The organism is Algoriphagus halophilus (genome assembly GCF_041729275.1).
GTDB classification, from domain to species: Bacteria; Bacteroidota; Bacteroidia; order Cytophagales; family Cyclobacteriaceae; genus Algoriphagus; species Algoriphagus halophilus_A.
In genome coordinates, this window is sequence record NZ_CP146486.1 from 1,095,760 (window position 1) to 1,326,445 (window position 230,686).

The window sequence follows — 230,686 nt, forward strand, 5'->3', positions numbered from 1 at the left end:
GCATTTTCAATTTACATAAAAATATAAGCAGGAAGGAAAATAGATTCTCCCTCCTGCTCAACATCTCTAATTATTAATATCCTGGGTTCTGGGATAAAGCCGAGATCAAATCAAGCTCCCGCTGTGGAAATGGTTTAAGCAAGTGTGTTTCAGACCAGTTTTCATTAGCAGGACTTCCAAAATCTATATCAGTAGAAATATTGATAATTCCGGCATTATGCCATCTGACTAAATCCGCATACCTATGACCTTCAAATGCCAGTTCTACCCTTCTTTCATGCATGATATATTCCATCATTTCATCCTGAGAGGAAGTGGGTGATCGATCTGGCAAAATCTCTCCTGAGGGATCTGCTCTTCTTCTTACCACATTTACCAATTCAGCGGCTTTTTGAATGTTGCTATTTCCAAGCAACTCTGCTTCTGCAGCCATCAAATAAACATCTGCCAAACGGATCACCCGTTCATTATTCGAACCTGCATTGGGTTGAGGGTAGGTAGTATAATCTAAAAGATATTTAGAAGGTGTAGCTCCTGTAATAGACCAGCTTGAACTATAAGGGGAACCAAAATATTCATCACCTTCCCTAAAGAATGTAAAGGGAATTCTTGGGTCGTCTGGTTCAAACTCATTTTGAAGATCTTGTGTTGCATGCATCCTTCCATACCCCTGACCATTTGCACCAGGAGCACAGTTCCCTAAGAAACAAGAAGCCCTGAAAACTATAGCACGAGCTGTTCCTGCATGTCCCACATTTTGATTTCCTTCCAACCCGAAATCTACTGGTAACCAAGGGTTAAAATCTCCCCTTGTGAATTGGATTTCAAAAATGGATTCTTGGTTGTTTTCAAGACTTTCTCTAAAATTATCCCCATAATTATCCAGTAAAGAGTACCTACCACTGGAAATAACGGCATTCAATTCAGCAGCAGCTTGCGAATACTTCTGCCTGAAAAGGTAAACCTTACCCAAAAATGCTTGAGCAGCTCCTGAGGTAGCTCTACCTACATCTGTACCAGACCAGGTGGCTGGAAGATTTTCTTTAGCAAATGCTAAATCTGCTTCAACCAAATCCAAAACTTCACCAGGTTGACTATTTCCTACCTGTGAGTCAGCAATAGAAGTGATTTCATCTGAAATCAAAGGAGGAGTACCCCAATTTGTTGCAAGAACAAAATAGAAATAAGAACGGATGAACTTTGCCTCTGCTTCAAACCGAGCTTTATCTTCATCAGACAACTCAGAGTTTGGAAGTTCATTTAAAATTACATTTGCCCTCATTACTCCTTTATAGCTTTCTGAAAACAACCATCCAAAATCCCCGTTATTGGGCAACCAGTTAAAGTCGTTGTTATTATCAATCCCCTGTCCACCATGACGGGTATCATCCGAAGGATATTCTATTCCGTTGTAAAAACCTCTGCCGTTTTGTTCATAATAGAAATTAAGAATGGTACTATAAGGAGACAATGAAGCAGCCTCAAAATCTTCAAAAGTTTTATAAAACGTCTCAGAGTTTAATTCTCCCAATGGTTGCAAGTCAAGTTTATTTTCACATCCTGCTATTAGTCCAACAAGGAGAATCATTGCTATAGATATATTTCTAGTATTCATGTTATTGGATTTAGAGATTAAAACTGAAGCAGGATTCCCATTTGAACAATTCTGGGCTGAGGCATATTTCCTCCATCGGTACCAGCACCTATCTGATTCGAATTTGACCCATAAGTCATCACTTCAGGATCCATACCAGTGTATTTTGTAAAAGTGAATAGGTTAGAAGCAGCCAAATAAATTCTTCCTGTATTAAAGCCGTTCATTTTATCTAAGACATTTCTTGGTAAACTAAAACCCAGCTGAACATTTCTAAGTCTTAAAAACCCTGCATCTTCCACAAACCTATCAGAAAAACGGCCATTTTGATTTGGATCACCACTGATGGCTCTTGGAACTGAATTGCTTGTTCCGGGACCAGTCCATCTTTCTTGGGATTCAACCAGCATGTTCCTTCCACCACCAGTCAAATTCAAATTGTTTTGTCTTACTTGATTATAAACCTGAACATCCCCTACTCCTTGCCACAACATTGAGAAATCGAATGAATTATAGTTTAATCCAACATTCAAACCGTAGAAATACGTTGGAATTGTTTTTCCTAAGTAAGTTCTATCATTAAAATCAATTAGACCATCAGGCTCTCCTGAGAATTGAGCACCATCTTCACCGGGTCCATTTACATCTAGAAACTTCACATCTCCAGGCCGTGGTCCTTGAGGAGCATTTTTATCTACAAAATTTCCGGTAAAAATCGCATCTATTTCCTCCTGAGTTTGATAAATACCATCCGTTTTATATCCAAAGAAATAGCCTATGGGTTGGCCTACTGCTGTTCTGTAGGCATTATTTGAAGAAAATTCCTCTATTCCAGGAGCCAATTCATCCAATCGGTTTTTAATTGTGGTGAAGTTTCCATTCAAAGTCATTTGAAGACCATTGGAAAAAGTTTTGCTATACCCGATTTCTACTTCAATCCCTTTATTACTCACACTTCCTAGATTCACCGGGGTACTCCCAAAACCTGTGATATTGGGAAGAGGTAAAGAATATAAAAAGTCTTTGGTAGTTCTGTCATAATAAGTGACCAATAAATCTACCTGATTATCAAAGAGGCCTAAGTCAACTCCAAAATCGATCGTTTCTACTGTTTCCCAAACTACATCTTTATTGACAAAATTTATTGGGGTTGGCGCCTGAATGGTAGTATTTCCGCTTCCATAATCAGGAGTAGTAGACACCCTGAAAATGTGAGGATAAGAAGTAGTGTTGGAATTTCCCAATTGACCCCAGCTAGCTCTAAATTTCATTTCTGAAATCAGACCTGAAGTGGAAAAGAAATCCTCTTGACTAACTCTCCAAGCTGCTGAAAAAGAAGGGAAAGTACCCCATCTCCTATTGTTTTCAGGAGAAAACGCACTGGTTCCATCTCTTCTAACTGTACCTGTCAAAAGGTATTTATCCTTAAAATTATAAGAAACCCTTCCCAAGTACCCTACAAATGATCCTTGTCCTGCCCCACCTCCGATATTTGGATCTCCTCTTCCATTTTTCACCACCTGATAAAAATCAGGAGCATTACTAATAAAATCACTTGCCCTAACTCCTAATGAAGTATTGGTGTTTTTCTGATATTCAATACCTGCTAAAACATCTATTGAATGATCACCAAATGCTTTAAAATAATTTAGGGTATTGGTAAAAACTTGGGAAACTGATTCTCCTCTGGTATCATTAAATTCATTTCCAGGTCGGTTTAAACCCATTTCAGCAACAAGATATTCAGGTCTCCAAGAATCATTTCTAGAGGAAACAAAGTCTACGGAAACCATTGACTTATAGGTCAATCCTTCAAGGATTTTAAACTCACCATAAATACTTCCCAACATTCGTGTTAGTCGGTCATTATTTTGAATAATTTGATTAATTCCAGGTTGATTGGCGATAGTCAAACCAGCTAGGTCAGAATTTCCATCATAACCATATCTATTTCCAGGAATAGGGTTAGAAGGATCTTCATATATGTTGAAAAAAGGAGGCATGGTCAATGAATTTTGAAGGAGAAACCCATCTCCGCCTCCATTCATACCTCGTAAGATTTCCTGATGAGAAACAGTAAAGGTCTGACCGATTTTTAGCCTCTCATTGATCTTAAAATCAGAATTTGCCCTAAAATTATAACGTTTTAAATCCCATTTCTGAACAGTTGCTTCTTGAGCAAAATAACCTCCAGAAACAAAGTAATTATAACCATCATTACCGCCTGACACACTTAAGTTATAATTCTGAATAGGTGCATTTTTATTTAATGCCTCCTCTTTCCATGCATTTTCATTGCTTCTGTTCCGTATTGGGCTACCTGAGGCCAAGTCAGGATGAAGTTCTTGATAACTGGGATCACCAGGACTTAAGCCATTCTGTGCATTCGCTGCATCATAAGCCTCTTGAGTCAAAGAAAGCCACTCTCCGGTATTATTGTATTCATTGAATTTAGCAATATTCTGAATTCCATAATAAGCATCGAAATTAACTGTTGGCTTACCTTTCTTTCCGCGTTTGGTAGTAATTAAAACGACGCCATTGGCTGCTCTTACACCATAAACTGCAGCAGCAGACGCATCTTTTAAAACTGAAATACTTTCTATATCGGATGGGTTAATTGTAGTAAGTGGATTGGTCACTCCACTTGAGTTATTTCCAACTGGCACCCCATCTACTACAAATAGCGGTTGGGTATTTCCAACGGTACCTACACCTCTTATCCTAACAGAAACCGGAGCTCCTGGTGTACCATCGACTGCAGTTACCTGAACTCCTGAAATCCTTCCCTGCAAAGATTGATCAGCAGATGCTACAGGTAATTTGGTGATTTCTTTTGAATTTACGGTTCCGATGGATTCAGTCATTAACTTTCTGCTCTTTTCACCATAACCGATCACAATTACCTCTTCAAGGTTCTGGGCATTTTCTGACATGGTAATATTGATGGTGGTTTGATTTCCCACCTGTACTCGTTGATCATCGAACCCAATGAAAGAAAACAGTAAATACTCCCCTTCTTCAGCATTGATTTCATATCGTCCTTCCAAATCAGTAACAGTACCTTGTGTAGTTCCTACAATTAATATTGTAACACCCGGTAATGGCTCATTATTTGAATCCGTGACTACGCCAGAGATTAATACCCGTTGTTTCTCCTGGATGCTGACAGGATTACCATTTTCATTTTGCTTGACATGAATATTATTATTGATCTGAACAAAACTTAGCCCGGTTTTTCTTGCTAAATCTTCCAAAACCGCGTAAACACTTTCCTGATTTACTTCAGCGGTTACCTTTTGACCTAAATTCACTTTTTCTGAATTGTAGGTAAATTCAAAACCTGATTGATTTTCTATTTTTCTGAACAGTTGTAAAAGTGAGACATCATTTACCTTCACTGATACTTTTACCTGCTCAATATTTTTTCTCTGAGCATTTCCATTACTTGCTAATAGAACAGAGCAAAAAATAACTGAAAAACGAATCCATAGAGTACTCTCTTAGATAACATAATGAGTTGTCCCAGTATATATTTTTTCATATAATTGTTAGGGTTTAAGTTAAAAACACTTGAACTGATTGCCTGAATTGGTTAGCGCTCCTTTAGGCAATTACTACTTGGCAGTATGATACTATAACAGGTATCTACTGCCATTTTTTCTAAGTACTGTTTTGGATTTTCATGGTTTAAGGATTTTGGGTTATAGTGTTATTTCTACTTTCTTTCCTTTTAACTTATAATGAATATTAGAAGTCTGTCGGATCCCTTCCAGAACATTCTTTAGGGTTTCGTCATGATACTCGCCGGTATAAGCCCATTTGCTTCCGATTTTACCTTTAACAGTAATCTCTATTCCATACCAGTTTTCTAACTTTTCTTTAACCGTATAAAAATCATCTCTTTTAAAAATCAGGTTCTTATCTTTCCAACCCACTACTTGAAGTGAGTCAAATGTAGATTTATAAAAGTTTCCATCATTTTTGATGACTAGCATTTCAGATGGATCAAGAATCACTTGATTTCCATGGGTATCATTGACTTTGACTTTTCCGGAAACCAAGGCAACTGCAAGCTCCTCTCCTTTGGATTGATTTATATTAAATTCGGTTCCTAAAACCTCGACGATTGTATTATCTACATTGACCTTAAATGGCCTGGATTCTTTACTGACATCAAAAAATGCTTCACCTTTTAAACTTATTGTTCTTAGTGAATCGGAAAACTCATTTGGGTAAATTATTTCAGAATTTGAATTGAGATGTATAACTGAGCCATCTGAAAGTTTAATACTAGATTTTACTCCTTTTGGGTTTTTCTTAGTAATAAAAGTAACTTCTTTAACCTCCACCTCATCTTGAAAAGAAAGTATATCCCATGCTCCCCAAATACAAAATGCACATATAAAAATCGCCGCTATTTTCCGAAATGAAAAAAAGAGTACCAGTTCGCTAATTTTGGTATGCCGGTATCCTGATCAACAGTGAGATCTTCAAATCTGATAATATTTTCAAATAATTTTATATAAACCTCATTGGAAAACTCTGGCTTTTCTTTGTAACCTATGGATTTAATCAGTTGAGCAGCCTCCAACACTATCCCCCTCTTTTTTGGATTCGCAACCAACCATTTTTCCCAAAAATGCGTGGTGTTTTCATTTGGGTTTTTTACCCATTGTATAAAGAACTCATCTACAAGAAAGTGCTCCAGCTCGTAGTCCTCATATTTCATGTCATTCCTTTCAAAATCCATCGGAATTCAACTAGTTGGTTTAATAAATTCTTTTAAACTAGATAAAGCTCTATAAATCAATTTCCTGGCTGACTTTACTTCACTAAAATCCATTATTTGGGCAATCTCTTTGTAGCTAAGTTCCTCCTCATAAAATAGAAGGATTGCCTTTCGCTGTTTCCCAGTAAGCTTTTTTATTCCCTCACGGAGCATTTGCTGTCTTTCATCCTCAAATTCCCTTTGGATAAAAGATGTTTCTGGAGAAATCTGAATCTGGAAATATTCTAATTGAGATTCCTCTATCTCAATTTTTCCGGGATTGTTTTTGCAGTTTTTCAAAATTTCCCGCTGAATTGAGCGAAATAAATACCCTTTGATATTGGTCACTTCACTTAAATTGCCTCTCTTCTTTCGCAAGTAGATAAACAGATTTTGGATGCTGTCTTGAACTAACATCCTGTCTTTGGTAAACTGACAGCCAAACTGGAATAAAACCGAAGCATAAGATCTGTAGAGGTAATTAAATGCCATTTCATCCCCTTTATTGAAAGCATTCCAGATCTCCAGATCCGACTTACTTTCAAAAATTTTTACTACCTCTTGGTTAAATAAAGAGATCTGAGCCTTCGCTGAGGTTTTGTTTGGGTTATTGGGCATTGGAAAGTTTTTAACTCTCTTTTAATAGTAAGAGGAAGCTTCTTTAAAAAAGACCCCATAAAATTTGAATTTTTTAACGCTTAACCTATTAATATTTTAAAAAACCTTTTTCAACCAGAATAATTAAGCTTAAAACGGGAAAATTTGAGGTAACTAATACAATTGTTAGATCACTTTTTTGCATTGGGCCAAATCACAATACCTGTTTTTAAAATAAATCCTTATTTTGATTGATTTTTAAGGATAAAAAAGGGGTCCAGGTTTCTGTCCAATTATTGATTTCAACTTCATAATTGAAACCTGGTTGAAACATAAATGAACCTGTCAGCAAATCTAAATCTCCATCTTGATCCACATCTCCAGCAGCTATTGTCAACCATCTCCCTTTTAACGGAACAGGTAAGTTATATACCTTTTTTGCTTCAGTTTCCAATTGATCAAAATACAACCAATCTAACCTATTCTCATTTCTGAAGTCAGCAAAATAAGAAACCACAGCCATTTCAATAGTTCCATCCTGATCAAAATCCTCAGCCACCATACTCATAGCACCGTCAATGTGGTAGAACCAATTCAGTTCTAGTTGGGCATTGCCTTTACCAAAATAAATCCTTACCCCATGGTAGGGCTTTAAGATCGGAGATAAATCAGCATTATCTCCATTAATCAGAATAATATCCGGGAAACCATCTTGGTTGACATCCTGTATAGCTAAATCACTGAGTCCAAAAGAAGGTTGAAATTGTTCCAGGATATGTTTTAAAAATTTACCTTCTCCTCTATTCTCCATCCAATATATTGCCTCTTGTGCTTGGCCAAAGCCGGCAATGAGGTCCATATCTCCGTCATTATCCCAATCGACCGGAATTGATTTTCTGCAACCAGGAAGGTTAATCAAGTCTTGGGTAGTTGTTGGAGTACGTAGACTCAATCCTCCTTTGATATTTCCAAACTCGGAAAGAATCCATTGCTGTTCTCCATTCTTCCATTTAATATCCTTGAAATAAACCGGTCGATTCAAACTGTCTAACAGCACCGTCTCTTCTTTTGAAGATAAATCTATCTGCAAGAGTTTTCCTAGGTAAAGATCAGATGGATCCATATTTCCCATCACTAAGACAGCTAAATTAGATGAATAAATGGGGCTTATCTGAACTGGAGTACTGGGTAATTCAAGCTGCTTTTCAATAGAAAAATTCTCCGGATTGACTCCATAAAGTTTATTTAGACGATCTCCAACCCAAATAAGATTTGAAACAGAATCATAGTCAACAAAAGTGGTGAGATTGGGTAAAAGCATTTCAAAAACCGGGGTTTCAACAACAAATCCAGGAATTCTTGATATTGGAGCAGGTGCTTCAGGTATTTCCAGTTGATCAGGAGCTTCGGAAATGTAAAAAGCTTCAATAAATTCAAACTCATTTTCCAGATCCTCTGTAGGATCATTAGAGAACCAGGAGTTCCAACCTTCATTTTGTATCGCTTCAGAAAAAGCAAGCTTTTTCATGGCAGGAAGTACACTTTTTGACCAGGTTTGCTTATCCAATGTTAGTGGGTCTGGATAAAGATGACAAGAACTACAGTAGGACTCTGAAAGGACCCTTCCTTTCTCAATCAACTCATTTTCAGAAAGCTCTATTGAAAACCTGTTTTTACTTTGCTGACAAAAACAACAGAAAACCAGGAGGCTAAGGAAAATAAAAACCCTTTGAATTGTTCTATGCAAAAAATCAGCTGAATGCCGGAAAAATAACTCTTCATATTTTATCCCATGTGCCATGAATCTGTGGCCAATTACATTTTCATTTATCTAAATCTATTCAAAGAGAAATGAAATCAAAATCAATAATACTAATACTATAAGTTGGAAAATTTCAAATAAGGTTGGGGTTAAAGCAAATATTCCATCCTCCTTTAAGTATAAACCTTTATGTAATGAATCCTCTTAAAAACAATATGACCCCATGGAGGCCTATCTTGACCCTATTTATTTTGGTTGCTATTCTAGTTTTAACAACATATGAATTGCAGGCATATCAAACGGGATGGTTTGTTTCTTCTCAAAACGGTATAGGTGGAGATGGTTCATTCAATCAACCATTCCATTCAATAGAAGAAGGCTTACAAAATGCCATTCCTGGCGACACAGTATATCTCCTTCCTGGGGAATTTGAACTTGAGCAAGGACTCGTAATTGAAAAATCAGGAATAGAAAACCAGTGGATTACTTTAAGCAATTACAAAAATCAACCAGTGGTTTTGAATGGCCAGAATTACTTTTTAGATACAGATGGAAATCATTTAAGCACGGATCATCATGCAGTAATATTGATTAAAAATAGCAGCTACTTCAGATTGAATGGGATTACTGTTAAAAACAGCCATTCTCAGGGTATTATTGTCAGAGGGCCTGGTGCTTCAAATATTGAAATTTCAAATTGTAAAGTGGAAAACACATTCGGTTCTGGAATTGGGATTTGGTATTCAGATCATACCAAAGTATACGGATGTGACATTTCAGGAGCCAATCGTATGGAAATGGCTACAAAAGGGCGCAAACTTGGATCTGAAGCACCTCATGAGGCCTTAACAATAGCGGGAGCTACTAATTTTGAAATTTTCCGAAATGAAGTACATCATTGTGAAAAAGAGGGAATTGATGTCAAAGAGGTAAGCCAAAATGGGAAAGTTCACCACAATGTTGTCCACCATGTAAAAAGACAAGCATTATATGTAGATGCATGGTTTGGAGAGCTGAAGAATATAGAGCTATATGAAAATGAGGCCTATGAAAATGAATGGGGCTTTGTCATTTCGGTAGAAGGTGAGAACTCTGTGGTTGATGGAGTCAATTTTCACCACAATTTAATTCGGGATAATAGAGGATCGGGAATATATTTTGGTATTTGGGGCAAAAACCTAATTAGAAAAAACATTGAAATATCTAATAATACGGTGGTAAGAAATGGAAGTCCAAACCACTGGTCTGCTCCAACAGGAGGAATTGATTTAAGGTCACCAAACTTCCAGAATGTCCTTGTTAAAAATAATATTGCAATTGATAACTATGGTTTTGACCTGGCTATTGCTGTACCATATACAGCTGAGAATCTCCTTGGAAAGAATTTGATTCTGGAAAATAACTGGGTAGGAAAAAATCTAGTAGTGAATGAATCTTCCACTTATGGACCTCTTTTTCCAGTTAATCAAGCCGTTGTATCTACTCAAATTTTCAAGGATTTCAGTGGAAATGATTTCGAGATCGAGACACAAAAAATACCAGATTCTCTAACCAAAGAAAATATTCCAGGTTACGTCCAGATATATGAAAAACGTTAATTCACCCAGATTACTCTTTCAATTTCTCCTAATTTGTTCAGGGGTATTACTGCTTATTTTAAGTTCATGTAGTGAAGAAAAAGAAGTTTCAGATTTTACAAGGCCCAACATTTTGATCCTAATGGCCGATGAGGTGTCTTTTCCCCATATGAGTGCCTATGGTACGACATGGGTAAACACCCCCACCTTTGATAGGGTTGCTACAGAAGGCCTACTTTTCTTAAATGCCTATACTCCAAATGCAAAATGTGCTCCTTCAAGGGCTATATTTTTAACGGGAAGAAACTCTTGGCAACTTGAGGAGGCTGGCAATCATATGCCCTATTTCCCTGAAAAGTATGTTTCTTTTATGGAAGTCCTCAAAGATGCAGGATATTTTACGGGGCATACTTTAAAAGGCTGGTCTCCTGGAAACCCAGGCACAAAGGATGGAAAAAGAAGAGAACTTACCGGCAAAGCCTATAATGACCGAAAACTTGTACCTCCTACAAGCGAAATTTCAAACATGGATTATGCTTCCAATTTCAAGGATTTTCTAAACGATAAACCCAAAAAACAACCTTTTTCTTTTTGGTTTGGATCCATTGAGCCACACAGAGCCTATGAATTCGGCTCCTCCATTACACAAGGTAAAAATCCAGAAGAAATCACTTCAGTTCCTGCATTTTGGCCAGATAATGATTCAGTAAGAATAGATCTTTTGGATTACGCATTGGAATTAGAATACTTCGATAAGCAAGCAGGTTTAATGTTAGCTGAATTAGAAAAGATGGGTGAATTAGAGAATACCATCGTTATAATCACAGCAGATAACGGCATGCCATTTCCAAGGGCAAAAGGACAAGCCTATGAGTTTTCCAATCATCTTCCTCTTGCTATTATGTGGCCAAAGGGAATAAATAAACCAGGTCGAAAAATTAAAGACTTTGTTTCTTTCCTGGATATAGCTCCTACAGTTCTAGAGGCCGCAGGTCTATCAATTGAAGATACCTCTATGCAGCCAATAACCGGACAGAGCTTAGTTGAAATATTTGAGTCTGAAAAAGAAGGCCAAATCAATCCCAACAGAAACCATGTGCTGATCGGAAAAGAAAGACATGATGTCGGTAGACCGAATGATGTGGGTTACCCTATCAGAGGAATAATTAAGGATGGTTATCTATATATAAAATACTTTGAAACAGAAAGGTGGCCGTCGGGTAATCCTGAAACCGGTTATTTGAATACCGATGGCGGAGCGACTAAATCTGTGATCTTAAATTTGAGACGATCTGGAGAAAACAGCTCTTTTTGGCAATTGAACTTTGGAAAGAGAATGCAGGAAGAATTATATGATATTTCAAAAGATCCTGAATGTTTGGAAAACCTTGCCTTGAAACCTGAATTCAATCATATATTATCTAGTTTGAGCAACCAACTCACCAAAGAACTCACCGAACAAAATGATCCAAGAATGTTTGGTCAGGGCGAACTATTTGACAACTATCCTTATTCAAATAAGGCAGATAGTGCTTTTTACAGTCGATACATGAATGGAGAAAAAATGAATGCAGGATGGGTTAACCCCAGTGATTTTGAGAAAAACCTGTCTATTAATTCAAAAAGTACGACGCTTTAGCTTTAGAAATCAATCTTCAAACAATGAATTTTTTCATCATTTAAAGCTGAAAAAACAGGGATCAATAATTACCTGAGCGGCCATAATTCAGGCTGCTCCTTAAATCGTTTCTTCAAGTTTTTTATGGTTTCAACAACTAATTTACAGGAAACAAAAGGATCTCCACCTATTGCCCATCCCTGAGATGAAATTGGACCTTTGTAGCCGAATTTTATCAGATTTGCCAAGATCCAAGCCATATCGATTTCCCCTTCATCAAATCTGACTGCAGGAAAATAAGCCCCAGAAAACCTTCCATTCGTCAAGACCACATAATTCAACTTTTCCATTATTGGATATTCCAGAACCTGTTCCAAACCAGCAGCAGATTTATTGGCATACCAGTGATGAGAACAAAATGCAGGTCCAATCTTTTTTACTTGCGCACCCTCAAAAATTTTTATTTGAGATTCAGGTGTATCGCAAATCCAGTGGGTATGAGGATACAAGGAACCATTCACACCATTACGTTCACATGCAGAATCAAATGCTGAGATAATTTTATAGGCTCGTAACCAATGTCTTTCTTCAGCTTTGGCAGATCCACTTTCGGATATACTTGGGCCTGATAGTTCTTCAGTCCCACTTAAAGACAAGGTCATGTAATTGATTTTATTTTCAGCACAGGCTTCCACTGCTTTTTCAATAGAGGCTATAGCACTATCAATTTGATTTGAATATTTATCTACCACCGTGTTTGTGGTCCAATGCAATCCAAACACAGAAAAATCGCTCGCCTCTTTCAGAGTCATAGCCTCTTTCCAGGCATCAGAACCTGGATCAATTGAAACAAATTCAAACCCATCGAATCCGGCATACTTAGCAGCTTCAAACCTTGATTTCAAAGAATAAGACCTTCTGTTTCCTGAATGAAAATTATCAAACAAGATCAATGGGTTATCAGGCATTTCAAGAACAGAATCCGATATTCCAGCCTTTTTGGAAACTTTTTCTGCCAAGGAAATCCCCGGTACAACACTTGCTCCTGTAAGCAAAGAAGCCGTCTTCTTCATAAAATCTCTTCTATGCGAACTTTTCATAGCTTTATTTTAAGGTTTTTAAATAGGCAACCAAGTCAATGAATTCTTCCTTTGTCAAATGATCAACAAGATTTTCAGGCATTAATGAGCTATCGGAAGGACCAAAATCGGAGACATTCTTAAATGACTCAAATTCCCCATTCAGATTCATGATTTCCACTTCATTAAAGCCAACATCGATCTGTCTACCATAGACTTTTTTTCCATCTTCTGTTGTCAAATACCATCCTTGCCATTCAGGGGATATCTCTGCAGAAGGACTCATTATTGCACTGATTAAAAGATCGGAATTTTTACTACTTCCTATATTTGATAAATCAGGTCCCAAACTACCACCCCATCCGTCCACTTGGTGACAATTCGTGCATTGGGACTTTTGTAAACCGAAAATCATCTTCCCACGAACAGGATCGCCAAACACCACTTCCTTAGCTAATTGTTCCTGATTCTTTATGTCCCAGGGGTTCTTTCCTTTCCTATTTTCCCATATTTTCTTTAGTCTTTCATTTTTTTCCACTGCAATTCCAACTTTATCCAATAATTCTGGATCATTTTCACAGTTCACTAAATAATTCAAGGCTGCTTCCTGAATTAACTCAGAATCATCTGCCAAAAGCCGCAGCATTACTTGACAATAGGAATTTCCATGAAAACTTAAAGCAATAATTGATTCACACCGGATTTCTTCCGGAGCACTTTCATCTTCTACTAACCCTACCATTAGCTTCTCCGCTTCCATGTTTGGAATTCTTTTGAAGATTTTAACCAAACCGGTTTTTACTTCCATTGACTCACTCTGAAAGAGCTCAATCAATTCAGGTATATGCTGTGAGGGTTGATCAATAAAAGGGATTGCAATGTTTTTTATGGCTATGGGAATGCTTGGGTCCTTGATTAAATTCAAAACATAGTCCTCAGGTAAATTCCTTTTCAGACTTCTACTGTTTGGTTCCTCCTGTGATACATATTTCTGAATGTATTCTGGATCTAAGTGACTGATTGTGGAAAGAAAAGTTGGGAACAGGTATGGAGGAATTTGATTTTGGCGTAAGAGGATTTCCAGTTCGCCTTTAAGGTCTACCCTACCTTTTGTGGCGATGTAAATCAGGGTCATCCTTAGAAGATCGGGATTATTTTGGTGTAACAAAGATGTTAAAACAGAAGCAGGTATCTGTAAATCAGTCTTTTTCAGCATCAATAAGGCTTGTAACTGGAGTGCTTGATTTTGATCCTCAAGCATAGAAATTAACTTTTCACCTGAAATCACTTTGGCTAGTTGGTCTCTAGCTACTGCTTGATCAAATGGATCATTAACCAAAAGTTGGTTTATTATCTCTTCTTCATTTCCAAGTTCTTCTGTCCTCTGGAGAAATCCTTTACCGGAAAAGTCCTCAATTACCCTGCTGGTGTTTTTCTGCTTACCTGATATTTTCCAAATCCTACCATATCCATGATTTGGATATTCCCGCTTAACCCAATCAGTAAAAAAAACATCACCTTTAGAGTTAATTGCAAATGCTACTGGATGAAAATCATTTCCACCCTTGAAAAGGATTTTGGGTTCACCATAAATTCTATTTTCACCTGGGATCAATGGAACTGAAACAATGCTGTTTTCTTCCCAGATGCTGACAAGTAAACTATTGGAGTATGCCTCAGGAAAATTAGAAAATGCCGCATCAACTATTCCAGAAGGAGCTTCCCCCAAACCCATAGAAAACGGAAGGGTTCCAGGCAATTCACCATTCCAAGCCAAAAAGGATGAATGCCACTTCCACCATAAATAGACTGATAGCCGTAATCCCCTCCTTTTACTATCTCAATCAATCGATTGGGGCCTCTACTATCAGGGTCATTGTCTATAAGCATGAGTTTACCGAGATGATCAAAGGTTAAATCAAATGGATTCCAGAAACCTGTCGCCACTTCCTCAAGCTGGGAACCATCGAGTTTGCATCGAATGACATTTCCACCATCTCCATATCCATTCAATTCGCTACCGTCAGATCCAATGATTCTCCATTTTAAGCCGCCTGTATTACCGCGGGAAATATAAATCCAATTATCTTTTATGGTTAACCCCAAGATACCAGCATGATCATAGACATTTTCGGGCTCAGGCATTACCAAAAGAGTCTTTTTGACATCAGAAACCCCGTCTTGGTCTGTATCAGAATAACTAAAAACACCATTTTTTGTGGTTAGAAAAATTTCATTGTTTGGACCTGATAACAGATTCATTCCATCAGAAATACTATCTGCATAAATCTGCCAACTATCAGGTATAGAATCATCATTAGAATCTATTCCGATCTTAATTCTATCATACTTTGGCCCAGGGTAATCATTTTGCGGTGTATGAGTATGGGACTCTAAAAAATAAACCTTATCCGACTTATCAATTGTAATTCCAATTGGAGTTACGATTTCCGGACTGGAAGCAACTAATTCAATATTGATTCGATCATCAAACGACTGGGGAAAAAATCTGGCTGATCAAGCTTAGGGGTACAGGAAATTAAAGTTGCCAAAAACAAAGTAAGAATAAAAAAACAAGTTTTTAAATGGCTATTGAAATTTCCATTTCTAAGAAAATACATCGAAAACTCTTTCTTCATAATAGTCAAAAAGCTTTTTAAAAAAAACATCTCATTCTTCAAAGGAAGGTAAAAGATGATCTTTTAAATTAATAAAACCCAAACGTCTACTTATTTGAGAGTTTTTAAAGAAAAAGAACCCCAAAATCTTAAATAAATCATCCAACTAATGAAAAAAATAAGATAAAATTTGGACTCACTTAAAAAAATTCAAACACTTTATCGAAGCCAATATGGCTATTCTATTAGAAAAATAGTCTCCAACTTTAGTTTTATCGATTAAGCCTTTGAGAAAATATGTTCAATTTGTTGTCTTGTCAACCGGCTATATTTCAATTACAGTTCAATTAGCTGTTAAATGCTATTTCATGTCGGTATTCGAAAATCTAAATTTTATTTCATTCCATCATTTTAATAATTGTAAAAAGAATTTTTCCCTTTATTCAAATAAAATTTTTAGGACCAGTTTTATCAGCTTTTTTGCCATGGTTGGTGCTTTGGGAGCCGAAAATCCCTTACCTTTTTTGATTTCTGGTATTTCTAAATACTAGCCCTCAAGTGCTCCATTAATTCATCAATATCTTTTCCTAATTCTTTGGAATCCGACTTTTTGATGTTGGAAATAATCAAACTTAGAATTTCCAAGTGTTCGATCTCTGCATTCTTCTGTCCTTTATTTCCCGCCATCTTCCAAACCTCATTGTAAGATTTTTTGACTTCCCCTAAGCTAACCTTAGGGGTTCCCAAAATCAGCTGGGTTAATTGGATAGTAGCCAGATTTGCATAGGCCCAATAATCCTTTTCTTCTTCCAGCTTTTTCTCACACCTACTTTTCAGTTCATCCAATGCTTTTCTAGCTTCTAGTGGAATCAAGGTAATACTTGGTTTTCCTTCCAAAAGCATCGCCAACCTTTCTAGGGAAAGCCAGTTTGTCAAAGGATAAGGATCCTTGAAACCACTCATACTAGCAGCTTTTTCATAATAGGAGATCGATTCTTTCAGGGATTTGACACTTTGTTTGACCCCCATCTTTTGCTGCACAAACATTTTTCGTTTGTAAGTACTTCCCATCAAACTTAATCGCTCCCTCGTTTGACCAAATTTGAGTAGGTTCTCAAAATCAGCAATTACCACATCCATTTCCTTAATCGTCTCTGGTCCACTGATCGATTCTTCCAAGAAGTTCTTCACCGCAAACTTGGCTCTTACATTCCCATATTGCTCAAGGGACTTCATAGAATAGGTAGCTTTATTCGAGGATAGAAGCTTTTGATAGCATGTGATGGAACTCGCATAATTATTCAGCCCATTATATAAGGCCGCAGTAAGCTCTACAATCCGATCATTTTCCAGCCCTGTTTTTTCTGTTGCTTCTACCAACTTGTTTACCCTACCAAGCACATACTCATGGTCGTTTTGATTGGCCTCCAATTGTTGTAAAAGGTTCTGCAATTCAATTTCCACCTCTTCCTCTACCAAGACTCCTGAACCTCCGGAGCGATCTTTGGTTCCTTCAGAAAGGTTATAAAATGGATCACCATAACATTGGAATGCCCCCAGGTATTTGTTCTTCTCCCAAATTCCTCATAGATCCTTTTCCTTGACCTTTTTACTGCCTCTCCAAACCCCACTCCGGAGAACATGTACTTATAAAACTGCCTTGCAAATTCCAATGCTGCAGAATCATCTACCGCCCAACCAGCTACCACCACTGCCCTTGCCCCATTATTGATTAATTGGGTTCCAATATTTGCTGCAAACTTGTTTCGCTGTTGGCTTTCCTTCTCAGACTCTTGATTCATTTGCCCAAGATAACAACAGTTCACAAAAACCATTTCTGCTGTTTCACTCATCCCTGCAATCTGCCCTGGTGTTAAGAATGTATCATTTCCTATCACCATTCCAGTTGCCTTTTTGCTACCATAATTAAAAACTCCATGGCCTGCCAAATGAACTATTTTGTGATTTTTGGAGAAAAGCTTTAAAAAAATCTCTGAAGCATTGGTGTTGATGAGACTTTGTGTGGTGTATCCAGCATCTTTAAGCAAACTCGAGACCATTTCCGCCTCTCTCTTTGCTCCTGGCAATTGCGACATGAACTGATCCAATTGGGGGTCACCTATGACCAATGCTGTTTTATCTTTTACCCTAGAGGTCTTTTCCCTGAAATTCCCAGTGGATAACTGCCTGACCATTCCTGTATGGATGCAAAGCGGAACGGCATTCAGATCCTCTTGGATCATCTCCCAAGGATATTCCGCTGAAGCAATATCCAATACCCATGAGATATTGTTTTGCCTTTTCAATTCCTCTTTGAAACTAAAAGGAACCAATAATTCAAACATGGTTTTTGCAATCTCCGGGGAATATTGATTATTCAAGGTCATGTCCCTTAGCAAAATCTCCAAGGTCTTGTTATTGGATTCAACCTCTTCCACTTTTTCACTTGCCCCACTCGTCGCCACCGAAATCTTGAGAATTTCAGAGGATTCTTTGAGCTCTTCCCTCACCGTAATTCTAGTCCACCAATCCGAAGAATTATCATATGGGATTCTCCACCTTTTACCCAATTTTGACTTCAACCCTTTTCCCTTGAACACCATGTTAAAGTCTCTGCTATCGCTGTTTTGCAATTGCTGGACTGATTTCAATATGGACAAGGCTTTGTCATGGAAAATCTCTATGAATTCTATTTCTTCAATAACTTTTATTTTTGATTCATAATAGTTCCTAATATTTCTGTTTGCCCGCTGTACACCTTGAACGATCGCTCTAATGGAGCTCTCTGTAGACAAGCCCCCATAGGTATTTGCGATCGCTATGACGGAAATCCCAATTACCTCATCTGAAACTTCTTCTTCAGGGGTATTTTTGATGGTCAGATACCTGGACACTCCTTTTTCAATGGAAACCATCAACTGAAATGCAGATAATTCGCCAGGAACTCCCAAACCCACAATAACTCCACCTTTAAATTTTGTCTCGGCATCTTTGTCAGCTAAAACAATTTGATTTGAACCGATTGGCCCTGGGTATAAACCTAGCCTCAACAACCTACTTAACTCGCCATTCAATTGATAATCAATTGCTTTTTCAGTAGTCAAAATAGAATCGTATTCAAAATGCCCTGCTAACACCGGATAGTCTGCATATTTTAAATCTCCATGGCTGACACATACTCGAATGGGAGCTTCTACATTCCACTTTTCCTCTTCCTTATCCAATCCAAGGATGCTGTTGACAACATGCTCTTCACTTATATCAAATACCTCTGTCTCTTTAGGTGCGAACTCTTGCTCTTCACCTCTCACCACCGGAAGGCTGTTTTGTAATTTGGAGGTAGATCCATACACCAACAAGTCTTCAATTGCTGCGAATAATTTACTATCCTTCGAAAGCCCTCCATGGGTCACATTGCAGTAATAATATTGTCCTGCCTTTCTGATTCCATCAGGGATTCCAGATTTCCAGGTCACACTCTCGTCCCCTGCATTGGTGGCATAAAAGACCAATTCTCCATCTTCAATTTCTAAATTTGAAACAGTAAAGTTCTTTTTACTGCTTTGTCCAGCTATATAAGTAATATTACTATAGTCTATGGAGTCAGCCTCTTTCAAGACCTTGTTTTGATGCAGGGCAAACTCATCCAATACTTTTTAGATGGAATTGGCCAAGAACTATCCCCTGAGGCAGCTCTCAATTTCTCCCAAAAACTCCTGCTTGAAAAGTCATGGTTTCCATTTTTGTTGATCGGTAACAGATTGAGTATACCAGGAAAGTCACAAAAAACAGACAACAGGTCTTTGGTATTATTTCTAATATCAATTTTACCCAACAGTCGGATTAAACTGTCTTTGCCAAAAAGCACATAAGGAATTCGATAAGACCCACCTAAAGGAGAACCTAAAAAGACCGCTTTGAATCCAATGGACTTGTTCAGTGATTGCCAGGTTTGGGGATGATATAAAATAAAATCTCTAACCAATACCCCTCCCATACTATGGGCTACTATCTTGATGGGCTGGTTGTACTTTAATAATTCTGAAACCTTTTCATTGAGCCTTGCAGCACTGGCCTTTAAGGGTATTCTCCAGTCAAATTGAAACGTGAGCACCTCATAGCTCTTTTCTAGATTTTTCCCTAAGGCCTCGTAAGAAGTAGCAATCAATGAATCTGCTTGAATAGGCTGCTTACCGCTGTCTTTATATCTTAATTTGGACAAGTCGCCTTTCAAAAATCGGAAATAATTAATCCAAAGCATTTTCTCGTCCTTTAGGTTGGATCCCATGATTCCCGGCAAAAGAATGACAATTGGTTTTTCCCCGAAATCTTCTCTCGTTTGTAATCTCCTCCCTCAATTCCAAATGCCCCTCTCTCCTTACTGCTGGCCCGTGCAAAGGTGATGAAGCCTTCTGGCTCTTGGTCAACCAACGCATCTAATGCATCCACCACTGCCTTCAAAGTCCTGGGAGAAGAAAAGTATTTAAAATGGTCTATCAAACCGCTTTTTCTATAAAAACTGAAACATTCCCTTCTTTTCTCACTGCCCCCACTTCATACTTTCGGTATCCACTACCAAGTCGTTTTTATCCAAAAAGAAGAACTTTCCAACTAAGACCACCAAACTTTTAAATCGTAAACTCAACTCACTACTACCCCCTACTACATACAAAGGAGATTGGATCACAATCTCTGATCCTTGATAATTCAAAGCCTTGATAAATGGAGACTTGGGATTCATGGCTTCTAAACCAGGAAGCACATCCACATCATCCTTACAAGCAACGGCCTCCATAATCATCTCTTTGAATGTGATAAATATTGGATTTCCGGCTTGCCCGGTTGCCAACCCGATCAAATTGAAGGTTACATTTAAAAATAAATTCAATCGTTTGGAGGCCAGGGTGGTTCCGTTCGCCGGGCTGGCAACACGAACTACCTTATGAATGGTGATTTTTTTAGACTCCATCAAGGATTGAAGTTCCTTGATTACTTCTACATCACGGTCTCGATCATGGTCAACAAGAACTCCTAACTCTGCTGTATCAAACCCCCTCGGGTCGGTACAAAATCTTGCAAAAACATCTGACACCAAACCTCCACGGGATTGACTGATCAAATCTAATTCAATCTCATCTGGGAGCTGACTGACTAAATCCAAAACATTCTCAAGAGGACTGGTAGACAAGGTTCTATGCTGAAAAGCCAGAATTTGGTTAAGCCCATATTCACTGGTGTAATTCTTCCAATCTTCAGAATCTTTCAAATCTCCAAAAGAACTCTTGGTAGACGAACCGGTACCATGCAAAAACAACAAATGTCTTTTGGAAGAGTCCAGCTCTTTGACTGCCTCTAATTCAAAATCCGGCAAACAATGGCATAAAATACCATACTTTACTTGTTCAAAGTCGTTTCCACGAAATGCCAGTTGTTTGTTTTCCAGGTTGATTGCCAACTCCCTCATTTTGGGCCGGATCACCTTTTTCTTCACAAAAATCTTCAACAGTTTGATTCCCACTTTTTTGAAGATGCCTCTATCCGTCTCTTCAGTGGCAATTTCATCGGGCAAAAAAGCTCGTCTTCACCAGCAGAACGCTTGAATCGCTCTGGGAAAATTTCGCGAAGGGTTTCCTTGTCCCCTACCCAAATGCTGTCATCGTCAAATTCAAATTCAATAATATGATCATCATCTATTTCAATGGTTTGCTCCTCCACATCGCCACGGGTAGGGCTTAAAACAGTAAATGCCTGATCCAGACCATAATATTCAAAACCAGTATCCTCCCCTTTAATAAACGGTAAATGGTCATTTCCTTTGAGCTTGAGTTTCAGTGTTGACATAGCAAAAATGGTCTTTGTTAAAGTGTTTTTTTTCCTGAAAGGACAGAGTTTGAGTAGAAATCTGGATTGATGCCAAAGAAAAATTCAGAGATGAGAAAAAATCATCGTCCAATTTTCAAAAATCGGTGAGAGTAATCAGAATACCCTATCCCAAAATCTTAAGTACAAATTATCAAATAATAATTTATTACTTGTGTTTTCTTCCAAAATCAAAAGAATTAAAAAATTATGAGGATGAAAACGAGTAAAAAACCCAATAATATCAGGGAGATAGAAAACTACCCCATAAAAAAATGCTAGAATTCTTGAATCCTCTTTATATCCTCGATTAATTTTTTCAAATTTTCTTTCAACTCAATAGGCTCCACAATCCGAACCATATCGGTCATATTAACTATACATCTTAAAAAATACTGCAGGGATGAGTTCATAAAAACCATCTCTGTTTCATCTCCTATTTGTTTTTCGGAAACAAAACCTAGGTTATACTTCTGGGTCTGTAAATATTTCAGTCCTTCATTTTTAACCATCAGTATAATTTGATGCAACTGGTGCTCATCTGACAATTGATCCAAGAACTCCTGTATACTGGGATGTTTTCCCAGGACAAAATTCTCTTCCAATACCATAAGTTGATCAAATCGATCTACTCGGAAAGTCCTGTAGTCTTTTCTCAGCCGACAATAAGCGATCAGATACCAATGTGAATAATGATGATAAATCCCTATAGGTTCAAGTTTTCGCTCGGAGGATTGTTGGGGTACAAAAGTAGTATATTTCCCAAATAGAACTTTCCGCTCCGATATTCCTTCCAGGACTTTTTGAAAGTTCTTACTTTTTGTTTTTGGGTAGGAATCGAATTGGAGCCAATTACTTGTATCTGCGCATCTACTCTTCCTACTAGATCCTTCTCCTCAGATTTTAAAATGGCTTTGATCTTATATAATGCTTCCTTATAAAACCGGCTATTCTCCTCATCCATTGACTTCTCCAACAACTTTTCTGCCACTACAAATGCCAGCGCCTCTTGCTTGGTAAACATCACCGGCGGCAGTCTATACCCCTCTACCAGCGAATATCCCTGGCCTGCTTCTCCTATTATTGGAACCCCTGTTTCTTCCAATGCCCTGACATCCCTGTAGATGGTCCTAAGACTTACCCCAAAGCGCTCCGCAAGTTCCACTGCACGAATGGTCCTTTTGGATTGGAGGTGGGTTAAAATTGCAGTCAGTCTATCGATTCGATTCATAGGTAAGGAGCTATCTGATTGAATGGAAAATCAAATGAGCAAAAAATAAATCATTTTTTCATAACCCTACTGACATAAGGCTGACACTAGGTGCCTATACTTTTACCCTATCAACAAAAAACAACCGCATTATGGAAACGCAGATTATGAATCAAATCATCACAAAAGACCAACTTTTAACCCATTGGCAAGGACATAGAACCCTGAGCAGAAGAACATTGGAAAAATTCCCCGAAAAGGAGCTTTTTGAATTTAGCATTGGTGGAATGAGAAGCTATGCCGATTTGGTAAAAGAGATGTTGGCCATCGCAGCTCCTTCGGCAAAAGGGCTGGAAACAGGCAAATGGGAACCCCTTGATGAGGATAAAAAAGACTTGAAAACCAAAGAGGATTTACTGCAAGCTTGGGACCATGCAACGGAAGTAATCAATGGGGCTTGGAAGAATATCCCTAATGAAATTTTTCAAAAGAAGGTAGTCGCTTTTGGTCAATATGAAAGTACTGGATATGGTCTAATAGCTTATGCCATTGAAAATGAAGTTCATCATAGAGGGCAAGGGTATGTCTATCTGAGAGCATTAGGAATTGAACCTCCTTTCTTCTGGGAGCGGGATTAATCACAAAAGGCCCTTGTATTGCTTTCCAAGGGCCTTAATTTATTCCTTGTTGAAGCCATAAATGCCGTTTTCTCAGCGTTCGGACTTTCCAATGTCCCGATTTATAATAGATAAAAGCCACTATCGCTGCAAATAGGTTGGAAATTGGGAAAGCCCACCATATTCCTTCAAAACCTAAATCTGTTTGGTAGGATAGGATAAAGCCCAGCGGAAACCGCACGATCCACATATTGAAAACTGAAATCAACATGGAAGCCTGTGTAAAGCGTGCCCCATTAAACAATCCGTTTAATACTTGTTGAACTCCCAACAAGCCGAAACTTGGGGCCATTATCTTGATAAACTTTGACCCTTCTCGAATTACTTGAGGATCATTGGGAACAAAAACCGAGTCAGTGGCTCTGCCAATAGAAATAATATCAAGCCTACCCCCGTCAATCCAAAAAGGCGATTTTACTGCTTAAATCCCCTATTTTTTCAGCACGCTTGATTTTGGCCGCTCCAATATTTTGACCGACAAGGGTCGTCGTGGCGATGGCAAAACCTAATGCAGGGACAATGACTAGGCTCAATATCCTGGCTCCAATTCCATAGGCAGCCACTACATTACTTCCAAAGCTTGTAACCAACATGACCATCACCGTCATGGCTCCAGCCCTGGAAGACTGCTCCAAACTGGCTGGGATGCCTAAGGAAAACAATCGCTTCACCCACTCCCATTGGGGAATCATATCTTTTAACTTAATTCTTATCCCTCGCTTGCCTCCCAACAAAATCGTCAACCCTACTACCGCTGAAATTCCCTGAGTGATCACACTTGCCACTGCTGCTCCTGCTACCCCATAGCCGGGGATGGATCCATAACCAAAAATAAAAAGGGGATCCAATACCAGGTTTAGAAAAACAGTGCCCAACACGATATACATGGGAAGCAACACATTTCCGATTCCCCGCATCAAGGATTGAAAAACAAAAAACATAAAAAGGAACACAAAACCCCAAGACGAGACCTGAAAATAGGAAACTGAATCTTCTAGGATTTCTGGACCTGCACCTATGAGTACCATTAAGGGTCTGGCAAAAAGAAAACCAATCACTCCTAGAAAAGTGGAAACCAACAATACCAAAGCCACCGTTTGTCCAGCAGAAAAATCAATCATTTTTTGATTGGAAGCGCCTTTGTATTGAGAAACAATGACGGTACCTGCCAAGGTCAACCCAGCACCTAAAGACAGGACTAAAAACAGGATCGGGAAACTGATACTCACTGCGGCAACGGCATTAGCACCTAATCTTCCAAGCCAGAACGTATCTATTAATTGGTAAGCAGTTTGAAGAATGTTGGCCATGATAATTGGCCAGGCTAGCATGGTTAAAGATTTAAAAATGCTTCCTTCTAGCAAACCTTGCTCATTTTTCATACGCTTTTCATCTCCTATTAGTCTACCTATCAACAATCAATTTAGTCCTAAAATAATTCCGAAAGGTATTCAAACAAAAAAGGATTTAAAAGGACTTTCATCCATTTCAAATCCTTCTTATGTAGGGAATAAAAGCTTAATTAATCGTTACATCGACTTTCTTCCCGGTAATTCTTTCAAAGTCTTGTATCATCTCGGAAACAAGATCAGGTTGCTGCTCTGCCAAATTTTGTTGTTGACCTATGTCTGATTTCAAATCATACAATTGTATATGGGGATCATTCCCTATCTCTATATTCACCGTCTCAATTTTTGCAGCTCCTTTATGAGGAGGAATCATCACATAGTCTCCTTTTCTAATTGCCAGCCTACTGGTTGCCTCCAATATCAACTCATCCCTTCCTTGATCTGATTTTCCCAGAAATACATGCAGGAAATCCTCACTATCCTCCCCTTTTTTTGTACTACCCGCTAAGCGTCCCAAAGAAGTCATCAGGTCAATTTGAGAAACTAACGCATCAGAAACACCCGGTTGAATGGTTCCTTTCCAATAGGTGAAAAACGGCACTCTCGTTCCTGCCTCAAACAGACTATACTTCCCTCCTCTCAGAGGACCCGCAGGGGTATGATCTCCAAGCATCTCTACGGCATTGTCATAATACCCATCATTCAAAACAGGACCATTGTCGCTGGAAAAAACTATCAATGTATTTTCTAATAATCCTTCTTCTTCCAAGGTTTTTATAAACTCTCCTAGTACCCAATCTGCTTCAACTATGACATCTCCACGAGGCCCCATTCCTGAGGAACCCACAAATCTAGGATGGGGTGTTCTAGGGACATGTGGCTGTTGGAGCGCATAATACAAGAAAAATGGTTCTTCCTTATGGGTTTTCACATAGTCCTGAGCCTTCTTCAAAAAGTGATCGGCCATATCCACATCACTCCATTTGGCAGATTCCCCTCCTTTCATAAAACCAATTCTGGGAATCCCATTGACGATGCTATTGTTATGTCCATGATGCCATTTCATGGTCAATAATTCCGGGTTATCCAGCCCCGTTGGCTCACCTTCAAAATTACTTGAATAGTCCACTTCAATAGGATCATTTGGATCCAAACCATCTACCTCGCCATTGTGGATATATACCGTAGGAACCCGATCCTGGGTAGCAGCCAATATGTAACTGTAATCAAAGCCCACATCATTCGGTCCCGGAGAAATATATTCATTCCAATTGGTAATTCCATCACCAAGGCCCAAATGCCATTTTCCGACGATCCCTGTGTAATAGCCTTGTTCCCTTAATAGCTTAGGCAATGTCAATTGTGCCGTATCGATAATCAAAGGTGCTGTCCCCGGCAAAATACGGGCGTTTTTATTTCTCCATGGATAAGTGCCCGTAAGTAAGGCATAACGGCTTGGGGTACAAGTGGCTGAGGAAGCGTAGCCATTGGTAAACCTTACCCCTCCATTGGCCAAGCGATCCATAGTCGGGGTATTGATCTCTGTGGCTCCATAAGCCCCTATATCCCCATACCCTAAATCATCCATATAGATGATCACAATATTGGGTTTGGATGGCTGCACTTCAGCATCTGCTTCCGTACCAGAAGAACAACTTACTAGGACACTCATCAGCCCTATCCCTAGTGATAAAAGAAAAGTAGATTTTAGGTTCATGTGTTATAGATAATCAAATTTATTTTTTGTCTAAAAGCATGGAATTACTTCCATTTTTCAACTGTTGATACGTTTCAATTTTATCCAAATCCTGGAAATCAGTTTGATTTACCCAACCATACTTCACATCCTCTCCCTTTAGGTAGCGCTCATAAAAATTTACTCCTCCCTGATCTGCATAAGGATAACTTTCTAGAACATCTCCTTTCCCAAACATTCTAGGATCCCCTTGTTCGGTCAACGCAGTCACCATTTCCATGCGCATCTTCTGGAGAATATCCTGGTATTCTTCCTCCAATGCCAAATTGCTCATACAGTCGGGATCATTCTTAATATCATACAATTCTTCTTCATTTCTTTTACCAAATGACCAATTCCAAAATTGAAATGTATCTGGGGAATAAATACTATTTAAAATCACCGTTTTGGTAGCACCTCCATCCGTATTCAGGTATCCAGTCTCCGGATTACCTACAGGCCATCTATCGGTTTTGTAGTTTTTCAGGTAAAGCATCCCCTCTTTGACCATCCCACGAATCGGATATCCTGCATCATTGGGTCTGCCCACATCATGCCGCTCTTTTCCGATTAAAACCTGTCCTCTATCATCTGTGATTTTCCCCTCTTTATCAGAAAATAAAATCTCCGTTAAGCTCTTGCCTGTAATAGTTTCCATTCCTGAATTTTCTTCAGAAATCCCTGCCAATTCTAAAAAAGTAGGGGCAAAATCAATAAAGCTTACCAAGTCCTCTACAATTCTACCCGTAGACTTAATTCCTGCAGGCCACATCATCGCCAAAGGTAAATGGTTTGAATATTCATATTCCTGTCCCTTGATCCTTGGGAATGCCATGCCATTATCGGAAGTAACTATGACCAAGGTATTCTCCAACTGTCCAGATGCTTCCAATTGATCCAGCATTTTTCCTAGCTGCTTGTCAAAATATTCTATTTCAAAAGCATAATCCAAAAGGTCCGTTCTGACAGAATCCACCTGAGGCCAGAATGAATAAATATCCTCATCCTTCACTTGGCTAAGCTGCTTTCCTCCCTTTGCAATACCGGAGCCATATTCATAACCTCTGTGAGGTTCTAAACCACCATACCAAAAAAGAAAGGTTCTCCTCTTTATTGTCTTTTAAAAAAGCTTCAAAATTGGCCGCATAATCTACATTGCTGATATGAGGTGTGGGCGGAGTTAACTTTAGTTCATTGTACCGATGTACCAATAAATCTCTTGAACTTCCATCTGCATGTTTTGCAACCCCGGCGCCCAACCTTTCCCCGTATAGCCAACATGGTATCCATTTTCAGCCAAGGATTCTGCAACAGACTTAAACTTCACGGGAAAATAAGCCCAATGATTGACCGCTTCTTCCAATTGCCAGGAGTTCCTGCCCGTCAAAATATTTGACCTGGAAGGTCCACATTTTGCATTTGGGGTATAGGCATTCTGAAAAAGTATTCCCTGAGCGGCAACCCGGTCAAAATTAGGAGTATTGATCCAATCACTTCCATAAGCCCCCATATGCATATAGGTGACATCATCCATGATCGCAAATAAGATATTCGGTTGCTGGGGAATCTTATCTTCTGGGTTGCTACAACCCAATAAGGCAAATAATACTCCAGCGTAGGAAATCAGGATCTTAAAGGTCTTAGCCATTATTTTGGGATCAATCACCCCAAACCCTAAAGGCTAGGTATTTTGGGGAGTGTTATTGTTAATTTATAACCAAACTTCAAATGATAATTCCGCTTTAGGTCGATTCCAGAAAAGTTGAACCTTTCTTTTTGCCTACAAGCGAACAAACAACCTTTCGAAGTCCGTAGTTTATGAAATCAAATTACTTGGTCAATTCCCATAATCCAAACTAATACGAAGATCCTATCAGAAATTATCAAAAAGGAACCATCAATGGATAAAACTCAAAGAAATCGAAAAAAGAACACAACGATTGATGCGTTTCTAGGAAAGACCACGTCACAGTTGTGAAAAATTAATTAACCTACTATTATGCTTAACAAAGTGAAAAATTGGTCTAACAAACATTTAAGATCATTACTTGCCCTTTTACTTATTGGTGCTACAGTTTCTTTAACCAGCTGCTTTGATGATGATGAAACCATTCCTGTACCCCCTGCAGCTTACGTTTTAGTGTACCAAGGTTCTCCTGATGCCCCAGAAATGGATATCTATGCAAATCAGAACAAAATCAACAACTACCCAATCAGATATGCAGATGGGGTTAATTATGGCCCATTCTATACTGGAGAAAGAACGTTTAAATTTACTTCAGTCAATTCCCTGAGTTCCATTTTAGAAAAGGATTTTACCATCAAGGAGGATAGTGTTTACTCTATTTTCGTTTTGGACCATCTTTCTCAGATCGACGCAATCTTGGTTCAGGATGAATGGGAAGAGCCTGTAGCCGAAGAAGCCCAACTTAGATTGGTCCACTTATCTCCTGATGCTGGAGATGTTATTTTAGAAATCTCAGAACAGAGTCTGCTTTTGTAAGTGACCTGGCTTTTGGAACTGCAAGTGATTTTGAAGGAATAGAAGCTGGGACGTTCGACCTAACGGTGAAGTCTTCCACTACCGGAGAAACCCTGGTCACAGCAACCGATATTGAGCTGAAAGGTAACCGGGTAATTACCTTAATATTAAGGGGTTTAACATCAAGCACCGATAATGACAAAAAGATTGATCTACAGCTGATCACCAATTATATCAATTATTAATAGCTAACCACAGTCAATGAAATCCCAAAGCCTCTGCTTTGGGATTTTTTTGCGGTATACTAGACGTCCTCCAAAATGGACAAAATGTTTCCCGCAGGATCTTTAAACCAGGCGATTAAGGGCCCTGAGTTTCTGCAGATACCTTTTTCATCTGTTTTGATCGGATCTTGGTATTGCTCAAATACGACACCTTTTGCAATCAGTTCATCCACTGCTTTTTCCACATCTTTTACAGGAAAATTCAATACAGTAAATGTGGCAGGTTGATGATTGGTCTTAGGGTAAATCATGATTTGATTGTCATCAGGGAATTTGAGACAAAGTATTCCCATGGGCAATTTCTCCACTTCAACCCCTAAAATCTCCCTATAAAAAATTTTTGCCTCATGAAGATCGTCTACAGAGAACCCACCGAATGCTTTTGTATTCGTAAACATAGTGTTAAAAGGTTTTAATTGTTAAACAACTCAGGAAATTCAGGGGCTATTGTAGAAATCCAATTTCTACAAAAAAATATAAAAAAAGGTTTGAAGACATATATTCTTCAAACCCTTCAAGGAAAGCAGGAAATTCTATCTGTTTCCTACTTTTCTGAACCTCCGAAATTCAACTTGAGGCTGGCTCCAAACATTCCGAAATTTGTCCCAAATCCTGAAATGGATCTCAACTGGTGATTATAAAATGGCATGACCAAATAATTGGCATGTTTTGTCTCCACCAATCGAATATTTACCCCAAAATTAAGCGTGGCAAATGGATAGAATTTAGAATCTTCTGTTTGTAAAACTTCTGTTTGGGATACGGCTACGCTGGATAATGCAAATGCACTACTATTCGCATCTGAGAAGTTATTGACTGCTACTTGTTCATTGATGGTAGTGCTTTGTTCTGCACTTTGATTAATCGCAAAGAGATTAGAAAATCCCGCTTGAATGGAGACCGCATTATTTCTAGTTACCGGGTATTTAAAGTAAACCGGCATCTCCAATTGTACCTGCTGAATATTTTGCTTTTCCACCTGAGAGGTACGATACCCTGCTATGGTCACAGGCATTTGAGACTTATTTTGCTGACTCATGTAATTCAATCCAAAGCCTGAACCAATTGTCAATTTCCCTGGCAGATCCACATCCAACAACATCCCAACTCCAATGCTTGACGCTGTGGTATTCACATCATCCTGCTGTATGGTTCCAAATCCTGGTGATACACCCATCCCCAAGGAAACCGTTGCATGATCTTTTGGAATCTCAGGAAAATCCTCCTCCTCAACTTTCGCTATCAGTTGATTATCCTGTTCTTTTTGATTTTTACCACTGTTTCCTGCGCTGCTTGAGCTTCAGGTTGCTTGTCCAGTGTTGCAATCAATCCGGAAGTGGAAGTTGGTAGTTCGGTATTTTTCTTTACCTCTTCTTTTATTGGATTAGCAGTCTGCTGCTCCTCCAATTCCTTTACTTCTTCAAGTGCAATCAGATTTTCTGCTTTACCTGCTTTGCTGAAAGAAGGTATTGCCTCCGTATTCTGAACTGATCTCTCTGACTCAATTTCCTCATCCGGTTCATTACTGCTACTACCATTATTCGGCTGAAGTTGATGAGACTCAGCCAATAATTCCGGCTCAGGACTTTTGCCCTCTTCCTCTTTTAAATCTGAATCAGAGGCCTCCTCTTGAATCGGTTTCTCTTCCTGCTGTTGGAATGGTTCTGATCGCATTTCCGTAGCAACCAACTCCTGATCAGGTTCAAGGTCACTTTGGAAGAATACTTGACTGATTCCTACCAATAGAAGTAAAGAGGCTGCTACTGCACCCATCCAATAATAGGAAGCACGACGTTTCCTGGAATTCCTCACTTTTTGGAATTCCTCCCATGCCCCGATTTCATAAGGCAATTGCCCCTCCTCCAGATGTTTTTTCAGGGAAGAAGCAATCCATTCATCCGACTTATCTTCCTTCATATTCTTTTAAATGTATATGGACCAATTGTCGAAGTTTAACCTTGGCTCGAGTCAAATAAACTCGTGAAGAGCCTTCCGTTATCCCCATTTTATCCGAAATTTCCTTATGACTGTAGCCCTCCACTTCATAGAGATTGAATACTAGCTTTTGATCTTCCGGCAATTGGTTTATTAGCTTTAATATATCCTCAAACCCCAAACTTGATAGGGCATTGACCTCTACCTCATTGGGAATATCTATTTCTAAATCAAGATGACTTTGAAACTTCTTGTTTTTCCTATAATAATCTATGGCCGTATTGACAGTGATCCTTCTAAGCCAAGCTTTCACGGTTTTAAAGCTTTCGACTTTCTTGATGGAAGCAAAAAATTTTAAAAAAGCATCATTGGTGATTTCCAATGCCAAATCCCGCTCCTTGGAATAGGACAGACTGATTCCCATGACATAGCCATAGTACTTTTTGTAGAATACCTCTTCATGTTTGGCAGACCTCCGTTTGCAACCGGCGATCAACTCCTCTTCCGTATAGTTCAATTCAATACGCTATTTCTTAGACAGCCAAAGTTGGCTGATTTTTTTCTATTCTTATTTCTTCATTAGGCATAGTTCTTCGTACCTAATCCAAAACCGAATGATCTATACGGTGAAAATTCTTAAGATGATACATTCCCGAATCTTCAAACTCATTCAATTCTCCTTGATTAATTAAACATTGCTCTATTAAACCGCATGCATTACCATTTTCTTCGAGCGTAAACCCGAAAAAGAACAACAACAAAATCACCTTAATAAAGACTTTCATGATGGTTTTTCAACCATTACGTGGCTGATGGGCTGAATGCAACATGGACCTTAAAAAAATCAATAGTTTATTCTAGGTTCTACCCACAAAGCCCCAAGAAGGATTAAAAAAAGAACTAAAAACACCCATTCTGAAACCCCGCTTTTCTCCACTCCGGATTGCAAATCAATTTGATTTCCAGCTCCTTCCCTGAAAAATTCAGCCAGAATCCTCTCAGATCGAACGGAATTCAATTCATTCTCCCCATATACATACACTTCCATGGAGTCTGCCAAAGAAACCCAGCCGGAATCCAAGGAGATAAATTGAGCTCTTTTTGTCAATGGATTGATCAGGTCCTGTTGAAAAAAACAGTATCCCGGTTGAGCAAGATGGACTCTGCTTCCCTATTGATTCCATTATATACTATTTCAGCAACTTGATTCGTAAATACCGGAGCTGAATGATTCCAGTTTTCAAGTTCACCAGGAGTGACTAGGGATAGAATTTCATTCCAAATCTGCTCATAAGCGAGCGTATCCCCACTTTGGTATTTAGGAAATGTCTGACTTAGTAAACTGAACCCAATTTTCAAATCACCCTGATCCTGAACAGCTACTGAATTCTCAAACAACATTTTCTGCCCCGTTTTTGGAACAAAAGCATAGGGTAAGGCCTCAATTCCTGAATCTAACACTCGATAATCCTCGCTGGTACTTCTAGTGATCTCAAAGTTTGTTTCATAAAGCTCATTCAACGCCTTGACATCGGATTCTGGATTCTGGGAATTAATCAATAAGATCCCTGCAATACCCGCATCGTTATCCAGATATCCATTGCCCGATCGGAGTTGTTCTATATCATTGATCAGAATATTCAATGAGTCCAATTCCTGGCTTCCAGAAGCGATTTCACTGGAGCGGGAAACTATTATCTGTTCTTCTACCTTTGCTCCTTTTTTGATTAAATATTGGCTTAAAGCACGGACTTCAGGATCTGGAAAGGAGAATTGGAGGCTATAACTTTTGGGTTTAGTAGCCTGAGCAAAAAATCGGATTTCATCTTGAAGTGAATCATTCAAATAAAGTCCCCATTCATTCCTGCCTGAAATGTAAACTGGGAAATTAAACTCAACTCTATTGGTACCGGCATGAAGAGAATCATAAGCGATACGTAGTTCAAGGATTCTGAGTTCAAGTAGAGATGGCTTATCCACCTGAATTTCACCTGCTATTTTTTGAATTTCTCCCTGATTAAGAAGCCCCCTCCAATGAATATGCTCCACCTTATTTGGGCTGCCAGTTCGTATCCAATTCACTTTTTTCCCGACCAACTTATTCAACTCAAAACCTGAATAACCTTTCCCAATCAAATAGACAGGATTCCCCTTTCCGTGATACTCTTCAATGGGTACCTCTCGCTTTAACACCAAGCTATCTTTTAGGAAGCGAATCCTTTCCTGAGGAATATCTTTTGAATACACCAACACTGGTTCAGAAGCCATCGTGGAAATCCAGGCAGGCTGGAATAGATAGGCAAGCAAACAGGTAGCAAAAAGGATATTTAATAAAGACTTTGTCCATTTCCTGTGGTTGGAAATCTTCAAATTATAAATCCAAAACAACTGAAACCCCAGAACCAGGATAGTCAGGATAGTAAAAACGGTCAACCAGCCGATGGGTATGGAAGGATTAAAATTCATCATTTGATATATTTCCAAAAAGCACGCTCCAAGTCCTGTTGCTGTAAATAAGAAGTTGACTTTCTTTCACCACTTACTGCGAAAGGATAAATGGACTCGAATAATTGAATTTTTCCTTCCCTGGAAATCTCACCTGAGGAAAGCTGCTGTAATTCCAGTAACACCGACCATTCCTCCATGCCAGAGTATTGCATTTTGGCTGTCCATAACTTCCCAAATTCAGTAATGATCAACTGATCATCACCATTCAATTCATTTTTTGACATCAATCCGATCACCTGGGAAGCTAGCGGCCCAATTTTCTCCTGAAGGATCACCTGTTCCTTTCTTATCTGTTGGTCTAAATCATCTAATTCTCCCGTCAATCTTTTCTCCTCTTCTTTGATTGGAGGAGGATCAAAACCAGTTCTCTTGACATAAACTCGCGATTTTTGCTGCACGGATTTTAGATATTCCAAAGCCTTCTTTTCAAATGGCAAGGCTTTCTCCGGTTCATATAATCTCAAATAGAGTTCCGATTCCCACATTTGCTCCAAGGCCATTTTCAAAGCGTTTTTCGTAGATTCCTCAAAAAATGTATTGGTCTCTTCCTCTTCATGGTTATGCATGTAAGCACTTAACAAATCTCCCAATCCGGATTCATCTTCACTGGCATGTTCTTCTTCGGAATGGCTCTCTTCAACTACTGTTTCGGAAGCTCCAAGATTTACAGCCATTTCATGTTCTCCCTCTTCATCATGGGCATGCCTATACCCAGCTAAAATATCCCCATCATCTTCCACCATGGATCCACCTCCAGCAGAATTCTCAAATTCTTCACCTAGGTATTGACCATATCGTAATCGTAATAATTTTTGATCATAGCCAATATTGTTGGAAGTTTCATTGAATGTTTGCTCTTTCATGGTACTGCGTTCAGCAATCAATTTTTCCGTATCGATAATAATTTGGCGCTGGCTTCTGAAATACTCTGGCAACACATTGATCGCCATTCCGGCCATTTCAGTCTCTCCCAATCCGGAGGAATCAACGTATTTGATGAAATAAGTGTCCGACCTTGAATAATTAGATTCAGGTAATTTATTATCCTTTGCTGCCCAATAATAATACAGCTCATCCCCCTGTTGAAATTCCAGGGCATCAAAATCAATTTGGACAGTCACAGTAGCTGATTTAAAATCCCTTTCCTCCAGATCGATCCTGCTCTCACGAAACTTTACATTCTCTCCAGATCCTCTGGCCAAGGTAGCTACCAGGTACACTTCCTTCACCCTAAAATCATCAGAAACCCTAGCCTCCAGATTCATTACCTGTGGATCTTTCTGAAAATGAAACTTGTACACTTCCTTTTCAGAAGGCTGAATCAAAGGCACCTTATCCTCAAAAACTTCCATCGTGAAAAAAGAGGATTCAAATACCTTTTCTTCGCCTTGGTACCCTCGAAGTGCATAGATCCCTGATCCTAATGCCTCATCCTTTAAAGAATAGATCTGATTCTCTTTTGTAAAAATCAATTCCTCACCCTGAGAATTAACCATGGTCACATTCAATTGATCTGAATTGGAAAAAGCAGCGATCCATTTTATTTCGGATCCTTTAATTGTCTTAATCTCGAGCGTATTTTGTTCTTGAACTGGCAGCCCTGTATAGGCAGGTGGGCGAATAGTCACATGAAGTTCAGACAATGCCACAAGTGGAGTTGCCTCCTCAGTTGCCAAGGTATTTCTTATTTCAGGTTGCCCCTTTTCTTGGTTAATAGTGGAATTCCAGTCCACAAAACTTAAGGCAAATACCCCTGCACAAATCAGGAAAAACACCATAAACACCTTTAAGCCATCCTGATAAATGGAAGGATACTGTTCAGGAACCTGATGGTTGATCCGCTCCCACTGAAGTGTTTCCGCTAGATTTTTTCTTTTTGTCCAATAACTCAAGACTGAATTCCAAGGCAGGTAAGCGCTCGTGAAGGATCTGTAAAGCATGGGATTTTTGATCTTTGAACAGTCCTTGGAAATAGGCCCCAATTGCAAATGAAATTATTGAAATAGAAAATGTAACAGCCAATGAATCTTGAAATGCATCAAACAACAATCCTGACCCTAGTACTATAAACATAGACTTGATGAGTGCATTGAGTCTTAGCTGAAGCTGAATATGGTCTATATGTTTTTCAATTTTACTCATATCCCCCGCTGGTTAGAGAAATAACGTTCTGCCCCATAGGTGAGGACAATCAATGCAACCAGAACGATCTCAAAGCCAGACTTTTTATCTTCTTTGGGAATCTCTTTAGCTATAAATCGAGCCTCTATTTGATGTTGGGTCACTTCCACAGACAAGGGTTGTACTCCAAGAAACTCCAGAAAGTTTACTAAAATAAATTCAGGAAGTTGGCCATTCCTGATCATCTCAGATTGATCAAAATTCAATTGCTCAGGAATCAAAACCACATTTTGATCCATCGAATACCCTTGATGGGATACTAGAAAATAGCATGTGGATGGATCCAATTGATCAGGCTTTTGGGAATCGAAAACCAAATTCCCTTCGTCTTGTTGATCCGTTTCGACACTCTTGATTTTCATCACTTCCGAAATTGACTTCACTGCTGCCCGAATGGTGCTTTTCTCTTCCTCCTCTAGATTTCCTAGGAAATAGGATAGTTCTAGCAACTCATTCTTGGATGGGTTCAAGGAGCTTGTACTACTTACTTCCAAAACCCCTAGTTCATTTTGTTCGAGCACATAGCTTGAATCAGCCTTTATGGATGTGAACGCCTGCTTCATTTTTGCGGATTTTGCGATATGAACAATCGGCTTCACAGGACTAATGATTGGGATTTCAGGCAAATAGCTTTGGGAATTCGGTAGGTAGATGTGGAGCTCGGATATTGGTCCTTCCAAGTTGTTCAAAGCCTCTTGCACCCCTTTTTCAACCAGCCAATTGGGATTTATTTCAGTAGTTACTTCGGACAATTCAGGTTCCAACCAAAACACTTCCTCTCCTGCGTCCAATGCCCTATCTATTTCAAATCTATATTCCTCAAAAACCTGTTGATCTGGAGTCACCAAATGTACAGTTTTGGTTTCATCAGCTAGCAGCCAGGACTTGACGATCAATTTTGAAAGCAACAACACCAATAGGGTCAAGAGGATCAATCGTAAGAACAATACCAGGATTTGATCTAAACGAATGGATTTAGAGGATTGATTTTCTTGCTCGGAAAGCCAGGCCATGGCTGCCCAAGAAATGGTCTTCCCCTTTTTCCCATTCCATAAATGAATGGCTATTGGGAGGGACAATCCTAACAATCCCCAGAGCAATATGGGTTGTAAAAACTCCATTAGAAAAAAGACCTTTTTGAAAGAAATTTAGAAATGACTGATACCATGGGTTCATCAATGGTTTCTTGCATCAAATGAATATTGGGCTGGTGAAATGCCTCTTTTAAGGATTTCAAATACGCATCAATCGCTTGATTGTATTCCTTTTTTGCTGTCGCTCCATCCAAGGTAATCTCTCGATCACTTTCAAGATCCTTGAAAACAAAACTGCCTTTCATATCAAACGCTACCTCCTGTTTTCCTAAAAGCTGAAACAATACAATCTCTTTTTGTGGATGTTTCATTTCTTCTACAATCTCCACCCATTCCTGGTCTTTTTGTAAAAAATCAGAAACCAAAAGAATCAATTCCTTTTGTTTATTTTTCAATGCGGGAAAGGATTGCTTAGATATGGGCCAAGAACCGGATGCTTCCTCTGACTCCAAACAATACAAAATACGCTGGAAGCTTTTGGGGAAGGTGCCACTTTCTGAGTAAGCGTACCCTCGTGAAAAGTAAAATACGAGAGGGAATCTCCCTGTAGATGGGCTAAATATGCAATCGTAGCGATGATGTTTTTGGCATAATCAATCCGCCTCACTCCATTTTCTTCATAATTCATTGAGCCAGACAAATCCAGCATCAAAGTGATTTGCAAATGACTCTCTGCTTGGGATTCCTTAATCATGTATTTCCCAGATCTCGAGAAGTATTTCCAGTCTATTCTTTTGGGATCGTCTCCAGGTTCGTAATATCTGTATTGTTCAAACTCAGATCCGGCTCCCACCCGCTTTCCAAGATGGATTCCTTGCTTTAGTTGTTCGCTGATGATCTTAGCAGACAACCTCAAGTTATTGAGTTTGATGATTTCCAGATTACTAGCTTGCATGTAGCGGGAGGGAATCTACAATTTGAGTGATCACCGCATCGGCTGCAATATTTTCTGCCTCTGCTCTAAAATGCAGTGATAATCGATGTCTCAATACCGGAAAGGCTAAGGTTCTGATATCTTCCGGGGTGACTGCAAACCTACCTTTCACGATGGCCCTAGCTTTGGCACATAATATCAAGGCCTGACCTGCACGGGTACCTGCACCCCATTCCACATATTCACGAACCGCCTCGACTTGTGAGGTATCAGGTCTGGTAGACCGGATCAACTTATTGATATGCGCTAGTAATTTGGAGTCGATATGCACTTCCCGAGTCAGTTTTTGAAGCTTCTTCACTTCTGTGGCTGACAACACGATTTCAGGTTTACCGGAATAAGTTCCGGTAGTTTTTCCAATACCTCCAGTTCTTCTTGTTCTGAAGGATAGGCTAGTTTGATGTACAATAAAAATCTATCCAACTGCGCTTCCGGAAGTGGATATGTTCCGGATTGTTCAATTGGGTTCTGGGTGGCAATGATTAAAAATGGGTCTGGAAGTGGATGAATTTGCCCTCCATACGTCACCATTTTCTCCTGCATCGCTTCCAAAAGTGCAGCCTGGGTCTTGGGTGGGGTTCTGTTGATTTCATCCGCCAACACCATATTTGCAAAGATGGGACCTCGGTTAAACTGGAAGAATTTCTTTCCTGTTTCATGATCTTCCTCTAAAATTTCAGTCCCTAAAATATCCCCTGGCATCAAGTCCGGAGTAAACTGAATACGTTTAAACTGGAGCTCCATTACTTCAGAGATGGTCTTGACCATTAAGGTTTTGGCTAAGCCTGGAACCCCTTCCAGCAAGCAGTGACCTCCTGCCAGCAACGTAATAATGATCTCATCCAGAATTTCTTCCTGGCCCACGATCACTTTAGCAATTTCTTTTTTCAGCAGCGGAATCTTTTCTACCAACTCCTTGTACTCTGCTAATTCTATATTTTCCAATACGTGTTAGGTTAAAGCATAGACCACGATGTTGACACCAAACTTGGTGTTATCAACTTTGAGGAAGCGCTTGTTTCTAAAATCATAGTCCCATTCGCAACCATAATCTTTATTACTATAAAGGACTCCTATCCTTCCATTGATCAGGATGGCTTTGAGATAGTCATGGACCAAATCATCACCCCAGCCATTCAGTTCGAAGGAAGTGGCAGGAGGACCATCTTCAAATTTGAAGAAGCAATTATAAATCCAGTGGTCATTTGGGATTTTTTGTAAAGCATCCGGGCCAAATATCTCTGCCATTTCTGCTTCGAAGGATTTTGCAAAGAGCCCATCAATATCATGGTTGCAATCATCTGCAAAGACGAATCCTCCATGCTCTACATACGTTTTAAAATTGGATCGCTCTTGAGCAGAGAAATCCACCAATTTATGCCCACTTATGTAGCAAAAGGGGCTTTTGAATAGTTCAGGGCTGCTCAACTCCACCACCTTTTCGGTTTCATCCACTGGTATGGTGGTGTATTCTACCAAAGAATGTATCAAATTGGACGGCATCCTTTGATCAGTATCCCAGTTTCCTGAATTGTATTTTATTCTTGTGAAAAAGAAAGGGCGCATGTAGTTGGTCAGTTTTTCGATAGACAGTGAAAACGTAAGCAGTGAGCAGAACCTGGTTCATGAAGATCGAAGGATGCTGCCCACTGCAAGTTTCACTGTTAACTGATTTTAAACAGCATCAGATAAGCTGGTAAAGGTAAAGTCCCTGATTTTCATTGGAGGAACCATGCTACCATCCACTCGCTGAGGTTTGCCCATCGCTTCAATATTGTTAAGCATAATGATGGGGCTCTCGTTGAAGCGGAAGTTTTTTACCGGAAACTTAATCTGTCCATTTTCAATATAGAAGGTACCGTCTCGAGTAAGGCCTGTGAATAGTAAGGTCTGAGGATCTACGGATCTGATGTACCAAAATCTCGTAACCAATACCCCTCTTTCAGTACTCTTGATCATATCTGCCAGAGATTGGTCTCCTCCTTCAAAAATGACTCCTCGAGGTCTTGGCACTGGTTCAACCCCTTGCTTCTCTGCCCAATACCTGGAATAGAACAAGTTTTTCACCACTCCATTTTCTACCCAATTGGTCTTGGTAAGAGGCAAACCGTCCCCACTCCATGGTGCTACAGGGATATCTGGATGCGTTGGATCTGAATAGATATTCACTCGCTCATCAAAGATTTTCTCACCAATTCTGGTTCCTCCTCCCTTTTTAGACATGAAGCTTCTTCCTTCATCCGCACTTCTAGCATCCAAACCAAATGTCAACCGGCCTAATAAATCCGAGGCAGCTCTAGGTTCCAAAATCACCGTATATTTCCCTGGCTCAATGGCTTGCGCATCTACGGAGGCCATTGCCTTTTGAACCGCTAAAGAGGTAACCGGTCCTGATTTTAAAAGACTCACGTCATTGTAATCAGAACCTGAATATCCGGAGCCAGTTCCATCTGCGGTTCTTACTGTTACTGTAAAATCAACGGAGGTTCGCTTATTGTACCCAAAAAGACCTTTGCTGTTGCCCGTGGCAAAAAAGCCAGAAAAGTCTTCCAGGTATCCGGCCGCAGTTAGATTTTTCTCCGCACAGGGCTGAATACTATCTATTGCTACCTGTGCTCTATAGTCAGGATCAATTTGATCCGTAGCCTCACTAAATGTATTGGTTTCCACATAGGATTGAGGACCTAACATCGGCATATACTCAGGGTTTTCTGGAGCGAGTTGAGCGATCTCCTCTGCTCTCGCAACCGCCTTTTTCAAAGACTCATCGTCCAATTCATTGATGCTGGTGGAACCGGATTTTTTCCCAAAAACCGAGGTGATGCTGAGACTGATGCTATTGGTTTCCCCACTGGTATTGACGGTGTTTCGGGCATACCGAATATTACCTGTTCTTCCTCCGGAAATGCTAACTTCAGTTTCATCAGCTTTAGCGTAGGAAAGAACTTTATCTATAATTTGTTTTGCTTCTTCTTTTGTTAAAATAGCCATTTCGATGATTTTAAAAGTTAAATCTTTCTTCCTGTGTTAATTACATTGACACCGTCAAACCGGGTAGTTGAACTACCATGAGAGACCGCTGAAACTTGCGAAGGCTGACCTTTTCCGTCAAAGAAAGATCCGAATAGCTTATAATCATCCTTGTCACAAATCTGTGAACAAGAATTCCAGAATTCCTGAGTATTCGATTGATAGGCCACGTCTTCTAGCATGCCCACAATTTCTCCATTTTTGATTTCGTAGAACAATTGTCCACCGAACTGGAAATTGTAACGCTGCTGGTCAATAGAATAGGAACCTCTACCTACTATATAGACTCCTTTTTCCACGTCTTTCACCATGTCATTGACACTCAACTTTTCTTTACCAGGTCTCAAAGAAATATTTGCCATTCTTTGGAACTGAACAGACTCCCAGCTATCTGCATAGCAACAGCCATGAGACTCATTTTCACCTAGAATACTTACTTGATCTCTAATAGCTTGATAGTTTACCAACACGCCATCTTTAATCAAGTCCCACTCTTTGGTTTTTACTCCTTCATCGTCATAGGCAACATATCCCAAAGAATGGGGCTGCGTTTTATCCGCGAAGATATTTACCTTGTCAGAGCCATATTTGAAATCTCCTGACTTCCATTTATCCAGAGTGGCAAAGCTTGTTCCAGCATAATTTGCCTCGTAGCCCAATACTCGATCCAACTCCAGTGGGTGACCAACTGATTCATGGATGGTCAAGCCCAGGTGATCAGGGTCAAGTACCAAGTCATATTTACCAGGCACCACTGATTTTGCAGAAAGCTTCTCTACCGCTTGTTTTGCGGCAGCAGTTGCATCTTCGATTAAGTCATAAGAATTTCTGTAGCTCACCAATCCAGCTGGACCAGGGATCTTTTCAGATGCTAATCCGTCTAAATATTCATAGCCCATTCCCATTGGTGCACTTAATGCTTGACGGCTTCTGAAATTACCCTCGGCTTTGTTTAAAGCTGTCACGGTAAAATTTGGCCAAATTCTATGAACGTCCTGATCTATGTAAGAACCATCAGTAGAGGCAAAATACTTTTGTTCATTTACCATAAACAACGCAGAATTGACAAAGGCAGCTCCATTCTGAATAGCCGCATCATTTGCGCTGAGCAATAAGTCAATCTTGTCCTTCACGGGAACCTCAAAGGCATTTTTCTTAATTGGGGTTTGCCAGGAAACCTCACCTGCCCCTTGGACTGGAGCAAGCTGCACCGGTTCTTTCTGAAGCTTTGAGTTGGCTTTTGCAATCGCTACTGCCGTTTCCGCACATTTTTTTATTCCATCCGGACTTACATCAGAGGTAGCTGAGAATCCCCAAGTACCTTCTGCGATTACTCGTATACCTACTCCAAATGATTCAGCATTGGTGATATTTTGAACATTTTTTTCCCGGGTGATTACAAATTGGTTGAGGTATCTACCTATTCTCACATCTGTGTAAGTAGCTCCTTTTGCTTTGGCGGCATTGAGCGCAATGTCCGCCAAGACTTTCTTGGCAGCTACATCCATTCCAGGTTCCATTAATCTTTCCGCGGTCACGGGGTTTCCCATGGCCAGCATTCCAGGGGTCATTAGAGCGCCAAGGCCCATCCCTGAAAGGTGAATAAAATCTCTTCTTTTCAATTTACCTTCTGTTTAAATGATGGTGTATTAGTGATATTTGGTTTGATAGGGTTTTCTGTATAAAAATACCTTTTAAGATCAAGATGCCAATAGAATTATACAGTCACGGTAAATAAGCCATTTATCCCACCATTTTTTTTGTTTGGCAACCTTCAACTTCAATTTTTAATCAAATTATGACGCTTTATTGATTAAAAATTAACCTAAAAATAAAATTCATACCATTTATTTAGGTTCAATTAACGCTATTTGACCCTTGATTAATCATTCAAACCTTTTTCAATTGATTTTTCTCATTTAAAAAAACTGTGATGATTTCTCTTCAGATTCCTCTTTAATATGCTTAATTTTTCAATGATCTTTTGAATATAAATACCAAGCATGAAGCTACACACTATTTTAGGGGCCAATGGAAATATTGCCCAGATCGTTTCCAATGAACTGAATTTACATGGCATCCAAGTCCGTCAATTCAGTAGAAACCCACAAAAAGAAAATGACTCTGACGATTTAGCTTCAGGAGATTTATTGGATAGTCTTGCCGTAAACAATGCCGTTTCCGGCGCCGAAGTAGTCTATCTGTTGGCTGGCATAAAATATAGTAGCAAAATCTGGGAGGAAGAGTGGCCAATTATTATGAGTAATACCATTGAAGCCTGTATTTCAAACAATGCTAAACTGGTCTTCTTCGATAATATGTATGCCTACGATCCTGAACAGATCAGCAACTTGAAAGAAGAAACCCCATTGAATCCTAAAAGCAGAAAGGGGCAGGTAAGAAAGGAAATATTAGAGATGCTGTGGAAAGCGGTGGAAGAAAAAAATTAACTGCAATGGTTGCCCGTGCGGCTGATTTTTATGGACCCAATGCTTCCAATAGTTTCCTGAATGAATTGGTGATCAAAAGAATGAAATCCGGAAAAGCTCCCCAATGGTTATATTCAGGAGATAAAAAACATTCCTTTACTTATATACCAGATGCAGGGAAAGCTACCGCATTTTTGGCGCTGCAAGAAGATTCCTGGAACCAAAGCTGGCATCTTCCTACAGACGATTCTTATCCATCTGGAAATGAAATCACAGAATTTTTGAACCAAGAGCTTGGCACCAATTTTAAACTTCAGGTCATGCCCTCCTGGCTGGTCTTTGTATTAGGAATATTCATGTCTATCATGAAAGAAATACGGGAACTAAAATATCAATCTGCCGAAGACTACTGCTTTGATTCTTCAAAAATAGAGAAGAAGTATGGACTAACACCCACTCCATTTAAAGAAGGTCTGAAAGCCTGTATTTAATGTTACTTCTTTACCAGTTTTAATTTGTAAAGGATCATTCCCTCATCTTCTGTATCAGATAGATTTCCATCTTTTGATACGACTAATTCTCCTTGTTTATTGACTACCATTGGATAGTCACTTGCTTTAGGAAATGGAAGGTCTACCGCCACCTGATTGAAATCCTGGTCAAAAACTGCAGCTAAATGTGGGTCTTTCTTTCTCCGCTCGAATCCAAAATCAGGGTCTTGCCTATTCATTGTTGCCAATACATCCTCTGAGATTCCTTTGGTGTAAGTGGCAATTATAAATTCGTCTACCTGAAAGAGATTGGTCAGATTACCCGATATTTTCTTACTAAATCCCTTAAAAAATTTCTCAGCTTGATCCTCAGGAACTGGGTCATAGTGCACCCAATTCGGAATATCCAACTCTACTGTCTGAACATAGTCAAAGTGATCCCCTCCTGATTGTAAACATAGAATCGGGGTTCTATCCACATGCTCAACAAAAGCAACTCATCTGATTTGGTGTAAACAGGTATGGGAAATCCGTGGACTTGTCCATTCAGCAATTTACTTGTTTCCGGAAGCCGAACCACACCCAGGGTATCTCTGATAGACTCATCAAATTTACTAAGGATCGGGAGTCTATATAATTTCTTATAAAACTCCCCTTCATTCATATTAACCGCAAAGGTTTCTGGCCAAAGGGATGGAAAATAAATCTGATTGTTTTCCTTGAACACCCCCAATTTGGGATAAAACATGAAAATTTGATAGGCATATGGAATTTCAATCTGCCCAACTTTCAGCGAGTCCTCAAACTGGAAATAGCCATTGGTCGGAGTTAAAACCGTTACTTTTCCATTGACATAACCTAAACCTAAGGCAGTTTCAACGGCATCTATTCCCTCTGAGTTAAATTGATGTTGATTCAAAATTTCTCCGGATCCGTCTACCTCTACATATTCATAATAGGTATCATTGGATAAAAGGTATTTTCCTTCTTCTGGATCATAATCCACCAACATCAAATCCCCAAGGTAATCTACTTCAAGAGAATCAATTAACTCTAGAGAAAAACTACGCTCTACTTTTCCCTCTTCTTTATTAGCTGTACAAGAAAATGTCAATATGCCCAGCAACAAAAGCCCGGAACATTTTTCAAAAATTGGTTTCATCCTATTGTTTATTGCCATGAAAAATTAAATCACCGATAGATCACCGAAGAACATAGGTATTTAATTTTAATTATAAAAATAAATCAACTAAAAGTAGGTTAAATTTAATGCAATAGCCTTGCACCGTTCTTTTAGTATTTTAGTGTTTATAGAATTTATTTATGGGACACTCACATTCACACCATCACCATCATTCTAGCGGTTCCAATCTCAAGCTGGCGTTTTTTATCAACCTCGCTTTTACCATCTTGGAAATCTTTGGTGGTATCTGGATTAATTCTATAGCAATCTTATCGGATGCCATCCATGATTTAGGGGATTCTGTTTCGCTGGGACTGGCTTGGTACCTGGACAAAAAGTCCAAAAAACAGCAAACGAACAATTCTCTTTTGGCTATACCAGATTTTCACTTTTGGGAGCCTTAATAAATGCTGCCATCTTGATTACGGGATCATTTTTCGTGATATCAGAAGCCATCGACCGATTAATTTCTCCAGAGGTATCAGATGCCAAAGGGATGATCCTTTTTGCATTGCTTGGAGTGGCTGTCAATGGATATGCTGCTTGGAAGGTCAGTACGGGTTCCACCCAAAATGAGAAAGTGGTCAGTTGGCATTTGCTCGAAGATGTATTGGGATGGGCTGCCGTATTGATTGCAGGGATTATTCTCTATTTTAAATACATTCCTTGGTTGGATCCAGCTTTATCCTTGGGCATTTCACTTTTTATCCTTTGGAACGTTTTCAAAAACCTCAAGGAGACTTTATACATTTTCTTACAAGCTGTTCCAGCTGAGCTTTCACTCGAAGAAATTAAAAAGAAAATATGTCAAATCCCTCAAGTAGAATCCATTCACCATACCCATTTATGGTCTTTGGAAGGTGCTCATCATGTGTTCACCACACATGTGCGAATTAAGGAAGTTCATAGCCTGGAAGATGTATTGGATGCTAAAGCTGCCATTAAAGAAGTTTTAAAATCCTATCCTTTCAGCCACTATACCGTAGAAGTGGAACTGCAAGAAGAGAACTGTGAACTCACAGAACCTCATCAACATTAGATCCTAGGATCTTTTTAACCCGATATTGAAGTTCTGGAATTACTTTTTCCTCGAACCAAGGATTTTTCTTTTGCCATAAGCGATTCCTTGGAGAAGGATGCACTAAAGGAAAATAATAAGGCAAATATTCCCGAAATGCTTTGACTGTATTGGTCAGATTCTCTTTTCTTTCTTTGGCTAAATAATAGGCTTGTGCATATTGGCCAATCAACAATACCAACTCCAACTCTTTCAAATGATGGATGAGTTTTGGATGCCAAAGCGGAGCACATTCCACACGCGGTGGCAGATCTCCTTGTTTACCCTTGCCAGGATAGCAAAAACCCATGGGCATGATTCCAAAAACCTGTTCATTGTAAAACTCTTCTTCTGTAACATCTAACCATCTTCTCAATTCCCTGCCGCTAGGGTCATTCCAAGGAATACCTGTCTCCTGCACTCGGGTACCAGGAGCTTGACCTACTATCAAGATTTTACTCTTGGGATGAACCACAAAAACAGGTTTAGGATGAAAAGGCAACTCCTCCTTACAGACCATGCAGTTCTTGGCTTGATTACAAATGGATTCAAATTTCTTCACCACACAAATTTGAAAAATCTTCAAATAAACTGTCACCTAAGGGACAATATTTAAAATACAAAGGCTATTGGATGATATTGTAATTTTTTTTCAATAACTTAAGTAGATACATAATTGAATTACAAGTATTTGAAAACAACATTACCGAAATTAGGTTAATCCAATAGAACCGGATTGTTCGTATTTCTGATAGACTTTTTATCAACCAAATGACTTAAGTAATCATGAAAAACTCTTACCTGATTTTATCCTCAATCTTGATCTTATGTGCCTCCTGCTTTTCGCAGAAAGATTATGTAACCGAATATGATTACAATTATCAAGGCTCATTCAAAAAGTATAAAACCTTTGCTTTTGTGGTTCCGGATGAAATTGACACCACTTCTATCTCTCCTGTTTTAAATGCCACCATTGGGGCAAGATTGGGTTCGCAAGGCTTCCGAGAATATGAACAAAAGCCTGATATGCTGGTAAGCTATAAGATCTTCATGGATTCCATTCGGTATAGAGGGTATGTTCAACCAGAGTTTGATTATTGGTTAAACAGAAGGGGGATCACCACCATCAATGATGAAGGTGAAGAAGAAAAGGAACAAGAAAAAGATGAAACATATAACCAAGTGAGGTATCAAGAAAATCAAGGCATGTTGGTCATCTATGTCATAGATAGTAAAAGAGGCAGTACCATTTGGCAAGGATATACTGCGGCAAACTTTGACGTTTCTTCCCCTAACTTTCAATCCGATATTACCAGAGCTGCCTATCGAGTCATGAATGAATTCAAGGTTGTCAATAGGTATATGCAATAATCTTAGGTAGTTTTTAGGGAATATTCCTATGCAATCTGTGGACTTAATCCACAATAAAATATCAAACCCCGATTCTTTCGGGGCTTTTTTTTATCTCATCTAATCATACCAAAATCACTAAAAAATGCCCTCAAAAGCCCGGAAATACTGATTTCCGACAAAAATGAGGGTATAGGATTCCTCTTACCATTGGGACTGGCAATTGGTTTGGAACTAGTTCATCAAAACCAAGAAAACTGAACAATGAAAAAATCATTTATTATCACAGGAATTTTAGGAGCCACGATCATGGTTTCATGTGTTTCCAAGAAGAAATACACAGAATTGGAGAGTAATCTTTTTAAGACTCAAACAGAACTGGCCACTACGAATCAGGAAAAAGCTGAATTAGAGGAAAAGATGGCAATTATTGAAGCTAGAGTAGCAGAATATAATAACCGAATCAACTCATTAAGATCTGTGAATGACGAATTAAGCAGCACGAATGCTAGCCTATATAGCATTGAAGGCTCTACGGTCATGTCCAAAAACTCCAAGACCAAGATGAATGAGACCTTGGCAATGGTGGATCAAGAAAAATTAGCTCAGGCCAAAACCTTGGAAGATTCAGTAAACTTAGCTGTAGAATACAACCTGAAGAAAAATATTACGGAGACTACCGAAGAAGGTGATCAAGATGATGTTCAAATTGATATTGACCAAACTGTAGTGATGATTTCCGTATCAGACAAATTGTTATTCAATACAGGGAGCTACAGAATCAATAATAAGGCCAACCCCTTATTACAGAAACTGGCGGAAGTAATCAATGCTGAACCAAGCCTACAAGTGATGATTGAAGGTCATACAGATCCAAGATCTATCTCTACAGGCGTTCTTCAGGATAACTGGGATTTATCTGTGAAAAGAGCAACCAGCATCGTCAGAAAGCTTCAGGAAGAGTACAATGTAGCTCCAGAAAAAATGATTGCTGCAGGTAGAGCGAGCTATATGCCGATCGTGGAGAATGACTCTCCAGAAAACATGGCGATCAACAGAAGAACTAGAATTGTTTTGATTCCAGATTTGGACATGTTCTTTGCAATGTTGTAAACCTCCCGAATACCAACACTACCAACCATAAAAGGCTGATCTTCATTGAAGATCAGCCTTTTTTTTTGGAGATCGTTTATTCTTTTATTTCTTTTAGTACTCCACGGTCAGGGTTCCCAAAGCATGTTTCATCAACACCTCTTGAAAATACAAGGTATAAATCGCCTGAGCTTGGTCTGCTTGTGCAGCTACCAATTGCTGATTGGCCGTAGATAGATCTACAAAATTGGATAAACCTAATCTGAACCGTTCACGAACGGCCAATAACGCTTCCTCTGCAGCTAATACCTGTACTTGGGTATTCTTTTCATTTCTTACCGCAGCCTGGTAATTGATATAGGCAAGCTTAACCTCTTGATAAATCTTTCTATCCAAAGATTCTTTTTGAAGAATTTGGTTTTGATAAGCTACTTTTCTTCTACCGACTTCCAACTTGGTTTGAAGGTTATTGAAAATTGGAATTTGTAAATTCAAGCCTAGTACTTGCTGAGGATAAATTTTCAACAATTGCTCACGCAATGTTCTATCATCCAAAGAGGTAAAGAAAGTATTGTAATTATAGAAAGCATTGAATCTTGGGTAATACATCGCTTTCATGGCCTTCACACTTTTCTGAGCCGATTCCACCAGCATTTCTTGCTGATCTAAATCTGACCTACTTTCCATAGCCAATTCATACAATTCGCTGACGCTAAGCCCGTCAAACGTGACCGTGGTAGCCAATGGATCTACAGGATCCAGTTCCGGTACCACAGTAGGTTCCAGCATCAGGTATTCTGATAAATTCCAAAGGTCTGTTTCCAATTGAACCTGAGCTCTCACAGCGACAGACTCCAATCTTGCCACTTCTGATTCCTGATTGTATTGATCGGATAAGGTTCTCAGACCAGCATCTACAAAGCCCGTGATCTGTTCTAACTGCTGTTTCTGATTATCCAGGTTTTCTTTAGCTATTCGATAGAGTTCCCCATCCAGCAATACTTGCAAATACCTTCTTGAAACTTCAAATACTACTTGTTGAGCGGCTCTTTCAAGCCCCTTCTCTCCAGCCAGGTAAGATAATTTTGAAGATTGTGTATCTAAAATTCTTCTTCCGAAGTTGAAGATAGGCATATTCAAGTTTACTCCTGAGGATACGATTTCATTGGTCACATTCGTCACCACAATTTCACCTTCAATTTGTTGAAATTGCTGTCCTCGCTGTTGCTGAAAAGTAGTACTTACATTCGCACTTGGGAAATGAGATGCAAAAGCCGATTGCTTTTGCCTTTTCAATACCTCCATTTGGTTGGACTGGATTTGAAAATCCATGTTTTTGGAAAGTGCAATGTCAACTGCCTGGCGAAAATCCAGTTGAAGGGTGTCTTGAGCTTGAGCTGCTCCTAAAGTACTTATCAGGAGTGTAGCTCCTAAAATATAGTTACGCATGGGTAATAACTTCATCTTGATCAATTTTTCCATCCAGCATTTGAATCAACCTGGTACCAAAATCTGCATTTTCTCTTGCATGGGTAGCTTGGATAATGGTGGTACCTTCCTTGTGAAGCTCCTGGAAAACCTGCATGATTTCCTGAGCTTGTCCAGAATGTAAATTACCAGTCGGTTCATCCGCTAAGAGTATTCTTGGTTTTCCGGCTATTGCTCTGGCAATACCAACCAATTGTTGTTGGCCTCCTGACAATTGGGCAGGGAATAGGTCTTTTTTGGCTACCATATTGAATCTATCCAATAAGTCTGCAATGATGCTTTTTCGCTCATTGGAGGATACTTTTCTATATAAAAGTGGAGTTTCAATGTTTTCATAAACGGTCAACTCATCAATCAAATGATAGGCTTGGAAAATGTAACCGAATTCAGATTTATGAAGGGCTGATCTATCCCGATCCCTCATCTTGTTGATATTGTTGTCTCCAAACCAATATTCCCCAGAATAGTCCTCATCTAACAAACCAAGAATATTGAGTAACGTTGACTTACCGGCACCGCTAGGTCCATCAACGTAACAAACTCTCCCTCATTGATGGTAAGGTTAATTCCTTTGAGAATAAAAATCCTCTGAAAGCGGGATTCTATGTACTTATCAATTTCTTTAAGTTGAATCATTCTGTTTTAATGAAATAGGTATTGTGTGTAATTATTCGCTTTTTAAAGTTTTTGCCGGATTCAATGAATACACCTTCCAGCTTCTATATGCAATGGTAATGAGTGCCAACAAGAATACGACGGATATCGAAATCACAAATGGCCATATAGATTGAGTGGTTCTATTTGCAAAGTCCTGTAACCAGGAATTGGAAAACCAAATCCCGAAGCCGGTCGCTAAAATAGCCGCCACCGACAATAGTTTGAGAAAATCAGCAGCGAGCACCCCCACCACATTTTGTTGGGTAGCTCCCAGGACCTTTCTAATACTGATCTCTCTGGTTCTTCTTAGGGCTACATAACTAACCAACCCAAAGAGTCCCATGCAGGCAATGAAAATGGCAATTCCCGAAAAGACTCCAAAAATCAATCCTGCTTGCTGTTCAGAATTATACATGTGAGCATAGGCCTGATCCACAAATACGGGATTGAAGGGCCTTTCTGGAACCAACTTCTGCCAAACATCCTCCAAAGTAGCCAAATGGGTTGCAGGGTTCCCTACTGGTAGTTTTACCAAGAGTACGTTTGCCTGGTCAGGGTCATTAAATATGACAAGTGGCCCCACTTGATGATGCAAAGAATTGAAATAAAAATCCTTTACCACTCCTTTCACTTCTGAGTTGGAATTAAAGCCAACATTGATGGTTTTGCCTACTGCTTCTTCTACCGTCCAGCCCATTTCTTTTACGGCTGTCTCATTCAAAATCACTGTATTACGGTCATCTAATTCTTCCAGTTCACTTCTTTTTGGATCTGTTTCAGAAAAATTAGTACCTGCTATCAAATCCAAATCAATGGTTTTGATCAGATCGGTATCTACAGAATATCCAGTAATCATGAACTCTCGCTGATTATCACCACCAGGGAAAATTTTATATCCTGCCTTGATGTGTACCGGCATGTCTGCAGCCCGGGAAATGGAGGTAGCTGCCCCTGACCTCAATAGTTCATTCTTGATGGTTTCTATCCCACCTCTCATGTTGTAGTGGTAGCTCAAAGAAACTAAATGCTCTTTGTCATACCCCAGGTTGATTTCCTGCATGTAGTCCAATTGGTTTTTCACCACCATGGTGGAAATCAAGAGACCAATGGAAACAAAAATTGAAAAACCACCAATGTTTTTCGTACCCATGCGCCTCCTCCCATTTTGGTCTTGTTGGCCAAGGCTTTAATGGGCTCCATTCCTGAAAGGATCAAAGAAGGGTATAACCCGGCCAATACTCCTATCAATGCCACAAAAGCGAGAATCAACGTGATTCCCAGTGGAGTTACCAAAAGGTCTAATCTCAAAGGAACTCCGCTGATCGACGAAAATTTGGGAGAAATCAGATAGAGCGCCAAGATACTGAGCAGCGTTGAGGCAAAAGTCAATAGCATGGACTCGGAAACAAATTGTCCAAATAATTGAATTCTTCCTGCTCCCATGGCTTTCCTCAAGCCTACTTCTTTATTTCTTTCTGTGGCTTCAGCGGTGGCAAGATTCACATAGTTGATCACCCCAATCGCAATCAGTAATAAAGCAACAATTCCAAAAATATATAAATAACGAATATCAGTCCCTGGCTTGATTGAGTCCAAAGCCTGATTTCCAAGATGTATATTGGTCACAGGTTGTAGGAAAAAAGCAGTTTCATATCCATACTCTGCCAATTCTTTCCCTAAATACTTATCGACTAGCTGTGCTAATTTACCTTCAAAAACTGCTGGTTCTGTACCAGGCTTCACCTTGACATAGGTATAATAATTACTAGGAGACCACTCCGGATTTCTACCATGTCTATGCGTCTTAAACGAAGCTAAAAATCAAAATCAATATGGCTGTTGGATGGAAAGTCCTCCATGACCCCAGTGATCACATAATCTTGATTGTCTATTTTTAAAGCTTGACCTTGAGCTGCATTGGCATTTCCAAAATATCTCTCTGCGGTGCTTTTGGTCAACACCACTTGATTGGGTTCTGAAAAAGCCTGTAGTGGATTTCCAGAAACCATTTTAAAATCAAACACCCGGTAGAAGTTTTCATCTACAAAGGCAAAAGCTGACTCTTCTTGGTTTCCTTCCCCTGCATCTACCATCACAGTGGAAAAAATACTGATATCAAAAATCAAGGTTCCGGTTTCTGCCTCTGGTATTTCCTCTAAAATGGAAGGCACCAAACTGGAAGGTGTAGTAGACACCAACTGCGATTCCCCATCAGACTTGAATTCCTGATTCATTTTATAAATCCGGTGATAATCCGAATACATCGTATCATAACTCCATTCATGATGGATATATAGACAAATAGCCAAAAAACTTACCACTGCAATGGTCAGGCCCAACAAATTGATCCCAGTATACAGCTTTCGCTTCTGGAGATTTCTAAAAGATACTTTCAAGTAATTTTTCCACATGGCCAAAAAAGGTTTGATTTAGGAAAATTGAATTTTAATGATTTGTCATGTTCTTCAAACACAAAAAATAAAGGTGAATTGAACACACCTTCGGCTTTTGTGATCCTCCTGCTTTCTTTCCCAGTTTTGTGCCATAAAAAAAAGCCCCTGAAACTACTCCAGAGGCATTTTTTGGTATTCAACCCTATTGTTTTCTCGAACATTTTTGTTCGCATGCGGACGAAACATATGTTTTATTTCATCCGTTAAGAAGGTCTTTTTTAAAATTTTCGATATTTCCCATCCAGGTATTTATTGGCTTCCTTCTCTGAGAATCTCGCTTTTTGCTATCCCAATGTAAGGTCTGGTTTGGAAAACGACCCGCAATAACTCCAAGCAAAATGGTCTCTGTCAATCGGGCTGCATAGGAGAATGGTGCACTACATTCATCTTTACCAAGACAGGCATCCACAAACTGGTGGTAATGTTTCTTGCTTTCAGCATCATAGTCCTTCACAGGCTTACCTAAGTTAAATGATTCAATGTCCATTTCCACATAGTTACCATCTACTATTTTTCTTGGCAACTGCTGGAAGTGTGGAAGTAGCAATCTGCCTTCCTCACCAATAAACATGGCGCCTTGATCAGGTAATTGATCTCCATTTGGCAACACTAAATCTTCATGATCTGCAGGAGCTCCAGGTCCGTCGTACCAAACCCACTTCAATTTCTCTGTAGTTTGTGGTGTGCCTGGGAATTCATAGGTTACCACGTTATTCTCTGGAAAACCAAATCCTGTGGGTTGACGGCATTCGTTGATGATCGTTTCCGGCACATCCAACTGTAAGGCATTATAAGGGGTGTCAAAAATATGAACTCCCATATCTCCAAGCGTACCACAACCATAATCCATTACTTTTCTCCAGTTACCTGGGTGATAATATCCTTCTTTATAGGGTCGCTCCGGAGCTGTACCTTGCCATAAGTTCCAATCTAATGTAGATGGAACCGGATCTGATCCCGCTGGCTCTGGCCCATCAAATCCCCAGTTTTTCGGAGACCAGGCTCTAACCGTATGAACTTTCCCGATGATTCCTGATTGAATCAAAAGTGTAGCTAACTTATAGTCATAAAATGAATGAACCTGGATTCCCATTTGAGTTACCAGATTCTTCTTTTCAGCCATTTTCTTCATCTCTCTTGCCTCAGAGACATGATGGGTCAAAGGCTTTTGACAATACACAGGCTTATCCATTTTCATCGCCATCAAGGACGCAGGTGCATGAGTATGGTCTGGAGTAGAAACAACAACCGCATCAATTTCATCTTCAAGCTCTTTCAATAGAACACGATAGTCTGCATAGGTTTTCGCATTAGGATGAAGGGCCTTTGCTTTGGCTAATGCCTCACTATCTACATCACAAAGCGCAACCACATCTACCAAATCATGGGATGAGATAGCATCTAAATCTGCCATTCCCATTCCACCTAGACCAATGTGTGCAGTTCTTAACCTACCTTCTGCATTCAGTTTCCCTAAAAAAGATGGTGCCAAAGCGGCTCCAAGCATACCGATGCTACTCTTCTTTACAAAGTCACGTCGGTCCATAACTGAAATTTTCTTACTCATTATTTACGATTTAGTTATTTTGTTGATTTATAATTCTTTAATTCTGATGTTTCTAAAATGTACGACGTCTCCATGTCCTAGAAAACCGATATGCCCAGAGGATCTTTGAAGCCCTGGATGATCTTTTCCATCCAAGGTCCCATTTTTACTTGCCTCTAAATAATCTCCCTCCAATATCACTTCTCCATTCAAAATAATTTTGATTTTCGGATGCTGAACGATTACTTCTTCTTGATTCCATTCACCCACTGGCTTTAGATAGCCTCGTCTGGCAGGTATCACTCCATAGACAGATCCATGATATTGATAGGTTTCCAATTCGGCATATTTCTTTGCCCGGTTATCCAAAATCTGTATTTCTTTACCCACATAAGCAGCATCTCCTTCCAAAGGGGCATGAATCCCAAGACCGTTATTGGCTCCTGGTGTCAGCTGAAATTCAAAATGGAGGATAAAATTCCCAAATTCTTTTTCTGTGTAGAGATTTCCACCTCCACCTCCTTGCGGATCGATGATAATCATCCCGTTTTCGGCTCGATATGACTCTTTATTTCCGACCCAACCTTCAAGATCTTTGCCATTAAACAATCGTGTAAATCCTGGTTCCAAGGATTTATTCTGGGCATTACTTGCACCTACTGCAAAGCCAGAAAGAATAATAAAAAAAATACATTTTAGGGTTTTCATGAGATGTTATTCAAGTAAATTATTTCTTGGCATAATAAAACCATGGCACAATTTAACTTTTATAGGGAATTTCTCCCTAATGAACTTCATTAAAAATTTTAATTACACCATTGGGGATTTATTGATTTTTTTGGAAAGATGCTTCTTTTTTCTGTTCGCTCTTTAGTCTCAAGGATTCTAAACCATGATAGACCTATAAACTGACATCTGCTGTCGAATACGATTATTTGCCTTTCGTTACATCATTGAAGCCAGTAAATTAGCTTTTATGGAAGGGGAATTGAATTCAGAAAAGTACTTTAAAGGAAGAGGTTCACAGATCAAACCCGAAAACCGATTCCTTACAAATCACTATGTATTTGAACATATAGAAGGGATCGACGAACCTATGGTCCAAAGTCCTTTGACGAAACTCTTTTATGAAAATCCCAAAACCATCGTCAATAAGATCAAAAGCCCGGATCTAAGGATGCTTTATTCCCTGAATGCTTATCAGGGTTGCGAACATGGCTGCAGTTATTGCTATGCCAGAAACACCCATGAATTTTATGGCTTTGATGCGGGATTGGATTTCGAAAGTAAGATCATGATCAAGCGAAATGCAGTTCAGCTTTTGGAGCAACTATTTAGCAAACCGAGTTGGAAACCTGCCCCGATCAGTCTTTCTGGAAATACCGATTGTTACCAGCCTTTGGAAAGAAAATTTGAGTTGACCAGGAACCTTTTAAAGACTTTTCTACGCTACAGACATCCGGTGGGACTCATTACTAAAAACAGTCTGATCCTCAGAGATCTGGATATTTTGAAAGACCTGGCAGGTGAAAACTTGGTCCATGTCTACATTTCTGTGACTACGCTGGACGAAAGTCTGCGAAGGAAAATGGAACCGCGCACTGCCAGTGGTCTGAAACGCATCAAAACTATTGAGGAACTTTCAAAAGCTGGTATTCCCGTGGGTGTCATGAATGCTCCCATTATTCCAGGACTAAATCATCATGAAATACCAACAATTCTCAAAGCTGCAGCAGATCATGGAGCCTTGGCTGCAGGAATGACTATTGTTCGATTGAATGGCAGCGTTGCTCCAATTTTTGAAGATTGGTTGCTGAAAAATTTTCCAGATCGATTTGACAAAGTCTGGAATAAAATCAAGTCCATGCATGGAGGCCAAGTCAATGATTCAAAATTTGGTCGGAGAATGACCGGTGAAGGAAGAGAAGCGGAAATGATCCAACAATTATTCAAAACCTGTAAGAAAAAGTTTTTTGAAGGACGTGGTTTTCCAGATTATGATTTGACGAAATTTAGAAGAAATGGCAATTTGAATTTATTCCAATAAGTAGATTTACCAGATTTAAAAGAAAAGAATGGCCTTGCTCCCTTTCCTATATTTTTTGCTTGTAAGTGGTTTAGCAGGCATTTTTCAAAGTGAACAGAATCACCATGAAACTTTGCCATTAGCAGAAAAATATCCATTTGATCAAGGGATAGAGAACGATCCAAATGTGATTTTCTCAGAAAACTTCGAAGGTGATTTAAACAGGATTTTTGCCAAGTATACTGACATCCTAAATGGGGAAGGAATGTATCTGGATAGTCTGGATGCACCAGCATCCGGGTCAAAAGCATTAGTCATGACTAATACGGGTTCCGAAAACCATGGAGGGCATTTATTTAAAAAGTTTGAAAAAGGCTTCGAGTGCACAGTTTTTATCCGGTATTATGTCAAATATCCCAAGAGCTCCAAAGGATTTATCCATCACGAATCAGTCTGGGTTGGCGGTTCTTCTCCTGCCCTTCTTTACCCCAAACCTAGTGCTGGCACATGCGATCTTGGTGGGGAGCGCTTTTCAGTGAGTTACGAACCGATCCAAGACAGAAGAATGGACTCTTACATTTATTGGGGAGGAATGAAAGCTGGTGCTCAAGGTAAATGCTATGGGAATGATCTGATCAATGGAAGTCCAAAAGCAAAAGAATTGGTTTGGGATGAGTGGATGTGCGTAGAATTGATGATCAAACTCAATGATCCCGTCAACTCCAGTAATGGTGAACTAAAAATCTGGCAAGATGGAGTGGAAGTTGGCCATTGGGGCCCCGGTTTTCCGAATGGGCATTGGGACAGGGATTCTTGGATCAACGCCCCCTCCGAAAACCCATTTGAAGGATTTCAATGGAGAAATGATCCTGCTTTGAATCTTAACTATCTATGGTTTGAATTTTTTGATGACACTACTCCCAAAGGTGAGTCGCATCACATCAAATTTGCAAATCTAGTAATGGCCCGAACTTACATCGGGCCGATCAAACAGTACTAAATTTTTTACTCGTTTTTCAACACCTTCGCAGGATTAGACTGTGCTGCAATAAATGAATGAAGCCCTACGATGATCAGGCATAAGGCCATTACACCCAATCCTGCTAGTGCATACAGAATAAAAGGCATATTCACTCGTGTATTGAATCCACTCAGCCAATCATCCAAGAAATAGTAGGCTGGAATCACCGCAATCAGAAATGAGATCCCTACTAAAATCATGTATTCTTTGGAAATAAGAAACAGGATTTGGTTTAAAGTTGCCCCTAATATTTTTCGGATACTGATCTCCTTGGTTCGCTGTGCAATTGTGAAACTGGAAAGGCCGAATAGACCTAAGCATGAAATCAAAATGGCCAATCCACATGTAAAACTCAATACATTTTTGATTTTCACATCTTCCTGGTAAAATCGGTCGATCTGCGTATCCAGAAAATTAAACGAAGCTTCCTCATATGGATAAACGCTCAGATAAATCTGCTCTAGCCTTTCCTTTGCCGTAGCCAAATTCTGGTCTGAATTCAATTTCACATTTACTGTTTGAAAATATTCAGGATTGTAGGTAAACAACAAAGGCCGAATTTCCTCCCGAGTGTTCTGGAATGAAAATCAGCAACAACTCCAATAATTGTCACCTGCTCTTCACTAAAAGTAACCGACGAACCCACCGCTGACTCTAAGGAAGCAAATCCAGCCTCTTTCACAAACTGCTCATTCACCAAAATTTCATCAACTTTATCAATAGCATCTTTACCAGCCAGAAGCGGAATTCCATTGACTTTGACAAAGGCAGAATCAACATTCATTACCTGAATGTACATTTCCTTTTCAGTAGTATCCATTGGGATTTTGACATCCGAAGTCCAAAGGCTGGTAGAAGACACCAGGCTTCCGCTCAGGCTGGCACTCTGCACCATTCCCTCCTGATTGAAGCGATCCTGTAGCTGCAGCATTTTATCCGGATCAGACATAAATGGCAGGCTGGCATACATCACCGCTTCTTTTTCGAAGCCAAGTGGCTGGCTAGTCACAAATTTGAGCTGATAGTTCAGTACCAAAACAAGAATAATAAAGGCTATGGAAGAAGAAAGCTGGATGACTGTAAGATTCTTTCGGAGAAAAACTCCCATGGAGAACTTTCCGCTTCGGATCGTTTCTCCTTTCATCGCCCGTTGAGGATCGTAATTAGAAAGAATTAACGCAGGGTAAATCCCTGTGATCAAAGTCAAAAGCAGAGGAAAAGATGTATAAAACAGGATGTTGAAAAGCGAAAAATACGCTATGGTGAAATTCTTAGGCAAGTATACTTCAAATAATACTTTTAGACCTTCCACTAATCCCAAGGCCAATACTGAACTGACTAGAATAATCAGAAAAGTCTCTGTCAGAAATTGTGAAATCAATTGAACTCGTGTTCCTCCGATCGTTTTTCTAATCCCAACTTCCTTGGATCGACTGATCGCTTGCGCTGTTTCCAAATTCACAAAATTCAATGTAGCCAGTACCAGAATGATCATGCCTATAAAAATCAATCCATTTAGAAATGTTTTGGATACATGGCTACTACCATAATTTGGCTGAAAATGCATAGCTGAAAGCGGCTCTGTAAAAAAACTTGTTGCATATTCACCGTTTTCTTCTGACTCCATATTTTTGGCAATCAATGGCTTAAACGCCTCATCCACTGATTCTGGAGAAACTCCTTGGGCAAGTTTGACAAAAAGCTGACTGCTGGAATTCACCGAACCCCATTCATGAAGCCCATACCAACTAATTTGCTCCTCGGACCTAATCGTACTCAGAGAGATAAAATCATGGAATATAAAATCGGTATTCTCCTTATAATCTGCTATTACCCCTGTGATTTTCGCATAGATAGAATCTGAATCCACAAACATCAATTCTTCACCTAATACATCCGAGGCATCAGAACCAGGAAAATATTTATGCAAACTTGTTTCAGAGATCACAACCGATTCAGGTTGTAGCAAAGCTGTTTCAGGATTTCCGGCAAGCCATTCTCTCGGGAATATTTTAAAAAACCCGGGATCTGCAAATGTCACCACATTGGATCTACCAAAAACCTTTTCGGTATTTGGCAAAGCTGCAAGGGTATTATAAAGCGTATACAGTTTCCCTTTTTCTTCGATTCCCGTAATCTCTTCACTAATCACCTCGTATAATGGTCCAGGAGTTCCCGAATTTGGAAAACTTCCTCCATCTCCCCAATCTGTTAAAGTGTTCACACGATAAATGCGATCTCCATCTGGATGAAACTTGTCAAAACTGTAGGAATGCGTGACCACATTGAAGATCAAAAAACTGATAGCTATCCCAATAGATAAACCTAGAATATGGATCCCGGTTCTAAGTTTATTTCGGAGGATATTTCTCCAAGCGATTTTAAAGTAGTTTTTCAACATGGTTCTAATATTTGAAATTTGACTCCTATCTTTTCAATTCCTGAAATCTCTAATTCTTATTCTTGGTACTTGGCACTTAGTACTTGGTACTTAATTCTATTCATCCTTAAGTACTTCTGAAGGATTTGCTTGGGTGGCATTGTAAGCATGCAGCCCAACAATCAGTAAGCAAATACTCAAGATGAATAAACCGGATAAAGCAAAAAGCTCATATGGCATTCCAATCTTGAAGGCATAGGTATTCAAAAATTCACTTGAAAAGAACCAAGCTATTCCTGAGGCCATCACAAATGAAATTCCAATCAACCATACATATTCCTTACTGATCATTACTAACACTTGCGCGATGGTCGCACCTAAAACCTTGCGAATCCCAATTTCTTTGGTGCGTTGGGCGATTGTAAAAGAAGATAACCCAAAGAGCCCTAAGCATGAAATCAAAATAGCAAGTCCGGATGCAAAGCCCATGACATTTCTAAGCATTTGATCATCTTTATAAAACTCTGCAACCGTCTCATCAAGAAAATTAAATTCAGACGATTCCAATGGGTAGACCCCTTTAAAAAGTTGGTCCATTTCGGATTTTGCCACACTGATATCCGTTCCTTTCTCTAACTTGACATTGATAATCGGTGAATATTCTGGCATATAAAACATGACCAAGGGGCTTATTTTAGATCTCAGATTCAACGCATGAAAATCTTTGACCACTCCCTTGATTACTCTGTTTTGACCATTGTAATTAAACATCAAACCCAACACTTCTTCTGGGTTTTCAAGTCCTAACTCCCTCACTAAGGCCTCATTTACCAGGACATGATCTACCTGGTTATTCATGTTTTCTCCTGCCACCAACTCCAGTGTATTTACAGCCACAAATGATGAATCAATATTCTTGGTCTGTATATCGATTTCCATTTTGGCAGTGTCCACCACTAGGTTGATACCAGAAGTATTATAACTATTGGAGGAGACCAAGGCATCACTTTGCGAAACTCCAGCTATATAGGATTTTTGAAGTAACCGCTCCTTTAAAACATCAATCCGGCTAGATGACTCCATAAATGGGGTAGCAATGAATAGTACGGCTTCTTTGTCAAAGCCCATTTCCTGTCTGCTCAAAAATCTTAATTGGCTATTCACCACCAGCACCATGATGACAAATGCAATGGAACAGGTAAATTGCACCACCGTTAAATTCTTCCGGAGAAATACCCAAAAGAAAATTTTCCGGTGACTCCTTGCCGCTCCCCTTTTAAGGCTCTTTGAGGATCATAATTTCCAAGAACTAAGGCTGGATATAGCCCCGCTACCAAGGTCAACAACAGGGAAAACCCGATCAAGAAAACTAAATTACTCAGGGAAAAGAATTTCAGCTCAAAATTTTCAGGCAAGTATGACGTTGAAACTGACCTTAACAGTTCAGTGAAAACTCCTGAAATACAAGTGGCAATCAAAACAATCACTAGCGTCTCTGCCAAAAATTGATTCGTTAGCTGTCCTTTACTCCCGCCTAAAGTTTTCCGGATTCCTACCTCCTTGGATCTGTTGATGGCCTGAGCGGTTTCCAGGTTGATGAAATTCAGGCAGGCTAAAACCAAAATAATCAATCCCAAAATAACCAGCCCATTGAGTATCAATTTGTTTGCAGGCTCGTTTCCTAATGCATCAGAAAAATGAAGTTCGGATAAAGGCTGAGCAAAATGTTGTCTATACTCTTCATCCTCATCTCCTAAATACTTCTTAATCATCTCCGGAAATGCTGCTTCCAGGTGCTCTGGACTTACCCCTCTGCCAACTTGACAAACAATTGAGAATCTGAAGTAAAGGCATCCCAACGTTCCATATTGAATCTGGAATTGTCTGGAAGGACATCTAAACTGGTGATCGAGATAAAATCCGTAAAATCAAGATCAGAATTTTCGGTGTAGGGCTTCACGATGCCTGTAACTGTAGCTGAAATTGTATCCTGGTTGAAATAAACTATTTCTTTCCCTAATATTTCCTCCGCAGGCAAATTTGGAAAATAGACCTTGGCAGTTTCTTCCGAAAGCACCACCGAATTTGGCTTTTCCAATGCCTGTTCCATTTTACCAACTAGCCATTCTCTGGGAAATATCCTGAAGAAGGAATTGGATACCAATAAAGCTCCATTTCTTCTACCTAAGTTTTCGTTGGTTTCCGGAATACTGACCATGGTCCTTTTAAATAAATAGGCATGGGCTTTTTCCTCAATTCCTGTTATATCCTGATCAATGACTTCAGCCAAAGGAAATGGAACTCCCGGATTACTAAACTCCATATTTCCATAGGATGACTTTGTGGTAATTCTAACTATTCGATCTTCATCAGGATGGAAGTTATCAAAACTGTAGGCGTGGATTACCACGTTAAAAATTAGGAAACAAATAGAGATCCCGATAGATAAGCCCAGAATATGAATTACTGTTCTCAACTTATTTCTGAGAATATTTCTCCATGCTATTTTGAAATAATTTTTAATCATACTTTCTCTGTTTGAATTGCCTCTACGACTAAACTATTTATTAAAAGAAAACTATTCATCTTTCAAGGTTTTCACTGGATTCATTTGTGCTGCAAAATAGGCCTGAGCAGACACGATCAATAAGGTAAATCCAACTCCACCTATCGCAAGCAGTGTGAAGTTTACCCAAGATGGCCAGGCCTTCACTGCAAATTGTTCGATCCAACTTTGCATCACATATAAACTCAATGGGAGTGCGATCAAAATACCCGCTAGCGTGATAATCAAGAATTCTTTGTTAAACATCCACGAAATACTCCATATAGAAGCACCTAATACTTTTCTGATTCCAATCTCTTTGGTTCTTCCGGAGATACTCAATGCTGCCAAAGCAAATAACCCCATGGCAGCAATTAAAATGGCAATCCCTGCAGCAAAAAAGACCATTTTACCAAGCCGCTCATCAGCTCTGTATTGGGCTTCCACGGTTTCATCCAGGAAGCTGAAGCTAAATGCCTCCGAAGGGAACACTTTTTCCCATTCGCTTTCCAACAAGGCCCTGAAAGACTCAAAATCTGTCCCTGTTCCCTTGACAATTACTTTTGGATTAGTTGCGGAGTTGATACTCAAAGAATTAATCCCGCTGAAAACCGCATCTGGACTTTTTGCAAATAAGACAGGTTCGATTTCTTGGTACAAGGAAGCGTGGTTGAAGTCTTTTACCACGCCCACTATTTCATGGCTATCGAATCGAGTGCTAGGCAACATCTCAGCCGTAGGATCATCCCAGCCCAAAGCCTCTGCAAACTTTTCATTGATAACAAATGCACTACTATCTGCTCCTAAATCAGGGTTAAAGTCCCGTCCATCTACCAATTCCAGTCCTAGAGTTTTGATATAATCTCCTCCCACGAAATTAATTCGGAACTGAAATTGTTTTCCTTCTTCTAATGGGAATCCAGCATTCCAAAATGCATCGTCGCCATAAGTAGCAATGGTGATTCCCGCTGATTGAATCTCAGACCTGGCATTTAAGGATTGTCTATATAATTCCGCTTGTTTAAAACTCTCATTAATGGTTTTAATGAAACTTGGAGAAGGGATTTCCGGCATCTACCAGCACCACCATATTTTGATCAAATCCCAAATCGAAATTGCGAATGGTATTCATCTGGTGTACCATGATGAGTGTAGAGGCGATTAAAAGAAAAGAGATGAAAAACTGTATGGCTACTAAGCCTTTTCTTAATCCCTGCTTTCCAAAATGAAGCGAAAGGGTTCCTTTTAAGACTTTGATGGGTTTTAATCCCGATAGGAAAAATGCAGGATATGAACCCGCCAAAAGTGTAATAGAAATCACTAACCCAACTAGGATCAAAATCTGTTTCAACCCATAAACCAGAACTAGATTCTTCTCAAAAAGCTCATTAAAAGTAGGCAAAAGCACTTCTGCTAGAATCACTCCAACAATTAATGCTGCCACCGTAGTCAGGAAAGCCTCTGTCAAAAACTGAATGACCAATTGTCCAAAATCAGCTCCCATGGTCTTTCTTACCCCTACTTCTTTGGCCCGGGTCATGGCCCTACCAACGGCCATGGTGGTGAAGTTAATACTGGCAATCAATAGAATTAATACCGCTATGGTCGAAAGAATCCAAAGTAATTTAGGACGGGTAGTTTCAACCATTCCCCCATTTGGATCGTCTGATAAATGCATTTCAGAGATGGGTTCCAATGTAAAGAAGTAATCCCCTTCAACATAATCCTCTCCTAATACTTTTTCATCATGCCTTCCATTCCCGCTTCCACATCCTGCTCTTGCTTGGCACTGGAAAGGGTCACATAAGTTTCTCCAAATACATTATACCAAGAGTTTCTACTTCTCTCCTCCACCATGAAATCAAGATTCTCGTCATTTAGGAGCATGTCAAATTTGATACTTGAGTTATCCGGGATATCCTCTAGGATTCCAGCCACTTGATATTCCTCATAAGATTCTCCCAATCGGATTCGAATACTTTTACCAATTGGGTTCGTTTCTCCAAAATATCTTCCAGCAGTTTCTTCCGTGATGACGATTCCATATTTATCTCCCAACACATTAGAAGGATCTCCTTGGAGTAAATTGAAATCAAAAATTTTAAGGAAATCAGGACTTACCATCAAAAATTCCTGACTTTGGGTATTGGTTTCATCCAAAAAGGCCTGGGCCACCCCACTAATCATCCGTGTCACATTTTGTATTTGAGGGAATTCCTCTTGCAATGCAGGAGCTGAAACAATGGGGGTGGAAAAAGAACTTCTCAACTCCCCTTCAAACATTTCAAATCTTTTTATTCTAAATGTATTTTCAGCGTTGGAATGAAATGTATCGAAATTCATCTCGAACTGAACGAAAAAGAAAATCAAAATACTCACTCCCAAACCAAGAGAAAGACCAATTAAATTGATCCCTGTATGCAACTTGTTTTTAGACAAATTACGAATGGCGATTTTGAAATAGTTCTTGATCATTGATATGTAAATTTAGATGGGCTTAGTTTTATCTTATTAGGGTTCATTATTCATTTTTGATGGATTCTACCGGATTGGCATGGGCCGTTCTAAAGGATTGGAAAGAAACAGTCGTGTAAGCCAATAGGATGGAAATACTAGCTGAACCGATGAAGAACCATACCGAAATAGGTACTTTGAATGCAAATTGTGTAAGCCATTCTTTCATCAGAAAATATCCTGAAGGAAGGGCAACCAAAAGTGAAATACCCACCAAAATCAAGAATTCAGAGGTCAACTTATTGACAATACTCAGGGAAGAAGCCCCTAGCACGCGTCGTATTCCTATTTCTTTCTTGCGAGATTCTGCGGTAAAAATGGATAGGCCAAATAGCCCCAAACAGGAAATGAGCAAGGTGAGAAAAGCAAAAGAACCTAGCAGGGTACTCGTTTTAGCTTGTTGCTCATATTGCTGAGCAATGTCATCGTCCAAAAACTTATAATCAAAAGGCAAGCCATCATTTATTTCTTTCCAGGTAGCTTGCATCTCAGTTAACAGCTCAGGACTGATCCCCTCCTCCGACTTGATCAAGGTATAAGAAGTACCATCAAAAGCAGCATTTTTAGCGGGAAGGTAAATGGTGGGAGTAATGGAAAAACGCATATCCCGGGTATGGTAATCTTGAACCACCCCTACAACAGTTCCCTTGAAGTTTGAAAACAACTCGCCATTTTCCTCGGTAAATACTCTCAATTCAGATTGTATGGCGGTATTCGCATCTTTTCCCAACCATTCCAATGCAGCTTCATTGACAATCATGGCTACTTGGTCGAGCTGAGGGAAACGATCTCTCATTAAACTGTAAATCCCCTTATCTGCTCCATCTTCTATAAATTCCCTTCCCGTTACCATAGGGATACCTAAACTTTCAAAATATCCTGCATCTACATATTGTACATTGATATTTTTAGTATCACCTTCCTTGATGCCCGGATAATCCGCAGTGGGGTTCCAACCTGTGTCAATTCCAGGTCGATCACTGGTGAATTTAACAGAACTTACCCCTGGAATTTTTGCCAATTCTTGTTTTAGAACATCTCCTTTCTCTTTTGCGAGTTCACCCATTTTGACAGAAATCAATCCATTCGAATCAAAGCCCATGGAGGCATCTGATAGGTATTGATGTTGAAAATAGGCTACAGAAGCACAGAAGACTAACAATGTTGATAGCACAAACTGGAAGACTACCAATCCTTTTCGAAGCAGGGATTTGCTCTTACTCAAAGGAGATTGCTTTAAGATCATTTCTGGTTTTAATCCAGAAAGGTAAAATGCAGGAAAAATTCCCGCCAGGAGTGACGAAAGTACCCAAACGCTTACTATTAATAATTGTAATTGAGTATCATTTACCAAGTCAATTGGAATTCTAAGATTCAAACTAGTTTCAACTAATGGAGCTACCAAAAAGACGATCATCAGTCCAATGACAATGGACAGCGCGTTGATCAAAAATGACTCCGCTAAAAATTGGGCAATCAATTGACCTCTTTGAGCTCCATTGACTTTTCTAATCCCTATTTCTTTCATCCTCTTTATGGCTCTGGCGGTTGCCAGATTAATAAAGTTGATACAGGCCAATACCAATACAAAAACCCCTATTGAAAGGAAAATCCAAAGGGTCTTTGCAGAAATTGGAGGAGTCCATTCTCCTTGAAAACCTGAATTGGTATGGATATCTGTAATCGGTTGTAAAAAATGTACATAGGATTTTGCCTCTTCTGGATTCCTATAATTACCATTGATTTCTGGAATGGCCTCGCTTATCTTATATGGATCTTGCTGTTCATTGACTTTTACATAGGTATAGGTCTGAGGCCACCAGAAACTACCAAAATCTGAAGTGATTGGAAATTCATTGAACGCTTTGAAAGTGTTCATACCAGAAATAAAATCAAATGCCATATGTGTGTTCTCCGGCAACTCCTTCAACACTCCTTTCACTTGAAAAGCAAAATCTCCTGTAGAAATCAAAACCTGGTCAATTGGGTCCTGATTTCCAAAATATTTCTGGGCAGCTTTTTCTGTGATTACTACTTGGTAAGTGTTTTCTAAAACACCATCCCAACTCCCTTTTATCAATTCAAAACCAAAAATTTCTTCAAATCCCTCATCCGAAAAAATAAAGCGATCCTCTCTAAATCGCTCTTCAGGACTTATACCTTCAGGAGCATATAAATAGGTACTGATCTGGGTTAAGCTAACCACCTCATCCAGCTGTCCCTCAAATTCCTTTCTTAGCATAGGTGCAACAGCACCTCCTGCCCAAGCCCATGAATTCTTTGATTGAACCTCTTGCACTACTCTAAAAACTCGGTCAGAATCTGGATGAAACGTATCATACGTTTTTTCCTGTTTGACATAGGATAAAAGAATTAGGCAGCAGGCCAAACCTAAGGACAATCCCAGTACATTAATGAGTGAAAATGATTTCTGACGAACCAAATTCCTCCAAGCTATTTTTAGGTAATTTTTTATCATGCAGCAGATCTGTTTCAATAGAATACTATATTCCCGGGCTATTCTATTATACAATGCTGCAATCAATTCCACATTTATGCCATCAAAAAACCTCCAAAACGGAGTGTTTTGGAGGTTTATATGGCTTTTGATTCAAATTTTTCGGACAAATTTGTTCGCCTACGGACTATCTGCCCCTATCAGTCAAATGAATAAGTTAACGGATAGTAGGTAAACCCAAATCATAAATTCAGACATCTCAAACGATCAAACTACCATTTTACATACCTATTCGTTTTTTAGACTTTCAATGGGATTAATCACCGCAGCACGATAGGCCTGTGAAAATATGATTCCTATACTGATCAAGAGGATTACCCCTACTCCTATTCCTACAGGTACGACCCCGATACTGACTCGGGAGGCGAAGAATTCCAACCATAAATTATTGATGAAATAAGCAGCAGGAACTGCCAACAGGATCGCTATTCCAAGCAATTTCAAAAAGCCCTTGGAAAGCAAAAAGATAATCTGGGAAATACTGGACCCTAAGGTTTTGCGGATTCCTATTTCCTTGACCCGGGTTTGAGCGGTATAGGTAGCCATACCCAACAATCCCAAGCAGGAGACAAAAATTGCCAAGAAGGAAATAAGTCCGATGACAGCAAACACATCTCCCAACACCTGATGGATAAACAAAAGCTCCTGATCCAGGTATTTGTAAGAGAACTTGGAATCAGGGTTCACTTCTTTCCAGGTAGCCTCGAGAGAAGCCAGGGTTTGGGCTTGATTGACTCCAGAGACTTTCACTAAAGCAAACCCCAAAGCATCATTTCTATTTCGTAAAACCAGACTTTGCATGGGTCTATCTGGTGAAAGGAACTGAAAATCCTTAACCACGCCGGCAATCTGTACATTTTTAAACGCAGCTCCATCCTCCACCGCCAGTTGTTTCCCCACAGCCTCGGTAGTACTTCCAAGATTGAAACTTTTTACTGCGAATTCATTGATCAAAATGAGGTTATCACTTCCTTCTAGTGGTAGATTTTTACCTGCTACCAATTCTAAATCCAAGACCTCTACGATTCCGCTATTGACATCAAAATAGTTGGTTTCCAAGCTGTCCAGCGGATAATCCGGGTTGATCACTTCTGTTCCAAAATTCCAACCTCCTGCAGGAATCAAAGAGGATGCTCCTACAGAAGAAACGGCTGGATTAGCGTTCAATGCCTGTGCAAATCTTGGATAGTTTTCATGATTGAAAAGCTTGACGGTGACCACATTTTCCTTTTCAAATCCATAATCAAAATTCAGAATGTGCCTTGCCTGCGATTGAATCAAAACCACCGAAATAATAAAAATCAAAGAGATTGAAAACTGGACCACAAGAAGAACATTTCTCAATCCCATACTTTTGAAAATCCGAACGCCATTCAGTTTATTAAAAAGATTGACAGGATTCAATTTTGCCACATAGGTTGCTGGAAGTACACCTGCAACTACCCCAACCAAAATGCTGAACCCTATAAAGATCAACATGCCAAGAAAACTCTGCTTTAAGGAAATTTTGAGGTATTGGTTAAATGTCAGCCCATCCACGCCATTTTCCAGAACCTGAAGCATCAAAAATGCAAAGAACAAGGAGCAGAGAGATATGACCACCGCTTCTGTTATAAACTGTCCAAAAATCTGTCTTTTATTCGCACCCGAAACCTTCCTGATCCCTACTTCTTTTACTCGCGTCAAAGCCCGAGCTACAGACATATTGGTGTAATTTAAACAGGCCGAAAACATCACGATCAAGCATAATATTGATAAAATCACTAAAACCACTTTTGGAACTGATACATGAGTCATATTGCCAATAAACCCTACAGGAGTAATTTCTCCCAGAGCTACGGCCTTAAATGAATGCTTGTTATCATATTTATCGCCATACATCTCCTCTGAGATATGATCCAGGTTTGCCTGTAAATCCTGTTTGGCTTTTCCTTCTTTTAAAAGCACGTAGGTATAATTTGACCAGACATTATCCCAGTCATCCTGAGCAGCCATGACTGATCCCTCAGGGAGCGATTTCATCGTACTGAGGGAAGCCAATAATTTAAAAGGAAGGTGCGTTTTGCCTGGGCTGGGATTTAAAACCCCGGTGATGGTAAAATAACCGAAGTCAGTTTCGGTATTCCCCTCTTCAAGATCCATTGCTCTGATATCCTTGTCATGAAATGCCACTGTTTTACCCAAGGCTGATTCATCTTTGAATAGGATCTCTGCCATGTCAGAAGAAATGACCATCGAAAAAGGCTCGATTAACGCAGTGTTTGGATCACCTTCCTTAAAGGAAAAATCCAGGATTTTGAAAAGATTGCCATCAGCGAAATACCCTCCCCCAGTCGCAAATTTTTCTTCATAAATAATATCACCCCCAATTTCACTATTCAGCGCAGCTGCTTCTTCAATATTGGGATAGTCACTTTTCAGCTTCTCAGCCAAAGGCAAAGCCGAACTGGCTGTTTCACCATTATTCTGCTGATAACGAGTGGTATGAACCCGATAAACCCTATCCTTCTTACTATGATAGGTATCGTAGCTGTATTGATCCATGAGGATCATGATGATGAGGAGACAAACGGACATGCTCACTGCAAGTCCCAGTATATTGAGAAAGCTAAAGGATTTATTCCTTTTAAGATTTCTCCAGGCAAGGATGAGGTAGTTTTTGAACATATTCTGTTAGATGTTATGGACTTAGGAAAAGTTACAAGACTTTGGTATCGAGCTGAGTTCATTTTTCTCAATCAAATTCCTGTGCCAACCAAAAAATCATGCTTTTTGAGCTTGCAAAAGGCTTATTATTAAATTCCCGATATGGATTTCGGACATTTGGTGCGCAATGGGCGGACACTTTTATAAAAACATGATTGCGTCCAAAAGTCTTTTAATCAGGTCTTTGAATTTGATCGCAAATTTTCGAGATTTCAATAATTGAAAAGTATATTGAAAAAAAATAATTGGACCCAATATACCCCATTTAAGAAAACAGATTCTCCTCTTTCTTACCCTTTGGTTCTGGGTTGCTTCTGCAATTGCCCAAGAATCACAAGGCACCGTTTTAGTAGATTCTATTTATTCTGAAAACCTGGAAAACAATTTCGGAGAAAACCCAACTCGAAAGGTATCCATTTACCTCCCTCCCAATTACGAACATACCAATCAACGATATCCCGTCATTTATTTTCTCCACGGGTTTATGGGAAACAATCAAATGCTTTCTTACATGAAAGAGATTCTTGATTTTTCGATCAACACCCATAAAATCAGGCCTTTTATCATGGTGATTCCAGACGAGCAAACCACGTATGATGGGAGTTTCTATAGCAATTCAGGGATCTATGGGAATTGGGAGGATTTCACTGCTTTTGATCTTGTGGAATACATGGATGAAAACTATAGAACCCTTGCCAAAAAAGAGAGCCGTGGAATTACAGGGCATAGTATGGGAGCTTATGGGGCCTTGAAAATCGCCATGCATCATCCCGATATTTTCAATTCAGTTTATGGTTTAAGCCCAGGAGCATTGGCCATTGTAAGGGAGTATGGTCCTAATAGTGATACGTATAAAGAACTTTCGGGAATCGATAATTACGAGGACCTGAATAAAACTTACTTCGGAAAAGTCATTATTGCCTTTGCCAAATCTTGGTCACCCAACCCCAACAATCCCCCATTCTATTGTGACCTTCCATTTGAAGTGAGGGTGAAGAATTAATAGTCAATCAAGAAGTTTTAAAAAAATGGCATGCCAATATGCCTGTACATATGATTGAAGACAATCTGGATAACTTACAACAGTTAAAAGCTATCAAATTTGATTGGGGAAGGAATGCCGGAGACCGATTTACTATCCAATGTAAAATGTTTAGCCAAAGGCTTGAGAATGATGGAATCACCCATTTTGCGGAAGAATATATTGGTACTCATACCTCTGGGATCTATACCAAAGATGGAAGAATCCCCAACCAAATGCTTCCTTTCTTCGATTTCTACCTGGAATTCCAATAAAACCTAAATCAATCCCCAATCCACTGCTTTCTTGATCATTCCCACTGAGTTTTTGACATCCATTTTAACGAACAGATTACGTTTGTGAGTAGCTACTGTATTGGTACTGACAAACAATGCATCCGCAATTTCCTGTGTAGTATATTCTTGGGCAATCAACTTCACCACCTCTATCTCCCGTTTGGTGATTTTCGGGATTTCACCTTCTCTGGGCTTGGGGTTTTCATGGAGACTTTCTATCATTTTCTCAGTCAGATGGGAACTGAGAACTTTCTTCCCTTCAAAGGCATCTTTAATTCCTTGAATCAAGGATTCCTTGGAGGCATTTTTAAGTAAATAGCCTGTAGCACCTACTTTAAATAATGAGGTAATGATGCTTCCTTCATCATTGGTAGTCAGCATGATTACTTTCACCTCAGGATGGGATTTCTTTACATGCATGGTAGTTTCCAATCCGTCCATGACAGGCATTTGCAAATCCAGAAGCAGTACGTCTATGGATTGATTTTTCAAAAATTCCAAGGCTTCTAAGCCATTTCCGGCGGTTCCTACCACATCAATGGATTTATCCTTTGCAAAAATTGCCTTTAAACCATCGAGCATGATTTGATGGTCATCGGCTAATAGAACTTTGATCTTTTCCATATGAATTTCAATTTCTGGTCTAAGCTTCCGTTTTTGGATGAAGAGGGAGATTAATGGTCACCAAAGTTCCTACTCCAGGCCTACTGTTTATATCATAAGTCCCTCCTATAAACTCGGTTCGAAAGGCAATACTTTTCAACCCCATTCCTTTTTCTGAATCTATGGAACCAGGATCAAACCCTACCCCATCGTCTTCTATAGTCAGGTCAAACCATTCATCTGAGTAGGTAATCTGAACAGAAACCTCAGAAGCTTTTGCATATTTGACGATGTTATTCAAAGCCTCCTGGACAATTCGATACAACATAACATTGGTGTTGTCATCAAAGGTTTGCTCTACCCCATGCACATGGAATTCCGCGTCAAAAGGATGGGTTGCATCCATCTTTTTAACTAAATCCTCGATGGCTTTACGAAGTCCCAGTTTCTTTAAGGCCTGGGGCATCATTTCATGTGCGATTTTTCTTACTTCAGTACAAGCTTCATCGATCATTTGACTTGCTGACCCGTAGATTTTCTTTGCATTTGAATCATCAAAATTTATTTGAAGACTCCCAATGTTTACTTTTAGGGTTGATAGTAGATTCCCTAATCCATCGTGTAAATCCCGAGCGATCCGGGACCGCTCTTTTTCCTGCCCTTCCAACATCGATCGCATGGATACTATTTGCTGTTCCCGATGAGCATCTTTGAGTTCGATTTGTGCAGATTTTACCCGGTTCTGATAGTATAGGAATCCAATCATTGAAATCAGAAATAAGCCTGCTAAAGAAATGATTAAAAATGTCACTTGTTCCTGCTTTTTTTGGTTTAATACTTCCTCCTTTAACAGTTGAATGGTCAATTGATCTTTTTCGAATTTTACTTTCAAATCAGCCATCGCCTCCAAACTGCTTTCTCGAAGCTTATACTCTTCCTGGATTTGTTTTTGCCTCAATAGTAATTCATATGCCGCTTCAAAATCCTTGTTTAATAAAAACCTTCGCCTTCTCACATCCATGATGGACTCTTGTATCCCGATTCGATCTGATACACCTCGGGTGTTTTCAGCTTGTTCGATAAGGCTCATGGAATTATCAAAGCCATTTTCCCTAATAATTTCCTGAATGGAAGTGGTATCTATGTTTTGTTCTGACGCATCGTACATCATCGAAGCAATACTGAGCATAGATTCAACTACACCGATATTCCCAGCCGCTTTTCTGTGTTCATAACCTTTGAGGTAATTCCTAGTGGCTAATTCCAGATCCCCTTGCAGTCGGTAACATTCTCCCAAACCTTGATAAAGCCTCGCTATATCAATTTGCGAAATAGGTTTTTCCTCTACTCTAAATGCCAGGGCAGTCCTAAATTTTTGTATTGCCTCATTGACATTTCCCCTGGAATATTCCGCAATCGCCCAATTATTCAAAACTCCTGCCTTCCGCTCCTCATTTCCGATTCTTGCATAGTAATCATATGCCTGCTGATAGGAATCATTTGCCTCAGATAAGGATCCATATTCCATCAATATGGTGCCTTTGGTGTCAAAGACATTTCCCAAACCATAATAGTCAGCAATGCTGGTAAAAGTTGCAGCCGCACTATCCAAATAAGCGGTCTTTTTATCCATCTCATCCAATCCATGACACCAGGCCAATCGATGATAAGATTTACCTATCAAGTACGGACTATTCAATTTCTTCGCTAACTCCAGCGCCTTTTGGGCATATAATTCAGACTCATCACCTGCATATAAAATGTATGCGATCCTCAGATAGGTTTCAGTTTTCAACGAATCATCTGGTATGCTTTCAACACTTGATTTCAGGCTATCCAGATTATCTGATTGTGCAAATGTCAATCTACAAGTCAGGTAACACAGAAAAATCAACACGCTCTTTAACTCCATATCAGGATGTTTGGCCTATGAAAAAAGAAACATTCATCAATAAAACTGATAAAGTATGAGAAATCAACTCCTTAGGATTTTCCACACTCCAAAGTAGTTCTTTTCAAATTTTGAGACAACACCCTAAACCATGACTTTTTCACCTCACACAATTGTGTGAGTTTTCCTCTAATAGAAGTATGATTTTTAGAAATCATACGAATGGGTGTAAAAACCGACTCCTGTCTTCCTAGCTTTGAATCAAGTTTTTAGAGTGATTTTTCAACCAATTAATTCTTTGTTCATGTCTTTTAAAATTACCTACTCCTCTATCAATAGACAGGTGGAATTCGAGGGCCAGTCTCAAACCATTTTGGATCTATCTATCGCCAACCGCATTCCCCATATGCATGAATGTGGCGGACATGGCATTTGTACCACCTGCAGAGTGAGGGTGCTACATGGGATGGAAAATCTTAGCCCCAAAACAGATTCCGAGAAAATAAATGGTCATTCCAGAAAATGGGATCCAACGGTCCGCCTTGCCTGTCAAGCCAGACCCAAAGGAGATGTCATTGTCCAACGATTAATCTGGTCCAGTGGGGAGGTGAATAATTTGCAAAAAGAATTGGTACCACAAGGGAAAGCAGAAGAACGGCCCATCGCAATTTTGTTCTGTGACCTAAGAAACTATACCAACCTATCTTCCGAAAACCTAAACTATGACATCGCCTACCTCCTGAACAAATTCTACACGGCATTAGGTGAACCTATCTTAATGAATAATGGGATTATTTATCAATATGTGGGAGATGAAATTGTGGGAGTTTTTGGTACTAATGGAGGTACCGCACAAAAAAATTGCGAAGATGCTATCCGTGCAGCACTTGGAATGCAGTATGCATTGGAATCTCTCAATAGAACAGAACTCAAAGATTTTGGAATCAAATTAAAATCGGGAATTGGGATCAATTTTGGAACCTCCTATATCGGCCTTTTAGGTCACCCCACCTTCAAACAATTTTCTGTGATTGGAGACCCTGTGAATGTTGCCAGCAGAATTCAGAATGAAACTAAATCCACTGGCACAAAAATCCTCATTTCAGATTCGGTATTCCAAAATATTGAAAGTGGCTCCTTGATCATCGGCCAGGAATTCAATAACAAAGTCCGGGGAAAAGATGACCCTATTAAAATCCTTGAATTATTGGGGTTCAAAGAACTGAATCTTCAACTCGAATTACAATGCTCCATGAATTTTCTATTAGAAGACGAGGATCGATTTGCTGAAATTTTTTACCAAAAAGTCTTTGATATGGCCCCAGAGGTCAGGGAGTTGTTTAGGAGTAATATGACAGAACAGGGGAGATTACTTACGCACATGTTGGGAGGAATCATCCATTCTTTATCTAGACCTGAGCAACTCCAAAATGGATTAAAAACATTAGGCAGAAACCATGTAAGCTATGGGGTCAAAGTCGAATACTACCCAGTAGTTAAACAGGCTATGATGGAAACTATTGAAGAAATCCTCGGAGATAACAAAACTACAAAAACCATCAATGCCTGGAATTCAGCATTGGATTTTGTCATCGAAAACATGCAAAAACATGCCTATCCAAAAGCTGAAACTGTCAGTAGCTAAAAAGAGGCAAACCACCATTTAATTTTTATAGAATCATTTTTCTCATCATTAATTTAAACTAGTAATCATGACAACGAAAGTGAAAGAATTAGAGCAATCAGTGATTGAAGCATTTGTTACTCAGATTAGAGGCAAGGTCATTTTTTCAGAGGATCCAGCATATAATGAAACCCGAAAAGTTTACAATGCCATGATCAATAAACATCCAGGGATGTTTGTGATGTGCGCAGATGTAGCCGATGTCATCTATGCTGTTAATTTCGGGAGAGAAAACAAACTCCTAGTTGCAGTACGAGGGGGTGCCATAATGGAGGGGGCTTAGGGCTATGTGAAGAGGGAATGGTCATCGATCTATCAGGTCTTAAATTCGTCCAGGTAAATGTTCAAAACAGCACCGTGAGAGTGGGAGGAGGAAACTTATGGGGTGAAGTAGATCATGCCACACATCCATTTGGATTAGCAGTCCCTGCCGGGATTATCTCCACTACAGGGGTAGGTGGGTTGACGTTGGGTGGAGGGGTAGGTTACCTCTCTCGAAAATATGGTCTGACCATAGATAATTTGTTGGAAGCCGATATGGTGCTAGCTGATGGCTCGTTTGTAACGGTGAATAAAAACCAGAATCAGGATCTTTTTTGGGCAATCCGAGGAGGAGGAGGTAATTTTGGAATTGTCACTTCTTTCAAATTCCAGGCACATCCCGTAAAGACTATTATTGGTGGCCCTACGCTGTGGCCAATAGAACAAATTGATGAAATCATGGAATGGTATCATGGGTTCCTAAATAATTCATCTGAGGATTTAAATGGATTTATTGCAACCATGGTGATTCCTGGACCTCCTTTTCCAGAGGCTTTACATCATAAAAAGTTCTGTGGAATCGTGTGGTCGTATTTGGGTGATCCAGCCAAGCAAGAAGAAGTGTTCAAACCTATTTTGGAAAAGAACCAATTTTCCATCATGTGGGTGAAATGCCTTATCCTTCTATTCAGACCATGTTTGATGGAATGCTTCCACCAGGTTTACAATGGTATTGGAGAGGAGATTATTTCAAGGAATTGGGTGCAGAGGTAAGGGCCAAACACTTGGAATTCGGATCCAAGATCCCTACTCCGCTTTCACAAATGCACTTATATCCTATCAGTGGGGCTGCCAGCCGAGTGGGTGAAGAAGAGACTCCCTGGGGACATAGAGATGCCAAATACGCCGGGGTGTATGTAGGGGTGGATCCTGATCCTGCCAATGCAGCAAAAATCACCCAATGGTGCAAAGAGTATTGGGAAGCACTTCACCCCTATTCCTCAGGTGGAGCCTATCTGAATTTTATCCAAGATGAAGGTCAGGAACGGATAAAAGCGAGCTACAAGAAAAATTACGAGCGCTTGACCAAAATCAAAAAGGCTTACGACCCGAATAACTTTTTCAGGGTGAATCAAAATATCTTACCCGCAGATTAAGACAAACTCTTTCTAGGTGAAAACAAAAGGGACTTAAGCAAAACAGAGTCCGGGCAGATGCCCGGACTCTGTTTTTATAATTAACTGTGTATGGTAAAGTTTATTCGCTTTTCAATGTTTTAGCAGGGTTGATCAACGCTGCTTTGATGGCTTGGGAGCTCACCGTCAAGAAGGCTATGATCAAGGCTGCCAAAGTGGTCCAAAGGAAAACTTTCCAATCAATTGAAATACGGTAAGCAAAAGACTCCAACCAAGTATCCATAAAATACCAAGTTACAGGGATCCCGATTACAACGGCGATCAACACCAATTTCGTGAATTCAGAAGAAATCAACCGGACTATACCAGCAACCGAAGCGCCTAATACTTTACGGACAGATATTTCCTTGCTTCTTTGTTCGGCCATGAATGTGGCAAGTCCGAACAACCCCATACAGGAAATGATAATGGCAAGTCCAGTAAAAACTCCAGTAAGTTTCGCGGTTCTCTTTTGAGAAACAAATTTCCGTTCGTGTGCCTCGTCCACAAACTGGTATTCAAAAGGAGAACCAGGATTGAATTTGGAAAAAAGGGCTTGTAGTTTATTCATCGCCCCTGCATATTCTAGGTTGTCTTTTAATCGAACATGGATAAAATTCAGGTTTCTTTTTGGACCCATGATCACGATGGGGTTCACCTGGTCAAAAGGTGATTCCATAATAAAATCCTTCACTACTCCAACGACGGTGAATTCATAGGAGTCATCTTTGATTACCTGACCAATAGGATCCTCAAAGCCCATCGTTTTCGCAGCTGTTTCATTAATGACAGCAGCCAAACTATCACTGGGGTATGAATACACGTCAATATCACGGCCTGCAATCAATTCCATTCCAGCCGTCTTTACCAAATTGGCATCTGAGCCCATTCGACTGATATTTGGTCTGAACTCCTCTGGCTTACCTTGCCATTCCATGGCATCGGTGTCGCTGTAAATTTCTGTTAATGGTGAAAAGGTATAACTGACTGATTCCACTTCATTCATTTGCAGAAGTTCATTCTTAAATGCGACTTTATTTTTTCTGATGGATTCGGTCAAGGGATGGAATAACAAGTTTTCCTTGTTAAGTCCCAAATCCCTGTTCTGAACATAGACCATTTGGTCTCGAATTATCCAAGCTGAAGAAATCAATATTCCCACAATGGCAAACTGGAACACTACCAACACCTCTCGTGGATTTACCCAGTAGTGTCTGGATTGAAGCTTAGATTTCAAGACGATGGCAGGTCTGAATGAACTGAGCAAAAATGCCGGATAACTTCCTGCCAACACCCCGGTAATCACCACATATATTCCAGAAGTCAGCCAGAAAAAGTCTGAGTAAAGGGGCTTTCCAATTCTTTACCGATCAATTCCTGAAACCATGGAAAGGAAAGGGATACGATTAAAGTCGCAAGAATAAATGCAAAAAATGCGATCATGATGGATTCTACCAAAAATTGTCGAATCAACATTCCTCTTCCTGCTCCTGAGATCTTCCTCACTCCCACTTCTTTGGCCCGTCTCTCACTTTGGGCGGTACTCAAATTGACAAAATTGATACAGGCTATCAATAATACAATGATCGCCACGATTCCGAACATCTTGATCAAATCAATTCTTCCTCCAACGGATACTCCATTTTCAAACTTGGACCTTAAATGCCGGTCCCTCATGGGAAAAAGGAAGTCACTGATTCTTTCACTTCCAGAATTTTCAGAGGTAAAGCCTTTAAATTTCTGATTGAAAAATTCCAAATCCGTCCCTTCATTCAACATCGCAAATGTCAAATAGGAGTTATTGTTCCAATTTTCATCCACCCATCCCAATTGCTCCAATTTTTGAAAAGGAAGAAATGCTGTGTAATCAAAATCAGTGTTTTGAGGAAGATCTTGAATGATTGCCTTGACCTCTAAATCAAGTTGTTTTTCTAAAGTCACCGTTTTTCCAATGGCCTCCTCATCATTAAAAAGATTTTTGGCCAGGGTTGCTGTCAATACAATGGCATTCGGATCAGACATTGCATCGGAAATATCCCCTTGCAATACCTTAAATGAAAAAATCTCGAAAAAATCTGGATCAACAAAGGTGGTTTTTTGATACATGCTGGTAGCTCCTACACTGATCAACATTGGATCCCATTCCGTCAACCTACTGGTAGCTGCTACTTCAGGAAACTGCTCCTTCATGGTGGGTGCATAAGGAGCCGGAGTGTAATCCCAGGTAAAAATTTCTCCTTGATTGTTGTCATTTCTCATGACTGCGTAAATTCTATCAGAATTTTGATAGAAATTATCCACTGACAATTCAAACTGGACCCAAATCAGGATCAATATGGATGCTGCCATTCCAATGCCTAGACCTCCAATATTAATGAAGGTATACCCTTTACTTCTGGTAATATTTCTCCAGGCTATTTTTAAGTAGTTTTTCCACATAACAGGTTGGTTATTTTATTCACAACTTTCCAAAATCATTCAATGAGAGGTATGAAAAGATCAATCGATAAACTCCAAATTGATACTACCACCGGAACTTCTCATGGAAAGCAGTGGTCCTCCTCCATTCATTTTTCCAACAATCAGGTCTTTTTTCACTTCTCCATCAAAATTGGAAAATCTTGAATTGACTCTTCCACCTCGCAAATCCAAATTCAACCCCAATCCAGCTGGTACCATGGCAGTGATGCTTCCACCTGAAGTTTGAAAAGATAGATCTTCATCCACACCAAGCAATTTTGCACGGATCGATCCACCACTGGTATTCGCATCTATGCTCCCCGAAATATCTTCCAAGGTCACACTACCTCCAGAAGTATTGATTTCAAGATCTCCTTCCAGACCATTGATTTTTACGGATCCCCCGCTGGTTTGAACATCCACCATACCATCAAATCCAGTTAATGAAAAGGATCCTCCAGAACTTTGGGAAGTGACTTTACCACTTGCATCTGCAATACGAATACTACCTCCACTGGTCGCTATCTTATGTTCTCCGGAAACATTTTCTAATGAAATAGATCCTCCACTTGATTGAAAGTAAGAGGACATCTCGGTAGGCACCTGTACCTTGAAGGAAAGGTTTAGATTGTTTCGATTATTCCAGCCTGAATTGTTCTTTTTCTTTACTTTAAGGGAAATCGTATTGCCACTCTTTGATATATCCAATTGATAATTTTCTAGCAATTCTTCAATTTCAGGATCTTTGGAACCATACTCTCTCCCATTTCTTTTAACATACATTTCTACAATTACCTGATTTCCAGGCAACCCCATTACAGCCACGCTGGCGCCAGAAGTTTCCACCTCTAATTCACCCTTTCCACTAAGGGTAAACTCTTTGGTTAAATAAGGGTCAGCAATGGAGCTGGCGATTAATTCCTGAACTGAAGCAAAGAACAGACAGAAGGATAGATAAAACAGGGAATAGAATGAGGTTTTCATGGTAGTTTAAATTAACAAGACCCTATCCATTCTACTTTTGTGCCAGCAAAAACCCCTTTAAAATGGCTTTTAGGGCACATTTTCAATAGAACTACCAGAATTTCTCGGACAATTTCGTTCGATTTCGGGCAAAGATCAAATGATTTTCTGAGTTCAGAGAACCAAAAAAATCACATCAATTTCATTTCAAAAAAAAATTTTAGTTGGCTCTACGGTAGTTCCCGGTTACCACCCCAATCGTTTTTGCACCAATTCATTAATTTGCTTGAAAAGTAGTTTTGGGTGCTTTGTCCTCCAGGAGACATCATCCAATTTACCCCCCATGACAAAGAATTGATCGATTCCAAACCTGCTCATCTCTTCCATCACTTGGGGCCGTAAATTCAAGGCTGCAATCCAACCTTCTTCCAGTTCATCTTGCCATTCCTCATAATAATCTACGGAATCCAAATCGGAATGAAAATTAAAGACATTTTCACCCACGAGGATAAATTTATTGATCCCCTCACTGATCATCAGTTCAATCACATCTCTTTTCAAGGTCATGATATCATTGTTTAAGAGATCATTCCACTCTCCCAAAAATTCAATAACCGTAAATCCATGTGTATAATCAGCAAAAAGAACCTTCAAATAAAGGGTCTCACTCCCAAAATTATCCCATTGAGGATGGATGAGGTAATTATATATTTGATCCGTGAAGTAAACCTCACTGTTTTCATAGCCAAAAAATGGAGATCTCTGATCTTCAGCGGCGATGTATATATTCCTCCAATTGTAATGAGGTTCTAGGGTATGCATAAGTTGCAGTTCATTCTACTCGAAAGGGAACAGAACAAAGGAACGAGAGGATTCTTTCTTAAACAAAGGATCCTCTTCAAATCCTTACCTCACTTGCATCCACTTTTTACTTTCCTTGTTGACAAAAGTGATGGGAACAAACTTGTCTGTGGGAGCTCCAATGTAATAGACGGTCCAATTAGGGTCATGGTTTGCCAGCATGTCTGAAATACAATCTGCTCTATGTCCTTGGGGATTGGCGCAGTCATCCCAATAAAACAATTCAACTTTGTAGTGAAGTGATTTTACTTCATTGTTGATGATGACCTGGATTTCTATGTCCTGTTTTCCAGGAAATGTCGGAATAGGTATTGCGATATGGCTCATGGCTTAAGGGGTTTAAGTGTGTAATTATTGACGCATTTATTTTTAGGTTGTTTATTCTTACTAATTCTTTATTTACAGCAGGTCCTGGTTTTAATAATTTTGTAGACCAAATGTTGATTACTTTATCACTATTACATTTGTTCTAAATACTTGATACTTTTTACTTTGTACTTTTTACTTAATACTTCGTATTTTCCTCACTCATTCTTCAAACTATTCACAGGGTTCATCATCGCTGCTTTGATGGCTTGGAAGCTAATGGTAACTAAGGCCACGATCACGGCCAATACCCCCGCAACCAAGAAAACCCACCAATGTAAAGGCACTTTGTAAGCAAAGCCTTCCAACCATTTATTCATGGCAAACCATGCTAAAGGTGTGGCAACCAAAATGGCAATCAGCACCAGCTTGATGAAATCTTTTGAAAGCAATCCCACGATACTTCCCACATCTGCACCCAATACTTTTCGGATTCCGATTTCTTTGGTCCGTTGCTCCGCCGTATAGGTGGCCAATCCGAGCAATCCCAAACAGGCAATCATAATTGCCAATACTGAAAAAGTGGTAAAGATCTGTCTGAAACGGAAATCCGATTCATACTGACTGTTGAAATCCTCATCCAAAAAACTGTAGATAAATGGACGATGAGGAGCCAGTTCCTTCCATACACTTTCAATTTCTGACAAGGTTACTGGAAGATCTTCTGTGTTGAGTTTGAGACTCATATAGCGGCTGGCATATGCCTCAAAAGGCAAGGTCAGAGGTTCTACGGTATTATGTAAGGAAATGTAATTAAAATCTTTCACGACCCCGATGACTTCACCTGCTCTTCCCCACTGATCAAACTTTTTTCCAATAATATCTGCTGGATTGGAATAGCCATATTGCCTGGCTGCCGCTTCATTCACTACCAAAGCCGATGTTGAATCTGAGGGATAATCTCTGCTGTAGGATCTACCAGCTACCAACTCCAGATCGAAATGATCGATAAAATCCAATCCAACCTGAAAAACTGCCTGTCCTTGCCTCTCCATTTCTCCTTCCGGGTTTTCAATTGTCGTCCCGGCGTTTGGAAAATAACTTCCAGGCACGCTACGGGAAAAAGCCACTGAGGCAATGTTTGGATTGTTCTCCAATTCATTTTCCAACGCAGAGGATACGTTGTTTACTTGCTCATCGTAATTGTAATCCACAATTAACATTTGCTCCTTATCAAACCCCATATCCTTATCCAATAAATGACTCATTTGATTGTAGACGATGATGGTTCCGCCAATCAATGCAATAGAAAGGCTAAACTGAAAAACCACCAGGCCCTTTCTCAAATTGGCTCCCTTGGCATCGGATTTATTGATGCCCTTCAGGATCGAAACCGGTCTGAAACTAGATAAAACCAAAGCCGGATAGGAACCAGCAAGAAGCCCGACCACTAGTACAATGCCCAAAAAGAATGGAATGGTCTGCCAATTCAATATGCTATTGAGCATCAGTTCTTTTCCTGTAAGCTGGTTCATCAATGGCATGGCCAAGGAAACGAAAATCACTGCTACGATAGCAGACAAGATCACAATCACCAAAGACTCCCCAAGAAATTGGAATATCAAACTGTTTTTATCTGCTCCGATGGATTTACGGATCCCAACCTCTTTGGCACGCTCCATGGATCTGGCGGTAGAAAGGTTCATGAAATTGATGATGGCAATACCCAGGATAAATAATCCAATTACAGAAAACACATAAATATTCGCCAAGGAAGCTGTTTCTCCTGGTTGACGCTGTACCTCTGATCTGAGGTACACATCTTTCAAAGGCTCAATTCCTATGGTATAATTGGGGCCATTTTCTTCACTTGCCCTCCGAGCGACAAATTCCGGAAGCTTGGCCTCAAACGCCTGCTGGTCAAATTGATCATTTACTAGAAAATAAGTATAGGTATCCACATAGCCCCAAGCATCAAAGACAGTTGGTCGGGATTGATGAAAAGTGCTTAAAGAAAGCAGGGTATTAAATTTCAAGTGGGAATTAGAAGGTAAGTCTTTCATGACTCCAGTGACCGTGTAATCTCCGGGATTTGCTCTACCTGCCACTTCCGATCCTTTCAGCGTTTTACCCAAGGCTTCTTGGTCTCCAAAATATTTCTTTGCAGTGGACTCTGAAAGCACAATGCTATAGGGTGCCACCAAGGCTTTTTGAGGATCTCCCTCTACTAGTTCCCAAGAAAACACATCAAATACCGTAGAGTCCATGAAAACTATTCCTTCCTCTTGTTGTGTCTGATCTCCAATGGTAAACAGAATATCTGCCTTACCTGAAAATCTGACCACTTTTTCTATTTCTGGAAAATCTAGTTCTAAAGCAGGCCCCACGGGTGCATTTCCCCAAACCCAATAATTTTCCCTTGAATTACTCTCAGCTTGTTCATCCTCAGAAAAATATCCGTGGACCACTCTATATATCCGGTCCCCTTTCTCATTAAATTGATCATAGGAAAGTTCATCCTGAACAAACATAAATATGAGCACACAGCAAGCCATTCCGATACCCAAACCGAGAATATTGATAAAAGAGTACACCTTCTTTTTGAGAAGATTTCTGTAAGCGATTTTTAGGTAGTTCTTAAACATATATTTCTAATTTTTTAAGCTTTTTGGATAATCACCAATGCTCTTTTTACATTTCATTTTTCATACTTTCCCACTTCCTCTCTCGTACTTCTTACTTCGTCATTCGTACTTCCCACTTCGTATTTCCAACTTCGTACTTCCTATTTCTTATTCGTCTTTCAAACTCTTCACTGGGTTTGCTTGAATACTTTTGTAAGTCTGGAAGAAAATAGTCAATGCTGCCAAACATAAACAAGCACCAACTGCCAGCGTGATCACCCAAATGCTGATCCCAGTCTTGTAGGCAAATTCCTCCAGCCACTGATTCATGAAATAAACAGCAAGCGGAATGGCCAATGCAACAGAAATCAGAACTAATCGAAGATAGGATGCAGACAGCATGACAAAGATTTCCGCCATGGAAGCACCAAAAACTTTTCGGATTCCAATTTCTTTGGTTCTCAAATGAGTGGTATAGGCCGTTAACCCAAACAGTCCCAAACAGGCAATCAAAATGGACATGAAAGTCAATACTTTCAGTAAATCTGCCATTTTCATTTCAGACTGATAAACTCTCGCAAAATCCTGATCCATAAAGGAGTAATTCATAGGAACTCGTGGCTCATAAGCATCCCAGCCTTTCTGTAATTCATTGATTACTGATTCCACTTGGTTCCCTTGAACTCTCACAGTAATGTAATCTCTTAAGTAATAGTCATGCATGTATTCTATTACCAGGGGTTTGATCTCATTTCTATAAGTTTCAAAATTGAAATCCTTGACCAATCCTACCACTTCTAAGGAAGCCTCATCATTTTCCCCTTCGTTTTTCACCAGAATCTGTCCAATCGGATCATTGGAGATTCCCAGGTATTCGGCAGCTTTTTCATTGATGATGATTTTTCCAGCATCAGCGCCAGCCGTTTGTGCAAAGTTCCTACCCTTCAATAATTCGAAATGATAGGTAGTTAGATACTCTGCATCTGCTTCATACCAATTCATTCCTTGATTTTCATTGGAATTGATGGAGTTAAAAGAGCGCATTTGATATTGGCCAGTCATCGGAATTCCTGTTGAAAAGCTCATGGATTCGATTTGGCCACTGGAGGCAAATCTCCCCTTGAAATCCTCACGTTGTTCATTTCGTATTTCCCCATCATTATGGATGATGACCAGTTGCTCTTTATCGAAACCTGGATTGGAGTTTTGAATAAAGCTCATCTGACGCTGTACCAGAAGGGTACAAATAATCAGGGTCAAGGAAGTGGCGAATTGAAAAATCACCAAGGCATTTCTGAAGGAATGGGCACTCTTCCCTGAGGATAATTGCTTCTTAATGATCAACAAAGGCTTGAAGGAAGAAAGGTAAAAGGCTGGGTAAGCTCCAGAGATCAAAGTCAATCCAATCAAAAGCAATGGAATCATGGCCAGGATCCACGGATTTGTAAATAAATTAAACTGAAGATTTTTACCTGAAAGTTGGTTGAACAGCCCATTTGACAACTGAACCACCACTAGTGAAAGTACCACTGAAATCAGAACCAAGATGAATGCTTCAGTCAAAAACTGATAAATCAATTGTGATTTCGCCGAACCCATTACTTTCCTAACCCCTACTTCCATAGATCGAAGCCCCGCTTTGGCAGTGGCCAAATTCATAAAATTAATGCAGGCCAAAAGCAGTACAAAAACAGCTACCAATGAAAAAATATACACATAGCTTTCATAGCCATTCGCTTCCAACTCTCTCAATAAGTGAGATTTTAAGTGAATATCCTGAATGGGCATCAGTTGAAGATTGTAATCTGATCCCTCTCCCTCGTTGTCAAAAGCTGGTATCGCGTAATTCGAAACAATCTGATCCAGTTTCGACTTTACGGCTTCACTACTACCATTTTCGATTTTCAGATAGGTATTTAAGATTGGCCAGGTCCAAGAGTCCATTAAGAAAATCTCCTGATACATTCCCGGTTCGTATACCAACATATCAAAATGTAAATGGGATTGAGCAGGTATATCCTGGATCACGGCAGCTATTTCCCGAGGTGTAGGATCATTACTTCCGATCAACAATACCTTTGTAAGGACTTCCTGAGGGGCAATATCTCCATAATACTTCTTCGCGAAAGCTTCTGTAATAACAATATAATTAGGCTGGGATAATGCCTTTTCCTTACTTCCTGCCGCCAAAGGCATATCAAAAACCTGAAAGAAATTTGGCTCGGCATAAAACACGTTCTCCTCACGAAATACCTGATCCTTGTTGGCTCCGGATCCTGGCTGTATGGTAAAGTCATTCCATTTTAGAATTCGTGTCACCGCATGTACTTCTGGAATATCAGAAGCAATCCTTGGCCCCAAAGCGGGAGGTGCAGTTGCATAGCTTGCCGTTTTAAAATCTCCCCATTGAGCATTCACCCTATAGACAGATGACGATTCAGGAAGGTATTGATCATAACTTAATTCATCCTGGATAAAAAGTGTAATCATCAAAAAACCACTGATCCCCAGCGTCAAACCAAAGACATTCAATCCAGTATACAGTCTGTTTTTCTTTAATACTCTCCAGGCAATTTTTAAGTAGTTTTTTAACATAGTCAAATCAAGATAGAATAAAAGGGGTACAACATTTCCTGTTTCATCCCATTCTTTAATTCCAGTTTTGTGCCATAGAAAAAAGCCCAAAACAGCATTGTTTTGGGCTTTTTAAAGGGATTCTTGGTGAGCAAGCGAACAATTTCGTCCGCTCGTGGTCAAATCATAAAATCACTATTCGTCCGATAAGCTATCCACCGGATTCGCCAAGGCGGACCTGATCGCTTTGGATCCTACCGTTAAACCTGTAATCAACAGCGAACAAATCATGACCACCACAAAGAGTCCTGTGGAAAATGGAATTTTAAAGGCAAAATTTTCAAGCCATCGGTCCATCATCCAATAAGCAATTGGAACCGCTATAAAAAAGGCTAAAAGTACCATTAAGAAATACTCTCTGGTCAATAAGAATGTAATCTGGGAAACGGAAGCTCCCAACACTTTGCGAATACCGATCTCCTTTACTTTTTGGCTGATCATAAAAGAAACCAGTCCATAAAGGCCTATGCCGGAAATCAGGATGGAAATGGCAGCAAAAATCTTGAATAGTAAAGCTAATTTCTGCTCACTTTCATAGAATTCCTGAATGGATTCATCCAAGAAATACCCATGATAGATTTGCTCAGGATAAGTTTTTTCAAAGGACTGCTCCAAATCAGCAATGCTTGCCAAGGATGCGTTTTGGTCCAATTTCAACCCTACAACATGGTAAAAATCCTTCTTGGGTGCAATGACCAGCTGTCTGATTTCATCGCGCAGGGAGTTAACGGTAAAATCTTTGATCACTCCAGTAATGGTGGCCCATTCTCTCATAATGCCCAGCCTAAACTGCTTGCCGATCGCATCATTTGGATCTTCAATCAGTAAGCGCTTGGCCATGGTTTCATTAATCACTACCTCCCGGATGGTGTCGCTAGCCTGATAGGGACCTCCGGCTACAAATTCAATCCCATAGGTTTCAAAATACTTTTCATCCCCAAACTTTGCAAAAGCAGGAAAAGGAACGTCTTCTGACTTTCCGTCAAAATAAAAATTAAACAGGCTATTATTATCAGAAGCTGGAACATCCGAAGCCAAGCTTGCGGAGACTACGCTTGGATTGCTCAGTAATTCCTGCTTGAAATATTCAATTCTCCGTTCATCCTCTGAATCAAATGGCACTTCAATGTAATAGACATGATCCTTGGTGAAACCCAAGTCTGCATCCTGAACCATGTTCATTTGTTGAATGGCAATGATCGTGCTGATCATCAGGATCTGTGCGATGGTGAATTGGACTACTACCAAAGCTTTCCTAATCGATACTCCTCCCACTTGGCCTTGGTGGAATTTGCTTTTCAGCGCATGAATGGGCTTAAATTTAGAAATCACCAAGGCGGGGTAAAACCCAGAAAGTAAAGTCAAAGCTACTATCAAAATTCCGATGAATATCAGGACGACAGGTTGGAAGAAATCCATCTTCTCTGGAACATCGGCGATCAGGCTTAAAAAAGGAAGTAATAACGTAGCTCCCATCACACCAATCAAAGCTGCAATCAACACTGACAGAAAAGTTTCTCCAAATGATTGAAAAATTATCTGCGCTTTGGAACTCCCCATGACTTTTCGTACCCCAATTTCTTTCCCTTTACCAATGGCACGGGAAGTGGCCAAATTCACAAAATTAATGGAAGCCATAACTAGAATAAACAATCCGATGATCACCAAGGTGTTGACGGTAGACAACCGGGTCACACTCCCGCTGATGCTTCCATATTCCTGGTCAAAGTGAATGTCTTGGTAGGGCTGTAAGATCAAAGACTTTTCTGAATTCCCTCTCCCCTCAAAATTCTTCTTGGTAAAACCATCTAAAGCGGCTTGGGCACTCGCGACATCTGTATGCTCTGCCAGGCTCACATACAATTGATTATCGCTTCCCAAACTACCCCAGGACTCTAAATCATGGTCATAAATACCTGGATTGGATCTCACTGTCTGATAGGAAACCAGCATATCAAAAAACATATTGCTATTATCCGGAATATTTTCCACGATCCCTCCAACAGTTAATTTCAAGCCGCTGGAAAAATCTAGGGTTTTGTTTTCAGCCAATTCCCAATTGCCAAAAAACTTAGCTGCTGTTGTTTTGGTGAGGATTATTTTATTGGGTTCTGAAAGGCTTTGGATGTTTCCCGAGGCAAATTCCAAATCAAAAAGATCCGCAAAATCCGGTGTGGTGTAGAAGGTATAGTCGATTTCATATTTGTCTGGAATCCCAACTTCAGCTGCATCTTTATAGATATTCACCTGGGTGTTATAAGCAGATTTTACTGGCACTACTTCTCCAAAAGGCAAGTTGTCTGCAGCGATGGCATCTGGTACAGGGTTATTGACCCCGGGATTGTAATCGTACCCATCTGGGTATTTGTCCTTAGAAACGACGCGATAAATTTCATGGTAATGACTTTGAAACTTATCAAAACTCATTTCATATTGTACTACCATAAAAAGTAAAAGGGATGCAGTAATCCCTATGGCTAAACCAAGAATATTGATTACACCTGCCCATTTGCTACGGATCAGATTTCTCCAAGCAACTTTCAAATAATTTGTAAACATGTTGGCAATTGTTTTGGTATTTCTAAATCTCAAGACTGAAAATCCCAATTAGCTATTCCAGTTTAATGCCAAAGCGAAACAGCTTTAAAAACCCTAACAGCTATTTTTTTGAAATCCCTATTCAAAAGTAACGGACAATTTTGTTCGATAATGGGCGATTTTGGGAAGCAGAAGTAGTAAATAGGCACAGTAGGCAGTCGCAGTCTCAGTAGGAAATGGTCAAAGTTACCAGTACTTCAATTGTCTTTCCCACACATGGTTTTCCCTCCATTCGTATTTCGTATTTCGTACCTCTTATATCCTATTTCATAAATTCATTCTACTACATCACCTTCGATCTCTGAAAACTAAACAGAAGATAAAAAAGAGAGGGTAAAATAAATAAGCTTCCTATCATTAGTGCCCAAGCCAGGGTTTCAATCGGTTTTCCAACTGCTGCAGAATTAAAAACTGAAAGATTTTCTCCGGATTGGGTAATGATGATATCCGGAAAATAATGGTATCCAAAAGCAATCAATATCGCACTGACTATAAAACCACTAAGGGCTCTGCTTAATTTTCTGTTTCCCTTTTCAACCTGAAACCAAAGAAATACCAATGCAAGGGTAGCAAGCAGGAGTATTGAAAGTGTCAAGGGTTCTTGTACCAAGAGGCTGACCAATGCAATTCCTTCTACTTCAGCTGCCAAAAAGACCAATCCCCCTGCCAAGACAATGGCCACCATAAACATCCGTGATCTCTTCAAGAGAAATGGTTTCAAGTTCATTTCTTCTGTTTCACCTACTAGGTAAACAGCTGCCAAGAACCCACAAATTGCCACTGTAAAAACACCAATAGAAAGGCTAAAGAAATTGAACCAGGGCTGGACAAAGGAATCGTAAAAATTCACTGCAACTGGGTTGATGTTTCCGCTGACGGTTGCTCCAAATATTAAACCCAAAAACAAGGGAGTGACAAAGCTGGAATAGGTGAAAATCAAATTGTAAATCTGCTGCATATCATCCTTCACCGCATCGTAATGCCTAAAGACGAATGCAGTTCCCCTTCCAATGATTCCAATCAGCATGAGCACCAAAGGAATATGTAAGTGCACGGAAAGCATGGTATATATAGCTGGAAACCCCACAAAAAGGATCACAATCGTAATAATCAACCACATGTGATTGGCCTCCCAAATCGGTCCGATAGTTTGATAGGTAATTCCTCTAACCTGATCCCGAATCTTTGCAGGAGATGTCATTTCCACGATCCCAGCACCAAAATCAGCTCCTCCCATCAGAATATATAATAAGATGGACAACCCCAGAAAAACAATTACCACGTAAAGCATGATTTCGAATTTAAGAGTTAGAAATGACTGACTTGGAACTCATTTCACCTGAATTCTTCAGGGAGGTAGGCACAGCTTTGATCTGTCGGATCAGCAAGAAGGTAACCACGAGAGCGAGGGAAACATAAATCGCTGTGAACAAATAAAAGGAATATGCAATCCCGGGGATAGGGCTAACGGCATCTTCGGTCCTCAGAATTTCATAAATAATCCAAGGCTGTCTTCCTACTTCCGTCACGGTCCAGCCAGCTTCTACTGCGATAAATCCAAGCGGGGTAGCCAAAGCAAACAACCTGAGGAACCAATCCTTCCTCATCCATTCCTTCTTTTTCCAATTGGAAAAGAAAAATAACAGCCCCAAACCCATCAACACCATGCCCAAGCCCACCATAATTTGAAAAGCAAAGTGTGTCACCAGCACGGGAGGGTGATTTTCCTCTGGAAATTGATCCAGACCTATTACCTCTGATTCAAAATCTCCATGAGCCAAAAAGCTCAAAGCGCCTGGAATTTTCAAAGCATAATTTACTTCCTTAGCTTCCTCATCAGGAATCCCACCAATAATCAAAGAAGCCCCTTTTTCAGTTTCAAAATGAGCTTCCATTGCCGCCAATTTTGCGGGTTGTCTGACCGCTATATCCTTGGCCGAAATATCTCCGGAAATAGGCTGGAGCAAGGCAGCAATCCCTCCAAAAACCAAAGCAATGCGGAAGGCTTTTCGATGGAATTCAATATTTTTCTCTCTCAACATCATGTAGGCATGAATACCTGCTACTGCAAACCCAGTTGCTGTAAACGCAGCCAAGGTCATATGTAAGGACTGAGAAAACCAAGCATCATTAAACAAGGCCTGTATGGGATCAATATTCAAATATTCACCATTGACAAAATCAAAGCCTGTAGGGCTATTCATCCAACCATTGGCAGCCACCACCAGTATGCCTGAGGCCAGACCACTAATTCCTACCACCACACCGGTAAACCAATGAAACCATGGTTTGAATTTACCCCAACCGTAGAGAAAGAATCCCAATGCGATGGCTTCAATAAAAAATGCCGTTCCCTCCAAAGAAAACGGCATTCCAAAGATCGGTCCGGCATGCAACATAAACTTTGGCCAAAGCAACCCCAGTTCAAAGGAAAGCATGGTTCCTGATACTGCACCAGTCACAAAAAATATGGCTACTCCTTTGCTCCAAGCCTTGGTTAAATCTTTGTACAAAGGGTTTCCAGTCTTCAGACATTGATAATGAGATGTGGCCATAAAAAAGGGCATCACCATACCAATACAGGCAAAAATAATGTGAAACCCGAGCGAAAGCGCCATTTGGGAGCGTGCTGCGAAAAGGTCCTCCATGTAACTTCTATGTTTAATGACCAGCTTTACCAGCTAATCAATCACGTGATACTTCTTACCAAACTGACACACAAATTGAGGGATTAGTTCACCTTTTTCAAACTATTTTTTCAAGAGCTCTTTGAGTCGTATCAAATTTAAACTAAAAGCTAAATCATCTACGAAAAATGCACCATTTAAAAGTCATTTAGGCGTTTTTTATCAACATGCCAATCAATTAGTTAAGTGATTTTTTAACAAAAATCAGTAGCTTAATAACAAAAAACCAGTTTTATGTACGTCAAACGGTATTATAGTTTTTGGATGACAGTTCGCTGGTCCAAGTTTTCTTTGATTTATGGCATACTCTATTCCTTTATCATCATTGTCCTATATGAAATTACTTCCATTCCATTTTCACTCCCTTGGGAACCCATCTCAGTAATCGGTGTCGCTGTTGCTTTCTTTTTAGGATTTAAAAACAACAGTTCTTATGACCGAACTTGGGAAGCAAGAAAAATTTGGGGAGCCATTGTGAACGAAAGCAGAACCTTCGCCACGGCAATCCTAAGTTTACCAAATCCCGATATGCCTTTGAAGGAAAAGAAAAAGTTCATCTATCGACATTTGGCATGGCTGTTGGCTTTGAAGCATGTAATGCGTCAGGAAAAAACATGGGAACACAACCTTCCTGTCAACAAATTGAATTTCATTCCTGGATTTATCAAGGAATATTACGACGGTATTTTTTCTGAAATAGATAGGTACCTTTCTGAAGAAGAATTGAATCAACTCAAAAGCCATTCAAACATTCCCTCACATATCTTAAAGAACCAAAGTAATGAGATTTCAAAATTAAAAGAACAAGGGTTTTTAAGTGATTACAAGCAAGTCAGGCTCCACGAACTAATCGGAAATCTATACACCCATCAGGGGATGTCAGAACGCATCAAAAACTTTCCGTTCCCTAGGCAATATGCCTCCACGGGGCTTTGGATCACCTATATTTTTTGTGCATTGATACCTTTTGGCTTATTGGATATTTTTGAACAATCCAGGGCACTTCACTATTGGCTGACCATTCCTTTTTCTGCCATTATAATTTGGATTTTCTTCTTGGTGGACAGGATTGGTGATTATTCTGAAAACCCCTTCGAAGGAGGTTACAATGATGTGCCAATTTCTTCAGTGGCCAGGGCCATTGAAATTGATCTTTTGGAAATGATCGGAGATGATAATATCCCTACACCTTATGAAACTGAAAATGGTTTCTTGATGTAATGGAAAACCAGTCATGGATAAAACAAAAAAACCACCAAAAAATTGGTGGTTTTTAAATTGGTATATAATTGAGTTTAACGTTTTCTAATGCTGCTGGAACCGGACACTTTGATGTCTCCCATACGAGGAGAGCCTGAGTATACAATATCTCCTGAACCAGAAGAACGAACTGATATTTCACCCAAATCACCGACATAGGTGTCTCCAGATCCTGATTTTTTTACTTCCAATTCTTCGAAAGTCACCTCTTCCGCTTCAAAATCACCGGAACCGGACTGACTGATTACAGCTCCTCCTATTGCCCCTCGATCAATTTGGATTTTTGCAGATCCAGAGATGGATGCATCGAGTTCATCCGCTCTCAAAGATTGCATGATGATGTCCCCAGAACCAGAAAGAGCCAACTTAAAATCTTCGGCTACCACATCAGATTTTACATGGATCTCTCCTGATCCAGAACATCTTAAACCCTCAAGGCTTTTATAGGTCACATAAAATTTCAATTTCACTCGGTTATAGCTTCCCTTTACTAAGCCCAGCTTCAGTTCATTCCCTTCTATTTCAGTTCTAACCTTACTTAGGTCTACACCACTGGCTTCAATCCGAACTTCCTCCTTATTCCCTTCCTCCAAAATCACTTCCCAACTACCTCCGGAATGCACTTCTGTAAAATGACCAAGAGATCTGGTTTCTGTCTGCTGGGCTTGTGCACAAGAAACTAGGATAAAAGCTGAAATGGCAAGGGCCAACAATTTTGAATAGATTTTCATTGTTATGATAGTTTTGTTGATTTGATTTATTCAATGGAGTTTCTAAAAAAAACATGGATAGCATCACGTGCTATGGATAAGATGCAGTAAGTGCTTTGAAGGTTGCATGCTGCTATCAGGATTACTAGTAAATTTTTTCATGCTATTATGCTGGTTGGAAGAAATCATATAAAGACATCCGCCTAAGCACTTTTACTAAAGAATATAATCCAATGGGAAAGCTAGTATATGAACATTCTTCTACCTGCCATTTTATACCATTCCCATTCACCAGTATTGTGCCATAAAAAAACCTGCTCTTTTGTCTATAAAACTCGGTTTTGAGAGCGAATGGACTTAATATTCGGACACAGTTGACCAAATTCGAACAATCAAAAAATTTCTTCCCCTGAATGTTTTACTAAATTCTAAAACTAGCAGTCAAGTAAAAAAGTAAAGGATGAGATCGTACCTAATTCTCGTTTTTCTCTTCCTTCTTTCTGGCTTTTTCTTGCTTCTTATAATAACCCCTGAAAAGAAAATTAGACTTCATCGCCTCCATATTCTCATTTAATTTGTAGGTACTGGATTCAAGATTTTGAAGGGTTTGATCCACTTGTTGTCGAAACAAGGAATCCTGTAAAATCAACCCGGCTGTTCCTTTGCCTTCCTGGATATTATGGAGTAATAAATTGACGTTCTTCATCATTTCCTCCGCTTCTTTACTAGTATTTTGAAGCTGGATCAAGGTTTCTTCGAAATTAGAACTCATACTACTATCGGTAAATAACTGATTGACCAGGCCATCTCCTTTTTCAAAAGAGGTGATCATATTCCTACCCGATTCAGTGATTTCGACCGCATTCGAACCGGCATCTCTAAATTTCCGAATCGCAATATTCAAGTCATTCACTAATTCAGGTTCTGACAACAAGTCCCAAAGTGCTTCGCTTTGATTCAATTTTTCTGTGATCACAGAAAGATTACTTAAGGTGTTTTCCAAATAATTCCCGGTAGAATTAAGTGTTTGAAGCATTTCATCGGTATCAATCTGAGGCAATGAATACAATATATCTCCAGGTTCCAAAAGGGGGCATCTGCCTCCATTTGATTAATATGCAGTATTTTATTGCCCATTAATCCATCGGTATTGATCGTAGTCTTCGAATTATTCTTGATATAGGGCTGCATGGATTTATGAATCAGGAGTTCCACATGAATGATAGAATCATTTTTCATATCAATCCCACTCACCGTTCCAATATCCATTCCTTTGAATCGCACATTATTCCCAGGAAGAAGGCCATTGACATCCTGCATTTCTGCGATCACTTTGATAGAGGAACCAAATATATTCTGATTTTTCCCAATTAAATACAGGGAAAAAACCAGAAATATCAGGCTGGCCAATACTAGAACTCCCAGTTTTGCATTTTCTATTTTTCGTTCTTTTTTCATCCTATCGAAAGAATTCACTGACTTTTGGGTCAGTGCTTTTCATTAAATTATCATACGTATCCGTCTCATAATTCCTTCCATCTATCAAAGCAATTACCCGATTAGAAGTCATTTTTATACAGTTCATGTCATGAGAAATGATCACTGATGAAGCTTTGTATTTTTCTTGAATAGAAATCATAAGCTCACTGATTTCTCTACCTGTAATGGGGTCTAAGCCTGTAGTAGGCTCATCATACAAAATCACTTGAGGTTTCAAAATCAGCGTTCTTGCCAAAGCGATTCGCTTTCTCATTCCCCCAGACAATTCTGCAGGCATCATATTGACCGTGTGGGAAAGCCCGACATCTTCCAGAGCCTCCATCACTGCTTCTTCAGCCTTGTTTTCACGTTCTTCTAAAGTCCAGTGCCTCCTCAAAGGGAACTCCAGGTTTTCCCGAACCGTCATGGAATCATACAATGCATTACTTTGAAAAAGAAAACCCACATCTTTTCGGAGTAAATCCATTTCATCCTCATCCAATTCACTGATATTCTGATCCAACACCTTGATCTCACCAAAGTCCGGCTCCAAGAGTTTGATGATGCATTTGATCAAAACGGACTTCCCAGACCCTGACTTTCCAAGAATAACCAAGTTTTCCCCTCGGCCTAATTCCATAGAGAAGTCCTTGAGCACTTGATTGCTACCAAATGACTTATTGAGCTTTGAAACTTTAATAATATGATCCTTCTGTTCCATCCCTCAAGTCAGTCCTAATAGATCAGTAATCTGTACAGCAATCAAATCCAAAATAAAAACCAGTAAAGACGCGACGATCACCGCGGTGGTAGCCGACCTTCCTACTCCCTCTGTGCCTTTTTGAGAATTATAGCCTTTATAGCATCCGACAATCCCTATCGCAAAACCAAAGAAAAATGTCTTGATCAATGAAGGGATAAAATCCCCAAAAGTAAGTGCATCAAAAGCTTGAAACCAGTAAAGGGACCAACTTACAGAACCTTTCAAATTCACCCCTAAATACCCTCCATATAGGGAAATAGCAATAGCCAAAATGGATAGAATGGGAACCATTAATGTAGAGGCCATCACCCTGGTGACCACCAAATATTTAAAAGGATTGGTTCCAGATACTTCCATTGCATCAATTTGTTCTGTCACGCGCATAGATCCCAGCTCTGCACCAATTCCAGAACCTATTTTACCGGCACATATTAATGCCGTGATAACAGGTGAAATTTCACGAACCAAGGATACCGAAACCATTGATGGCAAGAGGGAGGCCGCTCCAAACTCAACCAAAGTAGGTCTAGACTGGATAGTCAATACCAGCCCCATGATAAAAGCAGTGATGCTTACCAAAGTGAAGGTCTTATAGCCAATCCAGAAACATTGATTGATAAATTCCTCATATTCCTGCTTTGGTTTAACGATCTGTTTGAAAAACCTTCCGGTAAACCTAGCTATTTCTCCTACTTCTTTGAAAAAAGGTGTATTGATTACATCCAAAACCCAAGTCGTTAATTTTAAACTATAATTTCAGAAAAGTATTTATTAAAAATGAAGAGATATGCTACCTAAATTACTGATTTAAATCAGCTTTAACCTTAGAAAAAGAATATTCATTCAGGAATTTAACCAATCCTCATTCAAAAAATTTGAGAAGTTTCCCTTATTGGATTTCTGATGTATCGAATAAAAAAACGGCTCACCTGAATTTACAGATGAGCCGATATCATGTTAGAAGCCGGGGCTTTCTATTCGTTTTTGATGCTTTTCACTGGATTCGCTAAAGCAGCCTTCAGGGATTGCATCATCACGGTTCCTGCTGCAATCAGTCCTGCAATCAATCCTGCCCAAAGAAAGACGGTCCAGCTAATGCCAATCTTATAAGCAAAATCTTCCAACCAGCTATCCATTCCAAACCAAGAAATTGGAACTGCTATCAAGAATCCAATCAATACCAATTTCATAAAATCTTTGCCAAGTAATATCAGAATATTGCTGGTTTCAGCTCCCATCACTTTTCTAATTCCTATTTCCCGGGTTCTCTGTTCCGTGGCAAAGGTGGTTAATCCAAGCAATCCCAATACGGAAATCAAAACAGCTAAAGCAGAGAAAAAGGTGAAGATTGTTTTTACTCGTTGCTCGGCTTCATACTGCCTGTTAAAACCTTCGTCCACAAAACGTGGCTCAAAAGGGAATCCAGGGTTCAAATCAGCCCATTCAGATTTGAGGTAAGCCAAAGTTTCCTCTCTTCTGGAAGCATCTATTTTAATACTCACCTGATTGGAACGATCCTGAGTAATCATAAATACAATCGGCACAATCGGCTGGTGCAAGGATTCGAAATGGAAGTTTTTCATCACTCCAGTAACAAAGCCATTTCTTCCTCCATAATTAAATTTCTTTCCAATTGCCTCCTCCGGAGTTGCCCATCCAATATCGCGAATAGCTACCTCATTGAGGATAAAGGCTTCGGTAGAATCACTCGCCATTTGAAAATCAAAATCTCTTCCCGCCACTATTGGAATTCCATAGGTTTTAATAAACTCGTGGCCCACATGGATATCCGCGATTCTTACATCCAACTGGGACATTTCACCATTCACTTCAGCACTACCTCCTTGTGAATCCAAAAGCCTTCCCGATGGCACTCTACTAGAAATGGTTACGGCAGAAATTCCTGGATTATTAACCAATCGATCTTTAATAATCTGGTAGTTTTCCACTATTCTAGGGTTTGCAGGCAAAACCACAATATCATCTTTTTGAAGCCCAGATCTTTGGACTGCATAAAATCCAATTGCCGCACTACGACAATGACGGCTACAATCAATATTACTGATATTGCAAATTGACCCACTACCAAAACGGATCTGAAATTCTCATGTCCCTTTCCTGCTTTAAAAGTCCCTTTCAGCACTTTGGAGGGAGAAAATCCGGATAGAAACAAAGCGGGGTAACTTCCTGCCAATAACCCCACTCCAATAGCCAAGCCCACTAAAACCAGAAAATATTCAGGATGTTCAATGAAATTAAGGCTCAGTTGTTTTTGTGTGAAATCTGAAAAAAGAGGAAGGAATATATAGACCAAAATGACTGCGATGATCAAGGAAATAAAGGTCATCACAAAGGATTCCCCCATAAACTGGTTGACTAACCTACTTCGATCTGCTCCCATCACTTTTCTCAATCCTACTTCCATGGATCTCAATGAGGATCTGGCAGTAGATAGGTTCATAAAGTTGATACAAGCAATCAGTAGGATGAACAATGCTACTGCAAAGTACACATACACGTAATCGATATTACCATTGGCTTCTATCTCGGAATCCAGATTGGAATACAGATGGATATCCTCAATGGGCCACAAATGCAATTCCGTCACTTTGGACATGGGTACTCCCGCTTGTGCTTCTCCCATGTTCCGATCAATCAAAGCTGGTAATTGGGCTTCCAAAGCTTTGTAATCATACCCCTCTTTCAACAAGACATAGGTGGAGAAATTATTCCCCCCAAAATTTTGCATAAATGCCTCCAAGCCTCCATAAAATTGGATTACGGGGTTCATAGTGGCAATGAAGTCCGGATGCATATGGGTATTATCCGGGATATTTTCAAAAACTCCCCTGACCTGAAATGTCAAGGTCATCCCCTGGATTTCACCAATTAATTCCTGACCAATAGCTTGAGAATTTCCAAAATACTTTTTGGCCATATCCTCTGAAATCAACACCCCATCTCCTGACTCCAATCCTGCTTTAGGGTCACCATCGATCATGTTCCAGGAGAACACATCAAATACTGCGGGATCAGCAAAGAAAAACTCATCTTCCATAAAGGAATTCTCTCCAGACCGAATCAGCAATCCATTATTAGTCAGTCGAACTACTTCCTCCACCTGATCCCCAAAATCAGACTTGATCAATGGACCAAATGGAGCAGCCACATGTCCTAAGTGTAAACTCACCTCTCCATCTGCATTGTACCAATTTCTGGATACCCTAAAAATCCGATCTGAGTTGCTATGATAAGTATCGTAGCTCAATTCATGCTGGACGAACAAAAAAATCAGAATACTGACCGCCATCCCGATAGAAAGCCCCAAGATATTGATAAAGACATACAAGGGGTTTTTCTTTGCGTTTCTGAAAACAATCTTGAAGTAGTTCTTGAACATGGTCGAGTGGGTTATTTTGAAAAAAGTTTGACTTGAACTGATTAGCTTCAAGTCAAACTCTATGGGATTTTTTTATTTTCTAATGATTCTGGCTGATCCAGAACTTCCTATGGATTGGCTGGTCGGATTTCCTTTGATATATACATTACCAGAGCCGGAAGCGCCTACTTTTAAATCTCCTGTGACTCCTATGGAAGTAGCTCCAGAGCCAGACTTTCCAATTTTCACATCTCCAGCCATCAAATCCAAGGCATCAAAGGAACCGGAACCGGATTGGCCAATATTGGCATTTTCACAGGAGCCTCCCTCAATAATTACTTTTCCGGACCCACTCATACCTACAAACAGGGATCTTGCTTCAAGTTGTTGCATCTTAATATCACCTGAACCAGAAGTTCCTATTGCAAATGACCTAGAGGAAATATCAGATTCAATTTCCATATGACCTGATCCACTTAATCCAACTGATTCCAATTCACGGACTGTTACATATGCAGTAAAGTTCACATTGTTATGTCTGCCTTTTTCCAATTTGATTTCTAACGAACCATCTTCTACTTCTGTGATGACTTGGTTTAGATCAAAGCCTTTAGAAACCAATTTCACCTCGTCTTTATCTCCGATTGTGATATATACATCCCAAGACCCGGAAGAAGTCACTTTTGTAAAGTCACCTGGCGTTCTAGTTTCTGTTTGTGCCTGGGCAGTTGCACCCATAAAAAAAAGCATAAACACGAAGGCAGATATAGTTGAAAGTTTCATAGCGTTTTTAGTTTAGTTGGTTATCATCACTAATTCAGAGACTGTGCCAAGCGACAAAAAGCCCTTTTAAAGCCCTGAAAGGGTCAACTGAAGAATAAACTTGTCCGAACAACCTTGATTTTGACCGCAAGCGAACAAAAGAAACATAAGGTATCGAAGGTAGATAGGAAAGGATTTGGAATTAAGTTTGAATAATCCCAAATCCTGAATTCTCCTACTCACTTTTTAAATAGTCTACCGGATTTGAAGCGGCAGTCTTAAAACTTTGATAACTCACTGTAAGCCATGCTATAAGAATGGACAGCATTCCCGCACCAAAAATCAGGACCCAACCTATGGAGGTTCTAAAAGCGAAATTTTGAAGCCAATACTGATCCATCACATAGTAAGCCAAGGGCCCTGCAATGACAAAAGCAATCAAAACTAGAACGGTAAAATCCTTACTCAGCAAAGTGACCAAATGAGGCATTGTTGCTCCCATGGCCTTGCGGATACTAATTTCCTTTGATCGCTGCTCGGTGGTATAAGCTGCCAACCCGAAAAGCCCCAAGCAGGCAATACTGATCGCCAGGACTGTAAATACCAAAATGATATTACCCATATTCTTTTCTGATCGGTAAAGGGAATCAAAATTTGAATCCACGAAAGAGTATTCAAAAGCAGCTCCATTAGCATATTTTGACCAAAGCTCTTCAATTAAATTAATCCGATCAGTAATATCACCAGGATTTAGTCTGATAGCCATTTCCTGATAATAATCAGGCGCAATCCCCATAATCAATGGTTCTATTTTTAGCTTGAGATTATCGTAATTAAAATCCTTAATCACGCCGATTACTTCCCTTACTTCGTTGGTATCTGCATCAAAATACCCGGAGATTTTTTGCGTTCCGTCCAACTCTGTCCAACCTATTTGTTTAAATGCACTTTCATTAACTATCAAGGCAGAGCTGTCAGTTGGAAAATCTTCAGAAAAAACCTTCCTCTCACCATCTCATACCCCATGGCATCAAGGTGGTCCTGATCCACCCAATTCATCGTAAAGAGATAATCTTGCTCGGTATCGACCGCTCGGTACACAGAGGTCCAATCAATTTTCGGAGGCAAATTATTAGCGAAAGAGGCTGCAACAAAGCCAGTATTCGACAAAAGTTCCTGCTTGAAAGCTTCAGCATTATTTCCCAAAGCCCGGGTATGAAGCAAGTTGATCACATTTTCTTTGTCAAAACCTAAATTGACTTCCTGCATATAGGTCAGCTGCTTATACACCACCAAACTACTGATGATTAGGCAAATGGAAACAATGAACTGAAAAATAACTAAGCCATTTCTAAAGCCAGATCGTTTGGCTCCTTTTCTTACTTTTCCCTTGAGCACTTCCGAAGGAGAAAAGGATGTCAAATAAAAGGCAGGATAAGAACCCGCCACGAGTCCCACGAAAAAAAGAAAGGCAAAAAAACCTATGAGTAAAATTGGATCGAGAAAAACCATCCAACTCAAATTTTTACCTGAAAGGGCATTAAATGGTTGCAATGCTACCAAAATAAAAATCAAAGCCACAAAACCAGAAATAAAACTGTAAATCATGGATTCAGAAAGAAACTGGCCAACTAGTGAAGTTCGACCTGCGCCGATGGATTTCCTTACTCCTACCTCTTTCGCACGATTAGCTGATTTGGCCGTGGCAAGATTCATGAAATTGATGCAGGCTATCAGAATGATAAAAATGGAGATAGCCCCAAATATGTATAGGTATTGGATATTGCCCGGTGTAGTCGGCTCTTCAGATAGCTCAGAATATAAATGGATCTCCTCTACAGGCATAAACCCATACCCAACATTATTTCCTTGGGCCCTTAGCTCATCCATGGAAAAACCAAGATACTGCTCAATTTCAGGTCCAAAATATTTTTCAATAAATCCATCAAGAGAGGTCTGTACATTACTCAAATCTACCTCAGGATAGGTCCTGAAATAAGTATAAAGATTGTTACTAGACCAATTCTCATTTTTCATATATTCCCAGCTTTCTCCAGAAATGATCATATCATACGTGAGATGGGAATTTGATGGAGGATTACTGATCACTCCTGTAATTTCAGAAGCAGTTTTGTCTGAACCACGTAAAAGCACCTTCCCTATTGGGTCTTCATCTCCAAAGTATTTTCTCGCATTATCTTGGGTAATTACAATTTTATTTGGACCATCCAAAACTGTGGCTGGATCTCCCTGTAGCAGCTCAAATCCAAAAAAATCGAAGAAGTTTTTATCAACCACCAGAATATTTCCCTCTGTGAAAGTGAGTTCTTCATATTGGATTGGAACTGACTCCCATTGCCCTACCCTAAGGGTGCTTTCAACTTCAGGAATTTCTTCGGCCATAGCAGGCCCAATAGGTGCCCCTGTCATGGCCATGTTAAATTCATTACCGTTAAGCTTTCCGAAAAATCAACTCGGTAAAGATTTTCACTTTGTGGATGAAACTGATCATAACTCAATTCATCCGCTACAAATACAACGATCAGTACACTGGCTGCTATCCCAAGACTAAGGCCCAGGATATTGATAGAGGCATACACTTTGTTTTTCTGCAGCGTGCGAAAGACAATTTTCAAATAATTCTTCAGCATGGTGGGTTGGTTTAGTAGTCAAAACAGGAAATAAAAAACTTCCTACTTTACAAGATGACACTAAAGCCAAAAAGGTTGCATCTGAAGGACTTTATTATGAAGAAAAAGGCAGGAATTAAGCGCTAAGTTTCAAGTCCTTATTCGCTTTTCAGACTTTTTACCGGATTGACTATTGCAGCTGAAATTGCTTGATAGCTTACAGTAATTAAAGCCACTCCCAAAGTCAGAAGCCCTGCTACCAAAAACACAGTAAGCCCCAAATCTATTTTGAAGGCAAAAGAATCCAGCCAACCGTCCATCGCAAACCAAGCCACTGGCACAGCAATTAAAAAGGCAATCCCCACCAGCTTGGCAAAGTTGATTGACAAAAGGAACACAATACTCCCCACGGAAGCCCCAAGGACCTTTCGAACACCAATCTCTTTGGTTCGGAGAAATGCTGTATAGGCGGCTAAGCCAAATAATCCAATACAGGCAATTAGAATTGCTAAAATGGAAAACACTCCTAAAATTTTGCTGGAAGTCTGCTCATTTTTATACAATTCCGCCAAGCCATTGTCTAAGAAATAATAGGAAAGAGGAAGACCATCGGACAGGCTTGCCCATTTTTCTTCTACTGCTCCCAACACTTCATTTTGACGGTTATTCTCAAATCTGATCGCAAGTGTATTGGTAAAACCAGCAGGGTTCTTGGTATTGAAGATAGCCAATGGTGTCACCACTGTGTGCAGAGATTCAAAATTAAAATCCTCGACCACTCCCACCACTGTTAACTCGGATGTAATATTTTCTCCATTGATATTATTTGTGGTCATCAAATGTTGCCCTAAGGGATTTTCATCTCCAAAAAACACTTTTACAGCAGACTTATTTAAAATCAAAGAAAGTGAATCATTGAAATCCTCATCAAATACCCTTCCTTCCAAGGCTTCTATTTTTAAAGTACTGAAAAAATCAGCTTCGGCAGAAAAGCCTTTGGTGGTCAACACATCTCCACCGCCAGGTTTGGTAAATTGAACACCGAAGGTACCTTTTCCAGGCATGGTGCTTGTCTTCCCAGCAGATATCACTCCCGGTAAATTCTCTATCTCTTGCTTTAAAGCATTATGGTTGTCTTGATTGCCAAACCGCTGTAAAACCAATACATTTTCTTTATTGAAACCCAAACTAGTGGATTGAATAAACTGAATCTGATCATTGATTATGAGGGTCCCCGAAATCAATACGATGGCAATTCCGAATTGAAAAACCACCAACCCATTTCTAAGCCAATTGCCTTTACCCGTTTGTAACTTTCCTTTGAGAATGCTGATCGTATTGAATTTTGAAATCTGGAATGCAGGATAGTACCCTGCCAATAAGCCAACAATCACTCCGAAAATCAATAATAATGGAATGGACGATAGCATTGCCGCAAAATCAAATACCAAGGATTTCTGGGCCAGATTATTGAAAAATGGAACGGCAAAGCTGACCAAAACGATTCCAATCATCAAACTGACAATGGTAAGAAGTACTGCTTCCAATAAGAATTGAGTGATGATTTGCTTCCTTGCTGAACCCATCGCTTTTCTCACTCCAACTTCTTTGGCACGATCGGCAGACCTCGCAGTAGCTAAGTTGATGAAATTGATGCAGGCTAATACCAGAATAAATGCTGCAATGGAAATAAAAATATACACATATAAATAATTGCCATTTGCCTTGATTTCTCCCTCTAGATTGGAGTGCAAATGAATGTCCTTAAGAGGCTGAAGGAAATAGCGATAGCCATTTCCAGCTGCAGTATAATCCGCATAACTGACCCCTAAATTCCGCTCAATTTGCCCCGAAGCATATTTGGTCACTAATCCAGGAATTGCCTCTTCCACGGATTTAGGAGATACATTTGGATCCAATTTTAAATAGGTATGAGCAGAAAAGGAGGTATAATTATCCTGATCTATGAAAGGAAAGGAAGTACTGGAAACCAAGTAATCAAATTTCATATGGGAATTTTCCGGAATATCTTCCATGACTCCAGTAATCTCATATTCAGTTTGCCCCTGCTTGATGGTTTTACCCAAAGCTGACTCCCCTTTAAATATTTTCATGGAAGCCGAATTGGAAATCACCACAGTATTAGGCTCCGCCAATGCCGTCTCCTTGTCCCCTTCTAAAAGCACAAAATCAAAAACATTGAAAAAATTAGAATCCGCGGCAGCCACATAATCTTCCTCATAAGGAGTGTCTTCATAGGTAATTACATTCCCGGCGCCAAAATTAAAAATCCGGATAGCATCCGATACTCCTTTTACTTCCTCTTGGATTACCTCTGCAAAACTATGGGGAATAATGGAATAAAAATTTACATGATCTGGATAAATCCGCTCCAATGAGACGCGGTGTATTTGGGCATAGTTTGGAACAAATTTATCATAGGAAAGCTCATCTTTGACATGCAACATGATCAGCATGCAGCAAAGAAAACCTAGGGTCAGACCCATCACATTTATGATGGAATAGACCTTGTTTTTAAAGAGATTTCTAAGGGCAATCTTAATATAATTTTTAAACATAGCTCTGGGGTTTGGGGCGTTTAAATAGGCATTTCTACGTTAAATCCATTTTATATTCATTTACATAAATCTTAATCTTTTATCTAAAATCAGTTATCTCAAATCATTCGTCTTTAATCGAATCTACTGGATTTGACCAGGCCGCTTTCAAGGCTTGGGAGCCCACGGTCAATACTGCTATCAACAAGGTTAACCCACCCGCTACCAAAAAGGAGAATATGGATAAACCCGCCTTGTAAGGGAATTCCTCTTGCCAACTCTGCATGGCATACCAAGCGATTGGAAATGCCAAAACCATGGCGATTCCTACCAATACGATAAAATCCTTGCTGACCAAATTCAAAAGGTTGGTGCTACTTGCTCCCAACACTTTTCGGATGCCAATTTCTTTGGCTCTTTGCTGAACTGTATAGGCTGCCAAACCAAACAATCCTAAGCAAGAAATCAAGATTGCCAAAACACCTGCCATCGTGAACGCTTTACTCAATTGCTGTTCGGATTGGTATTGGGAAGCAAACTTCTCATCCATAAAAAAGTAAGTGAATGGATTCCCGGGGAAGATTTCTTCATAGATGGATTCGATGGTATGGAGATTATCTGCCATCTGATGGGGATCCACTACTAAAGAAAAGAAACCTTCAGCTTGAGAAGGCAAGAAAATCATGGGTGCAATTTTCTCACGTAAGGACAAATGGTGGTAATCTTTGACCACACCTACTACTTCGTATGGGTCTCCCCACAAAATATTTTTCCCGATGGCATCTGTTGGATTCTCAAAGCCAAGTTCTCTCACAGAACTCTCGTTTAAAATCAGCTTTTTAGCTGTTCCCCATCCTTGTTCCGCATCTGTTTGGGTAAAGTTTCTTCCTGCAACCATTTCAATCTCGTAGGTGGGGATAAACTGATCATCCATGATCATCATGGCATAGCTTTTATCTTTATCCTCTGGTCTTGGAACCATGGGAGTGATTCCACCTGCCGAAAAATTATAGCTAATACCTGGAAGCGCATTAGAGGCTCCCAAACCTTTGACAAATACTTGAGATAGCAAACGCTGTTTGAAGTTTGCCATTTTATTTTGCTTGTTTTCTCCTACATCATTTGGACCTTCCACGATGATTTTCTGATCCAGATTCATCCCAAGGTTTTTGTTTTGCATGAAGGTCAACTGATCCCTAATTACCAAAGTGCAGACGATAATCCCTATGGAAATCACAAATTGGAATACCACTAACCCCTTTTTCAATAGTTCTCTTCCAGGAGATTTCACCTTTAGTTCGGACTTTTGATCAAATTTTCCAGACAAAACCACCACATAAAACCCAGAAATCAAGGCACAGATACCGATCACTCCAACAAGCAAAATCCAAAACACTGGGGTTTGAAAGGCTCCCATCCAAATTCCTTGTCCAATAATTGACTCAGCAAGGCTTTGCCCCAGATAAACCAGAGAGAGCCCCAGAACAGTGGCAAAGGCCATCAAAAGGGTAGTTTCCACCATAAACTGCTCGGCCAATTGCCAACTCTTGGCACCAAGTACTTTTCGCATTTTAATCTCTTTGATCCTAGTCAGAATACTGGCTGAGGAAAGATTTAAATAATTCACATAAGCAATTCCCAAAATCAAAAAAGCCATGATGGCAAAAACCAAAATGGTGGAAAGGCTACCATAAGAAGGTAAAGGATCAGAAATACTGGCACCCAAATGAATTTCTGACAATGGTTGAAGAATGATGGACACTTCTTCTGAACCTGGATTTTTTCGTATGAAATCTGTGATCTGCTGAGATAAATCCCCTGCGTCTACCCCTGATTTGCTTAAAGCAAAAAGGTTTACAAATCCTGAATCTACTCCATTTGGATCCGCCCAATCATTTCCTCCCCGGTTATCCGGGCTCTCTAAGGTATGGATGGATAAAAAGATATTGGCATTTAAATCGGATCTAGCAGGGATTTCAGCAAGTACGCCTGTGACCGTAAAATCATGCTTTCCGAACTGATTGCTTAGTGTAAACGATTTCCCTAAAGCATCCGCTTCCCCAAAGTATTTTTTAGCGAGTACCTCGGTGATAACAGCAGTTTGTGATGTTCTTAAATCAGCAGTACCACGTAATACGGGAAATGAAAAATTCTCAAAAAACAACCTTCTACATAGCTTACTTCATTCTCTTTAAAAGCTAAATCAGTACCTGGAATAGCGATTAATCCTCCTCCTATAAAACCTGCCACTCGATCCACAGACTCCAGGTCTACAAATTGATCTTTGAGTATAGAAGCATATCCCGGTGGCAAATAGATTTCAGCCTCTCCATTTCCTTCCACCACAACCACCCGATATAGACGATCCTTGTTAGCGTGAAAATCATTGTATGTCCATTCAGTAGCTACAAAAGCAAACAAGGTCATGAAAGTAACTAGTCCTAAAACCAATCCTATGACATTGACGAAACTGAAAAGTCTCCTTTTCCGAAGACTACGAAATGCAATTTTGAAGTAGTTTTTCCACATACAAGATTCAATTTGGCTGATGAAGCTAAAAAAATACAGAAGGGACTTCTTTGGTGCCATAAGGCACTGGACAAACTCCAAACTATTCAGTAGAAATCCACTTTCATGCCATCCAAAAACCGTCAAATCAATGCTTTTGGGCAGTTTCATTTGAAGCTACCTCCAAACTATCGGACAAAATTGTTCGCCTGCGGTCGAAGATACTCGACGTCATTTCGAGCCTATCTACCGAAAGGCAGGTCCTTAAAGACCACTTTTAATTCATTTCGGTCTGAAGGATACTGTCTGACATGACAAAATGTTGACTCAAAACACTTAGTATGGCCTTTGGAGTATTCGGTTTTGGGACAGTTGATTTGGCGTGAAGAAAATGAGTTAGCTCGTGAAGTTTACGAACGAGATCCACTCATTTTTAGCAAAAATCAAGGGAACAAAATCAAATTGAGCTAAACGAAAATTTATATAAATCGAAAACAGCTCAATTTGAAGAATTCTCCATGGCCTAGATTTTTGGTTCTTTTCATCAATGGAAAAGAACAAAGTCTGAGTCCCACAAAACTTTTTCTATCTTAGATTAGATTCCATCTTGCTGGCAAAACGATTCTGTCTCCAAAAGAAAATCCTGGGCCAGCGCTGGGGAAATCTAATTTTTACCCAGGGTTTTAACCCTGGGCTATAAATCTTTGACCCCGCTGGGGTCTGGAATTATTTTTTCGAGGACTTTTCGATTTCAATCTTAGATTAGACTCCATCTTTCTCCCTTCTCCTCTTCTGTGATTATTAAACTACAAAATATTATACTGCTTCAACTCTCACTGACAAACATAGGATGACGGTCCAAAAACTGATACTCGAACGTCATTGCGAGCCTGCCTCCCGAAGGGCAGGCAAAACTTTTCTGTCTATAGGACACTGACTGAGATGACGAAATGTTGACTCAAAACACTTAGTATTGCCTTTGGAGTATTCGGTTTTGGGACAGTTGATTTGGCGTGAAGAAAATGAGTTAGCTCGTGAAGTTTACGAACGAGATCCACTCATTTTTAGCAAAAATCAAGGGGAACAAAATCAAATTGAGCTAAACGAAAATTTATTTAAATCGAAAACAGCTCAATTTGAAGAATTCTCCATGGCCTAGATTTTGGTTCTTTTCATCAATGGAAAAGAACAAAGTCTGAGTCCCACAAAACTTTTTCAATCTTAGATTAGATTCCATCTTGCTGGCAAAACGATTCTGTCTCCAAAAGAAAATCCTGGGCCAGCGCTGGGGGAATCTAGTCCATTTTACCCAGGGTTTTAACCCTGGGCTATAAATCTTTGACCCCACTGGGGTCTGGAATTATTTTTTCGAGGACTTTTCGATTTCAATCTTAGATTAGACTCCATCTTGCTGCCAAAACGATTCTGTCTGGAAGACACAGACCGCGGTAAGTACGAGATTGCATCGCCTCGTTCCTCGTCTCGCCCGCCTCCCGGAGGGCAGGTAATGACGGTCCAAACCCTACATCATAAATCTTAAATCTTAAATCCCCTATTCGCTTTTAATCGCCTGTACCGGATTGGAATGGGCCGCTTTCAAGGATTGTAAGGTGACCGTTAAAAATGCCACACCTAAAATCGTAGCAGCTGCTACCGGTATAAACCACCATTCAAATGAAATCTTGTATTGATACCCTGCAAGCCAGTCTTTCATTACCCAAAAGGCAATACCGGATCCGATGAGGATAGACAGGGAAACGATTAGAATAAATTCCTTATTGATGACTTGTAAAATGGAAATAGTGGAGGCTCCCAATACTTTTCTTATTCCAATCTCTTTGGTTTTTTGTTCCGCCACATGTGCAGAAAGTCCAAGTAATCCCAGGCAGGAAATCAAAATAGTCAATATGCTAAAATATTGAGCAAGATCTCTTAAACGTACATCCTCCTGATATAAACGAGCATAGTTTTCATCCATGAAACTATAATCAAAAGGAAATTCCGGGTTTAGATTTTTGGCAACAGTTTCTAAGTAAGCCACTGTTTCCTGAATTTTACTGGTATTTACCTTGATATAACCTTGCCAGGTGTTTTTAGGATCTAGCAGAAATATAGCAGGGGCTACATCTTTTCTAAAACTCTCAAAATGAAAATCTTTCACCACTCCGGTAATAGCTCTTTCCTCATCCCAAAGTCTAAAAAATTCATTTCCTTCATGATCTTGCTCCATTAATTCCAAAGCAGTCTGATTTAATATAGCTCCTGATACCGAATCCGATCCATGCTGGTGATCAAAATCCCTTCCCCTCACCAATTGCAAACCGGAAGTCTTAATGAAATCATAGTCGATCCGGATGATCTCAAATAACGCCGCATTTTCGGGGTCTTTTCCTTCCCACTCTACTCCTCCCGTATTAGAGTTTCTTCCCATAAACCCAAAGGACGAGCGGCTGACGGATTCTATGTTTTCATTTTTCTCCAATTCTGCTTTGAACACATCAAAACTCTCCAATAGCTTCCCTTCCAAGGTTACTTGAATCAATTGGTCTTTGCTGTATCCCAGGTCTTGGTTCATAGCAAAACTGATTTGCTGATATACTACCAAGGTGGAAACGATCAAAATTGTGGCAAGAATAAACTGAAATAGAACTAATCCTTTTCTGGCCATCACCACTCCTTTACCTGATTTGGTATATGACCGAAAAACTGAAACTACTTTGGTGGCTGACAGGTAAAGCGCTGGGTAACTGCCCGCAACCAATCCGGTAAATAAGATAATACTGAGCAATTCCATCCAGAAAATACCTGAACCATAAGGCACAAACATTTCTTTTCCAGTCAATTCATTAAATATGGGAAGACTAATTTCTACCAATAGCACGGCAATGAACCCAGAAAAAATGAAATCAATATAGACTCACTCATAAACTGCATGACCAGCGATTTTTTATCAGCTCCTGCCACCTTTCTTACCCCAACCTCCTTGGCACGTTTTTGAGATTTTGCAGTGCTCAAGTTCATGAAATTTATGCAGGCGATGATCAGGACGAAGAGACCGATCATGGCAAACAATTTGACGTTTTTTATTCTCCCTTCTACTAACTCACCATCTTTCCATTGCCCGTAGAGGTACAAATCTGCCAAGGGATATGCAAAAAGGCGAACATTGGAATCCTCATTTCTTTCGGAGATATAATTTTCAATACTAGCCGAAAAAGCTTCAGGATCTGTTCCTTCTCTCAATTTGATGATGGTACTGGGACCATTATTTCCCCAGTCAGAAAGCCATTCATTTTCCTGAAAAAAAGGGCATAAGGCAAAATATAATCAAACTTCAAGGAGGAGCTTTCTTTCAAATCTTTAAGAACTCCCTGTACAATAAAATTTTTTGAGTCTGTCCCTTGTCGAATTTCTACATCCTCCCCTACGACATCTGTTTTCCCAAAGAGGGAGATAGCCCCTTTTTCCGTCAAGACTACATGGTTGTTTGCAGTCAACATCCGATCCAAATCTCCTTGCGCCACATCAAATTGATAAATCTGAAGTAAATCAGGCATGGCATAAATCCCGGTCAACTTGATTCTCTTATCTTTTTGGATGAATAACTGGGTTTGTGACCAGGTATAGGTAGAGGCAAATTCTACTTCCGAAAGCGTTTCCTTCATGCTTTCTGCCAATACGCCTGGAGTAGAATTGGTAGTAAAAACATCAACGCCATACGTCTGGTGCTCCATCACTCGATAGATTTGATCCAGATCTTTAAACTCTCTATTTACATTCAATTCAGAATTGACCCAAAGACCGATTAAAATAGCAGCCCATAACCCCAAGGACAAGCCAAAAAGGTTAATGAAAAAAGTAAGCTTATGCTTGGCAAAACCCCGTAAGGCAATTTTAAAATAGTTCTTGGACATAGTAATGCGTCGTAAAGTGGAGGAGGTTTGATGAGGAATATTATAAAGTTGGTTTAGCTTTCTACTAAAGTAGATGCACTTAGGCTAGGAAAAGTTGCATAGAAAGTGCCAGTGGAATAAAATGCCCTTATTACTGAGCAAAAGCCATTTATCTGGATCTCTTTTGTCCGCTAATAATTCTTTTTTGGTCGCAATCGGACGATAACGAAAAATCTGATTGCTTTTGTCGATACTGGAGATCTCCATGACCTTTCCAGGAGAACAAGAATCCCCTCAATTTTTCTAACTTTAGAATACACCAAAATTTTTGAATGATGACCCTGTTAATTTTACCATGGCTTGCACTTTTATTTTCTCAGGATCGGCCAAACTTCGAAGCCCAACTCATTGACTCCAATGTCTCTATAGGTTATGGAGTAGTCGTGGGTGATGTGGATGGAGATGGAAAACCAGATTTGATTTTGGCAGATAAAAAACAATTCGTTTGGTACCGAAACGGAGATTGGAAGCGCTTTTTAATGGTAGAAAACCTGACCGTGCGGGATAATGTCTGTATTGCGGCTCGGGATATTGATGGAGATGGAAAGGTAGAGATAGCTGTAGGTGCACAGTGGAACCCAGGAGAAACCAGCGATGAAGCTCAATCCGGCTCAGTTCATTTCTTAATCCGACCCGCAGATCCTACACAACTTTGGACCCCAGTGCAACTTCCACATGAGCCAACGGTACATCGTATGTATTGGGTAAAAACAGGGAGTGATACCTATCAACTCGTCGTACTCCCACTCCACGGTCGAGGAAATAAAGCAGGCGAGGGAGCTGGAGTGAAAGTGATTGGCTATGAGAAACCTTCAGACCCAAAAATCCCTGGAAAACCAATCTCATCGATGAGTCCATGCATCTCACGCATAATATGACCTCCAAAGACCTGGGCGTGGGTGAAGGAGAGACCATTTTTATAGGGGGAAAAGAAGGTGTGAAAAGCTTTTCTTATCGAGATAATGGCTGGTTTGCAGGACCTACAACTGAGTCACCTCCCGGACATGAATCTTATGGTGAATTATCTCTTGCAGATATTTCTAGCCGAGGATTACTGCTGGCTGGCGTAGAGCCCATGCATGGCAATCAGGTGACTGCATACACAGCAACCCAGGAAACTAATCAGCCGCAGCGGATCGTCTTGGACAAAAGCCTGAAGGAAGGACATGGGATTGTCACAGGCGATTTTCTGGGAAATGGCACCGTCCAAGTAGTCGCTGGCTGGCGTACGCCAAATGAAGCGGGAGATATAGGCATCAAACTATACGAACCTATTAACGAAAACTATACAGAATTCAAATCCCACTGGATCGATCAAAACGGAATGGCAACCGAAAGTTTAACTGCAGCTGATCTCAATGGCGATGGAAAACTCGATCTAATCGCCTCTGGCCGATCCACCCATAACCTAAAAATTTACTGGAACCGAAGAGAATAAGGTAGTACAAGTCATTACCTACCTTACGGAAGGCGGACCTAGCCTCAGGGGGACATATCTTCACGTTGAAACAAAGGCCATCCTACAAATCATCCTATCGATGTCTAAAAATATAATCAATACAAAATTTGAACTTCCCTGTGGGATTACTCTGAAAAATAGATTGGTAAAATCTGCCATGACAGAGCGAATCAGTAACAATAAATTCGAACCCACTATCGAGCACGAAAGGCTCTATGAAAAGTGGTCTGATACTGGAGCGGGTTTATTAATTACCGGAAATGTGATGATTGATAGGATTCATTTAGAATCCGCTGGAAATGTATGTTTTGATGATGAAAAGATGTTGCCAAAGCTCAAAAAATGGGCTGCTGCAGGAAAAAGAATGGGAATCATATTTGGGTACAAATCTCTCATGCCGGAAGGCAATCCAATAAATTTAGCACCTTTAAACCATTGGCGCCTTCAGAAGTACAGCTCAAAAAGCTTGGACTTTTCGGGAAACCAAGAGCTATGTCAGAAAGGGATATAGAAAATGCAATTAAAGGATATATCAAAGCTGCCAAAATCGCCAAAGATGCAGGTTTTACGGGGATCCAGATCCAAGCAGCAAATGGCTATTTGATCAGTCAATTTCTTTCCCCTTTAACCAATCAAAGAACGGATGATTGGGGAGGAAGTATTTTCAACCGTAACAGAATACTGCTTTCCGTCATTCGTGAAATACGAAAGGTGGTCGGCCCTTTATTTCCAATTGCAGTAAAGTTGAATTCATCCGATTTCCAAAAGGGTGGATTTACTGAAGAGGAATCACTGGAAGTAATTAAGCTGCTTGACAAAGAAACTATTGACCTCTTGGAAATTTCTGGTGGAACTTATGAAAAAGTGGCGTTCTTTTTAATGAATGAGGATCATGTAAAGACAAGCACTCGACACCGAGAAGCCCCTCTAGGTGTAGTCGAAAAGTAATAGCACTGGGTGTAGTTTGCAACTACACTCCTGTCTGCCGATAGGCAGACAGGCAAATTCATCTTAGTTTATCATTAAACAATGATTTAATTTGAAAAATTAATCCTACCCAATTCGATTCGATTTTTCCCTATTACACTTTTCGCAAAGTAACTGGACATTTCTGTAGGTATTTGCCCCACCTTTTGAAAAAGGAATGATGTGGTCGAATTCTAACTTCTCATTTGAGCCACAAACCACACATTTCCCTTCATCTCTTCGCCAAACCCTATCCTGAATTTCTCTGGAAATCCTTCTATTCCCTTTATTTGATTTTTCATATTCTTCAATGGCCTTGATTTCCATTCCACTTGCCACAAAATTTAAAGCTTGAAAAAACGGCTGATTTTTTCTGAGCTTAAAAAATTCAAAAGGTGTTTCTTTGAATTGGTCGAGTAAAGGGTTTTGAATCTGAATCAATTCAAAAAATCTATTATGTGAATGAATAAGTTTCTGAATAAAGCCCTCTTCGATATCAGAATCCTTAAGGTTATATTTCTTTTTACAGTGATTACATCTAATGGTTATCACATTAGGAAGTATGTCCCAAATTGTAAATTCATCTTGATGACATTTTTTACATGGTGCAACCTGACGACTTAAAAAATCAATTTTGGAGATTAGATTCTTTCCAGAAAAATCAAATCTTGGTCTTTAAGTAAATCTTCATATTGAACTTTATTCCTTTTTTCCTCTAATGGTTTCTCAATTAATTGATACCATAACAACGCAGCAAAAGCCAAAAGAATCAATAAACCAACCAAAATCACACTAAATTCTAATTCTCCTTCAAACCCTATCATCTTGAAAAAATTTTTGAGACATATTATTAAATTATTTATTTATAATAAAGATTTTTGTTTAATTCTCCCCTTCTAAGATTAAAGAGAACCATTTCCTGTAATTTGCTAGAAACTGAAGAATATGAAGGTTTATAAAGCCAAAAAGACAGGATTTATCAATTTTTTACTGATCGGTTCGGTGATTTTGCCGATAGCTATTTTCCTACTTGATCAGAATACTTTTTCAGAGAAGCCCTTTATTCTTTTACCATTATTGAGTCCAATGATTTTAATCCTTTGGATCTATTTTGACACTTCCTATAAAATTGAAAATGAGGATTTGATTTATCGCTCTGGATTCCTTCGGGGTAGAATTGGGATTTCGACTATCCAGGAAATACAAAAAGGAAAAACCAAGTGGAGCGGAGTAAAACCTGCCCTAGCGGCAAAAGGTCTGATTATTAAGTTCAATAGATATGATGAAATCTATATCGCGCCAGAAAGTAATGAGAAACTTGTTTCGGATTTATTGAAAATAAATGCTGGAATTAAAATAATCGAGTAATAGCTCAGTATGAGGTGTAGCCACCTATTCTTACCTAAAGCGATTGTTAATCAATAGGTTTGAGCCGACAACAGTCACTATCAGTCCCACGAATGTCACTATCACAAAAATCCCAATACTTAACTGCGGATTTTCAAGCCAAATAGATACTGGATATCCTAAAAGCACGATACCGCCCATTAAACAAAAAAGAAGAGAGGCAAAGAAGGGCAAATTGTTTTTCTCGGCAGTTTCCCTTTCTCTGTTCGACAACCTTCCGTATCCTGCTAGAATAGTTGGATACTTTCTTACCACAAGACCAATAATCAAATACAAGGTTCCTAAAATTATAACTGCCATAATTCCTATTGTTTAAATTGGTAAAGCTTCGGAATATACCAAACTACAAGAGTAATTCAAACTTTTTAGTTGAATGAATTTATACCACCCAGAGAAGTTAGTTTGTACGTTGATACAAAGTGTTTTTGAATTCCTCACTTCCGCTAAGAATTAGAATTGGGTGGATAAAAACTTCTACTATTTATTTAAACCTTTTTTCAGGATTTCTGTAAATGGTATTATGAAGGTTTTAGTGATACTTTTTTCTTATTGATACCTGTGGGACTTTTTGCACAGTCCGTCATGATTTATCCTGATGGAACACATTCGGTGGTTCATGATCATGGGATCCATAAAGTAATTGTCAATCCTGATGGAACTCATGCTGTTGTAGTGGACTTAGGCACAAACAACATCTTGGTAAATCCTGACGGTACTCACTCTCAGATTATTGATCATAGAAACTCTAATATCATTGTAAATTCAAATGGAACTCATTCCATCCTTGCTAAACGAGGAAATTTTCAACAGGTGTTGGTTCGCTCAAATTATGCATTTCAACCGATTACCCTTAAAAAGCGCGGAGGCAAAATGGTAATCCTGCCAGATGGCTCTGTGATTCATTTTGAGAAAGTGAAAACAAAGAGAATGTCAAAAATAAAAACCATCAAACACCTGGATAAATGAGCAAAAAAAACATCAAACTCTTGACCCTTGTCTCATCCATTATTATTCTCAGCAATATCTTTTCAGCTTATATAAATGCATTTACAGAAGGGATTTTTAAATCGTATTTATTTCAAACCGAAAAAGCGGAGTTTGAATTTTGGACAATGCCTTCAAAAGGGAGAGATGTTGAAGTAATGGAAAGACATTTTGAAAGCTTCAAAAATGCGCACCCGGAATATTCAGACCTTAAACTGCATCGGACTTTTAAAAGAAATCCATTAAAGTTCTGGAATTGGTATGTCTACCTGACCAATGAGCAATACGACTACAAATACCAGGAAGAAATAAACAAATGACTGTAGTTGCACTTTTTTCAAGGTCTTCAAAATGGCATCACTATCCATATATCTGATGTACTTTTAAACTTAAAGGAATAAACGATGCCTAAATTCAAGATATATTAACCCAAATCTTTCTAAAGGTATGTGGACTTTTGAATTCCCCGAAGAAGTTGTCAATTTATCACAAGTCCCATTTCTGAGTAGTTTTTGTGTTTCCTTCTAAATTTGATAGCGTCCTTCAAAAGTGTGTTACCCCATCGGGAATTTCCACAGTTGTTGGTTTAGTGAAATTCAGAATATCAATCGATTACCATTCAAAAACGGGGCTGCAAATTGGTGATCTTGCCAGATGGCTCTCTGATTTATTTTGAGAAAGTGAAAAAAAGAGGAAAGTCAAACCAAATCAACCTTCGAGATTCTAAAAACATAAAAGGTTGATTTCTGCCTCGGCTTGTGTCTTCACAAGCTAGTAGTTCCTTCTATTTGTGAAGATACCTAGTTAGTGCGAACAAGAACTAAATCTTATATCCTACATCCTAATTCCTCTCCCCTGTTGCGCCTTGAAAGGGTTCTGCGTATTGTTTTTATTATCATCTATTTATCATACTTTTTAGATTTCTATGAAACACGTTAACCTTTTGCCCGGGCTGGTTTTACTCTTTGTTCTAGCTTTTATTTTGGCAGGCTGCTCCAATCTAGAAGATGAAAAATTGGAGGCTTTTAACAATCAAGTTGCCGGTATAAAAATCACTGCCTATGACTCGATATTCTCCACAACCTTCAAAAAACAAACTTTGAAGATTTTCCCTCAATTTTTAAATGGCATAGATGAAGAAGTGACTTTGGAAGAACTCCCCAATCAGGTGATTTATATCAATGATAAAGTCAGCAAGGATCTGGTTATAGACACCAGTGAAGAGACTGAATATTCGGTTTATATGAAAGTAGGCGGTGTTAAAAGCAATTCTCTTCGGATAAAAGTCATGGATGTAAATACCCGAACCTATATTTCAAGAATAGAAATCTCGCCGGGAGATTCTACATTTTCGCCTTATGCCATTTCTGGCATTTCCAGAATTGATTTGAAGCCAAGGATCTATAATTACAAGGAAAGAGAATTCGAGCCAGGCTATTATCCCAATTATTCTGTTTGGTTTGACGGTGTAGAATATCCCAACCCGAATGATATCCTTGTCAGCCGGACAGGCAATATCCCCTATTATGTTGTTTCGGGAGACAAGAAATCTGAGGTTCAATTTATTTTTTCCAGAGAAAAGCCTGATTTGTCACCTGTCTATAGCCTACCAATTATTTTTCATTTAGTGGAAGGTCCACAAGGAAGAAGAGTTACCTCAGGAGAAATTCCTGGTATTTTAGAAAAGACAAACGAACAATTTAGAAATGAACAAAGTCTTTTCAGACAAAGCCATAATTCATTCGATTCCGGAATTCAATTCACCTTGGCACTTAAAGATACTCTTGGCAACTTACTGAACGAACCCGGCACTCACAGGATTGAAACCGATGAAACTGTATTTCGATATAATACCGAACAAACCGATAAATTCATTTTTGAGCATCTTTGGGATCCAGAAAAGTACATCAATGTTTTCATCTTGGAACTGACTGGGGCCGGAGGTTTTGCCAATTTTCCCAGAGAATATCCAGCCGATCAAATCCCTCCTCTAAACTTTAATTATGCAGTTGTTGTGGGGATGTCCTCTTATCGAAACTCTACCACTTTAACCCATGAATTGGGTCATTTATTTGGTCTCCCCACATATTTCATAACAACGAATACGAACCTTGTAAAGATGGGGATGGAATACCTGACACGGAATCATACCTGAAAAAAGGCGATATCTTGGCCTCCAATCAAGACATTTATTGCAACGACATTCCATTCTACTCCACTAATTATATGGACTATATCGGGGTAAAGAATAGCTTCACATTGGATCAAGTCCTCAAGATGAGAGAAGTGGTATCCAAAAATATTTATTTACCTGCCATAGATTCCAAGGGAAGATTAGAACAAGGTCCCTTTGTAAAAGGAACCCTGGATTTGAGTATTAAAGCAATTCAATAGGGCTGAGATTTTTGAGATTTTCGAAGTATGTGTCTTCACTAGCCGATTATAAGGATAATTCTTGATGACATAAACCGGGACGAAAAATTAAGACATATAAAAACCTTCGAGGTTTTAAAAACCTCAAAGGTGGATTTCTATTTTCTGCCCCGGCTCGTGTCTTCACGAGCCGTTTCAATCTTAAGTTGGTGAAGACACCAACTCCGGCAAGGGTCGAGATGGGTTACTTTTCAGACTTCTTATTTTAGCTTTCTGACTTTAGATTGCCACAACTCGTACCTCGTCTCGCCCGCCTCCCGGAGAGCAGGCAATGACGGTACCCTTCAAATTACTCGCTCTTTAATGAGTTCACAGGATTGGCCGTAGCCGCTTTAATGGATTGATAACTGGTGGTCAACAAGGCAATCACCACTGCAAAGAGTCCTGCACCCAGGAATACCTGCCATCCCAAATCTTGTTTAAACTGATAATCTTCCAGCCATTTTTTCATCGCATACCAGGCCACGGGTGAAGCAATCAAGAATGCGATCAAAACCAGTTTGGCAAACTCTTTCGACAGTAAAACGATGATGCTTCCAATGCTTGAACCCAATACTTTTCGGATACCAATCTCTTTGGTTCGCTGCTCTGCAGTAAATGCCGTCAAGGCAAACAGGCCCAAGCAGGCTATCACAATGGCAAATCCTGCAAATATGCCAAAGACCTTTCCAAGTCGTGTTTCTGCTGCATACATTTTCCCAAAACGATCATCTAAAAAGGAATAAGTGAAAGGTTGCCCTGGTGCAAATTCATTCCACTTCGCTTCCACAAATTCAATTACCTGATCCGTATCATTGGCATTGAAACGGAAAGAGGCAATCCCTTGAGGTCTTTTGCTCAAGAATATCATCAAAGATCCAATGTTCTCTTTCAGAGATTCGAAGTGGAAATTCTTCACGATGCCTACCACCGTTTTGCTTTCCAATTCTTCCATATTCATCGTTTCATTGTCTCCGGCCAAAGTGTAGATTTTTTGTCCGATTGGATCACCCGTAAAGTCGAATTGCTTTACCGCCGATTCATTTAGGATCACTGCACTTGAATCAGAGGGGAAATCCATGGAAAAATCCCTGCCTTCTACAATTTCCATCCCCATGGTATTCACGTAATCGTAGTCCACCCGCCAGTTTTGAAGGCTGACAAGATTTTCTGTTTGCTTGGGATCTTTTCCTTCCGCCCACCAAGGTGTATCAGACCGCCAGGTACCAGAAACTGGTAAGTAACCTGTGATTGTACCGGATTCCATCATGCTGTTTGATAAAATCTCCCGCTTAAACGCTTCTGCCTGATCTCCCAAAGCATAAACATCATCGATGGTAATGACTTGATCTTTACTGAAACCAATCTTTTTGTTTTGGATATAGTTCAGCTGGTTGAATACTGCGATGGTTGCAATGATCAGAATAATGGAAATCGAAAACTGGAATACCACCAACGAGCTTCGTATCATCCCACTTTTCATTCCAGAAGCCACCTTTCCTTTTAGAATACTCACTGGTTTAAATCCGGATAAGAAAAATGAAGGATAGGTTCCAGCAAGAATACCTGTGCCGATGGCTCCTAAAATTAAGATCATATAAAACGTCAATTGTGAAAAAGGAATGCCCAAGGTTCTCCCTGCCAAATCATTGAAAACTGGTAACAAAAAGGCTACCAATGGAATAGCAATCAAAAATGAGATGACACTTAGCAAAATAGACTCCATCAAGAACTGTCGGATCAAATGAGACCTGTAAGATCCCATCACCTTTCGAATACCTACCTCCTTAGCTCGGTTGGAAGATCTTGCTGTGGATAAGTTCATAAAATTGATATAGGCAATGACCAAGATAAATAGTGCAATTGCCACAAAAAGATAGACATAAGTAATGTTGAAATTCGGCTCAAACTCACCCATCAAATCACTTTTCAAGTGGATATCCAATAAGGGTTGCAGGACGTATTCCATTTTTCCCCCATCGGCAAGCATAGCATCCATTGTCGTACCTTCCCCAAATATTTTACCCAATTCAGGTTCGATATTCTTTTTGATCAGTGATTTCATCTTTAGATTCAGGTCCTGTGGATCTGCCCCTTCCCTGAGCTTCAAATAGGTTTGGAAATTATTGCTTAACCAAGAGGTGGTTTGCGCTTCCTCCAAACCTTCCATAGAAAGTAAGAAGTCAAAATGAAAGTGGCTATTTTGAGGGATATTCTCATAGACACCCGTGATTCGAAAATCATTGTCATTGTCTAAAATCAAGGATTTCCCTAAAGCACTTTCTCCAGGAAAATACTTCTCAGCAATGCTTTTGCTAATAGCCATAGTGTTGGGCTCAGCAAGAACCCCTTCTGGATTTCCCTCTAAGAGTGGCGTTCCGAAGACATTAAAAAAATCTTTGCCCGCCCAAATCACATTATTTTCTTTGATGTTCTGATCTACTTTTTGACCAGATAGGAACCTCGCTGTCTAAATTTAACCGCGTATTCCACCTCTGGGAACTCAGCTGGAAGTGCTTCTGCCATTGGGGCCGGAGCCTGGGTCATATTCCAATGGTTCCCCCCAAAAATAATTTCTGAATGAATTCTGTAAATCTGATTCGCATCTTTGAAATGCTTGTCGTAAGAGAGTTCATTGATGACAAAAAGTGAGATGATCATACAGACTGCCACCCCAACGGATAAACCCAAGATGTTGATAAAGGTGTAGAACTTATGCTTTTTTAAGTTCCTAATGGCGATTTTGAAGTAGTTCTCAAACATAATAGTGCTGGATTGGGTTGGTCAAAATTCTGGAACGCAGGCTCCTACATCTGTTAGATGAGTTGTACGTGAAACAGGTTTCACTTAATATTCATTTTGGATTGATTTTCTCTATTTCAAAGGATTCAGATTCTTGAAGTATCATTTCATTTGTCCAACACAGATTCTGAAATCGCTTACCCATATCATAAATCTTAAATCCCCTTACTCACTTCGAAGGGAATTGACCGGATTGGCAGAAGCTGCTTTGAAAGCCTGGTAGCCTACCGTAATCAGGGAAATCACAATCAATAACACCCCTGATCCTGCGAAAATCCACCAACTCAAATCTGTTTGGTAGGCATAGCTTTGCAGCCAATTATTGGCAAAATACCAAGCAATGGGAACAGCGATGATGATCGAAACCATAATTAGAGCAACAAAGTCTTTGGAAACCAAAGTCAATACGCTCATCAAGGAAGCTCCCATAACTTTCCGTACACCGATTTCTTTTTGCGCTTTTCGGCAGTAAAGGCAGCCAATCCAAATAGTCCCAAACAAGAGAGGAAAATGGCCGTAGTACCAAAATATTTCGCGAGTTTCGAAGCTCTTTGTTCAGAAGCATACAAGGACTGATAATCCTCATCCATGAATGAATAGTTCAAAGGTTGTCCCGTGAATCTCTCATAAATCTCTGATATTCCTGCAATACTGGCTTGCTGGTCATCAGACTCAATTCTTACCATCACTTTTTGAGCAAATGCGGGGTCGTATTTCAGAAATGCAGGTTTGACTGTTTCTTTTAAGGACTCAAAATGAAAGTCTTTGACTACCCCGATTACTTCTTTGTCTTCTCCCCAAAGATTCACGATTTGACCTACCGGGTTCTGAAAACCGATCGTTCGGACGGCTGCTTCATTTAGAATGATCTTGTTATCCTCTTCTCCGAATTCGGGAGAAAAAGCACGTCCTTCAGCCATTTCAAAACCCATGGTTTCGATCAAGCCCATATTCACAGTAATATTTTCAAACTTCACTTGTTCCTCAGGATCTTTTCCCTCCCAAGTCAATCCGATCGTAGAACTGGCAAGCCCAACCAATGGATGGGATAGACTTGAGGCATTGCTTACCCCAGGAACTTTCTTGGTTTCTTCGAGGTAGGTAGCCAATTGATTTGGAGCAATTCCAGAAGCATTCAGTTCCAGTAATTGTGCTTGATTGTATCCTAAATTTTGATTTTGGATAAAGTTCATCTGCTTACTCAATACGGTTATACCAATAATGAGCAAAAGCGAGATGGAAAACTGAAATACGACCAATCCCTTTCTTGCCAAAAGTTCTCCAAAACTTCCTTTGAGATTGGATTTCATCACCTCTACCGGTTTAAACTTGGAGAGGTATATAGCCGGGTAAATTCCTGCTAATAATCCTGTAATCAACCAAACACCAACTATAATGAATACAATATCTGGCTGAAATGTAAGGCCAAGTGACTTAGAGGTAACTTGATTAAAAAATGGTTGTAATAGAAAGGAAACCAAGATCGCTAAAACAACGGCAAAAAAGGTCAGAACTAATGATTCTGTAATAAACTGGGTAAATAATCCTCCACGACTGGCCCCCATAGATTTCTTCACACCTATTTCCTTTAACCTGCTCATGGATCTGGCCGTGGTTAAATTCATGAAATTGATGCAGGCAATGATTAGGATGAATATAGCGATGACGGAAAAGATCTTTACATAGCTGATTCTTCCTCCAGCAACTTTTCCATCCTCATAGGTACCGTACAAGTAGGTATCTCCAAAAGGTTGTACAAAAACAGAAACATTGGATTCAGCCTCCTTGTTTTTTATGAAATCGGCAACCTGCTCATTGAAGGAAGCTACATCTGTTCCTGCTTTCAATAACACAGTGGCAGTTGCATTGAAATTATCCCAATGCACACCTTCGCCAAGCATTTGTTTGAAATATGGAAAAGCCAATAAATATTCAGGCTTAACCAGATCAAGTTTCCCAAAGTCCTTATAAACTCCGGTCACTTCTACCTCATTCTTAAAATCAAATACCTGCCATTTCAATGACTTCCCTAAAGCGAGCTGTGGACTACCAAAAAGTTTATTTGCAAAGGTTTCTGAAATGACCACAGAATTAATATCTGTTAGGGCTTTTTCTGGATTTCCTGCCAAAAAATCTACATCGAAAATCTGGAAATATTCTTGATCCACGAAATAGCCATCCCCTTCCATCTTTGTATTTCCCTGCTCAAAGGCCACTCCTTCGATAAAAGGAGAAAATGCAGTTGCTTTATCCACCTGAGACAATTCAGCTTTCATTGCCTCTGCCATTTCCGCAGGAGTATAAGGAATAGTGACAATTCCAGTAGAATTATCATGATTCGTCATCACGGTGTAAATCTGATCTATTTGGGTATGATAACGATTGACACTCAATTCATCCTTCACCCAAAGCAATATGAGAATGACCGTGGTAAGACCTACAGTCAACCCAAAAAGATTGATGGCAAAAATATGCTTGGACTTCATGAAGCTTCGGAAGGCCAATAGGATTTGATGACGTAGCATGGAGTAGTTGGGGTTAAGAGGTTTGGAAGTGGGTAGTTGGAGGTTTGGAAGTGGGAAGTTGGAGGCTAGAAGGTTTAGAAATTGGAGGTTATTTAGAAGGTGGATTTAAGGTATTTCTAAATGCAGCAATGCTATTCATCAAGTCAAAAGCTTGTTTATAGCTACTTTGAAAGGTTTCTTCATCTATATATCCACGCAGTTTTGCTTTATGAAGACAGGTTACTACTTCAGCAAGGGAGCGTAAAGAATATCCAACAAATTTTCTGAATTCAGCTTGACAATTACCTGTTGATCCTTCGGCAATATTCAAGGCAAAGCACACTAAATCTCATTCATCACATCTTCTGCAATCTCTAAATCTCGAACATCCCGACTTCCCACTTCCCACTTCCAACTAACTAAACATGAAACTGCTCACGAATATTTTCAGTCACCACCTTACCGTCGAACAAGTTGATCGTTCTGTGGGCATAGTTGGCATCATGTGGAGAGTGAGTTACCATCACGATGGTAGTTCCTTCGTTGTTTAGCTCTTCCAAGAGGCGCATTACTTCTTCACCATTGGTAGAGTCCAAGTTACCTGTAGGCTCATCGGCAAGAATTACAGAAGGCTTTGCGACAATAGCTCTGGCAATCGCCACACGTTGTTGCTGACCACCGGAAAGTTGCTGTGGGAAGTGATTTCGACGGTGCATGATGTTCATCCTTGTCAATACTTCTTCCACCCTGGTTTTGCGCTCATCAGCAGGAATTTTCAAATACAATAGAGGTAGCTCTACGTTTTCAAAAACTGTCAGTTCATCGATCAGGTTAAAGCTCTGAAACACGAATCCGATATTTCCTTTTCTCAAGGAAGAGCGTTGCCTTTCAGAAAACTTGGCCACTTCCTGATCCAAGAAATAATATTCACCGGCATCAGGGTTATCCAATAAACCAAGAATATTTAAAAGAGTGGACTTACCACAACCGGATGGTCCCATGATTGCGACAAATTCCCCTTTTTTAATTTCGATTTGAATACTATCCAAAGCGGTAGTTTCTACCTCCTCTGTAGCATACATTTTCCTAAGATTGACGGTTTTGATGACGTTTTCCATATGGTGTTGTTATTGCCCGATGTCCGAAGTCGTTATTCCGATCCGGCTCAATCAGTGGTTTTAGTATTTATTTTATTTTTTGACTTTATTATTTCTATCCTAATTATTAGATGACAAGAATCCGATTTTGGTTGCATGGGTTTCCTTTTTATACCTGACACCCCAATTCATTCTTCTCCATTCCAATTTCTATTTCAACTCCAGCACCTCATTATCCCCAAAATTCTCATAGCCAGAAACAATGACTCTTTCTCCCTCTACCAAACCTTCCAGTACCTCATAATATTCAGGATTCTTTCTTCCCAAACGGATATTTCTTTTCTCTGCATTTCCAGCTGAGTTCAAGACAAACACCCAATTTCCTCCGGTATCTTTAAAGAAGCCTCCTGTTGGTAGCAATAAGCTTTGCTCGCTATCACCTAACTCCAACCTGATCCGAACACTTTGACCACGTCTGATCCCTTGTGGACTTTCTCCTGTAAACTTCATATCCACCTCGAATCGACCATTGGTAATGGTTGGATAGATTTTCATAATCTCCAATTCATGGTCTACACCACTTAAGGTGAATTTACCTCTCAACCCTTGTCCAATTCTTGGTAGGTATAATTCATCGATCGGAACTCTCACTTTGAACTCATCCAACACATCGATTTGCCCGTATCGCTCTCCAGAGTTAATGGCTTGTCCTACTTCAATCTGCTCCATGGCCAACTGTCCAGCTATAGGAGCCTTGATGACCAGGTTATCTAAAATCTGACCTACTCCATTCAGTGAAGCATTCATTCTGCTTTCTGACTGCCTAAGCTGCGCGAGCTGATAGGCTCTGGCAATGGAATCACTTTTATAGGATGCATAAGTCAACTCCTTACGCTTCAGGTTATATTCGTATTGCTCGGCTACTTCTTCGAATTCACGGTCTGAAACCAGGTTTTTCTCATGAAGCTCCTTGAATCTTTTATATTGAGGCTCCAGCAAACTGATCTGATAATCAATTTCAGCCAATTGACCTTGTTGACTCAAATCATTTTGATCTAAAAAGAGACGTGTTTGACGCAGGTTATTTATTTGTTCGTACAACATCGTTTCACGCTGCATGACATCTAATTGTAGATTGGAATTGGCCATGATCAAAATCGTATCACCCACATCCACCAAGGCTCCGGACTCCCGGACAATTTCAGCAACCATCCCGCCTTCTACCGCATCCAGGAAAAAGTCTGTGCAGGTTCAATTTGGCCAGAGACCAAAATATAATCTGTAAACTCTCCTTTACTTACCGTAGCAATACTTAACCGATCTCGCTCTACATTCATGGTGGAACGGTGATCCGCAAAGCCTATTTGATAAATAATTCCGATGAGCAATGCTGCTCCTCCGACAATCCATGCAATCCTCCTGGGCGTCCAGGTCTTCTTTTGTATTTTTCTATCCATTGTGTGTATCTGCCATTTTCGGCTATACCCTTTATGCCAAATGGTATGCCATCAAAAAAACATCGTTCTCAGGCTTAAAATGGAGGTTTCACCTTTTTCGCATTTGGATCTCCCGAACATTTTTGTTCGCAGGCGAACAAAACTCATTCAACTTTCTTATTTTTATCAAGAGCAGATCACTGGCCCAAAAAGATTTAAAATGGCCTAATTTCCATAATAGGGCTGGATTTGATTTTAAATTAATTGAAATGTAGAATTCGGTATGCTTTTGGAACACTACAGTGCAGTTATTTGAATATGGCGAAAGCCTACACCTGATTCTTTTAAACCCAACAGATAGATGAGTGAGCAAAAAATTGGTAAAATTCTCATTATTGATGACAATGAAGACCTACTAAAAGCTGCCAAGATTTTTCTAAAAAGACATTTTGCGCAAGTAGATACTGAAACCAACCCTGACCTACTTCCTATTTTGACTCACAATGAGCAATATGATGTAATCATGCTGGATATGAACTTTACCAAAGATGTGAGTTCAGGGCAGGAAGGTTTTTATTGGCTTGACCGAATCTTGGAGCTGGACCCTTCCGCTGTGGTGGTCTTGATTACTGCCTATGGAGATGTCAACCTTGCTGTAAGAGCGATCAAGGAAGGAGCCACTGATTTCGTCTTGAAGCCTTGGGAAAATGAACGCTTATTGGCCACATTGAATTCTGCATTGAAACTAAGACAGAAAAAACTGGAGGTAGATTTACTGAAAGACCAGAAGCAAACGCTTCAAGCGGATATGGACCGCAAGTTCAGCGAAATCATCGGTCAAAGTGCGGTCATGCAAAAAGTCTATGAAACCATAGAGAGGGTAGCTTCAACCGATGCCAATGTTTTGATCTTAGGCGAAAACGGGACAGGAAAAGAATTGATCGCCAGAGCGATCCATAGACATAGTAGAAGAAATAAAGAGGCTTTTGTAGGAGTGGATCTTGGATCCATCACTCAATCACTTTTTGAATCTGAATTGTTCGGTCATAAAAAAGGGTCCTTTACGGATGCCAAAGAAGATAGGGCTGGAAGGTTTGAACAAGCACATAAAGGCACCCTCTTTCTGGATGAAATCGGAAACTTACCTCTTCCACTTCAAGCTAAATTATTAGCAGCATTACAAAATCGGCAGGTTACCCGTGTGGGAGCAAACCGTGCCATTGATGTCAACATCCGGTTGATTTCAGCGACCAATATGCCGATCCACAACATGGTATATGATAATAGTTTCCGACAAGATTTATTATACCGGATCAATACGATTGAAATCCAGCTTCCTCCTTTACGGGAGCGAGATGACGATATCATGTTGCTGGCCAATCACTTTATCGCTTTCTATGCCAAGAAATACAATAAGGATGTCAGAAAAGCTTCAGAACCTTTGATCAAACGGATGATGAAGTACCATTGGCCTGGAAACATCCGTGAACTTCAACATAGCATTGAAAGGGCAGTAATTATGAGTAATCATAATGTGCTTCAGCCAGAAGATCTCTTCCTTCAAAAAATGCAGCAACCGGAGAGCAAGGATGAATCGGTGAGTTTAGAGCACTTAAATATTGAAGACGTAGAACGGATTTTAATTCGTAAAGCCCTTCAGAAACATAACGGACATATCACTAGGGCCGCTGAGGAATTAGGATTGACCCGCTCCTCACTTTATCGCAGACTGGAAAAATATGGTTTATAAGCGGTTTTCGATAGGTGTAGGGTTTAGGATTTTCCTGATTATTTTATGCCTATACTTAGGTTTGTGGCTTTATTATAGGCAAGATTTATGGCTTGCTCCAGGGATTCTAGGGTTGATTGCTTTGATCCAAATAGGCGAATTGATTTACTATGTCAACTCGGTCAATCATAAGCTTGCCCGATTTCTAGACTCCATTCGTTTTACTGATTTCTCCAGCTCCTTTACCTCTGATAGCCAAATGGGAGGTTCCTTTAGAGAAGTGAACATGGCATTCAATGAAGTCATGAACGTCTTCAAACAAACCAGGGCTGAAAAGGAGGAACAAATGCTGTTTCTCCAAGTGATTATCCAGCATATCAACTCAGGGATCATCTCTTTCAATTCTGAAGGAAAAATCGGGGTGATCAATAATGCCGCCAAGCACTTATTACAAATCCCTCAGTTTCGAGATATTTCTGATTTAGGAAAGCTCTCTACTTCTTTATTGGAACAGGTTATGGAAATGAAACCTGGTCAGCGAATCTCGTATCGGGTCAATCCAAACCTGCACTTGATCATTCAGTCCACTTCCTTAAAAATGGGAGGTCAAAGTTGGACGTTGCTCTCGCTACAAAACATTAATGCGGAACTTCAATCCAACGAATTGGAAGCTTGGCAAAATCTTACCAAAGTGCTGAGACATGAAATCATGAATTCCATCACCCCTATTTCAAGTTTGGTAGATTCGTTGAGCACTATTTTAGAAGAAGACTCCTATGTACAAAAAGAAGGGTTCTTGATCAAGAAAGACGGCTATCAAGACATACAGGAAGGATTGGAAACCATCGCCAACCGAAGCAAGGGTCTGGTAGCTTTTGTCAATGCCTATCGGGATTATACCAACATCCCTACTCCTAAAAAGGAGCTGATTTCTGTTAAATCATTGTTTGAAAATGTCCTGATTCTAATGAAAGAGGACTTGAAAGTATCTGAGGTAAAAATTGTGACAGACATCATGCCGGAGGATCTTGAAATCAATTGTGATCCAGATCTAATTGCGATGATTTTGATTAACCTCGTAAAGAATGCCAGTGAGTCTTTACAAAATCAAGTAGAACGAACCATTTGGCTGTCCGCATTATCACAAGGCGATATGGGAATTCTGATCCGCGTGGAAGATCATGGTCCAGGAATCATACCGGAGGCCCTCGAACGAATATTTGTTCCTTTCTATACCACTAAAAAAACAGGATCAGGGATCGGTTTGGCAATTTCAAGGCAAATCATGAACCTTCATAGAGGAAGTTTACAAGTGACTTCCATCCTCAATGAAAAGACGGTCTTCACCTTAAATTTCAGATAACTATCGGTTATATAAGGAGGAATAATAATCGGTATAGTAGTTATATACATCGGGGGTCTGTCGATACAGATCCCTCAATCTTTTGAAAACAAAAATAGACTGAGCGATCAATTCTTTTTCATTAGTCACCTCAACGGAAGCTACCCCTCTATTTTCTACACTGAACAAAAGTCCAGAAGGACCGATGATATCATAGCCTTCCTTTTTCTTCTTCTTTTCAAAATTTAAAACCTCCCCATCTGTAAAAGTCAAGTTTGCCAATTGGAAGCTATTCAGACTTTTGCCTTCTGCCAACACCTTATCGGACTCCAAATCGATGATTTTACATTTTTTACTGCTATTATTCAGCAATATTCGGTAATATCTTGACCCTACTTTTAGATCTGCATATTCCAGACTTTTTCAACTCCTAGATTTGCTATTTCTTTGCCCTCTGAGACCAAAGGAATATTGATTTTTGGTAATTCCCAACTGGATTCTTGGGCATTGGTTGAAATAACACTACCTATCAAAAGGGCAATTAGTAAGAATGACGTTTTCATGGGAAGGAGTTTATGGTGAACAAGTAATTGATACGCTTTTCCTCCCTCCTAAGTTTTTACGCAAGAGGCAGTACTTATCTTTTCTTTTTAAAAATACCTTAGTAGACAACACCACTCTCAAAAATTACCCTGTACTGGGTATTTTATTGTAGTTCAAGTATTTGTAACTTATATACAAAAAAGAGGATATGGAAGAAAATATCATCACCCAAACCCAAATAGCTTTTCACAATTTGAATGGACTCATCAATGGTATTGCCATGGATGGGCATATTACAAAAAGCGAATTCGATGCACTCAAATCCTGGTGCCAAACCCATGACGGTTTATGCTCTATAGATCCTTTCAAGGATTTTCATGAAGAGGTAAAAGAAAAAATCAGAAGTGGGGTCCTGGGCTCAGAAGAAATAATCGAACTGCAACAAATAATTGCGAAATATTCTCCCTTGTTTGAAGAAAAGGATCAAATCAAAGCTGATCTACACTTTTTACAAGGGGTTTGTTATGGAATCATGGCAGATGGAGACATTAACAAATATGAGTTAAACCTGCTTCAAAAATGGTTAACTGACCACGATCACTTGAAAGACACCTACCCATTTAATGAAATTACTGCTGTGGTAAAAAAGGCCATCGATGCAGGTAAAATAGAACAGGAGGAATACAAGTACCTCACCAAGTATTTCTTGGAGTTCCTGAAGATTGATTGATTATTTTAGAATGCACAAAATTGTCCCATTGAAAGCTTGTTTAGAATTAGCCTTCAACGGGACAGTTAGTTTTTATCTCTTAAATTGAATGGAATACATATTTAAAGTGGACCAAATCGATATTCCAGAATCAGTACGTAAAACCAGGTAAATATCGGTCTGTTCCGTCATTTTTGAAATTGGAATTTCTACGGTTAGGAACTGCTTGTCTTTTGGTTTTTGAGAATTGTCCAGCAACTTGGATTCACCAATAAGCGCTCCATCTACACTTCCTGCTCGTACTTCCAATTTACCTGAAATACTTCCTGGCTCTACCTCCATTTCCAAGGAGGAAATACCACTCAGGTCCAATTGATCAAATTTAATGTAAGCTCCTTTTTCAGTAAACTTTACAAAATGAGAGTTATTCTCATTGGATTTGGCTACATGTACGAATTCATCCGCACGGGTAGGTGATAGGGTTGGGCTTCTTAATACCAGTTGTTTGGTAGACTTTAAAGGTTCAATACCATTGGCTCCTTGGTCTTCATAAGATGCCTGAATCAAATAATAGGATTCACCTGAACTGGACTGATCCAACTGATAGTTTCCTGCCAAAGGAAGTGTTCTTTCTTTGAGGGATGGGTCAGCGATGGCCAATATAAAATCCACCATCTCTTCAATCTCACCTTTATCCAGGTGGACGTGACCAGGCATTTCGGTATCTCCCCAAACTCCTGCTCCTCCCTTGGTTACTTTATCCACCAAATAGGCTTTTGCACCTGGATCTTTTAAATACTTCTTGGACACTTCGGTGTAACTTGGACCAACTGACTTATCGGCAATGCCATGACAGCCTTTACAGCCAGATTGATTGATCAATGTCTCCCCTAAACTAAGCACTTCTTCTTGGTGACCTGTTTGAATGAGATCATAGCCTCCTTCCATAAAATCAATGCTGAATTCAATTTCAGAATCATTGATTTCTGCATCTTCTCGATCTGAAACCATTACCTCATAGGAGACTTGGTCACCCGTAAAATAAAAGCTTTGGTTCCCATTCCATTGGATATCCACCACTGGTGCTTCATTCCCCACTAAGATCTCCATAGTTTTTTCAGCTGTGGCTCCTGAGTCATCAGTTACGGTTAAGGTAACTGGGTAAAAGCCTGCCTTTTCAAAGGTAAAACTTGGATTTCTCTCTTTCGAACTTCCTGCACCTCCAAACTCCCATTGATACCTTAGCTCATCACCCTCATCAAAATCCTGAGTCCCTTCCGAAGAAAACTGAACCTGCAAGGGCGCTGCTCCAATTCTTTGATCCGCACTTAGCAGAACCGAAGGCTTCCGGTTTCCTGCAGAAAATTCTATTCGATACAATCCAGAATTATCATTTTGGGAACGCCAGAAGGTTCCATATTCCAAAATATACAAAGCTCCATCTGGGCCATATTGCATGTCCATGGGCTTGTCAAAATTGGTAGATGGCATAAACTGCTCTAAGGTATCCAATTCATTCTCTTCGGTAAGACTGACCATGAAAATCCAATTTCTCATCCAATCATAGAAAATGGACTTTCCATTGAAATAACCTGGAAACCGAACTTCAGAATCCCGGTAATCCTCTCGGTAATAAACCGGTCCAGCCATCGCATTCCTCCCTCCTGTTCCTAGCATCGGAAATTCCTCAGACTCATCATAAGGATACCAGATCAAAGTTTTTGTGCCGGTGGCAACTGTTGAATTCCAGTATTTCTTGGAGAAGTATTGATTGGGGCATTGGGATCAAATTGGAATAAGGATTCACCTGTGGCGAAATCAAATTTCCAATAGGCTTTATTGTCCCCCACAAAATAAGGCCAACCATAAAACCCTGGTTTAGTTGCCAAATTATATTCATCGTGACCTTTGGGACCTCGGAGAGAATCACTTACCGCAGCATCTGGCCCCACTTCTCCCCAAAAGAGATTGTCATTATGCGGATCGATGGCAATTCGAAAAGGGTTTCGGTTTCCCATCACATAAATTTCCGGCCGAGTCCCTTCCATCCCTACCGGAAATAAATTTCCTTCAGGAATAGAATAAGTCCCATCGGGTTCTGGATGGATTCTCAAAATAGCCCCACGCAAATCATTGGTATTGCCTGAGGATCTTTGTGCGTCCACATTTTCATCTCTAAACTCACGCTCATCGATCGGATTATAATTACTGGACTCAAATGGTGTGGAATCGTCCCCAAGAGATAAAAACAAATTACCATGGCGATCAAATTCCAGGGAACCACCTGAATGGCAACAATCTCTGTAAATCGGGATATCCAACAATACCTTTTCGGAAGCCAGATCTACCAGATTATCTTTAAAATCAAATCTGGAAAGTCGATTGATTGAGGTATTTGGTGGAGCATAGTATAGGTAAATCCAATGGTTATTTTCAAAATCAGGATCTTTGGCCAACCCCATCAGCCCATCTTCCCGCTCGGGATAAACAGGTAAAAACCCTGCCTCCACTAATTCTCCGGTCTCATGTCGATAAAGTCTGATTTTCCCAGCCCGTTCTATTATCAAAACATCTAGATTATCGAGAACCTCAATTTCCATGGGTTCATTCAATTTCTCAACTAGGGTGACTTTTGTAAATCTACTTTCGTCAGGTTTGACAGTAGCAAATGGGTCTGAATCTTGTTCGGTACAACTGCTCAGGCAAACGCCTAAAACAGCCATGACCAACAACCATTTCTTCATAAATTCTATCCTTAATTTTTGGCAGTGCCCAAGATATAAAATTTAGTTTTCTATGAAATTACCGATGGTGGATTTCAGGACATTATTCATTGGACTCCTAAAAAAGTCCAATATCTACTCAATTTGTCATATAGAAGACACATCCACCTCCCTATTTATCCGTATTTTAAGCTAGCCATAAAAAACTTTATCTTTAAATCAGGAATACCAAAACACTAAGAGTGGATTGAAGGTTTTATCTTTTAATGGCTGATTCATTCGCCACTCATTAAACTATACAACAACCCATGAATTATTTTAAAAATATGTCTTCAAAACTATTGATTGCAGGATTCGCACTCATGGTGGCAGCCTGCGGAAATTCTCCAGCTGAAAAGAATGAAAATGGTAGTGCTGACATGGAAAAAGTAGCAGCTTATAAAGGAGATACCGAACTGGCGACCTTTGCAGGAGGCTGTTTCTGGTGTGTGGAAGCACCTTTTGAGGGGTTAGACGGAGTCATAGCAGTGACCTCTGGATATTCCGGTGGTAAGGAAAAGACCCACCTACGGTGAAGTAAGTAGTGGAGCAACTTCACATCGAGAATCTGTACAAATCACCTTTGACCCAGAAGTCATCAGTTACTCCGAACTGGTGGATATATTTTGGCAAACATTTGATCCTACTGATGTAGGAGGATCCTTTTACGATCGAGGTTCACAATATGAATCGGCCATTTTCTACCATGATGCCGAACAAAAGAAAGTAGCTGAAGAATCCAAAAAGCTGTTGGATGCCTCAGGAAAATTTGACAAACCTATCGCCACTCCTATTATCAAATACACGAATTTCTACCCAGCTGAGGAATACCATCAGGATTATTATAAAAAGAATCCTAAAGAGTATTATGCCTATAGAAACGGGAGCGGAAGGGATGCCTTTATCAAGGCTCACTGGCCAGAATTGTCAGAAAAAAATACCCAGCTCCCTCCAAATCTGAATTAAAAGCCAAACTGACGGACTTGCAGTACGAAGTCACCATGGAGGATGCCACTGAATACGCCTTCCAGAATGAGTATAACGGCAATAAAGAGCCTGGTATCTATGTGGATATTGTAACTGGAGCTCCCCTTTTCAGCTCAAAGGACAAATACGAATCTGGCTCCGGATGGCCAAGCTTCACGAAGCCTATTGATGCTAGGATCATTGATAAACCCATAGACAGATCCGCCGGGATGACCAGAGTAGAAGTCCGAAGCAAATTAGGTGACAGCCACATAGGACATGTGTTCTACGATGGACCAAACCCTACCAACCTACGTTATTGTATGAATTCAGCAGCGATGAAATTTATCCCAAAAAGCGAAATGGAAGCTGCGGGATATGGAGATTACTTATGGTTAGTAGATTAAAAAAACCACTTCTTTTAAGTGTTAAAGCCCAGATTAATCTGGGCTTTTAATTTTTTAGTAGGATCAATTTATTTATGCTAATTTTAGTTCATAATTGAGGGCAGGCTTTTTCAAATGCAACCAATGATTCGCCTAGGTATTTCCAATCCTAATTTTGATTAATTTTTAGCTATTGATTTTGAGGTATTGAAAAGAATTCAAAGCAAAAATCAGGGGAATTATAACTATTTTGAGAGAATTTGAAGGATTTGACAAGGAAGTTTCAAACAATTTTAAAATATTAATTCTTCATCCTTCAAATAGTTGTTTCTATTTCAGCAAAAACGTGGAAACTTTATAAAAACAAGATAACCGGCCTAATGAATTTTGACCTATTAATCGTTGATGACGATCCCCAATTTCAATTATTACATAGAAAATTAGCTGAAATAACTGAGTTTCATCTCAATCCCCATTGTGTTTCAAACGGGTTGGATGCGATTGAATATATAAAGTTGAAAAGCGCAGAACCCAAAAAGAACCTGTTGATCTTTTTGGATATCTACATGGAAGGAATTGATGGATGGGGGTATTGGACTATTTGGAATCCTTGAACCTCCCCAAAAGATTCAAGGTGATTCTGATTTCTTCATCAGTCAATAGTGAGGATAAGAAAAAAGCCATTAAATATCACTCCGTGATCGAGTATATAGAAAAACCCCTGGCAACAGATTATTTAACCATGCTGAAAGACTGCTATTTATTCTAGATGGATTTTAGGGCAGGTAGCGCAATTCCTCCTAAGAATACTATGGTTCCAGTTTCAGGTCAAATGTGGTAATTAATCGAACTCCTGGGAAAAGTTGGAGGGGGAAAGATCAAATATTTGATTTTTGAATCAATAATTCTATTCCACTTTCTATATTTAATAAAACTTTTAAAATTTCATTATGAAGAAGTTCGCTTGGATTGCCGGTATCAGTGCATTGCTTATATTCTTACTCTTTTTTTGGTGGAAATTCTATTTTGTTTTCGGTGAAGGAGTCAAAGCTGGAAGTTTAAATTACTTCGTGAAAAAGGGGTCATCTTTAAAACCTTTGAAGGAAGAGTCGTTCAAGAGGGATTTCAAAGTCCCACCGCTGGAGGGTTGCAAAGTAATGAATTTAGATTCAGCGTGGTAAGTGATGAGGTTGCCAGCGAATTAGAAAGGGCTTCGGGAAAATTTGTGGAACTCCGATACAAAGAATATAATGGAATGCTTCCATGGAGAGGCACTAGTAATTTTGTGGTAACGGAAGTTTTGACGGTAAAGAAGCAGGCAAAACGGACGGATCCGCTTTGCCATTTGATCAATAATTAATGGGTCCAATAGTCGACTACTACCACTTTGGAGAGGCTATTACCTAACACTTCTCCAAAAGCTTTATGATCTGGATGCGGTAAATAAATAGCACGATCTTCTTCAGAGTGAAAAGTCAACGTAAATGCATGGGTCAACCCATCATTTAATCCTTCAGGGCTGTTGTTAATCCCCCATTCAAATCCTTTTATTTGTTCGATTTTATTTGGCAATGCAGCAAATGCATCAATTACCTCTTGAATTTTTTCAGGACTCGTTTCTTCTTTAAAACCAAACATCACTACATGCCTTAATACTGAATCCGGAGCAGTACTTTCCATTTCTATTTCTTTTATTTCTTCAACAATTTTTTCTCTTCTGTTTCTTGCGAACAAGCCCCTACCAAGGCCATTGCAATAACTAAAAGGACACTTTGATATAGTTTTTTCATAATCTGATGGTTTTTGACCCAATCTAGGCAGAAACTATAAATTTCTCCAACTCTTTGTCAAATCAGGTAAACAAAATCAGGCTAATTGAAGAAAATAAGCTATTTGACGAAAAGATTTTAAATTAAACGAAATTTTCGTAGACTTACGAAAATTAAATATTTAACCATGAACAATTCTACTCACCCTCTTCTATTTTGTCTTTTATTTGGGTTTTCACTCTTCAGCTGTACTTCAAAGACCGAATCTACAGTTGATCTGAATTACTCATTAGTGAAAGTGGATTCTTTCCAAGTAAATAACTTTACCAGAGTGAGCATCCGGGATTATAGCCATGAAGAAAACATCTATTTAGGCTACTCTGAAGTTGAAGACGATCTACTTGAAATTTCAGAAAACGGAGAAATTATCAAAAGAGTCAATAAAAAAGGAGATGGACCGGGAAAATATGGGAATTGGAATCCAGTTGGCTTAGCCTTTGGCCCCAATCAAGAACGAATTGTGGAGCTTCCCTTTCAAGTAATTTCTTACGACCCCAATTATGAGATTACCCATTCCCATCGTGTGTTATCTCCTTTGCCAATTAGAACGAATACTCCTTTGGGAAAAACTCCTTATTTTGTTTCTAATGACACCACTCATTTGTTGGTCGGCCCCAGCAATTACCTGACTGCCTCTCATTTGATTCGAAATCAAGAAGGAAAAGACACACTCAAAAACTTTTATCAATTAAACTTATTTACCGGTGAGACGAAAATGGTAGTCCCTTACGAAGCAACCTCGGTTTATGAGCAGACAGAAAATGTTTATAACGGGGTCATGGGGAAGACTTTTTCATTGACCATGACGCCAATGAATTGGTAGTAGCACAAGAACTGGATCCGGAAATCCTAGTGTATCAATTACCAGAATTCACGTTGAAAAACTCCATTCCTATCAACTATTCTGAATTTTTGACTTATAACCCTGTTCCCATAGGAGCGCCTTTTGACGATCCACAGGCAATTAACCTTGCAAGACTTTCAGGGAGAAACAGAAAACTGATTAACCTGGGGAACGGCTTTGTTCTGCTCCAGTATTTCACCGGGATTACTGAATCTGAATTCGAAAACCGGAATTCAGAAGAAAACCCTTATTCTGCGGTACAAGATGCATCTGAGCAAAGAATTCTTATTTTTAAAGACGGAAAACAATTGCCAGTAGAATTACCGGGAATTGAGGGGTGTTGGTCACTGCTCTCAAGGAGAATAAACTGTTAGTCCAAGAACCTGCAAACACCGAAATAGAAGAAGAGTTCACCAAATTCACCATCTACATATTACAAACCAATTAGCTATGAAAGTCGCATGTTTTAGTACCAAATCTTATGATCAAAAGAGTTTCGATATAAGGTTAACTAAACATGGACATCATTTCACCTATTTTGAGGCAAAACTGGATAAGCACACGGTAAATTTGGCAAAAGGGTACGATGCAGTTTGTGCATTTGTCAATGATCATCTCGATGCTCCCGTTTTGAACATGCTTCATGAGTTCGGAATCCAGGCGGTTGTACTCCGCTGTGCCGGATACAACCAAGTAGACTTGAAAACTGCCAAGGAGCTAAACTTGAAAATTTGTCGCGTTCCTGCGTATAGTCCGGAAGCAGTGGCCGAACATGCATTTGCCATGATTTTGACTTTAAGCAGAAAAACCCATAAAGCTTACAATAGGATCAGGGAAAACAATTATTCCCTGGAAGGTCTGGTAGGGTTTAATTTGCATGGGAAAGTCGTCAGCGTCATTGGAACCGGTGCCATCGGCACCGCTTTCTGTAAAATAGCGTTGGGCTTCGGCTGTGAGGTATTGGCGTATGACCTGATCGAAAACAAAGAGTTGAAGGCAATAGGAGTAAAATACCTGAACTTGGATGAGTTATTATCGCAAAGCCAGATCATTTCTCTCCATTGCCCTTTGACCCCAGGAACCAAGCACCTGATCAATAAAAAGACCATAGATCAAATGCCAAACGGCGTGATGATCATTAATACCAGCCGTGGGGCTCTGATTGAGACCAAATCCGTCATCAGAGCACTGAAATCCAAAAAGATAGGTTACTTGGGAATCGATGTTTACGAACAGGAGGAAGACTTATTTTTAGGAATTTATCCGAAGAGATATTGATGGACGAACAAATCGCCCGATTAATGACCTTCCCTAATGTGTTGATTACAGGTCACCAGGCATTTTTAACCCAAGAGGCATTGTCCCAGATTGCAAAAACCACCTTGCTCAACCTGGACGAGTTGGAACAGGGCAGTGAGCTGTCCAACGAAGTCACCTACTCTGAATAAATTGGTATCGCTAAAATGAAAACACCTGACCTCAAGAGAAGCCAGGTGTTTTTGTATCAAAAAGTAAATAGATCGGGTTGCCCCGTTCTATTTTTCTTTATTTGATCACTTTAACATTCACAGCGTTAACGCCTTTTTTACCTTGAACTAGTTCATAGGATACTTTGTCGTTTTCACGGATATCGTGAACCAAACCAGACTGGTGTACGAAAACGTCCTCGTCAGAGTCAGATGGTGTGATGAATCCAAAGCCTTTTGTAGTGTTAAAGAATTTTACTGTTCCTTCATTCATGATTTCTTGATTTAAAATTTGGTGTTCTTGTGTTTTTATTACTTTGATTTTGATTTTTTGTATTCTTTACTGGCTCCTCCTCAGGAGGAGTATCGGTGAAATTACCGAAGCGATCAACGTAGACAATCATGTCATCCAAGTCGCCGCTTTTGGGCTGTGCTTTTCTTTCTAACTTTTTCTCAAATTTTTCTTTCTGTTTTCTTCTCTTTAATTCAGCTTTTTGCTTCTTAATGAAGCTATTTTGATTTTTTGACATACAGTTATTTTAGTTGACAAATGTGAGGGCATGACCAGTCTTACCAGCCCTACCTGTTCTTCCGATTCTGTGTATATAGCTATCCATTGTCATGGGCAGCTGATAGTTTATCACATGGGAAACATCAGCCACGTCTATACCTCTGGCAGCTACATCAGTCGCTACCAACACTCTGGTTTCGCCAGATTTGAATTGCTCTATCGTTTTATTTCTAAAATTCTGAGACTTATTTCCATGGATCAATCCTGACTTGATGCCAGATTGGTTCAATTTTTTACTGAGCTTATCTGCCAAGCGTTTGGTCTCTGTAAAGATGATCACCTTATCCATGCTACGATCCTGAAAAAGGTCTGCAAGCAATATGAACTTGTCCTTACCTTCCGGTACCCGGATGATCCCTTGTTCAATGTTTTCGTTTGTGGTAACCCCTGAATTGATTTTCACCTCCACAGGATTATTCAATAAGCTATTGATCAAGGTTTTCTGATTGGCCTCCAACGTGGCAGAAAACAACATGGTCTGTCTTCTTTGGGTCATTGCCCCAACTAGCTTTTTGACATCATTTACAAAACCCATATCGAGCATTCTGTCAAATTCGTCCAGTACCAAGGTTTTCACTTGGTTTAGCTTTAGAAGCCTTCTACTGGCCAAATCCAATAACCTACCTGGGGTACCAACGATTACATGGAGTTTTCTCGAAAGTACCTTCATGTCCGTATTGATATTGGTCCCTCCAATAAAGGTCGCAGAGTAAAGGTTCATCCCTTTGCTCAAGCTTTTAAATTCCTCTTCAATTTGAAGGGCCAGCTCCCGGGTAGGGGTTACAATCAATGCGGTAAACTGGTTTTTATCCTGTAATGCATGTTCGATAATAGGAATCAAAAACGCACCTGTTTTACCAGAACCCGTATTGGAAATCCCAAGCATATCTCTTCCTTCCAATAAAGGGGCTACTGATTGCTCTTGAATATTGGTCATATTCACATAGCCTTTTGTTGCCAGGTTATTCATCAAGCCTTTTGAAAGTGATAGGGCTGGTGAAAGCAGTCTTCGACTGAAAACCCTTTTGCCCAGTTGGCTTGGCTTTCTTGATCAATAAATTTGGATCAAGCGTAGAAACCTTTTTCTTCTGAACCTGTCTCGGCCCGTGATTAGGTCTTCTGGAAGAAGTGGGCTTCGTATTTCTATTAGTGGTGCTATTCATTATTTGAAAACTTTTTGAGGCTCCAACTTCGGAGTGTTTCCGAGGATATAAAGCATTTTGAAATGGTCTAAAACAGCCATCAAAAAGTTCGGCTTGGAGTAATAAGGCACATTAAACTCCGCTGCTGTAGCTTTTACAATAGGTGCGATTTTTTTATAGTGTACATGGCAAATATCCGGAAATAGGTGATGTTCCACTTGGTAATTCAACCCCCGGCAAACCAGGTGATGATGCGTGAATTCGGTGAGAAGTTACAGGTAGTTGCCAACTGATGCAGCATTCGCTCACCTTCCACATTTCCATGCTCATCAACTACCGGAAAATTAACATCTTCCACAATATGAGCGATTTGGAAAACCATGGTTATTACAAATCCTGTCACAAAGTGCATGGATACATAACCTAACAATATCATCCAAAAAGGAAAGGGAGAGAAGATTAATGGCAATCCTAGAATCACAGCAAAGTATCCCACTTTCCAAGCGATGATCTTCCACAGGGTCTTTCGATATCCATTTTCCCCTTTTACCAATCCCTTATTATGGTATCTTTTAAGTCTAATGAAATCCTTGGCTGTTACCCAGGAAAGTGTAGACAAGGAGTAAAAGAACCATGCATAGAGATGTTGAAATCTGTGAAGTTTGTTTTGCTCAGCTTCAGGAGAAAATCTCAAAAAGAATGGAGCATTGATGTCATCATCATGTTCATGGATATTCGTAAAGCTATGATGCAACACATTGTGTTGAATTCTCCATACTTCTGAACTTGCTCCCACCATATTCAGGGTGTAGCTCACGAACTTATTGACTAATGGATTTTTGAATATGAGCCGTGACATGCATCATGCATGACCCCCATGCCAATGCCGGCCATTCCGAAGGCTGATAATATATAACAGGTAAATAGCTGCCATGTTTCGGCAACCCATCCTGAAATAATGAGTGCTTGAGGGATTAGAAATAGCGAAATGAGTAAAATTGTCTTGATGACCATTTCCTTATTTGCATACTTGGATTTGTTATTGGACTTGAAATGTCCATAAACCCTTGACTTGAGGGTGACAGAGAAATCTGATAGATTTGATTCTGAGAATCTTACAGTTTTAATAAAGTGTTGTTTTGGTTTAAATTAATGGGCAATTCTGATACTGTTGGGGAGGATTTTTACTGCAGGTTTTAATCCGAAAAAAAGCACTGGGCCATTGTTGAATTAAAAAAGTAGAAAAGGGAGAGAATTAAAACCTAGGTATTCGTAAGGGAAAACTCTTGAATTTGCTACTTAAGCAGGTTGATAATCAACGCTAACTTTACTTCAAGGATCAGGACAATAGTTGTTAAGTGAATTCCTGACTGGGACAAAGGTCCGTTTATTAATTGGTAATTCCTAATTTGTACCAAAATAGGGGGATTTTAATCACCTATCTCTCCACTGGTATTTCATGAAAATGATTCAAATCACTTAAAAGGCCTCCAATTCAACATGCCGTTAACATGGATCATTTCCACTTTATTGTAGCGTAATTTCGGGCTTAGGTCCCTATTTCCTATAGCTTCCTTATTCATGATAATCAAATGAAAATCAATGGCTTTATAGGATTGGGGTACATATTTAAGGCCTAAATTTAGTTGTCGGTAGGAAGGAAACCCGTATTTGTTGGCTTGAGGATCTGTATAATCCGGCAACCAATGAAATCCGAAATGCAAATAGGGTCTAAGGCCCGTATCTCCTATTTTAAAATCCACATAAGCTACCAAGGCATCCATCCCTCCAAACCCTTCATTCCGCTCTCTAGGAATAAAGGTATACCAAGCATCTTTTCCCCACTCTCTTGGGCTTAGCCATCTCCCTTTACCATCCAAGTGAGAATAACTCAAACTCATGGACCAGTTTGTTACAGCATAACCAGCCTTAGCGGACACTACCCAATTGGTATCTTCAGGGTCTTTGTATTGAAATATGGGATTGATATTACCACCATCCCCTATCCCATTTTGGAATCCAGACTGAATTCCTGAAAACCACTTGCCATCTGATTGACTCGGCCAGTTTTTCTCCAATGATGCCCAAAGGGTATTGGATATATTCTGCACCAAAGTCTCTGAAACACTGATTTTTCCAAACTTTTCTGTTTGATGGGAAAACTCCAAGATCCCTATCCAATCACTATTGGTATTCCCTGCATACTGAGAAGGTTCTCCATTGATAGTTCTACCTACAGGAAATACTCCAATAGACTCCCCAATCCCAAGCCATTCAGAAGTTCCCCTCACTCCCATTTTACTGATTGCCCATAAACCGAATTCCCATTTTGGACTTGGCGCATACCAGGCATGGAGTCCCTCTATGGCTGTAGGGGCAAGTCTACCATCTTGGGCATTGACCCAATCGGTATTGATCCCCATTCTACCCACTTTTGCACCCCACTTATCTTGGATGTAGGATAAAGAAAGTGTCTCCAATTTTCCGAAATACTTATCTTCTGGGTGGAGCAAATCAAACAATCCCACTTCATATCGATTCCCTAGCCCGGAAAGAGGATCTGGGCTCGTGAGATCGGAACTCCATAGATTTCCATAAAATCGGTATCCTACATGGAAGTTTACATGTTCTGAATAGGTCAGTTTCGCTCCAAGGTTCAGGCTTGAACCCAGGGCATAGTCATTTTTAAAATCCTTTGGATAGCTGGTACTCATCCAAAACATTCGGAAATGGACATCCGGTACTATTTTTAGCTGAGGCTCTGTTTGTTGAGCAATAACTTGAAAAGATAGTACCAGGAATACCCCTAGTAGTATCTTTTTCATTTTAGTTTTGCGATCGCTTCTTTAATAGGTTTGAAAGGACCAAACTTATGTTGCTCCTCTGAGAATTCATCTGCATAAGGACCAAATGGGTGATCCATTGGCTTTTTACTGATATCAGGCCAATCATTGGGGAAATCTCTGGTAGGCCGATCAAGGCTGTTTACATAGGCTGCCACATCCCAGGCTTCCTCATCAGATAGCATTGGATTTTCATAGGTAGCACCAAAAGGCATATTGGCTTTGACATAACCGGCAAATCTTGACATTCTGAAAAGACCGGCTTTCTGGTTGTAACTATGTTCACCCCACAGTGGAGGGTAAGTATAACCTGTCCCGTCGGGTTTTGCCAAGCCTTGTCCATCCGCCATATGACAGGCAACACATTGTCTATCATACACTAACTTTCCTTTTACCGGATCAGCGGCTCTATCCAACAATGGCACCTCATAAATCCCTGCTCCCATGGGTTTTTCTCCTTTTGGAACCTCCTGACCAAGCCAATTCATATAGGCAACCATGGCTTTCATTTCTTTGCTATCCCTTGGCAAGGCATCCCCATTCAAACTTCTTTGGAAACAGCCATTGATTCGCATTTCAATATCTTCAGAAGTACCAGACCGACCTCTTACTTTTGGATAAGTGCTTGCAGCAGCTGAATAATTATTCCCCAAGGGAACGGTGCCTGCCTGAAGATGGCAATTCTGGCAATTTAGCCCATTGGATATCTTTTTGACTTTTCCGTTTGGCCCCAAATATTCGGAAGTATTGGCAATCAATTCTCGACCATACTTGATCTCATCCGCATTGGGTTCTGTATCTACGCTTGCCCAATCAGGCGCTTGCCACATCCCCGTAGGATCCATCAATGCCTTAGAAACAGGTGTATTCTCTACTTGAGCGACTACAGGCTCCTCTTTAAAAGCAGGTAGGTTAACCCCCGAGTAGGACAAATAAATTACAAATCCGATTACGCCTACTAATAAACTGGCCAATACCAATAAACTTAGTACCAGCGTAATCAATTGTAGAAATGGTTTACCGATCTCTTTCATAGTGCTATATCAAGCTACAAAAATGGCTCAAAGAATGGCTATCATGCTGTGACAAGAATCACATCTAGCTTGACATCTTGTAATTTAATAGGCTTCCGCTAAAAACACGAGTTTATTTCCCACTAATCCTTGAAAAATAAAACGATCTGCTGTTTGGTAAAGATTAATTTCCACCACCTCTCCCAACATGCATTCTGCCTGAAAATTGATTAAAAATCTATCTTTCTCAATGTGCCTTTCTTTCAGGATATTTTCTACCCAAAGAATATAGCTGGTATTATTCACATGATCGTATAAATCTAAATCAGAATATCGCACAGTCAGCTTTTCACTGGCGATCAAATCCCCTTCCACTTTCACCTTTGCTGCTTGCCAATCAGGTTTCTCCAATGGATCAAATAGCTTTGATGGCAATACCTGCTCAGGTCTCATTGGTTTTTTGGACTCAATGTTCAACAAAAGATAGGAGGTCATGCAAAGTGCAAGGATCGTATCTTCCTCATCGGTCATCATAAACTCCCGAAAAGCAAACAATTTCTCTACCCCTCTCCCTGCGGTATAAACTTTCACATGATCACCCCAAGAAGGCAAATCAAAACAGTGAAAATCCATTCTTGACAATACCCACATTTGACCATTTTCCATCAAATTCCTCCCAAAATCCGCAGAATCAGCATGCCCCCAAGAACTTTCCTGGAATAGGTCTGCCACAGAACTCAATCTGATTTTCCCCGAAGGATGAACTTGAAACGAGCCGATTTCAAAGTCTTTTTCGTACTGAAAGGTAGAAGCATGACTCATGAAACAGAGGAGGGTTTAACTTTTTGTGGAATAAGAAATACAGCTTTACGGAAACTTGAAAGCAAGGTAATCCCCAATGCAGCCACCGCAACCATGGCGAAAGAGGTTTTTAAATTAAAGAGATCCGCAATGAATCCTATCAAAGGAGGTCCTAACAAAAATCCGAAAAATGAAATGGTAGATACCAAGGCCAAAGCCACGCTTGGCGCATATAATTTTGATCTCCCAGCTATGCTATAGGAAAGAGGGATAATGGATGCCACTCCTAATCCAACCAATAAAAATCCTACCGTAGCTACCGTAACTGTGGGGAATACCACCGCTAAGGCCAAACCTACAAATATCAAAACACCGCTTACTTGAATAACGGCAACTTTGGTAAATCTCGCTGCAATTTTATCGGTAATAAATCTTCCTGTTGCCATGGTCCCCATAAAGGCAACATATCCTAACGCAATTAGTGAAGGGTCGGCATTCACCACTTTTTTGAAATACACGCCACTCCAATCAAACATACACCCTTCGCACATCATGCCCAAAAACGCAATCAAGCTAATTCTTAATAGCAAAGCATCTGGCTTTTTCAACACCAACCCACCATCCGCAGATGCAGCTTTTTCTTTAATGATGAATCTTTGGGCGGCTAGAATAATCGTCAAAGAAATCAACATGACCACCCCATAATGCTGGGCCGGACTTAGCCCCAGGTAGATCATTAACGCGCCGATTCCAGCTCCTGTAAATCCCGCCATACTCCAAAGACCATGAAAGGAAGCCAATATATTTTTCCCCATTTGATCTTCGAGGTTTAAGGCCTGGGTATTCAACGAAATGTTCATGGTATTCCCTAACATTCCATACAGAATCAAAACCGGAACTAGAAGCCAAATAGCAGGAGCCAAACCAATCAAAGGCAAAGAAAGTGCATAAGCAACTGCACCGATCATAATGACTTTTCTGCTTCCAAATTGATGAACTGCCCAACCCGCAATTGGAAGTCCTATCACTGAACCCAGGGGAAGGAACAATAATAAGGTTCCGAGTTGACCTTCTGAAAGATCGAACTTGGCTTGAATATCAGGTATCCTTGCAGCCCATGAGGCAAAACATAAACCCACAAAAAAGAAAAATGCTCCGAGGGCTACTCGGCGTTTGGAATAAGAAATCATAGGTTGGGTATAGATTAATAGGCTCCGAAATTTAGAAAGATTACTCCAATAAGCGGCAACTAACCTCTCGTCAAGCTTAAACTATTTAGGAAAGGGGGTGTTATTGTGGTAAATTTAAGCACATGGAATTCATCATCGTAGGTGCAATTATCACCACAGCCATTTTGATCATCAGATTCATTATCAAAAAAGTATTTGATTAAAAAAGCCAGTTCCCTATCAGAAACTGGCTTTAACTATTCCATCTAAACCTAATAGTTAATTTGGAAGCTTCTTGGCAAATTTTCCATACACCCAGGTTCCCGCAATTGCTGAAATCAAGGTTACAAATACAATGGTAAATCCACTTCCTATTTGAGCAAACAATGGTCCTGGACAAGCTCCGGTAATCGCCCATCCTAAACCAAAGATGAATCCTCCGATGATCTGTCCTTTCCTAAATTCCTTTTTAGGAATATTGACAGTCTCTCCTTTGATGGTCTTAATGTTGAATCGTTTGATGATCTGAATGGAAATGATCCCGGTAATGATCGCCGAACCAATGACTCCATACATATGGAAAGACTGAAGACGGAACATTTCCTGAATTCTAAACCAAGAAATGATTTCAGCTTTGACAAACACGATTCCGAACAAGATTCCGACAATCATGTATTTCACTAAGGCCAGGCCTTTTTCAATATTCTCTTGAGAGTTTGGAGCATCACAAACTGCAGCTCCTTGTATGTTTTTTTCTGCTACTTTCATTTTATCATCTAATTAAAATCCCACCAAAGACATCAAAGGTCCCAACAACAAATGAGTCATTACAAAACCGCCAAGCATAAAGAAAATAGTAGCTACCAAGGATGGCCACTGAAGTGAACTAATTCCCATGATCGCATGCCCGGAAGTACATCCACCTGCATATCGGGTACCAAAGCCCACTAGGAATCCTCCAACCACGAAGAACAAAAGGCCTTTCGCAGTAAATAAAACGCTCCAGTCAAAGATGTCAGATGGCATAAGGCCCGAGAAATCCGTGATACCCAAAGCTGTCAAATCAGCTTTTGTCTGATCTGCCAGGATAAAATCATTGGGGTTTGCCAAGTAATTAGTCGCTATAAAACCACCAATTAACACCCCTAACACAAACAACATATTCCACATTTCTTTTTTCCAGTTATAGGTAAAGAAAGGGATGCCTGCAGGTACGCAAATGGCGCAAACATGTCGCAAGGAAGAGGAAATCCCAAAGGTCTTATTTCCAATTAAGAGCAAAGTTGGCACCGTAAGGCCAATCATTGGGCCCGCTACGTACCAAGGCCAAGGCTGGGTAATCCAGTCGATAAATTGATTCATTTTTATTCTCGTTTATTTAAAATCTATAGTCTAGTATGAGATTGAAATTCATCATTTCAACTCGGTTTATCACATATTCCAAAGGGATTTCCCTTTCAAATAGTTCTTTTTTGGCTACTACCAACAACTGTAAATCAAGTCCATGGAAAAACCCTTTAAATCTGTAATCTGCCAATCCTGAGAAATGCAGATAGCTTGGGATTCCATATTTATTAAGTTCTACATGATGGATATCCGGAGTTTTTACATGTGAGGCTCCCAACACCACCTTCATTCTGTCATCTGCCAGTTGTTGTTCAAACTGGGTCATAATAGCATGAGTAGCGCCTAATCCTTCGAACCGCTCCCTTGGAAGACTTGCAAAGAACTTTCCCTCCCCCATTCTCTGGGAAATAAAAACCTTCCCTGGTCTGAAAATCCAAGGTAGTTTAGGGTCCATTTACTATGGGACCAGGACAATCCAGCTCTCATTCCAAATGCAGAGGATTTCTCCCCTGGCAGAATATAAGCCTTGGCAGGATCAGGATTTCCTCCATCTCCTATCGCAGCTTGGAACATGGTTTGTACCCCCAGATCAAATCAGGACCTTTTACCATGGGCTTCCTGCCCTCTATTTGGGAAAGATTAGTGGCAAACACCCCTCCGAAAGATAGCTCCAGGAGTTTGCTGTTACCTGTTCATTATCCCATCCAAGCCCTAACACACCAATTCCTTTGGTATGGATATGATGTTGGTAGGTTTCTTCCTCACCCGTTGGGTTTCTTCCAGTAGGATAAAATCCAAAAGATTCATCAACTGGTAGCCATTCTAGAGATCCTCTTGAAATCACATGGGTAAACCAAGCTCCTTGCACCGTGAAATCATTTTTATTCCAATCTAGGGATAAGCCGCTGAACAAATTGGGACGCATCCTATTATCAGAGGCATTAAGCAAAGGACTCTCGAAATGATGTCTTCCGAACCAAGCTGAAATGGAAGGCGATTCATAGGAAATGTAAAACTCCTCCAATCGATCCATATCCTTGTGATTTTCGGGATGATGAACATCATACAAGGGCAGCTCATATCTATTCGGCATTCCTGTCAAAGGATCAAGTTCAGTGATATGGTTTTCAAAATGTCTGAAGACAAAAAAACCACTAAAGCCCACTCCTAGTCCTTTCCATCTTGGTGAGAAATAACCGACTCCAGCTCCTGTACCCCAAGTACTGTAATTAGTCAAAGCACCCTGATTGACAGTTCCCATCATATATGACCTGAGATGAAACTCAAACGATCCAGTTTTCAATAGTTTACCAAACAACTTTTTGTCTGGCTCTTCTTCCATTTCCACCTCTTCATACGAGTGCTGGGAATAAACTGATTCAGCCATCACCAGGAGAAGAAATAGTAATGCAAATTTGGCGATCATTTTCTGCATAAAGTTGTGACTTTAATCACATGGAATAAGTTGATACTAAAAATGGCAAGTCATAAGACTCGCCATTTTGGGAATTAAGCAACTTTTCTCCTAGCATTTAGAGAAGCGTGGTCGGGCAAACGTAATCTGTCACCTGAAACTTCTCAGATTCTTTGATGGCCTTGAATCCTCCATCCACATCGATCAAATTATCATATCCTCTCGCTCTCAAGATGGAATTAAATACCATTGAACGATATCCCCCAGCACAATGAACGTAGTAAGTTTTATCCTTGTCTACTTTCAACATACTCTCATTGATGTAGTCCAATGGCGCGTTTTCAGCATCAACTACATGTTCTGATAAGTATTCACTGTTTTTTCTAACATCCAGAATAGTCAATTCAGGATCTTTCTCTTTCCTTTTTGCAAGCTCTTCTGCAGAAATAGATTCAATTGAATCCAGTTCATGACCAGCCTTTTTCCAAGCTTCGATTCCACCCTCCAAATAGCCTAATGCATAGTCATAACCCACTCTTGCTAATCTGGTGATTACTTCCTCTTCTCTTCCTTCATCCGCTACCACCAATATTTCTTGCTTCAAGTCCGGAATCATTGCTCCTACCCATACGGCAAAACTTCCGTCAATTCCGATATTCACAGAGTTAGGAACAAATCCCTTGGCGAAAGTCTGGGGAGCTCTTGTATCCAAGATCAATGCTCCTGTTTCATTTGCAGCAGCTTCAAATTGCGCAGGTGTCAATGGTTTCACACCTCTTTCCAATACCTCATCAATGCTGTCATATCCTTCGATATTCATCATCACGTTTTGAGGGAAATATGCTGGAGGAGGAGTTAAACCTGTAAGTACTTCTTTGATAAACTCCTCTTTGGTCATTTCTTGAAGCGCATAATTGGTCTTCTTTTGGTTTCCAAGGGTATCTGAAGTCTCCTTGCTCATGTTTTTTCCACATGCTGAACCTGCCCCGTGTGCCGGATAGACGATCAAATCATCTGGCAGAGGCATGATTTTATTTCTAAGGGAATCATATAAATGACCCGCCAATTTCTCTTGGGTCAAATCCTTCACTACTTTTTGGGCTAGATCAGGTCTTCCTACATCCCCAATGAATAAAGTATCTCCTGTAAAAATGGCTTCTGGCTTTCCTTCCTCATTGTAAAGTAGGAAACAAGAACTCTCCATCGTATGTCCTGGAGTGTGGATCACTTTCACTTTCACCTTACCAATCTGAAATTCCTGCCCATCTTCAGCTACGATCGCATCAAATCCCATTTTCATGGTCGTTGGTCCATATACGATAGGCGCACCAGTCTTCGCAGAAAGATCTTGGTGACCAGACACGAAATCAGCATGAAAGTGTGTTTCAAACACGTACTTGATCTTCGCATTTCTTCTTTCAGCTTTTTCAATGTAAGGCTGAACTTCTCTTAACGGATCAATCACCGCTGCTTCACCATCTGACTCAATGTAGTAAGCTCCCTGAGCTAGACAGCCGGTATAAATTTGTTCGATTTTCATATGATGTGTTTTTATATTTTCTATTAAGAAGTTCAAATATACCAGTCCAAATGAACTGTATAGATGACTTTTGTCACACTATTATGCTTCTTTTAAAATATTGGATTCGATCGTTTGAACCAATTGATGCGCTGGTACCACTCCGGATTGTCTCCAAAGGATTTTCCCTTTTTGGAACAAAATCAATGTAGGAACACCTCGTACTTGAAATTTGCTCGCTGCCAATGGGTTTTTATCCACATCAACTTTCAATATTTTGACCTTGTCTCCCATTTGTCTGGAAGTATCTTCCAAAATAGGATGCATCATTTTACAAGGGCCACACCAAGTTGCGGTAAAGTCTACCAACACTGGCTGGTCTCCATCAATTAATTCCTGAAAGGTTTTAGGTTGTGCGCTCATGGTCATTTGATTTATTTAACATAACAAAAGTACAGAGTCAATAGGTTCTCTACAGTAATTTTTATCACAAAGGGCTAGATTTCTATTTTACCTTTAACTTTTAAAAAGTGCTAAAAAATCCTCAGTTGGGAATTATTTTTTTATTTTCGCCAGTCTAATATTCCGAATTAATGCTCAAGTATAAGCAAATCAATAATTTAACCGGCTGGGTGGTTTTTGCCGTGGCCGCGATCGTATATATTTTGACAGCCGAAGAGACGGCAAGTTTCTGGGATCCAGGAGAATTCATCGCCGTTTCTTATAAACTGCAAGTGCCCCACCCTCCAGGAGCACCGGTCTTTCTGCTGGTTTACCGAATGTTTAGCTTCCTGGCGCTAGGGGATCCCTTAGAGGTGGCTTATTGGATGAATGTGGGAAGTGCGCTTTTTCTGCATTTACTATTTTATTCCTGTTCTGGTCCATTACACTCTTTGGAAGAAGACTTTACAAAATGGAGGAAGGAAAAGAAAGCAAAGGGCAAGTAATTACCTTGATGGGTGCTGGAATCATAGGTTCCTTGTTTTATACATTCAGTGACAGCTTTTGGTTTTCAGCGGTAGAAGCAGAAGTATACGCCATGTCTTCTTTCTTTACTGCCATTGTCATCTGGGCATTTTTGAAATGGGATGTCATCAAAGACCCTAGAGATGAAAATAAATGGATGATCTTCATTGCTTATTTGGTTGGACTTTCCATTGGCGTTCACTTGCTAAACTTAGTGACCCTACCTGCTCTAGCACTGATTTATTATTTTAAGAAGTATGAGAAACCAACTATAAAAGGTGCCATTCTTGCCTTTTTGGGCGGTGGAGTAGCCTTGGTCATCATCAACAACTTTATTATTCCTGGCTTACCTAGCCTTGCAGGTTCCATGGAGATATTCTTTGTCAATTCTTTAGGACTTCCTTTTGGATCAGGGATTATCTTCTTTGCGATTGTGTTCTTTACGGCTTTGTTTTTTGCTTATAAATATTCCAGAAGCAAGGAAAATGCTACCCTCAACACCGCTCTACTTTCCTTGGTGTTTATCTTAATTGGATATAGCAGTTATGCCTTAATTGTCATTCGTGCCAATCAAGACCCCATCATCAATGAAAATGCCCCTAAGGATATCATCAGCTATGTATCCTACCTAAAAAGGGAACAATACGGGTATCGTCCTCTTCTCCATGGCCAATACTTCACAGCCAAATTGGTGGACCAGGAAGAAGGGGATCCAGTCTATATGAAGGGGGAAGACAAATATGAAATTGTGGATTATGGGCTGAAAAACATCTACGAGAAAAGCAAGACCACGATTCTACCTCGGGTATATTCTACTCAGGAAAACCATAAACGGATTTATAGACAAAAACTTGGCTTAAGAGAAGGTCAGGACCCGACATTCGGCGATAACTTATACTTTATGTTCAGCCATCAGTTAGGACAAATGTATTGGAGGTATTTCATGTGGAATTTCTCCGGTCGTGAAAGTGACTTTTCAGATGCTCCTTGGATTGGAATTACGGATGCCCTGTCTGATAAATACCCTGATTATATCAAGGAGAACAAGGGGCATAATAACTACTTGATGCTCCCACTCTTATTAGGGATTATCGGAATGTTCTTCCAAGCCAAATACGATCCAAAATCTTTCTATGTCAACTTGATGCTATTCCTGATGATGGGAGTGGTTCTGGTACTCTACCTGAATTCCCCTCCGGTGGAGCCGAGAGAAAGAGATTATATTTATGTGGGTAGTTTCTATGCTTTTGCTATCTGGCTGGGAATGGGAGTAATAGGCATTGCCCATGCCATAGGTAAAATGAATAAGAATTTGGCTACCGCTGGATTGGTTGCCACCCTATTGACATTGCCAATTGTGGGGTTGGTAGCAAGCCAGACTTGGGATGATCACAATAGACAAGGAAGATATTTCTCTGTGGATTCTGCAAGAAATTTCTTGGCCTCTTGTGCTCCAAATGCCATTCTATTTACTGGGGGAGATAATGATACCTTCCCGCTTTGGTATGTGCAGGAGGTAGAGGGATTCCGTACGGATGTGAGAGTAATTGTACTCAGCTATTTCGATACGGATTGGTACGTGGAACAAATGACTCGACCGGTCAATGAATCAGAGGCATTACCATTTAGTTTGGATAAAAACAGGTACCAAAAAGGAACCAACGACGTACTTTACGTCACAGGTGACGAAAATCCAAACTCTGCTATTTCCGTGAAAGCCTACCTTTCTCTGCTGAATTCCGGAGATCCAAGATTGAATGTCAACACAGGAGGAAAAAGTGTGGTCAACATGGTTCCTTCCAGAAACCTGATTTTGGATGTGGACTCTACTTCTGTGGCCAATAAAGATATCATTCCAGAAGAATTCACTCCGTTATTCACTCCTCAAATCAATCTGAGAGTGAAAGGACAATACCTCACTAAGGGAACCCTGATGTTGATCGATTTGATCACCACCAATAATTGGGAAAGACCCATCTATTTCAATAACACTTCCCTTTCTACGATTGGAATTGACCTGGAAAGCCATGTGGTCAATGAAGGATTGACTTATAGACTCCTTCCTATTCAGAAACCTGACTTCATCAGGGATGAACTAGTCAATGCAGACTTAGCTTACAAGAACTTTATGGAGAAGTTTGCATTCAGGGGAATGGACGATCCGGATGCCTACTTGGATGAGGAATATAGAAGGTTTGCTTCCAATCATAGAAGTGCCTTAAACTCTATTGCCATCGCTTTATTGGATCAAAATGAAATGGATAAAGCAGCAAACATCCTAAACTATGGGCTTGAGGTGATGCCCCATGTTGCAATTCCTTACGATCTTTCAAGCGGACAGTCAGTACCCTTGTCTTTTGAAGTGGGCGAAGAAGAAAAAGCCCTGGACATCATAGATAAAGTATCCAAAAAATCATTGGATATGATTGAATTCTATACCGCAGAAAACCGTGATTATGATCGGGAAATGATGATTTCCGTAGAAATGATCCGGTATTTCATCCCGCTTTTGGAAGAGCGTGGGTACCAAGAAAAAGCGGATGAATTAAAAGCTAGGCTCACCGCCTATATGGGAGCAGAAGCGCTTCCAACCGAGATTGATAGAAGATAAAAAAGAGGCCCAAGTGAACTAGCCCCCAAAAGTTGGACGGTTTAAGAATGATTTAAATTTAGTGAAGAAGCTCGGTATTGTACCGGGCTTTTTCTGTTTAGACTTGATTTTATTCTGTGATGGTTATAGTAGTGAATGTATTCGGTGATTTCTTTTTTGAGCTCTTGGATTGATTGATATTTTTTGAGGTAGAACAATTCTGACTTAAGAGTTCCGAAGAAGTTTTCGATAACTGCATTATCCAGGCAGTTTCCTTTTCTGGACATACTGATCCTAATGCCCTTTTCATGGAGCAGGTGTTGGTATTGAGAATTTTGATAGTGCCATCCCTGATCAGAGTGGATCACCAGATCTGAGATTTTTTGTCTTTTCTCCGTTGCATTTTTGACCATATCCAAGTCCGGTTGTAGCGTAGGTCTATCAGCCAGAGTAAAGTAGACAATCTCTCGATTATACAGATCCATCATGGGAGAGAGATAAAGCTTTCTGTCATGGACTTTGAACTCGGTTATATCAGTCACCCACTTTTGTTCAGGGCGGCAAGCTTTAAAATCTCTGTTAAGGAGATTTTCAGCTATTCTGCCTTGCTCTCCTCGGTAGGAGATATATTTTTTAACCCGAATAATACTCTTTAAGCCTAACTCGCGCATCAGGGAGTAGACGGTCTTGTGATTGATCGGATATCCTCTGTTTTGAAGTTCATCCCTGATTCTTCGGTAGCCGTACCGTCCTTTGTTCTGTTTATAAATACTACGGATCTCCTTTTTGATGATCTCATACTTGTCCTTTATTCTGAGTTGTTTGAGATGGTAATAAAAGGTGCTCCGTGCCATCCCAGCATGCTTGAGCAGACTAGTCAATGCATGCTGTTGCCTTAATTCTTGGATGATTTGCGTTTTTCTACTTTCTCTTTTTCGGATTGAATCAAGGCTTGAAGCTTTTTTAGGTAGGCATTTTCAGCTCTCAGATCTGCCAGCTCTTCCAGAAGCTGTTCTTCTCGGGTAAGTGGGCGTTTGGGTTTCCTGGGCATAACAATCGATCTTCCTTTATGTAATGCCCTCAACCCTTCTGGTCCTTGGGAATCGTAGATCCGAACCCAATTCCATAGCGTGGTTACACTAGGAACCTTAAAGCGTAGACAGGCTTGAGGTAAAGATAAAGATTCAGACTTTATTGTTTTAACAACCTTCAATCTAAAGTTTGCCGAATATCTGTTTGAAATAGGCATCAGACCCTCTTCTCCAAACTTTCGGTAAAAGGAAACCCAATGTCCAACTAAGGAATGGTGGATGTTTTCTTTTTTGCCGATACTTTCCAAAGAATGTCTACCCTGAATAACTTCTTGGAATATCCGAAGCTTGAATTCGAAATTGTGTTTTTTGTTTTTCCTCATAAAAATGCCCCCAATAAGTGTCTAACTTTTTGGGGGCACATCAAAGGGCCTCTTTTTATTTTTTATGTAGGATGTAAAACAAATCCAATCCCTGAGCAGGATCTTCTACAATTGGATAATCTTCATGGGTAATATCCATGGCTTTGCTGGATTTTTGTTTATGTAGCTTATTTCTATTGATCCTATTCAATATTTCATAAGGCATGCGAAGTATCGATGCAGGAAGCTTGTGTTGCAAATCAAAAATATCAAATCGCATGATTTTATGGACAGATTCCCGATTGGCCTGATGATATGTCCAGACCTTGTCCGTTCCACCTACTCCTTTCGCCTCCACCTGATCAAAAATTGATTTCGAAAGATCAATTAATTGTTGAGGAGTATATTCCCTGACATGCCAAGGATTTCTTGAAAGCGTGTGGTTAATATTTGGCGTAGAAATAATTGCCTTACCTCCCGGTTTTAAAACCCGGTAAATCTCTTCCAAAAACAACCGATCGTTTTCAATATGTTCGATCACCTGAAAACTTACTACTGTATCAAATGAGTTGTCTTCTATCCCTGCAAATGGGGGGATGACTGCTTGCTTGAAAGAAACATCAGGGAATTTTTGTTGGAGCATATCGATTACTTCCTGGATCTTGTCAATCCCTAAGTAGCCGCTAGCATGGGGCAATAATATTTCCACTCCCCTACCTTCTCCACATCCCACTTCCAGCAATTTGCCAGAAATCCAGGGCTGGGCAGCAATGTATGCTTTCAGCAAACGTTGATGAATAGGACTGTCACTGATTAACTTGTCAGAAGCAATTTCCGTTGTATAGGTAGCCATACAAAATTTTACTATTTTGGCAAAAGTAAGGTTAATTTTTAAAACCCGATAGAATCACCTAATGAAGCTCAAAACAAACATTCTTTTCTCACTTTTTCTATTGGCATTTATGGCCATCCAACCGGCTTTTTCACAGAAGAAGCTAAACAGCCTCAATCAAGCACTTCGGTATTCGAGGTACTCTAGATTAGGACTAAAAATCATTCCTATCAAAGAGAATGAGACCGATTATAAATTGCAGATGGTCGTAGAGAAAATTGAGGAAGATATCGACTTCAATACATTTAGTTTCTCTTACATGATCCTCAACAGTTATGATCAGGAGATCATGGATGATGAGGTGACAATTCTTACAGAAAATGATATCAAGCTAGATACAGAAAGGCATTGGTACTTTGAAAAGACTGTCAGCATTCCGGCAGATCAAGAAGTTGCAGTAGCTTTACTTTCTGTGCTGGATACAAGGCAGGCGGATGAATATTATTACCATATTGACTTGAAAAGTCCTTTTGTTTTTGAGCAGCCTTCCTTTGGGGCCTATTATGCCAATCATGTTCCCTTTGATCAAAATTTCTTAACTAAAGGTCAGTCCCTTCTCTTCAAGTCAGCAGCAGGGCCTAGTCTTCATGAATTTTATTATCCAGCTGTCTTCGATGTTCCTTACCCCCCAATGGAGACGAAACCAGCCACTGTACCCAAAGAACTGGAAGTAATAGATGAAGGAGATTTTCTAACCAATGTACCTGAAAGCTTGGATAATGAAGGGTATTACTTCATTCAAGGTGATACCAGCTCTAGTACTGGATTGTTATTGAAAACCACCCACGAAGCATTCCCTAAAGTGAAAGACTGGGAAGAAATGATTCAAATGGTCACTTATATTTCTACCAGAAAAGAACATGAAACTTTGCTGACTGCGGAAGATAAAAAGAAAGCACTAGATGAATATTGGTATAATTTGACCCGAAACCCGGACATTGCGAAGGACTTAATCCGTGAGTATTTCCGTCAGATCGAGTTTGCAAACATCTTATTTACAGACTTTAAGGAAGGTTGGAAAACAGATCGAGGGATGATCTATGTGGTCATGGGTCCACCGAATGAAGTTAACTTTTATCAGGATAGAGAAGTATGGACTTACTTGGGTATGAATGAGAGTTCAAAAATTCGCTTTACTTTTGTCCGAGTAAAGAATATTCTAAACCCACACTATTACTCGCTGAACCGCTCCAGAGCATATCAGCCTGTTTGGTTTAAAAACATATCCATATGGAGAAGCGGAAAGATGGCTTTCTGATTGATAAAGGAGCAACCGAGAAAGATTTTCTTTTGGGACAAGAGCTGTTATGGAGGCAATCCATGCAGGAAAAGAAATAGATAAAGTCCTGATTCAAAAAGAGTTGAACAATGACTTGATCAAGGAATTACTGAAGCTCTGCAAAGCAGATGGTGTCCCTGTAGTTCGAGTACCAGATGCAAAACTCAATCGGATAACCCGTAAAAATCACCAAGGTGTAGTGGCTTACATCTCTTCCATTGAGTACGCATCATTGGATCATGTCATTGAAAATTGCTTTTCTGCCGGCAAGTCCCCTCTGATATTGATTTTGGATAGAATTACGGATGTAAGGAATTTTGGTGCCATAGCAAGGTCTGCTGAGTGCGCCGGGGTGGATGCCATTGTCATCCCATCCAAAGGAAGTGCACAGATTAATTCTGATGCGGTAAAAACTTCCGCTGGAGCTTTAAATTTCTTACCGGTAGCCAGAGTCAAAAATCTCTTCTATACCTGTAGAGATTTGCAAAAAAGCGGGCTGACTTTAATTGCAATCACTGAAAAAACTGACAAGAGCATGTATGAAGCTGATTTTTCAGCTCCAGTAGCCATGATCATGGGATCGGAAGAAGATGGAATTTCAAATGAACTAATGGGAATAGTTGACGAAAAAGTGAATATCCCAATGCTTGGTAAAATTGAAAGTTTAAATGTTTCAGTTTCTGCCGGGGTAGCCATTTATGAGGCGATGAGGCAACGAACAAACAAATAAGATTCATAGGGAAGGTCAAACAAAGTCCTTCCCTTTCTTTTTGCATTGGCCACAAACTCTCTGAATTTTTTTTCTGCATCCAGCTTACAGATCAGAATGACATTATCTGATTCATTAATCAGGTAATTATCTAACCCCTGGACTACTACCAGTTTATCGCTGCTGACTTTGACATAAGAATTTTCTGTATCATACAAGATGGCATTTCCTTCCACTACATTATTTTTCTTATCCTTTTTCTTTAAATCATGGAGGCTATTCCAAGAACCTAAATCAGACCAACCAAAAGTAGCTGGGATGACATACACCTGGTCAGAATGCTCCATAATCCCATTGTCAATAGATATATTTTTTAACAAAGAGTAGGCTTTGGTGATGAATTCTTGTTCGTTTTCCTTACCAAGAAACTCAACCCCCTCATTAAATACCTCAGACACATCAGGCATATATTTTTCATAGGCCGAGATAATGCTGGAAACCTTCCAAATAAACATCCCAGAATTCCATACAAAATCCCCACTCTCCAAAAAGGTTTTGGCAAGTTTCAAATTAGGCTTTTCGGTAAACGTTTTGACCTTAAAGATTTCTTGACCTTCCTGCTCCAGGTATTGAATGTACCCGTAGCCAGTTTCCGGTCGGTTGGGTTGAATCCCCATAGTGATTAATCTACCCTCTGTCTGAGCCGCATGACATGCTTGATCGATGGCCGCATGAAACTTACTTTCCTGGGTAATTAAATGATCTGCTGGAGCGACTACTAAGGTAGCCTTGGGGTCAATGGCATTAATTTTATAGACAGCATAAGCTATACAGGTGGCTGTATTTCTACGTAGCGGCTCTGTCAGGATCTGGTTATCGCTTATTTCAGGTAACTGCTCCTTGACTAAATCAAAGTACTGTTGATTCGTCACCACATAAAATTTATCTGGACTGGAAATTTCCTGAAACCGATCATAGGTCATTTGGAGCAAGGTCCTGCCGGTACCTAGAATATCTAAAAATTGCTTCGGTCGGTCATTCCGACTGTATGGCCAAAATCTGGAGCCAATGCCCCCTGCCATAATGACGATATATGGTTTTACCTGCATTTTGGGTTTAAACAATTCCTTCTTTCATCAAATCATGAATATGGACAAATCCAGTGATTTTGTCCCCATCCATGGCTACAAGTTGTGTGATATTATGACTTTTCATCTGATTTAATGCACGAATGGCAAATTCATCTTGTGAAATAGTCTTTGGGTTTACCGTCATAATATCGCCTGCTGTTAGCTTTTGGATATCCAGGCTTTTCTCCAACATCCTCCTCAAATCCCCATCGGTAATGATCCCTTTTAAGTTTCCTTCAGAATCTATGACCGCTGTGGCTCCCAATCTTTTTCCTGAGATTTCTACAATTACTTCTGCCAATCCAGCTGCTTCATCCACCATCGGCAATTGCTCTTTGTTCAATAAATCCTTGACTTTAAGATACAACTGTTTTCCAAGAGATCCTCCAGGATGGTATTTGGCAAAATCCTCTGAGGTAAAGCCCCTCGCCTCCAATAAACAAACTGCCAAAGCATCCCCCATGGCCATATGCGTAGTGGTACTGGTGGTGGGCGCTAAATTATGCGGGCAAGCTTCTTCTCCTATGGTTGCATTCAAGACATAATCTGCATGTTCTGCCAAATAACTTTTGACATTACTGACAAGTGCAACCAGTACAGATCCTGATTTTTTTAGAAGAGGAACCAGCACTTTAATCTCAGGAGTATTTCCACTTTTAGAAATGCAAATCACCACATCATCCTCCTGGATCATCCCTAAGTCACCGTGAATAGCATCTGCCGCATGCATAAATAGAGCAGGTGTTCCGGTTGAATTTAAAGTTGCTACAATTTTATTGGCAACAATGGCACTTTTCCCGACACCTGTGATTACCACTCTTCCCGTTGAGTTTAAAATCCTTTCCACACATGCCTCAAAATCACCATCTATATACTCTACTAAATTTAAAACAGCATTCGCCTCATTTTGCAATACCCGAGTGGCTGTATTTCTAATATTTTTAGTTAAATTCAATTTTACCTGCGTTTATGAGTATTTTCGTACAAAGGTATAAAAGTAATTAATCATTCCTGTTTACAGGCTAAGAGCACCCTTTAAAGCACCTGTTTCAAGTGGAAGAAAAAGTAAAATCAGAACTCAAAAAATATTTGGCTTTAGCCAATTCCGTGGGAATCAAGAACCCATCGTCGATAATTTACTAAGCCAAAAAAACACCTTCGTCATCATGCCGACTGGGGCGGGGAAGTCATTGTGTTATCAATTGCCAGCAGTTGTATCTGATGGTACAGCAATAGTCATATCGCCTTTGATTGCATTGATGAAAAATCAGGTAGACCAACTGAATGCCATCGGTATTAATGCCCATTTCCTCAATTCAACGCTGAACAAATCAGAAGCAACAAAGGTGAAAAATGAGGTATTAAGCAAAAAAACCAAGTTGCTTTATGTGGCACCGGAATCTCTCACCAAGGAAGAAAATGTCGCGTTTCTCAAGTCAGCTCATTTGAGTTTTGTGGCGATTGATGAGGCACACTGTATCTCAGAATGGGGACATGATTTTAGGCCTGAATACCGTAAAATAAAATCCATAGTAGCTCAAATAGCCCCTAATCTTCCTATTATCGCTTTGACAGCTACTGCCACTCCAAAAGTGCAGCAAGACATACAACGGAATCTTCAGATGGAAGAAGCTGACTTGTTCAAGTCTTCTTTTAATCGAACCAATTTGTATTACGAGGTTAGGCCCAAATTAAAAAATGAGTCTAAAAAGCAGCTGATTAAATTCATTAAGTCCCATAAAGGGAAGTCCGGTATTATCTATTGCCTGAGTAGAAAAAAGGTAGAAGAGATCGCCCAACTCCTTCAGGTAAATCAAATTAATGCAGCTCCCTATCATGCAGGATTGGAGTCAGCGGTTCGGATTAAAAATCAAGATGATTTTCTAAATGAAGAGTTAGACGTCATCGTGGCCACCATTGCCTTTGGAATGGGGATTGATAAACCGGATGTGCGTTACGTGATCCATTACGATGTACCCAAATCACTGGAAGGGTATTACCAGGAAACCGGAAGAGCAGGTCGGGACGGGCTGGAAGGCCATTGCCTCATGTTTTACAAGTACGAGGACATTGTCAAATTGGACAAGTTCAATAAGGACAAGCCTGTTACCGAACGAGAGAATGCACGGGTTTTACTTCAGGAAATGGCGGCCTACGCCGAAACCGGAGTTTGTAGAAGGAAGTTTATCCTGAATTATTTTGGAGAGACATTCGAAAAGGATTGTGGGTACTGTGACAACTGTAAGAGAGATCGCGAGATTTTTGAGGGGATGACATACATTCAAACCGCATTGGAAGCAGCCCTTCAAACCAATGAACGGTTTGGACTTGAGCATCTGGTGAAAGTAATCATTGGAGAGCCTACCGAATATGTCACCAGCTACAAACACGATCAGCTTCCTGTATTTGGTAAGGGAAAAGAAGTTCCTGAAAAATATTGGACTTCCATCATCCGGCAGGCCATGATTTTTGACTTGTTGGAAAAGGATATTGAATCATTTGGAGTGTTGAAGCTTACCCAAAAGGGTAAAGAATTTATAGATGCACCTTATTCTGTCAACCTGTATAAGGATCATGATTATGCTACAGAAGACTCATCCAGTACGCCTGATGTACAAATTACAGCAGGCATTGCTTATGATGAAAAACTATTTGAGCTCCTCAAAGCGGAGCGAAAAAAGTAGCAAAGTCAAAAGGCTTACCACCTTATGTCATCTTCCAAGACCCTTCTTTGGAAGAAATGGCCACGGTTTACCCAACCACTCGAGAGGAACTTGCCCAAATCAACGGTGTTGGTATGGGAAAAGTCGCTAAATTTGGTGCGTCATTCTTGAGGATTATTTCTACTTATGTAGAAGAAAATGAGATTGAGACTGCTTCAGAGGTGGTAGTGAAGTCGGCAGGATCAAGGTCAAAATTAAAAATTACGATTATCCAACAGATTGATCGTAAAATAGACTTAGATGAAATTGCGGACAACTTGAACATCAGCATGTCTGAACTCCTTCAGGAAATTGAGCAAATTATCTATAGTGGAACAAAATTAAATATCGATTACTACATTGAACACATCATGGATGAGGAACGTGAAGATTTACTCCATGATTATTTCATGAATGCAGAAAGCGATCGGATTAAAGATGCACTGGAAGAACTGGAAGACGAGGATTTCGCAGAAGATGAATTGCGGGTCTATCGAATCAAGTTTATTTCCGAGCATGCTAATTAACGTGAATTGAGTCAATGAATATACTCTTATTAGGCAGCGGAGGCAGAGAACATGCTTTCGCCTGGAAAATTGTACAAAGCCCAAATTGCACTCAACTTTTTGTGGCTCCGGGAAATGCTGGTACTTCAAGCATTGCAAAAAACATCCCACTTTCAATTACTGATTTTGAAGGAATAAAAAATTTTATTCTTGAGCATTCCATTGAGTTGGTCGTTGTAGGCCCAGAAGAGCCTTTGGTAAAAGGGGTGGTGGATTACTTGCAAAACGAGTCCGAGACCGCATCTATCCCCGTAGTTGGTCCATCTCAACTTGGAGCTACCCTCGAGGGAAGTAAGGACTTCTCCAAAAGATTTATGCAGCGCAACCATGTTCCGACTGCAGCTTATGAGACTTTCACCGCAGAGGATATTGAAGCTGGACTTGCTTACCTGGAAACTCAAAACTTGCCTATCGTTTTAAAAGCAGATGGGCTTGCCGCTGGCAAAGGAGTATTGATCTGCCAAACTTTGGAGGAAGCCAAGGAATCCTTCAAGGAAATGCTGATCGATCATAAGTTTGGCGCAGCTTCAGCAAAAGTGGTTGTAGAAGAATTCCTTCAAGGAATCGAGCTTTCGGTATTTGTGGCTACCGATGGAAAGAGTTACAAAATATTACCTGAAGCCAAAGATTATAAGAGAATCGGTGAAGGTGATACGGGTTTGAATACAGGAGGAATGGGTGCTGTAAGCCCTGTGATTTTCGCCGATGAAGCCTACATAAAAAAGTAGAGGAATTGGTAGTGAAACCTACTGTAGATGGTCTAGCTAAAGAAAACATCCCTTACAAAGGGTTTCTATTCATAGGATTGATGAACAACAATGGCCAGCCTTATGTAATAGAATACAATGTAAGAATGGGAGACCCTGAAACAGAGGCTGTATTACCAAGAATCACCAGTGATTTTGTGGACTTATTGGTAGGCATTGGCACGGGAACCTTGGACCGATACCAATTGGAAATTTCTCCTGAATATGCCACAACTGTAGTGATGGTGAGCGGAGGGTATCCTGAATCTTATCAAAAAGGATTTCCGATTAGCTTACCTCAAGAGGCCGGGCATACGATTGTTTTCCATGCCGGAACTTCTACAAACGATAAGAACCAGTTGGTAAACCAAGGCGGTAGAGTGTTGGCAGTTACCGGAATGGGAAAAACTCTAGAATCGGCTTTAACTAACGCTTTTTCCACAGTTGAAAATATTACTTGGGAAAAATCGTATTACAGAAAAGATATCGGTCAAGATATCTTGAAACTGATGAAGTAAACCCAATCTTACCCAGGATCAAGGTCCTGTAAATATATACTTATGAGTGGATGTACTACTTGCTCGACCTCCTCTGGAGGTACCGGTGGCTGCCAAAATAATGGGAGTTGCGGGACGAGTGATTGCAATAAAATGAACTCATTTGACTGGTTAGGTCATATGGGAATTCCAGAGGTGGACACCTTTGATATAGTGGAAGTGAAGTTTAAAGGGGGCGGAAAGATTATTACAGAAACGTCGATTACCTTCCTTTGACAACCGGTGATCCTGTAGTCGTGGATGTACCCAATGGACATCATATTGGTTACGTTTCCCTTCAAGGTGAATTGGTTCGCCTACAGATGCAGAAGCGAAAAATCAAAAATGATGATGAGATTCTTAGAATCTACAGAAAAGCTACTGAAAAAGACCTGGAAAAGTGGGCTGAGGCCAAAAACCGAGAAATCCCTACCTTGTATCGATGCAAGCAAATCGTGGAAGAACTCGGTTTGAAAATGAAAATGTCTGATATCGAATACCAGGCGGATAATTCAAAAGCTACATTTTACTATTCAGCAGACGAACGGGTTGACTTTAGGGAGTTGATAAAAGTTCTGGCTGGTGAATTCCGCATTCGAGTGGAGATGCGCCAGATCAGTCTTCGTCAAGAAGCTGGTAGAATCGGTGGTTTAGGAGTTTGTGGGAGAGAATTATGCTGTTCTACCTGGTTGGTAGATTTCAAAAATGTCAGCACTTCTGCAGCTCGCTACCAAAATTTATCTCTTAATCCAGGCAAGCTAAGCGGGCAGTGTGGGAGATTAAAATGCTGCCTAAATTATGAATTGGACACCTATATGGATGCCATCAAAGACATCCCACAAATTGAGCGTCCACTTCAAACAGAATCCGGCCCTGCAAAACTTCAAAAAACCGACATCTTCAGAAAAATGATGTGGTTTAGCTATAATAACGAAAATGATTGGCATAGCATCAGCTGCGAGCGCGTAGCTGAGATTTTAGAAATCAATGCAAAAGGAATCAAAGTTTTTAACCTTCAGGTAAATGAAGCATCCGATATAGAAGATCTGGCAGCTAAATCTACGAGGGAACTTGAACTTCTGGACAAGAAATTCTCAACAGGGAAAAAGAAGAGAAAATCGAGAAATAAATCCCGAAACAACTCCAATTCTCCTCAACAAACCGCTGATTCCAATAGGAATCAAAAGGCTAATCCAGCTCCTTCTAAGCAAGAGACTGCTCCACAGCAGACGACTCCAAATCAACCTGGGGAACCTAGAAGAAAAAAGACCGAAACAATAGAAACCGGAATAGGAATCAACAGGCCACACCACCGGCTCAAGGAAACAATCCTCCTAAAAGACAAGGCGGAAATAAACCTAATCCCCATCAACCCGGAGAAAAAAACAAAACAAGCCTAGAAACCAGGAAGGGAAGAAACAACATCCAAACCCTAAACAAGGACCTAAGTCTACCCCTAAAGGAGAAGGCAAACCAAACCCCAAACCAGAAGGTAAATCAGGAGGTAAAAGAAAATTTCCACCTAGAAAAAATCAAGGGCCCAATCCAAATTCATCTGGAAATGAATAGAGTTCTTATTTTCCTTATTGCGTTAATGGGATTAGGTATTTCATCCTGTTCCGATGATCGGGTTTTTGAGGAATTCAAAGCTTTACCTACGCAAAACTGGGCAATGGAAGATAGTCTTCATTTTGATTTAAGTACTGTTCAGCTGCAGGGCAATCAAAGTCTTATTGCGTTTCGGTTTAATGAGGAATACGCTTTTTCCAATTGTTATGTAAGGGTACTCAGTCAGGATTCCACAGGAACTATTATTGAAAATAAATTAATCAATGTTCCATTGTTTGATTCGAAAACAGGAGAACCTCTGGGTGATGGGTTTGGAAGCACCTATACCTTTTATGACTCTCTTCCTTTTCAATTACCAAACAACACCAAGAAAGTCACCCTCCTTCAATATATGAGACAAAATCAGCTTCCGGGCATTGAAGCTGTTGGATTAAAAATCCTTAAGTAGCGGAACAAGAAAAAGCCTATTCAGAATCTGAATAGGCTTTTTCATTATCTGCTGATCGTATTCTTATTTATCGCATCTTTTTATAGGCATTGATTAATCCATTGGTGGAGCCATCATGGGAAGTGACCTCTTCATCACCTTTCAACTCAGGAAGGATTCCATTCGCCAATACTTTACCTAGTTCCACACCCCACTGGTCAAAACTAAAGATGTCCCAAATCACCCCTTGAACAAAAATCTTATGTTCGTACATGGCGATCAGTGAGCCTAACGTGTAAGGAGTAATCTTTTTCACCAAAATTGAATTGGTAGGTCGGTTTCCTTCAAAAACCCGATGAGGTGCAATCTTTTCAATTTGCTCATCAGACTTTCCTGCTGCTTTCATTTCTTTTTTCACTTCCTCCAGTGACTTCCCTTTTGCCAGAGCCTCTGTTTGAGCAAAGAAATTGGAAAGTAATTTTTGGTGATGATCCCCAATAGGATTATGGGAAATGGCAGGTGCAATAAAGTCACAAGGAATCAAATGGGTTCCTTGGTGGATCAATTGATAAAATGCGTGTTGACCATTGGTACCCGGCTCTCCCCAGATAATTGGTCCGGTAGTGTAAGCTACCTTGTTTCCATTTCTGCTGACGTATTTTCCGTTACTTTCCATATTTCCTTGCTGGAAATAGGCAGCGAATCGATGCATATACTGATCGTAGGGTAGAATGGCCTCCGAAGTAGCCCCCAAGAAGTTGGTATTCCAAATACCAATCAATGCCAACACAATAGGAATATTTCTATCAAACATGGAATGACGGAAATGTTCATCCATGGCATGAGCTCCATGTAGCAATTGCTCAAAATTTTCAAATCCAATCGTACAAGCAATCGGCAAACCAATAGCGGACCATAACGAATACCTGCCTCCTACCCAATCCCAAAATGAGAACATATTGGCAGGGTCAATTCCAAATGCTTCAACTGCTTTGGCATTGGTAGACAAAGCCACGAAATGCTTGGCAATAGCCGCCTCATCTTTTGCATATCCTACAAACCAATCCCTGGCAGAATGTGCATTGGTCATGGTTTCCTGTGTCGTAAAAGTCTTGGAAGCTATAAAGAAAAGCGTGGTTTCCGGATCTACTTTTTCAGGGTTTCTGCAATATGTGTCCCATCTACATTGGAGACAAAATAGCAGTCAATGTCAGGATTCTGATAGGGTTTCAAAGCCTCCGTTACCATGACAGGACCCAGATCTGACCCCCCTATCCCAATATTTACCAAGGATTTGATGGGCTTTCCAGTATAGCCTAACCATTGTTTATTTTGAATTTTGTCCGCAAAGACTTTCATCTGGTCCAAAACCTTTTGGACCTCGATCATCACATCTTCCCCATCTAAATAAACAGCCCGATCTGAGGGGTTCCTCAAAGCTGTATGCAATACTGCTCTTCCTTCAGTCTCATTGATGGCTTTGCCGGTAAACATGTCCTCGATGGCTAGATGAAGCTCTGTCTCGCGGGCTAAATCACAAAGTGCCTTCAGAATATCCTCGTTCACCTTATTTTTAGAATAATCAACTAGAATATCGTCGAGTTGAAGGCTGTATCGCTCGAATCTTTCGTGCTCTTCTAATAGGGAGGTAATTTTTAGGTCTTTATGCTCTTCGGCAAGGTCTAATAATCTTTTCCAAGCAGGTGTTGTGGTAGGATTGATAGATTTCATGGCTAGGTTAATTATAGGTATGGGCAACAAAATTAAGACTTATCTTGTAGGATAAAAGCCTTTTCTTTCTTGAAAACAAGTTTGTATTCTCCTTCCCGAAAAGGAAGATTTTGCCTTTTGTTACTCCAATGAAAAATAAATAGATTGAGACAGAATGAAGCTCAAATTAAAAAATTCTTACAATACCAATCTATTTGCATGCTGTCTATGCTTGGTATTAGTAGGAAAGGCATTTGAGGCACAAAGCCAGGACTTTGAAATCACTCCTCTAAATCAACATTTTTTTAAAACTGCCTCTTTCTATGATCCTACTACTGTATATTCTCAATTACAAAATATCAATGAAGACGGATCCACGTTCACCCAAATAAGTGATACCCAAAACAGAGTGATCAAAACCTTTGAGACTGATATCAACCCTAAAACCGGGGCAATTGAGGAAGTAGTAAAAGTATTTGATCAGCATGGCCAGTTAATTCTTAGAAGTGAGGAAAATAAGCAGAATGGTGAAAAGCTCTACTTCTATTATCAAGACGGAGTTCAGGTGGCCCATGTGGCCCATTACGGCAACAATGATTTTGAAATTTGGAGAAAATCAGGCGCAAATAGGTATTCTTCCAACAAGAATGATTTTGAACCTTCCCTATTCCCAAATGATAAAGACTGGAAAAAATTTGTACTGAAAGAAAAAAGGTTTTTGCCAGAAGCCCAATCTCAAGGCCTAGAGGGTACCGTTATCCTTGCATTTTTAATAGACAAGAATGGTCAACGACTGAAAACTGAAGTTGCCAATCTTCATGACCTATCTCCTATTTTAACATCAGAAGCTCTTCGAATAGGAGAATTGTTTGTAGGAAACTACAATCCTGCCATCGACTATAAAGGGGAAACCGTTGAAGCTTGGCTCTATTTACCGATAGGGTTTTATTATTATAAATAGAAAAATTTCATATTTCTCCACAGTTCGCTATCTTCAAACAAAGAATTAGTTATTACCCCTGGAAATGCCTAAGTATTGTCTCATTTTTTTGATCACGTTTTTTAGTTTTCAGTCTCTCTTAGCTCAGGCACAAGAAAGAGTCATCCTCAAGCTGAATAAATACCTAATACCCATACAAAATGATACTCCTGAAGCTCATGTATTTAATCAAGTGATCAGTGAAAAAGATGACATGATAATAACTAAAACCTATGATCTTCAAAATCGATTGGTTAGTCAAAAGAAAGAAAAATTCAATGAGGAATTAGGCTACCAGGAAGCCATCACTTCTACCTATGATAGTCTTCAAAATATAGTTTCTTCAGAAATTAAAAATCTAGATAATGGCAGTTTTGTAAAAGTATTTTTGGAGGGGGAACAGGTGGTCTCAAAACTGACCTATTTAGAAGATAAAGCCTATTATTTCTACAGAGGAGATATGGATTCTGCTTGGATCACAAGGGAATTTAATCCTATGCTTCCCAAACCAAAAATTGACAAGAAAGATTTTCAAAAGGCTCTGGCAAAGGAGCTTCATTATCCCCCGAAGCACGAAACCTGAGGGAAACGGGTATGGCTCTAGTGGGAATTGAAGTAGATGAAAACGGTCAATTGATTCACCTGTATTGGGCCAATCCGGAGAAGTACATCCATCCTTAATCAAAGAGGCAATCAGAGTCATGGAAAAAATTCATCTCGATTTTGAACCAGCCATTGATTATCAAGGTAACCCAACCAAGGCCTACTTTACCATCCCCATCCGCTTTGCCATGAGTTAAAAGTAAAAACCCGCCATCAATGACGGGTTTTGAAGTATTATAAAACAACGAAATAGGAACCTAGTCCTTTAAGAAATCTCTTAATACATAATTCAGGATTCCTCCGTGTTGGTAATAAGCAATCTCTACCTCAGAATCAATCGGGATTTTACATGAAACTCCTTTTTATTTCCATCTTGATCCACTGCTTTCACCCTAAAGCGTTGGCCAGGTTTCAATCCGTCCGAAATACCTTCAATACTAAAGGTTTCAAAACCTGTTAAGCCTAAACTTTCGGCACGCTCTCCTGAAATAAACTGTAGAGGCAGGACTCCCATTCCCACCAGATTGCTTCGGTGAATACGCTCATAGCTTTCTGCAATCACAGCTTTAATGCCCAATAAATTGGTTCCTTTGGCAGCCCAATCCCTGGAAGATCCTGAACCATATTCTTTTCCGGCCAAGACAATCAAGGGTGTCCCATCGGCTTGGTATTTTTGGGAGGCATCAAAAACTGTCATCTCCTCATCATCAGGAATGTAGTTGGTAAAGCCTCCCTCTTGGGTAGAGAGTTGGTTTTTGATCCGTACATTGGCGAAAGTACCTCGAACCATCACCTCATCATTTCCTCTTCTTGAACCATAGGAATTGAAATCAGGTCGCTGCACCCCTCTTCCATTCAAATACTTCCCGGCCGGAGTATCAGGCTTAAATGAACCTGCTGGAGAAATATGGTCTGTGGTTATAGAGTCTCCAAGTTTTAATAAAACTCTTGCATCTTCGATATCCTTTGGACTTTCCAAGTCCATTGAAATCCCTTTGAAAAAGGGAGCTTCTTTGATATAGGTACTGGAATCATCCCATGGGTATATGGACCCTTCCCCAGAATTCAATTTTTTCCAAATATCATTTCCTTCGAATATCTCCCCATAATTTTTCTCGTAATCATCGGGTGTCAACACTTTTCTGGAAATTTCATCTATTTCTGCGGTGGTTGGCCAAATGTCTTTGAGATAAACCGGTTCTTGGTTGGGATCATACCCTAGAGGTTCATTGTACAAATCCACATCTACTCTCCCCGCCAAGGCATATACAACCACCAACATGGGAGACATGAGGTAATTCATTTTCACTTGGGGATGGACCCTAGCTTCAAAATTCCGATTTCCTGAAAGTACGGAAGCTACGACCAAATCATTATCCTCCACTGCTTTGGCAATATGGTTAGGTAAGGGCCCTGAATTTCCGATACAGGAAGTACAACCATACCCAACAGTATGGAATTTGAGGGCTTCTAATTCTTCCAATAAACCTGCTTTGCTTAAGTAATCTGTCACGACTTTCGAACCTGGAGCCAAGGAGGTTTTTACCCAGGGCTTCACATCCAATCCCCTCTCCAATGCCTTTTTGGCTACTAAACCTGCCCCCAGCATCACTGCCGGATTGGAAGTATTGGTACAAGAAGTGATGGCAGCGATGACGATAGATCCATCATAAAGGGTGAATTTTTCATAATTTAAATCAATGGTTACCGATTTCAACCCGTTTTTTACTTCTGTTTTAAACGCGACATCCTGGGGGAATTTTTTGCCTCTTTTGAGGATTGTCCACCACCCTCAGCAAGCATTCTTCCTTCCTCTCTTTTATCGATTGGAATGTATTGTCTACCATGTACGGAATGTAATAACTCTTCGAATTTTGGTTTAAAGTTTCGAACCAAAATTTTATCCTGAGGCCTTTTGGGTCCAGATACGGTTGCCTCTACCGTTCCTAAATCCAATTCTACAACTGAGGAATACTGGATCAAATCCTCCTCTTTCCTCCATAATAAATTCGCTTTGCAATAGTCTTCTACCAATTTAATCTGGCTATTGCTTCTATTGGTCTTGGCCATGTAATCAAGAGTCCTGTCATCTATTGGGAAATAGGAAACTGTACATCCAAATTCCGGAGACATATTGGAAATGGTCGCCCGATCCGGCACCGTCAAATGATCCAACCCTGGTCCAAATACCTCCACAAACTTACCCACCACTCCATGTTTTCTGAGCAATTCGGTAATGGTCAAAACCATGTCTGTCGCAGTAGTTCCCGCAGGTAGCTTACCGGTCAATTTCAAACCAACTACCTCTGGCATGATAAAGAAAATGGGTTGACCTAAAAGGGCTGCTTCTGCCTCAATTCCGCCGACGCCCCATCCTACGACCCCAATTCCGTTGACCATTGGGGTATGTGAATCGGTACCTACCAAGGTGTCTGGAAAAACCTTCCCATCACGCATAATCACTCCCTGAGCCAAGTATTCTAGGTTTACCTGATGACAAATCCCCATTCCTGGAGGTACTACAGAAAAATTATCAAAGGATTTTTGTGCCCATTTCAAAAACTGATACCGTTCGGCGTTCCGCTCATATTCTACTTCCACATTTCGTTGGTAACTGTAATTGGTTCCAAAATAATCCACCTGAACCGAATGATCTATCACCAAATCTACAGGGATCAATGGGTTGATTCTTTCTGGATCTTTTCCTTTACGCTGGGCCTCCGATCTCAGGGAAGCTATGTCTACTACCGCTGGAACCCCTGTAAAATCCTGCATTAAAACTCTTGCAGGTTTAAAAGGAATGTCTGCTTCTGATGCTTCTGGTTTCCAGTTTAAAATAGTATCTAAGTGCTCTTTGGTAATAGAAAAGGCATCATAGTTTCGAAGGGCATTTTCCAATAAAATCCGAATGGAGAATGGTAACTTCTTAACCTCATGCCCAGCTTGATGGAGCTTATCCAAACTCCAATAATCAAAAGTACCGGAATCAGTTGTTAAACTTGATTTAATTTGAAATGGATCTTGGTTCATGATAAAAATTGTTTAGGTCTATGAAGAAGCGTTTTATTAATAACCAAATTACGAAAGATAGAATTCATTCCCCACCCGCTATTTCCTTCAATCAAAGGCATGGTCAATTTTACTTCTTACTTGTTTATATTCGTTAAATAATTCCAAAGCCTATGCCGATTTACGTTTTGAGGATAATCAGTGCATTTTTTATCCTTGCTACCTGGATCCCATTTATCAAATGGGACTATTGGTGGATCAGAGTTTTTGACTATCCTCAACTGCAAAAGTTGGTGATCATTATTCTTTGCGTGTTGCCTTGGACGTATCTTGCTTTTGAGGAAGCTTCCCCTGAAAGTTTCATTTGGATTGCGCTATTATTGATTGCCGGTACTCACCTGTTTAGAAAAGTTAAAATCTTCAGTCCCTTGGGCAAAAAGATGATTGACTCGATTGCCTACGATGAGGAGAATGGGATTTACATTTTGGTAGGAAATGTTTACCAATTCAATACCCATTACCAAAAAGTGATTGACTTGGTCCAACAAACAAACCCCGATCTCATTTTCTTGGTAGAAACAGATAAGGCTTGGGAAGTGGGATTAAAATCCCTTGAAAAACAATATCCAAATACAATCTTGATTCCTTTGGACAACACCTACGGAATGTTGCTGTATACCAAGTTGGAAATTGTCAGGCATGAAATTAAATACCTCATTGATGAGGAAATCCCCTCTATAGAGTTAGAAATAAAACTGAAAAGCGGAAAAATCATTACGGTGTACGCAATTCACCCCACTCCTCCTGTTCCCAACGAAAACCCAAAAAGTACCGATAGAGATGCAGAAATTCTTATCGTTGGAAAAAAAGTTAAGGCCAACCCCAAACCCTCTCTGGTGATCGGGGATTTGAATGACGTGGCCTGGAGCTATACAACTGAGCTCTTCTTAAAGATTTCAGAAATGGCGGACCCAAGGAGAGGTAGAGGACTATATAGTACCTTCCATGCCAAGATCCCCCTTTTACGTTGGCCTTTGGACCATATTTTCCTCAGCAAACATTTTGGACTTTCCGAACTTAAAGTGCAGTCAGGAATTGGTTCAGATCATTTCCCAATCAGTATGAAAGCAGTAATCACAGAAAAGAATACCACGGATCAATTGGATGCCAATGAGGAAGACCATCAGGAGGCTATAGAGAAGATAGAAAACGGAATTTCGGATCGTTCATAAAAAAAGCCCTAAATCAATTTAGGGCTTCGTTTTTAATTATTTTCATTGGCTTGCTCTTCAGCTTTCGCTTTTCGCTTAAATCCTTTTCTGAACGGCCAGGTATATTCCAATGCCTCCAATCCTCTATTTAGGTTGTAAGTCGCTGAATCCGTATTCACCATCGTTTGTTTTAAACTTTTAGCGAATTCTTCATCATTTAACAATACACCGATGGAATTATCCGATGAATTGAATTTCTCTGTAATAGCTTTCAACTCCTCAGTCATTTCCTCTGAATTTTGAGCTGTAGCTTTCAGGCTTCCCATAGTGGATTTAAATTCGGTAACCAACGTGGTATCCGTGACCAAATCATTGAAAAGATTACCCTCTTGATTCAATTTTGCAGTAAAGGAATTGAGGTCGGTAAGCATTCTGTTGCTTTGAACAGAGGCATTATTCAAGTTGGCAATGATGGTTTTGAAACTTTCTGCCAAGGTAGAATCAGTCATTACAGCTCCCACGATGCCTTCACCTGCGGCTAATTTACTGGTCAAGACCTTCAAATCATTAGTAATCTCAACTAGGTTTTCATTGTTTGCCTGTAACGTCTCCATCATTTGATCGGTATCCAAAGGCATAACAGACTCCAAACGATCCCCGTCCTCCACTGGTGGAGCCATGGTCGTTCCTCCATAGATCACGATGATTTTGTTACCGATCAAACCATCAGAACTCAAGGTAGCTTTAGAATCCTTGCGAATAAATTCTACCACTTCCTCCTCTACATTCATTTCTATTTCAACTTGGGAGTCGCCATAGAAATTGATTTTTCGAACGGTACCGATTTTCACCCCTGAAAACCAAACATTGTTTCCAGTCTGTAAACCTCCAATATCATCGAAAACTGCTTTCAGTTGGATCGCTTTGACAAATTTCTTCTGCTGGCCGCCCAAGGTCAAAATACCGGCTACCAGGATGGCTATTCCTATAAATACAAATATGCCTACTAAAACGTTGCGTTTATTTTCACCTCTCATGAATCAATGAAATTATAATCGTAAAATGATTTGACTCGCCCATCTTGTGCATGAGCAAAAACTTCTTCAAAACTACCCATCGCCTTGAATTGACCGTCTAACAAGACTGCTTGACGATCCCCTGTGACTTTGGCACAAGTAAGGTCATGTGTAATGACAATAGATGAAGTATTATACTGCTCTCTTACCTGATTGATCAAATTATTAATATCCATACAAGTAATCGGATCTAGACCAGCAGTTGGCTCATCATAAAGCATGATCTCAGGGTTTAATATCAACGTCCTGGCCACACCTATTCTTTTTTCTGACCTCCTGAAAGTTCAGAAGGCATCTGGTTGATGGATTGGGGTAAGCCCACACTATCCAACAACTCTTCTATTTTTCTTGTGATTTCTCCCCGGGTCAGATTCTTCACATTTCTTACCAAAGGAAATTCCATGTTCTCCCGAACAGTCATACTATCATACAAGGCTGAATTCTGAAAAGAGAAACCGATTTTTAATCGGAGTTCATTGAGTGCCTTGGTTCCTAATTTGGAAACTTCCTGCCCTAATACTTTCATGGATCCTTCATCCTGCTTCAGCAAACCCACCATGATTTTTATCAATACAGATTTACCAGAACCAGATTTACCGAGCACAACCAGGTTCTCTCCTTTGTATAAATCCAAATCAACCCCTTTGAGAACATCCAAATCCCCAAATGATTTCTTTAAACCAGCTATTTCTACAACTTTCTCTTCCATGGTTTACATCATTCTTATTGCGTTCACAATCTGAAGAACCAGTAATTCTTCAATAAATATGAGGAACATGGCCATCACCACAGCTGAATTGGCTGCGCGACCTACTCCTTCGGTTCCTTTGGAAGAGTTATAACCTTTATAGCAACCCACTATGCCGATGGTAAAGCCAAATAGAAGGGATTTCAAGACCGAAGAGTTGATATCCAAGAAACTGATCGATTCAAACACCTCCACAAAAAAGGTGGTCAAACTGACATTTTCATTGGCGTTCACACTTAAGAAAGATCCCATCAACGCGACAAAATCAGTATACATCACCAAGACGGGGATCATGAAAGTTGTTGCCAATACCCGGGTTACCACCAAAAATTTAAAAGGATTGGTAGCTGAAACTTCCATGGCATCGATTTGCTCTGTCACTTTCATGGAGCCTATCTCTGCACCGATACTGGATCCCATCTTACCTGCTGCAATCAATGCCGTCACCAAAGGTCCCATCGCTCTTACTACAGCAATGGAGATCAAAGAAGGTAACCAAGAGGTAGCTCCAAATTCTGAAAGTGAGGGTCTAGATTGATTGGTAAATACAATCCCTACGATGAACCCAGTCAACGAAATAAGTGGCAGGGATTCCACCCCAATTCGATAACATTGGTGGATGACTTCTTTTAGTTCATAAGGAGGTAAAAACACTTCTTTAAAGAACCTCCTTACAAAGCTCCAGGCACTTGCTAAGCCTGTAAAAAATTTATCTATTTTCTTAGAAAGCACAGGCTTTCTGTTTGCTTCTTCAGCCATAGGTCAATTTAATCGCTTGAAATTAAGTAAAAATCTCCAAAGGGTTTTGGCTTAAGATACCAAAAGGGACATTAATACTCTTAAATGGTAAAATCATTCAATTTATTTATTCCACAAACCTAATTCGTTTTTTTAAAAAGTTCAAAGTATCTAAATAGAATGCGAGCTAAATAGTTCGATTATCTAACATTAATTTTGCTCTTATAGCCTCCTAAGAGTTTATACCATGAGGTGTGAATCCAAAATTCCTGCCAAAAAAATAGCAGTGTATTTACTGCCAATTTTCACCTCCTTTTTCAAAGACATTCCTTCTCTTACTTTGAAATAAATGGGCTAAATGTTACTCTAATTTTTAGCGTTCAAATATTCAAAAACATCATTCACCTGAACACTGGAAATTGGTTTTTCAAACAGTCGAATTGCCTGAGGATAGGCCTCTATTTTTTCTCTTTCAAAAGGGCCAATATTTCCTGTCAATACGATCACGGGAGCTTGGGAAACCTCCCTGATTTTTGAAGCAAATCCCATCCGGAAAGACCAGGAAAATTAAGGTCCATAAATATTAAATCCACGGAATTATTACCAAGCCATTCCAAGGCATGATCAGGATCATCAAAAGGAAAAATCTCTACAGAAGGATCTATCAACTGCATTCTTTTCTTGACCAAAATATGCTGAATTTTATCATCATCTATGGATGCAATTCTTTTGGAAACCGGATTGTTCATATTTTGATTTTTGATACTTAGGGTGAGGCCCAGTCTGCAAATATCACTATTCCTAAGGCAAATCCAATATTTTCGGTTTTCGCATTCAGATCTTCAAATCTTCTTGAAGTATCCTCCCATTGGGATTTCAATCAAGAAGCAATTTTTAAAATAATGGGAAACCATCTGTTTTTAGTCTTATCTAAATTTTTTAGTATCACCTAATTACGTCAAGACTAATTCAATCTTATTTATTTACAAATCAATAGATTAACATTTTTTAATTAAAGTTATTTATAACATAAAAATGCAGCAAAATAGTAATTTAATAAAGCATAAAGTGTACCAATAAAAACCCAATCAACCTGGCATAGACCGGCACTATTTTACTATTCAAAAACTTGTTGAAGGCTTATTTTAACTAATTTACAGCCCTATTAATTACCCCTAAGATGGAAGAAGAAAAAGCTCCTAGAAGCAATCGAAATCAATTGATCCGAACCCTACTCTATTTGAAAAACAGGTTTGATTTGCATGAAGGCAAGGAGGATGAGCTAGCCACTATTGACTATATCAAAAAGAACGTGGAGTTTAAAGGAGCCAATTTATGGATTCTGATTTTTGCGATTTTTGTTGCCTCGATCGGTCTCAATGTAAACTCTACAGCAGTGATCATTGGAGCCATGTTAATCTCCCCTTTAATGGGTCCGATTATGGGAATTGGACTGGCTGCAGGGATCAATGATTTTGAGCTTTTGAAACGCTCCATGAGGAACCTTGGCGTTGCCGTTTTCATCGCGATTTTAACCTCTACAATTTATTTTAATTTCACTCCTTTGGATGATGCTCAATCCGAACTTTTGGCACGTACGGAACCCACAATTTGGGATGTCTTAATTGCCTTGTTCGGAGGACTTGCAGGAATCATTGCAGGTTCCCGAAAAGAGAAAAGTAATGCCATACCTGGGGTAGCAATTGCCACTGCTTTGATGCCCCTTCTTTGTACTGCTGGATATGGTTTGGCAACAATGAATCTTTATTATTTTATTGGTGCCTTTTATTTATTTTTTATCAATTCAGTATTTATAAGTCTCTCCACTTATTTAATTGTTCGCTTTATGAAATTTCCCAAAAAGGAATTTTTAGATCATAAAAAAGAAAAGCGGGTACAAACTTACATCACCATATTCACCATCATCACGATCGTACCAAGTGTCTATTTAGCCTATGGAATCGTCATCCGATCTATCTGGGAGGAACAGGCAAAAACCTTTGTCAGTCAGGAAATGGTTTTCCCAAGAACGCAAGTCCTCAATTCAAATCTCACCTATTCCAGTTCAAATAAAACAATCCAGGTAAGTTTGATTGGAGATCAAATTGACCAAGAAACCATCGAACTTATCAAAGAAAAAGCGGTCAGCTTTGGCTTAACTGATACGGAGATTACGATCAATCAAAACAATGCGGGCATTACTGATATGAATTTATTGCGTTCGGATATCCTAAAAGATCTGTATGAACGAAATGAACAAATCATTCAAGATAAGGATCAACGCATCGCCTTGCTTGAAAGTGAAGTCGCAAATTATGGAGAAGTACGGTTTCTTGGGAATGATATTGCACAAGAAGCAAAGGTCAATCATCCCAAACTTCGTAAATTCACCTTAAACAGGTCATTGGTCACTGACCTGGAAAAAGAAAAACAGACACACTTTTAGTAGCCTATGCGGAGTTTTCTACGAAACCTTCTGCTTCTGAAACAAAAAAATTGACAGAATGGCTTAAATTAAGAACCAAAGCAGACACCGTTGGTCTTATCCTCAACTAACCCCCCCACTGATATGAAAACCCTTCTCTTTGTATTTACCTTGCTAGCTTGCTCTATTAGCATTTCCAAGGCCCAATCCAGTTATGACCCTAAATTAGCCGAAGAAGTAGGGGCTGATCAGTATGGAATGAAGAAGTATGTCATCGCTTTCCTCTATAGAGGAGATAAAGTAAGTGAATACACCGAAGAAGAGCGAGGTAAACTTCAAGAAGGTCATATGGCGAACATCAATCGAATGGCGGAAGAAGGGAAATTGGTAATGGCAGGTCCATTTTTTGGAAATGAAGACCTAAGAGGCCTTTATATATTCGACGTGCAGGATTTAGAAGAAGCAAAATCTCTTACTGAGACCGACCCTTCCATTCAAGCAGGAGTCTTGAAAATGGAATTGAAAGAATGGTATGGTTCTGCAGCTTTAATGATGATGAATGAGCTTCATAGGAAAGTTGCCAAAGAGATTATTTGATCCCTGGGTTAAAAAGCGCTATTCAGGCTGTAACCTCTAGATGTTTGAACTCCAAGGGATGTGATTTCCAGTTATTTTTTCTAAAATAATAGTTAATTTAATTTTTTCTAACACCATTAATTAACTCAGGATTAAAGAAGGTCTAGCCTTTATAAAATAGTAGTCTTTTTACGTGTTGCAGTTTTTAGTTTGGCTACGTCATTAGATTATACCTTTTTCTTTTCTTAACCAACAGTAGTATGAAATCTCGCTATTTTCCCCAACTCTTGCTTTTCTTTTTAGCAGTTCTTCTATTTTCATCCTGCCATGATGACGTAACTAGCACCTATACCTATCGGACCATGATGCCAGTTTACCTTGAAATGAGCGACGTGAGGGCAAGGACCCTTGCTACCGAACCTGCCAGGGATTTAGACAATCCAGGTAAAATTTATATCTATGAGGATTACCTGTTCATTAATGAGCCGACCAAGGGAATCCATATTTTAGATAATGAAGATCCATCCAGCCCCATCAATTTAAGTTTCATTCCAATTGCCGGCAATGTAGACATGGCTATTAATGGTAATATCCTATATGCTGATAATTATGTGGATTTACTGGCCTTTGACATCAGTGACATCAATAATATTCAATTGGTCAAACGGGTGGAAGATGTTTTTAATCACCTATACCGTCACGATACGGGAGAAATCATCACCTTTCAAGATACTGTCATCACCTCTGAAAGCCCCACTTGGCAGCTAGAGGGAGGCTGGCTGATGAATGACGCCTTGAGCTTTTCTTCGAATTATGCCGCCGCTTCCCAAAGCTATGGGACAGGTGGATCCATGGCTAGGTTTACGTTGTTAAACCAACACCTGTATGCGGTAGATGAATCCACCATGCGAGTTTTTGATGTGGAAGAACCAGCAGCTCCCACATTTGTAAAACCCATTGACCTGGGATGGGGGATTGAAACTATTTTCCCTTTTAAGGATGTCCTATTTATCGGTTCAAACAATGGCATGCATATCTATGATGCGAGCACTCCCAGCTCCCCTACCCGGATGGCTGTTTACGAACACGTACAGGCATGTGACCCGGTGGTAGTCAATGAGGACTATGCCTTTGTAACGTTGAGAAATGGGACGGCATGCTGGAATGGGGTAAATGAACTTCAGGTAATCGATATCAAAGATCTTTATCATCCAACATTGATCAAGGCTTACCCGATGCTCAATCCTCATGGATTGGGCTTGGCAGGAGATTACCTTTATGTAACTGAAGGGGTACATGGACTGAAAAGCTTCAATGTAAGTGATGTGATGGCGATTGATCAGAACCAGTTGGAGTTTTTGGAAAAAGAAAAATCTGTTGATTTAATTCCAGGTCCTAATTCTTTGATTGTGATTGGCCCAGATGGGGTTTGTCAATTTGATTATAGTAATCCCTCCAAACTCAGAAAACTTAGTTGTATTCAAGTAAGCAACCCTGTCAATGTGTATTGATGCCAATGAGCCTTAAAACTACAATTCTACTATCCTGTGCCTTATTTTTTTACTTGAACAGTAACGCTCAGGAAAAAGCCTATTTTAATCAGACCGAACTGGGTTTCTTATATGGTAAAGGGTCTGAGCAATGGGACGGAAGGAAAGAACAAAGAATTGATGTCAGTTTGATCACATTTCATGGAATCCGCCTTACCAAAAATCATGTCATCGGGTTTTCAACCGGATTGGATCAATACGAGGAACTCTCCATTATCCCACTGGCATTGGGATGGAGAGGTTTTTGGGGCAGGAGGGAAAACCCAAGGTATTTGCTGGATTGGATTTTGGAGGAGGATCAGCCCTATTGGAGAAAAAGGAGGAAAACGAATGGAGCAAAAGCTGGTATGAAGGAGGCTATTTAGTTAGTCCATCCATGGGAATTAGCTTCCCCGCTAAAAAAGGAAAATCAGCGTTAACAATTAGCTTTGCCTATAAACGTCAACAAATCTCACAGTTTGTCGGGACTTTTTCACCTCCTGGTTCTACCGCGATCCCCAATGATCTTTTACCTCCGGGATATAGTACGTTGACAGAAACTAATTTCTTATTTCGAAGTTTTGTTTTTAGAGCAGGCCTTATGTTCTGATTAATTCAAGCTATAGCCCATTATCTTCCACAAATCTCTTGATACGGACAATACCCGCATTTTTTGAGATCCTCTGTCTGATCAAAGGCTTGATCTGGGTCATAGATATCTTCCAAAAGGGATTTTAACCCGGCCTTATACTCTTCCTCAAAATCCAGATAATCATTTACCTCTACACCAGGTTTTCTTCCTTCCTTGAGCTGCAAATAGGGATTAAAATCATCCTTAAACATTTCCCTCAGATTGAAAATAGCAGGTTTCAAGGGTGCTGTATTCCCTGCCACCGTTTCCTGGTAAATCAATCCATAAAACATGGTCTGCATGGCTGCTTTATTTCGGGATTTATTCTCCCGGTCAAATAAAGAAGGGATATCCGGAAAGTTCTTATTATCTATTCCTGATTTATAATCTATCAGGCGAATGGTTCCATTTTGCTCATCCACCCGATCTATAATCCCCCGAAGCGCGACTTTTTGATCTCCTGATGTTGTATTGATCGTTAATGCTGCCGCATACCTTTTCTCTTTTTCAAGAGAAATCAGGGTAAATGGCGCAGATTCCTCGTCTATTTTCAAAATCTGATGCAAATATTTCTGAAGCACATCACGGGCAATGGCCATTTGACCGTTCAGCTTGGTATTGGCCTCCCCTTCCAAGTGGTAAAATTTCCTGATCGCTTTTTCAATTGCAGGAAAAACCCAATTGGTTTTCAATTCCTTAAAATCGGATTTCTCCAACACGGTCCTCTTCTTCCTATTTGCGAAATCCTGATACAAGAACTCCATACTCAAGTGTGCCAGATTCCCAAATACAGCTGCATCTATTTCCTCGCTGACTTCTTCTTTCTCTTGAATATTTGCCAAATACTGAAAATAGAATTTCAACCTGCAATCCAAAAAACACTCAAGGCAGAAGGTGAAAATGCGGTTTCGGAAAAGCCATGCTCATCCAAAAGGTATTTATCCAATAGATGTAATACCTCTTCATCTTTCTCTATGCTAATAGGCTCAGGGGATTGCTGGTCAATAGGAATAAAAATCACCTCTTCCTCCATCTTCCGCCCAAGCTCCACAGCCATTTGTTGTATGTATCGACTCTTTTCACCTGCCTTCCCCTGATCAGAAGCGGTGGTATAAATCATATGCACTTCTTCTGCACTATGAAGTAAGCGGTAAAAAGTATAGGCATAAATGGAATCATTCTGCTCCTGTACAGGCAAACCAAAAGCTTTACGGATATTGAATGGGATCATGGAATTTAACCCTCCCGCTGGTGGGAAACTATCCTCATTCATATTACAAATGATGACACGTTTGAAATCCAAATTCCTGGATTCCAGGACACCCATTACCTGTAATCCCAAAAGAGGCTCCCCCTCAAAAGGCAACTTCACTTCCCGAAATACCTGACGAAACAGACGGATAAAAAACTCCCGGTTAATGCTTAAAATATCCTGACCTGCAAAAATCTCTTTTAAGCGGGTCAATTGTTTAAAACATTGGTACAAGTAAGATCGCTGCAAAGGTTCCTCCTGAAGTTGTTCAGCCAAGGTCTCCATTAACTGGGTCAAATAAGGAAAGAGTCGATCATTTTCCAGCTTTTGGAATATCAGCTGGTACAAACTCCCTCCTTTGGCAAGTCTATCTACTGGGATATGAATTTGATTCAATAATTGCATTTCCTCCAACAGTTTTTCAGCAAAGCCCGGGTTTACACTTTTCAAGTACACCGAGCTCAATAAATTTTTGACTGCTGTATGGTAAAATAACACTCGCCCGTCCTCTACCTTGATAAAGCGCTGCATTTCCAATACCGCCTCCAAAAAGGAATAAACAGGAGCATTTTTTACCGGGTACCCCATGGTGACATTCACTTTGCCTACCTGCTCCGGAAGTGTGTGAAGTATAGGAAATAACATTTGCTCATCCGGTAAAATCACCACTGTTTCTTCCCAAGATTCTCCTGCAGGTACTTTCTCCAAAAGTGCTCCTACCAGATTTGCTTGATTGACTTTTAATGGCGTGGCATAGGTATGAATTCTTGCATCTCTATCCTCAATATGTGTGGGGATGATTTCCGGAAACGTGGGTCCAAAAACCAGGTCTTTGCGATAGTCACGAAAAAACATACCTGCCTCCTGGACTTTATCCTCCACATAATAGGCATCTATATCCCAGTATATCTTTGCATCAAATTCAGTAATATAGTGCTTGATCAAGGCTTCCTCCGTTCCCGTAAACGCATTGAATCCTATAAAATGAAACTTCTTTTTGGGACAGTAATCTCACTCAGGGATTCCGCCACTTTCCTGTATATCATTCCTGAATAAGCCAGACCGGAAACTTTCAAAGAAGCTTTATAGGCAGAATAAAGTGGCCCCAATAGTTGCCAGAATTTCAAAAATTTCTCCTGATGATCCCGATCCTGTCTAATAAAAGAAGACCAAAATTGTTTGATCAGCTCTATTTGACTTTCGTTCAAAAAACTCAAGTCAGACTCAATCTCTTTGATTTCTGATAAGTGGTGGTATAGTTTGCTGGCATCGGCCATAAACTGATCCACATCATTGAAATCTTTTAAGATCATCTCTCCCCAGAAATAAAAGCGATCAAAGGTTTCTGGCTCAGGATTGAGTTCTTGGTAAACTTTATACAATTCGAAGATTAAAGTCAGATCATCTGCCGGTCGTTCCCCTCCCAATTCACAGAATAGCTCCTCTATGGTTTTTACCTCTGGCATCCAAGTAGGTTCCTGGATAAGGCTTCCCAAATGTTGGGTAAAAAATAGGCCTGCTCTTCGATTTGGCAATACCACTGTAATATCTTGAAAATCCAACCCTGATTCGAGGATTTCTTTTGCTGTGTTTTTCAAAAACTATGCATATACCTCCTCAATTAAACCAGTCTCTAAATAACATAAATATCCTTTGGTAGGCCTTTTGGCCAAACTGGCCACCAATTTCATATACTCTCGCACTTGTTCTGCATAGCGATTTTGCTTCTCACCAGTTTTAAAATCCACAATCAATGCCTCCTGTTCATTTAAAATGATCCGATCTGGTCGTTTTTGCTTTCCTCCAGGAAGTAAAATTCCTTGTTCTGCTAGTAATACTCCTTCTGAGCTAAACCAGGAGGCAAAAGTAGGATGGGCGAAAAGATGTCCCAATTGCTCTTCGACAATGCACCTCTCTTCCGCACTTAATCTGCCTTCAAAATAGAACTTTTGAAGGTGCTGCAAGGCGGATTGATGATTGATGGATAGTTCCAGAATTTCATGTACCAACAATCCGAATTTTTGCTTCTTGCGCTGTGCTAATCCCTCTATTGAAAAATCCACGGCATATTTCTTCAGTTTTAATACCTCCGCCCAATTTTTATAAGCCCAACGAAGGGCCGGCGCCTGATGGGGTTCCAATTTCCTCACTTGGCTTTCTGGCCAATCTCCTAACTCAAATACTTTTGACTCTTGGTCAAAATAAGTTTTAAAGCTTAATCCCCCTCCTCTGAACCATCAAATTGAATCAATTGCTGCAATTGGGCTTCCATGTAGTTTTGGGATTTGATGGTTTCTTTAAATGGTGAAAACCCATAAAAAACTTCCTCAGCCCTCGTCAAAGCCACATAAAGCATATTCAAACTATCTAAATAGGCCATGGTAGCCTCCTCTGCATAAGTCTCTCGGAAATCAGAGTTGGCCAATTCATTATTCAGATTTAAAGGAATAATCGCCGACAAGCCCTTCTCTCTATCCTCAAAAGGCGACCAAATCACATTTCCTTTACTGGTATCAAATATGGTCCATTTCAAAAACGGCATCAGAACCACTTTAAATTGGAGTCCTTTGGATTTATGAATCGTCATAATCCTCATAGCATTATGGCCTTCCGGAATTTTGACGGTACGCTTCAATTGCTGATCTTCCCACCAATCCAAGAAGCCACTGAAGTCAGCCCTGTTGTTTGCTGTAAAATCAAACACTGCTTCTTTAAATCCGGAAATATAGGCGCTTTCTTTCCTAAGCTCCATGAGCCCTAAAACTTGAATCAATTCCTCCAGCGCTTCCATTAAGGGCAACTGAAGCATGGTCTTTTCCTTTTCCTGAAAGGCTTTCACTTGCTCATCCAAATAGGAAGGCATTTTATCCAATGCAAATAACTCATGGGAAACGGGCTCATTTTTCAATACTGCCAAATGGTACCACATGGTTTTGTATTGCACTTGATCCGCTGGATTATGTAAATAGTGGAAACCGGAAACCAATGCTTTTACTGATGCTGCTTTATTGAGATACATGGACTCGTCCGACAGGACATCAAAACCATAGTTTGGATTTTTGTTTTCAGCAGCATAATCCATCATTTTGTCTGCAATCGCCTCTCCTTGATTTTTGTCCTCACTAAGAATGCAATGTCTTTGAGTTCATATCCATGGTCTTGAAGTTCTTTGACTACTTCGGGAAGCTTATCCAACACCAACTCGTCAAAACTACTTTCATCTTCCACATTCTTGGGATCAATAAATTCCAGTTTTACTTTTCCTTTGAAGCCCGAATTCATCTTTTTGGAAGAAACATGCTGGAATGAATCTTCATACGCCTGAGATAAGATTTTCGGATTTTCTACTCCATAATCAACAAATAATACCTGCTCCATAGATTTTGGAAGCACCTTGAATACCGAGTTATTAAATTGAATGATATGGGGAAGGCTTCTGAAATTCGTATCTAGGTTTTTCAAGGCAATCCGGTCGGTTCCAATCTCTTCTTCTACCTGAGAGAGCAATAATTTCATCTCTCCTCCCCGCCAGCGATAAATGGACTGCTTCACATCTCCCACCAGTAAATTGGTTTGATGTTGTCCTAAAGAGTTTTCCAACAAAGGCTTAAAGCTATCCCACTGGAAGCCGGAGGTATCCTGAAACTCATCAATGAGGTAGTTTTTGTACTGGTTTCCTACTTTCTCATAGATGAAAGGCGTGTCATTCCCCTTTGTAATTTCTTTGAGAAACTCATTTGCATCCGATATGAGAAGTATGTTCTCTTCATCTTTTACCAAACTTAACTCATCCAACAAGTTTTTGAAAACTCCATAGACATAACTGTTTTTGGCTATTGCCTGCAGGGTATTCCATCTGGAAGTCAAAGCATCCATTTGAATGAGGATCTGGTTAAGTCCTTGTTCGTATGCCGATTGAATCTGATCAATGCATTTACTGGACTTCGAAAACCAGCTATCAGGTTGATCTATCTTAGCAAGTGTTGCATCGGTCAACTTTGGAATAGGTTGATTTTTATCTCCCAATAGGCTAAAAACTTTTGCAAAGGTCCGGATCCGCCTGCAAAATCAGTCCATTCCAAGCCATTGGAAACCCGTATTGTATTGGCATGAGTCCCAAGCTCCTTCGCTAATTGAACAATTTCGGATTTCCGCTCCCTGACCATCGTCTGGAGCGAGGTGATGTTTTCCTTTTCTTTCAAAAATTCTTTGATCTCCGGTGCGAACTTTTTGAAGTCTTCCTGAAAAATCTGTTGACCTAATCCGTGTATGTTTCTTCGGATATCCCATGAACTCCCATTTTGGATTTGCTCATAGGCATAATCCACCAACCATTTATGGAGAAACTCATCCTCCATCACCAACATCACCACCCGGTCTACCACCCGATCCAATACCGCTGCCTGATCCATTTCCACATCAAACTTGGCATTCAGATCAATCTCTCTGGCAAATGCCCTGACTACTTTCTGAAAAAACTATCAATGGTACTCACAGAGAATCTGCCATAATCATGGAGGATGGCAGTAAGCGTTTGTTGGGCCAGAACCTTTAACCCTGATTCATCCACATCTAATGCTTTCATTAACTCAGCATCCATTTTCTCTTGAGGATCTACCTTTGATCTCAATCGGTTCAATTCTTCCAATATCCGCTCTTTCATTTCTTGCGTCGCCTTATTGGTAAAAGTGACAGCAAGGATTTGCTTGAAAGCATGTGGACTTTGTAGGGCTAATTTCAAATATTCCAGGGTCAGGGTATAGGTTTTTCCTGAACCCGCAGAAGACTTGTAGATAATGAATGGTTTTTGATCCATGGCTAAAAGTTAGAACCGAATATAAGGAAGGCACTTCTTATTTTGGTGGTTTCTGGCTCAATTTGACAGAGATTGTCTGTTAAGACATTGATTTATATCCGTATCTTTTCATTCCTAAAACAACAATTGCTTTTTGGATAGAAACCCCCAATTTTAAGACTATGCAAAAACCCATCAACCTACTCCTATTGTTCGTTTCCCTTTGGCTAGGCAATTGCTTTTCTTCCTTCGGAAATGATGGCTACAAACTTTGGTTGGACTACCAGCCCCTGCCCAACTCGACCCTTCAAAATGATGTTACAGAATTACTTTCTGGAGTCTATTTTTTGGAGAAAATCCTACCTATGAAGTCATCAAAAAAGAGCTGAATAGAGCAGCGGAATCCTGGGTTGGAAACGCCCCCAGTTTCAGACAGGAAAGGTTGCAATCCGCTACATTTTATTTAGGTACCCGGCAAGAATTTTCGCAGGTTTTATCCTTGGACCAACAGGCCGAAATTAAGGCGCTTGGTGAGGATGGCTTTTGGACAGGGCCAGTGGAAATTGATGGTAAATGCTATTTTTCAATCATTGGAAACACACCCATAGGAGTACTTTATGGGACATTTCATTGGATCAAAACTGTCCAAAGTAAAACTTTTAATAAAAACTCAATTCATTCTGATAGTCCGAAAGTTAAAGTACGCATGTTAAACCATTGGGATAATCTGGACAGAACAGTGGAAAGAGGCTATGCCGGCTTTTCAATTTGGGACTGGCATAGACTTCCTGGGTATGTTGATCCCAGGTATATAGACTATGCCCGAGCAAATGCTTCCATTGGAATTAATGCTGTTTCCTTAACCAATGTGAACGCAAATTCCTTGATCTTAACCACCGACTTCATGAAGAAAGTGAAAGTGCTTGCTGACATTTTCAGACCCTATGGAATTAAGGTATTTCTGACTGCCAGATTCTCTGCTCCCATTCAGATCGGTGGTTTGGAAACTGCCGACCCGTTAAACGATCAGGTCATGGATTTCTGGAAAGAAAAAACTGCTGAAATCTATTCGTACATCCCGGACTTTGGAGGCTTTTTAGTGAAGGCAAATTCAGAAGGGCAGCCAGGTCCTCATGAGTACGGAAGAAACAATGCCGAAGGTGCCAATATGCTTGCAGATGCCTTGGCCCCCATGGAGGGTTGCTGATCTGGAGGGCTTTTGTGTATTCCTTTCAAGAGGATCAAGATCGGCATAAACAAGCCAATTTTGAATTTGAACCCCTAGATGGGAAATTTAGGGACAATGTCATTATCCAGATAAAAAATGGAGCCATTGACTTCCAACCTAGGGAACCCTTCCATCCATTATTCGGAGCCATCAATCAAACCAATGTGGGAATGGAATTTCAGATCACCCAGGAATATCTGGGACAAGCTACCCAATTGGTTTTCCTAGCTCCCATGTGGGAAGAAGTATTACAGACGAACATCTATAGACCTAAGCCAAGCACTACGGTTGCAAGTCTCTTGGAAGGCACTGAAACGAACCAAGACCTTACCTTAATGGCAGGTGTTTCCAATATTGGAACGGATAGAAACTGGACTGGTCACCTATTTGGCCAAGCCAATTGGTATGCTTTTGGAAAATTAGCTTGGAACCCCGATGCCAATTCAGCTGATATTGCTGAAGAATGGATTAAATTGACTTTTGGTCAAAAACCTATGGTCGTTTCGAAAATTGAGGAAATGATGCTCGATTCACATGAAGCGGCTGTGGATTATATGACTCCTCTAGGACTCCACCATATCATGGGAAGAAGCCATCATTACGGGCCAGGCCCTTGGGTGATGGGAGGTCGAGCAGATTGGACCGCCCCTTTACCATCAAGCCGACAGCTTGGGAATCGGGTTTGATAGAACTAGTACCGGAAGTGATGCATTGAGCCAATATGCCCAGGAAATTCAAGAGGTTTGGTCAAACCCCAATGAAATACCTGAAAAATACCTGCTTTGGTTCCACCATTTACCTTGGGATTTTAAATTGAAAGACGGACATACCTTATGGGAAGGAATAGCCTATCATTATGATCGAGGGGTAAAGGAAGTGAGGGCCATGCAGCAAACTTGGACCAGTTTAAAACCTGAACTAGATCCGGAAGAATTTGAGCATGTCCGCCAATTGCTAAACATTCAGGAGGAGGAAGCAGAATGGTGGAGAAATGCCTGTTTACTTTATTTTCAAACATTCTCAAAAAGGCCATTCCCCAGTGATATCGAACAACCTGAAGGAGATTTGGAATACTATAAAAGCTTGATGTTCCCAAATGCTCCAGGAATTTAAGAGGGGAACCAGGTTCCATACAAGCGAATATTTATTTCAGGATTTGATGGAGAATTGACTAAATTAAGTAGGAATCAGCTTTTGTTCCCATGAATAGACTTCATCTTTTCGAATTCGAAGATCTGCCATGGTTTCCGGGTTTTCTTCGAAATTATGGTACTGATTTCCTTCAGTTTTTGTCAAACAAAACAAACATGTTTGTTCCCCTGATTCCTTGGATAGAAAAAGGACTGCAATCCGTTGGGACAAACCAGATCATTGATTTGGCATCTGGGGAGGCGGAGGAATCCTGTCTTTGAAACAGGAATTGATTGCAAAATACCCTGAGACCACTATTCTTCTCACAGATTACTTTCCAAACCTAGCAGCGTTTGAATATACTGTCTCCCAAGCTACTAATATAGCCTATTCAATGGAGGCAATTGATGCAAGAGCGGTTCCGGAAAAGTATTCGGGATTACGGACCCAATTCCTTTCTTTCCATCATTTCCGCCCTAAAGATGCCGTCCAAATTCTGGAAAATGCAGTGACTACTCGACAGCCGATCTTTATTGCAGAGGGTCAGGAAAGATCTTTAACTAGCATGTTAGCGATGTTCTTCTCCCCTATTACCGTAGTGCTCTCTACTCCTTTCATCAGACCATTTAATTTTGGGAGGCTGCTTTTTACATATCTGATTCCTATTGTGCCTTTATTCGTTTGGTGGGATGGAATAGTATCTTGCCTAAGAACCTATTCGGAGGGGAAATGAATGACTTAATAGCTCAAGTAAAAAATCGTGATCAATTTCATTGGGAAGTAGGGAGGGTCAAATCTGGTCCCGCTTATCTTTTATTTTTATTAGGAACTCCCAAAACTTAAATTTTTTCTTTTAGCCAATTCACAAGTATCTCCATAACTAACTCGCTATCGGTATCATTGATCAATTCATGATACCCTCCGGGTATCAGCCTTAATGTCTTATCAATAGAATTAGATTTTTTAAACAGAAGTTTTGACCCTTCAGGATTGGTTAAGGTATCACTGGTACCATGAAGTAATAAGACGGGTTGGTCAAATTCACCCGCCTTCTCTTGAATGTATTTCATCATATTGAAAATTTCAGTAGCTGTCCTTGCGGGATAGGCATCTTTATAAACCAGCGGATCATCCAAGTACCGCTGTACTTCCTTCTTCAATTTTGAAATTCCCTTGGGGTCAAGTTTTAAAGCCTTTAGCCTAGGAAAAAATCTGCTAATTAATCCAGAAATAGACTTTAGAATTTTTGGAGTATTGGGATCTTCCATGATGGCAGGACTACTTAGAATCACTCCATTTAATTCAGGGTTATATCTCAGTACATAGGCAGCGGCAAATCCTCCCCCATACTATGCCCATATAGAAAAACAGGAAGTGATTTTTGATAGTTTTTTGCTTTTTCAAATAGCACGTGAATATCTTCCAAATAGCTTAAATACGAGTCAAAATATGCGTCCGGTCCATTTGGCACAGACTTTCCATGTCCTCTACCATCAAATGTGAAAACAGAAATCCCAATTGAAACCAAGTTTTCTGCCAACACGGAATACCGGCCACTATGCTCGCCTAGCCCATGAACCAATAATAAAGTGGCCTTGGGATGATCTGATATCCATGCCTGCAAGTAAAGTTTCACTCCATCAGGGGCCACATATGTGCTCTCAAAATGATTCATAAACTATTTATTAAACCTTACTATGAAAATGCAAAGATTTAGCCGTTATCCAAGAATGTTTTTTAATCCATTTCCGTTGTATAAGCAGAAACCAAATTTTTCAACTTAAACCACACGTAAAATGAAAAAATCTTATTTCTAACAGGCGATTTTGCAGAAGATTATGAGACCATGGTTCCTTTCCAAATGCTGGAAATGGTAGGATTTGAAGTACACGCCGTCTGCCCTGGAAAGAAAAAGGGGAAACCATCAAAACTGCTATCCACGATTTTGAAGGAGACCAAACGTATACAGAAAAGCCTGGTCACAATTTTACTTTGAATTACACCTTTGATGAGGTGAAACTTGAAGATTATGCCGGAATTGCCATCGCGGGGGAAGGGCCCCTGAATATCTACGGTTAAATTCCAAAGTTTTGGACATGGTAAGACATTTCTTTGACACCAATAAACCTGTTGCCGCAGTTTGCCATGGGATACAAATATTAACTGCAGCAGGCGTGGTTAAAGGGAGAAAGCTTACCGCCTACCCGGCTGTAGGACCTGAAGTCACCATTGCAGGAGGCGATTTTCATGAGATTCCCGCCACAGATGCCTTGGTGGATGGAAACCTCGTTACCTCACCTGCTTGGCCTGGACATGCTGCCTGGATCAGAGAGTTTTTAAAGGTGCTAGGTGTAAAAATTGAAATCTAAACTCACTTTATTAACTAAATCAAGCCCTTTCGTTCTGCATGAAAGGGCTTTTCTGATTGTAAACAGTCCGAATTCATTACCTTATCTTAGCATTCGTAATTTCAATAACTAATAACCCAACCCAAGATGCTTAAATCCAAACTTTTCCCTTCTGCATTACTTCTCTTTTTACTAAGCTTTGGAGTATTTGCCCAATCAGTAATCCATGGGCCAAGTCGCATTTCTTTAGATCGCTTAGCCCGGTACGAATCTGTGATAGAAGAACAAATTGAGGAAGGTCATATTCCTGGGGCAGTCACTTTGGTATATAAAAACGGAGAAGTGATCCAACATGAAGCTTATGGAGTAAGTGACATCAATTCCAATGAACCCATGCTCAAAAATCAACTATTTTTCATCCAATCCATGAGTAAGCCCATCATCACTACGGGTATCATGATGCTTTATGAGGAAGGGTATTTTCAGCTGAATGACCCAGTAGAAAAATATTTGCCTTGGTTCAAAGATTTCAGAATAGCGAACGATCCAAGCCAAGGAATTGCTGGAGGAACTCGGGCTGCAAAAAACAAAATCACCATTGCTCAACTTCTTAGTCATACGGCTGGTTTTTCGCATGGAATTGCAGCAGGAAAGCTAGAAGAGGAAATTAGAGAAGCCATGTATGGCTCTCCTCAAGAAAACATTGAAAGCCGGGTAAAAACACTGGTGAGCTTACCCTTGATTGGCGAACCGGGAGAACAATGGTATTATTCAGCTTCTCCGGATGTGCTTTCTTTATTGATAGAAACATTTTCTGGGATGAACACGGCAGATTTCCTACAACAACGATTGTTTGACCCATTAGAAATGAAAGACACCGGGTATAATCTGAATGAAGAGCAACAAAAAAGGATGGTTCAGGTACATACCATGGATGGTAATGGGAAATTGATCAAGCAGGAAAACCAAACACCCACTTCTGGAAACACTGTCTTTGGAGGTACGCATGGACTATTTTCCACAGCTGAAGATTATTTAAAATTCTCCCGAATGCTTTTAAATGGAGGGGAGTCTAATGGGATTCAATTCCTAAGCCCAAAAACCATAGAAATAATGACCATGGATCAGGCAGATGGCTTATATGATGGAGCAGGACATGGGTTCGGGTTCGGGTTTGCCGTGTTGGAAGACCTAGCGAATGCCAAGAAATTGGGTTCGGTTGGCCAATACTTTTGGAGTGGAGCCTATTGTACTTTCTTCTTTATTGATCCTAAAGAAGACCTGATTTCTATTTTTATGACCCAAATGAATCCGTATAGCAATTATTGGGGAGATAAGATGAGACAAATGGTCTATCAATCTATTCAATAGCCTAAGAAAAAGCCTCAAAACAAGGAGGATTCAACTCTTGTTTTGAGGCTATGTTGTATGGTCAAAAACTTTTCTCTTCGCTTAAGGAATCCATTTATTGGAACCGAAATTAGGCTTTCTCTTTTCCAAAAACGCATTTCTACCTTCTTTCGCTTCTTCTGTACCATAGGCCAATCGAGTAGCTTCTCCGGCAAACACCTGTTGGCCAACCATCCCATCATCCGTCAAATTCATGGCAAATTTTAGCATTTTGATGGAAGTAGGTGATTTTTCCAATATTTCTTGGGCCCACTCATAGGCTGTAGCTTCCAACTCTTCATGAGGAATCACAGCATTGACCATTCCCATTTCAAAAGCTTCCTGTGCGGAGTAGTTTCTTCCCAAGAAGAAGATTTCTCTCGCTTTCTTTTGACCAACCATTTTAGCCAAGTAGGCAGATCCATATCCTCCGTCAAAACTGGTTACATCTGCATCAGTCTGCTTGAAAATAGCATGCTCTTTACTAGCTAAGGTCAAATCGCAAACCACATGCAAACTATGACCACCTCCTACAGCCCATCCCGGGACTACTGCAATGACTACTTTTGGCATAAATCGGATCAGTCTCTGGACCTCCAATATATTCAATCGATGGTAACCATCTTCTCCTACATACCCTTGATTTCCTCTTGCCTTCTGATCACCTCCTGAACAAAAAGCCCAGCCCCCATCTTTGGGAGAAGGTCCTTCCCCACTCAATAATACTACTCCTATGGAGGTATCTTCTTGCGCATCATAAAATGCGTCGTAAAGCTCGGAGGTTGTTTTTGGACGAAAAGCATTTCTTACCTCAGGTCTGTTAAAAGCAATTCGTGCTACGCCATTGCACTTTTTATAGGTGATATCTTCGTATTCTTTTGCAGTAATCCACTCCATGATGATCAAATTTTAAGCTGAATTTTCGCTGCAAGATAACAGGCTTCGCGGAAAAATGTTGTTAGTTTGCTGCTCTACTTTCATCAATCAAAGACCTGCATCTCCATGTTTGAATTGATAATTGGAACAAAAAGGTATTCTTCCCAAGAAGATTTCATACATACACCTTCTGGTTTACCGGATTTTGCCATCCCTGCATTCACATTTTGCAATGCATGGTTGGCAGGCCAAGAATCTTTTGAATTGCAAACTTCAGGATCTACAGGCACTCCCAAATCTATTCAGGTTCTACGTTCTCAAATGACGGCAAGTGCTTTGGCTACTCAATCCTTTTTTGGCATCACTGCCGGAACAGAAATGCTGTGTTGCATGAATACCCAATACATCGCGGGAAAGATGATGTTGGTCCGGCTATGGTTTGGAATTGCCCAATGCTAGTCGTTGAACCGAGTTCAAAACCGCTTTCCGACCTTCCTACCCACTTCTCGCCAAAATTTGTGGCCATGGTTCCTTTGCAAGTGGAAGATTGTTTATCCACAAATCTGAAGGAATTAAAATCTTTAGAATATCTAATTATAGGAGGTGCCCCTGTTTCAAAAAGCTCAAGTCCTCTATTTTGAAGGAGGGTTTAAATGCATACCAGACCTATGGGATGACAGAAACTGTTTCCCATATCGCCATCGCAGCATTTGAAGAAGGGGAGCTGATGTATAAGCCCCTGCCAGAAGTGGAAATAGGACAGGATTCTAGAGGAGCACTTTGGATAAAATCCGCGATGAGTAACTACCAAACCATTCAAACCAACGATTTGGTGGAATTGCATGAAGGCAAGCGATTTTCTTGGTTAGGAAGAGCAGATTTCGTGATCAATACTGGAGGGATTAAACTTCATCCAGAAATTTTAGAATCTAAAATTGAAAGTAGTATCCAACCTTTTTTCCCTAATCACTCCTATTTCTTTTATGGGGCGCCAGATGAGAAGTTGGGGCAAAAACTGATTTTAGCCATTGAATCGTTGGGACCTGAAACTGAAAAGGCAGAAAATTTGCAAAGGGTATTAAAGGAAGTCCTTCATAAATATGAAATCCCCAAAGAAATACGGCTAATCCCTGAGTTTAAACGTACAAGGACAGGTAAGATTAACAGACCAAAGACCATTCAAACTATAACATGAACTTGCTAGTTGCGCTATTCATTTCTTTTTCCTCTTTCATTTCACCTTTAAAAGGAGAAATCCATTTAATTATAGAAGAAACTGAAATCAATAAAGGAGTGGTTCAGGTACTTTTATTCAACAATAAAGATGGTTTCCCTTCAGAAATAAACAAGGCTATAAAAAAGTTAAGCCTTCCTGTAGTGAACAAAAAGGCCGAAATTGTTTTAACAGATATTGATCCTGGAGAATACGCATTTTCTGTTTTTCACGACCAGGATATGGATGGAGAAATGAAAAAAAACCAAATTGGATACCCTTTGGATAAATTTGGTTTCTCTAATAATCCTTCTCTATTATTTGGACCTCCAAGTTTCAGTAAAGCATCTTTTAAAGTCAAAGACAAACCAGTGACAGTCAAAATAAAATTACGTTAATCAATATCCCTTAGCCAACCCGTAATACTTATTCGTTCTTTTTTAGTGGGCATTACTTCATGAGGAATCTCTCCGCTCAAAAAAACTACTAATCTTCCTCCTTTGGGTAGTACATCTAAGATTTTCTCAGAACCATCCTCTTGGGGTAGGTACATTCTCAACATTCCTTCATCCTCTTCCTTCCATGAATCATTCAAATAAATGATCACGGTCACCAAACGATAGAGAACTTGTTGAAATTGATCCATATGTCTGACATAAAATGATCCAATGGGGTATCTGGCAAAATGTGCCTCAAACGACTTCAAGCCCAGGTAACAGCGCTGGTTAATCGCCTTTCTGATTTCTTCTACCTTAGCCCAGTATTGCCGCTCAAATTTGTTCAAGTTATCCGAGTCAATCCACAAAACCTGGTCATTTCTGATCTCAGTTCTGACTTGCTTTTTTCGCCCTTTCCAACTGCAGCAATCCTAAATTTTCCTGCTTCCAACAGCTCTGACTGTTCCTTTAATAGGGATACCCTAAGTTCTTCACTGATAAAATCATCAATTATCGCATAAGATTTATCGTAAATCTCGGAGGCGATACGCTCTGATATTGATTCCATATGTTGTGTTTAACCTTGCAAATAACTTCTATTTCATCGAAAAAAATTACTTTTGCGCAAAGCAAATTTTATCATGCCCAAACAAGAAGAACTTACAGGATTGGAAATTGAGTTTGATTCCGGAATAATCCCACCCCCATATAGTCATGTTTATAGGATTTCTCTTGACTGGAGCAAAGGTGAATTGAGTTGCAAATTAGATCTACATTATACTGACCGAGATGAAATCAGTGAGGCAGAAATCTTCGATGAAGGTTTCACTTTACAAGATGACTTTTCTTATGAAGGCCCTCTGAACAAAACCTGGATCAAGGCAATTCAAAACAAACTTTCGGAAACCAAGTGGTCAGGTAAAAGCCTGGAAGAGGGAGGAATTATTCTAAAACTTACAGAATCCGGTGTTCAGGGAAAGGTAAAAATCCCTACAGATCAAGATGATTGGATGGTCTTTGGTCAAGATATCATCCAGGCTATCTATGAAACTGCCCAGAAAGAAGCTCCTCTTACTATTCATTATCGACAGGTTACTTCAGATAAAATTCAAGATTGTTCGATCACCATCCGATTTTCAGATAGGGAAGTAATATTTATGGAAGGAGATGAGGAGCGAAACATCAATTGGGAATATACCGTGCAGTTGATGAAATTGATCTTCACGCCAGATTACAACTATGAAATAGCCAAAGAAAATCCAGGCATCAAACGTGGAGCTTACATTGAATGCGGGGATGGTTTATGGCATGAATTAGGAAAGGGCGTGGTTAACATTGACCCTTCAAATGATGTAGTAAGCAAAATCAAAGAAATATTTAGTGATTTATTGGAAGAATAACAATCCGAACAACTCTTCCATACATCCTATTTTTTATTAAATTAGTCCCTGACAATCAGGGACTTTTTTATGGCTGACAATAAAATTTTCGTAAGCTATCGCCGTCAGGATGCTTCTGGAGAAGCAGGAAGATTAGTAGATCATTTGCAAGAAATCTATGGGGAAGACAGTGTTTTTTAGATGTAGAAACCTTAGAAGCAGGTTTGGATTTCATCCAAGCCATAGAAAAAGCGCTAAACTCCTGCAAAGTACTGATTGCGATGATTGGACCTCATTGGCTCAACATTCAAGATGCTGAAGGAAACCAACGAATTTTTAATGAGGGAGATTTTATTAGAATAGAGATCTCTGCCGCTTTAAAAAGGGATATCAGAGTGATTCCAGTCCTGGTCAATGGAGCCGTGATGCCCACTGCTGATCAATTACCTGAAGACCTCCAAGGCCTAACCCGACGACATGCCCAGGAAATTAGCAGTTCCCGGTGGAAATATGATTGCGATCAATTGGTGGCCGCTCTGAGCAAAATCATCGAACCCAAACCTCAACCGGTCAAACCTGCTCCTATCTCCCCTAATGCAGCAAAACAGAAAAGTTGGTTAGCTAAAAATTACCTTTGGTTACTTGGTGGATTAGTAGGGCTCATCGTTTTGATTCAATTATTGAGTTTGCCGGAAGAGGATGCTATTTACGATGATTTTGAAGAGAATACTGAATTGACTAATGGACTTAGCCAACCTACTGAGAAAGATTCTTCACCAGCCCAAGTCCCAGAAGAAAAGCCCACGACTACCCAAGACAATTCTTTTCAAGAACCCGAAAATTCTACTTCTACTGAGGAAGTCTATGTAGATGAAATTACAGGGTACTGGCTTTTATCCGATCCTCAAGGTAATACAAGCACCCTGGTTTTTAACCAATATGATGATTCCGTTGAGTTTTTGGAATACAACATATACGAGGTGGAAGTTGGGGAAGGAAACGGCAGCATTTCAGGTACCCAATTAACGGCAGATTATTATAACTCTTTAGTACAGATCAGCGGTAAGTTAATACTTAATACCTCCAATGCAGGAGGAAGTTGGGTAGGCACCATATCCTTCCCAACACTGGGAACAACCACTAATGTTTCTATGCAACGGATCAACCCTTGATCTTCCTTAAATCTGCTTGGATGTCCTGAATCATCTCACCTAGATCTTCCAAGGTAATGGGCTTCTTTTTATCCCCTGGATTGGGAAAATCTGTACTGATAAAGGCTTTTGACTCCCATGCTTCTAACACATCTTCTCCTCGAATCTCAAAGGGTTTGTAATGATCATTATCTGACACTAAGAAAAGCTTTCCGTTCTCATTTAAATAATTAAACACCCGCTTATAGACCACCCCTTCCGTGGCGGTAACCAATACATAGGTCTTTCCACTTTTAATGTCTTTGAGCTGGTCTACATAAGATCCGATCACAATGGTACCAGGAATCAAAGGAAGCATGCTATCTCCTGCCAGTTCAAATGCACGGTAGGTAGCGTTTTGGGAAAGATTGGGAAGGTTAAACTGGGGTAAGCTTTCCATATATTCCGGGTCCGAATACCCATTGAGATAGCCCGCGGAAGCCTTTTGTGGCACCATGGTGATATTCTCTTTTTCATCATTGGTCGCGATGGTCAAGATATTAATCCCCCTTTTTTGAATCGCTTTCCTTCCTTTTGTTTCAATATCATGATTCAACAATTCTTCCAACCCCACATCCAAAATTTCACTGAGTAACTTCAAGGTTTGAAGTTTTGGCTCAGACCTTCCATCTTCATATGCAGAAATCATGGTCCGCTGTACCGCTAATTTTTCTGCCAGCTCATTCTGCGTAATCCCCTGTTGTTTACGCAAAAATTTAAGATTAGAGGAGAGGAAACTCATGCCGAGAATAAATAAAAATTGTGATCATCCTGCGTAGGCTGCAAAGGAAAAAATGGGTTCATATTTAATGCCGCTGATCTTCTTCTCTCCATGCGCATTTTTATTTCCTCAATTATTTCTCCCACCGATTTTGGCTCCGTCATCAATAAATAACCATACTGAGGTTTTTCCTCATCCTCAATAAAAATTTCACTTGACGGTTTCCAGATGCCAAGGTTTTTGAAGTAATGCTGATTTTATCCTGATTTTCCATAACACTGTGATTTAACAGTAGCTAATTTACAAATGTTACTTTTATAAACATTCAAATGATCAAAAAATCAACATTTAAATCTGACAAAAACTGTCAATTCTATACAATTATTTCATTATCAGAGGATAATACCGACCACTTCCCCTCAAACCTCCTTTACAAAATGACTGCTTAATAACTCATTTGACCGCTTAGAGAATAATACCTATTTATTTCTCTATATAAGCGCGTTCTTTGACCCGAATCAAAACCTATTAAACCAACGCTTGTTATTTATATAAAGCAAGAATTCCAAAACCAACTACATGAAATTTTATTTAACTCTATTATTTTTTATTGGAGCTAGTTTCTGCGCCTTTGCACAAATCTATTCGGTGAAAGGTAAAATCATCGATGCTGACTCCGAACAAAGTATCCCCAATGCCACAATCCTCCTTTTAACATTTTCGGATTCTACTCAAGTAGATGGAATGATTTCTGACTTGGACGGAAATTTTGATATCGAAGAAATCAAGGAAGGAGAATACCTCCTCAAAGTGCAATATTTAGGATATCAAGATTTATTTAGAACCATTCAGGCCTCCAAGGATCTTGAATTGGGTAATCTTTTATTACGGGAGACTGCCACCGAACTAGGAGAAGTAACGGTCACTGCAAGAAGATCTACGGGCAAGCAAAAAAGTGATACTACTTTGTACAATGCCGATGCATTTAAAACCATGAAAGATGCAAGTGCGCAATCTTTAGTGGAAAAATTACCTGGTGTAGCCATGATTGATGGGGCCCTGCAAGCTCAGGGAGAATCCATTGCACAGATTTTAGTGGATGGCAAACCTTTCTTTGGGGGAGATGTTCAGACTGCTCTCCAAAATTTACCTGCAGAAGTAATCCAAGGAATAGAAATTTTTGACCAAAAAGTGAAAAGGCCCAACTCAGCGGTTTTGATGATGGGGAACGCTTAAAAACCATCAACATTGTCACCAAACCCAATAGAAGAAAAGGCCAGTTCGGAAAAGTATCGGCTGGGTATGGAACAGACGATCGCTACTTGCTAGGAGCTAGTATCAATGCCTTTAATGAGGACCAACGAATTACTTTTACAGGTCTAAGCAATAACATCAACGTCCAGAATTTCTCCTCTGATCCCAATGCGCAAGGAAATAATAGGCCGCAGAACGGAATTATAAAAACCAATATTCTTGGGGTTAATTACTCAGATCTATGGGGTGAAAAAATAAAGGTTAGCGGAAGTTATCTCTATAGAAATAGAGAAAACAATGGGATTTCTTCTCTTTTTAGAGAATATGTCACTGATGCGAATGATGGTCAAACCTATACTGAAAACAGCCGAAATACCAGGACTAATCAGGAACATCGTTTTGACATGCGGTTGGAATACAATATTGACGATAAAAACAGGATTGTTTATCGTCCAAGATTTTCTGCTGCCAATGATCGGGAAAACTCCTATTTCTTAGGAGAATCAGTCAATATAGACGGTCCTCTTAATCAGACTGAAAACGTCCGGACAGCTGACAATGATGACTTCGATATAGACAATCGGTTATACTATGGTCATAAGTTCGACAAGGAAGGCAGATCACTTACCTTAAGGGCAAATGCCGGATACCATTGGAATGAGGACCTGGCTTTTAGAAGGGCAGAAAACCTTTATTTCCAACCTACGGAAAGAACAGAAATCATCAACCAGCAAATTTCCAGGGACAGGACTGGAACGAATTGGCAAACAGGAATATCTTACACTGAACCTATTGGAAAGCATGGGATGATGGAAATTGAATATGAAATCGGAAACCGTGCTGATGATTCTGATCAACTTACGTTCGACATCCTAAATGAAGATCTATCTGGCTTGGATCTCGAATTGGATACCGCTTTGAGTAATAGTTTTGAAAGTAAATACGTCAGGCAAGAAACAGAACTCGGATACCAATTCAGAAAAGAAAAAGTTCAAATACAAATAGAGGGAGAATATCAACATGCAAAACTGCAAAACGATCAATTTTTCCCTGCTCCTTTTGACTTACAGAGAACATTTGAAAGCTTCCTGCCGACCGTTCGATTTGATTACAAATTCTCGGACAATACCAATATGGAGTTGGACTATGATACCAATACCGATGCCCCTTCCGTTCAACAACTGCAAGGTGTAATCGATAATTCCAACCCACTTCAATTGAGAACGGGAAATCCTAATTTGGATCAGTCTTATTCCAATCGAATCCGATTAAGGTTTAGGAGCAGAAATCCGGATACCGATAAATCCTGGTTTGTTTTTGCACAATCAAGATTAGTGGAAAACTCCATTGCCAATAGTTCCTACATCGCAGATGAAACCACAGAACTTCCAGGGGGAATCATCTTGGAAAAAGGATCTCAGTTATTTAGACCTGTGAACCTGGATGGTTTTCAGGACTTCAGATCTTGGGTTAGTTATGGGATGCCTGTAGACTTTATCAAGTCTAATTTGAATATCAATGGTGGCTTTAGCTATAACAAAAGACCTGGTCAGGTCAATGATGAGTTGAGTTTCAATAACTCTACTAGGCTAAGCACCGGTATCTCCATCAGTAGTAATATCAGTGATCAAGTAGACTTCAATATTTCTACCAGGATGTCTTTCAACAATGTCGAGAATACCTTGAACTCCAATTTGAACAACAAGTACTTCAACCAAAGAACCAGATTGAATTTCAGTTGGATCATTTGGGAGGGTTTTGTCTATCGAATGGACCTGAACCATCAAATCAATTCTGGACTTTCTGAGGGCTTTGACAATAACTTTTTACTCATGAATATGAGTATCGGAAAAAAGTATTCAATAATCAAAGAGGAGAAATTTCACTGAATGTATATGACATGCTTGGTCAAAATACCAGTGTGAGAAGAAACGTAACGGATGTATACATTGAAGATGTTCAAAATAATGTTCTCCAAAGATACTTCATGCTTACTTTCTCATTTAATATCCGAAGATTTAGCAAAGGTATGGACATGAATGATTACAACGATATGATGAATAGCGGTGGGGACCGCCGTAGGGACCAAGACACCATCTAATACCAAAAGGCTCAAATAAGTTGAGCCTTTTTGTTTTATCCTGAACTTCTAAAGACCTAATAAAAATCAACCAGAAGTCAGCATTAATTTAAGGGTAAAGAAACTTTTTTGAGGATCATTTCCATTAGATAACAGGTCTGATGATTAGTCAGCCCAGTACCAATTGAAATACTCAAATGACAGTACCTTATTCGTTACTTGACCTTTCTATTATTCGAGAAGGATTTGACGCCTCAGATGCCTATTCCAGAAGTTTGGCTTTGGCACAACAAGCCGAAGAGTTAGGTTATACCCGTATGTGGTTAGCCGAGCATCATAACATGGCCTTTGTGGGTAGTTCCGCTCCTCAGATTTTAATAGGACACTTGGCTCAAGGCACCAAAAAATCCGACTCGGGTCTGGGGGAATCATGCTTCCGAATCACAGTCCTCTGATCATTGCAGAACAATTTGGAACCTTGGCCACTTTGTTCCCCAATAGGATTGATTTAGGGTTAGGCAGAGCACCTGGCACCGATCAAACGACCGCCACAGCACTAAGAAGAGGACGTCACGAATCAGTTCAAGAATTCCCCAATGACCTGGATGATCTTCAGCAGTATTTTTCTGAAGATAATCTTGACTCAAAAGTCAGGGCATTTCCGGCAGAAGGCCTGAATGTACCCTTGTATTTATTGGGTTCCAGTATGAGTTCTGCCGTTTTAGCCTCCAAAAAAGGATTGCCCTATGCTTTTGCCAGTCATTTTGCACCTGGTTATTTGATTCAGGCTTCTCGATACTATCGGGAGAATTTCCTGCCTTCCGAACAACAAAAAACGCCCTATTTCATCTCTTGCGTAAATGTCATTGCTGCTGATTCTGAAGCCGAGGCACATTATTTGGCAACTTCCTTTTTCCAAGCTGCCCTCGGTGTCATCAGAGGCACTTCTTACCCTCTTAAGAAACCCGTAAAAAGCATGGAAGGAATCTGGACTGAACCTGAAGCTGCTGCCATTCAAAATATGATGGCATGTACCTTCATTGGAACAAAAGAAAGTCTAAAGCCTCAGTTCGTAAGCTTTTTCGATCAAGTCCAAGTTGATGAATTAATGATCAGTTGCAATATTTACGATCCTGAAAGAAGACATAGATCGCTTGAAATCGCCGCTGAAATATTGAATTGAAAAACAAATCCCCGAGCCTAATCCCGGGGATTTGTTTACTTACCAAACTGCTTTTTCAACATGGCCAATTTTTCTGCCATGGTCCCTTCCTCCTCTTTCCTTTTGGGTTTGTGCTGGGGTTTCTCCATTTTTTTCCTCTTTCTGCGAAAGGATCTGATTTCATGCTTAGCTCAATTCTTTTTCTCGGAATATCCACCTCCATCACGGTCACCATGACCTTCTGATTTACTGTTACGATTTCATTGGGATCTTTCACAAATCGATCTGCCAGATGACTTAGGTGAACCAACCCATCCTGATGAATTCCTACATCCACAAAAGCTCCGAATGCCGTTATATTGGTCACCACACCTGGTAATTTCATCCCAGTCTTCAAATCTCCAATACTATTTACTGATTCCTCAAAGGCAAAGACTTCAAAGGTCTCTCTAGGATCTCTTCCAGGTTTTGCCAATTCATCCAAGATATCTTGAAGAGTAGGTAACCCAACCGTCTCAGACACGTAGTTTTTCAAGATAATTTTGGAACGTAATTCTTCCGAACTCATTAAGTCTGAGACTGAGGCATTGACATCTTGAGCCATTTTTTCTACCAGATCATATCGTTCCGGGTGAACTGCGGATCTATCCAAAGGATGTTTCGCTTCTGAAATTCGAAGGAATCCAGCGGCTTGCTCATACGCTTTATCCCCTAACCTTGGCACTTTTTTCAATTGAGACCGGCTCTTAAACGGACCATTCTCATTCCTGAATTCAATGATATTTTGGGCCAATACAGGTCCTAAACCAGAGACATAGGTCAACAATTGTTTGGAAGCTGTATTCACCTCCACTCCCACTCCATTTACTGCCGACATCACGGTATCATCCAACGCATGTTTGAGGGCATTCTGATCTACATCATGTTGGTATTGTCCAACACCAATGGATTTTGGATCTATTTTCACCAATTCTGCCAATGGATCCATCAACCTCCTACCTATAGAAACAGCTCCTCTTACTGTCAAATCCAAATCCGGAAATTCTTCTCTAGCTACATCTGATGCAGAATAGATAGAAGCTCCAGCTTCATTGACCATGGTAACAATCACTGATTTTGGAAGCCCCAAGCTTTTTACGAAGGTTTCTGTTTCCCTTCCAGCAGTTCCATTTCCGATGGCAATGGCCTGAATGGAATACTTTTCCACCAAACCCTTGATACTCATTCCTGCTTCTGCAGTTCTGCTTTGTGGTTCATGCGGATAAATGGCCTCATAATGCAAAAATTGTCCTTGGGGTCCAAGGCAGACCAATTTACACCCCGTTCTGAATCCAGGATCTATAGCCATGACTGACTTTTGGCCAAGAGGTGCCCCCAATAATAGTTGCTTCAGGTTCTCTGTAAATACTTTGATGGCTTCCTCATCCGCTTTTTCTTGGTCAAAAGTCGGATTTCAGTTTCCATACTTGGCTTCAACAGCCTTTTATAACAATCTTTTATCGCCAGTTTCACCTGGTCCACGGAAGTATTGGCCTCATCGGCCAAAATCATCTTTTCCATTTGGGCTAGGGCCAATGCCTCTTCAGGAACGGCATCCAACATCAGGAATAACTCCTTTTCTCCTCTTCTCATCGCTAACACACGATGGGAAGGAGCGGAATGTATGGGTTCAGACCAATCGAAGTAATCTTTATACTTGATGGCTTCTTGCTCTTTTCCAGGGATCACTTTTGAAGAAAACACACCTTGTTCCAAGAAAAGCTTTCGCATCTTTTGTCTCAACTCAGCATGTTCATTGATCCATTCAGCCATGATATCTCTGGCTCCTTGCAAGGCCTCTTCTACGTTTGTAACTTCCTTTTCTTGGTCCACAAACTTCTCTGCTTCAGATTCGAGTGGGATAGATTCCTGAGAAAAATCAATTCAGCCAATGGTTCCAGTCCCTTTTCCTTAGCAATCGTTGCTTTGGTCCTTCTTTTGGGTTTGTAAGGAAGGTAAATATCTTCCAGCTTGGCCATGGTTTCGGCCTCCTGAACTTTAGACTTTAATTCCGGTGTCAATTTCCCTTGCTCCTCAATGGATTTCAACACTGCCTCTTTCCTCTTATCCAATTCCCTCAATTGTAACACCCTATCTCGGATTCCAGCTACCTGGACTTCATCAAGGGTTCCAGTTGCCTCTTTTCTGTATCGGGAAATAAAGGGCACCGTACCACCTTCATCCAGCAAGCCAATGGTGGCTTTGACTTGTTCTGGTCTGATATTGAGTTCAGCGGCAATTTTAATCTCGTAATTCATATAAAATAGTATGTCAGTCCTAATTTCAAGCCACAAGTTAAGCCGCCTTTTTGAGACAAAAGAAAGATTTGTATCCATTGTCACTAAACGACTGGAAATGTGGAAGTAATTTTGAATAGTAAAATTAACCAAACTACTCATTTCAAATCTCGTATTCCCTAAGCAATGGATTGGAAAAAGAAATAAAAAGTTGGGCTATGATGGGTGCAGTTGTTGCCTTTCTCTATTTTACCGGGTTGCTCCCAGTAATTATTGGAGGACTTCAATCGGTACTCCTATCTACTGGATTAATCAAACCGAATATTGAAGTTCCTGACCTCACCGAGGAAACATTTGATTACCGAGGTCAATTCATGGATTTTGAAGGCAAGAGAATCAATCTGGAAGATTATAAGGGAAAAACGCTATTCATCAACCTTTGGGCTTCTTGGTGTGGCCCATGTCGTGCTGAAATGCCTCATATTTCTGAGCTCTATAAGTCGGTAAGAAATGAGCCTAATCTTGAGTTTTTGATGATTGGAGTGGACAATGATATTGAGAAAAGTAGGAAACTTATTGAAAGTAAATCTTGGAGCTTTCCATCCGCTCATGCTAGTTTTGGCCTAAATCCCAGTTTACAGAGTGAGGCGATACCAACTACCTTAGTGGTCAACCCGGAAGGAAAAATTGTTTTTTACCAACAAGGAATGAGCAATTTTAACACTCCGGAATTTAAAGAGTTTCTAGTTTCACAGTAAAATTTCCTCCAGAAGGATTGATTTTTAATCAAATTATATTGGCGGTAGAATGGGTTTTTTGTAATCTTAAATCCAAACCCAAAATATATGAAACGCCTAGTTACCCTTATTGCCGCATTTTTTTGTTTCCACACCCTAAGCTTTTCCCAAAAATCCATTCTTTGGTATACCCAACCCGCTGAGGTATGGGAAGAAGCTTTACCTGTGGGCAACGGTCGTCTTGGGGCCATGGTATTTGGAAAGCCCTCCATGGAAAGAATCCAACTCAATGAAGATTCAATGTGGCCAGGTTCCCGCGATGATTGGGGATTGGCTGAGGGAAGAAGGAAGGACCTGGATCAAGTAAGAGCCTATTTGTTGGAGGGTGAGAATAATAAGGCGGATTCTTTGTGGGTAGCAGCATTTTCTAGAAAAGGAATTACCAGATCTCACCAAACCTTGGGAGACCTTTGGCTTGATTTTAATTTCGAACAGATCAGCGATTACCAACGAAAACTAGATCTTACTACTGCAACCACCACCACTACTTTTAAAAGTGAAGGATATTATGTCACAGAAGAGGTCATTGCCAGCATGCCTGATGACGCCATCCTTATCCGACTACACACGGATCATCCAGCAGGTTTTACCGGCAAAATCAGGCTAAGCAGGCCTGAGGATGAAGGTTTTCCTACTGCTAAATCAACTTCACTTGCTCCCAATATGCTTGAAATGATTGGAATGGCCACCCAACGAAAAGGGCAAATCGATTCCAAACCGTACCCGATTTTGGAGGGTGTAAAATTCAGAACCTTATTAATGGCGGAATCGGAAGAAGGTAGGATATTAACGGAAAAGGATCACTTAAACCTAAATGGAACCAAGGAGGTGCTCTTGAAACTGGTCACCGTCACAAGTTTTTATAATAAAAATTTTGAGTCTGCTGCAGAAAGAGCTCTGGAGGTCATCAAAGGCAAGTCTTGGAAACAAAGCCTTGCCCAACATGTAGAGGATTACCAAGAATGGTTTGACAATATGGAATTAACCCTGGGCAACAATTCCATCAATGAAATCCCTACGGATGTTCGAATAGAGCGTGTAAAAGCAGGAGCTACTGATCCGTATTTGGAAAAATTACTTTTTGATTATGGGAGGTATTTGCTGATTTCTTCTAGTAGACCAGGCTCTAATCCGGCTAATCTACAAGGAATCTGGAATCAACATATCAATGCACCTTGGAATGCAGATTACCATCTCAACATCAACTTGCAAATGAATTATTGGCCAGCAGATGTCACCAACCTTAGTAAGTTAAACCAGCCACTTTTTGACTTCATCGATGGAGCCATATACAATGGAAGCAAGGTGGCCCAAACCAATTTTGACATGCGAGGCACCTTCTTACCACATGCCACCGATTTATGGCAAGTTCCTTTCATTCGGGCTGCCACTGCTTATTGGGGAGGATGGGTCGGAGCCGGTGGCTGGATGGCAAGACATTATTGGGACCATTATTTATTTACAAGGGATCTTAGATTTTTGGCTGAACGGGCATTTCCTGCCATTTCTGAAGTGGCTGCATTTTATTCAGATTGGCTGGTCAATTATCCAGGGGAAAATACCCTTGTATCTTCTCCCTCCACTTCTCCAGAAAATCAATTCATGAATTCCAAAGGACAATCAGTTGCCACTACCATGGGGGCTGCGATGGATCAGCAAATTATAGCTGATGTATTTACCTCTTTTCTCCAGGCTGCGACGATTTTGAATTCAGAATCACGACTTAGAAATAAAATTGCTGAGCAATTAACGATGCTTCGACCGGGAGTACAGATTGGAGAAGACGGAAGAATTCTGGAATGGGACCAACCCTATGAGGAACCAGAAAAAGGGCATAGACATATGTCACACCTTTATGCATTTCATCCTGGTAATGCCATTACAAAAAGTGATACCCCTGAAGCTTTTGATGCGGTCAGGAAAACCCTGGAGTTTCGCTTGGCTAATGGTGGTGCTGGAACTGGATGGTCCAGAGCATGGTTGATCAATTTTTCTGCACGATTACTGGATGGAGAAATGGCTCATGAACATATTCAGAAATTAATCACCAATTCTCTCTACATCAATCTTTTTGATGGACATCCTCCTTTCCAAATTGACGGAAATTTCGGATATACCGCAGGGGTGGCAGAAATGCTTATTCAATCACATGAAAGCGGTATCATCCGCCTCCTTCCTGCTTTGCCTAAAGCCTGGTCAAATGGGAGTGTAAAAGGTATCAAAGCCCGAGGGAATATTACAGTAGATATGACCTGGGAGAATGGGGAAATCGTGATGCTTTCATTAGTTTCAGGAATCAATCAAACCATCACGATCATCTATAATGGTTCTGAAACTACGGTGATGCTCAAAAAAGGTGAAAAATTTGGGTTTGAAATGGATTGATTCCAATTGAAAATAATTGATTTAAAGTCCCAATTCTAGGGAAATTGCTAAGTTTGATGCTTCCCTTATAAACCTCTAATCAGTGAATGATTAAAAGAAGCTTCAGTTTCCTTACACTACTAATATTTATTTGGCTTATTTGGTCTTATGAAGGAAGAAACTTGCCCTTAGACCCTCCAGAACCCTATATCTCTGTAATTCAGGAAATCAATCCCAATGATTCTTTGGAGCGAAATATAATCGGGATTCAGCCTTACATGGTTCCTTCAGATTACCTTAGCCCTGAACGATTTAAACTGAAAATCAGGCAATATATCCAAGCCGCATCAGCAAAAGGGTTCATTAGAAAAAACACCATTATCCTTTTTCCGGAATACATTGGAACTTGGCTATTTATGATTCGTGAGAAACATGCATTAGCTGAAAAACAGACACTCAAAGAAGCTATATCCACCCTGATCTTTAGCAATGTATTTGACTACTTCCTTGGATACATTAAAACTGGAGATGAAAGTGACAAATCGATTTCTGCGATCCTTCGGATGAAATCAAAACAGATGGCCCAAGTTTATTATGAGACATTCAGTGAACTATCCAAAGAAACTGAAACCCATATTGTAGCGGGATCCATAATCCTCCCAGGCCCTTATGTTTCAGATGAAGGACTGTCGGTTGAAAATCAAAAAGAATTATACAATGTATCATTTGTATTTGGCCCTGATGGAAAAATATTAGGAGCCCCAATTTTTGAAACTTACCCCAATACAGAAGAGTTGAAGTTTATTACAGAACCAGAGTTAAAATCAGTTCAAACTTTTCAATTTCCATTTTCCAAAGCCTCTGTTATTATTTCGGAAGACAGTTGGTACTCTGCACCTTTCAAACAAGTGGATTCTGAATCTCCGGACTTAGTTTTGGTGCCTTCTTATCAACAGGGAGATGGGAGTATGGAAAAACTTTGGAAAGGCTATCATCGAAGACCCAGTCCAGAATTTGTGAATGAATCAGATACCAGTCAATTAACAAACCGGGAAGCGTATTACAAATATGGGTTACCTAGGCACCTCCAAAATTCCAGCCCATCAGTGGGATTGAGTGTATTCTTAAGAGGTGAGTTTTGGGAATTGGGAACGGATGGTCAACCTTTAGCTATAGTCAATGATTCCAGCCTACAAGTGAGCCCAGCAGAAAAAGCTGGGATTTGGTCCCTAAATTATTAAATTCAGGAACTCTCAGACTTCCACTATTTGACTATTTGGGTGTATTCTGAGCTTGGAATTTAATAATTAGTGAAGCCCATGGACACACCGGAGGAAATAAGAACATTCTTAATAGACAGCTTTAAAAAACATGTCCCACCCTTACAAATAAACAAAGATAATCCATCTGTATTTGAAGTAGGTGGAACCAAACCTGTGATGCAAGGAAAGCAAAAAGTAGACGGACACTATGTTGGGAGCGTGGTACTAAAACCAAAGGATGCGAGGCTTTACTTTTTCCCCATTTATACGCACCCTCATGCTTTTCTTTCCATATCACCAGAATTACGAAAATGCCTGCATGGAAAAAGTTGTTTCCATTTCAAAAAAACTTCAATTGAATTGAGGAAAGAAATAGAAAGTATGATTGGACAAGGCGTATCTTTATACATTGAAGCAGGTCTTATCTAACTCTTATGAAAAAGGTCCAATACTTATTTTTATCGTGGTTTTATTTTTTTGAGTTGGGGTGCTCTAACTCCACCCCTACTTCCAACAAATCGGAAGAAGGTGGAATTGAAAATACAATAGAACAAACATCTGAAAACTTCATAGGTGACTTTGTCACTGAAGAATATAAAAACAGAGAAGACGGATACGATTGGACGGTAGTACGAATTCTCCAAAATGAATTGGGTGAATTATCGGCTGAAATAAGCTCTAGATCAGATTTAAAACGTCCCAGCTGTCGTTGGGCAACCCAATTGGACCCACTCGATGAACAAACATTAGTGACTAGCTTTATGGATGAAACCATCCTTTTCAAAATCAAAGGGGATAGCCTTTGGATTGAAGGAGATTCGCCAGAAGCAGATGAGATGCTTCACTTTTTTTGTAATGGAGGTGCTAGTTTAAAGAATATTTACACCAGGATTTATGAACCTTTGGATGAAAGCCAAATCAAAAACTTCACTTTTGACCAAACACTTTCCCTTCAAGGGATTGATTTCGAAATCAAAGCCACAGAACAAAATCCTTATACCATTTTGGAAATCACTCCTCGCGGGTTGGAAATAGACAACAGCAAGGTAAAACACCAAATTGATGGAGGGTATATCAAATCTGAAATTGAGGATTTGAACAGTGATGGATGGCCCGAAGTCCTGGTTTATTTTAATACTTATGGTCTAGAGATGAAGGCTTCTTTAATTGGTTATTCTGTAAATAATGGAAAGTCCATGAGTAGAATAAGTATGCCTGAATTGACAGAAGAACAAAAAGAAGGGTTTAGAGGAATGGATGAATTTGCCATTGTTGAAACCTCTCTGATCAGAAGGTTTCCCACTTATCAATTGGATGGTGAAAACTGGGCTCCTACTGGTAAAACACGGCAAATCCAATACAAGCTCCGAAATGGAGAAGCCTCACGTGAGTTTTACGTGGTGAATGTGTCCGAATATTAAGAGCAAGAGTAAAATGAATAAATAAATCGTAAATTGAAGAAACCCAATTAACCGATCTATGAAAACGTCTTTATTCACCACCTTCCTGCTACTGATCTTTATCAAGGGATTCTCCCAGGAAATTCCTTCCAAAGAAGTCCAAATAAAAACAGCTGTCTTGGCGGCTCCTGAAGAAAAAAGAGCGGAGGCAACTGTCTATGGATACGATTCCAATGGCACTTTTACGGTTTTGAGAAAAGGGAGCAACGAAATGATTTGTATTGCAGACGACCCAAATTCTCCTGGTTTTAGTGTGGCTAGCTACCAAAATGATCTAGAGCCATTTATGGTAAGAGGAAGAGAACTTAAACAGGAAGGAAAATCCTTTCAGGAAATTTTTGACACCAGAGAAGCGGAAGCCAAAAGTGGCAAACTCAAAATGCCAAAAGATGGAGCTACTCTTTACGTTTTGACGGCAGATGAAGAGAATTATTCACCGGCCACAGGAGAAGTCTCGGACACCTATCTTCGTTATGTGGTTTATTTGCCTTGGGCAACTTCCGAATCTACCGGTTTGCCATTAAAACCCAGTGCTCCAGGAATGCCATGGATTATGGATCCAGGAACACATCGTGCGCATATTATGATTACTCCACCGAGAAATTAATTTGCTAGGAAGACATTCCCCATAGAATTTGGTGGGGTTACAACTTTCCTTCCAATTCCAATATTTGCTTCTCATTTAACAGAATCTCTCGGAGCTCTTGATAATCAATGTCTTGAACAGGAAGGTCTGTGTTTATGGCCAAAGCAGCGGCTGCAGCAGCTGATTGTCCTAATATCATAAATACAGGCTCCATTCGGATGGATCCAAAAGCTGTATGGGAGCTAGAAACACAAACAGGCACCAACAGATTGGTGCACTCTGATTTTCGAGGCACCAGGGTTCCGTACGAAATACTATAGGGCTGCTTAGGGTGAACGCCAATATCTCCTTCATTCTGAACATATCCCCGGGGGTCACAAACCTTTGAACATTATGGGAATCCAATGAATAAGAGCCCATTCCAATTGAATTAGGCACCTCTTTGTTACCTAAAACTTCATGTTCGGTCATTACATAATCTCCTAACATCCTTCGAGCCTCACGCACATAAATCTGATGCGGCCAATTTCCATTATCCTGAAATTCGTCCTTGGCCAATCCCCATTGTGCCATTTCATTTCGTACCTCATCTGGAACACTGGGATCATTCGCCAGGAAATACATCAATCCTTTTTGGTAGTCTATATGATCTTTTAATAGGGCCTTTCGCTCTTCATAACTTGCTTCAGGATAGTTATAATTTTTACCGATGTAATCAGTACTGAAAGGACCATGATTATTGGTATCCGTCTTTAAATTAGGAATAGGATCATATTTCTGAAAGGTCTCATCCCAACCTGATTCATAAACTCTCGCCAATAATTCATATCGAGCGGGGTCATAATTTTCTGGCATTTCAAAAGCTACTCGGTTTTCCGGATGGCGGCTTAAACACATTCGATAATTATATGCCTGTAATTTGGAATCACCTTGTCCATTTACACCCGGAGGAGTGTTTGATAGTTCTGGCAACAAACCGCTTGATGGATCACCGGGCACTTGATAAGCACTAATAGAATCTTTGAAGTAATGCCCATGCTGATAGACTCCTACTTGCACTCCATTCCAGGTTTCATCATAAACTTCATTGGATTCCCTACCGATATGATAAGAAACCCCTGAGGCAGCCATTAAATCGCCTTCGTAAGTTGCATCAATAAAAACCTGCCCTTCAAAGATTTTTCCTGAAGGGTTCTTAGGGACTTAATTTCCCCTGCATCCAATACCACTCCCTGATTTCGATCAAGCCATTCATTTCTATATACTTGAATCTGAAATTCATTGACATAGTCTTCAAAAATCTGTTCGGCCACATGGGGTTCAAAAATCCACATTGTTCTCGCATCTCCATCAATCGCTGGGGTTCCCTGCCCTTTATTCCCATACTCCTCACGCGCTTGCCATTTCCAAGCTGAATCTTGCTGGTAATGTGCATAAACCCTACCATAAAAATCTCGGGCCAATCCACCAATCACGGATTTATTACCGGTATCTGTATAACCAAGTCCTCCAGCAGACAACCCTCCCAAATGCTGATCAGGAGAAACCACCAATACCGATTTACCCATTTTCTTAACCTGTACAGCAGCCGTTATCGCAGCAGAGGTTCCTCCATAAATAATGACATCTGCAGCATATACAGTAGAAAGGACCTTTTCCTTTCGCCCTTCAGTACAGGCGAAAAAAACAACGATCAAAAGGATTAGAATGAAGTTTCGAGACATCATAAACAATTAAAAATTAAAACAAGGTCTTGGCGGCAAGTAAAAACTAGCTCCCACCACTCTCAATTTAGCTAATTCTAGATTTGTCTTTGAATTAATCGTTTCTATTGATTTGTAAATAATTCTCCAAACGTGTGCTATCACTTCTACCTCCTGGGTGATCATAGAGGTAGTTCCACATTTCCATGTATCGGTCAGCAGGCAAAAACGCATCATTTGTTTTGGTTAGTTTTGCCTGTAAGATTTGCTCTAATTCCTCCTGCAACTGTTTGAATTCCTCCTTCCCTACCAAATTATTCATTTGATAAGGGTCTTTTTCATTGTCATAAAGTAACCAAGGCCCCAATAGGTCTTTGACATAGGTATATCTTCTGGTTCTAATTCCTCGGTATTCCCGGCCACCATTCATGAATTTCCATTCATGAAACGGTACGGGCAACATGACCAGCGCCGCCTCATTTCCTAAATCCTTTCCCATTCTCAGTTGTTTAGAGAAATTGGTTCCTTCCATGGTATTCGGGATTTCAATTTTGCTCATCCCCAATAGTGTAGGCAACAAATCCGGAGTATTGATAGGGTCATAGATATCCTTCCGGGAATTTCCATACCTATCCGGATATCGTATCAGCAAAGGAACTTTAATAGACTCATCCCAAGGGCGTTGTTTTTTCAACACCCCTTTGGAAAGCAGCATATCTCCATGCTCAGAAGAAAAAACCAAAATGGTGTTATCCTTAAGTCCTGCCTCATCCAGAGCGGAAAGCAAATCTCCTATGGCTTTATCTACCGCGGTGCAATGGGCATAATATCCTGCCAAAACATGCCTGGCACTATCCTGTAATTCCTCTGGCACGTTTGGTCTAAGTTTAATCTGATCTTCCTGATACAATTTCTTAAACTCTTCGGGAGCTGAGAAATAAGGGTCATGAGGCGGACCATAGGATAACATGAGAAAAATGGATGATCCGTATTTTTATTGATGAAACTGATGGCACTATCCGTTTGGGGAAATACATCATATCCTTCCCAAAAGTGCTTTTCATTGTTTTCATCAAAATAAAAACTGTTGTTATAATTGTGGGTCACTTCTCTGACTTTCCAATAATCAAATCCTTGTCTTCTTTCTTTTGGAACTGGCAAATCTCTGGAAGCAAATGAATCCGCTCCTCTTGGATGCCCATTCAAGTGCCATTTACCTATATAGCCTGTATGATATCCCTCTTCTTTGTAAATTTTCCCGGCAGTTAATGCTTCCGTAGGTAAGGGTTTATCATTGTAAAAATCCCATTGGTCAAAGGGTATTGCCCTGTCATAAAACTGGCTCTCCAGGGAGTACATACCGGACTGACGGAAACTGCATTATGAAACACCAAGCTCTCTTCGGCAAGGGCATCCAAATTAGGAGTGATCACATTTTCACTTCCCGCATATCCTAATTCCTGAGCCCTCCATTGATCTGCCAAAATAAATATCACATTGGGTTTCTTGGACTTCTCTTTTGACAGGGAGTCTAAAGTGATGGTTTTAGCATGTAAGGCAAAGGATAAAATCAATCCAAAAATAAGAAGAGATAGACGCATCATTCTGGGCTTTTAAGAGTTTACAAGATGCATATTAGCATTTCATTTTTACCACCTATCCTGCTCTTCCCCATTTTATTAACCAAAAAAACCGAGACTCTATTAGAATCTCGGTTTCCGATTTAAAACTCAATTATTTCTACCATTATTATTTTAAGGAATTAATCCATCTAGCAATCTTCAAGGCATCCTCCCTTTTCACTTGAGGCATTGGAGCCATTGGAGTTGCATATCCAGGCCAGTTTTCAGGTTTTGGATTATAGATTAATTCAACGATTTGTTCTGGGGTATACCCTCTTTCTGCCACATCTTTAAAAGCAGGACCAACTACTTTTTATCTGCAGCATGACAAGCCGTACAGGTATTTTTTGCCAATAACGTCTTGATTTCAGCCTCAGAAGGAATCGCTTCTGCTGCAGCCACTACTTTAGCAGGAGCTGGAGTTGCTTTTTTGGAGCTGCCTTCTCTTCTACTACTGGAACAGGCTTAGGCTTGATGGCCATTTTAGTGCCATCCGGAATATTATTTAAGGTATAATAAGCATCTGGGTGAATCAATTCATGCGAATCACTTGCTTCTCTTATGCCTGGCAAACTGATTTTATGAACGTGATATTGCTTCATATCCTTTACTGCAATTCTCACTTTCATTCCATCTTCAGACACTTCAACACCCAAGATCTCATGCTCCATGTTTCTTACCGGAGGACTTCCGTAGACTGGATGGTATTTATAGGTATAGCTGCTTACTTCATAAGAACTTAAGTCTTCAGCAGACTCCTTATTTACCGGTTTGGTAAATTCGATTTCAAAACCATCTACTTTTGCTTTGACTGTTCTCATTTCAAATGGAAGCTCTCTATTCCATACCAATCGCTGCAACCCTTCATTGGCATCACCGGCCGACCCCCATCCTCTGTTGGTCTCACCTACGAATAAGGATTGATCATCCGCAAAAGCCATTCTTAAAACTCCAGACTGGAATCCATTTCTAAAATCAATGGAAGCACCTTGGTACTCTCCTTTTACTTTCTCCAGCACTACCCTCATGATCTTACTTTGACCTTGATCACCTACCAGTAATTGACCTGCAAATGGACCATAGAAGCCCTCAGGTATAAGAATTGGTTCTGAAGTGGAAATTCCATGAACTCCATAAGGGAACCACACCGCTGGAAGCTTGATTGCCGGCAAGGATTTCTTTGCTTCGTATAAGGTCACAAAGTTGTCATCCACCACATTTTCAGGCTTGATATATCTTCCATTTTCATCCTTCACTTTTTGAGGATCCACTACTTTATCAAATTCTTCTGAAGTAATAGCTATAGGAGAATTTGGCAACCCAGACCATCTTAAACCTGCTGGGTGTCCTGAGAAATCACCTTTCTCCAAATGCCACAAGCCCCCAGACCCTTGGTAATCCCCTTGGTTTTCAGTATAGAACACATCCCCATTCAAGACGTTTACACCCGCAGGAGATCTCATTCCTGTAGCATATGGTTCGATCGTTCCATCTCTATGAACTTTCAAAGTCCATCCACGGTATGGAACCCGGCTTTCACCTCTCCACCATTCCTGATCTCCAAAAGCCACATTGGTAGTGACTATAAAAGAACCATCAGCAGCTACTTTTGGCCCAAAGCTATATTCGTGGTAATGGGCTGATAATGGCCAGGCTGCTACGGTTTCGTATACATCCGCTTTATCATCTCCGTTGGTATCTACCATTTTGGTCAACTCACCACGCTGAACTGCGTAGAATGCCCCGTCCTCATAATGTAAACCTAGGGCTTCATGTAAGCCTGAAGCAAATTTTCTGAAATACGGTCTGGAAGAAGTAGGATTTTCTACCACAAATACATCTCCTCTTCTGGTAGACACCCCTAAATTACCATTTGGCAACATGGTCAAGCCACCCACTTCCAAAAGCAAACCTTCTGGTGCCGGTACTCTTGTTATCTTAAAATAATCTTCCTCTTTTGGCGATTCCTGAGCAAAAGTGGTGTTAATACACGCCACACTCATTGCGGCCAAGATCCATCTTTTTAAATTCATCTTTTTCATCTTTTGGCCTGATTTAGAATAAAATAACATAGCTCAAATTTGAATTTAGAGGAAGAAAAACACCTTCTCCTTCTTCTGAACTACCTAGTTGAGGTGTTACCCCATCTGTAAGTACTTCTAAGTATGCTCCAGTATCTTCAATTAGATATAGGGTCTTGGATACTTTCTTCAAAGAGCTACCGGGAAGCACCTTGATCATATAAGATCCTGCTCCAGACAATTGGATTGTTCTGGTGATTCCTTTACCTGAAGACATCAATTGAATATGGTCTTTCATTTCTCCTCCATTGGAGGTTTTGGCAGTGAAGATCATATCTCCAGTACCCAATACCTGATACCCCATACTTTTCAATTCTTCTTCAGGTTTTGTGAAGGAATTGGTTAGCAATAACGGGGTACCCAAGCTCAATTCCACAGTAGTACCTAAGGGTCTAGAAACGCCATTCCCTCTACTATGCCACATGGGAGTAGCATCTAAAAATTCCCCTCTCCATACTCGAATAAGTTGATTGCTTTCTAAGTCGTAGGTAAAGTGGGTACCGTACTCAGAAGACACAGAAACAGCATGGGATAATTTCGTTCTGTTTGGAAGCTCTACGAAGCTTCTCAATACCGGGGTTTCTTCTGTTTTTACCCAAATAGGATCCACAGAATTATTATAAGCAAGCGCAGGTTCACTCAAAACTACTGGCCACATACCTTCCGCATTTGCGGTTAGGTTGAACCCTTGAGCGGTCCAATCTCTTGGCTTGGAAACCCATAGGGTATAAGGTACAATTCCTGCAGATAACGCTTTCTCTACACGAACTCTTCCTTGCTTTAATTCTACGGATGCGGAATTGTCCCCAATTACCAAAGCTCCAAGACCTCTAGGAACCTCTAAATCCAAGGTATAATTACCTGCCTCTTTGATAGCTAATGTTCCTTCAAATTTCGTCAAACTTGAACCAGTAACACCAGTTTTAAATTCGTCGAATGATTTCACACTTCCAGCATTCGCAGATTTCAAACTGGAGGTTGAAGGAAGTTCATTATAAACACCCGGGAAAACCGAATAATTGATGGTTTTAATTTCTGGGGAAGACATATCCAACCTTTTTACTTCAAGGGATTGGATGGCTACAGCCCCATGATCTCCCTGGATTCTAATTGGACCTTCTGCAACTTCTCCTCCTGCTAATGCACCTCTGGTTGGCCCAAAGAGCTCTAGGTTTTCATGAATGGTCACTCCATTTAGTCGAATGTATCTGAATTTGGCATTTTGGATTTTCTCTCCATTGGCAGAAAACTTCGGAGCTTCAAAACCTACTTCTAAGGTTTGCCAAACTCCTGGAGCCTTACTTACATTTTGTCTAGGAGCATATCCTTGATAACCTTTTTGGCCATCTGGTTTTGAATCGTCCCATCGCTCATATACTCCACCGTTACTTCCAGCCTTAGGACTTTTTTAGCCAGCTATCCAATAATTGGATTTCATACTGACCCTGAAGGTAAAGTCCTGAATTAGAACCTTCGGCCATCATATAAACTAATTTCAGTTCTACATCTCCAAATTTCTCCGAAGAAATGATGTCTGCGCCTGGTTTTTTCTTAGTAGGTGCGTTAAACAGAATTGTTCCTTCTCCTTCAGAGATCAATTGATGACTGTTTGGAGCAAGGTCAGACCAAACACTTCCAACTTCTGACCAACTTCCCTTATTGTTAGTAAAGGAATCCAAGGTGAGTTTGGATACAGTTTGCGCCTGTGCTGTTACAACTGGAGCTGAAATAGTCAAAGCTATTCCTAACCCAAGTAATCTGGGATTCAAAAGCATAGGTTAATAAAATTGATTGAAATGTTATATTCTCAGGAACTTACTTGCTTAGCATTTTGACAAATGGACTATTAAGTCTAAAAAAGCTTTATCCTTGAATTTTTCAACACGAAAGATACGGGATCAATTTCTCTGAATCGAATGAATTCAAAAGAAATTTACCTTTTTACTTCGTCTTAAATATTGGAAACAAAGCATTTATTTATTCAAAAAAGATTCACCTGGGCAATTTTTAAAACTGCCCAGGTGAATAAATTAATTAGCGTATCCAGGATTTTGAGTTAATGATGGATTTCTTTGTAACTCTTGTTCGGGTAATGGGAATAACATATTCGCTTCTCGGATAGGTCCGTTGAAAAAGTTGGAAGACCCAACTGCATCAATAAAATCGATGTTTCCAGAACCATCATTTGAAGGGCTTGGCATTTTTCTAGTTCTCATCACATCAAACCAAATCGGAAATTCAAATACAAGTTCGCGAACTCTTTCTTTCCAAACTTCCTCAACAAACTGTTCTGTAGACAAGCTTGCCAATTGATTTCTAATCTCTGAAGGATCCGTATTCCAATACGCTCTTTCTCTAATTTGAGCTAAGTAGTCAACTGCTTCTGCTGTTACACCCTCAGACTTCGCAATAGATTCAGCAGCAATCAACAATACATCAGCATAAGAGTAAATTACTTTATCTTTACTAGATAGCGCTGTAGAACTTGCAGCTTCTTCATCGACCCACATATAAGGTGAGGTAGCAAACTCTATCTCCTCTCCATCAATTGTAATTGATGAATGGAAATATTGTTTCTCCTGAACTCTAAGGTCGTTTTTATGATCATAGGAATTCAACAATGGTGGAGTGGGACCATAAGCATTATTGGTAATCGCATAAGCCAATTCTGGAGCTATGGTAACTGGATAACAAATCGCAGGATACCCATTATTTGCAATTGTTTCATCAAACTCATAATAATAGATATACTCCTCTGGAATTGAAACACTGGATTTCAGTTTGTTATATGCAGAACCATTTGGTACAATTTCACCATCTTCTGATAATGAGTGTTGAGCCAATGAATAAATTCCGGAATTAATAATTTCTCTGGCAGTAGCGGCAGATTCTGCATAATTGTCTTCTCCTATAGCAGCACCACTCATTGTTAAGTAAACTTCTGCAAGAACTGTTTGCGCTACAGTGGTTGAAATTCGTCCTGAATTATTTGACATAGATTGGTTTGACAACCCTCCTCCTTGGATCGCCGAATTTAAATCATCTACAATTAAATCATAAATCTGGGCTGCAGGAGTTCTTTCCACAAAAAGATTCTCAAGACTTTCATAAGGTTCTGTGATCAAAGGAACATCCCCAAACATCCTTACCAAATAATAATAATTCAAAGCCCTGAAGAACTTTGCTTCAGCCATGTATCTCTCAGCATCTGCTGAAGACAACCCAGGGGTGGTAGGGATATACTTTATCGCATTATTAGCTCTAGATATTCCATTATAAATATCTGACCACATAGAATTGAAATAATCAGACAAATTCAGTCCATCGAAAGTCATGGTCTGCCCTCTTTGGACATGGAATTCCTGTCCTTTATAATCGTTATCCACGAATCCAGAAAGATATGGACCAAACATTATTCTTGCTCCAGAATAAACTCCTGTTTCATACATCTGCATAGCACCTCTTCTATAAAGGGCATTCACAGCATCTCTTGCATGTTCAGGTCTACTAAAATATTGATTAGAAGCTACTTCGTCCTTTGGCTTTTCTTCCAAGAAACCCTCACAAGAAGCCGTGAAAATCAATAGTCCAATAAATAATATATGTATCTTTTTCATTAGAAGTTTTCTTTAGGATTAAAATTGAAGACTTAAACCAACAGTAAATGTTCTTGGTCTAGGGTATTGGAAAAAGAAAATATTCTGTCCCCATTGATTCCCTTCCCATGATGAAGATTCAGGATCATAACCTTTAAAATCCTTAGAGTGAATCAAAAATGCATTTTGAACATTTGCATAAACTCTTAGTTTATTGAATCCCTTATTCTTTGCAATTAAATCGTTAAAGGTATAACCAAGAGAAATCAAATTACCTCTGATGTAAGATCCATCTGTAACCCATTGAGAATCCACTTCACTATTTTGACCTGAATAAGGTCCGTTACGAATTTGCTGAACCATGGTATTTTGATTATCCTCAGTCCAAGCATCATATAAAACATCGCTTAACCCACTGGCAAAACCTGTTCTGTCCTGTGTTGAATGGAAGAACTGTTGTAGAATATCTACTCCTGCAACAAACTGCACATCCAATGTCAAATCAAAGTTTTTATAATAAAAATTGTTTATAAAGCTTCCGGTCCATTTCGGAAGACCGTTTCCAATGATCTTTCTTTCAGCACTTCTTTTGGCTTCACCTGGAATAGCACCTACCTCTGCTGCCTCTGCTGCCTCATCAGTACCCCAAGTACCTAATCTTTCAAATCCCCAGAATGAACTTAAAGGCTCGCCAACTCTCAATATGGTCTGAGAACCTGACACCCAATAAGGACCTGGGAAAATATCTTCATCATTTTCTCCAAGTTTTTCAATTCTATTTTTATTGTAGGAGAAATTTAGATTTGACTCCCAGCTGAAATCATTGGTTGTGATTGGAAATGCTTTTACCAAAACCTCTACACCTCTGTTTGACACAGATCCTATATTATCCCTTACGGCTGCAAAACCAGAAGATGATGGAACTGGTCTATCCAACAACAGGTCATTGGTAAGCTTATAATAATAATCAAAACTAAATACCAAAGCTCTGTTTAAGACAGCCAAGTCAAAGCCAACATCAAACTGATTTGTTTTTTCCCATTCCAAATCTGGGTTTGGAAGTCGGTTTACATAACTTATTGGAGCTCTTGTTCCATTCAGCAAAGTGGTCCCAGCTGAAATAGTTCCTAAGGATTGGTAAGTTGGAATCTCTGTATTTCCTGTTACACCGAAACTAGATCTTATTTTTAATTCATCAATGGAATTTGCCAAGCCTTGCATAAACGGCTCGTTTGAAAGAACGTAACCTACCCCTACAGAAGGGAAAACACCATATTTATTATTATCGCCAAATCGGGAAGAACCATCTACTCTACCAGTGAAAGTTACTAGGTACTTGTCTTTGAAATTATAGTTACCTCTTAAGAAATAAGAGTTCATGCTCCATTCATCATATCCTGAATTGGGAGTACCGGGTTGACTTGCAGCCTGGATTCTGTTGAAGGTGAAAGTATCATCAGAAAAGCCTCTTGCACTCACATTAAAGAATTCAGAGGTTCTTTTTTGCCAACTCAAACCAGCCATTGCATTGATTGAATGGTCGCCAAACTCCTTTGTATAGGTTAAGTAGTTTTCTTGTTGCCAATATAAACTTCTATTATTTGCTAAGTAAGCATAACCATTTGGAGAAGAAATATTGATTAAATCCGTAGGGCTGTAAATCTGCTCGTTATAGTCATTCTTATCAAAACCAATTTGAGAACGTAAATCTAAACCCGGAAGGATATGGAATGTGGTATAAAAGTTCCCAAATAATTTGGTTCTCTTTCTTAACCTATCTTGAGTTTTTAGTACATGAACTGGGTTTGGAATTGCCTCTAAACCATATGGGTCTGACACCATGCTGGAATTACTATAAGTCCCATCTGGAAATTGTACAGGAAAAATAGCTGGCATCTCGATCATGGATCTCCTTGGCATTTGATGGCCTCCGCTTTCCTCAAATACATTTTCATTGGTGGTATTTGCCAATAAATTAATCCCTATAGACAACCATTCTTTTGGTTGAGCGTCAAACGCAAATTTACCATTGATCCGCTTTAGGTAATTATTCAACATAATCCCTTCCATATCTGCATAATTAAGAAAGGCTCCAAAAGATGATTTCTCAGCTTTTGATTGAAAGGATAATTGATGGTTATGTGAAATAGCAGTTCTAGTTGCTTCTTCTTGCCAATCTGTATCGTATAATGGGTTACCATTCGCATCAAAAAGATTGGGATCGTTTTTGGTAAATGCAGGAATTGGTGAGTTGGGTCTATATTTGCTATGGTTAGCAAACCCACGCTCCAAAACTTCCATAAATTCTTCTGCATTCAGAACGTCTAATTTTTTCGGAAGTACGCCAATACTAAAAAACCATCATACCCCACGCTAGTGCCCAAGGTTTTAGCTCCTCTTTTGGTACTAACCATAATCACACCATTAGCTCCTCTTGCACCATAAATTGCCGTTGAAGATGCATCCTTAAGCACCTCCATACTTTCAATATCGTTTGGATTTAGAAACTCAATATTTTCCATCACAACCCCATCAACCACATAAAGCGGCTGAGAAGATGAATTAATGGTACCCAAACCCCGAATTAACACTCTTGGACTTGATGAAGGAGATCCAGAGTTCAAGAAAACATTAACTCCAGCTACTTTACCTTTAAGACCTTGTAAAGCATTGTTGATAGGAGCTTTTAGAAGTTCCTCACTTCCAACTACTCCCACTGAACCGGTAAGATCTGATTTTTTAACTGTACCATAACCAACCACAATTACTTCATCAAGAGATGTTTCATCTGGAGTCATCGTAAGATTAAAGGTTCTTCTATCTCCAACAGGCAACTCAATCGTTTGCATGCCTATAAAACTAAAAATCAATACTGACTCTTCGGAATTTACCGTAAGTGTGAATTTTCCATCTAAATCTGTTACGACACCATTGGATGTCCCTTTTTCAATTACAGATACTCCAGGAAGTGGAGAATTGGTGTCATCTAAGACAACTCCAGAAACCGTTTCTTGAACTTTTTCTTGAATGGAAACTGGCTTCTCTAGATTAGAGCTATTTCCTTTCCTAACATGGATGTTATTATTTACTTGTTTGAACTGCAAACCAGTTTGGACAGATAATTCAACAAGAACATCATAAACTGATTTATTAGATTGAATTGAAACTACCGGTATATTTTTCAACTCTTTATTGGTGTAAACAAAGTTGAAACCGGATTCAGATTCAATAGTTGAAAACGCTTGCACAATAGATAAATTGGCAAGGTTTAAATTGATCTGTACTTCGTCTATTTTTTTATCTGTGCATTGCCATTATTGGCGAAGAGCAGACTCATAGACAAGCATTGAATTAAGAAAATATAGAATATTCTTTTGGACATAGCCAATACATGTAAGAGTATGACTTTTTTCATAACTTTACTACGTGTTTATACTGTGAAGAATAGTGTAATCAATTGGTGCTGAAAGAGACTAACAATTACTTTCAGACCGTTTCAAGCTGGAGGTGTTGGCGCACCTTCAGCCCTTGTACTTAGAAAAGTGAGTTTTTATCCATAGGCTTTAATATTGGGTTAAATTTAAATTGACAGTTTTCCCCTCAATGGAATAGCTGCACTTGGTCGAATAGCTAATTCCCTCAAGGATATTTTTTAAGGATTCATCTTTAAACTTGCCAGTGATATAAACATCCTCAGGCATTTTTCCAGTGATTTTGAATTCCACCCCATACCATTTTTCAAGAGAATGAATAGTCTCCTTGAAAGGTGTGTTCTTAAAAATCAGGGTCTTATTCATCCAGGCCAAGGTAGTTTCCAGATCAAATCGGTCCTTTTGCCATAACTTGTTGTCGAGACTCGCCAAAATCCCCTCTCCCGGGATTAACTTTTCACTTAAACCCACTACTTCTTCATTGGACACTAAAACAGAGCCCTCTATCAATGAAATAGAAATGGGGGATTCAGGATAGGCTTGAATATTAAATTCTGTCCCTAGTGCTTGGGTACTGACGGGTCCGGTCTTGACTATAAAGGGTCTAAGGGTATCTTTTGCAACATCAAAATATGCTTCTCCTTCCAAGACAATTTCTCTAACCTTCCCATCAAATGGTTTTGCGTAGGTTACTTTACTTTTGGAATTCAAAGTTACAATCGTTCCGTCTGGTAATGAAATACTGGATTTCACTCCCGCAAGTGCTTCAATTGTCTCGTATTCTACAGGCGGTATTGCTTTTTCTTGTTGAAGTTGATAAAAATTAAACCATAAAATTAGAGAAAGAACTGCTACAGATGCTGCGGAAAAAACAAGTGTCATTTTTAACTTTTCCCTCCTTTTGGACTCCAACTTTTCTTTATGATGCTGAATGGCTGTCCAACTATCCAAAGACACTACCTTTGTTTCTTTCTTTATTGCTTCCTGACGGTCAATCTTGGAATTTATTTGATTCCAAAGTGAATCCTGCTGGACTTCATCCAGATGGAATTCCTTTTTAGAAAGATTAATAATGATTTTTCTGGCTTTTTCAATTTCTTCGACCTTGTTTTTATTTAATCTTAAAAATTCCTCCCAGTAGAGTTTGGATTCCAGGTCATTGGCCAACACCCATTTCCGAAACTCAGGGTCTAAAACAAAATCTTCTGTTCTGTATTCTGATTTACTCATAAAATCCGCGTTCATATAGATAAGTGCGGACTTGCTAAAAGTTATCCTTCGAAATTGAACTTTTTTTCAACTATTCTTAAATAAAAAATATTCTATAAATGATAATTCGATTTTAAAAATAATATTCGGTCAAAACGATTTTTTTAAACTCGAAATAGCCTTCCAAGCAAGGGTATAAACCGACTTTAAATTAATATTCATTTGTTTGGAGGTTTGTTCATAACTAAGCTGCTCAAAAAATAGGTAATTAATTACCTCTTTTTGTCTCATGGGAAGTCCAACCAATGCATTAGAAAGTTTAGCCCTTAAATCTTCATCCCTCTTCATCTTAATCAACTGATTCTCTGGGCTATCTAACACATAATCCATCTGCTCTAAATGCCCCTCAAAGATTGCCTTGCGTTTTGCTTCGTCTTTTGCCAATGAATAAATCTTATTCGATAAGCATTTAAAAAGGTAGAGTTTTACGTTATCCGTGCTTTGGAGATTGGCGTGGTATTTCCAAAGATCAATAAAGATCTCTTGAATAAAATCTCTCACCTGATCAGGATCTGGTAATAGGGAACATCCAAAATTAAATAGATCATTGATGTGTTTTCTGTAAATAAATTCCAAAGCGGGCCTTTCACCTTCAATTAACTTATTCCAGCAATTCAACTCATCAATTGTATCTTGACTAGATGCAAGACTTTTCATCAATCTGGTTTTCTTGGGTTTAATTTAAAACTTCAATTTTTAAAAAAATAATTAAACAGCAAAATAATGTTTGATCAGAACCTGCTTTTACAATTTTGTATCAAGAAAAATAATACAAGAAAAAAGCATATTTAATTGGCTAATCAATGCAATAATAAAATTTGCTATCGTATTTCACCAAAAATGAATTCAATTATACTTAATCATAAATAAATTTGAATTTATATGATTGGAAAATATAAGGTTTCAAGCCTACTAAAGTATTAATTCACAAATAGATAGGTCTTCTGAAATTCTACCTCTGAATCGTTTCTCCAAGACCATTGCTTCACCTCTGGAGACACAGGGTTTGGAGTAAATTAACTCCCAAGGAGTACCAGTCCGTGTAAATCGCTCCCTCCCTTGGTTATGACGTTCCAATCGCTTTACTAAGTCCGAGGTTTGACCCTCATAGTATTTACCAAGCTTAGTTGAAAAAAGGATATAGACTTTAAACTCCATTACTCAAAAAAAAAACAGTTCCGAAGAACTGTTCTATGATTGTCGGGGTGGCGGGATTTGAACCCACGACCCTCCTGACCTTAGTCAGGATACGCTAACCTTCCAGATCCAATGATGCCAGGTATCGCTTCGCTCCTAAATTTTTGATTCGTTTTTCCAAGCCCATTGCTTCACCTCTGGAGAAACAGGCTTTGGTATAAACTAACTCCCAAGGAATACCCGTCCGTGTAAATCGTTCTCTCCCTTGGTTATGACGTTCCAATCGCTTTTCTAAGTCCGAAGTTTGACCTACATAGTATTTACCAAGCTTAGTTGAAAAAAGGATATAGACTTTAAACTCCATTACTCAAAAAAAACAGTTCCGAAGAACTGTTCTATGATTGTCGGGGTGGCGGGATTTGAACCCACGACCCTCCTGACCTTAGTCAGGATACGCTAACCTTCCAGATCCAATGATGCCAGGTATCGCTTCGCTCCTAAATTTTTGATTCGTTTTTCCAAGCCCATTGCTTCACCTCTGGAGAAACAGGCTTTGGTATAAACTAACTCCCAAGGAATACCCGTCCGTGTAAATCGTTCTCTCCCTTGGTTATGACGTTCCAATCGCTTTTCTAAGTCCGAAGTTTGACCTACATAGTATTTACCAAGCTTAGTTGAAAAAAGGATATAGACTTTAAAGTTCATTACTCAAAAAAAAACAGTTCCGAAGAACTGTTCTATGATTGTCGGGGTGGCGGGATTTGAACCCACGACCCCACGCCCCCAGACGTGTACGCTAACCGGACTGCGCCACACCCCGAATCAGGCTCGAATTTACAAGTTTAGATCATTTTATAATGTAGGATTTCAAAAAAATAGCTAAAAACTTATTTATCAGAAAAAATCCCTTGAAAAGCGGATGTACCACATTTCTCACAAACAGTCGCTTTAGGATTTAAATCCAATGCCTTTCGCATAGCTTCTTTGCCATTATTATATGGTCCTAAATATTCTCTTTCATGCAAATCTGGAACAAATTCACATTCACGATCATGGATTTCAAATTCACCATCTGAATTTGGGCTAGAGGCTAAGTAAAAGAATTTCATATCAGTAAATTTAATTTTCTAAAAATACTAGTCACATTACATTCAAAAAATACCCAGTATTGGGTATTTTTCAACTAAAAAATCGATAAATAGCACTAAACACTTAGAAGAATCACAATTTCCCTAATAAAATCCTATTAATCTTCCCAAAAACGCTTCAAAAGCATTCCCCATTCTTTTTCCAAAGAAACTTCTGGTCTGGATTCACCTGCTCTTCTATACCAATAATCCGCATTCCACTGGTCACCCTCCTTCCTATGTAAATAAGCATGGACTCTCGCAGCAGACTTTCCTGGCAATTGATCCACTAAATCATGAGCTGTTTGCCAATCTCCCTTCCCATCAAAATATAAGGCCTTCAACTCGGCTGAAAAGTGTTTCTTAGGTGATGGCAAAGCCAAAAATTTCTCAATATCTTGCTGATTCATTTTATTCATATAATCGATCCGCTTCAAAACAAGCCGATTTTTGCGACAAAAGCTTTATTCTTCTGTGATTTTTTTGTGATAACCTATGGCCAATTTTGAATATCACAAAACCAATAATACCATGAAAAAGATCATGCTCCTTTTTTATTTCGCTTTTCTGGGCCTAGTTGCTTGCTCAGATGATCCCGAACCAACTATCATTGACCCAACCTTGCCCCAAGGCTCCTTTAATGTACTAAGGATGGGGGATTTTATGGATCAAAACGGTGCTGGATCAACTGGATCTGCCTCCCTTGGAGTTGACTCAGAAGGCCATCAATTCCTTCAATTCGGAAGTAGTTTCAATACTGCATTAGCAACAGGAACAGTTACGGTATTTCTTTCTACCTCGGATACCTTTATGGCAGATCCTGGAAATGGAAATCCTGATTTATTGGCCATGGGAGTAGTACGAAATTCAGGTACTAATTACTTCTTAATTCCCTCAGGAGT

General features: G+C 39.9%; 216 protein-coding genes, 1 tRNA gene and 22 pseudogenes (1 of these 239 cut by a window edge). 77 read left to right on the plus strand and 162 right to left on the minus strand.

Features of this window, described 5'->3' with window-relative positions:
* Positions 1–73: 73 nt before the first annotated feature.
* From V8V91_RS05915 to V8V91_RS05940, 6 genes are all read right to left on the minus strand, one after another.
* Positions 74–1,615 (minus strand): RagB/SusD family nutrient uptake outer membrane protein, encoded by a 1,542-nt coding sequence (locus V8V91_RS05915; RefSeq protein ID WP_373399268.1) that lies wholly within the window; start codon positions 1,613–1,615, stop codon positions 74–76.
* Between the two features lie 17 nt (positions 1,616–1,632).
* Complete coding sequence (locus V8V91_RS05920; protein ID WP_373399269.1) at positions 1,633–4,908, minus strand: SusC/RagA family TonB-linked outer membrane protein; 3,276 nt, start codon at positions 4,906–4,908, stop codon at positions 1,633–1,635.
* A 390-nt stretch (positions 4,909–5,298) separates the two neighbouring features.
* Positions 5,299–5,946 carry a FecR family protein gene (locus tag V8V91_RS05925; protein WP_373399270.1) on the minus strand — a complete coding sequence of 216 codons (648 nt, stop codon included), beginning with the start codon at positions 5,944–5,946 and terminating at the stop codon, positions 5,299–5,301.
* Positions 5,947–6,011: 65 nt separating this feature from the next.
* A complete protein-coding gene (locus tag V8V91_RS05930; RefSeq protein WP_373399271.1) occupies positions 6,012–6,326 on the minus strand; it encodes a hypothetical protein in 315 nt (104 codons plus the stop codon).
* Between the two features lie 27 nt (positions 6,327–6,353).
* Positions 6,354–6,983 (minus strand): RNA polymerase sigma factor, encoded by a 630-nt coding sequence (locus V8V91_RS05935; RefSeq protein ID WP_373399272.1) that lies wholly within the window; start codon positions 6,981–6,983, stop codon positions 6,354–6,356.
* A 208-nt stretch (positions 6,984–7,191) separates the two neighbouring features.
* Entirely contained in the window at positions 7,192–8,529 is a 1,338-nt protein-coding gene (locus tag V8V91_RS05940) for an FG-GAP repeat domain-containing protein (RefSeq protein WP_373399273.1), read from the minus strand.
* Positions 8,530–8,918: 389 nt separating this feature from the next.
* Here V8V91_RS05940 and V8V91_RS05945 point away from each other — a divergent pair, with 389 nt between their 5' ends.
* Positions 8,919–10,322: a right-handed parallel beta-helix repeat-containing protein gene (locus tag V8V91_RS05945; RefSeq protein WP_373399274.1), complete on the plus strand. Its 1,404-nt coding sequence runs from the start codon at positions 8,919–8,921 to the stop codon at positions 10,320–10,322.
* Complete coding sequence (locus V8V91_RS05950) at positions 10,309–11,940, plus strand: sulfatase (protein ID WP_373399275.1); 1,632 nt, start codon at positions 10,309–10,311, stop codon at positions 11,938–11,940. Before V8V91_RS05945 ends, V8V91_RS05950 begins: the two co-directional genes overlap by 14 nt.
* Positions 11,941–12,008: 68 nt before the next feature.
* Here the strand turns inward: V8V91_RS05950 and V8V91_RS05955 are convergent, their stop codons facing one another.
* From V8V91_RS05955 to V8V91_RS06005, 11 genes are all read right to left on the minus strand, one after another.
* On the minus strand, positions 12,009–13,019 hold the full coding sequence (locus V8V91_RS05955; protein ID WP_373399276.1) for a sugar phosphate isomerase/epimerase family protein: 1,011 nt from the start codon (positions 13,017–13,019) through the stop codon (positions 12,009–12,011).
* Positions 13,020–13,023: 4 nt separating this feature from the next.
* Positions 13,024–14,733 (minus strand): hypothetical protein, encoded by a 1,710-nt coding sequence (locus V8V91_RS05960; protein WP_373399277.1) that lies wholly within the window; start codon positions 14,731–14,733, stop codon positions 13,024–13,026.
* Positions 14,703–15,260, minus strand: a complete 558-nt coding sequence (locus V8V91_RS05965) for a hypothetical protein (protein WP_373399278.1) — start codon at positions 15,258–15,260, stop codon at positions 14,703–14,705. Before V8V91_RS05965 ends, V8V91_RS05960 begins: the two co-directional genes overlap by 31 nt.
* A gap of 896 nt (positions 15,261–16,156) precedes the next feature.
* On the minus strand, positions 16,157–17,095 hold the full coding sequence (locus V8V91_RS05970) for a tetratricopeptide repeat-containing protein (protein ID WP_373399279.1): 939 nt from the start codon (positions 17,093–17,095) through the stop codon (positions 16,157–16,159).
* Positions 17,089–19,266, minus strand: coding sequence for a CHAT domain-containing protein (locus V8V91_RS05975; RefSeq protein WP_373399280.1), 2,178 nt, complete (start codon positions 19,264–19,266; stop codon positions 17,089–17,091). The genes V8V91_RS05970 and V8V91_RS05975 overlap by 7 nt, the downstream gene beginning before the upstream one ends.
* Positions 19,230–19,877, minus strand: a complete 648-nt coding sequence (locus tag V8V91_RS05980; RefSeq protein WP_373399281.1) for an esterase/lipase family protein — start codon at positions 19,875–19,877, stop codon at positions 19,230–19,232. Before V8V91_RS05980 ends, V8V91_RS05975 begins: the two co-directional genes overlap by 37 nt.
* Before the next feature lie 11 nt (positions 19,878–19,888).
* Positions 19,889–20,077, minus strand: a complete 189-nt coding sequence (locus V8V91_RS05985) for a hypothetical protein (RefSeq protein WP_373399282.1) — start codon at positions 20,075–20,077, stop codon at positions 19,889–19,891.
* Positions 20,078–20,156: 79 nt separating this feature from the next.
* Positions 20,157–21,185 (minus strand): hypothetical protein, encoded by a 1,029-nt coding sequence (locus V8V91_RS05990; protein ID WP_373399283.1) that lies wholly within the window; start codon positions 21,183–21,185, stop codon positions 20,157–20,159.
* Complete coding sequence (locus tag V8V91_RS05995; RefSeq protein WP_373399284.1) at positions 21,116–21,457, minus strand: hypothetical protein; 342 nt, start codon at positions 21,455–21,457, stop codon at positions 21,116–21,118. The genes V8V91_RS05990 and V8V91_RS05995 overlap by 70 nt, the downstream gene beginning before the upstream one ends.
* 296 nt (positions 21,458–21,753) lie before the next feature.
* Positions 21,754–22,272, minus strand: a complete 519-nt coding sequence (locus V8V91_RS06000) for a helix-turn-helix transcriptional regulator (protein WP_373400630.1) — start codon at positions 22,270–22,272, stop codon at positions 21,754–21,756.
* Positions 22,182–22,706 (minus strand): helix-turn-helix transcriptional regulator, encoded by a 525-nt coding sequence (locus V8V91_RS06005; RefSeq protein ID WP_373399285.1) that lies wholly within the window; start codon positions 22,704–22,706, stop codon positions 22,182–22,184. Before V8V91_RS06005 ends, V8V91_RS06000 begins: the two co-directional genes overlap by 91 nt.
* A gap of 131 nt (positions 22,707–22,837) precedes the next feature.
* Here V8V91_RS06005 and V8V91_RS06010 point away from each other — a divergent pair, with 131 nt between their 5' ends.
* On the plus strand, positions 22,838–23,323 hold the full coding sequence (locus V8V91_RS06010; protein WP_373399286.1) for a DinB family protein: 486 nt from the start codon (positions 22,838–22,840) through the stop codon (positions 23,321–23,323).
* Between the two features lie 34 nt (positions 23,324–23,357).
* On the opposite strand, the gene V8V91_RS06015 is transcribed toward V8V91_RS06010, so the two are convergent.
* From V8V91_RS06015 to V8V91_RS06035, 5 genes are all read right to left on the minus strand, one after another.
* Positions 23,358–23,654, minus strand: a complete 297-nt coding sequence (locus tag V8V91_RS06015; RefSeq protein ID WP_373399287.1) for a hypothetical protein — start codon at positions 23,652–23,654, stop codon at positions 23,358–23,360.
* Between the two features lie 103 nt (positions 23,655–23,757).
* Complete coding sequence (locus tag V8V91_RS06020) at positions 23,758–24,744, minus strand: MATE family efflux transporter (protein WP_373399288.1); 987 nt, start codon at positions 24,742–24,744, stop codon at positions 23,758–23,760.
* Positions 24,745–24,880: 136 nt separating this feature from the next.
* Positions 24,881–26,383 (minus strand): arylsulfatase, encoded by a 1,503-nt coding sequence (locus tag V8V91_RS06025; protein ID WP_373399289.1) that lies wholly within the window; start codon positions 26,381–26,383, stop codon positions 24,881–24,883.
* A 64-nt stretch (positions 26,384–26,447) separates the two neighbouring features.
* Positions 26,448–27,560 (minus strand): sulfatase-like hydrolase/transferase, encoded by a 1,113-nt coding sequence (locus V8V91_RS06030; protein ID WP_373400631.1) that lies wholly within the window; start codon positions 27,558–27,560, stop codon positions 26,448–26,450.
* A gap of 72 nt (positions 27,561–27,632) precedes the next feature.
* Complete coding sequence (locus tag V8V91_RS06035) at positions 27,633–28,094, minus strand: sulfatase-like hydrolase/transferase (RefSeq protein WP_373399290.1); 462 nt, start codon at positions 28,092–28,094, stop codon at positions 27,633–27,635.
* A 351-nt stretch (positions 28,095–28,445) separates the two neighbouring features.
* On the opposite strand from V8V91_RS06035, the gene V8V91_RS06040 reads away from it, so the two are divergent.
* Entirely contained in the window at positions 28,446–28,949 is a 504-nt protein-coding gene (locus tag V8V91_RS06040) for a DUF4397 domain-containing protein (protein ID WP_373399291.1), read from the plus strand.
* 283 nt (positions 28,950–29,232) lie between these two features.
* Here V8V91_RS06040 and V8V91_RS06045 read toward each other — a convergent pair whose 3' ends face one another.
* The 16 genes and pseudogenes from V8V91_RS06045 to V8V91_RS06120 all read right to left on the minus strand — a co-directional run bounded on the left by V8V91_RS06045 (position 29,233) and on the right by V8V91_RS06120 (position 42,516).
* Positions 29,233–29,610, minus strand: a complete 378-nt coding sequence (locus tag V8V91_RS06045) for a VOC family protein (protein ID WP_373399292.1) — start codon at positions 29,608–29,610, stop codon at positions 29,233–29,235.
* Positions 29,611–29,756: 146 nt separating this feature from the next.
* Positions 29,757–30,389, minus strand: coding sequence for a hypothetical protein (locus V8V91_RS06050; protein WP_373399293.1), 633 nt, complete (start codon positions 30,387–30,389; stop codon positions 29,757–29,759).
* 65 nt (positions 30,390–30,454) lie between these two features.
* Complete coding sequence (locus V8V91_RS06055; protein ID WP_373399294.1) at positions 30,455–31,129, minus strand: hypothetical protein; 675 nt, start codon at positions 31,127–31,129, stop codon at positions 30,455–30,457.
* The gene (locus tag V8V91_RS06060) at positions 31,116–31,664 is read right to left on the minus strand and encodes an RNA polymerase sigma factor (protein WP_373399295.1); all 549 of its coding nucleotides are present in this window, start codon (positions 31,662–31,664) and stop codon (positions 31,116–31,118) included. The genes V8V91_RS06055 and V8V91_RS06060 overlap by 14 nt, the downstream gene beginning before the upstream one ends.
* An 82-nt stretch (positions 31,665–31,746) precedes the next feature.
* The gene (locus V8V91_RS06065; protein WP_373399296.1) at positions 31,747–31,932 is read right to left on the minus strand and encodes a hypothetical protein; all 186 of its coding nucleotides are present in this window, start codon (positions 31,930–31,932) and stop codon (positions 31,747–31,749) included.
* 59 nt (positions 31,933–31,991) lie between these two features.
* Complete coding sequence (locus V8V91_RS06070; RefSeq protein ID WP_373399297.1) at positions 31,992–32,255, minus strand: hypothetical protein; 264 nt, start codon at positions 32,253–32,255, stop codon at positions 31,992–31,994.
* An 8-nt stretch (positions 32,256–32,263) separates the two neighbouring features.
* Positions 32,264–33,616, minus strand: a complete 1,353-nt coding sequence (locus V8V91_RS06075; RefSeq protein ID WP_373399298.1) for a hypothetical protein — start codon at positions 33,614–33,616, stop codon at positions 32,264–32,266.
* Positions 33,613–35,547, minus strand: a complete 1,935-nt coding sequence (locus V8V91_RS06080) for a hypothetical protein (protein WP_373399299.1) — start codon at positions 35,545–35,547, stop codon at positions 33,613–33,615. The genes V8V91_RS06075 and V8V91_RS06080 overlap by 4 nt, the downstream gene beginning before the upstream one ends.
* Positions 35,474–35,797 (minus strand): hypothetical protein, encoded by a 324-nt coding sequence (locus V8V91_RS06085; RefSeq protein WP_373399300.1) that lies wholly within the window; start codon positions 35,795–35,797, stop codon positions 35,474–35,476. Before V8V91_RS06085 ends, V8V91_RS06080 begins: the two co-directional genes overlap by 74 nt.
* The gene (locus V8V91_RS06090; RefSeq protein WP_373399301.1) at positions 35,794–36,957 is read right to left on the minus strand and encodes a BatA domain-containing protein; all 1,164 of its coding nucleotides are present in this window, start codon (positions 36,955–36,957) and stop codon (positions 35,794–35,796) included. The genes V8V91_RS06085 and V8V91_RS06090 overlap by 4 nt, the downstream gene beginning before the upstream one ends.
* Positions 36,957–37,325, minus strand: a complete 369-nt coding sequence (locus V8V91_RS06095) for a hypothetical protein (protein WP_373399302.1) — start codon at positions 37,323–37,325, stop codon at positions 36,957–36,959. Before V8V91_RS06095 ends, V8V91_RS06090 begins: the two co-directional genes overlap by 1 nt.
* Positions 37,322–37,825, minus strand: coding sequence for a DUF58 domain-containing protein (locus V8V91_RS06100; protein ID WP_373399303.1), 504 nt, complete (start codon positions 37,823–37,825; stop codon positions 37,322–37,324). Before V8V91_RS06100 ends, V8V91_RS06095 begins: the two co-directional genes overlap by 4 nt.
* Positions 37,815–38,809 (minus strand): annotated as a pseudogene (locus tag V8V91_RS06105) (AAA family ATPase). Before V8V91_RS06105 ends, V8V91_RS06100 begins: the two are co-directional and overlap by 11 nt.
* A 6-nt stretch (positions 38,810–38,815) precedes the next feature.
* Positions 38,816–39,430, minus strand: a complete 615-nt coding sequence (locus V8V91_RS06110) for a DUF4159 domain-containing protein (protein WP_373399304.1) — start codon at positions 39,428–39,430, stop codon at positions 38,816–38,818.
* A 108-nt stretch (positions 39,431–39,538) separates the two neighbouring features.
* Positions 39,539–40,855, minus strand: a complete 1,317-nt coding sequence (locus V8V91_RS06115) for a TldD/PmbA family protein (protein WP_373399305.1) — start codon at positions 40,853–40,855, stop codon at positions 39,539–39,541.
* Positions 40,856–40,872: 17 nt separating this feature from the next.
* Positions 40,873–42,516 carry a TldD/PmbA family protein gene (locus V8V91_RS06120; RefSeq protein WP_373399306.1) on the minus strand — a complete coding sequence of 548 codons (1,644 nt, stop codon included), beginning with the start codon at positions 42,514–42,516 and terminating at the stop codon, positions 40,873–40,875.
* A gap of 381 nt (positions 42,517–42,897) precedes the next feature.
* Here V8V91_RS06120 and V8V91_RS06125 point away from each other — a divergent pair, with 381 nt between their 5' ends.
* Together V8V91_RS06125 and V8V91_RS06130 are read left to right on the plus strand one after the other, a co-directional pair.
* Positions 42,898–43,344: an NAD(P)H-binding protein gene (locus tag V8V91_RS06125; protein WP_373399307.1), complete on the plus strand. Its 447-nt coding sequence runs from the start codon at positions 42,898–42,900 to the stop codon at positions 43,342–43,344.
* A gap of 5 nt (positions 43,345–43,349) precedes the next feature.
* On the plus strand, positions 43,350–43,814 hold the full coding sequence (locus tag V8V91_RS06130; RefSeq protein WP_373399308.1) for a hypothetical protein: 465 nt from the start codon (positions 43,350–43,352) through the stop codon (positions 43,812–43,814).
* Positions 43,815–43,816: 2 nt separating this feature from the next.
* Here the strand turns inward: V8V91_RS06130 and V8V91_RS06135 are convergent, their stop codons facing one another.
* Both V8V91_RS06135 and V8V91_RS06140 read right to left on the minus strand, forming a co-directional pair.
* Complete coding sequence (locus V8V91_RS06135) at positions 43,817–44,293, minus strand: hypothetical protein (protein ID WP_373399309.1); 477 nt, start codon at positions 44,291–44,293, stop codon at positions 43,817–43,819.
* Entirely contained in the window at positions 44,227–44,976 is a 750-nt protein-coding gene (locus tag V8V91_RS06140; protein ID WP_373399310.1) for a hypothetical protein, read from the minus strand. Before V8V91_RS06140 ends, V8V91_RS06135 begins: the two co-directional genes overlap by 67 nt.
* Positions 44,977–45,137: 161 nt before the next feature.
* Here V8V91_RS06140 and V8V91_RS06145 point away from each other — a divergent pair.
* Positions 45,138–46,036, plus strand: a pseudogene (locus V8V91_RS06145) (cation diffusion facilitator family transporter).
* Here the strand turns inward: V8V91_RS06145 and V8V91_RS06150 are convergent.
* A complete protein-coding gene (locus V8V91_RS06150; RefSeq protein WP_373399311.1) occupies positions 46,014–46,616 on the minus strand; it encodes a uracil-DNA glycosylase family protein in 603 nt (200 codons plus the stop codon). The pseudogene V8V91_RS06145 and the gene V8V91_RS06150 sit on opposite strands and share 23 nt — an antisense overlap.
* Positions 46,617–46,840: 224 nt before the next feature.
* On the opposite strand from V8V91_RS06150, the gene V8V91_RS06155 reads away from it, so the two are divergent.
* Positions 46,841–47,425 (plus strand): DUF4136 domain-containing protein, encoded by a 585-nt coding sequence (locus V8V91_RS06155; protein WP_373399312.1) that lies wholly within the window; start codon positions 46,841–46,843, stop codon positions 47,423–47,425.
* A gap of 243 nt (positions 47,426–47,668) precedes the next feature.
* Positions 47,669–48,517: an OmpA family protein gene (locus V8V91_RS06160; protein WP_373399313.1), complete on the plus strand. Its 849-nt coding sequence runs from the start codon at positions 47,669–47,671 to the stop codon at positions 48,515–48,517.
* A gap of 93 nt (positions 48,518–48,610) precedes the next feature.
* Here the strand turns inward: V8V91_RS06160 and V8V91_RS06165 are convergent, their stop codons facing one another.
* The 7 genes and pseudogenes from V8V91_RS06165 to V8V91_RS06195 all read right to left on the minus strand — a co-directional run bounded on the left by V8V91_RS06165 (position 48,611) and on the right by V8V91_RS06195 (position 55,348).
* Positions 48,611–49,960, minus strand: coding sequence for a TolC family protein (locus V8V91_RS06165; protein ID WP_373399314.1), 1,350 nt, complete (start codon positions 49,958–49,960; stop codon positions 48,611–48,613).
* A pseudogene (locus V8V91_RS06170) lies at positions 49,938–50,620 on the minus strand (ABC transporter ATP-binding protein). Before V8V91_RS06170 ends, V8V91_RS06165 begins: the two are co-directional and overlap by 23 nt.
* A 31-nt stretch (positions 50,621–50,651) precedes the next feature.
* On the minus strand, positions 50,652–51,791 hold the full coding sequence (locus V8V91_RS06175; RefSeq protein WP_373399315.1) for an ABC transporter permease: 1,140 nt from the start codon (positions 51,789–51,791) through the stop codon (positions 50,652–50,654).
* Positions 51,737–52,384 (minus strand): ABC transporter permease, encoded by a 648-nt coding sequence (locus tag V8V91_RS06180; protein ID WP_373399316.1) that lies wholly within the window; start codon positions 52,382–52,384, stop codon positions 51,737–51,739. Before V8V91_RS06180 ends, V8V91_RS06175 begins: the two co-directional genes overlap by 55 nt.
* 71 nt (positions 52,385–52,455) lie before the next feature.
* Entirely contained in the window at positions 52,456–53,052 is a 597-nt protein-coding gene (locus tag V8V91_RS06185; protein ID WP_373399317.1) for an ABC transporter permease, read from the minus strand.
* Between the two features lie 260 nt (positions 53,053–53,312).
* Positions 53,313–54,601: pseudogene (locus V8V91_RS06190) on the minus strand (Gfo/Idh/MocA family protein).
* 87 nt (positions 54,602–54,688) lie between these two features.
* Positions 54,689–55,348, minus strand: coding sequence for a DUF1080 domain-containing protein (locus tag V8V91_RS06195; protein WP_373399318.1), 660 nt, complete (start codon positions 55,346–55,348; stop codon positions 54,689–54,691).
* A 268-nt stretch (positions 55,349–55,616) separates the two neighbouring features.
* On the opposite strand from V8V91_RS06195, the gene V8V91_RS06200 reads away from it, so the two are divergent.
* Positions 55,617–56,687 carry a PA0069 family radical SAM protein gene (locus V8V91_RS06200; protein WP_373399319.1) on the plus strand — a complete coding sequence of 357 codons (1,071 nt, stop codon included), beginning with the start codon at positions 55,617–55,619 and terminating at the stop codon, positions 56,685–56,687.
* 112 nt (positions 56,688–56,799) lie between these two features.
* Entirely contained in the window at positions 56,800–57,666 is an 867-nt protein-coding gene (locus tag V8V91_RS06205) for a hypothetical protein (protein ID WP_373399320.1), read from the plus strand.
* A 5-nt stretch (positions 57,667–57,671) separates the two neighbouring features.
* On the opposite strand, the gene V8V91_RS06210 is transcribed toward V8V91_RS06205, so the two are convergent.
* The 10 genes from V8V91_RS06210 to V8V91_RS06255 all read right to left on the minus strand — a co-directional run bounded on the left by V8V91_RS06210 (position 57,672) and on the right by V8V91_RS06255 (position 70,311).
* Positions 57,672–58,238 (minus strand): ABC transporter permease, encoded by a 567-nt coding sequence (locus tag V8V91_RS06210; protein WP_373399321.1) that lies wholly within the window; start codon positions 58,236–58,238, stop codon positions 57,672–57,674.
* On the minus strand, positions 58,199–60,088 hold the full coding sequence (locus tag V8V91_RS06215) for an ABC transporter permease (RefSeq protein WP_373399322.1): 1,890 nt from the start codon (positions 60,086–60,088) through the stop codon (positions 58,199–58,201). Before V8V91_RS06215 ends, V8V91_RS06210 begins: the two co-directional genes overlap by 40 nt.
* 96 nt (positions 60,089–60,184) lie before the next feature.
* Positions 60,185–61,276 (minus strand): ABC transporter permease, encoded by a 1,092-nt coding sequence (locus V8V91_RS06220; protein ID WP_373399323.1) that lies wholly within the window; start codon positions 61,274–61,276, stop codon positions 60,185–60,187.
* Between the two features lie 5 nt (positions 61,277–61,281).
* On the minus strand, positions 61,282–61,839 hold the full coding sequence (locus V8V91_RS06225; protein WP_373399324.1) for an ABC transporter permease: 558 nt from the start codon (positions 61,837–61,839) through the stop codon (positions 61,282–61,284).
* Between the two features lie 32 nt (positions 61,840–61,871).
* The gene (locus V8V91_RS06230; RefSeq protein WP_373399325.1) at positions 61,872–62,594 is read right to left on the minus strand and encodes an ABC transporter permease; all 723 of its coding nucleotides are present in this window, start codon (positions 62,592–62,594) and stop codon (positions 61,872–61,874) included.
* Positions 62,595–62,645: 51 nt separating this feature from the next.
* On the minus strand, positions 62,646–63,686 hold the full coding sequence (locus V8V91_RS06235; protein WP_373399326.1) for an ABC transporter permease: 1,041 nt from the start codon (positions 63,684–63,686) through the stop codon (positions 62,646–62,648).
* A complete protein-coding gene (locus V8V91_RS06240; protein WP_373399327.1) occupies positions 63,655–64,290 on the minus strand; it encodes an ABC transporter permease in 636 nt (211 codons plus the stop codon). The genes V8V91_RS06235 and V8V91_RS06240 overlap by 32 nt, the downstream gene beginning before the upstream one ends.
* 53 nt (positions 64,291–64,343) lie before the next feature.
* The gene (locus V8V91_RS06245; protein WP_373399328.1) at positions 64,344–65,087 is read right to left on the minus strand and encodes an ABC transporter permease; all 744 of its coding nucleotides are present in this window, start codon (positions 65,085–65,087) and stop codon (positions 64,344–64,346) included.
* A gap of 46 nt (positions 65,088–65,133) precedes the next feature.
* The gene (locus V8V91_RS06250; protein ID WP_373399329.1) at positions 65,134–67,677 is read right to left on the minus strand and encodes an ABC transporter permease; all 2,544 of its coding nucleotides are present in this window, start codon (positions 67,675–67,677) and stop codon (positions 65,134–65,136) included.
* Between the two features lie 195 nt (positions 67,678–67,872).
* Positions 67,873–70,311, minus strand: coding sequence for an ABC transporter permease (locus V8V91_RS06255; protein ID WP_373399330.1), 2,439 nt, complete (start codon positions 70,309–70,311; stop codon positions 67,873–67,875).
* Positions 70,312–70,765: 454 nt separating this feature from the next.
* On the opposite strand from V8V91_RS06255, the gene V8V91_RS06260 reads away from it, so the two are divergent.
* The gene (locus V8V91_RS06260; RefSeq protein WP_373400632.1) at positions 70,766–71,353 is read left to right on the plus strand and encodes an alpha/beta hydrolase; all 588 of its coding nucleotides are present in this window, start codon (positions 70,766–70,768) and stop codon (positions 71,351–71,353) included.
* Positions 71,354–71,391: 38 nt separating this feature from the next.
* Complete coding sequence (locus tag V8V91_RS06265) at positions 71,392–71,646, plus strand: hypothetical protein (RefSeq protein WP_373399331.1); 255 nt, start codon at positions 71,392–71,394, stop codon at positions 71,644–71,646.
* Positions 71,647–71,649: 3 nt separating this feature from the next.
* On the opposite strand, the gene V8V91_RS06270 is transcribed toward V8V91_RS06265, so the two are convergent.
* Entirely contained in the window at positions 71,650–72,291 is a 642-nt protein-coding gene (locus tag V8V91_RS06270; RefSeq protein WP_373399332.1) for a response regulator, read from the minus strand.
* A gap of 19 nt (positions 72,292–72,310) precedes the next feature.
* Positions 72,311–74,182, minus strand: a complete 1,872-nt coding sequence (locus V8V91_RS06275) for an ATP-binding protein (RefSeq protein ID WP_373399333.1) — start codon at positions 74,180–74,182, stop codon at positions 72,311–72,313.
* 283 nt (positions 74,183–74,465) lie between these two features.
* On the opposite strand from V8V91_RS06275, the gene V8V91_RS06280 reads away from it, so the two are divergent.
* The 4 genes from V8V91_RS06280 to V8V91_RS06295 all read left to right on the plus strand — a co-directional run bounded on the left by V8V91_RS06280 (position 74,466) and on the right by V8V91_RS06295 (position 77,263).
* Positions 74,466–75,806 carry an adenylate/guanylate cyclase domain-containing protein gene (locus V8V91_RS06280; RefSeq protein ID WP_373399334.1) on the plus strand — a complete coding sequence of 447 codons (1,341 nt, stop codon included), beginning with the start codon at positions 74,466–74,468 and terminating at the stop codon, positions 75,804–75,806.
* Between the two features lie 67 nt (positions 75,807–75,873).
* The gene (locus V8V91_RS06285) at positions 75,874–76,128 is read left to right on the plus strand and encodes a hypothetical protein (protein WP_373399335.1); all 255 of its coding nucleotides are present in this window, start codon (positions 75,874–75,876) and stop codon (positions 76,126–76,128) included.
* Positions 76,129–76,145: 17 nt separating this feature from the next.
* The gene (locus V8V91_RS06290; protein WP_373399336.1) at positions 76,146–76,880 is read left to right on the plus strand and encodes an FAD-binding oxidoreductase; all 735 of its coding nucleotides are present in this window, start codon (positions 76,146–76,148) and stop codon (positions 76,878–76,880) included.
* The gene (locus tag V8V91_RS06295) at positions 76,865–77,263 is read left to right on the plus strand and encodes a BBE domain-containing protein (protein WP_373399337.1); all 399 of its coding nucleotides are present in this window, start codon (positions 76,865–76,867) and stop codon (positions 77,261–77,263) included. Before V8V91_RS06290 ends, V8V91_RS06295 begins: the two co-directional genes overlap by 16 nt.
* 100 nt (positions 77,264–77,363) lie before the next feature.
* Here V8V91_RS06295 and V8V91_RS06300 read toward each other — a convergent pair whose 3' ends face one another.
* From V8V91_RS06300 to V8V91_RS06345, 10 genes are all read right to left on the minus strand, one after another.
* The gene (locus V8V91_RS06300) at positions 77,364–78,587 is read right to left on the minus strand and encodes an ABC transporter permease (RefSeq protein WP_373399338.1); all 1,224 of its coding nucleotides are present in this window, start codon (positions 78,585–78,587) and stop codon (positions 77,364–77,366) included.
* 17 nt (positions 78,588–78,604) lie between these two features.
* Positions 78,605–79,720, minus strand: a complete 1,116-nt coding sequence (locus V8V91_RS06305) for an ABC transporter permease (RefSeq protein ID WP_373399339.1) — start codon at positions 79,718–79,720, stop codon at positions 78,605–78,607.
* 60 nt (positions 79,721–79,780) lie between these two features.
* The gene (locus V8V91_RS06310) at positions 79,781–80,725 is read right to left on the minus strand and encodes a DUF4097 domain-containing protein (protein ID WP_373399340.1); all 945 of its coding nucleotides are present in this window, start codon (positions 80,723–80,725) and stop codon (positions 79,781–79,783) included.
* A 225-nt stretch (positions 80,726–80,950) separates the two neighbouring features.
* On the minus strand, positions 80,951–81,526 hold the full coding sequence (locus tag V8V91_RS06315) for a hypothetical protein (RefSeq protein WP_373399341.1): 576 nt from the start codon (positions 81,524–81,526) through the stop codon (positions 80,951–80,953).
* Between the two features lie 84 nt (positions 81,527–81,610).
* Complete coding sequence (locus V8V91_RS06320) at positions 81,611–81,892, minus strand: hypothetical protein (RefSeq protein WP_205643606.1); 282 nt, start codon at positions 81,890–81,892, stop codon at positions 81,611–81,613.
* Positions 81,893–82,089: 197 nt separating this feature from the next.
* Complete coding sequence (locus V8V91_RS06325; protein WP_373399342.1) at positions 82,090–84,516, minus strand: ABC transporter permease; 2,427 nt, start codon at positions 84,514–84,516, stop codon at positions 82,090–82,092.
* Positions 84,517–84,663: 147 nt separating this feature from the next.
* A complete protein-coding gene (locus V8V91_RS06330; protein ID WP_373399343.1) occupies positions 84,664–87,090 on the minus strand; it encodes an ABC transporter permease in 2,427 nt (808 codons plus the stop codon).
* Between the two features lie 174 nt (positions 87,091–87,264).
* Entirely contained in the window at positions 87,265–89,688 is a 2,424-nt protein-coding gene (locus V8V91_RS06335; RefSeq protein WP_373399344.1) for an ABC transporter permease, read from the minus strand.
* Between the two features lie 322 nt (positions 89,689–90,010).
* Positions 90,011–91,018, minus strand: coding sequence for a cytochrome d ubiquinol oxidase subunit II (locus V8V91_RS06340; protein ID WP_373399345.1), 1,008 nt, complete (start codon positions 91,016–91,018; stop codon positions 90,011–90,013).
* A 10-nt stretch (positions 91,019–91,028) separates the two neighbouring features.
* On the minus strand, positions 91,029–92,375 hold the full coding sequence (locus tag V8V91_RS06345; RefSeq protein WP_373399346.1) for a cytochrome ubiquinol oxidase subunit I: 1,347 nt from the start codon (positions 92,373–92,375) through the stop codon (positions 91,029–91,031).
* A gap of 273 nt (positions 92,376–92,648) precedes the next feature.
* Between V8V91_RS06345 and V8V91_RS06350 the strand changes: the two genes are divergently transcribed.
* A complete protein-coding gene (locus V8V91_RS06350; RefSeq protein WP_373399347.1) occupies positions 92,649–93,635 on the plus strand; it encodes a bestrophin family protein in 987 nt (328 codons plus the stop codon).
* A 74-nt stretch (positions 93,636–93,709) separates the two neighbouring features.
* Here the strand turns inward: V8V91_RS06350 and V8V91_RS06355 are convergent, their stop codons facing one another.
* From V8V91_RS06355 to V8V91_RS06420, 14 genes and pseudogenes are all read right to left on the minus strand, one after another.
* Complete coding sequence (locus V8V91_RS06355; protein ID WP_373399348.1) at positions 93,710–94,405, minus strand: head GIN domain-containing protein; 696 nt, start codon at positions 94,403–94,405, stop codon at positions 93,710–93,712.
* Between the two features lie 451 nt (positions 94,406–94,856).
* Positions 94,857–95,420 carry a hypothetical protein gene (locus V8V91_RS06360; RefSeq protein WP_373399349.1) on the minus strand — a complete coding sequence of 188 codons (564 nt, stop codon included), beginning with the start codon at positions 95,418–95,420 and terminating at the stop codon, positions 94,857–94,859.
* Positions 95,372–95,842 carry an MlaD family protein gene (locus V8V91_RS06365; RefSeq protein WP_373399350.1) on the minus strand — a complete coding sequence of 157 codons (471 nt, stop codon included), beginning with the start codon at positions 95,840–95,842 and terminating at the stop codon, positions 95,372–95,374. Before V8V91_RS06365 ends, V8V91_RS06360 begins: the two co-directional genes overlap by 49 nt.
* A 1-nt stretch (position 95,843) precedes the next feature.
* A complete protein-coding gene (locus V8V91_RS06370) occupies positions 95,844–96,584 on the minus strand; it encodes an ABC transporter ATP-binding protein (protein WP_373399351.1) in 741 nt (246 codons plus the stop codon).
* A 3-nt stretch (positions 96,585–96,587) separates the two neighbouring features.
* Positions 96,588–97,367, minus strand: a pseudogene (locus V8V91_RS06375) (MlaE family ABC transporter permease); the annotation flags it as partial.
* A gap of 233 nt (positions 97,368–97,600) precedes the next feature.
* Positions 97,601–98,575 (minus strand): ABC transporter permease, encoded by a 975-nt coding sequence (locus V8V91_RS06380; RefSeq protein WP_373399352.1) that lies wholly within the window; start codon positions 98,573–98,575, stop codon positions 97,601–97,603.
* Positions 98,575–100,026, minus strand: a complete 1,452-nt coding sequence (locus V8V91_RS06385) for an ABC transporter permease (RefSeq protein WP_373399353.1) — start codon at positions 100,024–100,026, stop codon at positions 98,575–98,577. The genes V8V91_RS06380 and V8V91_RS06385 overlap by 1 nt, the downstream gene beginning before the upstream one ends.
* Before the next feature lie 72 nt (positions 100,027–100,098).
* Positions 100,099–100,788, minus strand: a complete 690-nt coding sequence (locus V8V91_RS06390; RefSeq protein ID WP_373399354.1) for a head GIN domain-containing protein — start codon at positions 100,786–100,788, stop codon at positions 100,099–100,101.
* 214 nt (positions 100,789–101,002) lie between these two features.
* Positions 101,003–101,731, minus strand: a complete 729-nt coding sequence (locus tag V8V91_RS06395; RefSeq protein ID WP_373399355.1) for an ABC transporter permease — start codon at positions 101,729–101,731, stop codon at positions 101,003–101,005.
* A complete protein-coding gene (locus V8V91_RS06400) occupies positions 101,728–103,203 on the minus strand; it encodes an ABC transporter permease (RefSeq protein WP_373399356.1) in 1,476 nt (491 codons plus the stop codon). Before V8V91_RS06400 ends, V8V91_RS06395 begins: the two co-directional genes overlap by 4 nt.
* Positions 103,194–103,418 carry an ABC transporter permease gene (locus tag V8V91_RS06405; RefSeq protein WP_373399357.1) on the minus strand — a complete coding sequence of 75 codons (225 nt, stop codon included), beginning with the start codon at positions 103,416–103,418 and terminating at the stop codon, positions 103,194–103,196. Before V8V91_RS06405 ends, V8V91_RS06400 begins: the two co-directional genes overlap by 10 nt.
* A gap of 137 nt (positions 103,419–103,555) precedes the next feature.
* Positions 103,556–105,976 carry an ABC transporter permease gene (locus tag V8V91_RS06410; RefSeq protein ID WP_373399358.1) on the minus strand — a complete coding sequence of 807 codons (2,421 nt, stop codon included), beginning with the start codon at positions 105,974–105,976 and terminating at the stop codon, positions 103,556–103,558.
* Positions 105,977–106,079: 103 nt separating this feature from the next.
* On the minus strand, positions 106,080–108,119 hold the full coding sequence (locus V8V91_RS06415) for an FtsX-like permease family protein (protein WP_373399359.1): 2,040 nt from the start codon (positions 108,117–108,119) through the stop codon (positions 106,080–106,082).
* Complete coding sequence (locus V8V91_RS06420) at positions 108,068–108,634, minus strand: ABC transporter permease (RefSeq protein WP_373399360.1); 567 nt, start codon at positions 108,632–108,634, stop codon at positions 108,068–108,070. Before V8V91_RS06420 ends, V8V91_RS06415 begins: the two co-directional genes overlap by 52 nt.
* Before the next feature lie 823 nt (positions 108,635–109,457).
* On the opposite strand from V8V91_RS06420, the gene V8V91_RS06425 reads away from it, so the two are divergent.
* Positions 109,458–109,622 (plus strand): hypothetical protein, encoded by a 165-nt coding sequence (locus tag V8V91_RS06425; protein ID WP_373399361.1) that lies wholly within the window; start codon positions 109,458–109,460, stop codon positions 109,620–109,622.
* Between the two features lie 393 nt (positions 109,623–110,015).
* Here the strand turns inward: V8V91_RS06425 and V8V91_RS06430 are convergent, their stop codons facing one another.
* Genes V8V91_RS06430 through V8V91_RS06440 form a run of 3 tightly spaced genes read right to left on the minus strand, consistent with a single transcriptional unit; the run spans position 110,016 to position 112,377 of the window.
* Complete coding sequence (locus V8V91_RS06430; RefSeq protein WP_373399362.1) at positions 110,016–111,344, minus strand: ABC transporter permease; 1,329 nt, start codon at positions 111,342–111,344, stop codon at positions 110,016–110,018.
* On the minus strand, positions 111,332–111,706 hold the full coding sequence (locus tag V8V91_RS06435) for an ABC transporter permease (protein ID WP_373399363.1): 375 nt from the start codon (positions 111,704–111,706) through the stop codon (positions 111,332–111,334). The genes V8V91_RS06430 and V8V91_RS06435 overlap by 13 nt, the downstream gene beginning before the upstream one ends.
* A complete protein-coding gene (locus V8V91_RS06440) occupies positions 111,703–112,377 on the minus strand; it encodes an ABC transporter permease (RefSeq protein ID WP_373399364.1) in 675 nt (224 codons plus the stop codon). The genes V8V91_RS06435 and V8V91_RS06440 overlap by 4 nt, the downstream gene beginning before the upstream one ends.
* A 311-nt stretch (positions 112,378–112,688) precedes the next feature.
* Between V8V91_RS06440 and V8V91_RS06445 the strand changes: the two genes are divergently transcribed.
* From V8V91_RS06445 to V8V91_RS06455, 3 genes are all read left to right on the plus strand, one after another.
* Positions 112,689–113,294 (plus strand): FG-GAP and VCBS repeat-containing protein, encoded by a 606-nt coding sequence (locus V8V91_RS06445; RefSeq protein ID WP_373399365.1) that lies wholly within the window; start codon positions 112,689–112,691, stop codon positions 113,292–113,294.
* Positions 113,273–113,854: an FG-GAP repeat domain-containing protein gene (locus V8V91_RS06450; RefSeq protein ID WP_373399366.1), complete on the plus strand. Its 582-nt coding sequence runs from the start codon at positions 113,273–113,275 to the stop codon at positions 113,852–113,854. Before V8V91_RS06445 ends, V8V91_RS06450 begins: the two co-directional genes overlap by 22 nt.
* A 363-nt stretch (positions 113,855–114,217) precedes the next feature.
* Positions 114,218–114,823 carry a hypothetical protein gene (locus V8V91_RS06455; protein WP_373399367.1) on the plus strand — a complete coding sequence of 202 codons (606 nt, stop codon included), beginning with the start codon at positions 114,218–114,220 and terminating at the stop codon, positions 114,821–114,823.
* 105 nt (positions 114,824–114,928) lie between these two features.
* On the opposite strand, the gene V8V91_RS06460 is transcribed toward V8V91_RS06455, so the two are convergent.
* Both V8V91_RS06460 and V8V91_RS06465 read right to left on the minus strand, forming a co-directional pair.
* A complete protein-coding gene (locus V8V91_RS06460) occupies positions 114,929–115,180 on the minus strand; it encodes an HNH endonuclease (protein WP_373399368.1) in 252 nt (83 codons plus the stop codon).
* Between the two features lie 302 nt (positions 115,181–115,482).
* Positions 115,483–115,665, minus strand: coding sequence for a hypothetical protein (locus V8V91_RS06465; protein ID WP_373399369.1), 183 nt, complete (start codon positions 115,663–115,665; stop codon positions 115,483–115,485).
* Positions 115,666–115,786: 121 nt separating this feature from the next.
* On the opposite strand from V8V91_RS06465, the gene V8V91_RS06470 reads away from it, so the two are divergent.
* A complete protein-coding gene (locus tag V8V91_RS06470) occupies positions 115,787–116,209 on the plus strand; it encodes a PH domain-containing protein (RefSeq protein WP_373399370.1) in 423 nt (140 codons plus the stop codon).
* 30 nt (positions 116,210–116,239) lie between these two features.
* On the opposite strand, the gene V8V91_RS06475 is transcribed toward V8V91_RS06470, so the two are convergent.
* Positions 116,240–116,548, minus strand: coding sequence for a DUF3784 domain-containing protein (locus V8V91_RS06475; protein WP_373399371.1), 309 nt, complete (start codon positions 116,546–116,548; stop codon positions 116,240–116,242).
* Positions 116,549–116,806: 258 nt separating this feature from the next.
* Between V8V91_RS06475 and V8V91_RS06480 the strand changes: the two genes are divergently transcribed.
* From V8V91_RS06480 to V8V91_RS06490, 3 genes and pseudogenes are all read left to right on the plus strand, one after another.
* A complete protein-coding gene (locus V8V91_RS06480; protein ID WP_373399372.1) occupies positions 116,807–117,214 on the plus strand; it encodes a hypothetical protein in 408 nt (135 codons plus the stop codon).
* Complete coding sequence (locus V8V91_RS06485) at positions 117,211–117,552, plus strand: hypothetical protein (protein ID WP_373399373.1); 342 nt, start codon at positions 117,211–117,213, stop codon at positions 117,550–117,552. The genes V8V91_RS06480 and V8V91_RS06485 overlap by 4 nt, the downstream gene beginning before the upstream one ends.
* A 968-nt stretch (positions 117,553–118,520) precedes the next feature.
* A pseudogene (locus V8V91_RS06490) lies at positions 118,521–119,626 on the plus strand (M43 family zinc metalloprotease).
* Between the two features lie 328 nt (positions 119,627–119,954).
* Here the strand turns inward: V8V91_RS06490 and V8V91_RS06495 are convergent.
* The 8 genes from V8V91_RS06495 to V8V91_RS06530 all read right to left on the minus strand — a co-directional run bounded on the left by V8V91_RS06495 (position 119,955) and on the right by V8V91_RS06530 (position 127,504).
* Positions 119,955–122,060, minus strand: a complete 2,106-nt coding sequence (locus tag V8V91_RS06495) for an FtsX-like permease family protein (protein WP_373399374.1) — start codon at positions 122,058–122,060, stop codon at positions 119,955–119,957.
* A 23-nt stretch (positions 122,061–122,083) separates the two neighbouring features.
* Positions 122,084–122,407 (minus strand): ABC transporter permease, encoded by a 324-nt coding sequence (locus tag V8V91_RS06500; protein ID WP_373399375.1) that lies wholly within the window; start codon positions 122,405–122,407, stop codon positions 122,084–122,086.
* Between the two features lie 204 nt (positions 122,408–122,611).
* Entirely contained in the window at positions 122,612–122,875 is a 264-nt protein-coding gene (locus tag V8V91_RS06505; RefSeq protein ID WP_373399376.1) for an ABC transporter permease, read from the minus strand.
* The gene (locus tag V8V91_RS06510; RefSeq protein ID WP_373399377.1) at positions 122,860–124,971 is read right to left on the minus strand and encodes an ABC transporter permease; all 2,112 of its coding nucleotides are present in this window, start codon (positions 124,969–124,971) and stop codon (positions 122,860–122,862) included. The genes V8V91_RS06505 and V8V91_RS06510 overlap by 16 nt, the downstream gene beginning before the upstream one ends.
* 88 nt (positions 124,972–125,059) lie before the next feature.
* A complete protein-coding gene (locus tag V8V91_RS06515; protein WP_373399378.1) occupies positions 125,060–125,281 on the minus strand; it encodes a four helix bundle protein in 222 nt (73 codons plus the stop codon).
* A gap of 88 nt (positions 125,282–125,369) precedes the next feature.
* Positions 125,370–126,068, minus strand: a complete 699-nt coding sequence (locus tag V8V91_RS06520) for an ABC transporter ATP-binding protein (protein WP_074224837.1) — start codon at positions 126,066–126,068, stop codon at positions 125,370–125,372.
* Between the two features lie 189 nt (positions 126,069–126,257).
* Positions 126,258–127,259, minus strand: a complete 1,002-nt coding sequence (locus tag V8V91_RS06525) for an efflux RND transporter periplasmic adaptor subunit (RefSeq protein WP_373399379.1) — start codon at positions 127,257–127,259, stop codon at positions 126,258–126,260.
* An 8-nt stretch (positions 127,260–127,267) separates the two neighbouring features.
* Entirely contained in the window at positions 127,268–127,504 is a 237-nt protein-coding gene (locus V8V91_RS06530) for a hypothetical protein (protein WP_373399380.1), read from the minus strand.
* A 340-nt stretch (positions 127,505–127,844) separates the two neighbouring features.
* Here V8V91_RS06530 and V8V91_RS06535 point away from each other — a divergent pair, with 340 nt between their 5' ends.
* Both V8V91_RS06535 and V8V91_RS06540 read left to right on the plus strand, forming a co-directional pair.
* Entirely contained in the window at positions 127,845–129,233 is a 1,389-nt protein-coding gene (locus tag V8V91_RS06535; protein ID WP_074224839.1) for a sigma-54 dependent transcriptional regulator, read from the plus strand.
* Entirely contained in the window at positions 129,223–130,575 is a 1,353-nt protein-coding gene (locus V8V91_RS06540) for a PAS domain-containing sensor histidine kinase (RefSeq protein ID WP_373399381.1), read from the plus strand. The genes V8V91_RS06535 and V8V91_RS06540 overlap by 11 nt, the downstream gene beginning before the upstream one ends.
* On the opposite strand, the gene V8V91_RS06545 is transcribed toward V8V91_RS06540, so the two are convergent.
* The gene (locus V8V91_RS06545; RefSeq protein ID WP_373399382.1) at positions 130,576–130,887 is read right to left on the minus strand and encodes a hypothetical protein; all 312 of its coding nucleotides are present in this window, start codon (positions 130,885–130,887) and stop codon (positions 130,576–130,578) included. It abuts the gene before it with no gap.
* Positions 130,888–130,952: 65 nt separating this feature from the next.
* Positions 130,953–131,117 carry a hypothetical protein gene (locus V8V91_RS06550; RefSeq protein WP_373399383.1) on the minus strand — a complete coding sequence of 55 codons (165 nt, stop codon included), beginning with the start codon at positions 131,115–131,117 and terminating at the stop codon, positions 130,953–130,955.
* 188 nt (positions 131,118–131,305) lie between these two features.
* Between V8V91_RS06550 and V8V91_RS06555 the strand changes: the two genes are divergently transcribed.
* Complete coding sequence (locus tag V8V91_RS06555) at positions 131,306–131,827, plus strand: hypothetical protein (protein ID WP_373399384.1); 522 nt, start codon at positions 131,306–131,308, stop codon at positions 131,825–131,827.
* Between the two features lie 72 nt (positions 131,828–131,899).
* Here V8V91_RS06555 and V8V91_RS06560 read toward each other — a convergent pair whose 3' ends face one another.
* Positions 131,900–133,522 carry a PKD domain-containing protein gene (locus V8V91_RS06560; protein ID WP_373399385.1) on the minus strand — a complete coding sequence of 541 codons (1,623 nt, stop codon included), beginning with the start codon at positions 133,520–133,522 and terminating at the stop codon, positions 131,900–131,902.
* Complete coding sequence (locus V8V91_RS06565; RefSeq protein ID WP_373399386.1) at positions 133,519–134,550, minus strand: sorbosone dehydrogenase family protein; 1,032 nt, start codon at positions 134,548–134,550, stop codon at positions 133,519–133,521. The genes V8V91_RS06560 and V8V91_RS06565 overlap by 4 nt, the downstream gene beginning before the upstream one ends.
* A gap of 398 nt (positions 134,551–134,948) precedes the next feature.
* Here V8V91_RS06565 and msrA point away from each other — a divergent pair.
* The 4 genes and pseudogenes from msrA (at position 134,949) to V8V91_RS06585 (ending at position 137,280) form a co-directional block, all read left to right on the plus strand.
* Positions 134,949–135,534: pseudogene (gene msrA, locus V8V91_RS06570) on the plus strand (peptide-methionine (S)-S-oxide reductase MsrA).
* A 35-nt stretch (positions 135,535–135,569) separates the two neighbouring features.
* On the plus strand, positions 135,570–135,941 hold the full coding sequence (gene msrB / locus V8V91_RS06575) for a peptide-methionine (R)-S-oxide reductase MsrB (RefSeq protein ID WP_373400633.1): 372 nt from the start codon (positions 135,570–135,572) through the stop codon (positions 135,939–135,941).
* Between the two features lie 359 nt (positions 135,942–136,300).
* Entirely contained in the window at positions 136,301–136,534 is a 234-nt protein-coding gene (locus tag V8V91_RS06580) for a response regulator (RefSeq protein WP_373399387.1), read from the plus strand.
* Positions 136,535–137,067: 533 nt separating this feature from the next.
* Entirely contained in the window at positions 137,068–137,280 is a 213-nt protein-coding gene (locus tag V8V91_RS06585) for a hypothetical protein (protein WP_373399388.1), read from the plus strand.
* On the opposite strand, the gene V8V91_RS06590 is transcribed toward V8V91_RS06585, so the two are convergent.
* Positions 137,277–137,654: a Dabb family protein gene (locus V8V91_RS06590; protein WP_373399389.1), complete on the minus strand. Its 378-nt coding sequence runs from the start codon at positions 137,652–137,654 to the stop codon at positions 137,277–137,279. The two genes, V8V91_RS06585 and V8V91_RS06590, sit on opposite strands and share 4 nt — an antisense overlap.
* Before the next feature lie 327 nt (positions 137,655–137,981).
* Between V8V91_RS06590 and V8V91_RS06595 the strand changes: the two genes are divergently transcribed.
* From V8V91_RS06595 to V8V91_RS06610, 4 genes are all read left to right on the plus strand, one after another.
* Positions 137,982–138,572, plus strand: a complete 591-nt coding sequence (locus V8V91_RS06595) for a hypothetical protein (RefSeq protein ID WP_373399390.1) — start codon at positions 137,982–137,984, stop codon at positions 138,570–138,572.
* On the plus strand, positions 138,566–138,967 hold the full coding sequence (locus V8V91_RS06600) for a hypothetical protein (RefSeq protein WP_373399391.1): 402 nt from the start codon (positions 138,566–138,568) through the stop codon (positions 138,965–138,967). Before V8V91_RS06595 ends, V8V91_RS06600 begins: the two co-directional genes overlap by 7 nt.
* Positions 138,968–139,043: 76 nt before the next feature.
* Positions 139,044–139,871: a 2-hydroxyacid dehydrogenase gene (locus V8V91_RS06605; RefSeq protein WP_373399392.1), complete on the plus strand. Its 828-nt coding sequence runs from the start codon at positions 139,044–139,046 to the stop codon at positions 139,869–139,871.
* Positions 139,871–140,041: a hypothetical protein gene (locus V8V91_RS06610; protein ID WP_373399393.1), complete on the plus strand. Its 171-nt coding sequence runs from the start codon at positions 139,871–139,873 to the stop codon at positions 140,039–140,041. Before V8V91_RS06605 ends, V8V91_RS06610 begins: the two co-directional genes overlap by 1 nt.
* Positions 140,042–140,138: 97 nt before the next feature.
* Here V8V91_RS06610 and V8V91_RS06615 read toward each other — a convergent pair whose 3' ends face one another.
* From V8V91_RS06615 to trxA, 15 genes and pseudogenes are all read right to left on the minus strand, one after another.
* Complete coding sequence (locus V8V91_RS06615) at positions 140,139–140,333, minus strand: cold-shock protein (protein ID WP_074224850.1); 195 nt, start codon at positions 140,331–140,333, stop codon at positions 140,139–140,141.
* Positions 140,326–140,589, minus strand: a complete 264-nt coding sequence (locus V8V91_RS06620) for a cold-shock protein (protein WP_074224851.1) — start codon at positions 140,587–140,589, stop codon at positions 140,326–140,328. Before V8V91_RS06620 ends, V8V91_RS06615 begins: the two co-directional genes overlap by 8 nt.
* Positions 140,590–140,598: 9 nt before the next feature.
* Positions 140,599–141,600, minus strand: coding sequence for a DEAD/DEAH box helicase (locus V8V91_RS06625; RefSeq protein ID WP_373399394.1), 1,002 nt, complete (start codon positions 141,598–141,600; stop codon positions 140,599–140,601).
* Between the two features lie 192 nt (positions 141,601–141,792).
* A pseudogene (locus V8V91_RS06630) lies at positions 141,793–142,631 on the minus strand (fatty acid desaturase).
* Positions 142,632–143,247: 616 nt separating this feature from the next.
* The gene (locus V8V91_RS06635) at positions 143,248–144,597 is read right to left on the minus strand and encodes a hypothetical protein (protein ID WP_373399395.1); all 1,350 of its coding nucleotides are present in this window, start codon (positions 144,595–144,597) and stop codon (positions 143,248–143,250) included.
* Positions 144,594–145,649 carry a c-type cytochrome gene (locus tag V8V91_RS06640; RefSeq protein ID WP_373399396.1) on the minus strand — a complete coding sequence of 352 codons (1,056 nt, stop codon included), beginning with the start codon at positions 145,647–145,649 and terminating at the stop codon, positions 144,594–144,596. Before V8V91_RS06640 ends, V8V91_RS06635 begins: the two co-directional genes overlap by 4 nt.
* Before the next feature lie 84 nt (positions 145,650–145,733).
* Entirely contained in the window at positions 145,734–146,450 is a 717-nt protein-coding gene (locus V8V91_RS06645; protein WP_373399397.1) for an acyl-[acyl-carrier-protein] thioesterase, read from the minus strand.
* Positions 146,447–147,619: an MFS transporter gene (locus V8V91_RS06650; RefSeq protein ID WP_373399398.1), complete on the minus strand. Its 1,173-nt coding sequence runs from the start codon at positions 147,617–147,619 to the stop codon at positions 146,447–146,449. The genes V8V91_RS06645 and V8V91_RS06650 overlap by 4 nt, the downstream gene beginning before the upstream one ends.
* A 258-nt stretch (positions 147,620–147,877) precedes the next feature.
* Complete coding sequence (locus V8V91_RS06655; RefSeq protein WP_074224858.1) at positions 147,878–148,366, minus strand: DUF6691 family protein; 489 nt, start codon at positions 148,364–148,366, stop codon at positions 147,878–147,880.
* A gap of 12 nt (positions 148,367–148,378) precedes the next feature.
* Positions 148,379–148,960, minus strand: coding sequence for a YeeE/YedE family protein (locus V8V91_RS06660; RefSeq protein ID WP_373399399.1), 582 nt, complete (start codon positions 148,958–148,960; stop codon positions 148,379–148,381).
* Positions 148,961–148,976: 16 nt separating this feature from the next.
* A complete protein-coding gene (locus V8V91_RS06665) occupies positions 148,977–149,342 on the minus strand; it encodes a hypothetical protein (protein WP_373399400.1) in 366 nt (121 codons plus the stop codon).
* Complete coding sequence (locus V8V91_RS06670) at positions 149,288–149,518, minus strand: hypothetical protein (protein WP_373399401.1); 231 nt, start codon at positions 149,516–149,518, stop codon at positions 149,288–149,290. The genes V8V91_RS06665 and V8V91_RS06670 overlap by 55 nt, the downstream gene beginning before the upstream one ends.
* Before the next feature lie 52 nt (positions 149,519–149,570).
* A complete protein-coding gene (locus V8V91_RS06675; protein WP_373399402.1) occupies positions 149,571–150,371 on the minus strand; it encodes a hypothetical protein in 801 nt (266 codons plus the stop codon).
* A gap of 106 nt (positions 150,372–150,477) precedes the next feature.
* Positions 150,478–151,899: a rhodanese-like domain-containing protein gene (locus V8V91_RS06680; protein WP_373399403.1), complete on the minus strand. Its 1,422-nt coding sequence runs from the start codon at positions 151,897–151,899 to the stop codon at positions 150,478–150,480.
* A gap of 81 nt (positions 151,900–151,980) precedes the next feature.
* Positions 151,981–152,301, minus strand: a complete 321-nt coding sequence (trxA, locus tag V8V91_RS06685) for a thioredoxin (RefSeq protein ID WP_373399404.1) — start codon at positions 152,299–152,301, stop codon at positions 151,981–151,983.
* Between the two features lie 170 nt (positions 152,302–152,471).
* Here trxA and V8V91_RS06690 point away from each other — a divergent pair.
* Positions 152,472–155,455: pseudogene (locus tag V8V91_RS06690) on the plus strand (DUF2723 domain-containing protein).
* Positions 155,456–155,496: 41 nt separating this feature from the next.
* Here the strand turns inward: V8V91_RS06690 and V8V91_RS06695 are convergent.
* From V8V91_RS06695 to V8V91_RS06705, 3 genes are read right to left on the minus strand one after another with little or no spacing between them, the layout of a single operon-like run.
* Complete coding sequence (locus tag V8V91_RS06695; RefSeq protein ID WP_373400634.1) at positions 155,497–156,375, minus strand: IS3 family transposase; 879 nt, start codon at positions 156,373–156,375, stop codon at positions 155,497–155,499.
* A complete protein-coding gene (locus V8V91_RS06700) occupies positions 156,330–156,848 on the minus strand; it encodes a helix-turn-helix domain-containing protein (RefSeq protein ID WP_373399405.1) in 519 nt (172 codons plus the stop codon). Before V8V91_RS06700 ends, V8V91_RS06695 begins: the two co-directional genes overlap by 46 nt.
* 55 nt (positions 156,849–156,903) lie before the next feature.
* Positions 156,904–157,680 carry a class I SAM-dependent methyltransferase gene (locus V8V91_RS06705; protein WP_373399406.1) on the minus strand — a complete coding sequence of 259 codons (777 nt, stop codon included), beginning with the start codon at positions 157,678–157,680 and terminating at the stop codon, positions 156,904–156,906.
* 61 nt (positions 157,681–157,741) lie between these two features.
* On the opposite strand from V8V91_RS06705, the gene V8V91_RS06710 reads away from it, so the two are divergent.
* Together V8V91_RS06710 and rlmB are read left to right on the plus strand one after the other, a co-directional pair.
* The gene (locus V8V91_RS06710; protein WP_373399407.1) at positions 157,742–158,977 is read left to right on the plus strand and encodes a GWxTD domain-containing protein; all 1,236 of its coding nucleotides are present in this window, start codon (positions 157,742–157,744) and stop codon (positions 158,975–158,977) included.
* A pseudogene (gene rlmB / locus V8V91_RS06715) lies at positions 158,950–159,728 on the plus strand (23S rRNA (guanosine(2251)-2'-O)-methyltransferase RlmB). The gene V8V91_RS06710 and the pseudogene rlmB overlap by 28 nt, the downstream one beginning before the upstream one ends.
* Here rlmB and V8V91_RS06720 read toward each other — a convergent pair.
* Together V8V91_RS06720 and V8V91_RS06725 are read right to left on the minus strand one after the other, a co-directional pair.
* Positions 159,695–160,816 (minus strand): mannose-1-phosphate guanylyltransferase, encoded by a 1,122-nt coding sequence (locus tag V8V91_RS06720; protein ID WP_373400635.1) that lies wholly within the window; start codon positions 160,814–160,816, stop codon positions 159,695–159,697. The pseudogene rlmB and the gene V8V91_RS06720 overlap by 34 nt on opposite strands.
* A 7-nt stretch (positions 160,817–160,823) precedes the next feature.
* The gene (locus tag V8V91_RS06725) at positions 160,824–161,792 is read right to left on the minus strand and encodes an SIS domain-containing protein (RefSeq protein WP_373399408.1); all 969 of its coding nucleotides are present in this window, start codon (positions 161,790–161,792) and stop codon (positions 160,824–160,826) included.
* Positions 161,793–161,907: 115 nt separating this feature from the next.
* On the opposite strand from V8V91_RS06725, the pseudogene recQ reads away from it, so the two are divergent.
* From recQ to V8V91_RS06750, 5 genes and pseudogenes are all read left to right on the plus strand, one after another.
* Positions 161,908–164,066: pseudogene (gene recQ / locus V8V91_RS06730) on the plus strand (DNA helicase RecQ).
* A 14-nt stretch (positions 164,067–164,080) separates the two neighbouring features.
* Positions 164,081–165,369 (plus strand): annotated as a pseudogene (gene purD / locus V8V91_RS06735) (phosphoribosylamine--glycine ligase).
* Positions 165,370–165,411: 42 nt separating this feature from the next.
* Positions 165,412–165,624 (plus strand): hypothetical protein, encoded by a 213-nt coding sequence (locus V8V91_RS06740; RefSeq protein WP_373399409.1) that lies wholly within the window; start codon positions 165,412–165,414, stop codon positions 165,622–165,624.
* Positions 165,621–166,787: a stage 0 sporulation family protein gene (locus V8V91_RS06745; RefSeq protein WP_373399410.1), complete on the plus strand. Its 1,167-nt coding sequence runs from the start codon at positions 165,621–165,623 to the stop codon at positions 166,785–166,787. The genes V8V91_RS06740 and V8V91_RS06745 overlap by 4 nt, the downstream gene beginning before the upstream one ends.
* A 161-nt stretch (positions 166,788–166,948) precedes the next feature.
* Positions 166,949–167,404 carry a gliding motility lipoprotein GldH gene (locus V8V91_RS06750; RefSeq protein WP_373399411.1) on the plus strand — a complete coding sequence of 152 codons (456 nt, stop codon included), beginning with the start codon at positions 166,949–166,951 and terminating at the stop codon, positions 167,402–167,404.
* Between the two features lie 67 nt (positions 167,405–167,471).
* On the opposite strand, the pseudogene pgi reads toward V8V91_RS06750, so the two are convergent.
* A pseudogene (pgi, locus tag V8V91_RS06755) lies at positions 167,472–169,114 on the minus strand (glucose-6-phosphate isomerase).
* A 154-nt stretch (positions 169,115–169,268) separates the two neighbouring features.
* On the opposite strand from pgi, the gene V8V91_RS06760 reads away from it, so the two are divergent.
* The 3 genes from V8V91_RS06760 to V8V91_RS06770 all read left to right on the plus strand — a co-directional run bounded on the left by V8V91_RS06760 (position 169,269) and on the right by V8V91_RS06770 (position 170,872).
* A complete protein-coding gene (locus tag V8V91_RS06760; RefSeq protein ID WP_373399412.1) occupies positions 169,269–170,054 on the plus strand; it encodes an energy transducer TonB in 786 nt (261 codons plus the stop codon).
* Positions 170,055–170,118: 64 nt separating this feature from the next.
* Positions 170,119–170,655 carry a hypothetical protein gene (locus tag V8V91_RS06765; protein WP_373399413.1) on the plus strand — a complete coding sequence of 179 codons (537 nt, stop codon included), beginning with the start codon at positions 170,119–170,121 and terminating at the stop codon, positions 170,653–170,655.
* A 64-nt stretch (positions 170,656–170,719) separates the two neighbouring features.
* A complete protein-coding gene (locus tag V8V91_RS06770; RefSeq protein WP_373399414.1) occupies positions 170,720–170,872 on the plus strand; it encodes a hypothetical protein in 153 nt (50 codons plus the stop codon).
* 60 nt (positions 170,873–170,932) lie between these two features.
* On the opposite strand, the pseudogene acnA reads toward V8V91_RS06770, so the two are convergent.
* Positions 170,933–173,705, minus strand: a pseudogene (acnA, locus tag V8V91_RS06775) (aconitate hydratase AcnA).
* 152 nt (positions 173,706–173,857) lie between these two features.
* Here acnA and V8V91_RS06780 point away from each other — a divergent pair.
* Entirely contained in the window at positions 173,858–174,916 is a 1,059-nt protein-coding gene (locus tag V8V91_RS06780) for an endonuclease/exonuclease/phosphatase family protein (protein WP_373399415.1), read from the plus strand.
* A gap of 32 nt (positions 174,917–174,948) precedes the next feature.
* Here V8V91_RS06780 and V8V91_RS06785 read toward each other — a convergent pair whose 3' ends face one another.
* The 5 genes and pseudogenes from V8V91_RS06785 to V8V91_RS06805 form a co-directional block, all read right to left on the minus strand.
* On the minus strand, positions 174,949–175,932 hold the full coding sequence (locus V8V91_RS06785; protein WP_373399417.1) for an MlaD family protein: 984 nt from the start codon (positions 175,930–175,932) through the stop codon (positions 174,949–174,951).
* Positions 175,929–176,680, minus strand: a pseudogene (locus V8V91_RS06790) (ABC transporter ATP-binding protein). Before V8V91_RS06790 ends, V8V91_RS06785 begins: the two are co-directional and overlap by 4 nt.
* 3 nt (positions 176,681–176,683) lie before the next feature.
* Complete coding sequence (locus tag V8V91_RS06795; RefSeq protein WP_373399418.1) at positions 176,684–177,478, minus strand: MlaE family ABC transporter permease; 795 nt, start codon at positions 177,476–177,478, stop codon at positions 176,684–176,686.
* A gap of 345 nt (positions 177,479–177,823) precedes the next feature.
* Positions 177,824–177,964, minus strand: a complete 141-nt coding sequence (locus V8V91_RS06800) for a hypothetical protein (RefSeq protein WP_373399419.1) — start codon at positions 177,962–177,964, stop codon at positions 177,824–177,826.
* Entirely contained in the window at positions 177,961–178,206 is a 246-nt protein-coding gene (locus V8V91_RS06805) for a response regulator (protein ID WP_373399420.1), read from the minus strand. The genes V8V91_RS06800 and V8V91_RS06805 overlap by 4 nt, the downstream gene beginning before the upstream one ends.
* Before the next feature lie 431 nt (positions 178,207–178,637).
* Here V8V91_RS06805 and V8V91_RS06810 point away from each other — a divergent pair, with 431 nt between their 5' ends.
* The 4 genes from V8V91_RS06810 to V8V91_RS06825 all read left to right on the plus strand — a co-directional run bounded on the left by V8V91_RS06810 (position 178,638) and on the right by V8V91_RS06825 (position 182,373).
* Positions 178,638–179,903: a TIGR00341 family protein gene (locus V8V91_RS06810; RefSeq protein ID WP_373399421.1), complete on the plus strand. Its 1,266-nt coding sequence runs from the start codon at positions 178,638–178,640 to the stop codon at positions 179,901–179,903.
* A gap of 123 nt (positions 179,904–180,026) precedes the next feature.
* Positions 180,027–180,479, plus strand: a complete 453-nt coding sequence (locus V8V91_RS06815; protein WP_373399422.1) for a YciI family protein — start codon at positions 180,027–180,029, stop codon at positions 180,477–180,479.
* Between the two features lie 239 nt (positions 180,480–180,718).
* Entirely contained in the window at positions 180,719–181,969 is a 1,251-nt protein-coding gene (locus tag V8V91_RS06820; RefSeq protein WP_373399423.1) for an LVIVD repeat-containing protein, read from the plus strand.
* A 53-nt stretch (positions 181,970–182,022) separates the two neighbouring features.
* Positions 182,023–182,373 carry a hypothetical protein gene (locus V8V91_RS06825; protein ID WP_373399424.1) on the plus strand — a complete coding sequence of 117 codons (351 nt, stop codon included), beginning with the start codon at positions 182,023–182,025 and terminating at the stop codon, positions 182,371–182,373.
* 244 nt (positions 182,374–182,617) lie between these two features.
* On the opposite strand, the gene V8V91_RS06830 is transcribed toward V8V91_RS06825, so the two are convergent.
* The 8 genes from V8V91_RS06830 to V8V91_RS06865 form a co-directional block, all read right to left on the minus strand.
* A complete protein-coding gene (locus tag V8V91_RS06830) occupies positions 182,618–183,460 on the minus strand; it encodes a PD-(D/E)XK nuclease family protein (RefSeq protein WP_373399425.1) in 843 nt (280 codons plus the stop codon).
* A gap of 17 nt (positions 183,461–183,477) precedes the next feature.
* A complete protein-coding gene (locus V8V91_RS06835; protein WP_373399426.1) occupies positions 183,478–184,815 on the minus strand; it encodes a hypothetical protein in 1,338 nt (445 codons plus the stop codon).
* A 32-nt stretch (positions 184,816–184,847) separates the two neighbouring features.
* Positions 184,848–185,468, minus strand: coding sequence for a hypothetical protein (locus V8V91_RS06840; protein WP_373399427.1), 621 nt, complete (start codon positions 185,466–185,468; stop codon positions 184,848–184,850).
* Between the two features lie 3 nt (positions 185,469–185,471).
* Positions 185,472–186,020, minus strand: a complete 549-nt coding sequence (locus V8V91_RS06845) for a PD-(D/E)XK nuclease family protein (protein WP_373399428.1) — start codon at positions 186,018–186,020, stop codon at positions 185,472–185,474.
* Positions 186,021–186,085: 65 nt separating this feature from the next.
* Positions 186,086–186,955, minus strand: coding sequence for a 3'-5' exonuclease (locus V8V91_RS06850; RefSeq protein ID WP_373399429.1), 870 nt, complete (start codon positions 186,953–186,955; stop codon positions 186,086–186,088).
* Positions 186,952–187,896, minus strand: coding sequence for a UvrD-helicase domain-containing protein (locus V8V91_RS06855; RefSeq protein WP_373399430.1), 945 nt, complete (start codon positions 187,894–187,896; stop codon positions 186,952–186,954). Before V8V91_RS06855 ends, V8V91_RS06850 begins: the two co-directional genes overlap by 4 nt.
* Positions 187,863–188,282, minus strand: coding sequence for a hypothetical protein (locus V8V91_RS06860; RefSeq protein WP_373399431.1), 420 nt, complete (start codon positions 188,280–188,282; stop codon positions 187,863–187,865). The genes V8V91_RS06855 and V8V91_RS06860 overlap by 34 nt, the downstream gene beginning before the upstream one ends.
* Before the next feature lie 50 nt (positions 188,283–188,332).
* The gene (locus V8V91_RS06865; protein WP_373399432.1) at positions 188,333–188,686 is read right to left on the minus strand and encodes a UvrD-helicase domain-containing protein; all 354 of its coding nucleotides are present in this window, start codon (positions 188,684–188,686) and stop codon (positions 188,333–188,335) included.
* A 161-nt stretch (positions 188,687–188,847) separates the two neighbouring features.
* Here V8V91_RS06865 and V8V91_RS06870 point away from each other — a divergent pair, with 161 nt between their 5' ends.
* The 6 genes and pseudogenes from V8V91_RS06870 (at position 188,848) to V8V91_RS06895 (ending at position 191,757) form a co-directional block, all read left to right on the plus strand.
* Complete coding sequence (locus V8V91_RS06870; protein ID WP_373399433.1) at positions 188,848–189,054, plus strand: hypothetical protein; 207 nt, start codon at positions 188,848–188,850, stop codon at positions 189,052–189,054.
* Positions 189,051–190,207: pseudogene (locus tag V8V91_RS06875) on the plus strand (alpha-glucuronidase family glycosyl hydrolase); the annotation flags it as partial. The gene V8V91_RS06870 and the pseudogene V8V91_RS06875, both read left to right, overlap by 4 nt.
* Positions 190,208–190,228: 21 nt before the next feature.
* Positions 190,229–190,579, plus strand: coding sequence for a hypothetical protein (locus V8V91_RS06880; protein WP_373400636.1), 351 nt, complete (start codon positions 190,229–190,231; stop codon positions 190,577–190,579).
* A complete protein-coding gene (locus tag V8V91_RS06885) occupies positions 190,563–191,006 on the plus strand; it encodes a hypothetical protein (protein ID WP_373399434.1) in 444 nt (147 codons plus the stop codon). The genes V8V91_RS06880 and V8V91_RS06885 overlap by 17 nt, the downstream gene beginning before the upstream one ends.
* Positions 191,007–191,095: 89 nt before the next feature.
* A complete protein-coding gene (locus tag V8V91_RS06890; RefSeq protein ID WP_373399435.1) occupies positions 191,096–191,305 on the plus strand; it encodes a hypothetical protein in 210 nt (69 codons plus the stop codon).
* On the plus strand, positions 191,302–191,757 hold the full coding sequence (locus tag V8V91_RS06895) for a hypothetical protein (RefSeq protein WP_373399436.1): 456 nt from the start codon (positions 191,302–191,304) through the stop codon (positions 191,755–191,757). The genes V8V91_RS06890 and V8V91_RS06895 overlap by 4 nt, the downstream gene beginning before the upstream one ends.
* 106 nt (positions 191,758–191,863) lie before the next feature.
* On the opposite strand, the pseudogene V8V91_RS06900 reads toward V8V91_RS06895, so the two are convergent.
* A pseudogene (locus V8V91_RS06900) lies at positions 191,864–192,699 on the minus strand (lysophospholipase).
* A 421-nt stretch (positions 192,700–193,120) separates the two neighbouring features.
* Between V8V91_RS06900 and V8V91_RS06905 the strand changes: the two are divergent.
* Positions 193,121–193,393 (plus strand): DJ-1/PfpI family protein, encoded by a 273-nt coding sequence (locus V8V91_RS06905; protein ID WP_373399437.1) that lies wholly within the window; start codon positions 193,121–193,123, stop codon positions 193,391–193,393.
* Positions 193,394–193,519: 126 nt separating this feature from the next.
* Positions 193,520–194,743, plus strand: coding sequence for a serine hydrolase domain-containing protein (locus V8V91_RS06910; RefSeq protein WP_373399438.1), 1,224 nt, complete (start codon positions 193,520–193,522; stop codon positions 194,741–194,743).
* 81 nt (positions 194,744–194,824) lie between these two features.
* Here the strand turns inward: V8V91_RS06910 and V8V91_RS06915 are convergent, their stop codons facing one another.
* Positions 194,825–195,658 (minus strand): 1,4-dihydroxy-2-naphthoyl-CoA synthase, encoded by an 834-nt coding sequence (locus tag V8V91_RS06915; RefSeq protein WP_205643537.1) that lies wholly within the window; start codon positions 195,656–195,658, stop codon positions 194,825–194,827.
* 105 nt (positions 195,659–195,763) lie between these two features.
* Between V8V91_RS06915 and V8V91_RS06920 the strand changes: the two genes are divergently transcribed.
* From V8V91_RS06920 to V8V91_RS06930, 3 genes are all read left to right on the plus strand, one after another.
* Positions 195,764–196,096, plus strand: coding sequence for a hypothetical protein (locus V8V91_RS06920; protein WP_373399439.1), 333 nt, complete (start codon positions 195,764–195,766; stop codon positions 196,094–196,096).
* A gap of 178 nt (positions 196,097–196,274) precedes the next feature.
* The gene (locus V8V91_RS06925) at positions 196,275–196,832 is read left to right on the plus strand and encodes a hypothetical protein (RefSeq protein WP_373399440.1); all 558 of its coding nucleotides are present in this window, start codon (positions 196,275–196,277) and stop codon (positions 196,830–196,832) included.
* Positions 196,829–197,248, plus strand: coding sequence for a DUF2141 domain-containing protein (locus V8V91_RS06930; protein ID WP_373399441.1), 420 nt, complete (start codon positions 196,829–196,831; stop codon positions 197,246–197,248). The genes V8V91_RS06925 and V8V91_RS06930 overlap by 4 nt, the downstream gene beginning before the upstream one ends.
* Here V8V91_RS06930 and V8V91_RS06935 read toward each other — a convergent pair.
* Positions 197,245–197,634, minus strand: coding sequence for a 2OG-Fe(II) oxygenase (locus V8V91_RS06935; protein WP_373399442.1), 390 nt, complete (start codon positions 197,632–197,634; stop codon positions 197,245–197,247). The genes V8V91_RS06930 and V8V91_RS06935 overlap by 4 nt on opposite strands.
* Complete coding sequence (locus V8V91_RS06940) at positions 197,631–197,855, minus strand: hypothetical protein (RefSeq protein ID WP_373399443.1); 225 nt, start codon at positions 197,853–197,855, stop codon at positions 197,631–197,633. Before V8V91_RS06940 ends, V8V91_RS06935 begins: the two co-directional genes overlap by 4 nt.
* 73 nt (positions 197,856–197,928) lie before the next feature.
* Between V8V91_RS06940 and V8V91_RS06945 the strand changes: the two genes are divergently transcribed.
* Both V8V91_RS06945 and V8V91_RS06950 read left to right on the plus strand, forming a co-directional pair.
* Entirely contained in the window at positions 197,929–198,687 is a 759-nt protein-coding gene (locus V8V91_RS06945) for a hypothetical protein (RefSeq protein WP_373399444.1), read from the plus strand.
* Between the two features lie 203 nt (positions 198,688–198,890).
* Positions 198,891–199,838: a hypothetical protein gene (locus V8V91_RS06950; protein ID WP_373399445.1), complete on the plus strand. Its 948-nt coding sequence runs from the start codon at positions 198,891–198,893 to the stop codon at positions 199,836–199,838.
* On the opposite strand, the gene V8V91_RS06955 is transcribed toward V8V91_RS06950, so the two are convergent.
* Positions 199,828–200,598, minus strand: coding sequence for an XRE family transcriptional regulator (locus tag V8V91_RS06955; RefSeq protein WP_373399446.1), 771 nt, complete (start codon positions 200,596–200,598; stop codon positions 199,828–199,830). The genes V8V91_RS06950 and V8V91_RS06955 overlap by 11 nt on opposite strands.
* 558 nt (positions 200,599–201,156) lie before the next feature.
* Here V8V91_RS06955 and V8V91_RS06960 point away from each other — a divergent pair.
* The 4 genes and pseudogenes from V8V91_RS06960 to V8V91_RS06975 all read left to right on the plus strand — a co-directional run bounded on the left by V8V91_RS06960 (position 201,157) and on the right by V8V91_RS06975 (position 205,094).
* Positions 201,157–201,813 (plus strand): carboxypeptidase-like regulatory domain-containing protein, encoded by a 657-nt coding sequence (locus V8V91_RS06960; protein ID WP_373399447.1) that lies wholly within the window; start codon positions 201,157–201,159, stop codon positions 201,811–201,813.
* An 86-nt stretch (positions 201,814–201,899) separates the two neighbouring features.
* Positions 201,900–203,720, plus strand: coding sequence for an outer membrane beta-barrel protein (locus tag V8V91_RS06965; protein ID WP_373399448.1), 1,821 nt, complete (start codon positions 201,900–201,902; stop codon positions 203,718–203,720).
* An 11-nt stretch (positions 203,721–203,731) separates the two neighbouring features.
* The gene (locus tag V8V91_RS06970; RefSeq protein ID WP_373399449.1) at positions 203,732–203,932 is read left to right on the plus strand and encodes a hypothetical protein; all 201 of its coding nucleotides are present in this window, start codon (positions 203,732–203,734) and stop codon (positions 203,930–203,932) included.
* A gap of 176 nt (positions 203,933–204,108) precedes the next feature.
* Positions 204,109–205,094 (plus strand): annotated as a pseudogene (locus V8V91_RS06975) (LLM class flavin-dependent oxidoreductase).
* A 35-nt stretch (positions 205,095–205,129) separates the two neighbouring features.
* Here V8V91_RS06975 and V8V91_RS06980 read toward each other — a convergent pair.
* Positions 205,130–207,370 (minus strand): annotated as a pseudogene (locus V8V91_RS06980) (Tex family protein).
* 170 nt (positions 207,371–207,540) lie between these two features.
* On the opposite strand from V8V91_RS06980, the gene V8V91_RS06985 reads away from it, so the two are divergent.
* The 6 genes from V8V91_RS06985 to V8V91_RS07010 all read left to right on the plus strand — a co-directional run bounded on the left by V8V91_RS06985 (position 207,541) and on the right by V8V91_RS07010 (position 213,839).
* The gene (locus V8V91_RS06985; protein ID WP_373399450.1) at positions 207,541–208,107 is read left to right on the plus strand and encodes a TlpA family protein disulfide reductase; all 567 of its coding nucleotides are present in this window, start codon (positions 207,541–207,543) and stop codon (positions 208,105–208,107) included.
* A gap of 87 nt (positions 208,108–208,194) precedes the next feature.
* Positions 208,195–210,531 (plus strand): glycoside hydrolase N-terminal domain-containing protein, encoded by a 2,337-nt coding sequence (locus V8V91_RS06990; protein WP_373399451.1) that lies wholly within the window; start codon positions 208,195–208,197, stop codon positions 210,529–210,531.
* Between the two features lie 161 nt (positions 210,532–210,692).
* The gene (locus V8V91_RS06995) at positions 210,693–211,751 is read left to right on the plus strand and encodes a carbon-nitrogen hydrolase (RefSeq protein ID WP_373399452.1); all 1,059 of its coding nucleotides are present in this window, start codon (positions 210,693–210,695) and stop codon (positions 211,749–211,751) included.
* A 78-nt stretch (positions 211,752–211,829) separates the two neighbouring features.
* Positions 211,830–212,201, plus strand: coding sequence for a hypothetical protein (locus V8V91_RS07000; protein ID WP_373399453.1), 372 nt, complete (start codon positions 211,830–211,832; stop codon positions 212,199–212,201).
* Between the two features lie 53 nt (positions 212,202–212,254).
* Complete coding sequence (locus V8V91_RS07005; protein WP_373399454.1) at positions 212,255–213,193, plus strand: hypothetical protein; 939 nt, start codon at positions 212,255–212,257, stop codon at positions 213,191–213,193.
* Positions 213,194–213,251: 58 nt separating this feature from the next.
* Positions 213,252–213,839: a hypothetical protein gene (locus V8V91_RS07010; RefSeq protein WP_373399455.1), complete on the plus strand. Its 588-nt coding sequence runs from the start codon at positions 213,252–213,254 to the stop codon at positions 213,837–213,839.
* A 37-nt stretch (positions 213,840–213,876) separates the two neighbouring features.
* Here V8V91_RS07010 and V8V91_RS07015 read toward each other — a convergent pair.
* The 18 genes and pseudogenes from V8V91_RS07015 to V8V91_RS07100 form a co-directional block, all read right to left on the minus strand.
* Positions 213,877–215,542: pseudogene (locus V8V91_RS07015) on the minus strand (FAD-dependent oxidoreductase).
* A 94-nt stretch (positions 215,543–215,636) separates the two neighbouring features.
* On the minus strand, positions 215,637–216,431 hold the full coding sequence (locus V8V91_RS07020) for a sulfatase/phosphatase domain-containing protein (protein ID WP_373400637.1): 795 nt from the start codon (positions 216,429–216,431) through the stop codon (positions 215,637–215,639).
* Positions 216,326–217,125, minus strand: a pseudogene (locus tag V8V91_RS07025) (sulfatase-like hydrolase/transferase). Before V8V91_RS07025 ends, V8V91_RS07020 begins: the two are co-directional and overlap by 106 nt.
* A gap of 145 nt (positions 217,126–217,270) precedes the next feature.
* Positions 217,271–217,429 (minus strand): hypothetical protein, encoded by a 159-nt coding sequence (locus V8V91_RS07030; RefSeq protein WP_373399456.1) that lies wholly within the window; start codon positions 217,427–217,429, stop codon positions 217,271–217,273.
* A gap of 115 nt (positions 217,430–217,544) precedes the next feature.
* Positions 217,545–219,176 (minus strand): hypothetical protein, encoded by a 1,632-nt coding sequence (locus V8V91_RS07035; protein ID WP_373399457.1) that lies wholly within the window; start codon positions 219,174–219,176, stop codon positions 217,545–217,547.
* A 22-nt stretch (positions 219,177–219,198) separates the two neighbouring features.
* Positions 219,199–220,605 (minus strand): annotated as a pseudogene (locus tag V8V91_RS07040) (family 16 glycoside hydrolase); the annotation flags it as partial.
* Between the two features lie 16 nt (positions 220,606–220,621).
* Positions 220,622–220,999, minus strand: a complete 378-nt coding sequence (locus V8V91_RS07045) for a family 16 glycoside hydrolase (RefSeq protein WP_373399458.1) — start codon at positions 220,997–220,999, stop codon at positions 220,622–220,624.
* 255 nt (positions 221,000–221,254) lie between these two features.
* Positions 221,255–222,841: a RagB/SusD family nutrient uptake outer membrane protein gene (locus V8V91_RS07050; RefSeq protein WP_373399459.1), complete on the minus strand. Its 1,587-nt coding sequence runs from the start codon at positions 222,839–222,841 to the stop codon at positions 221,255–221,257.
* A gap of 18 nt (positions 222,842–222,859) precedes the next feature.
* The gene (locus tag V8V91_RS07055; protein ID WP_373399460.1) at positions 222,860–225,121 is read right to left on the minus strand and encodes a SusC/RagA family TonB-linked outer membrane protein; all 2,262 of its coding nucleotides are present in this window, start codon (positions 225,119–225,121) and stop codon (positions 222,860–222,862) included.
* Between the two features lie 23 nt (positions 225,122–225,144).
* Positions 225,145–226,068: a TonB-dependent receptor plug domain-containing protein gene (locus V8V91_RS07060; protein WP_373399461.1), complete on the minus strand. Its 924-nt coding sequence runs from the start codon at positions 226,066–226,068 to the stop codon at positions 225,145–225,147.
* 315 nt (positions 226,069–226,383) lie between these two features.
* The gene (locus V8V91_RS07065; RefSeq protein ID WP_373399462.1) at positions 226,384–227,496 is read right to left on the minus strand and encodes a FecR family protein; all 1,113 of its coding nucleotides are present in this window, start codon (positions 227,494–227,496) and stop codon (positions 226,384–226,386) included.
* A gap of 114 nt (positions 227,497–227,610) precedes the next feature.
* The gene (locus tag V8V91_RS07070; protein WP_373399463.1) at positions 227,611–228,177 is read right to left on the minus strand and encodes an RNA polymerase sigma factor; all 567 of its coding nucleotides are present in this window, start codon (positions 228,175–228,177) and stop codon (positions 227,611–227,613) included.
* 255 nt (positions 228,178–228,432) lie between these two features.
* Positions 228,433–228,678, minus strand: a complete 246-nt coding sequence (locus V8V91_RS07075; protein ID WP_373399464.1) for a GIY-YIG nuclease family protein — start codon at positions 228,676–228,678, stop codon at positions 228,433–228,435.
* A gap of 94 nt (positions 228,679–228,772) precedes the next feature.
* On the minus strand, positions 228,773–229,021 hold the full coding sequence (locus V8V91_RS07080; protein WP_373399465.1) for a GIY-YIG nuclease family protein: 249 nt from the start codon (positions 229,019–229,021) through the stop codon (positions 228,773–228,775).
* Positions 229,022–229,113: 92 nt separating this feature from the next.
* A complete protein-coding gene (locus tag V8V91_RS07085; RefSeq protein WP_373399466.1) occupies positions 229,114–229,362 on the minus strand; it encodes a GIY-YIG nuclease family protein in 249 nt (82 codons plus the stop codon).
* Between the two features lie 41 nt (positions 229,363–229,403).
* A tRNA-OTHER gene (locus V8V91_RS07090) sits at positions 229,404–229,477 on the minus strand.
* A gap of 67 nt (positions 229,478–229,544) precedes the next feature.
* Positions 229,545–229,766 carry a hypothetical protein gene (locus V8V91_RS07095; protein ID WP_373399467.1) on the minus strand — a complete coding sequence of 74 codons (222 nt, stop codon included), beginning with the start codon at positions 229,764–229,766 and terminating at the stop codon, positions 229,545–229,547.
* A gap of 137 nt (positions 229,767–229,903) precedes the next feature.
* A complete protein-coding gene (locus V8V91_RS07100; protein WP_373399468.1) occupies positions 229,904–230,194 on the minus strand; it encodes a hypothetical protein in 291 nt (96 codons plus the stop codon).
* Between the two features lie 121 nt (positions 230,195–230,315).
* On the opposite strand from V8V91_RS07100, the gene V8V91_RS07105 reads away from it, so the two are divergent.
* Positions 230,316–230,686, plus strand: the 5' portion of a protein-coding gene (locus V8V91_RS07105; protein WP_373399469.1) for a DM13 domain-containing protein. The gene runs 79 nt beyond the window's last position; 371 of the gene's 450 nt are visible here — the first part of the coding sequence; its start codon is at positions 230,316–230,318; its stop codon lies off the right edge, out of view.

Coding starts and splice junctions, on each gene's coding strand:
- V8V91_RS05915 (WP_373399268.1), bottom strand. CDS start 1,615: ATGAATACTAGAAATATATCTATAGCAATGATTCTCCTTGTTGGACTA.
- V8V91_RS05930 (WP_373399271.1), bottom strand. CDS start 6,326: ATGAAATATGAGGACTACGAGCTGGAGCACTTTCTTGTAGATGAGTTC.
- V8V91_RS05935 (WP_373399272.1), bottom strand. CDS start 6,983: ATGCCCAATAACCCAAACAAAACCTCAGCGAAGGCTCAGATCTCTTTA.
- V8V91_RS05945 (WP_373399274.1), top strand. CDS start 8,919: ATGAATCCTCTTAAAAACAATATGACCCCATGGAGGCCTATCTTGACC.
- V8V91_RS05950 (WP_373399275.1), top strand. CDS start 10,309: ATGAAAAACGTTAATTCACCCAGATTACTCTTTCAATTTCTCCTAATT.
- V8V91_RS05955 (WP_373399276.1), bottom strand. CDS start 13,019: ATGAAAAGTTCGCATAGAAGAGATTTTATGAAGAAGACGGCTTCTTTG.
- V8V91_RS05960 (WP_373399277.1), bottom strand. CDS start 14,733: ATGGGTTTGGGGGAAGCTCCTTCTGGAATAGTTGATGCGGCATTTTCT.
- V8V91_RS05965 (WP_373399278.1), bottom strand. CDS start 15,260: ATGAATCTGTTATCAGGTCCAAACAATGAAATTTTTCTAACCACAAAA.
- V8V91_RS05980 (WP_373399281.1), bottom strand. CDS start 19,877: ATGCTTTGGATTAATTATTTCCGATTTTTGAAAGGCGACTTGTCCAAA.
- V8V91_RS05995 (WP_373399284.1), bottom strand. CDS start 21,457: ATGTCAACACTGAAACTCAAGCTCAAAGGAAATGACCATTTACCGTTT.
- V8V91_RS06005 (WP_373399285.1), bottom strand. CDS start 22,706: ATGAATCGAATCGATAGACTGACTGCAATTTTAACCCACCTCCAATCC.
- V8V91_RS06010 (WP_373399286.1), top strand. CDS start 22,838: ATGGAAACGCAGATTATGAATCAAATCATCACAAAAGACCAACTTTTA.
- V8V91_RS06015 (WP_373399287.1), bottom strand. CDS start 23,654: ATGGCCCCAAGTTTCGGCTTGTTGGGAGTTCAACAAGTATTAAACGGA.
- V8V91_RS06020 (WP_373399288.1), bottom strand. CDS start 24,744: ATGAAAAATGAGCAAGGTTTGCTAGAAGGAAGCATTTTTAAATCTTTA.
- V8V91_RS06025 (WP_373399289.1), bottom strand. CDS start 26,383: ATGAGTGTCCTAGTAAGTTGTTCTTCTGGTACGGAAGCAGATGCTGAA.
- V8V91_RS06035 (WP_373399290.1), bottom strand. CDS start 28,094: ATGGCTAAGACCTTTAAGATCCTGATTTCCTACGCTGGAGTATTATTT.
- V8V91_RS06040 (WP_373399291.1), top strand. CDS start 28,446: ATGCTTAACAAAGTGAAAAATTGGTCTAACAAACATTTAAGATCATTA.
- V8V91_RS06045 (WP_373399292.1), bottom strand. CDS start 29,610: ATGTTTACGAATACAAAAGCATTCGGTGGGTTCTCTGTAGACGATCTT.
- V8V91_RS06050 (WP_373399293.1), bottom strand. CDS start 30,389: ATGGGTGTATCACCAGGATTTGGAACCATACAGCAGGATGATGTGAAT.
- V8V91_RS06055 (WP_373399294.1), bottom strand. CDS start 31,129: ATGAAGGAAGATAAGTCGGATGAATGGATTGCTTCTTCCCTGAAAAAA.
- V8V91_RS06065 (WP_373399296.1), bottom strand. CDS start 31,932: ATGAAAGTCTTTATTAAGGTGATTTTGTTGTTGTTCTTTTTCGGGTTT.
- V8V91_RS06075 (WP_373399298.1), bottom strand. CDS start 33,616: ATGATGAATTTTAATCCTTCCATACCCATCGGCTGGTTGACCGTTTTT.
- V8V91_RS06085 (WP_373399300.1), bottom strand. CDS start 35,797: ATGAGTAAAATTGAAAAACATATAGACCATATTCAGCTTCAGCTAAGA.
- V8V91_RS06090 (WP_373399301.1), bottom strand. CDS start 36,957: ATGGAGTTTTTACAACCCATATTGCTCTGGGGATTGTTAGGATTGTCC.
- V8V91_RS06100 (WP_373399303.1), bottom strand. CDS start 37,825: ATGCAAGCTAGTAATCTGGAAATCATCAAACTCAATAACTTGAGGTTG.
- V8V91_RS06110 (WP_373399304.1), bottom strand. CDS start 39,430: ATGCGCCCTTTCTTTTTCACAAGAATAAAATACAATTCAGGAAACTGG.
- V8V91_RS06115 (WP_373399305.1), bottom strand. CDS start 40,855: ATGGCTATTTTAACAAAAGAAGAAGCAAAACAAATTATAGATAAAGTT.
- V8V91_RS06125 (WP_373399307.1), top strand. CDS start 42,898: ATGAAGCTACACACTATTTTAGGGGCCAATGGAAATATTGCCCAGATC.
- V8V91_RS06130 (WP_373399308.1), top strand. CDS start 43,350: ATGGTTGCCCGTGCGGCTGATTTTTATGGACCCAATGCTTCCAATAGT.
- V8V91_RS06140 (WP_373399310.1), bottom strand. CDS start 44,976: ATGAAACCAATTTTTGAAAAATGTTCCGGGCTTTTGTTGCTGGGCATA.
- V8V91_RS06155 (WP_373399312.1), top strand. CDS start 46,841: ATGAAAAACTCTTACCTGATTTTATCCTCAATCTTGATCTTATGTGCC.
- V8V91_RS06160 (WP_373399313.1), top strand. CDS start 47,669: ATGAAAAAATCATTTATTATCACAGGAATTTTAGGAGCCACGATCATG.
- V8V91_RS06165 (WP_373399314.1), bottom strand. CDS start 49,960: ATGAAGTTATTACCCATGCGTAACTATATTTTAGGAGCTACACTCCTG.
- V8V91_RS06175 (WP_373399315.1), bottom strand. CDS start 51,791: ATGGGTACGAAAAACATTGGTGGTTTTTCAATTTTTGTTTCCATTGGT.
- V8V91_RS06185 (WP_373399317.1), bottom strand. CDS start 53,052: ATGTGGAAAAATTACTTGAAAGTATCTTTTAGAAATCTCCAGAAGCGA.
- V8V91_RS06195 (WP_373399318.1), bottom strand. CDS start 55,348: ATGAAAACCCTAAAATGTATTTTTTTTATTATTCTTTCTGGCTTTGCA.
- V8V91_RS06200 (WP_373399319.1), top strand. CDS start 55,617: ATGGAAGGGGAATTGAATTCAGAAAAGTACTTTAAAGGAAGAGGTTCA.
- V8V91_RS06215 (WP_373399322.1), bottom strand. CDS start 60,088: ATGTTGAAAAACTACTTTAAAATCGCTTGGAGAAATATCCTCCGAAAT.
- V8V91_RS06225 (WP_373399324.1), bottom strand. CDS start 61,839: ATGATTAAGAAGTATTTAGGAGATGAGGATGAAGAGTATAGACAACAT.
- V8V91_RS06230 (WP_373399325.1), bottom strand. CDS start 62,594: ATGATTAAAAATTATTTCAAAATAGCATGGAGAAATATTCTCAGAAAT.
- V8V91_RS06235 (WP_373399326.1), bottom strand. CDS start 63,686: ATGCCGGAAATCCCTTCTCCAAGTTTCATTAAAACCATTAATGAGAGT.
- V8V91_RS06240 (WP_373399327.1), bottom strand. CDS start 64,290: ATGCATTTATCAGACGATCCAAATGGGGGAATGGTTGAAACTACCCGT.
- V8V91_RS06245 (WP_373399328.1), bottom strand. CDS start 65,087: ATGATCAAGAACTATTTCAAAATCGCCATTCGTAATTTGTCTAAAAAC.
- V8V91_RS06255 (WP_373399330.1), bottom strand. CDS start 70,311: ATGTTCAAAAACTACCTCATCCTTGCCTGGAGAAATCTTAAAAGGAAT.
- V8V91_RS06265 (WP_373399331.1), top strand. CDS start 71,392: ATGCCTGTACATATGATTGAAGACAATCTGGATAACTTACAACAGTTA.
- V8V91_RS06270 (WP_373399332.1), bottom strand. CDS start 72,291: ATGGAAAAGATCAAAGTTCTATTAGCCGATGACCATCAAATCATGCTC.
- V8V91_RS06275 (WP_373399333.1), bottom strand. CDS start 74,182: ATGGAGTTAAAGAGCGTGTTGATTTTTCTGTGTTACCTGACTTGTAGA.
- V8V91_RS06280 (WP_373399334.1), top strand. CDS start 74,466: ATGTCTTTTAAAATTACCTACTCCTCTATCAATAGACAGGTGGAATTC.
- V8V91_RS06285 (WP_373399335.1), top strand. CDS start 75,874: ATGACAACGAAAGTGAAAGAATTAGAGCAATCAGTGATTGAAGCATTT.
- V8V91_RS06290 (WP_373399336.1), top strand. CDS start 76,146: ATGGTCATCGATCTATCAGGTCTTAAATTCGTCCAGGTAAATGTTCAA.
- V8V91_RS06305 (WP_373399339.1), bottom strand. CDS start 79,720: ATGTGGAAAAACTACTTAAAAATAGCCTGGAGAAATATTACCAGAAGT.
- V8V91_RS06310 (WP_373399340.1), bottom strand. CDS start 80,725: ATGAAAACCTCATTCTATTCCCTGTTTTATCTATCCTTCTGTCTGTTC.
- V8V91_RS06315 (WP_373399341.1), bottom strand. CDS start 81,526: ATGCATACCCTAGAACCTCATTACAATTGGAGGAATATATACATCGCC.
- V8V91_RS06320 (WP_205643606.1), bottom strand. CDS start 81,892: ATGAGCCATATCGCAATACCTATTCCGACATTTCCTGGAAAACAGGAC.
- V8V91_RS06325 (WP_373399342.1), bottom strand. CDS start 84,516: ATGTTTAAGAACTACCTAAAAATCGCTTACAGAAATCTTCTCAAAAAG.
- V8V91_RS06330 (WP_373399343.1), bottom strand. CDS start 87,090: ATGTTAAAAAACTACTTAAAAATTGCCTGGAGAGTATTAAAGAAAAAC.
- V8V91_RS06335 (WP_373399344.1), bottom strand. CDS start 89,688: ATGTTTACAAATTATTTGAAAGTTGCTTGGAGAAATCTGATCCGTAGC.
- V8V91_RS06340 (WP_373399345.1), bottom strand. CDS start 91,018: ATGCTTTACGTGGTAATTGTTTTTCTGGGGTTGTCCATCTTATTATAT.
- V8V91_RS06345 (WP_373399346.1), bottom strand. CDS start 92,375: ATGGAGGACCTTTTCGCAGCACGCTCCCAAATGGCGCTTTCGCTCGGG.
- V8V91_RS06350 (WP_373399347.1), top strand. CDS start 92,649: ATGTACGTCAAACGGTATTATAGTTTTTGGATGACAGTTCGCTGGTCC.
- V8V91_RS06355 (WP_373399348.1), bottom strand. CDS start 94,405: ATGAAAATCTATTCAAAATTGTTGGCCCTTGCCATTTCAGCTTTTATC.
- V8V91_RS06360 (WP_373399349.1), bottom strand. CDS start 95,420: ATGCTTCAAACACTTAATTCTACCGGGAATTATTTGGAAAACACCTTA.
- V8V91_RS06365 (WP_373399350.1), bottom strand. CDS start 95,842: ATGAAAAAAGAACGAAAAATAGAAAATGCAAAACTGGGAGTTCTAGTA.
- V8V91_RS06370 (WP_373399351.1), bottom strand. CDS start 96,584: ATGGAACAGAAGGATCATATTATTAAAGTTTCAAAGCTCAATAAGTCA.
- V8V91_RS06385 (WP_373399353.1), bottom strand. CDS start 100,026: ATGTTCAAGAACTACTTCAAGATTGTTTTCAGAAACGCAAAGAAAAAC.
- V8V91_RS06390 (WP_373399354.1), bottom strand. CDS start 100,788: ATGAAACTTTCAACTATATCTGCCTTCGTGTTTATGCTTTTTTTTATG.
- V8V91_RS06400 (WP_373399356.1), bottom strand. CDS start 103,203: ATGGCCATGACAGGGGCACCTATTGGGCCTGCTATGGCCGAAGAAATT.
- V8V91_RS06405 (WP_373399357.1), bottom strand. CDS start 103,418: ATGCTGAAGAATTATTTGAAAATTGTCTTTCGCACGCTGCAGAAAAAC.
- V8V91_RS06410 (WP_373399358.1), bottom strand. CDS start 105,976: ATGTTTAAAAATTATATTAAGATTGCCCTTAGAAATCTCTTTAAAAAC.
- V8V91_RS06420 (WP_373399360.1), bottom strand. CDS start 108,634: ATGAAACTGCCCAAAAGCATTGATTTGACGGTTTTTGGATGGCATGAA.
- V8V91_RS06440 (WP_373399364.1), bottom strand. CDS start 112,377: ATGTCCAAGAACTATTTTAAAATTGCCTTACGGGGTTTTGCCAAGCAT.
- V8V91_RS06445 (WP_373399365.1), top strand. CDS start 112,689: ATGATGACCCTGTTAATTTTACCATGGCTTGCACTTTTATTTTCTCAG.
- V8V91_RS06450 (WP_373399366.1), top strand. CDS start 113,273: ATGCATCTCACGCATAATATGACCTCCAAAGACCTGGGCGTGGGTGAA.
- V8V91_RS06455 (WP_373399367.1), top strand. CDS start 114,218: ATGGGCTGCTGCAGGAAAAAGAATGGGAATCATATTTGGGTACAAATC.
- V8V91_RS06465 (WP_373399369.1), bottom strand. CDS start 115,665: ATGATAGGGTTTGAAGGAGAATTAGAATTTAGTGTGATTTTGGTTGGT.
- V8V91_RS06470 (WP_373399370.1), top strand. CDS start 115,787: ATGAAGGTTTATAAAGCCAAAAAGACAGGATTTATCAATTTTTTACTG.
- V8V91_RS06475 (WP_373399371.1), bottom strand. CDS start 116,548: ATGGCAGTTATAATTTTAGGAACCTTGTATTTGATTATTGGTCTTGTG.
- V8V91_RS06485 (WP_373399373.1), top strand. CDS start 117,211: ATGAGCAAAAAAAACATCAAACTCTTGACCCTTGTCTCATCCATTATT.
- V8V91_RS06500 (WP_373399375.1), bottom strand. CDS start 122,407: ATGTTTGAGAACTACTTCAAAATCGCCATTAGGAACTTAAAAAAGCAT.
- V8V91_RS06505 (WP_373399376.1), bottom strand. CDS start 122,875: ATGGGAGCTTCCTTGATGAGCGTATTGACTTTGGTTTCCAAAGACTTT.
- V8V91_RS06510 (WP_373399377.1), bottom strand. CDS start 124,971: ATGCTACGTCATCAAATCCTATTGGCCTTCCGAAGCTTCATGAAGTCC.
- V8V91_RS06520 (WP_074224837.1), bottom strand. CDS start 126,068: ATGGAAAACGTCATCAAAACCGTCAATCTTAGGAAAATGTATGCTACA.
- V8V91_RS06525 (WP_373399379.1), bottom strand. CDS start 127,259: ATGGTTGCTGAAATTGTCCGGGAGTCCGGAGCCTTGGTGGATGTGGGT.
- V8V91_RS06530 (WP_373399380.1), bottom strand. CDS start 127,504: ATGGATAGAAAAATACAAAAGAAGACCTGGACGCCCAGGAGGATTGCA.
- V8V91_RS06535 (WP_074224839.1), top strand. CDS start 127,845: ATGAGTGAGCAAAAAATTGGTAAAATTCTCATTATTGATGACAATGAA.
- V8V91_RS06540 (WP_373399381.1), top strand. CDS start 129,223: ATGGTTTATAAGCGGTTTTCGATAGGTGTAGGGTTTAGGATTTTCCTG.
- V8V91_RS06550 (WP_373399383.1), bottom strand. CDS start 131,117: ATGAAAACGTCATTCTTACTAATTGCCCTTTTGATAGGTAGTGTTATT.
- V8V91_RS06555 (WP_373399384.1), top strand. CDS start 131,306: ATGGAAGAAAATATCATCACCCAAACCCAAATAGCTTTTCACAATTTG.
- V8V91_RS06565 (WP_373399386.1), bottom strand. CDS start 134,550: ATGAAGAAATGGTTGTTGGTCATGGCTGTTTTAGGCGTTTGCCTGAGC.
- msrB (WP_373400633.1), top strand. CDS start 135,570: ATGGAGGATGCCACTGAATACGCCTTCCAGAATGAGTATAACGGCAAT.
- V8V91_RS06580 (WP_373399387.1), top strand. CDS start 136,301: ATGAATTTTGACCTATTAATCGTTGATGACGATCCCCAATTTCAATTA.
- V8V91_RS06605 (WP_373399392.1), top strand. CDS start 139,044: ATGAAAGTCGCATGTTTTAGTACCAAATCTTATGATCAAAAGAGTTTC.
- V8V91_RS06610 (WP_373399393.1), top strand. CDS start 139,871: ATGGACGAACAAATCGCCCGATTAATGACCTTCCCTAATGTGTTGATT.
- V8V91_RS06615 (WP_074224850.1), bottom strand. CDS start 140,333: ATGAATGAAGGAACAGTAAAATTCTTTAACACTACAAAAGGCTTTGGA.
- V8V91_RS06620 (WP_074224851.1), bottom strand. CDS start 140,589: ATGTCAAAAAATCAAAATAGCTTCATTAAGAAGCAAAAAGCTGAATTA.
- V8V91_RS06625 (WP_373399394.1), bottom strand. CDS start 141,600: ATGAATAACCTGGCAACAAAAGGCTATGTGAATATGACCAATATTCAA.
- V8V91_RS06635 (WP_373399395.1), bottom strand. CDS start 144,597: ATGAAAAAGATACTACTAGGGGTATTCCTGGTACTATCTTTTCAAGTT.
- V8V91_RS06640 (WP_373399396.1), bottom strand. CDS start 145,649: ATGAAAGAGATCGGTAAACCATTTCTACAATTGATTACGCTGGTACTA.
- V8V91_RS06645 (WP_373399397.1), bottom strand. CDS start 146,450: ATGAGTCATGCTTCTACCTTTCAGTACGAAAAAGACTTTGAAATCGGC.
- V8V91_RS06650 (WP_373399398.1), bottom strand. CDS start 147,619: ATGATTTCTTATTCCAAACGCCGAGTAGCCCTCGGAGCATTTTTCTTT.
- V8V91_RS06655 (WP_074224858.1), bottom strand. CDS start 148,366: ATGAAAGTAGCAGAAAAAAACATACAAGGAGCTGCAGTTTGTGATGCT.
- V8V91_RS06660 (WP_373399399.1), bottom strand. CDS start 148,960: ATGAATCAATTTATCGACTGGATTACCCAGCCTTGGCCTTGGTACGTA.
- V8V91_RS06665 (WP_373399400.1), bottom strand. CDS start 149,342: ATGGGGGAGGGAAAGTTCTTTGCAAGTCTTCCAAGGGAGCGGTTCGAA.
- V8V91_RS06670 (WP_373399401.1), bottom strand. CDS start 149,518: ATGTTCCAAGCTGCGATAGGAGATGGAGGAAATCCTGATCCTGCCAAG.
- V8V91_RS06675 (WP_373399402.1), bottom strand. CDS start 150,371: ATGATCGCCAAATTTGCATTACTATTTCTTCTCCTGGTGATGGCTGAA.
- V8V91_RS06680 (WP_373399403.1), bottom strand. CDS start 151,899: ATGAAAATCGAACAAATTTATACCGGCTGTCTAGCTCAGGGAGCTTAC.
- trxA (WP_373399404.1), bottom strand. CDS start 152,301: ATGAGCGCACAACCTAAAACCTTTCAGGAATTAATTGATGGAGACCAG.
- V8V91_RS06700 (WP_373399405.1), bottom strand. CDS start 156,848: ATGAGGAAAAACAAAAAACACAATTTCGAATTCAAGCTTCGGATATTC.
- V8V91_RS06705 (WP_373399406.1), bottom strand. CDS start 157,680: ATGGCTACCTATACAACGGAAATTGCTTCTGACAAGTTAATCAGTGAC.
- V8V91_RS06710 (WP_373399407.1), top strand. CDS start 157,742: ATGAAGCTCAAAACAAACATTCTTTTCTCACTTTTTCTATTGGCATTT.
- V8V91_RS06720 (WP_373400635.1), bottom strand. CDS start 160,816: ATGCAGGTAAAACCATATATCGTCATTATGGCAGGGGGCATTGGCTCC.
- V8V91_RS06740 (WP_373399409.1), top strand. CDS start 165,412: ATGAGTGGATGTACTACTTGCTCGACCTCCTCTGGAGGTACCGGTGGC.
- V8V91_RS06750 (WP_373399411.1), top strand. CDS start 166,949: ATGAATAGAGTTCTTATTTTCCTTATTGCGTTAATGGGATTAGGTATT.
- V8V91_RS06760 (WP_373399412.1), top strand. CDS start 169,269: ATGAAGCTCAAATTAAAAAATTCTTACAATACCAATCTATTTGCATGC.
- V8V91_RS06765 (WP_373399413.1), top strand. CDS start 170,119: ATGCCTAAGTATTGTCTCATTTTTTTGATCACGTTTTTTAGTTTTCAG.
- V8V91_RS06780 (WP_373399415.1), top strand. CDS start 173,858: ATGCCGATTTACGTTTTGAGGATAATCAGTGCATTTTTTATCCTTGCT.
- V8V91_RS06785 (WP_373399417.1), bottom strand. CDS start 175,932: ATGAGAGGTGAAAATAAACGCAACGTTTTAGTAGGCATATTTGTATTT.
- V8V91_RS06795 (WP_373399418.1), bottom strand. CDS start 177,478: ATGGCTGAAGAAGCAAACAGAAAGCCTGTGCTTTCTAAGAAAATAGAT.
- V8V91_RS06805 (WP_373399420.1), bottom strand. CDS start 178,206: ATGAACAATCCGGTTTCCAAAAGAATTGCATCCATAGATGATGATAAA.
- V8V91_RS06810 (WP_373399421.1), top strand. CDS start 178,638: ATGGAAGAAGAAAAAGCTCCTAGAAGCAATCGAAATCAATTGATCCGA.
- V8V91_RS06815 (WP_373399422.1), top strand. CDS start 180,027: ATGAAAACCCTTCTCTTTGTATTTACCTTGCTAGCTTGCTCTATTAGC.
- V8V91_RS06820 (WP_373399423.1), top strand. CDS start 180,719: ATGAAATCTCGCTATTTTCCCCAACTCTTGCTTTTCTTTTTAGCAGTT.
- V8V91_RS06850 (WP_373399429.1), bottom strand. CDS start 186,955: ATGATGGATTATGCTGCTGAAAACAAAAATCCAAACTATGGTTTTGAT.
- V8V91_RS06860 (WP_373399431.1), bottom strand. CDS start 188,282: ATGGATCAGGCAGCGGTATTGGATCGGGTGGTAGACCGGGTGGTGATG.
- V8V91_RS06865 (WP_373399432.1), bottom strand. CDS start 188,686: ATGGATCAAAAACCATTCATTATCTACAAGTCTTCTGCGGGTTCAGGA.
- V8V91_RS06870 (WP_373399433.1), top strand. CDS start 188,848: ATGCAAAAACCCATCAACCTACTCCTATTGTTCGTTTCCCTTTGGCTA.
- V8V91_RS06880 (WP_373400636.1), top strand. CDS start 190,229: ATGGCAGGTGTTTCCAATATTGGAACGGATAGAAACTGGACTGGTCAC.
- V8V91_RS06890 (WP_373399435.1), top strand. CDS start 191,096: ATGAATAGACTTCATCTTTTCGAATTCGAAGATCTGCCATGGTTTCCG.
- V8V91_RS06905 (WP_373399437.1), top strand. CDS start 193,121: ATGGTAAGACATTTCTTTGACACCAATAAACCTGTTGCCGCAGTTTGC.
- V8V91_RS06910 (WP_373399438.1), top strand. CDS start 193,520: ATGCTTAAATCCAAACTTTTCCCTTCTGCATTACTTCTCTTTTTACTA.
- V8V91_RS06915 (WP_205643537.1), bottom strand. CDS start 195,658: ATGGAGTGGATTACTGCAAAAGAATACGAAGATATCACCTATAAAAAG.
- V8V91_RS06920 (WP_373399439.1), top strand. CDS start 195,764: ATGTTTGAATTGATAATTGGAACAAAAAGGTATTCTTCCCAAGAAGAT.
- V8V91_RS06930 (WP_373399441.1), top strand. CDS start 196,829: ATGAACTTGCTAGTTGCGCTATTCATTTCTTTTTCCTCTTTCATTTCA.
- V8V91_RS06940 (WP_373399443.1), bottom strand. CDS start 197,855: ATGGAATCAATATCAGAGCGTATCGCCTCCGAGATTTACGATAAATCT.
- V8V91_RS06945 (WP_373399444.1), top strand. CDS start 197,929: ATGCCCAAACAAGAAGAACTTACAGGATTGGAAATTGAGTTTGATTCC.
- V8V91_RS06955 (WP_373399446.1), bottom strand. CDS start 200,598: ATGAGTTTCCTCTCCTCTAATCTTAAATTTTTGCGTAAACAACAGGGG.
- V8V91_RS06960 (WP_373399447.1), top strand. CDS start 201,157: ATGAAATTTTATTTAACTCTATTATTTTTTATTGGAGCTAGTTTCTGC.
- V8V91_RS06970 (WP_373399449.1), top strand. CDS start 203,732: ATGCTTGGTCAAAATACCAGTGTGAGAAGAAACGTAACGGATGTATAC.
- V8V91_RS06990 (WP_373399451.1), top strand. CDS start 208,195: ATGAAACGCCTAGTTACCCTTATTGCCGCATTTTTTTGTTTCCACACC.
- V8V91_RS07000 (WP_373399453.1), top strand. CDS start 211,830: ATGGACACACCGGAGGAAATAAGAACATTCTTAATAGACAGCTTTAAA.
- V8V91_RS07010 (WP_373399455.1), top strand. CDS start 213,252: ATGAAAACGTCTTTATTCACCACCTTCCTGCTACTGATCTTTATCAAG.
- V8V91_RS07035 (WP_373399457.1), bottom strand. CDS start 219,176: ATGAATTTAAAAAGATGGATCTTGGCCGCAATGAGTGTGGCGTGTATT.
- V8V91_RS07045 (WP_373399458.1), bottom strand. CDS start 220,999: ATGCTTTTGAATCCCAGATTACTTGGGTTAGGAATAGCTTTGACTATT.
- V8V91_RS07050 (WP_373399459.1), bottom strand. CDS start 222,841: ATGAAAAAGATACATATATTATTTATTGGACTATTGATTTTCACGGCT.
- V8V91_RS07055 (WP_373399460.1), bottom strand. CDS start 225,121: ATGGAAGTTTTGGAGCGTGGGTTTGCTAACCATAGCAAATATAGACCC.
- V8V91_RS07065 (WP_373399462.1), bottom strand. CDS start 227,496: ATGAACGCGGATTTTATGAGTAAATCAGAATACAGAACAGAAGATTTT.
- V8V91_RS07070 (WP_373399463.1), bottom strand. CDS start 228,177: ATGAAAAGTCTTGCATCTAGTCAAGATACAATTGATGAGTTGAATTGC.
- V8V91_RS07075 (WP_373399464.1), bottom strand. CDS start 228,678: ATGGAGTTTAAAGTCTATATCCTTTTTTCAACTAAGCTTGGTAAATAC.
- V8V91_RS07080 (WP_373399465.1), bottom strand. CDS start 229,021: ATGGAGTTTAAAGTCTATATCCTTTTTTCAACTAAGCTTGGTAAATAC.
- V8V91_RS07085 (WP_373399466.1), bottom strand. CDS start 229,362: ATGAACTTTAAAGTCTATATCCTTTTTTCAACTAAGCTTGGTAAATAC.
- V8V91_RS07095 (WP_373399467.1), bottom strand. CDS start 229,766: ATGAAATTCTTTTACTTAGCCTCTAGCCCAAATTCAGATGGTGAATTT.
- V8V91_RS07100 (WP_373399468.1), bottom strand. CDS start 230,194: ATGAATCAGCAAGATATTGAGAAATTTTTGGCTTTGCCATCACCTAAG.